The following is a 229972-nucleotide window of genomic DNA, read 5'->3' on the forward strand; positions in this document are numbered from 1 at the left end:
GAGCCGGAGAAAGTATCGGCAACTAAAAATGGTTGCAGGCGTTCACAGTATCTACAAAATCCAAAACCGCTCAGACCTGTCGCCCCGGTAAGCGCAGCGCCACCGGGGCGCTGCTCTGACGTTACTGCCAGCTTACCTCGCCTTTCGGTTCATAAGCTGCCGCGTCCAGCGGTGAGTTTTTCTGGATATACTCTTTCAGCACCTCCGCGTCGATGAAGCCGGTATTCACATAGCCGGGCCTGGTATCAATATGCGGGTAGCCATCGCCGCCGGTGGCGTTAAAGCTCAGGGTCGCCATACGGTAGGTCTTCGCCGGATCGACCGGTTCGCCTTTGATATTCAAATTATTAAGCTTACCGTCTTTGGCCACAAAACCGACGTTGGCAAACTGCGGATAGGCGCCAGAATCGGGCTTCATCTGCGCCACGGCGGTCAGATACTCCGTCACTTCCTTACCGCTCATATCGACATACACCAGCACGTTGCCGAAAGGCTGTACCTTCATCACGTCTTTATAGGTGATATCGCCCGCTTCAATCGAATCACGCACGCCGCCGCCGCTCATCACCGCGAAATCGGCATTGCTGCGCGCCATTTGCGCCGCCAGCAGCAGACGTCCCATATTGGTTTGCACAAAACGCACTTTGCTGCGATCGCCCTCAAGGTGCGCGTTTACGCTACCGATTTTGACCTGCAGCTGCGCTTTGCCCTTATTCTGGAACGGCGTCAGCAGGGAGAGCATCTGCGGATTTTCGGCAATTTGCGGCGTATAGAGCACGCGCTCGCTCTCGCCGTTGTCGTAAGTGACCTTTTTCTTCAGGTTGACGGGGATCAGCTGATAGTGCACCAGCTTCATTTCGCCGTTGCGGAATTCGAAGTCGGCGCGGCCCACATATTTGCCCCACTCATGGGCCTGGACGATCCAGATACCGTTCTGCTTGTCCGGCGCGCACGGGCTGCCCGGAACGTAATCCACCTGTTTTTTATTCTCAGATGCCATGCATACCGGGTCCTGCGAGTGGCCGCCGACGATCATCGCCAGCGAACCTGCCGGCAGGCTGCGCGCCATCTCGACGTCGCCCGGCGCATTCGAGCCGTGGGCGCCGTTGTCATAATGGCCCATGTGGGTGGTGGCCAGAATGACGTCCGGTTTTTCATTCTGCTGCAGCTCCTGGATAACGAGTTTGGCCTCTTCCGCCGGTTTGCGGAACTCGATATCCGTAAAGAACTCAGGGTTACCAATTTTGGCCGTATCGTCGGTCGTCAGGCCGATAACCGCAATATTCAGCCCGCCGCGTTTGAACAGCGCCCACGGCTTAAACAGACGCTCGCCGGTGCTTTTCTGGTAAATATTGGCGGAGAGGAACGGGAACTTCGCCCATTTTTCCTGCTGACGCAGTACGCTAAGGGGATTATCAAACTCGTGATTGCCTACCGCCATCGCATCATAGCCAATCAGGTTCATCCCGCGAAAATCGGGTTCCGCGTCCTGTAAGTCGGATTCCGGCACGCCGGTGTTGATATCGCCGCCGGATAACAGCAGCACGCTGCCGCCCTCTGCCGCCACCTCTTTGCGAATGCCGTCCACCAGCGTTTTTTGTGCCGACAGCCCGTATTCGCCGTAGTCGCTGCGCCAGAAGTGGCCATGATGATCGTTAGTATGCAGGATGGTAATTTTATAGGTTTTATCCTGCTCATAGGCCTGCGCAGACAGGCTCCCCAGCGATAACGCCGTGAATAGCGCCAGCGCAACGCCTTGCTTCATAAAGTGCATATTTCTCTCCCTGACGAAATGACAAGTGCCGAAAGTATAGCGAGTTAGCCGATTAGACAAATATGTTTTCAGAATTGCGACTTCCTTCAAACCTTAGGGGCAGGTATGTTAGGCAGATAATAATTCCACCTGCATCCTCTATAAAAAATACTTAAGCGAACCTATGGCAATGAATCAGACCGCACAACCCTTATCCGGCCCTGCTGCTGCGCCGCAAAAAGCACGCACCTCGTTTCGCATTCTCGGCGCTATCAGCCTCTCGCATTTGCTAAACGATATGATCCAATCGCTTATTCTGGCTATCTACCCGCTGCTGCAGGCCGAGTTTTCGCTGACCTTTGTGCAGATAGGGATGATTACCCTAACCTTCCAGCTGGCCTCATCGCTGCTGCAGCCGGTCGTCGGCTATCTGACCGACAAACACCCGATGCCGTGGTCGCTACCGATAGGCATGTGCTTTACCTTAAGCGGTCTGGTGCTGCTGGCGATTTCCGGGAGCTTCGGGATGGTTCTGCTGGCTGCCGCGCTGGTCGGTACCGGCTCTTCGGTCTTTCACCCGGAGTCTTCACGCGTGGCGCGAATGGCCTCCGGCGGTCGCCATGGCCTGGCGCAGTCGATATTCCAGGTCGGCGGCAACTTTGGCAGTTCGTTAGGCCCGCTGCTTGCGGCCCTGATTATCGCGCCCTACGGCAAAGGTAACGTTGGCTGGTTTGTCCTGGCGGCGCTGCTGGCGATCGTCGTGCTGGCGCAGATCAGCCGCTGGTATGCCGCTCAGCACCGTATGAACAAAGGTAAACCCAAAGCGGTCATTGTCAATCCATTGCCGAAAAACAAAGTCATTCTGGCGGTTAGCATTCTTTTGCTGCTGATTTTCTCAAAATACTTCTATATGGCGAGCATCAGCAGCTATTACACCTTTTATCTGATGCAAAAGTTTGGATTATCGGTGCAAAACGCGCAGTTTCATCTGTTTGCTTTCCTTTTTGCCGTCGCGGCGGGAACGGTGATTGGCGGGCCTGTAGGCGATAAGATTGGGCGCAAATATGTTATTTGGGGCTCTATCCTTGGCGTAGCGCCGTTTACTCTTGTTTTACCCTACGCATCGCTGGAATGGACCGGCATTTTAACGGTGATAATTGGTTTTATCCTCGCGTCGGCTTTTTCCGCCATTCTGGTCTACGCTCAGGAGCTGTTGCCGGGGCGGATCGGCATGGTTTCTGGTTTGTTCTTCGGATTTGCTTTTGGCATGGGTGGCCTTGGCGCCGCGGTGCTGGGGCTATTAGCTGACCATACCAGTATCGAGCTGGTCTATAAAATCTGCGCTTTCTTGCCACTGATTGGCATCTTGACGATATTTCTGCCTAACAACCACCAAAAGTCCTGATTCTTCGGCAGCCAAAGTGTAACTTTGGCTGCCTCAATCCCTTACTCCACCAGCATTACCCCGCATAAGCTGCTGCCATTTTGCGGTCCGTGCTTTTTTGCATGCCAATTCCATCTTTCTGCAAAATTCAACGATTATTCATAAACAAAACCACTGAAATTGTCATAAACTATTATTCGGTTTTTTGGTTTTATACCCTAAATAATTCAAGTTGCAGGAAGGCGGCGACGCAGGGAATCCCCTGGAGCTTACTGAAGTAAGTGACTGGGGTGAGCGAGGAAAGCCAACGCCCATGCAAATTGAAGTATGACGGGTATATGCCGAAAATGGATCAGCTCACCACTGCAAGGAGACGGAATGCACCACGCAACACCGCTAATCACCACCATTGTCGGCGGCCTTGTGCTCGCCTTTATTCTCGGCATGATTGCCAATAAGCTACGTATTTCTCCTCTGGTGGGATATTTATTAGCGGGCGTGCTGGCCGGACCTTTTACCCCTGGTTTCGTTGCTGATACCAAGCTGGCGCCGGAGCTGGCAGAGCTTGGCGTGATCCTGCTGATGTTCGGCGTGGGTCTGCATTTCTCCTTAAAAGATTTGATGGCGGTCAAGGCCATCGCTATTCCGGGGGCTATCGCCCAGATCGCCGTGGCGACGCTGTTGGGTATGGCGCTCTCTGCCATGCTGGGCTGGTCGTTAATGACCGGGATCGTTTTTGGTCTGTGTCTTTCTACCGCCAGTACCGTGGTGCTGCTGCGCGCGCTGGAAGAACGACAGCTTATTGATAGCCAGCGGGGGCAAATCGCTATCGGCTGGCTGATTGTGGAAGATCTGGTGATGGTGCTGACGCTGGTGCTGCTGCCGGCGGTCGCCAGCATGACCGAGAAAGGTGACGTTGGCCTGGCTACCCTGGCCCTCGATATGGGCATTACCATCGGTAAAGTCGTTGCCTTTATCGCCATAATGATGCTGGTAGGCCGCCGCCTGGTGCCGTGGATTATGTCACGCAGCGCGGCAACCGGCTCGCGCGAGCTGTTTACGCTGTCGGTGCTGGCGTTAGCGCTCGGCATCGCCTTCGGCGCCGTTGAGCTGTTTGACGTCTCCTTCGCCCTCGGCGCCTTTTTCGCCGGTATGGTGCTCAATGAATCCGAGCTCAGCCATCGCGCGGCCCACGATACGCTGCCACTGCGCGACGCCTTCGCCGTACTGTTCTTTGTTTCCGTGGGAATGCTGTTTGACCCGATGATCCTGCTCGATCAGCCGCTGGCGGTGCTGGCGACGCTGGTCATCATTATTTTCGGTAAATCGGCTGCCGCTTTCTTCCTGGTACGAATGTTCGGCCACTCGCCGCGCACCGCGCTGACCATTGCCGCCAGCCTGGCGCAAATCGGTGAATTTGCTTTTATTCTCGCCGGGCTAGGAATGGCGCTGGATGTGCTGCCTCAGGCCGGGCAAAACCTGGTGCTTGCCGGCGCCATTATCTCCATCATGCTCAACCCGGTCCTGTTTACCCTGCTGGAAAAATATCTCGATAAAACGGAGACGCTGGACGAACAGACGCTGGAAGAAGTGCTTGAAGATGAGAAACAGATCCCCGTCGATATCTGTAACCACGCGCTGCTGGTCGGTTTCGGTCGCGTCGGGAGCCTGCTCGGTGAAAAACTGATGGCGCAGGGCGTGCCGCTGGTGGTTATCGAAACCTCGCGTACCCGCGTTGACGAACTGCGCGCACGCGGTATTCGCGCGGTATTAGGCAACGCCGCCAATGAAGAGATTATGAATCTGGCGCATCTTGACTGCGCCCGCTGGCTGCTGCTGACCATCCCTAACGGCTATGAAGCCGGGGAAATCGTGGCTTCCGCGCGCGAGAAGTGCCCGAATATCGAGATCATCGCGCGCGCCCACTACGACGATGAAGTGGAGTATATCGTTGAACGCGGCGCCAACCAGGTGGTGATGGGCGAGCGGGAAATCGCCCGCGCCATGCTGCAGCTGCTCGAAACGCCGCCAGCAGGCGAGCTTATTACCGGTTAATGCTTCCGGCCCCGACTTCTCGGGGCCGGCTTTACTTACCGGCTTAGCGATCCCAGTAAGCCTCTTCCAGGCTATCTTCACGCTCCGGCAGGCCGCGGGTCAGACGCGGCGAGTGCTGGTTCAGCACCTGATAGCTCACGCGGTTAGCGTATTTACACACCTGCGCCAGCGAGGAATAGGTCAGCCACTTGCACTTGTGCTTGCTGGAGTTCGGCACGTTGTTGCGATGATAGTTATTGGCGGTGATATCGTGCAGCAGCGCCGCCAGCGCGCCGTCGCCCGCGCCGTTGGTATTCATGATCTTCTCCGGCCCGCCCATATAGGGTGCGATATGCGAATAAATACGCAGCGGATTTTCGCAATCCTGATGGCGCATCGCGCGGCTGAATTCATACTGGTTAAACTCGGCAATCGCGCCCGGCAGCAGCGGATGCTGCGTTTTGCGCTTAGCCTCATCCTCGGTAAAACTGGCCATATACAGCCCGGCAGGCCCGGCGGTGCACAGTACCAGGTCAACCCACTCCAGCGCCTTGTCGGAAGCCAGCAGCGGATCGGATAATCCGGTCAGCGCTTCCGCCTCCTCTTCGTTCATCGCCAGAATAGAGACATGCTCCTTGAGGAACGCCTGCCACCACGCCGGATTATCGGCGATAACGTATTTGGTCCCCAGAGTCAGGACCACCGGTACATCGTGCTTTTTCGCATATGCGATGGCCTGCATCGTCGCGTCCGGCATCGGCTCGCCCGGCTTGCAGCGCACGAGATAGGAGGTCAGCACCAGCGCGGAGGCGCCGGCGATGACGCTCTCCGGAATGCTTTCCGGACGGAGCTTGTTCATATGCCCGGGGCTGATCGCAAAGGTGCGCTCGCCGGAGTCGCTAATCAGCGTAAAGCAGCGCCCAATCGCCCCATCCACCCCCTGCAGGTAGTTCAGATCGGTACGGCTGGAGGTGTTGCACAGGTAGCGGTAGGCGTAGCCGCCGATTTCAATATTGCTGCACATGACGCCAAGCAGAACCGAACGGTCATCCGCCAGCACCGAGTAGTTGTGCATGGTGTTACCGATGGTGCCGCCGGCAAACTGGTGGGTAATCAGGTCATTGCGAACCAGTTCCTGATACAGCGCTTCGGCGACATCGTCTTCAATCACCAGCGAATGCCCGGCGCTCAGGCCGTAGCGTACGATAAACGCATCATCCACTTTCGCTTCGATATCGACCAGGGTTTGATCGATGCCGACCACCCAGGCGACGTTAGACTCATTGTCCGGCTGAATTTGCTGCAGCAGCGGATCGCGAGCGTTGACGGGAAAATAGTGTTTGGATTTGCGTTTACCGGGAAATTTCATAGTGGCGATTTATTGACAGTGAACAAGCGGGGAATAGTAGCATACTCCCCGCCGCACGCGCGATCAGCGATATTTCGCCGTCAGGTTGACCATCATTTCAATATGCGCGGTGTCCGCATTAAGCGCCGGAATGTACTCATATTGCTGGCCGCCGGCTTCGAGGAAGATTTCCCGGTTCTGCACCGCGATCTCCTCCAGCGTCTCCAGGCAATCGGCGGAAAAGCCGGGGCAGATAACCTGAATATGCTTCACCCCTTTCTCACCGAGCATTTTCAGCGTTTCGTCGGTGTAGGGCGTCAGCCAGGGCTCACGACCAAAGCGCGACTGGAACGTCATCATCACCCGGTCAGGCGGCAGCCCCAGGGCTGAAACCAGCTCACGGGTGGTATCGCGGCAGCGCTGAGGATAGGTATCCCCTTGCTGGGCGTACCGCTGAGGGATGCCATGATAGGAGAGCAGCAGTAAATCTGGCTCACCGTTCACCGCAAAGGACGCGCGCACGCTGGCGGCCAGCGCGTGAATATAGTCCACGTCATCGGCGTAGTCGCGAATAAAAGAGATGCCGGGGATGGCGCGCTTTTTGGCAAGGATACGCCCTAGTTCATCCCAGACCGCCGCCACGGTGGAGCAGGAGTACTGCGGATAGAGCGGTAGCACCACGATGTGATCCACGCCCTGCTCCAGCAGTTCATCAACCGCGCTCTCCAGCGACGGCGAACCGTAGCTCATCCCCAGCGCCACCGGCGTATCCGGAAGCCGCGCGGCCAGCGCCTGCCGCTGCTGCTGGCTATAGACCATCAGCGGCGAGCCGTCTTCCATCCAGATGGACTGATAGAGCTTAGCGACCCGGGGCGCTCGCAGGGGCAGTATCACGCCGCGCAGCAGCGGCCACCACAGTAGACGGGAGGTATCCACCACGCGCCGATCGCTAAGAAACTGTCGTAGATAGCGCTTTACCGCGTCGGGCGTGGGCGCATCGGGAGTGCCTAAATTGGCTAATAAGATACCTGTTTTCGTCTGATGCATTACCGCCTCTTAACCATTTGAATCGCTGACAATTGTAGCTGAAATGGCGCTAAACGGAACCAATCATAGAAAAAGGTAAAATGAGAGGAGTTCTCACCCCGCCGCGGCGGGGTGAGAACTAACGGAATTAACCGAGGATTTTTTCCAGTTCAACGCGAACGTCGGCCACCGCTTTGGTGCCATCGACTTTCGCGTACTGGGTATTGCCCGCTTCGGCTTCTTTCTGATAGTAGCCGATCAGCGGAGCCGTCATCTGATGATACTCAACCAGACGCTTACGCACGGTCTCCTCCTGGTCGTCTTTACGGGTGGTCAGCTCTTCGCCGGTCACGTCGTCTTTGCCTTCAACTTTCGGCGGATTAAATTTGATGTGGTAAACGCGGCCGGAAGCTGCGTGAACGCGACGCCCGATGATGCGGTCAACGATCAGTTCGTCAGGAACATCGAATTCCAGCACGTAATCCACGGTGATACCCGCTTCTTTCATGGCGTCAGCCTGCGGAATGGTGCGCGGGAAGCCGTCCAGCAGAAAACCGTTGCGGCAATCTTCCTGAGTAATACGCTCTTTGACCAGGGCGATAACCAGTTCGTCGGTGACCAGCTTACCGGCGTCCATAATATCTTTCGCCTGTTTGCCCAGCTCGGAGCCTGACTTCACCGCGGCACGCAGCATGTCGCCGGTGGAGATTTGCGGAATACCGTATTTCTCCATGATGAACTGAGCCTGAGTTCCTTTACCCGCGCCCGGAGCGCCAAGCAGAATAATACGCATTACGAAAATCCCCTCAAAAGTTGATTCAATTTTTCAAAAAACGCTAAACCATACCACCAGAACGCGGATGGCTCAAGGAAGGCGGGGCGGCTGAAACGGTTAATGGTGAGATATTTTACGTAGAGTGCGGTTTGATGCCCTCACCCCGGCCCTCTCCCAGCGGGAGAGGGGTAGAGTGAGGGTAAAGATTACGACGCCAGCAGCTGGTTCATGCGGCGGATAAACTGGTTCGGATCTTCCAGCGTACCGCGCTCGGCCAGCAGCGCCTGATCGAGCAGCAGCTCAACCCACTCGCCGAACTGCGCATCATCCTGGGTATCCGCCGCGCGTTTTACCAGCGGATGCAGCGGGTTCAGTTCAAAGATGTACTTCACTTCCGGCGCGGCCTGGCCCGCAGCGGCAAACAGTTTTGCCATCTGGGTGCTCATTTCATCCGCGTCGGTGGTGACGATGGCCGGCGTATCGGTCAGACGATGGGTCAGACGAACCTCTTTCACCCGGTCGCCAAGCAGCGTTTTGGCACGCTCAACGAACGGCTCCAGCGCCTTCTCGGCTTCTTTAGTGGTTTCATCCACTTCGTCCGTCAGCTTATCCAGCGACTCATCGGCTTTCGCCACCGACTGGAACGGCTTACCGTCGAACTCGGTCAGATAGCTCATCATCCACTCGTCGATGCGATCGGAAAGCAGCAGCACTTCAATGCCTTTCTTACGCAGCAGTTCCAGATGCGGGCTGCTTTTCGCGGCGGCGTAGCTGTCGGCGGTAATGTAGTAAATCTTCTCCTGCCCTTCTTTCATGCGGGAGACGTACTCTTCCAGCGACACGGTCTGCGCGGCGGAGTCGGTATGGGTGCTGGCGAAACGCAGCAGTTTGGCGATGGCCTGCTGGTTGGCCTGATCTTCCGCCGGCCCCTCTTTCAGCACGAGGCCAAACTGCTGCCAGAAGGTCTGATATTTTTCCGCGTCGTCTTTCGCCAGTTTTTCCAGCATCTGCAGGGCGCGTTTGCTCAGCGCGGTACGCAGATTGCGAGTGACGCTGCTGTCCTGAAGGATTTCACGCGACACGTTCAGCGGCAGATCGTTAGAGTCGACCAGGCCGCGGACGAAACGCAGGTAGTTCGGCATAAACTGCTCGGCGTCATCCATGATGAAGACGCGCTGCACGTACAGCTTCAGGCCGTGTTTATGATCGCGATTCCACATATCCCACGGCGCCTGCGACGGGATATACAGCAGGCTGGTGTACTCCTGCTTACCTTCAACGCGGTTGTGGCTCCAGGTCAGCGGATCGCTGTAATCGTGGGCAATGTGCTTATAAAACTCGTTGTACTCGTCGTCTTTGATTTCCGACTTATTGCGCGTCCACAGCGCCTGGGCTTTGTTAATTTTCTCCCAGCTAATGACGGTTTCGCCGTCAACGTCTTCGCGTTTTTCAATTTCCACCGGCAGCGCGATGTGATCGGAGTATTTGCTGATGATCGAACGCACGCGCCAGTCGTTGAGGAAATCGTCCTCGCCTTCGCGCAGGTGCAGCGTGATCTCGGTACCGCGATCGGCTTTGTTAATGTCGGCAACGGTATATTCGCCTTCGCCAGCGGATTCCCAGAAGACGCCGTTTTCGGCGCTGTCGCCCGCCGCGCGGGTACGGACGGTAACTTTATCGGCAACAATAAACGCCGAATAGAAGCCCACGCCGAACTGGCCAATCAGCTGGCTGTCTTTCGCCTGGTCAGAGCCCATGGACTCAAGGAACGCTTTGGTGCCGGACTTGGCGATGGTGCCGAGATGGTCGATGACCTCATCGCGATTCATACCAATGCCGTTATCGGCGATGGTCAGGGTGCGGTTGTCTTTATCAAATGAAACACGCACGCGCAGCTCGCCGTCGCCTTCGTACAGATCCGGCTGGGACAGCGCGCGGAAGCGCAGCTTGTCGGCCGCATCGGAGGCGTTGGAAATCAGCTCACGCAGGAAAATTTCTTTATTGGAATAAAGAGAATGGATCATCAGGTGCAGAAGCTGCTTGACCTCTGACTGAAAACCACGAGTTTCTTGTCCTTTCATCTAAATCAACCTCAACAATGCCATTGTTAATGGTAAAAAAACCGTTGAGGGTGAGATGGGGACAGAAGGAGAAGTTTTCAAGCGGAGGCCCCGAAAAGCGCCTCCGTTTGATTAAAAACGAATCTTATGCCGCCCGGCTAGCGAGTGGGATAGCGTCGTGCCGTCAACCATCTCCAGCTCGCCGCCGACCGGTACGCCATGGGCGATACGACTCGCGTCTACGCCATACTGCGCGCAGAGCTCGGCGATATAATTGGCCGTCGCCTCCCCTTCTACCGTTGGGTTGGTCGCGAGGATCACTTCCTGCATCGATTCGTCACGCAGACGCTGTTCCAGACGATCGAGCCCAATGTCATCCGGCCCGATACCGTCAAGCGGCGACAGGTGGCCCATCAGCACAAAGTAGCGACCGGAAAACTGCCCGGTCTGCTCGATAGCGTAGATATCCGCTGGGCTCTCTACCACGCAGATCTGGCCGTTTTCCTTGCGCCGAGGGTTGCTGCAAATATTGCACACCTCCTGCTCGGTGAAGGTACGGCAATCGGCGCAGTGGCCGATTTCCGACATCGCGCGCGTTAGCGCCTGCGCCAGGCGCATTCCGCCGCTGCGGTCGCGCTGCAGCAGGGTAAACGCCATGCGCTGCGCCGACTTCGGGCCGACGCCCGGCAGGCAGCGCAGTGCTTCCATAAGCTGCGTTAACAGCGGACTGGTCTGCATCAGAACGGCATCTTAAAGCCTGGCGGCAACTGCATACCGGCGGACACGGACGCCATTTTTTCTTTCTGCGTCTCTTCGATGCGGCGGGCGGCGTCGTTAAACGCGGCAGCCACCAGATCTTCCAGCATCTCTTTGTCGTCTTCCAGCAGGCTCGGGTCGATCTCAACGCGACGGCAGTTGTGCGCGCCGTTGATGGTGACTTTTACCAGGCCTGCGCCGGATTCACCGGTCACTTCCAGCCGGGCCACTTCTTCCTGCATCTGCTGCATTTTTTCTTGCATCTGCTGGGCCTGCTTCATCAGGTTACCCAGACCGCCTTTTCCACCAAACATAGGCTTCTCTCTCAGTAAGTCATCGTTAAGGATGCTGACCGCAAGTCAGACTTGCAATCAAATGGGGCGAATACTCTCTTCATCCAGGTCCGCATCGAAGAATCGACGCAGCGTCTGAATGTTATTATCCGCAATAATCGCTTCACGCGCCTGCGCGAGCTTTTCTTCATAAATTGCCTGCCGCCACTCAAGCGGCGTGCGCATCGCGGGATTATCATCTTCCACGATGGTCAATTCAACCGGCGTACCGTACAAAATACCGAGCGCTTCCGCCAGCTTTTGCTGCGCGCCCGCCGAATTCAGGTGACGCTGGCTCGGACGCAGATGCAGGCAGACGCGATTGCCCTCCTGCTCTTTCCAGGCGTTCAGGGCGACCTGCTCCACCAGTTTGGGTACCGCAAGCCGGCTGACTTCCGCCGCCCAGCTATCGCGCTCGACCGCTTCGACTGCCAGCTTTGCCGCCAGTTCCGGCGTTTTTTCATGCTCCAGCGCTTTTTTCAGCGCCTTCGGCGTCGCCACTTCTTCTTTTATGGCTTCAACAACCGTCGTCGATTTCCAGCGATAGGCTTCCTTTTTCGCCGGCGCTTTCTCCAGCGCAGCCGCCGCCGGACGCGCCTGTACGCGTTCGGTAATTGAACTCAGTCGTTCCAGCGCAGCGTTATTCACCGGCCGCGCGCGGGAAGCGGCTGCCGGTTCACTCTTTTTTGGGGTGGGCGCTCCCTGGCTTCGCTGCAGCTGGCTGCGGGCCGCCAGCACCTGGCTGGTGGTCTGCGGCAAATTCGGCGGCGGCGACGGCGGCGCGGATGCCGGGACAGCCTGCTGGGCCGGTGCGGTCTGAATAGCCTGCACCGGCGGCGCCTCCGGTTCCGGCAGCGGCATACGCGGATGGAAAGCCAGCGCACGCAGAAGCGTCATCTCGACGCCCATTCGTCTGTCCGGGGCGTACGGAAGCTCTTTGCGGCCAATCAGTAGCGTTTGATAGTACAGCTGAACATCGGTTGGCGGCACCGTCCGCGCCAGCTCGCGCATGCGCAGCTCAATCGCGGCCATATCCGTTCCCAGCGCCGACGGCGAGAGCTGAACCATCGCAATACGGTGCAGCAGGCTTTGCATCTCCACCAGCAAGGCCTCCCACTCCACGCCGCGGGCGGCAGCCTCATTGACGCCGGCCATGACCCGCTCGCCGTCGGCAGCCACCAGCGCCTCAATCAGCGAAAGCGCCTGATCGTCGTCAAGGGTGCCGAGCATGGTGCTGACGGATTCAGCCGTCAGGCGACCGTCGCCGCTGGCAATGGCCTGATCGGTCAGGCTTAACGCATCGCGCAGGCTACCGTCCGCCGCGCGCGACAGCAGCTGCAGCGCGCGCGGTTCAAAAACGATCTGCTCGGCGCCGAGAATATGCTCCAGCTGATGGCGAATCTGTTCGACGTCCAGCGCCTTAAGATGGAACTGCAGGCAGCGGGAAAGAATAGTCACCGGCAGCTTCTGCGGATCGGTCGTCGCCAGCAGAAATTTAACGTGCGCCGGCGGCTCCTCCAGCGTTTTTAACAACGCGTTGAAGCTGTGGCGCGAAAGCATATGGACTTCATCGATCAGATAGACCTTGAAGCGACCGCGGGCCGGCGCGTACTGGACGTTATCCAGCAGATCGCGGGTATCTTCGACTTTGGTGCGCGAGGCGGCATCGATCTCAATCAGATCGACAAAGCGCCCCTGTTCTATTTCACGGCAGTTATCGCAGACGCCGCACGGCGTGGCGGTAATGCCGGTTTCGCAGTTTAATCCTTTTGCCAACAGGCGCGCGATAGAGGTTTTACCGACTCCGCGGGTACCGGAAAAAAGATATGCGTGGTGAATGCGCCCTAACGACAAGCCGTTCGCCAGTGCGGTCAGCACATGTTCCTGGCCGACGACGTCAGCAAAGGTTTGTGGGCGCCATTTACGGGCTAAGACCTGATAACTCATGGGCTGGCTCTGAAACGCTGGAAGGTGAAATCACGAGGGGTCATGCTATCACAGCCCCGCTCAATCAGCGAGGCTATGTGGCGGGATTTGCTTAGTGGCCCGGGAAAGGGACCAAGCTATAGCAGTTGATTCCCAGTTTTTCCAGGCGCTGCTCGCCGCCCAGATCGAACAGATTAATAATAAAGGCCGCATCGTGCACTTCACCGCCCAGGCGACGAATAAGCTTCACGGTGGCGTCAATGGTGCCGCCGGTTGCCAGCAGATCGTCAACCACCAGGACTTTATCGCCTTCTTTGATCGCATCGACATGGATTTCCAGCTGATCGGTGCCGTACTCAAGCTCGTAGCTTTCTGCGATAGTTTCACGCGGCAGCTTACGCGGCTTGCGTACCGGAACAAAGCCTACGCCCAGCGCCAGCGCAACCGGTGCGCCAAATAAGAAGCCACGCGCCTCGGTGCCCACCACTTTGGTAATCCCCGCGTCTTTATAACGCTCGGCCAGCAGCTCAATGCTGAGCGCGTAGGCCTTCGGGTCTTCCAGCAAGCTGGTGACATCACGGAAAAGGATGCCAGGTTTCGGATAGTCCTGGATGCTTTGGATGCTGTTCTTCAGATATTCAAGCTGCTGTGCTGTTGCGGTCATAAGTGTATGCCTGATTAAAACGGTGTTACTCACGGGCATGCCAAATGGGCCAAAGAAACTTTTGTTTAACCTTTGACCAGGCTTACCCGCGCTCGAAAACGCCAGAATTTACTGGCTGTCAGCGACAATTGCAACCATCATTATTGCGCATCAGTGCTTTTGTTGCTTTGCATCAACCACCGGAATGCGCCACATAAATATCAGCAGACAGGTCAGAATGATCAGCAGCAAGATGCGCACCCAGGTAAGATTAACCAGCCACAGCGAAATGGCAAAGGTCAGCAAAATCATCGCGACCGCCCGCGGCTTCGCGCCCGGCGGCATGGCGCGGTATTTCTGCCAGTGACGCAGGTAGCCGCCAAACCATGAGCGATACAAAAGCCAGTGGTGAAAGCGCGGCGACGAGCGCGCAAAGCACCAGGCGGCAAGCAGGATAAACGGCGTCGTCGGCAGTAGCGGTAAAAACACGCCCAGCGTTCCCAGCGCTACCGCCAGCCAGCCAATGATGATCAAAATAATACGTGGCATAATGCGAATCGTTATCACGAAGATAACGCTAATGTAGCACAGTTGCTTATCAGGGGATGGAGGAGTTATTTGAAAACCGCCCGGCTTTTACATTCACTGGAAAACCAGCTTGCGGAGCTGGCCGCTCAGGTGGCGCCCATGGCCAATCACGCGACCCTCAGCCCGCGCTTCGATCGTCAGCTGTTCCGTACCCGCAGCACGCAGATGCAGGCTTATCTCAATGAGGCCAGAGACGGCTTAACGGCGTTAAAACAGGCGGCCGAACGCCAGCAGCTTGCGCAGGTCGCCTGGCTGGCAGAACGTCTCGTTGCTCAAATCGCCGCGATTAACCGGGAAACGGCGACCTGGTCATTACGCGCCTGGGATAGCGCGTCGCCAACGCTTAGCCGCTGGCAGCGCAGACGTCTACAGCATCAGGAGTATGAACGGCGCCTGCTGGCCATGCGCAACGACCGACAAAGACGACTGGCGCAAGCCATTAGCCTTGATGACCAGCAGCGGCTGGCAAAGGAAGTTGAAGCCTATACCGGGCGCCTGGCCCGCTGTCGCGACGCGCTGGAAAAAATTGAAAACAGACTGGCTCGCTTAACGCGCTAACGGGAGGAAGAAGTATGTCGCTGGAAAATGCCCCTGACGAGGTCAAGCTGGCCGTCGATTTAATTATGCTGCTTGAGGAGAATAAAGTTCCTGCGCAAACCGTGCTAGCTGCGCTGGAAATTATCCGTCGAGACTATGAAAACAAAGTAAAAAGTGCGGAAGAGGCCTCGCAAAACGCACAGGAGTAGTCTGTTGGCGGATCGTTGGGGGTGGCAGAGTTGTCGCCTGCCCCTTACCACAACGGATAGATGCTCATGGAAAGATTCTCACGTACGCCGCACGATGCTATTTTTCGTCAAATGCTGGCCCAGAAAGAGGTCGCTCGCGATTTTTTACAGCTTTATCTTCCCGCGCAGTTTTTAAGTATCTGCGATCTCAATACGCTGCAGCTGGCTTCCGGCAGCTTTATCGAAGAAGACCTGCGATCCAGCTACTCCGACATTCTCTACTCCCTGCAAACGCAGCACGGCGCGGGATATATCTACGCGCTGATTGAACATCAAAGCTCGCCGGATAAGCTGATGGCTTTTCGCCTGATGCGCTATACGCTGGCCGCCATGCAGCGCCACCTGGATGCCGGCCACAATACGCTGCCGCTGGTGGTCCCGATTCTGTTTTATCACGGCACCGTCAGCCCCTGGCCACATACGCTCAACTGGCTCCAGCTTTTTGACCTTCCTGAGCTTGCCGGCGCGCTGTACGGCGGAGATTTTCCGCTGGTGGACCTGACCGTTATGCCAGATAATCATATCCTCCGCCACCAGCGTATGGCGATGCTGGAACTGTTGCAAAAGCATATTCGCCAGCGCGATCTGGCCGAACTGCAACCGATGCTGATTACGCTGCTGGCGCAAGGATATCTGACGGAAAACCAGATCAATACCCTCATCAGCTATATGCTGCAGGCGGGAACCACGGAAAAACCCGGGCCCCTGATTCGCGAGCTGGCGAAGCAGTCGCCCAGGCACAAGGAGCTACTGATGACAATTGCCGAATGGCTGGAAGAGAAAGGCCGTAAAAAAGGTAGAAAAGAAGGCAGACAGGAAGGTTTGCAGGAAGGTTTGCAGGAGGGCCGTAGAGAAATCTCGCGCAGCATTGCCCTGAAAATGCTCGCCTGCGGGCTGGAGCCGAAAATGGTGATGGAACTGACCGGTCTGAGCCAGGAAGAACTCTCCTCGCTCAGCCATTAACATCTGCGGGGCGGATACCCACCGCCCCGTTATGTTTAGCTTATCGCCGGGGAGGCATCGTCGCCCTTATCCCGCTTCACCTCTGTCACTTCATCGCCCTTCTCATTGCGCAGATGCACCTCCAGCTGGTTAAAGGCGATGTCAATATTGTTCTCGCGGCACAAACGATCGATAGCGCGGTTAAGCTCATCCACCGCATAGCTGCGATCGCGAAGTTCACGCACGTACAGGCGCAGTTCATGATCGAGCGTGCTGGCGCCGAAGGTGGTAAAGAAGACCGAGGGCGCGGGCTCTTGCATCACTTTCGGATGCTCATGCGCGGCCTGGAGCAGCACTTCTTTAACCTTATCCAGGTCGGAACCATAGGCCACGCCAAGGCGGATGACCACGCGGGTGACGGTGTCGGAGAGCGACCAGTTGATCAAGCGTTCCGTCACGAAGGCCTTATTCGGGATAATGACCTCTTTACGGTCAAAATCGGTGATCGTCGTGGCGCGAATGCGGATTTTGCTGACGGTACCGGAGAAGGTACCAATGGTCACCGTATCGCCAATACGCACCGGGCGCTCAAAGAGAATAATCAGACCGGAAACAAAGTTACCGAAGATTTCCTGTAAGCCAAACCCTAAACCAACCGACAGGGCGGCCGCCAGCCACTGAAGTTTGTCCCACGAAACGCCCAATGAGCCAAATACCGTCATCGCGCCAATAACAATAATGGCGTAATTAAGGATGGTCGTAATTGCATACGACGCCCCCTGGCGCATATTGAGTCTCGATAGCACCAGCACTTCCAGCAGGCCCGGCAGGTTGCGGATTAACGCCCAGGCGACCATCGACGCGACAATCGCGAACAGCAGGCTGCCCATGGTGACGCTTTTCACGGCGCTGACGCCGGCTTCCGTACCGTTGTAATGCCACAGCGTAATACTGTCGAGATAGGCGAACACGGTGATCAGATCGGACCAAATCGCCCAGAACAGCACGGCAAACAGCGCAATCATCACCAGCATCGTAATACGCAGCGTTTGCTGGTTAACCTGCTCCAGGGCAATCGTCGGCTCTTCCTGGGGTTCGGCCCCTTCAGCGCCCTCTTTAACCAAATGCTGACGACGCGCCAGCGCACGGCGCCAGGCAATACGCCGGGCGGCCACGCTCAGGCCGCGCAGAACGGTCTGGTACAGCAGGTTCCACAGCATCACCAGGTAAACGGTTTCAATCCAGCGGCCGGCCAGACGCAGCGTCGTGTAGAAGTAGCCGGTTGCCGTCAGCACCATCAGGGCGATGGGCACAATCGATAGCACGGTGACGGTGATAAGGCGCAGGCTGTGGGACTCTTTATCACGCCAGCTCTCGCGGCACATCGGCAAAACAAGCACCGCAATCAGCAGCAGGTTGAGGAAAATAACAAACTGCCCGAGCACGTCATCCATCAGGTGCAGCGGCGACAGCTCCGACATCACCGACCAGAAATTGAGCGGCAGCAGCGCAAGGCTGACGCGGACAATCTGCCGCCGCCAGTGGCTGGTCAACTGCGACGGCATATTAAAGTGGCGCACCGCCACGCCGTCTTTCTCCAGCACCTTCCAGCACAGGCCAAACACCAGCCAGAACAGCGCCAGCTTCTTACTATAGGCCCACAGCAAATCGCTGATATTCAGCTGCATGGTCAGCAGAATCAGGCCAATGGCCAGAATCACCAGCACCACAGGCAGCGCGCGGATCAGATCGATAAGAATCGCTTTCGGCGTATGAAGCTGAGTGTCATTGCGCAGTTGCCCCACCTGTGAAGCCAGCTTCGCCTGATACGCTTTCAGCCAGTTAAGGCGCCAGCGAATCAGACCGGCAATCAGCAGCAACGGCAGGCCGGCAAGGAAAGCGATAAATACCGCAGGCCAGGCTTTTTCCCAGTTTACGGTGATTTTCATCGCCTTAAACTGCCCTTTCAGCGCTTCCGGGAAGGCTTTAACCCACTCCCAGTCCATCGGACGGTTACTGTTTACCCAAAAAATCTGCTGCGTCAGAATGGCTTTCAGGTTGGTCGACACGCTCATTAACTGCTGCTGATTGATCTGCAGGTTAATGGCCATCATCAGCTGGTTACCCAGCTGTTTGTTGAACTGATCGAGCAGCTCCCGGCGCATATCAACGATTTCGAGAAGCGCGCTATGCACTTCGGCATTGACATCGCTGCTGTGCCCTTCCTCCAGCTTCGCGACGTACGCATCGCTCTGGAACAACGCATCGCGCTGCTGGTTAACCTCAAACTGTTCGAGGCGCAGGTCGGCGATGCGGTTCGTCATATCGCTCAACTCCTCCGCAGAGGGCAGCGTTTGCTGCTGCTGATAAAGGATACGCGACAGCAGCAGGCTGCCTTTCAGCACGGAAATCTGCTCTTTTATGTCACGCTCGGATTGCAAAGCGCGATCGAGCCAGGTCTTCACTTTGATGTTGCGCTGAACCAGCTGATTACCATTTTCCGTCGCCGAAATCAGTCTTTCGCTAAGCTGGTGGTTAATCTCCAGCTCCTGCTTCACCAGCGGGTTTGCCTGAATACGCGCCGTTTCGTCCGGGGAAACCGCTTCCTGAGCCGTCTTTTCCGTCAGCGTCAGGCGCTTGCTATTCACCGCTTCCTGCAATAACTGAAGCTGGTGTTCAAGACGGTTGCTGTAGGCGGTGATGTAATCACGCTGCTTTTGCAGGGTATCCTGCAGGACCGTGTTACCTTCCAGGCTTTTGCGCTGCTGGTCTATCTGCGCATTCAGCAGAGCCTGCTGAGCCAGCAGCAAACTCTGCTGGGTAGGACGCAGCGTCTCCTCGCCCGTCGAGGTGCCATTCAGGCGGTTACGGATCTGCTGCAGCTGCTGCGAAGCGGAGTACATCGCATTCTGCACACGTTCCGGCTGGGTTTGTAGGGAGACTAACTGGCTGTTATAGGTTGCCAGATCGTTCTGCGCGTTTTGCAAATCGTCCAGCGTCTGAGAGACGCGTGATTCCAGCTGACGTAGCGATAACGTGCTCAACGTTTTACGCGTCGCCTCATCATCGGGAACATCGCTTAGCGCGTTGAGGCTATCGATAGCCTGATTCATTTTCGCTGGCGCCTGAGCCACCTGCTGACGCAGCTGCGTCGTTTCCGACTTAATGCGTTCGATTTTATCGAGGGTTTCCAGGGTCTGGGTCAGGTCCTGCTGAACCAGCTTGTCCTGCGGAGTCAGCTCTTTTTGCTTATTCAGCGTCGTGAGCTGGCTTTGCACCTCGGAACGTTCGGGTAAGTCAGCCGCCAGCGCCGTGTTAACGCTAATACAGCCGATAAAAAACATCAGGGTAAGAACAAAAGCGGATATGGCGTTTCGCCAACGGATAGTATGCAGCATAGTGTTAACATGAGTGATTGCAAAAGCCGGAGAATACCGGGGATCGTCGCAGCGCGAAGAATAGCACTTCTGTTATCGCGCGAATAGCGGCGGACAGCAGGAAAAATACCCCTTTTGTCCGCGAGGATACTTAAGCTTCCGCGCCTTCAGAACTGCGCAGAGAGGGGCACAATTGATACATTTCAAGCAGCGTTTCGACATATGCCCGCGCTTCATGCTGCAGATCGAAAGCGTTGGGCGCCAGCAGCCAGTTCTCCATCAGGCCAGAAAGATAGCTGCGCATTAAAATCGCCGCCCGCCGGGTGAGTAAATTGGCGGGCAGCATCTTCGCCGCAATGCACTCGTTTAATGTCTGCTCGATACGATCGTAGCTCTCAAGGCATAAACTTCGCTGCGCTTCTTGCAGCGTGACCATCTCTCCGACGAACTCGCATTTATGGAAAATGATTTCCATCATCAAGCGCCTGCGTTTTTCTGTCACCGTTGCTTCAAGGATATACACTAAGATCTCTCTGACAACTGACAGTGGATCGTTGGGGAATTTTGCCCGATACTCAACTTCGAGATCGTTGATGTTGGCTTCTGAAAGCACCCATATTTCATTAAATAAATCTGATTTATTTTTGAAATGCCAATAGATAGCGCCCCTCGTCACACCGGCCTCTTTTGCAATTGCGGCCAGCGAGGTGGATGATACGCCTTGCTGCGAAAACAGACGCAGAGCAACATCCAGAATATGTTGCCGGGTCTCAAGCGCCTGTTGTTTGGTTTTTCGTGCCATAGGTCGATGAGTTTACAGAGGTTACGTTTACATACATTTGTGAATGTATGTACCATAGCATGACCATAATAGAAACACAGCAGTGGGTTTGTGGTCGATTGAGCCACTGAACAATTTGAAATTGGACACTCGAGGTTTACATATGAACAAAAACAGAGGGTTAACGCCTCTGGCGGTCGTTCTGATGCTCTCAGGCAGCTTAGCGCTAACAGGATGTGACGACAAACCGGCTCAGCAAGGAGCCCAACAAATGCCGGAAGTCGGTATTGTGACGCTCAAATCCGCTCCTCTACAAATTACTACCGAACTGCCAGGCCGTACCAGCGCCTATCGCGTTGCGGAAGTTCGTCCTCAGGTCAGTGGCATTATTCTTAAACGTAACTTCACCGAAGGGAGCGATATCCAGGCAGGGGTGTCTCTTTATCAAATCGATCCGGCGACCTATCAGGCCACTTATGAAAGCGCGAAAGGCGATTTAGCCAAAGCGCAGGCCGCGGCAAATATGGATCAGCTGACGGTTAAACGTTATCAGAAACTGTTAGGCACTAAGTACATCAGTCAACAGGATTACGATACTGCCGTCGCGACCGCGCAACAGAGCAACGCTGCCGTGGTTGCCGCCAAAGCAGCGGTTGAAACCGCGCGCATTAATCTGGCCTACACCAAAGTCACCTCGCCAATCTCAGGCCGCATTGGTAAATCCGCGGTCACGGAAGGTGCTCTGGTGCAAAACGGCCAAACCACCGCCCTGGCGACCGTGCAACAGCTGGATCCTATCTATGTTGACGTGACGCAATCGAGCAACGATTTCCTGCGTCTGAAACAAGAGCTGGCCAACGGCAAGCTGCAGCAGGAAAACGGTAAAGCGAAGGTTGAGCTGGTGACGAACGACGGTCTGAAATACCCGCAGAACGGTACGCTGGAGTTTTCTGACGTCACCGTTGATCAGACCACCGGTTCTATCACGCTGCGCGCCATTTTCCCGAACCCGGATCACACTCTGCTGCCGGGGATGTTCGTCCGCGCGCGTCTGGAAGAAGGCGTCAACCCGGATGCGCTGCTGGTTCCTCAGCAGGGCGTAACCCGCACCCCGCGCGGCGATGCCAGCGCGATGGTCGTCGGCGAAGGTGATAAAGTCGAAGTTCGCCAGATTACCGCCACTCAGGCTATTGGTGATAAATGGCTGGTCACCGAAGGGCTGAAAACGGGCGATCGCGTCATCATCACCGGTCTGCAAAAAGTCAGACCAGGCGTGCAGGTAAAAGCGCAGGAAGTCGTTTCTGACGATAAACAGCAAGCCGCAGGCAACGCTCAGTCAGAACAACCCAAGTCTTAACTTAAACAGGAGCCGTTAAGACATGCCTAATTTCTTTATCGATCGCCCCATATTTGCGTGGGTGATCGCCATTATCATCATGCTGGCTGGGGGGTTATCGATCCTCAAGTTGCCGATAGCGCAATATCCGACGATTGCGCCGCCGGCAATTTCCATTACAGCCATGTACCCCGGTGCCGATGCTGAAACCGTGCAGAACACCGTGACCCAGGTTATCGAACAGAACATGAACGGTATCGATCACCTGATGTACATGTCTTCTAATGGCGACTCCACCGGTACAGCAACCATCACCCTCACCTTTGAATCCGGTACCGATCCGGATATCGCCCAGGTACAGGTTCAGAACAAGCTGGCGCTGGCAACGCCGCTGCTGCCGCAAGAAGTTCAGCAGCAGGGTATTAGCGTTGAAAAGGCATCCAGCAGCTTCCTGATGGTTGTCGGCGTTATCAATACCAACGGCACCATGAATCAGGATGACATTTCTGACTATGTTGCCGCCAACATGAAGGATTCGATTAGCCGTACCAGCGGCGTCGGTGACGTACAGCTGTTCGGTTCCCAGTACGCGATGCGTATCTGGATGGATCCGAACAAGCTTAATAACTTCCAGCTGACGCCGGTTGACGTGATCAGCGCCCTGAAAGCGCAGAACGCCCAGGTCGCAGCCGGACAGTTAGGCGGTACTCCACCGGTGAAAGGTCAGCAGCTGAACGCCTCCATCGTGGCGCAGACCCGTCTGACCAATACTGAAGAGTTCGGCAACATTCTGCTGAAGGTTAACCAGGATGGTTCCCAGGTGCGTCTGCGCGATGTCGCGAAGATTGAGCTGGGTGGCGAAAGCTACGACGTCGTTGCGAAGTTTAACGGTCAGCCCGCGTCCGGTCTGGGTATTAAGCTCGCGACCGGCGCGAACGCGCTGGATACCGCCAACGCCATTCGTGCCGAACTGAAGAAAATGGAACCTTTCTTCCCGTCAGGCCTGAAGATTGTTTACCCGTATGACACCACCCCCTTCGTGCAGATCTCCATTCACGAAGTGGTGAAAACGCTGGTTGAAGCCATCATTCTGGTGTTCCTGGTGATGTACCTGTTCCTGCAGAACTTCCGCGCAACGCTGATTCCGACTATCGCCGTGCCGGTCGTACTGCTGGGGACGTTCGCTATCCTCGCGCTGTTCGGCTTCTCGATAAACACCCTCACCATGTTTGGTATGGTGCTCGCCATAGGCCTGCTCGTGGATGATGCCATCGTGGTGGTAGAAAACGTCGAGCGTGTAATGGCCGAAGAAGGGCTACCGCCGAAGGAAGCTACGCGTAAATCAATGGGCCAGATTCAGGGCGCGCTGGTGGGTATCGCGATGGTGCTTTCCGCGGTATTTATCCCGATGGCCTTCTTCGGCGGTTCTACCGGTGCGATTTACCGTCAGTTCTCGATCACTATCGTTTCCGCGATGGCGCTGTCGGTACTGGTGGCACTGATTCTGACCCCGGCGCTCTGCGCCACGATGCTGAAACCCATCCAGAAAGGCAGCCATGGCGCCACCACCGGCTTCTTCGGTTGGTTTAACCGCATGTTCGATAAGAGCACGCATCACTACACCGATAGCGTAGGCAACATCCTGCGCAGTACCGGTCGTTATCTGGTGCTGTACCTGATCATCGTGGTAGGCATGGCCTGGCTGTTCGTTCGTCTGCCAAGTTCGTTCCTGCCGGACGAAGACCAGGGCGTTTTCCTGAGCATGGCGCAGCTGCCTGCTGGCGCAACTCAGGAGCGTACTCAGAAAGTTCTGGATGAGATGACCGACTACTATCTCACCAAAGAGAAAAACAACGTTGAGTCGGTATTCGCCGTAAACGGCTTTGGTTTCGCGGGTCGTGGGCAAAACACCGGTATCGCGTTCGTTTCTCTGAAGGACTGGAGCCAGCGTCCGGGCGAAGAGAACAAAGTTGAGGCGATTACCGGTCGCGCAATGGGGTATTTCTCGCAGATTAAAGACGCAATGGTCTTCGCCTTTAACCTGCCGGCAATTGTTGAACTGGGTACCGCAACGGGCTTTGACTTCCAGCTTATCGACCAGGCGGGACTGGGCCATGAAAAACTGACCCAGGCACGTAACCAGCTCTTTGGTATGGTCGCGCAGCATCCTGACGTCTTAACCGGCGTGCGTCCAAACGGACTGGAAGATACTCCGCAGTTCAAAGTGGATATCGATCAGGAAAAAGCGCAGGCTCTTGGCGTGTCTATCAGCGACATTAACACGACGCTTGGCGCAGCATGGGGTGGTAGCTACGTCAACGACTTCATTGACCGCGGTCGCGTGAAGAAAGTGTATATCATGTCTGAAGCGAAATACCGTATGCTGCCGGAAGATATCGGCAACTGGTACGTACGCGGCAGCGATGGACAGATGGTGCCCTTCTCCGCCTTCTCGACTTCACGCTGGGAATACGGCTCGCCGCGTCTGGAGCGTTACAACGGTCTGCCATCAATGGAAATCCTCGGCCAGGCGACACCGGGCAAGAGTACCGGTGAAGCGATGAACCTGATGGAAGAGCTGGCGGGTAAACTGCCTGCGGGTATTGGCTATGACTGGACCGGTATGTCTTATCAGGAACGGTTGTCAGGCAACCAGGCACCAGCGCTGTACGCTATCTCGCTGATTGTCGTCTTCCTGTGCCTGGCGGCGCTGTATGAAAGCTGGTCGATTCCGTTCTCGGTCATGCTGGTTGTTCCGCTGGGGGTTGTGGGTGCGCTGCTGGCGGCTACCTTCCGTGGATTAACCAACGACGTCTACTTCCAGGTTGGTCTGCTGACCACCATCGGCCTGTCGGCGAAGAACGCGATACTTATCGTTGAATTCGCCAAGGACCTGATGGATAAAGAGGGCAAAGGCCTGATCGAAGCCACGCTGGAAGCCGTTCGTATGCGTCTGCGTCCGATTCTGATGACCTCGCTGGCGTTCATCCTTGGGGTCATGCCGCTGGTTATCAGCTCCGGCGCAGGCTCCGGCGCGCAGAACGCCGTCGGTACTGGCGTAATGGGTGGGATGGTGACCGCGACGGTGCTGGCGATTTTCTTCGTGCCGGTGTTCTTCGTGGTGGTTCGCCGCCGCTTTAGTAAGAAAAATGAGGATATTGAGCACAGCCATCCGGTTGAGCATCATTAATCTCTCTCCTCTCAGGGCCGCATTTGCGGCCCTTTTCTTTTGTTCCTCGTTAAAACGCACGGATTGTTATTGTCTAATTTATAAGCTGAGATATAATATTTAATGATGAGTCGCGGTGCTTATCTCCATTTTTTTTCCACAATTTTCTTTCCTGCGCCCCTAACTCAGAATATTCTTAATCACTGATTTTATGTATGGTTGTCTCTCTATAACGGCTAAACGCGTCGGCTAACCTGATGAAATATAAGGTCAGTATTCGTTTTTTCCGATCGGGATAACGGCACGATATAATAAAGTCCGAGGCATTGAAGATAAAAGGACGCTGATAATTGTAATTTTTCGTAATAGCACGATGAAATCTTTTTAAGAGTGGATTATAGTTAAACAGCAAGATTACAATGTATGTGTCAGGTCTGTTAGTCGTGTTCATCCCACAACGGTGTCGATAATCGTCGTTTAAACCACTCAAAAGGGGATGCGTTATGGACGAATACTCGCCAAAAAGACATGATATTGCGCAGCTTAAATTTCTCTGCGAAACCCTGTATCATGACTGTCTTGCAAACCTGGAAGAGAGCAACCACGGCTGGGTTAATGACCCGACCTCGGCTGTCAATCTTCAACTTAATGAATTGATCGAGCACATTGCCGCGTTCGCACTTAATTATAAAATTAAGTACGCCGAGGATAATAAGCTGATTACCCAGATTGACGAATATCTGGATGACACTTTCGTCTTGTTCAGCAACTACGGCATTAACAGCGCAGATCTGCAGAAATGGCGTAAATCTGGCAATCGGTTATTCCGCTGCTTTGTCAACGCCTGTCGGGAAAACCCGGCCAGTCTTTCTTGTTAGTATTATTACAATCAAAAGGTGAATTTATGTCTGATAAAACATTAACCAAAATAGACTATTTGATGCGTTTACGACGCTGTCAGACAATTGATACGCTGGAGCGCGTAATTGAAAAAAATAAATATGAACTTTCCGATAATGAACTGGCGGTATTTTACTCAGCGGCCGACCATCGTCTTGCTGAGCTGACGATGAATAAACTGTATGACAAGATCCCCCCTTCAGTCTGGAAATTTATCCGCTAGTTTATTTCAAATGAAAGTCATACATCTCGTGCCGAAAACGCCCCTCTCTCGTGATGATAATAAGTGTGACAGTGCTCACAGATGTTGGCTCAATGCGAATATGAAACCGGTTTCTTTTTTATACTATGGCGGCCTAACGATAAGGAAATAAGGAAAGCCTCCATGAGCGAAGAGAAACAAAAAATGATTGCCGGCGAACTGTATCTGGCAGGTGACGCCACGTTGAAAGCCGATCGTCTGCGGGCCAGACAGCTGCTGCACCGCTACAATCATTCGGCGCCTGAAGAACGTGAATTAAGAAACGCATTACTTTCTGAACTGCTTGGGCACGCGAGTGACGCGTATATCGAACCCACATTTCGCTGTGACTATGGCTACAATATCTTCCTCGGCAAAAATTTCTACGCTAACTTTGATTGCGTCATGCTTGACGTCTGTCCAATTCATATTGGCGATAACTGCATGCTGGCGCCGGGCGTGCATATTTATACCGCTACGCATCCCCTTGACCCTGTCGACCGCAATAGTGGTCAAGAGTACGGAAAACCCGTCACCATTGGCCACAATGTGTGGCTTGGCGGCCGGGCAGTGATTAATCCAGGCGTCACTATCGGCGATAATGCCGTGGTGGCGTCGGGGGCCGTCGTAGTAAAAAATGTGCCGGCAAACGCCGTCGTCGGCGGAAACCCGGCACGGATAATCAAAATGCTGGAGAGCGAAAAACGGTAACTGTTATGCTTTTCTGCAACCAATCTGTTACTTTCCCCATGGATTTACGCAACATAAAATAGTCTTCAGGCTGAGCCCGGTTTGTCACGCCTGGATACGGGCTCATGGCAGAATTTGGGGAATAAGATGACAGAAATACAGCTGCTGCTGAAGAGCACCATTGATGAGCTTAATGTGAAAGAGAAGCGCGACAACCGTCCGCGCTTTAGCATTAGCTTTATTCGCAACCATCCATGGCTTTTTGTCGCCATGTACGCGGCTTTCCTGGCCACGCTTATTGTGATGCTACGTTCCGAAACGCTGGTAGATTCTGTCTGGCTGTTAATTGTGTTATTTGTTCTGCTAAACGGTTTCTTCTTCTTCGACGTCTACCCGCGCTATCGTTATGAAGATATTGACGTTCTTGATTTCCGCGTGTGCTACAACGGTGAGTGGTACAACACCCGATTTGTCCCTGACCAGCTGCTTGAACGCATCCTGCAATCGCCACGCGTCGGCGGCGAACAAAAGGCGCAGCTACAAAAAATGATCGCCACCAAAGGCGAACTCTCCTTTTACGATGTGTTTTCTCTTACCCGCGTCGGTCCAGCGCAATAAGACGGTTCAGCGTCCGTACCGCAGCCATAAAATGCGAGGCGGACGTATTACCGTAGCCCAGAACAAAGCCGCTTCGCGCCGTTTTTACATCGAGGTAAAAACGGCTTAACGCCCCGGGTGCCAGCTGAAACCGCCGGGCCTGCTGCACAATCGCCAGGTCATCCACGTTGTCGATAGCAACGGTCAGGTGCAGGCCCCCCTCGCCGCCAAACAGTTCATAAGGATGCCTGAGCTCTTGAGCCAGAATCTCCCGCAGCTGCTGCTGACGTTTACGGTATAAACGGCGCATGGCGGCTAAATGACGTGCGTAGTGCCCCTCCTCAATGAACAACGCCAGCGCCCTCTGTTCGGCCCGATGGCCTCCGCGTAATAGCGAACCAATGGCGCCACGTGCGGCCTCCGCCAGCGCGGGAGGCATCACCATAAAGCCAATGCGCAGCGCCGGAAATAGCGTTTTGCTAAATGTCCCAAGATAAACCACCGGCGCCTGCCTGGCCATCCCCAGCATGGCCGGAATGGGCTCACCGCTGTAGCGAAACTCGCTGTCGTAATCATCTTCAATAATCCAAGAATCATGCCGTCGGGCATACTCCAGTAGCGCCAGTCGCCTCCCGGCGCTCATCACTGCCCCGCAGGGGTATTGATGGGAAGGTGAAGTAAAGATCAATCGCGGCGCTTCACTATCATTATGACTATCAAAACGCATCCCTTCATGATCAACCGGCACGCCCTCTATATGAAGTCCGGATTTGAGAAAGATGCTTTTTGCTCCCGGATAGCCGGGTTCTTCTACCCATGCCGTATCGCCAGCGACGCTCAGCAAATGCGTGCATAAATCGACGCCTTCCAGCGCACCTTCCGTAATCACAATCTGGCTGGCTTCACAGCGGATCCCCCGCGAGAGCGCAAGGTGGCGGGCAATGGCTTTTCGCAGTACGAGCTCTCCCTGCGCATCGCCGTAGCCCAATAATGCGCTTCCCTCTTCACGCAGTACGCGATCCAGGAGCCGACGCCAGATGGAAAGCGGAAAGTAGTTAACCGCAGGCATTCCCGGCGTAAAGAGCAGCGTGGGTGAATCACGATGGATTGCCGCCGGTAATCCCTGTAAGTATTCAGGGAGCACAATATGGCGCGCCTCAACGTCCCCCTCTCCCTGAGTTCCTAAAGGCGCGACGGACGTCCCCTGGCGGCTACGTAATAAATACCCCTCTATCGCCAGCTGCTCCAGCGCGCCGTTGACGGTGTTGCGCGACAGTCCCAGACGCTGGGCCATGGCGCGCGAGCCGGGTAAACGGCTATCACCTGCCAGCGCCCCCTGCAAAATCGCCTCGCGTAGTGTCTGATAGAGCGTACGCTGCAGGGTTCCACCTCCCCTGCCGCGCAGGGCCTGCTCCAGTAAAGCAAAAAAAGCATCATCCGGAATATTCATCATCGCTCCTCATGGCACCCTAAAAACATACTCCTGTGGTTCTTTTTATGGAACCAACAAGCGCCTAATCTCGCAGCATTCACCTGCCAAAGGAAAACCTCATGAGCCATCTTAATCAATTCGATCAACCCGTTGGCGCAGCCCTGCCCGACTGGCTGCCCCGTCCGCATCCTGAAAGGTTGAATCTGCAGGGCCGCCTTTGCCGCCTTGAGCCATTGCGCTCCACGCACGCCGGTGCGCTGTTTGACGCCCATCGGCTGGCCCCGGACACCCGAAGCTGGACGTGGCTGCTGCGTGAGCCGGATAACAGCGTAGAGGAATACCGCGCGTGGATAGAGCACGTTTCCGGGCAGGCCGATCCCATTCACTTTGCCGTGATAGATCAACGGACAGACCAGCCCGTCGGCTCACTGGCGCTGATGAGAATCGATGCTAAAAATGGCGTTGTTGAAGTCGGCCACGTTCACTTCTCGCCTTTACTAAGCCGGACGGCGATGGCCACCGAGGCTCAATGGCTGCTGATGCATTATATTTTTGCAACGCTCGGCTATCGTCGCTACGAGTGGAAATGCAACAGTTTGAACGAGCCTTCACGCCGGGCGGCGCTGCGGCTGGGATTTCAGTATGAGGGGCGTTTTCGTCAGGCGCTGGTGATAAAGGGCCACAACCGCGATACCGACTGGTTTTCGATTATCGATTCCGAGTGGCCGCAGATTGACAAGGCAATGCAGCAGTGGCTGGCCGCCGACAACTTTAGCGCCGACGGCCGGCAGTTACGAACGCTGGAGAGCTTCCGTTAACGTCTCTTCTTGCGCCCCTGGACGGCCTTAAAGCGAGGATTACTTTTGCAGATAACGTACAGCCGCCCTTTACGCTTGACGATCTGGCAATCCGGGTGGCGCTGTTTCGCGCTACGCAATGAGTTGAGCACCTGCATTATTTACTCCTTTTCGCATCAATAAAACCGCCGAAGCGCTGGCGGAAACGCGCGGTGCTGCCTTCATTGTTGAAGGCCTTCTGTTTGCCGGTGTAATACGGATGCGATTTGGAGGAGACATCGAGCGTTACGTAGGGATACGTCTCGCCTTCCAGCTCAATTTCGCGCTCGGTACGGATCGTTGATCCGACTTTGAAGTATTCATTGGCGCTGGTATCGTGAAAAACCACCGTACGATAATGCGGATGAATATTGGGTTTCATAGCGACCTCAATCATTACGTTATAACATAACATTATGGTACGCCGGGTGAATACAAAGATCAACCCTGAGAATGGAAGGGGCTAAAGGGCGGCGCAGGCCGCCCGTTGCGGATTAAGGATTAAGCTGATGCGCCAGCGCTCTGAGCTGTTCGGCAATAGACTGCAGGTTTTTACCCGGCTCCGTTTTTGGCCCGGTAGAGTGGCGCACGACCAGACGAGCCGGAAGGATAGAAGAAGTATGAGATGTCTCGCGATCGCCGCTATCGAGAAGGCGCCGGACGGCCTCTTTTCCTTGTAAATCAAGATCCAGCGAAACGGTGGTGAGCGCCGGGTAAAAGAACGAACTCTCATAGGTGTCATCATAACCAATAACCGATTTTTCCCCCGGAATCGGCACCTGATGTTGGTGAAACGCGCTCAGTACGCCCAGCGCCATCTGATCGTTACCCACCAGAACGGCGGTAAAGTTTGGCGTCTCCCGCAGCATTTGCAGCGCGCCGGCATAGCCGCTCTGCGCATCCCAGTTACCGCGAATCACCGTGACCGGCTGCAGGCCATATCCCTCAAGGGTCTCAATCCAGCTTTTCAGACGCAGTTTGGCCGATACCGAGCTTTCCGGGCCGGCTAGCAGCGCGATCTCCCGATGCCCCATTTCATAGAGATATTTGACGCTGGCCCGGGTGCCGTCAGCCGGGTTAAACGAAACGTTAAACACGGAGCTGTAGGGGTCAACATCTAAAAACAGACAGACGATATCATCGTTATCAGCGGCAATTTTTTGAGCCAGTTCAGTCTCCAGCGGCACGTTGATGATGACCTTATCTACCAGCTGAGACTTAAGTTCATTAATGGAATCTTGAATACTTTGGTTGACGCTCTCATCAATCATAGAGATGAGCACCTGATAGCCTTCCACATTCGCATAGCGTTTTACCGCAGCAGCCACCTGAGAAGGCGCGTGCAATGCGAGGGAGATGGTGACCAGGCCCACGGTGCGGCTTTGCTTTCCTACCAGCTGCTGCGCCAGGCGGTTTGGGACATAGCGCAGCTCCTCAATGGATTTCTCCACCTTGCTGCGTGTGGCTTTGGATACATTAGCAGATTTATTGAGTACCCTGGACACGGTCTGATAGGAGACGCCCGCATGGCGAGCAACGTCTTCTAAGGTCGCGCTTTTAGACTTCATAGTCCGGTTCCTTATGTTGTTATCCCTGGATTGTAACAGGGGCAATGTGAAAAAACGCTCATCGCCGCGTCCCCCGAACCACAATCATCACAAAAAGTATTACGCTCACAATACAACAAATTGTGAATGGACTCACTAGTCGTAATAAAACCCGCCAATTTATTTGCAGTTAATCACACTATAGCGATCATTTAATTGCCTGAATTCGGGTTTAGGCATTTTATGACATCGGTTATGTGAACGTAATACAAAACAATAAGAGGATAGACATGAACACTACGCTGCGCACACTCTCCGCTGCGTTGGCCGCTGCGCTGATTTCACCATCCGTGTTTGCTGCTTCCGCCACGCTTCCGGGTATCGATTTTCATGGCTATATGCGCGCCGGGGTTGGGGTCTCCGGCGACGGTAGTCAGGCCGAATGGCAAAAAAACAAAATTGGCCGTCTGGGTAATGAGTCCGATACCTACGGCGAGCTGGAGCTGGGATCAGAGGTCTATAAGAAGAATGACGTTAGCTTCTATCTTGATAGCATGGTCAGCATGGTCTCTGACGGTTCTAACGATAACGAAACCACGCTCGATGATGATGCCCAATTCGGCCTGCGCCAGCTCAACCTGCAAATCAAAGGGCTGGTCCCCGGCGATCCGAACGCGGTCATTTGGGGCGGTAAACGCTACTACCAGCGCCACGATCTCCACATCATTGATACCAAATACTGGAACATTTCCGGATCCGGTGCCGGGATCGAAAACTATACGCTCGGCCCGGGGGCCGTTTCATTTGCCTGGATCCGCGGAGATGCCAATGACGTCGACTACCGCGTCGATGGCGATAGCAACGTCAACATTAACTACCTCGACCTGCGCTACGCAGGCTGGAAGCCGTGGGCCGGTTCGTGGACCGAATTTGGTATCGACTACGCGATGCCGAATACCACTAAAAAGCAGGACTCCTACGGTGGTCTATACGATGCTGAAAACGGCGTCATGCTAACCGGTGAAATCAGCCAGGATATGCTGGGTGGTTACAACAAAACGGTGCTGCAGTACGCAAACAAAGGGCTGGCGCAGAACATGGTTTCCCAGGGCGGCGGCTGGTACGACATGTGGAACTACGTCAATGACGCCACCGGATACCGCGTGATTAATACCGGTTTAATTCCGATTACCGAAAAGTTCTCCATTAACCACGTTCTCACCTGGGGCTCCGCGGACAACATCACCGATTACACGGATAAAACGCGCATGCTGTCGCTGGTGGCTCGCGGGCAGTATCAGTTCACCGAATACGTGCGCCTGATTGGCGAAGTGGGTGGCTTTTACCAAAAAGATAGCTACAAGAACAATACTGATTATAAGCAGGCCGGTGAGAAATATACCATCGCGCTGGGCCTGGCCGATGGCCCTGACTTTATGTCTCGCCCGGAACTGCGCATTTTCGCTTCGTATCTGAATGACTCTGAAAACGGTAAACCGTTCGAAGATCAAACTGCCAATAATACGTGGAACTTTGGTGTACAGGTCGAGGCCTGGTGGTAGTCGTCATTTAACTGTTTTATCTCCAGCTGTAAGGTCGTTAATTACCCTCCGGTAATCATTATTGCCATTGAATGCTTTGTTTTCTTTTCGGGATAACTCATTATTGCGTTATCCCGTTTTATTTTATTTACGGCTGGCAAAGTGTTCGTCAAGTAATTGACGCAAAGCATCCGACTGTTTACCGAAAATAGCATGCACCTGCTGCCCAAGGATAATAACGCCAAGCGCTCCCTGCTGCTGTAGCGCCTGAGAGTCAACAATCGACAGATTATTCACCGTGACGCGTAAGCGGGTGATACAGGCGTCAACGTTGACAATATTCGCCTCGCCGCCAAAAGCCTGAATTAAACGTTCAATCTGTTGTTGTTCCGCCGGGCTTAACGTTACCGCCGGACGAGACTGGGAGAAATAATTCAGAAAGGATTTTAAACTCACCATAATAGACTCCTGATAAGCAGATAAAAAAACGCCTGCTCTTGCGAGCAGGCGTGGATAGAGAAAAATTACGCGTGACGGCTGAGAATGCGGCAATCCCACGCTTTTAAGGTCAACGGCGCGTTCAGTGCCGCGCCGGTGAGGCTGTCCTGATAGCCCTGCGGTAAGGTCACCTGCTGCTGCTGCGCGCTGTAGTTTTGCAGGAACACGTAGGTGGTCTCACCGTCCGTCCGTGCGGTCGCCACCACGCCCGGCGGGAAATCGGCTGCCACCGCACGCGGCAGCGACAGCTCTTTACTTATGGCGGTGAAGAAGTCCCGCTGGAAAGCCAGATCGTTGCGCGAAGCGACGTGCCAGGCCTTACCTTTACCCACGTGATTGACGGTAACCGCCGGTCTTCCCGCGTAAAAATCATCGCGGTAGGTCGCCAGCGGCTGCGCCGTTTCGGCATGGATCAGTTCACACAGATGGCGTACCTGATACGGTCCCTGCAGGCCCCCTTCATTGCCCGCCAGCCCCTGTACCAGGTTGCGTTCGCCGTCGTTCAGGCAGTCAATCTCTTCCGCCCAAATGCCCAGCAGTTTACGCAGCGGGCCCGGGAAACCGCCGAGATGGCAAAGGTCGGATTCGTTAACAATACCCGTCCAGTATGTTGTAACTAAATGACCACCGTTAGCCACAAACGCTTCGGCGCGTTCGGCAAATCCCTCACGAACCATATACAGCATTGGCGCAATGACCAGTTGATAAGCGCTCAGGTCAACGTCAGCATCGATAACATCAACCGCAATCCCCTGCTCCCAGAACGGACGGTAATGTTCGTTGACGGTATTTTCATACTCCATACCGAGATTTCGCGGCCCCTGTGCATCATCCAGCGCCCAGCGGTTTTGCTGGTCGAAGATAATCGCCACTTTCGCATCCGTCCGGCAGCCCACGACGCCCGGCAGCTGGCTTAACATCTCGCCGAGCGCCGTCACTTCACGACCCACGCGCGTATCCAGATGACCGACATGATCGATAATCGCGCCATGAAACTTCTCAACCGAACCGCGGCTCTTACGCCACTGGAAGTACTGCACCGAATCCGCGCCGTGCGCCACCGCCTGCAGAGAAGAGAGAATATGCATTCCCGGTTTCTTCAGCTTACTGGTCAGCTGCCAGTTGGTCGCGCTCGGGGTGGATTCCATTAACACAAACGGTTTGCCGCCCTTCAGGCTGCGCATCATGTCATGATACATAGCGGTGTAGCAGGCCAGCGTGGTTTCATCTTTATCACGGTGCCACATGGGGTAGCTGTCCCATGAGATAAAGTCCAGCACCTGCGCCAGCTGCCAGTAGTCGTAATCGTAGAAATACTCCATAAAGTTGGTTGTTACCGGCAGCGCAGCATTTGCCGCTTTCAGCGGCGCAATTTCGTGGCGGCAGAAGTCCGTCACCTGAGCGGTATTAAAGCGATGCCAGTCCAGGTTCAGACCATGAATGGAGACTTCCCCCTGCGGGGCCGGAGATTCGATCTGCGACCAGTCGCTGTAGGTGTGGCTCCAGAAGGTGCTCCACCAGGCGTGATTGAGGTTATCCAGCGTTTCATAGCGCGCTTTCAGCCAGTCGCGGAAACGCTCCTGGCACAGGCTACAGTGGCACTCTCCTCCGTATTCATTGGAGATATGCCAGCCCAGCACCGCCGGATGCTGCGAGTAGCGCTCCGCCAGCAGGGAATTTATTTTCAGGGTTTTATCACGGTAGACCGGCGACGACATACAGTGATTATGACGTCCACCGTGCAGCGCAGGCACCCGATCGCGACCGACGCGCAGGACCTGAGGATATTTCTGCGACATCCAGGCCGGGCGCGCGCCGCTTGGGGTCGCGAGAAAGACATGAATGCCGGCGGCATAGAGTTTATCCAGAATACTGTCCAACCAGCCAAACTCAAATACGCCTTCCTGAGGTTCAAGTTTCGCCCAGCTAAATATCCCTACCGACATAACATTACATTTTGCCTGCTGCATCATGGCAATATCTTTATCGATAATATCGGGATAGTTCTCCCACTGCTCCGGGTTATAGTCGGCGCCATGCAATAGCGCATTGACCTTCGGACTCAAAGGCGCAAATTTTTTCATAATAAACATCCTGAAGTGTAAAGCTGAATAATTAATTGAATACCTTCATCGACGGCAATGCTTTTCCCTGGCAATCAAACAGCGCCTGATTTTCCCGGGCATTCCCCTCTTTCCATTCATCATGGATATATTTCATTCCGGCAGGCGTCGCCCAGGTATTTCCCGGTACGGCAATCCACGTCGGCTCCCAATAAAAAATACCTTTACCGCGGTGATCCGGTACGTCCGCAACGGCCTGCATTAAGTCGTGAATATAATTATATTGCCCCTGTACGGTGGCAGGATAACCGCCATCCTTTTCCTCTTTCGCCTGGAAACTATTTTCGGCGTTGTCGCAGTTTTCCAGGGTATAGGCATAAGCGGCTTCCACCACTATCACGTCTTTGTTATAGCGCTTGCTGATATCGTCCATATTGGCTTTCAGCGCGCTAATCGGACCATTCCAGTAGGTGTACATCGACAGACCAATGATGTCGTAAGGCACGTTGCGCTTGCTGATTTCATCAAACCACCAGCGGAAGGTGTCGTTTTTCGTGCCTTCGGCCAGATGAAGCATAATTTTAATCTGCTCGCCGCCGGTGAGGTTTTCCTTCAGGCCGTCAATGGCGGCGTTTAGCAGCCCCGCCAGGCGATCGAACTCGCCGCCGCCCTGCCCCCAGCTTTTGCCCTCCGGCCACAGCATACCGCCGTTGATCTCGTTGCCGATCTGGACCATATCCGGCAGCACCCCCTCCTGCTTAAAGCGGGCAATCGTGTCGCGGGTGTAGTCGTGGATCGTGGTTTTCAGCTGCGGATAATCCATTTTCTCCCAGGCCTTCGGCTTGAACTGCTTGCCCGGATCGGTCCAGAAATCGCTGTAGTGAAAATCAAGCAGCAGCTTCATACCCTGTGCTTTTGCGCGCTTCGCCAGCGCCAGCGTCGCCGCCAGATCGTTATCGCCGCCGCCGTAACGCTGACCCTGGGCGTCTTTTGGATCCACCCACAGGCGCAGGCGAACATAGTTCACGCCGTCGGCCTTCAGAATCGCGATCGGATCCTGCGGCTGATTGTTGTGGTTAAAGAACTTCGCGCCGTGCTTTTCCGCATCCAGCAGCGTGGAGATATCCGCGCCTTTAATAAAATCAGCGGGCATATTGCTAAACGCCTTCGTTTGCAGCGCATCTGCCGCCAGCGTACCGGCGGAAAAACAGCATGCCAGAGAAACAGCAAGCCACGCGGGTGTTAATCTTTTCATGGGGTTATCCTTTTGTACTGCCTGAGGTGAGGCCGGAAACAAAGTATTTTTGTAGCGCCAGATAGAGAATTGCCACCGGGACGGCAATCAGCACCGCGCCCGCCGCGTAGGTGGTGTAGCTGGCGCCCATTTTCTGCGCCACCAGGTTATACAGGCCAATCGGCAGCGTGTATTTATCCGGGGTACGCAAAATGGTGCTGGAGAGGATGAAGTCCCCCAGCGGGCCGGTAAATGAAAACAGCGCCACCACCGCCAGAATCGGCTTCGACAGCGGCATAATGATTTCGATAAAGATGCGGAAGCTGCTGGCGCCATCCATCCGCGCGGATTCATCCAGATCTTTGGGGATCGCGTCCAGATACCCCTTCATGAGCCAGGTATTCATCGGGATCATGCCGCCAACGTAGATCAGCACCAGCGCCAGATGGCTATTGATCAACCCCAGCAGCTGAGAGAGAACAAAGATCGCAATCAGCGCCGAGAACTGCGGGATCATCTGCAGCAGCAGAAACAGCATCAGCCCGTTCTGCCGCCCTTTGAAACGAAACCGGGAGAACGCATAGGCCGTGAAGCTCACGCTGATTAAGGTCAACACCATGGTCATGAAGCTGATTTTCATCGAGTTCCAGTACCAGGTGAGATAATTCACATTGCCGTTAAACAGATCCGCGTAATGCTGGAACGACAGGTTTTCAGGAATAATCGACGTACTCAGCAGACTGTTCCCGGCGTTCAGAGACGCCCCTACCGTCCAGACCAGCGGATATATAATGATCGTCGATACGAAGAGGACCACCAGCCAGGTGAGAGACAGGCGAATCCACTTTTCGCGTTTAATACTCGGTGATTTAGCCATGTTGCTTCCCTTACGCCATGTCGTCGTTTTTGAAGGATTTCGTGGCGCGGAACTGCCACAACGCCAGGCCGACGACAAAAATCGACAGCAGAATCGTGATGGTGGCCGCGATGGCGTATTGCGAAGACGACATCGTTAATTTGTAGATCCACGACACCAGAATATCCGTACCGCCGGCATTCGACCCGGCTACCGCCGGTCCGCCGTTATTGAACAGGTAGATGATATTGAAGTTGTTAAAATTGAAGGTGTACTGAGTGATGATGATCGGCGCAATGGAGTAGAGCACCAGCGGCAGAGTAATGGTCCGCAGGCGGGTAAACGCGCTGGCGCCATCCATGGTGGCCGCTTCATACAGATCGTCCGGGATCGCCTGCAGGACGCCGGTGGTCATGGCGAAAACAAACGGAAAGCCCAGCCAGGTTTGCATCATGATCAGCGCCGTTTTAGTCCAGAACGGGTCGGTCAGCCAGGCCTTCGGCGTGATGCCAAAGAAGGACAAAATGGCGTTGTTAATCACCCCGAATGAATCATTGAACATGCCGGCAAAAACCAGAATCGTCACGAAGCCCGGCACCGCCCACGGCAGAATGAAAATTGTGCGGATCATCGGCTTAAAGCGCAGATCTTTCTGGTTGACCAGAATCGCCAGCAGCACGCCGACGGTACATTGCAGGGTCGTCGCCAGCAGCGTCCACACCACCGTCCACTGCAGTACGTCAAAGAAGGTCGAGCGCCAGATGGATAATGTGAAGATATTGATGAAGTTTTTGAATCCCACCCAATCCACCAGCTTCGCCGGCGGCGTGTGATAAAGGTTGTAGTTAGTAAAGGCGATAGCAAAACCAAACAGGATCGGGAAGATGACCACAAACACCAGCAGTATGAAGCCGGGCGTGATCATCAGATACGGGAAACCCTCGCTGAGCAGCATCTGATACTGCTTGCGTACGCTATTCAGCGCCATGCCTTCATCGCGCTTTTTGCCGTTAACCCAGGCATCGCGCAGCGAGAGGAAATAGACCAACAAACCGAATGCGATAATCAGTACGCTGATTATCCCTTCCGCCAGCAGGAAAATAGAGTTATCCCGCGGGACTTCCTCGCCTAAGGTATATAACCCCCACAGGCCTTCGCTGAGAAAGTCATAGAAAATGCTCATAAAACTGCTCAGCAGCACCAGGAAGACAATCCCCTTCAGCCACTGGCGGTGATAAAACTGCCCAAAACCCGGCACGATAGCCAGCAACAGGCCGCACCACGCATGGCGTCCTGCGCCGCGCGCTTCGGCAATATTTTCGCTGGGATTGATAATCACACACGACTCCTTCTGAAAACGGGAGGTCGGCCCTCCCGTTCTGTTACATCACCGAATTATTGATTGCTGGCCTGCATGGCTTCGATCTGCATCTTGATCTGCTTTTCAGCGTTATCGAGCGCCGCTTTCGGCTCCTGTTTACCGGTCAGGCTAAGCTCGAGCGCGGCGTTCGCCGGGCCCCATACCTCACCCATTTCCGGGAGCCCGGGCATCGCCGTCGCCCGCGCTGACTGCACCGCCACCGCGCTGGCCTTTTCGTCATTCTTAATCAGCGGATCGTCAATCATGGCCTTCAGCGGCGGGATTTCTCCGGTGGCGACATAACGCGCTTTCACGTACTGCGGCTGGTTGATGAACTCGATAAACTGCTGCGCCAGCGCTTTATCTTTACTCCACGTCGAGACGACATAGCCCTTCACGCCGAGGAAGGAGCTCATCGGTTTGCCATCCGGCAGCGTCGGCAAAGGCGCGACGCCATAATGAATGCCTGCCGCTTCATACGGCTGGAAGGCCCACGGGCCGTTAATCACCGCAGCCGCTTTCTTCTCGGTGAACAGCGAGTCGATGGCGTTCAGCCCGTTATCGCCGAGGATCCCCGCCGGGAATACCTTGTCGGTGTAGAATTTTTTCAGGAAAGTCACCGCTTCCACCGCGCCTGGCTTATTCAGGCCGACATCCTGCGGGTTGAAGCCGCCTTTGTCGTTTTTGCCAAAGATATAGCCGCCCATTGGGCCAATAGCGCCCCAGCTGTAATAGATCTGGTCAAACTTCGCCAGCAGGCCGTACTTACCCTCTTCGCGCTGCTTCTTCGAATAGTCGAACCAGTCCTGCAGGCTATCCAGCGGCTTATCGATCAGGTCTTTGTTGTAAATCAACACCAGGGTTTCCACCGCTTTCGGTACGCCGTAAAGCACGTTATCCATATGGAACGCGTTGATTGATGCCGGCGTAAAGGCCTCCTGCTTCGCCTGGTCCAGCGTCAGGGGAGACAGCAGTCCCTGGACGACCGCACCGCCTAGCTGGTCATTAGGGATCACCAGCACGTCCGGGCCAATGCCCGCCGGGCCATCAAGGCGTAGCTTTTCCAGCTGCTGGGCGTACGGCATTTCCTGCACGTTCACCTTAACGTTGAACTGCTTTTCAAAATCGCTTACCGCGGCCTTAATGCCGTCGGATTTTTTGATGTCTTCCCAGACGTTGAGCTGTCCGGCCGCGTGCGCCTGCAGGCTAACCAGCTGCCCGGCAGCCAGAGTAGTAAGGATCAGTGCAGCAAGAGTGTTCTTTTTCATTATCAACCTCATGTGAAGGTATAACAATTTAATGGTTTTTATTGGGCGATGTGACTTCCGAGAATCTTTCAGTTAACTGATAAACGGTGATTCATAAACAAATATGCCGTTATTCCTGATTTGTTATACGGTACGCTTTGAATGCTGACAAAACTACTGAAAGCTGCCAGTTGTGTGATCGTGATTGCAGAAATGAAACATCGATATAGGGCGCTAAAACTCTGGAAGTTATAGTCACTGCATGATTTTAGTGTCGTTGAGCATCGCCCGGCTGAATTGTTACACGTTATACAAATAATGCGTCACAGCCCAAATCCCAACGGCAAAAACGGCTACTAACCCGGGGAGTGTTGATGTCCAATATACGACTGAGGAATGTCACCAAACGGTTCGGCAGTACAGTGACGCTGCATCAGGTAAATCTTGATATTGAAGATGGCGAGTTTGCGGTTTTCGTCGGTCCGTCAGGCTGCGGCAAATCGACGCTACTGCGAATGATTGCCGGTCTCGAAGAGGTCAGCGAAGGTGAAGTGCTTATTGGCGATGAGGTGATGAATGATGTCGTTCCTGCCCATCGCGGCGTCGCCATGGTATTCCAGTCCTATGCGCTCTACCCGCATATGACGGTAGCGGAAAATATGGGCTATGGCCTGAAGGTGAATAAAGTGCCAAAAGATGAAATTCGCCGCCAGGTTGAAATGGTGGCGAAAACGCTGCAGCTCTCTCATCTGCTGGATCGCAAACCTAAGCAGCTTTCCGGCGGCCAGCGCCAGCGCGTGGCGATCGGTCGCGCCATCGTGCGTAATCCACGGGTGTTTATGTTTGATGAACCCCTCTCCAACCTGGATGCCGAGCTGCGCGTTGAGATGCGCCTGCATATTGCTAAACTGCATCATGAACTCAAAACCACCATGGTTTATGTCACCCACGATCAGGTTGAAGCGATGACGCTGGCCGATAAAATCGTGGTGATGAACTACGGCAAAGTTGAGCAGATGGGTTCGCCGATGTCGCTGTATTACAACCCGGTCAATAAGTTCGTTGCGGGATTTATCGGTTCGCCGAAAATGAACTTCCTGCCCGCGACGGTCACCGCATGGCAGCCGGGCCAGCTTAGCGTGAAAATGGCGCAAGATCATAATCTGACGCTCAATATCACCACATCGCCGCTGCAGCCCGGCGCTGCCGTTACCCTCGGTATTCGCCCTGAACATCTCTCAACTGATGTGAATATCGGTACCGTAGTTGAGTTTCAATGTGAAGTCGTGGAGAGACTGGGTAACAACACCTATCTGTTCGGCCAGTGCTACGGCCACGATAACGTCAAAATTCTGCTGCCCGGCGACGTTCATTTCCGTCCATGGCAGAAGATAAGGGTCGCGTTTGACGATCGCTACTGCATGGTCTTCGACGAAAACGACCAGCGGATTAGCGCTGACATCGCTGCGCCGGACGCCCATTAAGCGCAACATATGACTGTCATGATTGCGCTTTAGAATATGAATCTGTGCTGACAACGCTTATTGCCAGCATACCAGCCCTCGTTTTTCTCCGCGACGCTCCAGGCCTTGGGCGTCGCGGTTCATCCACTGTTAGCCCGAATTCGTTGCTATCTTGCGGTTCGGGCCTTTTTCTACCCCGTGCTGAACCCTCTTTTATCTTTCGCGTATACTCATCGAACCCCTCAATAAAATAAGGAAATACTCATGACGACCCGGCATCAGGTGAGTCTGGTTACAGGGGTATTGATACTGGCCATTATCCTGCTGGTCGCGCTGAGCATCTGGCTGGCAATGCAGCAGGCCAAAGAGCAATTTTATAGCGAACTGGACAACTTTTCCGTCCGCGTACTGGCCCGCGTTCAGCAGGTTGCCGATCAGGCAAGAGAGGCGCTGAACGAAGCTGATGCGCATGCGGCTACCACCTGCAGTCCGCAGCATTTGCTCACGATGCGACGGATCGCCTATACCCATCGCTACGTTCAGGAAGTGCTGTGGTTACATGAGGGTATTCCGCAGTGCTCTTCCCTCGAAGATCATCAGGTTTCGGTTACCTTTCCTGCTCCCGACCACATCACGGCCGATGGCTATCGTACCTGGCTTACCTCAGTTAACGATCTGGGTCTGAAACATAAAATGACGGCCATGGGCAGCGAGCATCACGTGGTGATGATCGATCCCGAGTCGTTTATCGATGTCATTCCATTAGGCCATGAACAGATTCACACGCTCTTGTTCGGCACGCAGCGCAATCAAATCATCATTAGCAGTAAACCGCTCAACGCTGCCGTCTGGGAGAGAATTAAGCATCAGTATGCCAGGACCCTAACCCTCGATAGCACCGTTTATCGTCTTCATCGTCTCCCGGAGCTGGGGCTGGCCATTGCCACCTGGTCCTCGACGGTGCCGCTGCAGAAAAAGCTACATCAGCAGCTGATGCTGTGGCTGCCGATTGGTCTGTTCACCAGCCTTCTGGCCTCATTTCTGCTGCTTCGCCTGCTGCGGAGGCTGCGCTCACCGCGTAATGGGATGCTGGACGCGCTGAATTCTCATGCCATCCAGGTTTATTACCAGCCCATTATTTCGCTGCAGAGCGGAAAGATCGTCGGCGCGGAGGCGCTTGCTCGCTGGAGGCAGCCCGATGGCAGTTTCTTATCGCCGGATATTTTTATTCCGCTTGCCGAACAAACCGGGCTGATTACCCGCTTAACCGAAGATATTGTACGAAAAATTTTTACCGATCTCGGTACCTGGCTGCGGCAGCGCCCGGAGATACATATCTCGATAAACCTGTCGGTTGATGATTTGCGTTCGCCAAGGCTGCCGATGCTGTTACAAGAGCAGCTTCAGCGCTGGGGCATCAGCGCTCAGCAGATCATTCTGGAAATCACCGAGCGCGGTTTTGTCGACCCGCAAACCACTCTGCCAGTCATCGCCGGCTATCGTCAGGCCGGACACCGTATCTCCATCGATGACTTCGGCACCGGCTATTCCAGCCTGAGCTATTTACAAAAGCTGGACGTTGATACCCTGAAAATCGATAAAGCATTTGTCGATACGCTGGAGTGTGAATCGCTGACGCCGCACATCATTGAAATGGCGAAAGCGCTCAATCTGGCGACCGTCGCAGAAGGCGTCGAAACCGAAAGCCAACGCGACTGGCTGCGCATGCATGGCGTGCTGTATGCCCAGGGCTGGCTTTATAGTAAGGCGCTGCCAAAAGAGAAATTTATTCTGTGGGCCGAGAATAACCTTAAGGCGTATTCATCGCCGTCCGGAACACATGATGACTGAGCCTATTTCAGATAGGATTTTATCACCTGCATCACCACATCAAGGTCAGCCTCACGCTGACCTTCTTCGGGCTCCTTCACGACATGATCCGTTAAATGCCCCTGGATAACCTGCATCATCATGCCGTTTACCGCACCGCGAATGGCAGCCAGCTGCTGTAGAACCTCTGCGCATTCATGCTCGCGGTTAAGCATTTTTTCCAGCGCGGCGCTTTGCCCCTGAATTTTCTTCAATCGGGTCAATAACATCTTCTTGTGACGAACGGTATGTGACATTTCGCGATCCACTATTTGATTAATCGATCGTTTCCACTAACGACCCTTGTATGCAATCAGAACAGCATAACATGCCCTACTCCCCCGGAGTATTTTTCTACTGGGGGGTAGTATTTATGTACTGGGGGGGAGTAGCATACAAGCACTTTTTAGTTAGGGATCACGTTATGAACGATTTCGCTTCACTCCTGCAGCAGGGCAACGCCTGGCTATTTATTCCCAGCGCGATTCTGCTGGGCGCGCTGCACGGCCTTGAGCCCGGGCACTCAAAAACCATGATGGCGGCATTTATCGTGGCGGTGCGGGGAACATTAAAGCAGGCGGTGCTGCTGGGGTTGGCGGCGACGGTATCGCATACGGCGGTGGTCTGGCTGGTGGCCATGGCAGGCCTGTGGTTCGGCCGCGGCTGGAATGCACAAACGTCGGAACCCTGGTTTCAGCTGATCTCAGGGGGCCTTATCGTACTGATTGCCTGCTGGATGCTGGCGCGTACCTGGCGCGAATCGCGTTCACATACCCATACCCATGACCATACCCATGACCATACCCATGACCATGACCATGACCATGACCATGAACATGAACATGAACATGAACATGAACATGAACATCATCACGATCGCCACCTTGCGCATCAACATCATCCTCACGCTCACCAACCTTCGCGGGTTGCCGCCGATGACTGGCAGGACGCCCATCAGCGCGCGCATGCGCAAGCGATCAATCGCCGCTTTAACGGCCAGCGGGTCACCACCGGGCAGATCGTCTTGTTCGGACTGACGGGGGGACTCATTCCCTGCCCGGCATCCATTACCGTACTGCTCATTTGCCTGCAGTTGAAAAAGTTCTCGCTGGGGGCAACCCTGGTACTGGGGTTTAGCGTTGGGCTGGCGATCACCCTGGTGGCTTCCGGCGCAATTGCCGCCCTCAGCCTGAAGCACGTGGCAAACCGCTGGCCCGGGCTGAACGATCTCTCGCGCAAAGCGCCGTGGATTTCCGGCACCCTGATTATGGTGGTGGGTTTTTATATGCTGCTGCATGGCTGGAGTCATCTGTAGCGCGTCTATCGCCATCCCCAAAAGCTATGGGGATGGCAAAGATGAATTACTCATCCAGAAGCGGGGCAAAGCCGCCGTATATCATTCGTTTTCCATCAAAGGGCATCGATTCGCCAAACTCTTTCATCCGCGGGTCGGCCATCATTTTGGCATTCGCGGCATCGCGAACCTCTTTAGAGGGATACTCAATCCAGCTGAACACCACCTCTTCACTCTCCTCCGCTTTCACCGCCAGGCGAAAATCGGTCAGCTTGCCATCCGGGACATCATCCGCCCAGCACTCGACCACGCGGAGTGCGCCAAACTCTTTAAATAATGGCGCGGCCTTTGCTGCCATCTCGCGGTATGCCTCCTTATTTTCCGCCGGTACGGCAACGACAAAACCATCAACGTACTTCATGAGTCTGCTCTCCGAAGTGAACAGTACGGCCGGAGAATCCGGCCGTATCTGAATTGATAAGTTTAGTCTCCAGGTCTGATGGCAGCGTAAAATCAGGAGATAGCCTCACCGGGTTTCGCCAGAGCCTTCCGCGCGGCTGGCTGATGAAACCACGGCAGACACAGCTGGATTAGCGGGCCGATAGTTAACGCATAGAGTACGGTTCCCACGCCAAACTTGCCGCCCATCATCCAGCCAATCAGCAGGACCGAAACTTCAATCGCGGTGCGGATACCGCGCAGCGACCACCCCGTACGAGCATGCAGACCGGTCATCAGCCCATCGCGCGGCCCGGGACCAAAGCCCGCGCCAATATACATCCCCGTCGCCAGCGCATTCAGTACGATAGCGCCCGCCAGCAGCAGGCTACGCGCCACCAGCGAATCCAACGGCGGCAGCACGGCTAAGGTCGCGTTTGCCGCCAGCCCCAGCACAATCACGTTGCTCACCGTACCCAGCCCCGGCATTTGCCGTAGCGGGATCCACAGCAGCAGCACTGCCGCTCCCGTCAGGATCATGACCGTACCAAAATCCAGATTAAACTGCTTACCGATCCCCAGATGAAAAACATCCCACGGATCGGCCCCCAGATTGGCATGCACAAATAACGCGGTCGACACGCCGTACAGGACCAGACCAATGTAAAGTTGCAGCAAGCGACGTACCATTTTTCACCTCAGGGCAATTGCGATTTCCCTTATCATCAGTAAAAATGGATTGATAATTAATGGCCAGTTTTTAAAAAGTGGATTGCTATGTTATCTCGTCGCTTTGGTGCACAATCGCTGGTACGGCTGCTCGGTCACTGGCAGGAGTCCACTTCTCGCACGCCTATATGGCGTCAGCTTGCAGAGGCGCTGCGCCTGCTCATTCTCGATGGCCGCCTGGCGCTGGAAACGCGACTGCCCGGGGAACGTGAACTGGCGGCTGCCCTGAATATCAGCCGCACCACGGTTGCCAGCGCGCTCGGTCAGCTTCGGGAAGAAGGCTATCTCTACAGCCGTCAGGGAAGCGGTTCGCGGATCGCCTTGCCGGAGCGTCCGGTAGAGGCGGCGGCCAAACAAACGGACCCGCTATCGGTGAATCTGGCCGTTGCCGCCCTTAGCGCCGGCCCCGAGATCCATAAGGCCTACAGCCAGGCCTTAAAGATCATGCCTGAACATTTATCCAACACCGGTTACGATCAACAAGGGCTCCCGCTTCTGCGCGAAGCCATCGCCCGCCGCTATAGCGAACGCGGGCTGCCAACCCGCAGCGATGAAGTGATGATCGTCAACGGGGCCCTTAGCGGTTTTGCGCTGGTACTGCGTTTATTCACCGGGCCCGGCGATCGGGTGGTGGTGGATGCGCCAACTTACCCCATGGCGCTTAGCGCGATACAGGGCGCATCATGTCGTCCGGTTAGCGTGGCGTTACCGCAGCAGGGATGGGATTGCGACGGTCTGGCGGCAACGATTGCCCAAACGGCTCCGCGTCTGGCCTGGCTGATGCCGGATTTTCATAATCCCACCGGCCGCTGTATGGATAGCGCAACGCGCCAGCGGGTAGCGGACATCGCCGCACAAACCCGCACCACGCTGGTGGCAGACGAAACGATGGTGGATTTATGGTATGACGCCCCGCCGCCGCCGCCTTTAGCGGCATTTAATCCTGATGCCCCGGTGATAACCATCGGTTCAGCGGGAAAAAGCTTCTGGGGCGGCCTGCGCATAGGTTGGATCCGCGCCTCTTCGCGAACCATTGCTTCGCTGGTTCAGGCCCGCGACTCTCTCGATCTCGGCTCCCCGCTGCTGGAACAGCTGGCCTGCTGCTGGTTGCTTGAGAATGAGCACAGGCTGCTACCGTCACGGCGCGCCATGCTGGCGACTCGCCGGAATATGTGCGGCGCGCTGATGGCGGAATATTTTCCCCACTGGCGCTTTACGCCGCCGGAGGGAGGACTCTCTTTTTGGGTGGAATTACCGGGAATGCTGGCGACGCTCTTTTCCGTTCGCGCTGAAAGCCGGGGGATTCACATCGGGACGGGAACTCGCTTTGGCCTGGCCGGCGCGTTTGATCGCTATTTGCGTTTGCCCTTTACCCTTTCGGATGACGAACTGCGCAGCGCATTTACGACATTGCAGCCGTTGTGGCATAGCCTGACTGAGCAGAAAGAGAGCTTCCGCCTGAGGAAAATCATTTAAGAAAATATCGACGGGCTGGAGCCAGCCCGTCAAAAACCATCATCCATGACGCATATGAGATGTTTTTATAAAATTGCGCTTCAATTTTGTCTTTCTGACGTGTCAGCCCGATGACAAAATTGCAATAGTTTCATTAATGCTGACGCGGGATCGGAAACCCTTTCAGAGAAATAATAAAGCCGTCTTCATCTTTTTTTATTTTTGCCCCTGTGTCACACCAGTCGGAGGCAATGCGAAAGAACTCATCGCTACCGATATTCCAGTTCAGGCGTACGTGCTTAACGTATCCGGAACGCAGCATATCGCAGGCTTCGCTATAGTTGCTGGCTGTAGAGAGTTGTTGTTTCATTTTTTCTTCTTCAGAATTTTACGTAATGCTTTGATTTCTTTAGGGGTTAATGGAGACGCTTCCTCTTCGGTATGCTGGCTATCGATATCTTCTTCCGAAACCCCCGCCTCGTCTGCTGATTCCGCTACCTGAAAGGCCAGCAGCAGCAGTTTCTCCGTAGCTGTTCCTAAATTTTCGTTATTTTCTTCCGCATACTGACGCAGCTTTTCTTTTAACTCGCCATCAATTTTTACGTTCAGAACCACAGTGGTCATAGTCACGCTTCCCGTGAAATAAAATCATCATATAATTAATACACGAAGTTAACATGCTGATCCAGAGATATATTTTTAGCTTATATCAAACAACATTTTCCCATGAATAATCTGCACGTTATATATGACAATAATATTTCAGTTAAATTTCAAATTTATGACGTAGTGAATTTTTTGGCATAAAAAATAGAGGGTTTAGAAACCAAAAATACTCACAATATATTTGTGGATATTAAATATGAAGGCTGAGGGAAACCATGGAATGAATGCGAATAGCGAGAGGGTACCCTGAAATGGGTGGGGGCCCTGCCAGCTACATCCCGGCACACACGTCGTCTGCTCTGGCTGCTTCCTTCCGGACCTGACCTGGTAAACAGAGTAGCGTTGCGGGAGAACCAACAGAGCCCCCATTGAGAGCGTTAGTTACCTAACGCGCTGGCGCATTATCCCTGCTGAACCCCTGAATTGCAAGCCGCCGGCGATTGGGTGCTGGTTTATTGCGCAAAGTCGCGTCTACAGCGGCTTCTCACCGTAAAATGGCCCCGATCCCCTTATGAGATTGCGAGCACACTCTCAGCGGAAATCCTCGCCAGCGGCCATAATGAGGCTTATCTACCGTCTTTTTTAATCAACGCACTGTCTCAATGGTATATGAATGAGTGAATCACCGCGTTTAATCACTACCCTGGCGATGCCGGCCATCGCCGAAGTGACCGTTTCCTTCCGCGGTTTAAACTTTCTGCGTCCGGAGGTCATCCTCGATTTTGTGACGATTAGCAATAATCAGCTGCTCGCCGTCACCCCGGTCGCGCTGCTCTACTCTACCGTCGGCGTCCTTCAGCACATTGAATTACGTAAACTCCCCATCGACGTCAGCGGTCGCGTGGTGTATCCGATATCAACGCTTAAGCTTCCGGCAATGCGCGCAAAGCTGGTGATTAACGCCCAGTCAAAACGCCTGAAGTTTCTCGAAACACTGCTGAGCAATACGGCGAATGAAAATGTTCATGGCATGCAGGTGCTGGGTCTGGCGCTGGAATTTACCATCGTTAAATCGGCCTGACCCGCTATCTGTACAGCCCGTCATACAACGCTTATCCTGAGCCTTTTCCGGCAACAGGACGTACTATGGATTCTCACGATACTTTTCCGCAGCGGGTCTGGCAGATAGTCGCCTCGATTCCAGAGGGATACGTTGCCACCTACGGCGACATTGCTCATCTGGCGGGTTCACCGCGAGCGGCTCGCCAGGTGGGCGGAGTATTAAAGCGCCTGCCGGAAGGATCGACTCTCCCCTGGCATCGGGTCGTCAACCGCCACGGCGATATCTCCCTTACCGGACCAGATCTGCAGCGCCAACGCCAGGCGCTACTGGCGGAGGGCGTCCAGGTTTCAGGCAGCGGACATATTGATCTCCAGCACTACCGCTGGATTTATTGAAGGCAAAAAAATGCCCCTGTAAAGGGGCATGGTGGGGAGTTACTGGGCAGCAGGAGCGCTGTTGTTCGCCACCGGCACCGCCGTTTGCTGAACCGGCACCAGCACCAGATCGGCCCGGTTACCGCCCTGGTTAATCACCGTCTGCACGGTATCGGTAATAAACATCAGCTGACCGTTAACGGTAATCGCCGCGCTGAGAAGAATGCGGGCATTAGGCTGAATTTGCGCCTGGTTATAGGGCAGGACAAAGTTAAACGGCGCCTGCTTCCCTTCGGTCCTTACCGCTTTTTGCGACAGCACGTGCGCTGGCGCATCGGCCAGAGACGCATCCGACAGGGTTACGGTCAATACCGCGTCCGGCGGTAACGCCACGCGCTGTCGAATATTGATGGTCCCGGATACGTTAGGCTGCTGCTGCGAGGAGCTTAGTGAGGCAATGCCATAAGGATCGGGCGCCGCCTGGTTCGCTGCATTGCTGTTGTGGTTGTTCGCACAGGCAGACAGCGTAGCCGCTACGGCTAAAGCACTTAACATATAGGCAAATTTCATTCTTTTCTCCTTTTCATCCCTTCTTTAACAGGAGTACATCCAGCCACAATCGGGGACAGGACATTAGTATCGTGAATAAGTGTGGCACAGATCTCAGATCTCTTCCTGGAAAAGAGCCCATATTCAGATTATTGAACCCATCGGACCACTTGCGATTCCAGGTTATACTTTGCCTCAATAACGCGCTGCGCCAGGCAGTCATCATTGATTGAGGATAACTATGAGTCAGGCACTAACCCATTTGCTGGCATTGTTAAATCTGGAAAAAATTGAAGAGGGATTGTTCCGCGGACAGAGCGAAGATCTGGGATTGCGACAGGTCTTTGGCGGCCAGGTAGTGGGTCAGGCGCTGTATGCGGCAAAAGAGACGGTGCCCTCAGAACGCCTGATTCACTCGTTTCACAGCTACTTCCTGCGTCCCGGCGATAGCCTGAAACCTATCATCTATGATGTTGAAGTCCTGCGCGATGGCAATAGCTTCAGCGCCCGCCGGGTGGCGGCGATTCAAAACGGGAAGCCCATTTTCTATATGACCGCCTCTTTCCAGGCGCCAGAACCCGGCTATGAACATCAGAAAACCATGCCAGCGGCACCCGCTCCGGACGCGCTTCCCTCCGAAACGGATATTGCCCGCAAGCTGGCCCACCTGCTGCCGCCGCAGGTCAAAGAGAAATTTCTCTGCGATAAACCGCTGGAGATTCGCCCGGTCGAATTCCATAACCCTCTGAAAGGACACGTTGCAGAACCAACGCGTCAGGTCTGGATCCGCGCCAACGGCGCAGTGCCGGAAGATCTCCGCACCCATCAGTCTCTGCTGGGCTACGCTTCGGATTTTAACTTCCTGCCCGTTGCCCTGCAGCCTCACGGCGTCGGTTTTCTGGAGCCGGGCATGCAGGTTGCCACCATCGATCACTCAATGTGGTTCCACCGCCCGTTCAACATCAACGACTGGCTGCTGTACAGCGTTGAGAGCACCTCCGCCTCCAGCGCGCGCGGTTTTGTCCGCGGCGAGTTCTACACTCAGGACGGTACGCTGGTGGCTTCCACGGTGCAGGAAGGCGTCATGCGTAATCGCAACGCATAAAAAAGCAGAGCCTCCCCGAGGGGAGGCTCTACTGCTTCAGGAGATAACCCGTTTTATCAGGCGTTGTAGGCGTTTTCGCCGTGGCTGTTTACATCCAGCCCTTCACGCTCTTGATCTTCCGGTACGCGCAGACCAACGGTCATATCGGCAACCTTGTAACCGATAAAGGCGACGACGCCGGACCAGACGATGGTGATACCGATGCTTTCCAGCTGTACCAGAACCTGATGGCCCATGGTGACGCCTTCCGAGTAGCCCACACCGCCCAGAGAAGTCGCGGCGAAGATACCGGTCAGGATGCAACCTACGATACCGCAGACGCCGTGGACGCCAAACACATCGCACGGGTCATCCACGCGCAGCCAGCGTTTCAGAACGGTGACGCCCCACAGACCCGCAAGGCCCGCTGCGATACCCACAATCAGCGAGCCGCCGACGCCAATATAGCCACAGGCCGGAGTGATGCCGACCAGACCGGCAATCGCCCCTGAACAGGCGCCCAGCAGTGACGGCTTGCCGCGGGTTGCCCACTCGCCGAAGGTCCATGCCAGGATAGCCGCCGCCGTTGCAACCACGGTGTTAACGAACGCCAGACCGGCAATTTCGTTCGCCGCGCTTGCTGAACCGGCGTTAAAGCCAAACCAGCCAACGTAGAGGATGGCGGTACCGGTGAAAACCATCGGCAGGTTATGCGGTTTGAACGCTTCTTTACCAAAGCCGACGCGTTTGCCCATCATGTAGGCGCCCACCAGCCCCGCGACCGCGGCGTTGATGTGAACAACCGTACCGCCGGCGAAATCAAGCGCGCCGTGCGTAGCCAACAGACCGCCGCCCCATACCATGTGCGCAATCGGCACATAAGAGAGCGTCATCCATACCACAACGAATATCAGTACCGCCGAGAAGCGAATACGTTCCGCCAGCGCACCGACGATCAGGCCAACGGTAATACAGGCAAAGGAGCCCTGGAAAGCAACGTGGATGTACTGATAGAAGCTCCCCATCAGCGCTTTCAGTTCAATATTTTTCAGCAGTACCCAGTCGAAGTTGCCGAAGAAGCTGCCGCCAGCGCCGAAGGCCAGCGTGTAGCCATAAACCACCCACAGTACGCAGACCAGCGCAAACGTCACGATGACCTGCGTCAGCATGGAGAGAACGTTTTTACCGCGGATCAGCCCGCCGTAGAACAGCGCGATGCCCGGAATCGTCATAAACAGCACCAGCGCGGTGCAAATCATCATAAAAGCGTTGTCGGCTTTGTCCGCGACCGCCGGTGCGGCCATCGCCAGCCCCGGAAGAAGAGCCAACGCTCCCAGACCTGTTTTCATTGTTGCTATCTTCATTGTTTCGTTCCCCATCACTGTGTGGTCTGAAAGTTACAGTGCCGCTTCGTCTGATTCGCCGGTACGGATGCGAATCACACGCTGCAGCTCGGCGACAAAGATTTTGCCGTCGCCAATCTTTCCGGTGTAAGCCGCTTTACTGATGACATCGACGACTTCGTCCAGCTGATCGTCGGCAATCGCGACGTCAATCTTCACTTTCGGCAGAAAATTGACGCTATATTCCGCGCCGCGATAGAGCTCCGCGTGGCCTTTCTGACGGCCGAACCCTTTAACTTCAGTGACCGTCAGGCCCTGAATACCCATTGAAGATAATGCTTCACGCACGTCTTCCAGTTTGAATGGTTTGATTACCACGGTAACCAGCTTCATAAGTCCCCTCCAGTCAGAATTCGGTAATGGCCGCAGCTAACACGTCTCTAATAAAGCAAGGGCTATGCCAGAAATGAAAAAGGACCGCCAGGCGGCCCTTTTTGAGGAGGAAGGAGAATAATTCGGCGGAAACGAAGCGGCAAAATGCCTCTTTTGCCTGAAACTGCACCATTTCAGTGCGCAGCTTGTGACGATTTTGCACCACCTCAGGCCGCGGCGGCGCCGCTGCCTGTTTATGGTGCATCAGGCGATAAGCGACTCTTCCTGCGCGCTGGCCGCCAGCTCTTCGCCAGCCAGCTGCAGCTGATACATCTGCCAGTAGCGGCCTCTGGCCGCCAGCAGCTGCTGGTGACTTCCGCGCTCAACGGCCTGACCGCGGTGCAGTACCAGGATCGTATCGGCCTCGACGATGGTCGATAAGCGGTGCGCAATCACCACCAGCGTGGTGTGCTCGCGCACCCGAGCCAGAGCCTGCTGAATCGCCTGCTCGGTACCGGAATCGATATTGGCCGTCGCCTCATCAAGAATCAGCACCTGCGGCGTATCGACCAGCACCCGCGCCAGCGCCAGCAGCTGTTTCTGGCCAACGGAGAGATTATTCCCCTGCTCGCCCAGCAGCGTATAAATACCGTTTTCCATTTCACGGGCCAGCGCCGCCAGCTGTACCGCTTCCAGCGCTTCCCACACCTGCTCTTCGCTGATGTCGCGACCGAGGGTGACGTTGGCATAGAAGGTGTCAGCCAGCACCACCGGATCCTGCTGCACCATTGCAATCCCCTGACGCAGCGCGCTGTGGCTTAAGGAAGAAAGCGGACGACCGTCGATGCGAATCTCTCCCTGGGTTAACGGGTAGTAGCCCATCATCAGGCTGGCCAGGGTGCTTTTACCGCTCCCGGTATGACCAACCAGCGCCACAAAGCTGCGGGACGGGATATCGAGATTAATATCCTGCAACACCAGGCTATCGTCGCGGTAGGCAAAAGAGACATGATCGATACTCATCGCCCCGCTGCGCAGCGGCTCGCTATCTTCACCCCACGCCTGACGCGGTTTGTCCATGAGCTCGAAGACGCGCTCGCCCGCCACGACCGCCTGCTGCAGCATTGACTGCTGGGTGGTCAGCTCGATCAGCGGCTCGTTCAGTCGCCCAAGATAGCTAATAAAGGCGTATAGCACCCCGACTTCGATCGTTCCGCTGCTGCTGAAACCAAACAGCATCAGCAGGCCGCAGAGAATTAATGAAGAGAACAGGCTCAGCAGTGGGCGCAGCAGGAAGCCGTCAAGACGCAGGGTTTGCATACGCGCCAGATAGTGGGCGTAGCTGGCCTCGCGCATCCGCTCGCCGAACCGCGCCTGCTGGCGGAACTGCTGGATGACGCCCATGCCGTTAATCACTTCATTAAAACCGTCGTTGATGTCCGCCAGCCAGGCGCGAACCCGCCTGACGATGGGCGTGCTGTAGCGCTGATAAATCATCATCACGATCAGCACCGCCGGGAAAATAGCGATAGCCACCAGCGCCATCCGCCAGTCAAGGCTGAACATCGCCACCAGCATCGCGCCAATCAAAGCGGCGCTACGCAGCACGGTCGCCACCACGGTCACGTAGAGATCGCGAATCACTTCGGTATCGTTGGTAACCCGCGAGATGAGCTGCCCGACCGGCTGCGTATCAAACTCGCTGAGCGGCTGACGCAGCGCGGCGTCCATCACATCGCTGCGCAGCTGCTGCACCACGCCGACCGCCGCGCGATTAAACAGCAGCGCCTGGCAATAATGCAGGCCAGCGGCAAGAAGTTGCAGGCCGATATAGGCCACGGCGAGACCGCAGACCAGCTTCAACGGCAGCGAGTGCTTCGCCACCATATTGTCGATAAAGTAGCTGATCAGCAGCGGGCCGCTGACTTCCGCCACCGCCGCAACCCACATCATGGCAACCGCTATCATCAGTGGTTTACGCCACGGGGAGCCGTAGGCCAGCAGGCGCTTTAAGGTCGGCCAGAGTTCAGTGAAACTACGCACCGGCGACCTCCTTATCTTCCTGCGGGACATCATCCAGCGCCGCTTCCAGCTGCTGATAACGGTACATATCCCGATACCAGCCCGGCTGCGCCGCCAGCGCCTCATGGCGACCGCGCTGGGAAATATGCCCGTGCTGCATCACCAGAATTTCGCTGGCCTCGGTCAACGCCGACAGGCGATGGGCGCTAATGATCACCGTCCGCCCCTCTCCCCACTGCCGCAGGTTATGCAAAATCTGGTGCTCCGTTCTGCCGTCCACCGCCGACAGCGCATCATCAAGGATCAGGATCTCCGCCTCCAGCAGCAGCGCGCGGGCGATGGAAATACGCTGTTTTTGCCCACCGGAAAGCATAACGCCGCGCTCGCCGACTTCGGTGTTATACCCCTGCGGCAGGCGCAGGATATCCTCATGCACGCTGGCAAGCCGCGCAACGTGCTCGATTTGCTCCTGCGTGGCGTCCGGTTTACCGAGGGCAATGTTGCTGGCGACGGTATCAGAGAACAGGAACGGTGTCTGATTAACCACCGCCAGACGTGCGCGCCAGCTATCCAGCTGTAGCCGGGTCAGGGGAACGTCGTGGAAGCGGATATCGCCTTCAGTCACGTCAAAGTGGCGCTGAATCAGCGCCAGAATGGTGCTCTTGCCGGAGCCGGTCGGCCCGCAAATCCCCAGCATCTGCCCGGGCTGGAGCGTAAAGTTGACCTTTTCCAGCGAGACCTTGTTCGCCTGCGGGTAGATAAACTCGCGCACGGCGACGCTAAGCGTACCGCGCCCTTCCGGCGTCGGCTCGCTGCCGTCGTTCACCACCGGCGCCTCCTCCAGCATGGTGCGAATGCGCGCATAGGCCGCGCTACCGCGCTCCACGATGTTAAACATCCACGCCAGCGCCAGCATTGGCCAGATCATCAGGCCGAGGTACATCACAAAGCTGGTGAGCTGACCCAGAGTCAGGCTGCCCTGGATCACCATCCAGCTGCCGCCGCCGATGGCCAGCAGGTTAGCGGTCCCGATAGCGATATAAATCGTCGGGTCAAAGCGGGCGTCGATACGCGCCACGCGCATGTTTTTCGCCCCGGTATCCGCGGCGTCGGCGGCAAACAGCGCCGACTGTCGGTCTTCGAGACCAAAGGCTTTGATCATGCGGATGCTGGTCAGGCTCTCCTGGGTGCGGTCGTTGAGGCTGGAGAAGGCCGCCTGCGCGACGCGAAAGCGTTCGTGTAATGCATCGCCGTTACGCTTAATCGCCAGCGCCATCAGCGGCATGGGCAGCAGCGCCAGCAGGGTTAACTGCCAGCTGATTTGCGTCGACATGACAATCAGCACCGCGCAGCCCATGACCAGCGAGTCAACCAGGGTTAATACCCCCTCGCCGGCGGCGAACACCACCCGATCCACATCGTTGGTGGCGCGAGCGATCAGATCGCCGGTACGGTGGCGCAGGTAAAAGGCCGGATGCTGGCGGCTGAGCTGGCGATAGAAATCCTCGCGCAGTTCGACGGCCAGCTGATAAGAGGCGCCGAAAAGCAATACGCGCCAGACGTAGCGCAGCAGATAGACCATCACCGCAATAACGACCAGCAGGCCGATCCACATCCACACCTTTTCCGCGGTGTAATGTTGTTTTGTTACGCCGTCAACCACGATACCCACCACCTTTGGCGGCACCAGTTGCAGAATGGCAATGACGATCAGCAGAGCAATAGCGCCGAGGTAACGACGCCACTCCCGGCGGAAATACCAGCTAAGTTGGGCAAATAATCGCAAGCAGTTAAATCCTGAGTGTGTAATTCGTAGCGGCTGATGCCGTTAATCAATCGGCAAGGCAGTGGTGTATTTTATCTGTTCCATGGCAAAACTCGAAGTGACATCCGAGAGCCCCGGCACGCTGTTAACCAGGCGTTTATAAAAATCATCGTAGTTCTTCATATCCGCCACCTGGACCCGCAACAGATAATCATACTCCCCCGCCATACGCCAGAAACCGAGAACCTCCGCCATCTGCGTGACTTCGCTGACGAAGCGGCAATACCAGTCGCTACTGTGATGCTGAGTCTTAATCAGCACAAACGCCGTCAGCCCAAGCCCGACCTTTTCCGCATCCAGCAGCGCGACGCGCCCACGCAGAATACCTTCATCTTCCAGCCGCTTCAGGCGCTTCCAGCAGGGCGTGGTGGTCAGATTAACGGCATCGGCCAGCGCCTGCAAAGAGAGGGTGCAGTCGGTTTGCAGTAAAGAAAGCAGCTTACGGTCAATTTTATCTAACATAGGGCACCTTGGGAGAAAAATTTACTCCATTCATTGTAATTGAAAGGCTAAATGGCAACAATTTTTCCTTCGATTTCCGCTAAGCTGGGCACAAAATGACAAACAGGAATTTGAGATGAACAGCGCCTGGGTTAAACACGCGATTAGTGAAATTAATGCCGATTATCAGCGTTCCGCCGACACGCACCTTATTCGTCTGGCGCTTCCGGGGTTCCCGGGGATCCAGCTCTACCTGAAGGATGAAAGCACCCATCCAACCGGTAGCCTGAAGCACCGCCTGGCCCGCTCGCTGTTTCTCTATGGTCTGTGCAACGGCTGGATTAAAGAAGGGACAACGATTATCGAATCCTCTTCCGGTTCGACCGCCGTCTCTGAAGCCTACTTCGCCCGTCTCTTAGGCCTGCCGTTTATCGCCGTGATGCCTTCCTGTACGGCAAAACGTAAAATTGAACAAATTGAGTTCTACGGCGGCCGCTGCCATTTCGTCGATAGCGCCTGCGAAATCTATGCCGCCTCCGAAACCCTGGCCCGCGAGCTGAACGGCCATTATATGGATCAGTTTACCTATGCCGAACGGGCGACCGACTGGCGGGGAAACAATAATATCGCCGACAGTATCTTCCGTCAGATGAACCACGAGCCGCATCCGCAGCCGTCGTATATCGTGATGAGCGCGGGCACCGGGGGCACCTCTGCCACTATCGGACGCTACATTCGCTGTCAGGGCTACGATACACAGCTGCTGGTGGTTGACCCACAAAACTCGGTGTTTATGGACTACTGGCAGAGCCGCGACGCCAGCCTGCGCAGCCCGGTCGGCAGTAAAATTGAGGGCATCGGCCGCCCGCGCGTCGAACCGTCGTTTATTCCCGACGTGGTCGATGAGATGCTGCGGGTACCGGATGCCGCCAGCGTCGCCACCGCGCTATGGCTGGAAACGCTGCTCGGACGTAAGGTCGGCGCCTCCACCGGCACCAACATGTGGGGCGTACTGCAGCTGGCCGTGCGGATGCGCGAAGAGGGGCGCACCGGCTCTCTCGTCACGCTGCTGTGCGACAGCGGTGAACGTTATCTGGAAACCTACTACAACCCGCAGTGGGTAGCGGCCAATATTGGCGATATCTCCTCATGGCAGGCACAAATCGCCGACATGCTGCAGGCAAAATAAAAGAAGCCAGATATCACAGGATATCTGGCTTGCTGGCAGGGTCTCTTTATTCGGGGGAATAAGGAAGATCGGGATTATCCAGCCAATGAGTCAAAAAGTGGGAGACGGCCTGATGACGGCAGTCGCCAATAACCGGTAGATGTGGGAGTTCCGCTTTCAGCTGATTCATCGCATTGCCCATAATCACGCCGCGCCCGACGCTGCCGAGCATTTCCAGGTCGTTCATGGCGTCACCGAACGCCATACAATCCTGCATCGTCAGCCCCAGATGCTGGCTTAATACCGCCAGCGCCGCGCCTTTGTTACAGCCGCCAGGCAACACTTCAAGGCAATCCATCGCCGAAAAACAGAGATCCGCTCGGCCGCCCAGCGCTTCACTCAGTTGAAGCCTTAGCCGCCGCAAATCGTCATGATCGCCGCAGAAGCAGATTTTAGTGACCTGATGCGCCGGCATTCGCTTTGGATCGTACAGCTGATAACGAAAACCGCTAAAGACGTGCGCTTTCAGTAATTCCGGGATCGCCTGCCCGGTGTACCAGCCGCCGTCGTTAAAGAAATGCATACTGGCCGTGGTTTCCCAGGCGCTGTGCAGCACCTCTTCCGCCACATCGGGAGCCAGATCGCGGCGATACAGCTCCTCACCTTCCAGAGAGTGAATGCGCGTCCCGTTGCCGGTGATTAAAAACGCATCCAGAGAGAACTCGCCGATAACGTGGCGCATTTCCAGAGCATGACGACCGGTGGCGAAAGTCAGGGTGATATCGCGATCGCGCAGACGTTTGAGCGTCGAAAGCGTTTTTTCTCCCAGACGATGGTCCGGCATCAGTAGCGTACCGTCCATATCGAATGCAGCCAGTCTTGCCATCTTCTGCTCCCCAAATCGTGGTGGATTTTGCTTGTGTTGCAGTATTGCCTGAGATATACGGAAGTAATAGTGAATAGATAAATTTTATTGTTCCGGGTTTACCAATCTACGCAGGATTACACAGCGATGAGGCTATTAAACCGTCTGCATCAGTACCAGCGACTCTGGCAGCCCTCCGCCGGAGAGCCGCAGCAGGTAACCGTCGGCGAGCTGGCCGAACGCTGCTTTTGCAGCGAACGCCACATTCGAACCCTGCTACGTCAGGCGCAAGAGTCCGGCTGGCTAAGCTGGCAGGCCAGCTCCGGTCGCGGAAAGCGCGGGCTACTCCAGTTTTATAAAGCGCCGGAAGCGCTGCGCAATGAGATGATGGAGCAGGCGCTGAATAAAGGGCAGCAGCAAAATGCCCTCGAACTGGCCCAGCTGGCGCCGGTGGAGCTTAAAGCGCTGCTTTCCCCCTTTCTCGGCGGCCAATGGCAGAACAATACGCCGACCCTGCGTATTCCTTACTACCGTCCGCTGGAGCCGCTGCGCCCGGGTTTTATGCCGGGACGCGCGGAGCAGCACCTGGCCGGGGAGATATTTTCCGGTCTGACCCGATTTGATGCGCAGAGTACCTGTCCGATAGGCGATTTAGCCCATCACTGGGAGGTGTCGCCTGACGGCCTGCGCTGGCACTTTTATATTCGTTCTACCCTGTTCTGGCACAACGGCGATCCGATTAAAACCTCACAGCTGCAGCAGCGGCTCCTGATGCTGCTGCAGCTGCCTGCGCTGCGCACGCTGTTCGCCAGTATCAGCGAAATTAGCGTCACCCACTCCCAGTGTCTGACTATCACCCTGCATCGCGCCGATTACTGGCTGCCGTTCCGCCTTGCCAGCTACTGCAGCGTGCTGGCGCATCCTGACGATCCGGCGATCGGCAGTGGACCGTTTCGCCTGAAGCGATTTACTCCGGACCTGGTGCGGCTGGAAAACCATCAGCGCTATCATCTCACTCACCCGCTGCTGCAGGCCGTGGAATACTGGATCACGCCGCAGCTGTTCGAGCAGGATCTGGGCACCAGCTGTCGTCATCCGGTACAGATAACCATTGGCGATCCTGACGAGCTGACCAGACTACGTCAGGTCAGCAACAGTATTAGCCTCGGCTTTTGCTATCTGACGCTGCGCCAGAGCCCTCGTCTTAACAAAGCGCAGGCGCAAAGGCTGGTCTCGCTGATTCATCGCTCCACCCTGTTAGAAACCCTGCCGCTGGATGAGGATCTGATCGCGCCCAGCAACGAAGTATTGCCGGGTTGGTCTATTCCGCAGTGGCCTGAAAATCATAGTACCCCTCTGCCCGAACGGCTTACGCTGCTCTATCACCTCCCCGTAGAGCTACACGCTATGGCGGATCGGCTTCGTCAACGGCTGGCGGAACTGGGCTGTGAGCTGACGATTATTTTCCATGATGCGAAAAACTGGGATGGCTGCCAGCAGTTTGCACAGGCGGACCTGATGATGGGCGACCGCCTGATTGGCGAAGCGCCGGTCTATGCGCTGGAGCAGTGGCTACGCTGCGACGTGCTGTGGCCTAATTTGCTGACCGGGGCGCAATATGCGCATCTCCAGGCGACGCTGGATGCCGTTCAGGCCTTACCGGACGAACGCAGCCGTAGCGAAGCGTTGCGCAACGTCTTTAACAGTCTGATGGACGATGCCATCATGACGCCGCTGTTCAATTATAATTATCGCATCAGCGCGCCGCCGGGGGTCAACGGACTACGGCTAAACGCGCGCGGCTGGTTTGATTTCGCCAGCGCCTGGCTACCGGCCTCTGCGCCGTGACGGGGCTGGTGGTCACGTTCATCAGGCGCTACCATATGCGCCTCACTTCGATTGTCAGGAATTACCATGAAACGCGCCGTAGTTGTCTTCAGCGGAGGACAAGATTCGACGACCTGCCTGGTGCAGGCTCTGCAACAGTATGATGAAGTGCATTGCGTCACTTTTGATTATGGCCAACGTCATCGCGCGGAGATTGACGTTGCTCGCGAACTGGCGCTAAAGCTGGGGGCCGTGGCCCATAAAGTCCTTGATGTCACCCTGCTTAACGAACTGGCGGTCAGCAGCCTGACCCGCGATAGCATTCCGGTTCCGGATTATGAACCGGACGCCAGCGGCATTCCGAATACCTTCGTACCCGGGCGCAACATTCTGTTTTTAACCCTGACGGCCATTTACGCGTATCAGGTGAAGGCGGAAGCTATTATCACCGGCGTTTGCGAGACCGACTTTTCGGGCTACCCGGACTGCCGCGACGAGTTCGTGAAAGCGCTGCACCATGCCGTCAGCCTCGGTATGGCGAAAGATATTCGCTTTGAGACGCCGCTAATGTGGCTTAATAAAGCCGAAACATGGGCCCTGGCCGATTACTGGGGCCAGCTCGACCTGGTGCGCCATGAAACCCTTACCTGCTATAACGGCATTAAAGGCGACGGCTGCGGGCAGTGCGCCGCCTGTAATCTTCGCGCCAACGGGCTGAGCCAGTATCTGGGCGATAAAGTTGGGGTGATGACGGTGATGAAGCAGAAAACCGGGCTCCAGTAACCGGTTACTTCCCGACGGCGTGGCGGGATCGCAGGCGGCTCACGATGCATAGCCCGGTCAGATACGCAGAAGCGCTTTCGGGGAAGTTCTGCCACTTTCTGTGCGCCTGCCCGCGCTACCGGATCGCAGACAGCTGAGGAAAAGTAGCCCGGACAGGTGCGCAGCACCGCCTCCGGGACATCCCCCTCCGGCTGGCCTGTTAGCGAGGCTCAAGCTGCTCCAGCTTCTCCCGCAGTTCGCCCTCAAGCGGCAGCGCTTTCTGCGTTTTTAGATCGATACAGACAAAAGTGATAAGCGCATCGGCGACCACTTCGCCATTAGGGTTGAGGGTGACCACCTGGCTTAACGTCCCGCTTTTTCCGTTCAGCTGTTCGAGCTTGCTGGTGACGGTTAATACATCGCCTAGTACCGCCGGTCGGCGGTAGTTGATATTGATATTGACCACCACAAAGGCGATGTTGCGAGCGGTCATCCAGTGGAAGGCCGGGCTGCTTTCCAGGCCATCCCAACGCGCTTCTTCGAGAAACTCCAGATAACGCGCATTGTTAACGTGCTGATAGACATCCAGATGATAGCCGCGAACTTTGATTTGTGTCTGCATAGCGCAAATGCCTTATCTTTAATTGTTGCTTTGAGGTCAGAGGTCACACCACTGGCATGACCTCTTCAGTCTGGCAAATAATGACGACTGTGCAAACTTTCGCTGAAAATTTACAGCTTCAGATGTGACAGATTTCTCTCTACCAGCGAGTTGCCCATTCCGGGCACCTGCTTAAGATCGTCAACGGTTTTAAATGGCCCGTACTCTTCGCGATAGCTCACTATAGCCTGCGCTTTCTTCAGGCCGACGCCATTCAGCGCCTTAGCCAGCTCTTCCGCGCTGGCGTTATTGATACTCACCCTGGTGCCTTCACTATCCGCCGCATTTAACGCATCCGGCGCTTTTGCCTGCGGCGACTGCACGCTTTCCTTTACCGGCGCCGACGCTTTGCCGGCAGAAGGCGCCGCCTGCGCTATCTGACTCCCCGCCGCGCAAACCAGTACGGCGGCAATAAGCGTTTTCATTCCTCGTTTCATGCTGTTATCTCCTTGTTTGTAGACAGCAAGGTCACGATAGCGACGAAGGAAAAAGAGTACAAAAGGCAAAATGCAGAAATGGAAAAGGCCGCGAAAGCGGCCTTTGAGAATGACATTACGTTACTTGCTTTTGCGAAGCAGCACGTAATTATTGTTGCTGATCGATAATGTCGCCGAGCTTAATTTTCGCCGCTTTACGCAGGTTGCTCATCAGCGCTTCGAAAGCGATCTGGGCGTTATTCTGGGTGATCCCCTGAATCATCGCTTTTTTCTGCTCTTCCGGCATCGTACCCGCTTTCACTTCGTCCAGCGCCAGCAGCACCACGTTGCCCTGCAGATCGGAGCCCACGCCGTAGCTTGGCTTACCCGCCTGCGGCAGCGGAAGTGCAAAGACAGACTGGCTCAGCGCTTCCTGACCGGTGCGTGACAGCGTCTGCGGCGCACCAAAGCTCAGGCCTGCGGCTTTCATCGCTTCATCGCCTTTGCCCTCTTTCAGGGCCGTCAGCAGCTTGTCGGCATCCAGCTTCGCCTGCTGTTCCGCTTTCGTGTGCTTAACAATATCGCTCACCTGCGCTTTAACATCCGCCAGCGGTTTCACCGCTTCCGGTTTATGCTCGCTGATGCGCAGAACAAACGCACGATCGCCGTCGACGGTGATGATATCGGAGTTGCTGCCCGGCGTGCCGTTTTCGCCCACCAGGCCGCCGTTGAAGATAGCTTCAGAGACCGGCTTGAAATTCAGCTCTTGCGGCAAGCTGTCGCGGCCAAACCAGCCGGTTTCAACCACTTTAAGACCGGCAACCTGGGCTGCGCCCGCCAGCGACTCGTTATCGTTGCTCGCCGCATCGCTCACTTTCTGCTGCAGGGCATAGTACGCATCCAGGGCTTTTTCCTGCTTCACTTTCGCCGCAATATCGTCGCGAACCTCAGCCAGCGGTTTAACCTGTGCTGCCTGAACATCGTCCAGACGGGCAACCAGGAACCCAACGGAGGATTTAATTACGCCAGAAAGCTGGCCTTTTTCTTTCAGACCGGCCTCTTTCAGCTCTGGCACGGTCGCAGCATCTTCCAGCCACCCCATATCACCGCCGCTGCGGGCAGAGATAATGTCGGTTGATTTTTCTTTGGCCAGCGTGGCGAAGTCAGCGCCTTTCTTCAGCTCATCAAGCACCGCCTGCGCATCCGCTTCGGTTTTGGTCTGGATGATGCTGTAGCGGTTACGCTGCGGCTGAGTGAACTGATCCTGATGCTGGTCGTACCATGACTGAATTTCTTCGTCAGAGACGTTTTCCTGCATGCTGGCAGCGTCCAGCTTGATGTAGCTGACGCGGAACTGCTCAGGCGCCATAAAACGCGCCTGGTTCTGCTGGTAGAACGCGTTGATTTCATCGTCGGTAGCGGTTTGCTTTGCCGCCAGCGCGTTCACGTCGAGAGTGGCTTCACGGACGACGCGCTGTTGAGAAACCAGCGCCGCCAGCTGGTCGGATTCGCCCGGCAGCATAAAGTCGGTACCGGCTACGGCGTTGATCAGCTGCTGAGTCGTCAGCTGATTACGAAGCGCCTGCGCGTACTGATCCGTCGTCATCCCCATCTGATTAACAATACGGCTGAAGCGCTCGTTATCAAATTTGCCATCCGCCTGGAAAGCCTGGGTCTGGAAGATAGCCTGCTTCACCTGGTCGTCGCTGATGTTGAGACCCAGCTCACGGGCATACTGATCGAGCAGCGCCTCGTCAATCAGACGGTTCAGCACCTGCTGACGCATGGTCTTCATGTAATTTTCATTGGCCGCCAGTTCTGAGAACTGGTCGCCAAGCTGCTGCTGCATGCGATTACGCTCGCTGGCAACGGCATTTTCAAACTGTGCGCGACCAATCTCCTGGTCATTAACTTTTGCGGCATAGTTGTTACCACCGCCAATCAGGTAACCACTCACCCCGGTCAAAATGAACGAGACGATAATGATACCGAAAATAATCTTGAGCACGACGCTGTTGGCGGCCGTGCGTAGGTTGTCCATCATGGTGTAACAACGCTCCGCTGTAGATGACTTTAGCTCGCGCAGCATAGCATGTGATGGCCGCCGCGCGTGAGGACGTATTTTGACAAGAAAACGGGGTGATTGTCAGCCCACAAGTGCGTATAAAGTCACATTAAGTCTCATTCTGGCAAATAAAAAAGGCACATCTTACGATGCGCCCTTGTACTTCGTCACAGACCCCAGTGGGGAAGTCGATCAGTTTACCGCGTCTTTCAGCGCTTTACCTGCACGGAAACCCGGTACTTTAGCAGCAGCAATGGTGATTTCTTTGCCTGTTTGCGGATTGCGACCGGTACGGGCAGCGCGCTCTTTAACAGCAAAAGTACCAAACCCTACCAGCGCAACGTCATCCCCAGCCTGCAGAGATTCAGTAACAGAAGCGATTAAAGCATCTAACGCACGTCCAGCTGCGGCTTTAGAAATGTCCGCACCGGCAGCAATTTTGTCAATCAGTTGAGATTTATTCACTGTTCTCTTCCTCTCTTTATAATTTATATCGCACCAGAATCCTTCGTGGCGCGACCGCGCAGCAGTTATATCAGGACTGTCATGCCCTTACAACAGAGTTGTAATTGACCCCCCTGCCAGCGATCTAAGTTAGCTACACAAAAAAAGGCTGGCAAGTACGAATTTACTTACCAGCCCTATTTTTCTTAGCGCAATTTGCGCGAAATCACTATTTTGCCGTGACGACTTCCATACCAAACGGCTCGTTCTGCAGTGCAAGTGCCAGAACTTCCTCGATTCGTTTCACCGGATGGATATCTAAATCGGCGATAACGTTATCTGGAATTTCTTCAAGGTCACGTTTGTTTTCATCAGGAATCAGAACAGTCTTAATGCCGCCGCGGTGCGCGGCCAGCAGTTTTTCCTTCAGACCACCGATTGGCAACACCTGGCCACGGAGGGTAATTTCCCCGGTCATCGCCACATCGGCGCGCACCGGATTGCCCGTCAGACAGGAAACCAGCGCGGTACACATCGCGATACCTGCGCTTGGGCCATCTTTCGGCGTAGCGCCTTCCGGTACGTGCACGTGAATATCGCGTTTTTCGTAAAAGTCTGAGTTGATACCCAGCTTATCCGCACGCGAACGCACCACGGTCAGCGCAGCCTGGATGGACTCCTGCATCACCTCACCCAGTGAACCGGTATAGGTCAGCTTACCTTTGCCCGGAACGCAGGCGGTTTCAATGGTCAGCAGATCGCCGCCCACTTCCGTCCATGCCAGACCCGTCACCTGACCCACGCGGTTTTCGCTATCCGCCCGGCCATAGTCATAGCGCTGCACGCCAAGGAAGTCATGCAGGTTGTCGCCGTTAATCTCGATGTGCTTCAGCGATTTATCCAGCAGCAGCTGTTTTACCGCCTTACGGCACAGTTTCGAGATTTCGCGCTCCAGACCACGCACGCCCGCTTCACGCGTGTAGTAGCGGATAATGCCGATAATCGCGCTGTCATCTACCGTCAGCTCGCCTTTTTTGAGCGCGTTACGCTCAATCTGTTTTGACAGCAGGTGGCGTTTGGCGATGTTCAGCTTCTCATCTTCGGTGTAGCCGGAGAGACGGATCACTTCCATACGATCCAGCAGCGGCGCCGGAATGTTCATGGAGTTGGAGGTCGCGACAAACATCACGTCGCTGAGATCGTAATCCACTTCCAGATAGTGATCGTTAAAGGCCACGTTCTGTTCCGGATCCAACACCTCCAGCAGCGCCGAGGCCGGATCGCCGCGCATGTCCGAAGACATCTTGTCGATCTCATCCAGTAAGAACAGCGGGTTTTTAACGCCCACTTTGGCCATTTTCTGGATCAGTTTGCCCGGCATTGAGCCAATATAGGTACGACGGTGACCGCGGATTTCCGCTTCATCGCGCACGCCGCCCAGCGCCATACGCACGTACTTACGTCCGGTGGCTTTGGCGATGGACTGGCCGAGAGAGGTTTTACCGACCCCCGGAGGCCCAACCAGGCACAGGATCGGCCCTTTGAGCTTGTTAACACGGCTCTGCACCGCGAGGTACTCAAGAATACGATCCTTCACGCGCTCGAGGCCGTAGTGGTCGGTGTCGAGGATCTCCTGAGCCTGACGCAGGTCTTTTTTGACCTTGCTGCGGGCGTTCCACGGTACCTGCACCATCCAGTCGATGTAGCCGCGAACGACGGTTGCTTCCGCCGACATCGGGGACATCATTTTCAGCTTCTGCAGTTCCGCTTCGGTTTTCTCTTTTGCCTCTTTCGGCATTTTCGCCGCGTCGATCTTACGCTTCAGCGCTTCGTTCTCGTCCGGGGCGTCGTCCATCTCGCCGAGCTCTTTTTGAATGGCTTTCATTTGCTCATTCAGATAGTACTCGCGCTGAGATTTCTCCATCTGTTTTTTCACGCGGTTGCGAATGCGCTTCTCAACCTGCAGCAGATCGATTTCCGACTCCATCATCGCCATCAGATATTCCAGACGTTCGTTAACGTCGGACATCTCCAGCACGGACTGTTTGTCCGCCAGCTTCAGCGGCATATGCGCAGCGATGGTATCCGCCAGGCGCGCCGGATCGTCAATGCTATTCAGCGACGTCAGCACTTCCGGTGGGATTTTCTTGTTCAGCTTGATGTAGCCTTCAAACTGGCTGATGGCCGTACGAACCAGCACTTCCTGCTCGCGTTCGTCAATGGCCGGCGATTCAAGATATTCAGCCTTCGCCGAAAAATGCTCGCCATTATCAGACAGCGCAGAGATGCGCGCGCGCTGCAAACCTTCGACCAGCACTTTGACAGTACCGTCCGGTAGCTTCAGCATTTGCAAAATAGACGCCACGGTCCCGACGGTGAAAAGATCGTTTACACCCGGCTCATCCGTCGAGGCTTCTTTCTGCGCAACCAGCATGATTTTTTTATCATGATCCATGGCTGCTTCGAGGCAACGGATAGATTTTTCCCGCCCTACAAACAGGGGTATGACCATGTGCGGATAAACCACCACATCGCGCAACGGCAATACGGGGATTTCAATGCGTTCAGAACGCTCAGGATTCATAGAGCTCTCTCTTAGTTTAAAGTCCGCCAGGTAGCCGACGACGCAACTCAACGACGCGTCGCCGTTAATATGTAAACCAGTATATGGGGATGTATTCCATACATTCAACGGCGGGAATGCAGGAAAAATAAAAGGGGAGATAAAATCCCCCCTTTTTGTTAACTGCTTGAGCAAAATGGTTAATTATTCACCAGATGCCTGCTGCGCTTCCGGTTTGCCGTAAATCAGCAGCGGCTTGCTCTGGCCATCGATAACTGAAGCGTCGATGACCACTTTTTCTACGTCTTCCATTGACGGAAGATCGTACATGGTATCGAGCAGCGCGGCTTCAACGATAGAACGCAGACCGCGAGCCCCGGTTTTACGCGCCATCGCTTTCTTAGCGATAGCGTCCAGCGCTTCGTCGCGGAATTCCAGCTCAGCGCCTTCCAGGCTGAACAGCGCCTGATACTGCTTGGTCAGGGCGTTTTTCGGCTCTTTGAGGATCTGAATCAGCGCTTCTTCGCTCAGCTCGCTCAGGGTCGCCACAACCGGCAGACGACCGATGAACTCAGGAATCAGGCCAAACTTGATCAGATCTTCCGGCTCAACCTGAGACAGCAGCTCGCCTTCGCTGGCTTTGTCAGACTTCGCCTTGACCGTCGCGCCGAAACCAATACCTGAACCGGTTTCAACACGGTGGGAAATGACCTTATCCAGACCGGCAAAGGCGCCGCCGCAGATGAACAGGATCTTAGAGGTATCAACCTGCAGGAACTCCTGCTGCGGATGCTTACGCCCGCCCTGCGGCGGAACCGCGGCAACGGTACCTTCAATAAGCTTCAGCAGCGCCTGCTGCACGCCTTCGCCGGAAACATCGCGAGTGATCGACGGGTTATCCGATTTACGGGAAATTTTGTCGATTTCATCAATGTAGACGATACCGCGCTGGGCTTTCTGTACGTCGTAGTCGCACTTCTGCAGCAGCTTCTGGATGATGTTCTCAACGTCTTCACCCACGTAGCCGGCTTCGGTCAGGGTGGTGGCATCCGCCATGGTGAAAGGCACATCCAGCAGGCGCGCGAGCGTTTCCGCCAGCAGCGTTTTACCGGAACCGGTCGGCCCGATCAGCAGAATGTTACTTTTGCCCAGTTCAACGCCGTTGCTGGTGTCGCCATTGCGCAGACGTTTGTAGTGATTGTATACCGCCACCGCCAGCACTTTTTTCGCCGGCTCCTGGCCGATAACGTAATCGTCCAGATGATGGCGAATTTCGTGCGGCGTCGGCAGCGCGCTGCGCTCGCGATGCGGCGCAACTTCTTTAATTTCTTCGCGAATGATGTCGTTACATAAATCAACGCATTCGTCGCAGATATACACGGATGGCCCGGCGATTAGCTTACGCACTTCATGCTGGCTTTTGCCGCAAAAAGAGCAGTACAACAGTTTGCCCGAACCATCTTTGCGTTTATCTGTCATGAGTCCAAACCTCTTATTAAGTTCTTTGTGCCGCACACGACGACGCAAATGCCATTCTCAGGCGCAAACCGCTGTGAAGCGTTGTGCCGCCCTCTTTCAAACAAGTATAGCGGCACCCTTGCGCCTGGGGCATCAATTACGATGAGTCAAAATAGAGTCAACGAGGCCGTATTCCACTGCTTCTGAGGCAGACAGGAAGCGATCGCGCTCGGTATCGCGCTCGATCTGCTCAAGGGATTGACCCGTATGATGTGCCATCAGTTCATTCATGCGACCTTTCACTTTCAGGATTTCGCGGGCGTGGATTTCGATATCCGTCGCCTGGCCCTGGTAGCCGCCCAGCGGCTGGTGAATCATCACGCGGGAGTTCGGCAGGCAGAAACGCTTGCCTTTCGCCCCGGCGGTCAGCAGGAACGCGCCCATTGAGGCCGCCTGGCCCATACAAATGGTGCTCACGTCAGGCTTGATGAACTGCATGGTGTCATAGATAGACATCCCGGCGGTAATCACCCCGCCCGGAGAGTTAATGTACAGATAGATATCTTTTTCCGGGTTTTCCGCTTCCAGAAACAGCATCTGCGCCACGATCAGGTTAGCCATGTGGTCTTCTACCTGGCCGGTCAGAAAAATGACGCGCTCCTTGAGCAGACGGGAGTAAATATCAAATGAACGTTCGCCGCGTGAGGTCTGTTCAATGACCATCGGCACCAGGGCCATATGGGGTGCAAAGTTGTCTCGTTCGCCACTGTATGACATTTCCGTCTCCTGGATTAATTTGAAAAAAACCGCTGCACTGATTGTAACCTTACGGACGGATTATCAGCCAGAATTTCTGCCGTCGGGCAGAAGTGCATAGATGCACGCTTCATTACGGCGCATGATTATGCCAATGCAGTTACGTCTCCCGGTTATGGGGATGACGTCGCCATAATTCAAGCATAACAATCTTTTGTCGTAACGCTATCACTGAAATCGCCTTTTCGCACTCATCCTAAGGCTATCATTGCAATAAAAAAACCCGCAGCCTTTCGGCAACGGGTTTTTGCTCAAACCTTAAACCTTGGGGCGAAATTACGCCTGTTGGTTCATCAGTTCGCTGAAGGAAGTGGCTTTTTCAGACACTTTAGCTTTCGCCAGCACGGCTTCAACGGCCTGCTCTTCCAGCGCGACGTTGCGCATGTTGTCCATCAGCTCTTTGTTTTTGCTGTAGAACTCAACCACTTCTTTCGGATCTTCGTAAGCGGAAGCCATCTCTTCGATCAGGCCTTTAACGCGATCTTCGTCAGCTTTCAGCTCGTTGGTACGAATCACTTCGCCCAGCAGCAGGCCAACAACAACGCGGCGTTTAGCCTGCTCTTCGAACAGCTCACGCGGCAGCTCCAGAGCCTGTTTCTCGTTACCGCCGAAACGCTGAGCAGCCTGACGACGCAGAACGTCGATTTCGCTGTCGATCAGCGCAGCCGGAACGTCGATATCGTTAGCTTTAACCAGACCTTCGATAGCCTGAGATTTAACGCGGTTACGCACGGCGCCTTTCAGCTCGCGCTCCATGTTTTTACGCACTTCAGCGCGCAGACCGGCTACGGAACCATCTTCAACGCCGAAACGTTTGATGAACTCTTCAGTCAGCTCTGGCAGTTCACGTTCTTCAACTTTCTTCAGGTTGATAACGAACTTGGCCGCTTTACCTTTCAGGTTTTCAGCGTGGTACTCTTCCGGGAAGGTCACGTCGATGGTGAACTCTTCGCCAGCCTTGTGACCTTTGATACCGTCTTCAAAGCCCGGGATCATACGGCCCTGGCCCATCGCCAGTACGAAGTCAGAGGCTTTGCCGCCTTCGAACTCTTCGCCGTCAACGGAACCGGTGAAATCAACGGTAACGCGATCTTCTGCATCAACAGCGCCGTCTTTGTCTTTCCAGTTCGCCTGCTGCTTGCGCAGAGTATCCAGCATGGTGTCAACGTCAGCATCGGTCACTTCAACAACCGGTTTTTCAACTTCGATCGCTTCCAGACCCTGCAGTTCAACTTCCGGATAAACTTCGAACTCTACCGCGTAGGTGAAGTCTTCACCCAGCTTGTATTCGCCCGGAACGTAGTTCGGCGCGCCGGCCGGATTAATTTTTTCTTTGATGATCGCGTCAACGAAGTTACGGCTCATCAGGTCACCCAGCACGTCCTGGCGAACAGATGCGCCATAACGCTGAGCAACAACATTCATCGGCACTTTGCCTTTACGGAAGCCGTCAATGCGAACTTTTTTCGCTACGTTGACCAGCTCGCTTTTGACAGCATTCTCGATGCTGTCAGCGGCGATAGTAATCGTTACACGGCGCCCAAGGCCCTGAGTGGTTTCAACTGAAACTTGCATCTTGTTACCTCAAAAAAATCACAGTGCTCGGTCAACTCTGGAAGCGCGAACAGGTTGCTTCGCAGAACCGGGATGCCCTCTTCAAATCAGAAACACATTCCCTGTCGTCAGAATCATCCCGAAGACATTCATAATAAAAGACGCGGCATTATAGCGGCATCACTTTTGTGAGTCGAGAACGGTTGTCGCCCACTGCTGCGGCTTTTTTCACATTTCCCGAGCAAATTTGCCTGTAAATATGCGTGAATTGCACATTTTTCAGGCAAAACAAAACGGCCCGCAGGCCGTTTTCTCATAAATCTTCACGCAACATACTGGAAAAGCTCCAGCGGTTGCAAATGCGATTTCTACGCGATACTTCCAGCCCCGCGACAAGGAGGAGAAGCAAAGACGGTATCCTGTAGCCCTTCCCACTCTTTGATTGTATAGGTATGCAACGCCAGAGCGTGCACGGTGCTTGATAGTTCCTCAGTCAACGTTCCGTAAATCATACGGTGACGATTAAGAAAACGCTCGCCAAGGAAGCGATCGCTCACCAACACCACTTTAAAATGACTTTCAGAGCCCGCAGGAACGTTGTGGCGATAGCTTTCATCCACGACTTCAAGATACACCGGGTCGAACGCTGCCCTAAGTTTTGCTTCGATCTGTTCACGTATCATCATGAATTTTCTCCTCCGACAACGCTGTATTGCCGCCATTCCCTTTAAATGTTAGCCGCTTTTACCGCTTCCATTGGGCGAAAACAACAAAAAATTAGCATTCCTCTGATATTTTCATGCAAAAGTATCGGCTTTAGTGGTTCGGTGTCCTGAAAGCCCTGCCTGCGTTGCGATAAGAGATGCAGTCAGGACAGAAAACGCACAAGGCGATGAATTTACATGCGTTGCCACTTCCCCTTGCCGTTGGCGATGTTATGATGGCGGGAATTTTCCTCATTACCACTCCACCATGCGTTGAGACCCTGAACATGTTTAAGAAAATTCTTTTTCCTTTGGTCGCGCTGTTTATGCTGGCCGGATGCGCCACTCCGCCGACCACCATTGATGTTTCACCGAAAATCACCCTGCCGCAGCAGGATCCCAGCCTGATGGGCGTGACCGTCAGCATTAACGGCGCCGATCAGCGTCCGGATCAGGCGCTGGCGAAAGTCACCCGCGATAACCAACAGGTTACGCTCACCGCCTCCCGCGACCTGCGCTTCCTGTTGCAGGAAGTGCTCGAGAAACAGATGACCTCGCGTGGCTATATGATTGGCCCGAACGGCGCCGTGGATCTGCAAATCATTGTGAATAAACTGTACGCCGACGTTTCTCAGGGCAACGTGCGTTACAACATTGCGACTAAAGCCGATATTGCGATCGTTGCCACTGCCGCTAACGGCAATAAGATGACGAAAAACTATCGTGCCAGCTACTCTGTTGAAGGCGCCTTCCAGGCCTCGAATAAAAATATCGCCGATGCGGTTAATAGCGTCATGACCGATACCATTAGCGATATGGCGCAGGACACCAGCATTCACGATTTCATCAAGCAAAACGCGCGTTAATTTAAGTCGCAGACCCGGCCTCGCGCCGGGTCTGCACGACATGCCATGTCTAATCATTACTTACGCATTTTCACGCAGCCAAAATCAGCTATCCTGCTGATCCTCGGTTTTGCCTCGGGATTACCGCTCGCCCTCACCTCCGGCACGCTGCAGGCGTGGATGACCGTTGAAAACATCGATCTGAAAACTATCGGTTTTTTCTCGCTCGTCGGCCAGGCCTACGTCTTTAAGTTCCTCTGGTCGCCGGTGATGGACCGCTATACGCCGCCGTTTCTCGGCCGTCGTCGCGGCTGGCTGCTGGCGACCCAGTTTCTGCTCCTTATCGCCATTGCGGCGATGGGTTTCCTTGAACCGTCCACGCAGCTGCGCTGGATGGCAGCGCTGGCGGTGGTCATCGCCTTTTGTTCCGCCTCTCAGGATATCGTATTTGACGCGTGGAAAACTGACGTGCTGGCCGCGGAAGAGCGAGGCACCGGAGCGGCAATCAGCGTGCTGGGCTATCGTCTGGGGATGCTGGTCTCCGGCGGGCTGGCGCTCTGGCTGGCCGATCGCTGGCTGGGTTGGCAGGGGATGTACTGGCTGATGGCCGCGCTGCTGATCCCCTGCATTATCGCCACGCTGCTGGCGCCGGAACCCAGCGACGTTATTCCGGTGCCGAAGACGCTGGAGCAGGCCGTCGCCGCACCGCTACGCGACTTCTTCGGCCGCAATAATGCCTGGCTTATTCTGCTGCTGATCGTCCTTTATAAGCTTGGCGACGCGTTTGCCATGAGCCTGACCACCACGTTCCTGATTCGCGGCGTCGGTTTCGATGCGGGTGAAGTGGGAATGGTGAATAAAACGCTCGGCCTGTTCGCCACGATTATCGGCGCGCTTTACGGCGGCGTGCTCATGCAGCGCCTGACGTTGTTCCGCGCGCTGCTGATTTTCGGCCTGTTGCAGGGGGTATCCAACGCCGGATACTGGCTGCTCTCAATTACCGATAAACACCTTTTCTCCATGGCGACGGCGGTGTTTTTCGAAAATCTGTGCGGCGGGATGGGCACCGCGGCGTTCGTCGCGCTGCTGATGACGCTGTGCAATAAATCGTTTTCAGCCACCCAGTTTGCCCTGCTCTCAGCGCTCTCTGCCGTTGGGCGCGTGTACGTTGGGCCTATCGCCGGCTGGTTTGTTGAAGCCCACGGCTGGCCTACCTTCTATCTCTTTTCCGTCGTCGCCGCGGTGCCGGGGATTTTGCTGCTGTTAATTTGCCGGCGTACGCTGGAACACACTCAGCGCTCAGAAAGCTTTATGCCGCGCACGCGCTTTCCGCAGACCTACGGGCTGGCATTAATTATTCTGGCTGCTGGCTGCCTGATGCTGGCGATTTGGCTGCTGCTGCTGGCGCTCAACGCACTGGATTACACCAACTTCTCCTTCCTTGCCGGCCTGCTTGAGATCGCCGTACTCACCGCCGTCGCGGGTATTTTACTCGGCGCCTTCCTTGACTATCTGGCATTACGTAAAACCGAGCTGATTTAAATCAGCGCAGAAACGTACGTGGACGTTGTAATTACTAAACGTAATTATAACGTCTTATTAACGATTTTATATTCATCGTAGCCGATTTGTTGTTTTGTGCGTTTTAGATTTCTGGAAATTATTGACAATTTTCATGCGAATCTTTAAATAATTTAACCGATTCAGCTTTGCAGGTTTTATTTTCCGCTTTTACGATGTCTTTTATTTGATAATTAATTGTTAATTATTTGTGTTGTTTTGCGGGTAGTTATGCTCATTCTCTTATAAAGCCTTTCGTTCTTATCCCTTTCGTTATCAATCCCGCCTAAATCAAGGTTTGCAAGCGATAATGTCACACTCCGTAACATATGTGACAGGGCAAGCAGAAGCCGCTAACATAGAGCAGACACAGCTCCAACTATGTTTACAGTAATGCAACCTTCCCGTAAAATGCCCGTACACTTTAAGCGCCACCAGATTCCGTGGAATTGAGGTCGTTCAATGAGACTTAGGAAATACAATAAAAGTTTGGGATGGATGTCATTAATCGCAGGCACTGTATTACTCAGTGGTTGTGATTCTGCACTCCTCGACCCAAAAGGACAGATTGGACTGGAGCAACGCTCTCTGATTCTGACGGCCTTCGGCCTGATGATGATCGTCGTTATTCCAGCCGTCTTGATGGCAGTAGGATTTGCCTGGAAGTATCGTGCGAGCAATAAAGATGCGAAGTATAGCCCGAACTGGTCACACTCCAACAAAGTGGAAGCTGTGGTCTGGACGGTTCCTATCCTGATCATCCTGTTCCTGGCCGTTCTGACCTGGAAAACCACTCACGCATTAGAGCCGAGCAAACCGCTTGCTCACGATGAAAAACCTATCACTATCGAAGTCGTTTCGATGGACTGGAAATGGTTCTTCATCTATCCGGAACAAGGTATTGCTACCGTCAACGAAATCGCCTTCCCGGCGAACGTACCGGTACACTTCAAAGTGACCTCCAACTCCGTGATGAACTCGTTCTTTATCCCACGTTTAGGTAGCCAGATTTACGCAATGGCCGGGATGCAGACTCAGCTGCACCTCATCGCGAACGAAGCTGGTACTTACGACGGTATCTCCGCCAGCTATAGCGGCCCGGGCTTCTCAGGAATGAAGTTCAAAGCTATCGCCACGCCGGATCGTGCAACCTTCGATCAGTGGGTAGCGAAAGCCAAACAGTCTGCGAACGCCATGGACTCCATGGAAACGTTCGACAAACTGGCTGCGCCTAGCGAATACAACAAAGTGGAATACTTCTCTAACGTGAAACCAGATTTGTTTAAAGATGTTGTTAACAAATTTATGTCTCACGGTAAGAGCATGGATATGACCCAACCTGAGGGCGAGCACGCAGCGCACGAAGGAATGGAAGGCATGGACATGAGCCACGCGGAAACCGCTCACTAAGGGGCCGAGGAAGAAAACGATGTTCGGAAAACTTACACTGGATGCAGTGCCCTACCATGAACCCATTATTGTGGTTACGGTGGCTGCAATTATCATTGGGGGACTGGCGCTTCTGGCGGCCATCACTTACTTCGGTAAGTGGTCCTACCTTTGGAATGAGTGGCTGACTTCGGTTGACCACAAACGTCTCGGTATCATGTACGTTATCGTAGCAATCGTCATGTTGCTGCGTGGCTTCGCTGACGCCGTTATGATGCGTAGCCAGCAGGTGCTGGCCTCGGCCGGGGAAGCAGGCTTCCTGCCGCCTCACCACTACGATCAGATCTTTACCGCCCACGGCGTTATCATGATCTTCTTCGTAGCGATGCCGTTTGTTATCGGTCTGATGAACCTGGTGGTTCCGCTGCAGATCGGCGCGCGCGACGTTGCCTTCCCATTCCTTAACAACCTGAGCTTCTGGTTCACCGTTGTGGGCGTGATTCTGGTTAACCTCTCTCTGGGCGTCGGTGAATTCGCGCAGACCGGTTGGCTGGCCTATCCGCCGCTCTCGGGAATTGAGTACAGTCCGGGCGTCGGGGTCGATTACTGGATCTGGGCTCTCCAGCTATCCGGTATTGGTACAACGCTCACCGGTATTAACTTCTTCGTAACGATTATCAAGATGCGTGCCCCTGGCATGACCATGTTCAAGATGCCGGTGTTTAGCTGGGCATCTCTGTGCGCCAACATCCTGATTATCGCCTCCTTCCCAATTCTGACCGTCACCGTCGCGCTGCTGACCCTGGACCGCTACCTGGGCACCCATTTCTTTACCAACGATATGGGTGGCAACATGATGATGTACATCAACCTGATTTGGGCCTGGGGTCACCCGGAAGTGTACATTCTGGTTCTGCCGGTATTCGGTGTCTTCTCCGAAATCGCCGCAACCTTCTCACGTAAGCGTCTGTTTGGCTATACCTCGCTGGTATGGGCAACAGTGTGTATTACCGTTCTGTCGTTCATCGTTTGGCTGCACCACTTCTTTACTATGGGTGCGGGCGCGAACGTAAACGCCTTCTTCGGTATTACGACCATGATCATCGCTATCCCGACCGGGGTTAAGATCTTCAACTGGCTGTTTACCATGTACCAGGGCCGTATCGTCTTCAACTCAGCAATGCTGTGGACGATTGGCTTTATCGTGACCTTCTCCGTAGGGGGTATGACCGGCGTACTGCTGGCGGTACCGGGCGCAGACTTCGTGCTGCACAACAGCCTGTTCCTGATCGCGCACTTCCATAACGTCATCATCGGCGGCGTGGTGTTCGGTTGCTTCGCAGGTCTGACCTACTGGTGGCCGAAAGCCTTTGGCTTCACCCTGAACGAAACCTGGGGCAAACGCGCTTTCTGGTTCTGGATCATCGGCTTCTTCGTCGCGTTTATGCCGCTGTACGTACTGGGCTTCATGGGCATGACCCGTCGCCTGAGCCAGCAGATTGACCCGCAGTTCCACCCGATGCTGGTTGTTGCAGCCTGCGGTGCGGCGCTGATCGCTTGCGGTATTCTCTGCCAGCTGATTCAGTTCTACGTGTCTATCCGCGATCGCGAGCAGAACCGTGACCTGACCGGCGACCCTTGGGGCGGCCGTACGCTGGAGTGGGCAACCTCTTCTCCTCCGCCGTTCTACAACTTTGCTATCGTTCCTGTCGTTCACGAGCGTGACGCGTTCTGGGAAATGAAAGAAAAAGGCGACGCGTATAAGAAACCGGCTGGCTATGAAGAGATTCATATGCCGAAAAACAGCGGCGCGGGCATCGTGATTGCTGCTTTCGCAACGGTGTTTGGTTTCGCAATGATCTGGCATATCTGGTGGATGGCGATTGCAAGCTTCGTCGGTATCCTGGTGACCTGGATTATTAAGAGCTTTGACGAGGACGTGGATTACTACGTGCCGGTTGCAGTAGTCGAAAAACTGGAAAATCAGCATTTCGATGAGATTAACAAAGCAGGGCTGAAAAATGGCAACTGATACTCTTGCGCATAACGCCCACGCGCACGAACACGGGCACCATGATACAGGACCGATGAAGGTATTCGGTTTCTGGATCTACCTGATGAGCGACTGCATTATCTTCGCCACTCTGTTCGCTACCTATGCCGTTCTGGTGAACGGCACGGCGGGCGGTCCGACCGGTAAAGATATTTTTGAACTGCCGTTCGTTCTGCTTGAAACCGCGCTGCTGCTGTTCAGCTCCATCACCTACGGCATGGCGGCTATCGCCATGTACAAAAACAACAAGAGCCAGGTGGTTTCCTGGCTGGCGCTGACCTTCCTCTTCGGGGCTGGGTTCATCGCGATGGAACTCTATGAATTCCATCACCTGATTGTTGAAGGTATGGGCCCGGATCGCAGCGGCTTCCTGTCAGCGTTCTTCGCGCTGGTCGGCACCCACGGTCTGCACGTGACCTCTGGTCTGATCTGGATGGCGGTGCTGATGGTTCAGGTTTCTCGTCGCGGCCTGACCAGCACGAACCGCACCCGTATCATGTGCCTGAGCCTGTTCTGGCACTTCCTGGACGTCGTGTGGATCTGCGTGTTCTCTGTTGTTTATCTGATGGGGGCGATGTAATGAGTCATTCTACCGATCATAGCGGCGCTTCTCACGGCAGCGTGAAGAGCTACATGACAGGTTTCATCCTGTCGATCATTCTGACGGTTATCCCGTTTGCAATGGTGATGAGTGGATCTGCATCGCATGCGGCTATTCTGGGAACCATCCTGGTCACTGCGGTTGTGCAGATTGTGGTACACCTCGTGTACTTCCTGCACATGAACAGTAAATCGGACGAAGGTTGGAACCTGACCGCATTTATCTTCACCGTAATCATCATTGCTATCGTAGTTGTCGGCTCCATCTGGATTATGTGGAACCTGAACTACAACATGATGATGCACTAAGAGCGGCGAGTATGTTTAAGCAATACCTGCAAGTAACGAAACCAGGCATTATTTTTGGCAACCTGATCTCCGTGATTGGCGGTTTCCTGCTGGCCTCCAAGGGCCACATCGACTATCCGCTTTTTATCTGGACGCTCCTCGGAGTATCCCTGGTGGTCGCCTCGGGTTGTGTTTTCAACAACTATATCGACCGTGATATCGATCGTAAGATGGAACGGACGAAAAACCGGGTGCTGGTCAAAGGGCTGATCTCGCCAGAAGCTTCGCTGGTATACGCCACCCTGCTGGGTATTGCTGGCTTCATGCTCCTGTGGTTTGGCGCGAATCCCCTGGCCTGCTGGCTGGGGGTGATGGGGTTCGTGGTTTATGTCGGCGTTTACAGCCTGTACATGAAGCGCCACTCCGTCTACGGCACGCTGATTGGTTCTCTCTCCGGCGCTGCGCCGCCGGTGATTGGCTACTGCGCGGTTACCGGTGATTTTGACAGCGGTGCCGCGATTCTGCTGGCGATTTTCAGCCTGTGGCAGATGCCTCACTCTTACGCTATCGCGATTTTCCGCTTCAAGGATTATCAGGCAGCGAACATTCCGGTACTGCCGGTAGTGAAAGGCATTTCGGTAGCGAAAAACCATATCACCGTTTACATCATCGCTTTCGCCGTTGCCACGCTGATGCTCTCCCTGGGCGGCTACGCTGGATATAAATATCTGGTTGTCGCTGCGGCGGTGAGCGTCTGGTGGCTCGGAATGGCGCTGCGCGGTTATAAAGTGGCGGATGATAAAGTCTGGGCGCGTAAGCTGTTCGTCTTTTCCATCGTAGCCATTACCGCGCTGTCGGTGATGATGTCCGTCGACTTTATGGTGCCGGATTCACACAACCTGCTGACCATGGTCAGATAGTGTCTCTCAATGGCGTATCGCACGATACGCCATTACTTATTTCCCCCTGTTAATCTCGCATCGCCGATGGTTGTAAATCATTCTCCCCACCCTATTATTCTGAGATTGTGCCCTCAACCCTCTCAACGCTTTCTCTGCCCCTGGCTAAATTCCGCTTCAGCGTCCTCGATCAAAGACGCCCCCCGTACATGCCTTTCTCCGCTTACTGCCGGAACGCGTTTAGCCATACTGATGCGATAATAGTCACGCAGTACTGCCAATTCGTTTCGACAAATAGCCGCATCAGATTCATCAGCAGCAATTCATTATCCTGCAGCCATCGTTTATTTAGATGAATTAAAATTGGTTTTAACGCTGGTACTGTCAATAAAATGAGCACTATATACCGGCTAATGATTCCGTTGTTTAACGAATCATCGCTAAGCACGGTTTTCCCACTGCGGTCGGCAATGGTATCTTTGAGATATGAATCCCGCCGCCGCGCTACCCCGTACGGCGCCGAGTGGTTTAGCTGCATATATACGGTAAATAAATTTATTGTGCGCAAAATAGTATAAGAGATATATCGCGAAATTTTTGTTTCGTCGAACGCTGACGTCATTCGGGTTAGCAAACCATAGACAGGCTCTCGTTCATTCAGCGGGCTGCGCTTCCTTCATTCCCGGTGGGCGAATGTGAAATCGAAAATTAACATATTAACGTGAGGTATGGTGCCAGGGTGATGTTCTCTTGCCCTCCCCTCCTCCGCACGAACAGGCGGTCTTTTGCCATGAATATTTTTCTCTCCGGTTCATATAGCATCTCTATTGAACAATAGTAAAGTTTTCAATGAAAAAAAAGCTGTCCGTCTTATTTCCGCCTGCAACCACTTTCAGCGCGTTTTTCTTTATAAGGTCCTCATGCAATTTCACATTAAAGCCAGATGTGCCGAATAAAAAATTCATACTCATGGCTTACGCCGTTATCTCTGAAGAAAACTTCATTTTATTAAATTTGTATGAAATTGAATATTTCACATATTAATACTCTGGATTAACATAATTTAAGAGTGTTAGTATTTCTTCCGTGGGTAAGAGACCCACTAATAAAAATTAATCAAACTTAACAAGGAATACCAATGAAAGAATTAACTATTGGCGAAATGGAATCTATTTCTGGTGGTTTTAATGTGTTCGGCAGCATTGCTAACAGCATTTCCAGCATTATTAATAATACAGCAAGCCATCTGAGCGATTTTATTACCTCCGCAGGTGCTACCATCGCCAATGCCATCGTTAACGATACCATTGCGTTCGGTGATTACCTGAGCGGCACATCTACGTGGCAGGATTTCGTTGCCTCAAGCAACGAAAACTGGAGCAATTCTGTGCACGACCTGTCGGGCGAGTGGAACACTTTCACTAACAGCGTCACCGCCTAATATCGGTTCGTCATTCTCAGGGCAGGATTCTTCCTGCCCTTTTTTTTGCCTACCGTAAGCTCTCTCGGCACGAGGATGAGTGAATCGTCTGCGCCTTTGGTTTTAACCCACCAGCATCGCCTGAGCGCTATAGAGCAAATCCAGATGATCGCGGCATAGTGCCTCAATCGAGGTTCTTGACTGATGGCTGGTTAAACTCAGCGCTCCCCAGTAGAGCCCTTCCCGATCTGACAGCGGCACGGCCAGGACCAGCATGCCAATTTCAAACTCCTGCTCAATCGCGGCGTATCCCTGGCGACGAACCTGAGCGATCTTTTCCATTAACGCCGCCACGTCCGTCACCGTATAGGGCGTACGCTGCTCGCGGCGGATCCGCTGCAAAACGGTTTCACACTCGGTTTCCGCTAAGGAAGCCAGCCATAGTCGCCCTCCGGCGGTACAGTAAATCGGCACTCTCTCCCCCAGACGCACTGAAGTCGAGTTAAACGGCGTGTGTTTACTGCGGGCGATATACACCAGCTCGTCATCATCTATCACGCCGACCGAAGCGTGCTCTTCCGTCCGACTGGCGATGTACTCCACGATCGGTCGTACCATGCGTGGGAACTGCGCCGAATCGACATACGCCTGCCCCAACCTTAACGCTTTAGGCGTTAGCCAGTAATGACGTCCGTCGGTTTGCAGATAGCGCTCGTGCAGCAGGGTAAGGAAAAAGCGCCGCGCGGCGCTTTGCGTCAGGCCGCTCATTTTCGCCGCCTGCGGCACGGTGAGCCGGGGGAACTCTTTTGAAAATAGCTGGATCAGCGCCAGCCCTTTTTGCAGGCCGACGATCAGATCGCGGGTATGAATCTGGTTTTGCATACTTGTTCACACTTTCGCAACAATACAATCAGTTTAGCGCGATTATCGCAGTGGTAGTGCGATTAACAACCAGTATGGCCGAATTCTGCGTTGTCGCTCTCAGCTTCCGCTGAAATACTTTCACAACATTCATTTAACAAGATGAGGTTTGAAATGGTCAGTGGATTCACTCAGGTCGTCGCCGTCATCGGCCACCCGATTACCCAGGTTAAGTCGCCGGAGAATTTCAACCGCTTCTTTGCTGACCAGCAGTTGGACAGCGTGATGATCCCGGTTGATATCGCCCCCGAAGCCGTTGCTGACTTTCTGCAGGCCCTGCGCGGCTGGCACAACATGAGCGGCGTCCTGGTCACCGTTCCGCACAAACAGCGGGCCGCCGCCCTGGTCGACGAGTTAACCCCGCGAGCTCAGCACCTCAATGCCATTAACGTCATCCGTAAGCTGGCCGATGGCCGTTTACAGGGTGATATGCTAGACGGCGTCGGTTTTCAGCTTGCCGCAGAGGCGCACGGCTTTAGCGCCGCCGGTAAAAAGGGGCTGCTCTCCGGCTGCGGCGGTGTGGGCAGCGCTATCGCGTGGGGGCTTTGCGAAGCGGGTATCCGCCAGCTGGCCCTTTATGATCAGAATCCCGCCACCCTTCAGCTGCTGCATAACCGGCTGGCCACCCATTTTCCGCACGTTCATCTCGTCGACCTGCCCGCTACGCTTGCCGGCCTGGATTTGCTGGTGAATGGTTCCCCGGCGGGAATGGCCGGTTTCGAGCCGTTGCCGCTGCCGCAGACGCTGCTGGAAACCCTTCCGCTATCCACGCATGTCGCCGACGTGGTGACCGCCCCGATCATCACCCCGCTCCTCGCCTTCGCCCGGGATCGCGGCTGCGCGATCCAGACCGGGCCGGAGATGGCGCTGGCGCAGATGAAACTGATGGGGCAATTCATCGGCGCCATCGCGCAGGAACAAGGAGCGGCGGCATGAAAAGCTGGGATGTCATCGTTATCGGCAGCGGCGCCGCAGGTTTTGCCGCGGCGGTGACCGCCAGCTGTAAGGGACTGTCGGTGCTGATGCTGGAAAAAGCCCCGCAGTTTGGCGGCACCTCCGCCATTTCCGGCGGCGCGGTGTGGATCCACGATAGCGATCAGGCGCGGAAAATGGCCGTGGGCGGCAGCCCGCAGGCCATCGAAACCTATCTGCGGACGATTATCGGTGAGCCTCATTATCGTCAGGATCTGGTGGATGCCTTTATCGCTTCAGGGCGCGAGGCGCTGGCATTTCTTGAAAAAGAGGGCGCGGTGAAATATAGCCTGCGCCCGCTCTCTCCGGATTATTACCCGGATGAGCCCGGCGCCGTCGATGTCGGGCGGGCGCTCGAGGTGGTGGAGTTTGACGGACGGGAACTGGGTGCGCATTTTCGCGACCTCCGTTCTCCCCCACCGGGAATGCTGCTGTTTGGCGGGATGATGGTTAACCGGGTTGATATCCAGCACTTTCTCGATATGCGCCGCTCCCCGCGCTCGTTCGCGCACTGCAGCAGACTGCTGCTGCGCTTCGGTCGCGATCGCCTGCGGTACCCTCGCGGTACCCGCCTGGCGATGGGCAACGCGCTGATCGCCCGCATGGCGACGCTCGCCTTTCGCAAAGGTATGCAGCTCAGGCTCAACGTCAACGTGCTTTCGCTGAGCGAACGCAATGGCGAGGTGACCGGCGTAGAAATTGAGCACGAGGGACAAAAGCAGGCCCTTGAAGCCCGCTGCGGGGTGGTACTGGCGGCGGGTGGTTTTGCCGCAGGCAGGCTGGCTGAACGCTATCGCCCCCAGACCCGCGAGCACTACACCATGTCCCCCGCCGCCAACGACGGCGCCGCGCTGCGCCTTGCCGCCGCGGTCAATGCCCGGGAAGGGGCTGACCTGCCGTCTAACTTTTTCTGGGCGCCGGTCTCGGTTTTACAGCATCCCGACGGCACGCAAGAGCGCTTCCCTCATCTGGTCACCGATCGCGCCAAACCTGGAGTGATTGCCGTCAACCAGCGCGCGGTGCGCTTCGTGAACGAATCTAACTCTTATCACCACTTCGCCAGCGCCATGCAAAGCCGGGCAGAAAATGCGCCCTGCTTTCTGATTTGCGACGCCCTGGCCATGAAGCGCTACGGCCTCGGCCTGGCGCGCCCTGCCCCGGTCAATAATGACGCGCTGGTGAAAGCGGGCTATCTGCATAAGGCCGATACGCTGCCTGAACTGGCGCAGCGGCTCGGCCTGGATCCGCAGACGCTCGCTGACACGGTGGCTCGCTACAACCGCGACGCCGCTCAGGGCCTCGACCCGGCGTTCACCAAAGGCGGCAACAGCTATAACCGCGCGATGGGCGACCCCGGCCACCGGCCAAACGCCTGTAACGCTCCGCTGACCCGCGCGCCGTTTTATGCCGTCACCCTCTATACCGGCGATCTCGGTACCTCGCGCGGCCTGGTCACTACCGCCGATGCTCAGGTCATTAACCAGCACGGTGAACCGATTAAAGGCCTCTATGCCGTGGGTAATGATATGGATTCGATGATGGCCGGAACCTACCCCGGCCCAGGTATTACGCTCGGCCCGGCGCTCACCTTCGGCTATCTCTCAGCCAGCCATATGGCGCAACAACACGCACTATAAACAGGAGAAAATCATGATCTATGAAAAACGCACCTACACCATCAATCCGCTGAAAATGGCCGACTGGCTGGCGCTGTACAAAAGCGATGCTTACGCCGTGCAAACCGAGCACCTCGGTAAGCTCATCGGCTTCTTTTTTACCGAAATTGGCGTGGTCAATCAGGTGGTGCATATCTGGGCCTATGAAAGTCTGGACGATCGCCTGGCGCGTCGGGCGCGCATGGCGCAGGACGAACGCTGGCTGACGTTCTCGCGCAAAAACCGCGAGCTGGCCGCCGTCGAGCGTCTGGAGTCGGTGCTTCTGCGCCCCACTGATTTTTCACCACTGCAATAAGGAGAGGGTCATGAGCGGGCAGATGAACGTGGATGTTCTGGTCGTCGGCTCCGGCGCGGCGGGGCTCTCTGCCGCCGTCACCGCCGCGCTCGGCGGCGCCAGCGTACTGGTTGCGGAGAAAGAGTCGGTCATTGGCGGCACCAGCGCCTGGTCCGGCGGCTGGCTGTGGATCCCGCGTAACCCGCTGGCTCGTGAAGAAGGGATTGAAGAAGAGCCGGGCGCGCCGCTCGCTTATTTACGCCATGAAATGGACGGTGAGCCTGCCGATGCGCGTCTGCTTGCCTTCTTACAGTACGGACCGGAGATGATCGACTTTTTCCGCCGCCGTACCGCCGTGCAGTTTCTTTCCGGCAGCAAAATGCCCGATTTTCACGCTTCACCGGGCGCTGCGCTGGGCGGCCGCTCGGTCACGGCGCAGCCTTTTGACGGACGGCTGCTGGGCGACTGGCTGCATCGCCTGCGGCCTCCGCTGGAGACCATCAGCCTTGCGGGTATGGGCATTGCCGGCGGCACGGACATGGCGCACTTTTTCAACGCGACCCGCTCACCGGGCTCGGCGCTGTATGCGACCCGCCGCCTGCTGCGTCACGGCTGGCAGCGGCTACGCGCCGGTCGCGGACAGCATCTGGTTAACGGCAACGCGCTGGTCGCCCGCCTGCTGCGTTCGGCGCTGGATGCGGGGGTTAATTTTCAGCTTAACGCGCCGGTAGAACGTCTGCTTGCCGACAACAACGGCGTTGCAGGCGCGATATTACGCAGCGACGGCGGCGCGCTGAAGGTTCGCGCCGGCGCGGTGATCCTCGCCTGCGGAGGCTTTCCTCACGATAGGCAGCGTCTGGCCGAAAATGTGCCGCACGCCGCCAGCGGCTACGGCCACTTCTCCGCCGCGCCCCCGGGCAATCAGGGGGATGGCATTCGGCTCGGCGAAGCGGTCGGCGGCCAGTTTGATACCTCACTCAGGCACGCCATGGCCTGGGCGCCGGTGTCGCGCGTTACCCTCGCCAGCGGACTGCAGTTGCCGTTCCCGCATCTGGTTGAGCGCGCCAAGCCCGGCTTTATTGCCGTGTTGCCCAACGGTAAACGCTTCACCAATGAAGCCGACTCTTATCATGATTTTATTGCCGCGCTGCTGGACGCGACGCCGCCGGGCGAAACGCCGCAGGCGTGGCTAATTGCCGACGGCCGTGCGCTGCGGCGCTACGGATTGGGCCATGCTCGCCCCTTCCCGTTTACCCCCGAGGCCTGGCGACGGACCGGCTATCTGTACGTCGGTGAGACGCCGGAAGCGCTGGCGAAAACATGCGCCATCAATCCGCAGCAGCTAACGGAAACGATCGCCCGGTTTAACGGCTTTGTAGACCAGGGAGAGGATAAGGATTTTCAGCGCGGCGCCTCGGCCTATAACCGCGCGCAGGGTGACGCCAGCCGCTCGCCCCACCCCACGCTCGGGAAACTCAGCCATGGGCCTTTTTATGCGGTACGTATATTGCCCGGCTCGCTGGGTTCCTTCAGTGGACTAATCACCGATGAAAATGCCCGTGTTCTCAACGCGCAGCGGCAGCCGATCCAGGGGCTTTTCGCCATCGGCAACGATATGTCGAGCGTGATGCGGGGATTCTATCCCAGCGGCGGTATCACGCTGGGTCCGGCCATGACTTTTGGCTATCTGGTCGGAAAAAACCTGGCAGAAAATCTCAATAAAACAACGCAGTAAAAGCATTCCACCAGGGACGGCAATACGCATAACAACAATCACCTGCAACTGTACTGGAGTCCTTTATGAACATGCGAACCCTCTCACTCGCCGCGCTTACCCTCCTCGACGTTCCGCCGCCGGAACAGGTACGCATTGCGGCCCAGGCCGGATTCACCCACGTTGGTCTGCGCCTGCTTCCCGCAACCCCGTCAGATCCGGATTACGACATGCTCGGCGACACCGCCGCCGTACGCGATACCCTGGCGGCGCTGATGGAAACCGGCGTTCGCGTTTCGGACGTTGAGATCGTCCGCCTGACGCCCGATTTTTCAGTGGACGCTCGTTTGCAGCTTTTTCTTACTACCGCCGCGCGCCTTGGCGCAAAGCAGGTTTTAGTGGCAGGAAACGATGATAACCGCGCGCGCAGCGCGGGAAATCTCGCCCGGCTTGCCGAAGCCGGCCAGGAGCATGGATTAACCATGAACCTGGAGCCCATGCCCTGGACCCACCTGCGCACCATTGCCGAAGCCCGGGCGCTCATCACCGCCAGCGGCCGCAGCGATATCGGTATTTTGATTGACGCTATTCACTTCTGGCGGGCCGGCGAATCCCTGTCCACGATCGCGGCGCTACCGCAAAATTGCCTCAACTATATGCAGCTTTGCGATGCCTCACCGCAACCACCCGCTGACGAGCAGGAGCTGATTTACCAGGCCCGCGCCGCGCGCCAGGTCCCCGGCGAAGGCGGACTCGACCTGCACGGTCTGATGGCGGCGCTTCCGGCCACGCTGCCGGTATCCATCGAGGTCCCGCTAAGCGGCGATCGGGGTGCGCTGCCGCCGCTCGCTCGCGCTCAGCTGCTGTTTAACGCCGCGCAGTCCTACCTGCGCCCTTGCGCATAAGGAGAGTCCCATGACACAGACTCAACGCCTGGACGTCAGGGAGTTAATCAACGCCAATCCGCTAAGCCGCTTTCAGAAGCTGGTGGTGTTTTTAGGCTTCTGCGTTATCGCGCTGGACGGCTTTGATATCGCCATCATGGGATTTATCGCCCCGACGCTGAAGCAGGAATGGGGAGTAAGCAATCACCAACTCGGTTTTGTCATCAGCGCCGCGCTGATAGGCCTGGCGCTGGGGGCCATTTTCTCCGGGCCGCTCGCCGACTGGCTGGGACGGAAAAAAATTATCATTAATAGCGTCTTCTTCTTCGGCTTCTGGACCATCGCCACCGCCCTTTCACAAAATATTGAGCAGATGATGGTTTTCCGCTTCCTGACCGGGCTGGGATTAGGCGCCGCCATGCCGAATATCGGCACCCTGGTGTCAGAGTATGCGCCGGAGCGCCAGCGCTCGTTCCTGATTACGATTATTTTTTGCGGCTTCACCTTTGGCGCGGCGGCGGGCGGTTTCTCCGCATCCTGGCTAATCCCGCAGTTTGGCTGGCACTCGCTGATGCTGCTTGGCGGGATCCTCCCGCTGCTGTTCGCTCCGGTCCTGATCTGGCTGTTACCGGAATCGGTGCGTTTTCTGGTCGTTAAGCGCGCGCCTGCCGAACGTATTCGGCGGATTATGCAACGCCTCTATCCGGGACAAATCCCCGATGAGGCCGAGTTCAGCCTCCCGGCCCAGCCCGTCCAGGCAAATGCCATGCGCATCGTTCTCTCCCGCCAGTATCGCTTCGGTTCGATGATGCTCTGGCTGGTTTACTTTATGGGGCTTTTTTTGGTTTACCTCCTCGGCAGCTGGCTACCGACGCTGGTAAAAGAGGTGGGCTTAACGGTCGGCCAGGCGGCGGTAATGACCGCAATGTACCAGGCTGGGGGAACCCTTGGCTCGCTGTTTGCGGGCTGGCTAATGGACCGGATCAACCCACATCGGGCGCTCGGGCTGATTTACGCGGTTGGCGGCCTGTTTACGATGGCGATGGGCTATGCCGCGGCAAGCTTTGCGCTCATCTGCCTGCTGGCGTTTATCAGCGGAGCCTGCTTAAACGGCGCCAATACCGGCATGAACGCGCTCTCCGCCCGCTACTATCCTACCGAAGCACGGGCTACCGGCTCCAGCTGGATGCACGGCGTTGGCCGCATGGGCGCGATCCTGAGCGCCTTTGCCGGGGCGGAGATGCTGGCGCTGAATATCAGCTTCGAAAGCGTTTTCCTGATCCTTGGCATTCCCGCCGCGATAACCGTCGCCGGGCTGGCGGCCAAAGGTATTTTCGCGGCTGGCCCGACGACAAGAGCCACCGCGTCAACCGCGCCCGTCACAAGTACCTTTTAAACGTTGACGCTAAGGCAGGCGTGTTTCAAAAACACGCCTGCCAAAAAAGAAAAATTAATTTCATTTAAATGAGCAATGAAAAATAAAAATGCCATGCAGTATCGATTCACTTCACAAAATCACAGCGCAAAATCATTAAATCCATACAATAAACAAATCAAATATCGTTCAGAAAAACACTTAATAACCTTATCAATCAGAATGGCTTGATAGCTGTAGCCAAAAAATTTACGGCTCAATCTTTACGGTTTTTCGATCCGCCTCGCATATACAGAAATTAAATTCCAAACAAACATTGAAATGAAATAAATATTTCCTTATGTTCTGGCTGATATTCAGGATAAGGTCGTGCCGGTGGAACTGGCGCAGAGGTCCTGACTTGTCCTTCCAGACAAAGGAATTGACCATGAGTGAACAGCAGATTCTTCTCTCTCCCGCGGCAGCACGCGGCGATAAGCTAAGCTGGGCTACCCGAATCGCTTACGGCGGCGGCGATACCGCCTGTAACGTCGTTTTCGGCATGATCGGCACGGTTTTAACCCTGTTTTATACCGACTATGTCGGCATCAGCATCGCCACCGTTGGCCTGGTGATGCTGATCTCACGTCTGTTTGACGGCGTTTCCGATGTCATCATGGGCCTGATGGTGGAACGCACGAACTCTCGCTGGGGTAAATCACGCCCCTGGCTGCTGTGGATGAGCGTACCCTACGCCGTATCGGCAATTTTACTGTTCACCGTCCCGCAGACCACCGGCACGCTGCAGTTTCTCTATCTGCTGGTCGCCTATAACTTCTGCACCACCGTGTGCTATACCGCCATCAACCTCCCCTACGGCAGCCTCTCTGCGATGATGACCCGCGCCTCATGGGAAAGGGATATGCTTAGCATCACCCGAATGTCGATGTCGCCTTTTGGTCGTATTCTCGCCGTTGCCTGCACTTTGCCGCTGGTGAAGTACTTTGGCGACGATCAGGCCGCGTGGATCAAAACCATGTCTATTTGGGCTTTTCTGGCGCTGCTGTTGCTGCTGTTTTGCTTTTATAAATGCGAAGAGAAGGTGGTCATCAAAGCGCGAGAAAAACAGGGAAACGTACCGGTAAAAACCCAGCTTTCCGCGCTTTTTCGTAACCAGTACTTCTGGGCCAGCGCCATCCTGTGGACCGCGCAAAGCGTGTACTACACCGTGGTAGGGATCGCGCTGCCTTACTACTGCCGCTACGTGCTCGGCGACGATACCTTCTATAGCTCCATTTTCGTTGCCGAAACCGCCTGCATTATTATTTTCACCTTCCTGAGCTCCGTGCCCATCCGCAAATACGGTAAACGCAACGTTGCCCTCTGCGGCATCGTGCTGGCGACCATCGGCCAGGTGCTGTTTATGTTTAACTCTGATGATTACCACTGGGCGCTGGCAAACGCGATTATTCGCGGTATTGGCTTCGCCCCGCTGAACGCCGTGCTGTTCGGATTCTGCGGCGATGCCGTCGAATTCGGCCAGTGGAAAACGCGCGTCAGACAGGAAGGGATGATCTTCTCCGCCGGTTCCGTTGGGACGAAACTCGGCGCAGGTATTGCCGCCGCGGTTATCTCCGGCCTGCTGAGCATGGCGGGTTACGTCAGCTCCAGCAGCGGCTCCGGCGTTCAGCCGCAAAGCGCTATCGACATGATTAACCACGTTTATCTCTACGGCTCTTTCTTCCTGTGGATCGTGGTCATTATCACCCTGCTGTTTTATCGCCTGGATAAGCAATACCCGCAGATCATGCATGACCTGAAAGAACGCGAAGCCCGTGGCGAGATGTAAAACCTTAGAACCAGGCCCGCGCTCGGCGAGCGCGGGTACACAGAAGAACATCTGAAATCCGTAGGATCTCTATCATTGAGGAGTGCACCATCATGTTAAACGGCATGAAACCCTTATCCCGCTCCCTGCGCTGGGGCATGGTCGGCGGCGGCGGCACCAGCCAGATTGGCTACAGCCACCGCTGTGCGGCGCTTCGCGACAACGTCTTTACTCTGCTCGCCGGCGCGCTTGATATCGATGCCGAGCGCGGTCGTCAATTCGGCGAGCAGCTCGGCATCGCTCCTGAACGCTGCTACGCCGATTACCAAACGCTGTTCGCGGAGGAGGCCAAACGCCCTGACGGCATTGAAGCCGTATCGGTCACTACGCCGAACAATACTCACTTCGCTATCACTAAAGCGGCGCTTGAAGCCGGGCTGCACGTTATTTGCGAAAAACCGCTGTGCTTTACCGCCGACGAAGCGCGCGAGCTGCTGGCGCTAAGCAAAAAGCAGAATAAAATTATCGGCGTCACGTACGGCTATGCCGGGCACCAGATGATCCAGCAGGCGCGACAGATGATAGCGGAAGGGATGCTCGGCGAGATCCGCATTATTAATATGCAGTTCGCCCACGGTTTTCATAATGAAGCCGTTGAGCTACAGGCTGAATCCACCCGCTGGCGGGTAACGCCCAAATATGCCGGCCCTAGCTATGTGCTGGGGGATCTGGCGACCCATCCGCTATTTATTGCCGAGACGATGGTGCCGAACCTGAACATCACCCGCCTGATGTGCGCGCGTCAAAGCTTCGTCAAATCTCGCGCGCCGCTGGAAGATAACGCCTTTGTGCTGATGGAATATAACAACGGCGCCGTTGGCTCACTGTGGACCAGCGCGGTCAACAGCGGCGCGATGCACTCGCAAAAAGTCCGCGTCATTGGCGAAAAAGCCAGCATCGAATGGTGGGATGAGCGTCCAAATCAGCTCAGCTATGAGGTACAGGGCGAACCGGCCCGCGTCCTCGAGCGCGGGATGCCCTATCTCAGCCAGCAGGCGCTGGCGGACGACCGCATTGGCGGCGGTCACCCTGAAGGGCTGTTCGAGGCGTGGGCCAACCTCTATCGCCGCTACGCTATCGCCATCGACGCGATAGATCGCGGGGACCAGGCGTTCCTGGAGACCTTCTGGTATCCGGACGTCGAAGCCGGTCTTCACGGCGTTTACTGGGTTGAGCAGTGCGTCAAATCCGCCGACGCAGGCGGCCAGTGGGTTGACTTTAACTGCCAATAACCGCTGAACACCAGTGGAGGCCCCTCCACTGGTTTTTTCTTTCTACCGTACTCACCTCATCATGCAACACAGTCGTAATATCTGTTAAACAAACATTTATTTACGCTTCTGTTTCCCCCCACTACACTATGCGCAGTTTTTATATTGAGGTGGTAATGAACGATAATAAAATGACGCCAGGCGAACTGCGTGCGACCTGGGGTTTGGGGACCGTATTCTCTTTGCGCATGCTCGGCATGTTTATGGTCCTGCCGGTTCTGACCACTTACGGCATGGCGTTACAGGGCGCAAGCGAAGCCCTTATCGGACTGGCAATTGGTATTTACGGGCTGGCCCAGGCGCTATTCCAGATACCTTTCGGGCTGCTTTCTGACCGCATTGGCCGTAAGCCGCTGATCGTCGGCGGCCTGTTAATCTTCGTTGTCGGCAGCGTTATCGCCGCGCTTTCTGACTCTATCTGGGGCATTATTCTTGGCCGCGCGCTGCAGGGCTCCGGGGCGATTGCCGCCGCGGTCATGGCGCTGCTTTCCGATTTAACCCGCGAGCAAAACCGCACTAAAGCCATGGCGTTTATCGGCGTCAGCTTTGGCGTCACCTTTGCTATCGCCATGGTTCTCGGGCCTGTCGTTACCCACCAGCTCGGCCTGCACGCCCTGTTCTGGATGATTGCTGTTCTGGCGACGCTCGGCATCCTGCTGACGCTATGGGTGGTGCCGAACAGCCAGAATCACGTGCTGAACCGCGAGTCCGGTATGGTGAAAGGCTGCTTCAGCAAAGTTCTTGCTGAGCCAAAACTCCTGAAGCTCAATTTCGGCATTATGTGCCTGCATATCATGCTGATGTCCACGTTTGTCGCTCTGCCGGGCCAGCTTGAGGCCGCCGGTTTCCCCGCCGCCGAGCACTGGAAAATCTATCTGGTCACCATGCTGGTCTCATTTGTCGCGGTGGTGCCGTTTATTATCTACGCCGAAGTGAAGCGCAAAATGAAGCGCGTCTTTCTGCTGTGCGTCGCCATCCTGCTGATTGCTGAAATCGTACTCTGGGGTGCCGGAGGCTATTTCTGGGAGCTGGTCGCCGGCGTTCAGCTATTTTTCCTCGCGTTTAACCTGCTGGAAGCGCTGCTGCCGTCGTTAATCAGTAAAGAATCACCGGCCGGATATAAAGGCACCGCGATGGGCATTTACTCCACCAGCCAGTTCCTTGGCGTGGCCATCGGCGGAGCGCTCGGCGGCTGGGTGGATGGCTTTTTTGATTCGCAAACCGTCTTCCTGCTCGGCGCCCTGCTGGCGATGCTGTGGCTGCTGGTGGCCAGCACCATGAGCGAGCCGCCGTACGTTAGCAGCCTGCGGGTCGAGATCCCGGAGGATATCGCCGCGGACAAAATGCTCGAAGCGCGCTTACGGGCTAAAGAGGGCGTCAAAGAGGTGCTGGTGATTAGCGAAGAGCGTTCGGTGTATATCAAAATCGACAGCAAGATTACTAACCGCTTTGAAATTGAGCAGGCAATCAAAGGGATATAAAAGCGAGCACCTTTGTACAGGCAGGCAAAAACGGTTCTGAGCGGTGCTTTGTGTCCTGCCGGGCGGCGGCTAACGCCGTGCCCGGCCGACAGACGGGACTCTTTTAATCGCGGAAGTTTTTGAACTGGAACGGCTGGCCTAAATCACCACCGCGCACCAGCGCCATAACCGCCTGCAGGTCGTCGCGAGATTTACCGGTAACGCGAATCTCTTCGCCCTGGATCTGCGCCTGTACTTTCAGCTTGCTGTCTTTAATCAGCTTGACGATTTTTTTCTGCGTCGCGCTCTCAATGCCCTGCTTCAGCTTCGCATCGACAAACCAGGTTTTACCGCTGTGCACGAACTCGTCCGGCACTTCGATAGAACTGCCCTCAATTCCGCGTTTCAGCAGCTTGGCGCGCAGAATATCCAACAGCTGGTTAATCTGGAAATCAGACTCGCTGAGGACCTTGATGGTCTCGTTTTTTTCGTTCAGCTCAAAGCTCGCTTCGACGTTACGGAAATCAAAACGCGATTCAACTTCGCGGGTCGCGTTCTCTACGGCGTTTCGAACTTCCTGAAGATCGACTTCAGAGACAATATCGAAAGATGGCATCTTTTCCTCTCCTTCAGTTTCTTTTGCGTTGCATAATACCCGCAACGCGACATAACTCAACTTGTTATCCCGAAAGGATAACTGATAACGCTATACTTTAGCCATGAGCACCTGATGCAGCACTCACAGGTGAGGAGGAATAATGAAAGTAACCGTACTCGGATGCGGTGCACTGGGACAGTTATGGCTAACTGCGCTGTACAAACACGGACATGAAGTCCAGGGCTGGTTACGCGTCCCACAGCCATTCTGTAGCGTCAATGTGATTGAAACCGACGGCAGCGTGTTTAATGAATCGTTTACCGCTAACGATCCTGATTTTCTCGCCAGCAGCGACCTGCTGCTGGTCACCCTCAAAGCCTGGCAGGTCTCTAACGCGGTAAAAAACCTGAGCGCCATCCTGCCGTCGTCAGTACCTGTTCTGCTCATGCACAACGGTATGGGTACCGTTGACGAGCTTAAGAGCCTCAAACAGCCGCTGCTTCTGGCTTCGACAACGCAGGCAGCCCGCCGCGACGGCAACGTGATCGTCCACGTCGCCAACGGCACCAGCCATATTGGCCCGGCGAAAGTCTACCCTGAGGATTATAGCTATCTCGCCGATGTACTGCAGAGCGTGCTGCCCGACGTCGCCTGGCATAACAATATCTACCCCGCGACCTGGAGCAAGCTGGCGGTAAACTGTGTGATTAACCCGCTGACGGCGTTAAAAAACTGTCAGAACGGCGATTTACGCGAATACCCGCAGGAGGTCGCCGCAATTTGTTATGAAGTTGCGGCGGTGATGGATCGCGAGGGGATGCATACCTCGCCGGAAAACCTGTTATTCTATGTACATCAGGTTATTGAAAGTACGGCAGAAAATACCTCCTCCATGCTGCAGGATATTCTCGCCCAGCGCCATACGGAAATCGACTATATCACCGGTTATCTGTTAAAACGCGCCCGAGCCCACGGTATCGCCGTACCTGAGAATACCCGCCTGTTTGAACTGGTAAAGCGTAAGGAGAATGAATATGAGCGCGTCGGCACTGATTTGCCTCGCCCCTGGTAGCGAAGAGACCGAAGCCGTCACCACCATTGATTTACTCGTTCGCGGAGGCGTAAAGGTCACGACCGCCAGCGTTGCCAGCGATGGCAGCCTGACCATTGTCTGCTCGCGCGGCGTTAAGCTGCTGGCCGATGCGCCGCTGGTCGAAGTGGCCGATGGCGACTTCGATATCCTTGTTCTGCCCGGCGGCATTAAGGGTGCGGAGTGCTTTCGCGACAGCCCGCTGCTGGTTGAAACAGTACGTCAATTCCATCTTTCCGGGCGTATCGTTGCGGCGATTTGCGCCGCGGCGCCGACCGTGCTGGTGCCGCACAACCTTTTCCCCATCGGCAATATGACCGGCTTTCCGGCGCTGAAAGAACGCATTCCCGCCGAGCAGTGGCAGGATAAGCGCGTCGTCTGGGACGCTCGCGTTAAGCTGCTCACCAGCCAGGGGCCGGGAACCTCAATTGATTTCGCCTTGAAGATGATCGACCTGCTGGTTGGACGCGAAAAAGCGCACGAAGTCGCTTCACAGCTGGTGATGGCGGCAGGAATTTATAACTACTACGAATAAATGCAAAACGGCAACCCAGGGTTGCCGTTTTCATGATTGCGCCTTGCTCCTGAAGAACTAGGGGCGATATACCTTCACGTTTTCAAAGCCCTGCTCGCGCAGATACAGCGCCTGCAGGCGGCTCATCACCCCGCGCTCGCACCACAGCAGCCAGGTTTTACTCTGGTCGAGATCGCCAAATTTGGTGCTCAGCTTATAGAACGGTAGAGAAACCACGTCCACGCCTTCCACCTTCAGCGGCTTATCATCCTGCTCGTCGATAGAGCGGATATCGAGGATCGCGTCGTCAGGGCCAAAACCGCTGACGGTTTCCACTTCCACTACGTCCTGCTCGGTCTGCTGAGCGATATCGCGGATATCAATGTTGCTCGCTTCCGCCACCACTTTCTCAAGGATGCTGAAATCGAAGTGCTCTTCTTCCGCCTCGATCTTCGCCTTCACCGCTTTCACGGTGGGGCTCTTCGAGATAACGCCGCAGTATTCCGGCATGGTGCGGGCAAAATCTTCAGTGCCGATTTCACGCGCGAGGTCAATAATGTGCTCTTTATCGTGCGAAATCAGCGGACGCAGAATCAGCGTATCCGAGACGTTGTCGATCAGGCGCAGGTTGGTCAGCGTCTGGCTGGAAACCTGGCCTAACGCCTCGCCGGTGACCAGCGCCTGGACGCCGTAGCGCTCGGCGACTTTTGACGCCGCGCGCACCATCATCCGCTTGAGCACCACGCCCATCTGACCGTCGTCGACTTTCTCCAGGATCTCACCCACCACCGGCTCGAAGTTAATCGCCACGAAGCGCACGCGGTGTGAGCTGCCGAAGCGGTTCCACAGGTAGTGCGCGACCTGACGCACGCCGATTTCATGGGCCGCGCCGCCGAGGTTAAAGAAGCAGTAATGCACGCGGCAGCCGCGGCGCATCAGCATATAGCTGGAAACGCCGGAGTCGAAACCGCCGGAAATGAGCGACAGCACGTCTTCCTGGGTGCCGATCGGGAAACCGCCGATACCTTCGTAGCGCCCTTTAACCAGCAGCAGGCGATCGTTTTCGATCTCGAGGTTAACCGTCACATCAGGGTCGGTCAGCTTCACTCGCGCCGTTTCAATATGCTGGTTCAAACCGCCGCCGACGTAGCGCTCCACTTCGATTGAGGTAAACTCATGCTTACCGCGACGCTTAACGCGCACGCAGAACGTTTTACCTTCCAGCGCGTCACGCCACAGCGGCAGCGTCTGCTCGAAAATATCGTGCAGAGAGGTATAAGGAACGTCTTCGACTTCCAGAATATGGTGGATACCGGGGATACGGGTCAGGGCATCGCGAATAGCCGGACGCTGGTTTTCATCCTTCGCCCGGACCTCGATATGATCCCAGTGACGAACGACGGCAAGCGTCTCATCATAGTTTTTGAGAACGTTACGAATGTTCCCGGTTAAAATTTTAATGAAGCGCAATCGCACAGATTGGCTTTTGATGGTGATTTCCGGGAACAATTTAATGATAAACTTCATGGCGACACTATTCGTTGGCAAGCCCGACGGGGCTTTAAGCATAAAAAGTTGTACAGGCGCGACTGGCGTCTGCATCCAGGGCGCGGAGTATACCACTATTGGACGCTTTTCACCTGGCATTGCGCGTTATTTGATTAACCGCGCGACTTCGTTACCATATTGATAGCCATCGAGACATTACAAGAGTCTATATTCACTATGCCAAAGAAAAATGAGGCCCCGGCCAGCTTTGAAACCGCCCTGGGCGAGCTGGAGCAAATTGTTAATCGTCTGGAAAGCGGCTCGCTGCCGTTAGAAGAAGCGCTCGGCGAATTCGAGCGCGGGATCCAGCTGGCGCGCCAGGGGCAGGCAAAGCTGCAGCAGGCCGAACAGCGCGTACAAATTCTGCTGGCGGATAGCGAAGACGCGCCGCTTACCCCTTTTACGCCGGACGCTGAATAAATGGACTTCCCGCAACAGCTACAGGCGTGCGTCGAGCAGGCTAACGAAGCGCTGCGCCGTTTTATCGCTCCGCAGCCCTTTCAGAACACTCCGCTGGTCGAAGCCATGCAGTATGGCGCACTATTAGGCGGCAAACGCCTGCGCCCGTTCCTGGTTTACGCGACCGGCGATATGTTTGGCGTTAGCCGCGCTACGCTGGATGCCCCTGCCGCCGCCGTCGAATGCATCCATGCCTATTCGCTGATGCACGATGATCTCCCGGCGATGGACGATGACGATTTACGCCGCGGCCAGCCGACCTGCCATATAAAATTCGGCGAAGCGAACGCAATTCTTGCCGGAGACGCCCTACAAACGCTGGCGTTTTCTATACTGAGTGATGCGCCGATGCCGGAAGTGCCGGATCGCGATCGCCTGGCGATGATTTCTGAGCTGGCCCAGGCCAGCGGCATCGCGGGTATGTGCGGCGGTCAGGCGCTGGATCTGGAAGCGGAAGGCCATCAGGTTGATCTGACGTCGCTGGAGCGAATTCACCGCCATAAGACCGGCGCGTTGATTCGCGCCGCGGTACGAATGGGCGCGCTGAGCGCAGGTGAAGCCGGACGCAGGGCGCTACCCGCTCTCGATCGCTACGCCGAGAACATCGGTCTCGCCTTCCAGGTCCAGGATGACATTCTCGACGTGGTAGGGGATACTGCCACACTTGGCAAACGTCAGGGAGCCGACCAGCAGCTGGGCAAAAGTACCTACCCCGCCCTTTTGGGACTCGAGCAAGCCCGGAAAAAGGCCTTTGACCTGATTACCGACGCCCGCCGGTCGTTAACTGAGCTGGCCGCGCAATCTCTGGATACCACGGCACTGGAAGCGCTCGCGAATTACATAATTCAGCGTGATAAATAAACAATAAATGAGTCTCTGATGAGTTTTGATATTGCCAAATACCCGACCCTGGCGCTGGTGGATTCCACCCAGGAGTTGCGTTTGTTGCCGAAAGATAGCCTGCCGAAACTGTGCGACGAACTGCGGCGTTATCTGCTGGACAGCGTCAGCCGCTCTAGCGGACACTTTGCCTCCGGGCTCGGTACGGTAGAACTAACCGTGGCGCTGCACTACGTCTACAACACGCCTTTCGATCGCCTAATCTGGGACGTCGGCCACCAGGCTTACCCGCATAAAATTCTGACCGGACGCCGCGATCGGATCGGCACCATCCGCCAGAAAGGCGGGCTGCACCCCTTCCCGTGGCGCGGAGAAAGCGAGTATGACGTCCTGAGCGTCGGCCACTCGTCGACCTCCATCTCTGCCGGAATCGGCATAGCTATCGCCGCAGCCAAAGAGGATAAGCAGCGCCGCGCGGTTTGCGTAATCGGCGACGGGGCGATAACCGCCGGGATGGCGTTTGAAGCGATGAACCACGCTGGCGATATCAAACCCGATCTGCTGGTGGTGCTCAACGACAACGAAATGTCGATCTCCGAGAACGTCGGTGCGCTAAACAATCATCTGGCGCAGCTGCTCTCCGGCAAACTCTACTCCACGCTGCGCGAAGGCGGCAAAAAGGTCTTCTCTGGCGTGCCGCCGATTAAAGAGCTGCTCAAACGCACCGAGGAACATATCAAAGGGATGGTGGTTCCGGGGACCCTGTTTGAAGAGCTGGGCTTTAACTACATTGGGCCGGTGGACGGTCATGATGTTATCGGTCTGGTAAATACGCTGAAGAATATGCGCGACCTGAAAGGGCCGCAGTTCCTGCATATTATGACCAAAAAAGGCCGCGGCTATGAGCCCGCCGAAAAAGACCCGATCACCTTCCACGCGGTGCCAAAATTCGATCACACCAGCGGCGTGCTGCCGAAAAGCAGCGGCGGCCTGCCCTCTTACTCGAAAATCTTTGGCGACTGGCTGTGCGAAACCGCCGCGAAAGATGACAAGCTGATGGCCGTCACGCCAGCGATGCGCGAAGGTTCCGGGATGGTCGAGTTCTCGAAAAAATACCCCGACCAGTATTTCGACGTGGCCATTGCCGAGCAGCACGCGGTGACCTTTGCCGCCGGCCTGGCGATCGGCGGCTATAAGCCGGTGGTGGCGATCTACTCCACCTTCCTGCAGCGCGCCTACGATCAGGTGATTCACGATGTCGCCATCCAGAAGCTGCCGGTGCTGTTCGCTATCGACCGTGCGGGTATCGTCGGCGCCGATGGGCAAACCCATCAGGGCGCGTTTGATATCTCCTTCCTGCGCTGCATTCCTGACATGGTCATCATGACCCCCAGCGATGAGAACGAGTGCCGCCAGATGCTGTATACCGGTTATCACTACAACGACGGCCCGAGCGCGGTGCGCTATCCGCGCGGCTCCGGTACCGGCGCGGCCTTTGAACCGCTAGCCTCGCTGCCTATCGGGAAAGGCGTAGTGAAACGCGAAGGTGAAAAAATCGCGATTCTGAACTTCGGCACGCTGCTGCCGCAGGCGGCAAAAGTCGCGGAAAAGCTTAACGCCACCCTGGTGGATATGCGCTTTGCCAAACCGCTGGATGAAGCGCTGGTGCTACAGCTGGCCGCAGAACACGAAGTGCTGGTCACCCTGGAAGAGAATGCCATTATGGGCGGTGCGGGCAGCGGCGTGAATGAGCTGCTGATGTCCCGCCGCCGCGCGATTCCTGTGCTCAATCTCGGCCTGCCTGATTTCTTTATCCCGCAGGGAACCCAGGAAGAAGCGCACGCCGACCTCGGCCTGGACGCCGCCGGAATAGAAGCCAAAATCCACGCCTGGCTGGCATAATTGCCGCCACCGCTCCTGCTATGCTTAAAGGATACCCTTTACCCGTAGCAGGAGCGCACTATGCACTATATCCCTCTTGGCGATACCGATCTCCGCGTTTCCCGACTCTGCCTCGGCTGTATGACCTTTGGCGAACCGGACCGCGGTAACCATGCATGGACCTTACCGGAAGAGAGCAGCCGCCCGCTGATAAAATACGCCCTCGAGGGCGGCATTAACTTCTTCGACACCTCGAATAACTACTCTGACGGCAGCAGCGAAGAGATCCTCGGGCGCGCGCTGCGTGAGTATGCTCGTCGCGATTCCGTGATCGTCGCCACCAAGGTTTACCATCAGGTGGGCGATCTGCCGCAGGGACTGTCGCGCGCGCAGATCCTGCGCTCCATTGACGACAGCCTGCGCCGCCTCGGCATGGAGTATGTCGATTTGCTGCAAATCCATCGCTGGGATTACACCACGCCCATTGAAGAAACTCTCGAAGCGCTAAACGACGTCGTCAAGGCGGGTAAAGCCCGCTATATCGGCGCATCCTCAATGCATGCCCGTCAGTTTGCCCAGGCGTTAGCGCTACAGCGGCAGAATAACTGGGCCCGCTTCGTCACCATGCAGGATCACTACAATCTGATTTATCGTGAAGAAGAAAACGAAATGCTGCCGCTGTGCAGCCGTGAAGGCGTCGCGGTGATGCCGTGGAGTCCGCTGGCGCGCGGTCGCCTGACCCGTCCGTGGGGGGAAACCACCGCCCGTCTGGTATCCGATGAAGTCGGTAAGGCGCTTTACAATGCCACTGATGAGAATGATGAACTGATTGCGACAAACCTGGCCGAAGTCGCGGAAGAGCTTGACGCCAACCGCGCGCAGGTGGCTCTGGCCTGGCTATTGAGCAAGCCGGGCGTGGCCGCGCCGATTATCGGCGCCTCAAGGCAGGAGCAGCTGGATGAGCTGCTGCATGCGGTCGATTTAACGCTGACGCCGGATCAGATAGAAAAGCTGGAGACGCCGTATAAACCGCACCCGATTGTGGGGTTCAAGTAACGCGCGGTTCCCTGCCGATTCCCGGCTCGCGCTGCGCTTAGCCGGGCTACAGGTTCACCAGCATCTGCGGACGACGAGTTCACCACCGCCTCCGGGAAAAGCCTGCCTGCTCAATTTCCCAGAGGCGCCAGGCCAGCCGGGCCAGACTGGTTTAAAAAAGACCAATCGGCCAGTGGTGGCCAATCACGTACAGCACCCCGGCGGAAATCACCCCGGCGACAATATCGTCCACCATGATCCCCATCCCGCCGTGGATATTGCGGTCGAACCAGCGGATGGGCCACGGCTTCCACATATCAAAGAGGCGGAAAATCACAAATCCAGCGGCGACCCACTGCCAGTCCATCGTCGGTAGAGCCATCAGGGTGATCCACATCCCGACAAACTCATCCCAGACAATGCTGCCATGATCGTGGGTACCCATATCTTTCGCCGTACGGTGGCAAATATAGACGCCAATGCAGATGCTCATCATCACCGCCAGCGAATAGAGCTGCCAGGGGAGTAAGGTCAGCAAATACCAGAAGGGGATCGACGCCAGCGATCCCATGGTGCCGGGAACCACGGGGCTAAGGCCGCTGCCAAATCCCGTTGCCAGCAGATGCCAGGGGTTGCTCATCTTCAGGCGGCTTTTCGCCACATCTCTACTACGCGCCAAAATGATCGTATCCCTTAAAATCGAACGTGACGGGCTTACCTTCGCGTGTGAACTGCAGACCTTCCGATTCCGGCAGGATCTGCCCAATGCAGGTAAAACGCGCGCCGAGGTTGGCAAGGGCCACGTCCAGCGCCCCGCGATTGAGTTCAGGTACGGTAAAGCACAGCTCGTAATCTTCACCGCCGGAGAGCGCCCAGCGCAGCGCTTGCTCAGGCTCAACCTGGCGCAGCATCGCATCCGAGAACGGCATCGCATCAAGATCGACGCGCGCGCCGCAGCCGCTGGCCTTGAGAATATGCCCCAGGTCAGAAATCAGGCCGTCGGAGAGATCGATGGCGGCGTTCGCCAAATCGCGCAGCGCCTGCCCCTGCAGAACCCGCGGCAGCGGACGCAGATGGCGCGCCAGGAGATAATCCGCGTCGGCGTCATCTTCAACCTGCAGCCGATCCTGCAAAATCGCCAGACCCGCTGCGCTGTCTCCCGGCGTGCCGGTGACGTAAATCCAGTCGCCATGCTTTGCCCCGGAGCGCTTCAAAGCGCGTCCCGTCGGCACATAGCCGTGAATACCCAGCGTCATCGACAGCGGTCCGCGCGTGGTATCGCCGCCAATGAGCTGCATATCGTAATAATTAAGCTGCACGAACAGGCTGTCGCTAAAGGCCTCAAGCCAGGCTTCGTCCGCTTCCGGCAGGGTCAGGGCCAGGGTTAGCCACGCCGGTTCAGCGCCCATTGCCGCCAGGTCGCTCAGGTTGACCGCCAGCGCTTTATAGGCGAGGTCGGCAGGGTCAATATCGGGTAAAAAATGGTTTCCCGCCACCAGGGTGTCGGTGCTGATTGCCAGCGTTTTTTTCTCGGGGATGTTCAGGAGCGCGCAGTCGTCGCCAATGCCGGTTTCAACATCAAGACGTGCGCTTTTTACGCGATCAAAATAACGGGCAATCAGGGAAAATTCGCCGCATGCCATACGTTATGCCTCAGAAAAAGAAAAGAATAAGGCCGGTTTGCAGAAGTGAGACTCTGCAAAAACCGGCCCTGGAATTTACTTTTTGTTGGGACGAATTACCGGGGCAGCTTTGTCCAGCACGCCGTTGACAAACTTATGGCTATCTTCAGCGCCAAAGGTTTTCGCCAGTTCGATGGCTTCGTTAATCGCAACTTTGTACGGTACATCGCTACGCTTTGACAGCTCAAACAGTGCGATACGCAGCACCGCTTTTTCCACCTGACCCAGCTCGTCCAGCAGACGAGAAAGATACGGCTTCATCAGGCCGTCGAGATACGCGCTGTTAGTCGCCACTCCGGACAGCAGTTCGCGGAAATACAGAACGTCTACATCTTTCACATCCTGTTCCGCCAGGAACTGGTATTCGACATCAGCGATGTCGTTTTTGGACAACTGCCAGGAGTAAAGCGCCTGGACAGCACACTCACGGGCGCGGCGACGAGCAGCAGGTTTCACGGAATTCCCCTTACAAAAATCAGGCCTTGATGGCTTTCAATACGTTAATCATTTCCAGCGCGGTCAACGCGGCTTCAGCGCCTTTGTTACCGGCTTTGGTGCCAGCGCGTTCGATGGCTTGTTCAATACTTTCTGTGGTCAGAACACCGAAGGCTACCGGGATTCCGCTGTCCTGAGCGACGTGCGCCAGGCCATTGCTTGCACCGCCAGCCACATATTCAAAGTGCGCGGTGCCGCCACGGATAACGGTACCCAGCGCGATCACTGCGTCATACTTACCGGTTTTCGCCAGTGCGTCAGCCGCCAGCGGCAGCTCATACGCGCCTGGAACCCAAACCACGGTAATGTTTTCATCTTTGACCTGGCCAATACGCTTCAGGGCGTCAATCGCGCCATCCAGCAGGCTGTCGTTGATAAAGTTGTTGAAACGCGCGATGGTGATGGCGACGCGAGCGTCCGGGGTAGCAACGTTAGCTTCAATAATGTTCATACTCTTCCTTCGGGTTCAGTTCATTTGGCCCCGCAAGGGGGGCGGATTCTATCATAATAATCGGCGCACTGCTTTCCCTTTTGTCCGGGGAAATCAAGCGTTCACTAAATGCAGGCAAATATCCGGGCCTACATGACGTATCTCATTGAATTTGAAATGGGGTGCTTGCTCAAGTTTCTCAAGCCCCGGCAGTACACATAATCCGCGCGCATCGCTGCCTAACAGTTTAGGCGCAATATAGACGATAAGCTCGTCCACCAGCCCGGCCTCCAGCAGCGCGCCGGCAAGGGTGGGGCCTGCTTCCACCCAGATCGAGTTAATTTGCTGTTTGCCCAGCAGCATCATCAGGACCACCAGATCCAGGCGACCGTTATGCTCCGGCACCAGCAGCGTGCGTACGTTCTCCGGCCACTGGCGTTCATCTTCACGGGTACGGGCAAACAGCGTTTCACCCGCCTGCTCCACGATACGATGCTGCGGCGTGACGCGATTCTGACTATCGATAACGATACGCAAAGGCTGGCGCAGGTTTTCCTGCGGATACAGCGCCTGGGTGTCGGCGTTGAGCTCGTCCCAGCGTACGGTTAGCGCCGGGTCATCCGCCAGCACCGTCGCGCTGCTGGTCAGGATGGCGTGGCTTTGCGCACGCAGGCGCTGCACATCGCGCCGCGCCTGCGGTGAGGTGATCCACTGGCTCTCTCCGCTGGCCATCGCCGTGCGCCCATCCAGCGATGCGCCCATTTTTAACTGAATCCAGGGAAAACCGGTGCGCATCCGCTTAAGAAAACCTTTATTCAGCGCCTCGGCTTCGTTCATCATCAGCCCGTGACTGACGTCGACCCCTTCCTGCTGCAAACGGTACAAACCGCGACCCGCGACCTGCGGGTTCGGATCCTGCATCGCCGCAACCACGCGGGTCACCCCTGCGGCAATCAGCGCCTCGCAGCACGGCGGCGTGCGCCCGTGATGGCTACAGGGCTCCAGCGTGACGTACGCCGTCGCGCCTTTCGCTTTTTCGCCCGCCATGCGCAGCGCGTGCACTTCCGCGTGCGGTTCACCGGCGCGATAGTGAAAACCTTCGCCGACGATCTGGCCATCTTTAACGATCACGCAGCCGACATTCGGGTTTGGGTGCGTGGTGAAGCGTCCGCGCGCGGCCAGCTTCAGCGCTCGCGCCATGTATATTTCATCCTGCATGGGCTCAGTCCTGTAAGCGGGCGATCTCTTCGCCAAACTCTTTGATATCTTCGAAGCTGCGATAGACGGAAGCAAAGCGGATGTAGGCGACTTTATCGAGCTTTTTCAGCTGTTCCATCACCAGGTTGCCGATCATTTTGCTCGGCACTTCCCGCTCGCCGGTCCCGCGCAGGTGGGTTTTTATATGGTTAACCGCCATTTCGACATCGTCTGAGCTGACCGGGCGCTTCTCCAGCGCTTTCAGCATACCGCTGCGCAGTTTGTCCTCATTAAAAGGCTCGCGCACGTCGTTGCTTTTTACGACTCGCGGCATCACCAGTTCCGCCACTTCAAACGTCGTAAAACGTTCATTACAGACCAGACACTGACGACGACGACGCACGGAAGAGCCCTCGCCCACCAGACGAGAGTCGATAACTTTGGTATCTACGGCGAAACAGAAAGGGCAATGCATGGCGCGTCCTGACATGTAGTTAAACTAACGGGTAGTTTACCGCGAAGTGACCCGACAACAAAGAAAGAGCTTTTGAGACAAAGGATCTATAGTGCGATTATCCGATCGGTCTACCATTAAGCATCCTCTGTTAACGGAATCCCAACTATGACAAGACGTTATTTAAAGCTGGCCATTGTGGGTAGCATTTTCACCCTCAGCGCCTGCGCGCAGCAAAGCGAAATCCGCCAGATGAACCAGAGCGTGAGCACCCTGAGCAAAGAGATGACCCAGCTCAATCAGCAAACGGTAAAAATTACTCAGCAAAACGTTCTGAACGCGAAATCAAACAGCGGCGTATACCTGCTGCCGGAGGCGAAAACGCCGGCCCGTCTGAAAAGCCAGATTGGTACGCTGCGCATGTCGCTGCTCAATATCGCGCCGGATGGCGACGGTACCCGCCTGACCCTGCGTATCCAGGGTGAATCAAACGATCCGCTACCGGCCTTTAGCGCGACGGTCGCTTCCGGACAGATCAGCGGCACCACCGATAGCTATCAGGAGGTTAACGTACAAAATCAGCTGATTAGCGCGCCGGCAAGCGTTCTGGCGCCGAGCGACGTCGATATTCCGCTACGCCTGAATGGCGTAACGCCCGAGCAGGTTGGCTTTGTCCGCATCCACGATATCCAGCCCGCAAACACGCCGTAACGCCCTCAGCCGGATGCCCTGAACATCCGGCTCCCCTCCCCTCATGCTAATCCACTTACAGATTTTCCATTCAGTTCACTAAAAATTGCCAGAATTTATGAATTTCGGTGGCATTCCCGCAAGAAATGCATAAAATCGTGAACGCAATCGATTACGCATGTGTTCGTTATGTGAAACAACACATATTTTTGTGAGCAATGATTCCTATAATAGACGCCACAGAAATACGAAATATTTAGAAACGCTTCGGCGCTTCTTTTAACGCCTTCAGGCTTAATTTAAACAGTGGCATCATTATGAAAAAAACATTACTGGCAGCCGGCGCAGCTCTGGCGCTCTCCGCATCTTTCTCTGCCAGCGCGGCAGAAAACGACAAACCGCAATACCTGTCTGATTGGTGGCACCAGAGTGTAAACGTGGTGGGTAGCTACCACACTCGTTTTGGGCCGCAGATCCGTAACGATACTTATCTGGAATATGAAGCGTTCGCCAAGAAAGACTGGTTTGATTTCTATGGCTATATGGATGCGCCGGTCTTCTTCGGTGGTAACACCAACGCGAAAGGTATCTGGAACCACGGTTCCCCGCTGTTTATGGAAATTGAGCCGCGCTTCTCCATCGACAAACTGACCGGTACCGACCTCAGCTTCGGCCCGTTCAAAGAGTGGTATTTCGCTAACAACTATATCTACGACATGGGCCGCAACAAGTCCGGTCGTCAGAGCACCTGGTATATGGGTCTGGGTACCGATATCGATACCGGCCTGCCGATGAGCCTCTCGCTCAACGTCTATGCGAAATATCAGTGGCAAAACTATGGCGCATCAAACGAGAACGAGTGGGACGGCTACCGCTTCAAAGTGAAATACTTCGTGCCGCTGACCGACCTGTGGGGCGGTTCACTGAGCTATATCGGCTTCACCAACTTTGACTGGGGCTCCGATCTGGGCGATGACAACGCTTATGATTTGAACGGTAAGCATTCACGCACCAGCAACTCCATCGCGTCCAGCCATATCCTGGCGCTGAACTACGATCACTGGCACTACTCCGTCGTGGCGCGTTACTTCCACAACGGCGGCCAGTGGGCGGATGACGCGAAGCTGAACTTCGGCGACGGCGACTTTAACGTCCGTTCTACCGGCTGGGGTGGTTACTTCGTGGTCGGCTACAACTTCTAATCGGCTCGATGATCCCCGGCAACTACGCCGGGGATCATAAAAGCTAACGCTCTTCGCATCTCACCTTACGCAAGAAATCACTCAATGAGCGATCGGCTCGTTCGCTGAAATGACGCCCGGTGGCGGAAATCTCCAGGCAGCGGTCAAGGCGAAAACAGCGATAATCTTCCCGCAGTTCGCACCAGGTCACCAGCAGCCAGCGCTCGCCCCAGAAAAAAAGCCCCAGCGGCAGTACGTCACGCTGCGACACGTTTCCCGCTTCATCGCGATAGCGCAGCCCCAGCGCCTGCTGGGCGGAGACTGCCCGATGCACTATATCAAACTGATCTTTACTATAGCCCTGCGCACCAAAGTCCGGTGCGAACACGCGCGACTGCTCCGCCTTGCGCCGGCTCTCGGCAGGCAAAATAGCCAGCACTTTTTCCTGCGCCGACTCCAGCGCCTGGGAAAGCGAGGCGCCGCCCCAGGTTTGCAGCAGCCGTATAGCGGCCATCAGCGCTTCCGATTCCTGGGTTGTCAGCATCAGCGGCGGTAGGTCATAGCCCGCCAGCAGCCGGTAGCCGCTCCCGGCTTCCCCCTCAACCGGGACGCCGGAGAGCGAGAGGTCGCGAATGTCGCGGTAGATGGTGCGCTCTGACACGCCGAGCCGCTCGGCCAGCAGCCCGGCGGTGGTTAATCTCCTCCCGCGCAGGATCTGGACGATTTGAAAAAGGCGGTCGGCGCGTCGGCTCATTTCTGTTGTCTCATTTACGCGGGTTGGTGAAGGCCAATCCGATTACCCTCACTGTCAATAAACAGGGCAATCGTGCCGATATCGTCCGCCAGTTCAAGGGGGCCAAACACGCAGCTTCCGCCCGCCGAGTTGACGCGATCGAGCGTGGCCGCCAGATTGTCAGTATGCAGATAGATAATACATCCCTGATCGGAGGGCTTAACGCCATCGAACTTTGCCAGCGCGCCGCCGGGAGCCGGATCCTCATGCGGGAAAACGGCCATCTCGATGCAATCCATTTTTTCCCGACGCAGCGTCACCTGCATCACTGGCTCGTAAAACGCCACGGCACGATCCATCTCCGCAACCGGGATCTCAAACCAGTTAATTACGTTGTTCATACATCCTCCTGTCCATTGTTTGGGTTCAGGAGGAGTGTAAGACAGGCCTACTGACAGCATTGTGTCAGTATGGTGCGCACACCAGCGCGCGCTCGGGACTCAGCAGCCACGGACGCAGGTATCCCACGGTACTGGAAAATGGCAGCACCTCTTCAGGAAGCACAATGCCAAGCTGCTCGCCGATATACAAGCGCCGGGCGACGATACGCTGCCAGAGTTCGGGATAGCGCTGCGCCAGCTCCCGACGCAACGCGCTATCGGCAAGCGCCACGGTATCTTCAATGCTTGCGCCGCCGTAGCCCGGGCGGGAAGGAATGATGTCGATTTGCAGTATCATCCCGCTTTGCAGGCAGGCGGTTGAATGGGGGCCAATGGGCGAACAGAGCCACTCCTCATCCGCGACCAGATGCCCCGGATTCAGGTGCCAGTGATATTCCGCCTTCGGCAACGCCTGCTCTATCAGCGCATACATATCACCGCCGCGCATGCCGATGCGCAGATTTTCCAGCCAGTTCACCACCGCGTTGAAATAGGGCTTCGCCACGACCTCGAGATAATCAGCCACCTCGGGCGCCAGTTCGCTCTCATCGGCCACCACGTAGGCGGCGCGGCTGCTCAGGCCGCCTTTGAAGCCGGTGGTCAGCGAGAATTTATCTCCGCGCTGAATCACCTTATCGCCCGGATAAAGATTCGCCCAGGCGAAGCGCTCGCCGGTAGCGGCAATCATCACCACGCTATTAGGCTGCCCTTCCGCCGCCAGCAGCGCGCCGATTTGCTTTTCCGTTTTACCCGGCGCAACGGCGTTAAGCGCGGTGAGAATCGCGGTGGAAGCCAGATTTGCGCCGTACTCATAGTGCGCCAGCTCGTTGGCATTATTGGTGACTCGCGCTCCGCTTGCCGGGTCGATAAAAATGCCGGTGGCGTTAGTTAATCTTGCCTGCGGGCCGGCGGCCTGGCGAATAGCGTCCACGATAAAGGCAGGCAGATCGAACATCTGCGCGCGGTCATCCGCCGCGCCGGTAAAGAGCTTCCAGCCCGCCAGGCCAATTCGGTTTTCCGCCGCAACGCCTGCCTCCTGAAGCCGCTGAGCCAGCGTTTTACCGGTTTCCATCGGCTGATTGGGCAGCGAAAACCACGGGGCGTGAATCACACGGTTTTCCAGCCGGGCATGGCCTGCCAGCTTGAGATTCTCGTTACCCAGCACCAGCACCGCTTCACCGTCCCGATGCAGCACCAGCAGCGCCTCTTCGAAACGGGGAATAAAGCCGGTGAGATACTCAAAGTTGCCGCCGTGCTCTTTGTCGGCATAGACGATAAGCGTGTCTACGCCGGACTGACGCATATTTGCCAGCACCCTGGACTTGCGCAGCCGCAGCGTGTCGTCGTTAAGCGTAACGGAAGGCACATCGTGCCAGAGCGGGGGTTGAGGAACGGTGGAAAGCGTTACGACAGCCATCGGCATTTCTCCATGTCATTGCGTGCTGATACGGGAGAGTAACCAAAATCCGGGCGGCTGTAATAAAAAAATCCCGGCCTTGCGACCGGGATTCGTTTTATCGCTACGCGATTGCCTTACGGCAGAATTGACGGCTGATCCGCCCCTTCTTTCTCGACTTTCTGCTGCAGCATGTGCTCGCGCTTCATGCCCAGCTTCAGCGCCAGCGCGGACGCGACGTAGATAGAAGAAGCCGTACCGATGGAGACACCGATGAGCATGGTCAGCGAGAAGCCTTCCAGAATCGGACCGCCGAAGAGGTACAGCATCAGGATAACCATCAAGGTTGTCCCGGAGGTGATCAAGGTACGGTGCAGCGTTTGCGTCAACGACACGTTAAAGATTTCGTACGGCGTACCGCGGCGAATCTTGCGGAAGTTTTCACGAATACGGTCGGATACCACGATACTGTCGTTCAGCGAGTAGCCGATAACCGACATCAACGAGGCCACAATGGTCAGGTCGATCTCGATATGCAGTAGCGACAGCACGCCCATGGTGATCACCACGTCGTGCGCCAGCGCGATAACCACCCCTGCCGCCAGACGCCACTCAAAGCGGAAGCCGACGTAGATCAGGATACATACCAGCGCGGCTATCAGCGCCAGCGCGCCGGTCTGCGCAAGGTCCGCGCCAACGCTCGGCCCCACAAACTCAATACGTTTGACCGTCGCGTTCTGGCTGGTCGAGTCGTTAATCACGCTAACGACCTTGCTGCCCAGCTCCTGGCTGCCGTTGGCGTCATGCACCGGCGGCATACGCACCATGATGTCGCGGCTGCTGCCGAAGTTTTGCAGCTGCGGCTCTTCAAAGCCCGCCTTCTGCAGCGACTGACGCACCTGATCCATATCGACAGGTTTTTCGAGGGTAATCTCAATCACCGTACCGCCGGTGAAATCCAGACCCCAGTTAAACCCGCGCACGCCAATAATAGCGATGGACAAAATCAGCAGAAAACCTGAAATGCCGAAAGCCCAGTAGTCCCAGCGCATAAAGTCCCAGACTTTACGGCCGTGGTTCAATTGTTCAACAGTATATTCCTGTGCCACAACGCACTCCTCAGATAGACAGCTTTTTAACGCGCTTGCCGCCGTACAGCAGGTTCACGATGGCACGGGTGCCGACGATAGCGGTAAACATTGAGGTCGCAATACCGATACCGGTGGTAATCGCAAACCCTTTAATGGCACCGGTACCGACCGCGTACAGGATAATGACTTTGATAAGCGTCGTAATGTTGGCATCAAAGATGGAGCTGAACGCGCCGCGATAACCTTCGTCAATCGCCTGCTGCACGGAGCGCCCGTTGCTCAGCTCTTCTTTAATACGTTCGTTAATCAGAACGTTCGCATCGACCGCCACCGCAAGGGTTAACACGATCCCCGCAATCCCCGGCATGGTCAGCGTCGCCCCCGGAATCAGGGACATAATGCCGACAATCAGCACCAGGTTAGCCACCAGCGCAGAGGTCGCAATCAGGCCGAACTTCTTGTAGAAGAAGATCATAAACAGGATGGAGACCACCAGACCGGCCAGACACGCTTCCAGGCCCTGCTTGATGTTCTGCATACCGAGGGTTGGACCGATGGTCCGTTCTTCAACAATCTGAATCGGCGCAATCAGCGCGCCTGCACGCAGCAGCAGGGAGAGCTGGCGCGCTTCGGTCGGGTTGCTGATGCCGGTAATACGGAAGCTGTTACCCAGACGAGACTGGATGTTGGCGATGTTAATCACCTCTTCCTCTTTCGCCAGAATCGCGCGCCCGTTGGCATCTTTCTTCCCGCTGTCTTTGTACTCCACAAACAGGGTCGCCATCGGTTTACCGATGTTGTCCTTGGTGAAGTTAGACATGATGTTGCCGCCAGCGCTATCCAGGGAGATGTTAACCTGCGCCTGGTTGTACTCATCCATGCTCGACGTCGAGTCGGTGATGTGGTCACCGGTGAGGATGACGCGCTTGTACAGCACAACCGGCTGGCCTTCGCGGGTATATTTCACTTCAGAGTCGCCCGGAACGCGACCGGCGGCGGCCGCGGCGCTATCAACGTTAGTGTTAACCAGACGGAATTCCAGGGTCGCGGTCGCGCCGAGGATCTCTTTCGCACGCGCGGTGTCCTGGATACCCGGCAGTTCAACCACAATACGGTCGGCGCCCTGACGCTGAACCAGAGGTTCGGCAACGCCCAGCTGGTTTACACGGTTACGCAGGATATTGATGTTCTGCTGAACGGCATATTCGCGAGCTTCTTTCAGACGGTCGTCGGTCATCACGGCTTTCAGGCCAGTGCTGCCCTGAGTGGAGATAACCAGATCGCGGTGACGAGGGCTAAGGTATGAGATAGCCTGGTCGCGCGCGGCGCTGTCGCGGAAAGCGATGCTCAGGCCGTAGTTGTCTTCTTTACGCACGGTCGCGTAAGGAATGCCTTTATCACGCAGTTCGCTGCGCAGGCTGTCGATATTTTGTTCCTGCAGTTTGCCCAGCGCGGTATCCATGTCGACTTCCATCAGGAAGTGCACGCCGCCGCGCAGATCAAGACCCAGCTTCATCGGCTCGGCATACAGGGCCGCCAGCCAGCGTGGGGTTGCCGGAGCAAGGTTAAGCGCCACGACGTATTTGTCACCCAGCACGCCCATCAGCGCTTCGCGCGCGCGCAGCTGGATATCAGTGGTGTCGAAGCGCGCAAGAATTGCGCCCTCTTCCAGTGCCACAGACTTCGCGGTAATTTTTTCTTCTTGTAGTGTTTTCTGGACCTGGATCAGCGTTTGCTCACTGGCGGCGACGCCGCGCGCGCCAGTGATTTGAACGGCCGGATCCTCACCATACAGGTTGGGAAGCGCATACACTAAGCCGACGACAATGACGACGACCAGCATGACGTACTTCCACAAAGGATAACGGTTTAACACGGCAGTTCCCTTAGGGAAAATGGGTAATTACAGCGCCTTCATGGTGCCTTTCGGCAGAACGGCAGCTACGAAGTCACGTTTGATGACCACTTCAGTGGTATCGTTCAGCGCGATAGCGATGTAGCCGCTTTCCGCGACTTTAGTGACGCGCCCAACCAGGCCACCGTTGGTCAGTACTTCATCGCCTTTGGCAATGGAGTTCATCAGGTTTTTATGTTCCTTGGTGCGTTTCTGCTGTGGGCGCAGGATCATGAAGTAAAAAATCAGACCAAACACCACTAGCATCAGGATCAGAGACATCGGGCTGCCCTGCGCCGCGCCACCGGTTGCTGCTACCGCATCAGAAATAAAAAAGCTCATTGAAATTCCCTCATTATTAAAATTAGTCAACGTTCAAAGGTGGAACGGTTCGACCCTGACGTTGGTAAAAATCGGTCACGAAGCTCTCTAATTTACCCTCTTCAATAGCCTTGCGTAAACCAGCCATTAAGCGCTGATAGTATCGCAGGTTATGAATGGTATTGAGTCGCGCGCCCAATATTTCGTTGCAACGGTCAAGATGATGCAAGTAAGCGCGTGAATAGTTGCGACAGGTGTAGCAATCACATTCTGCATCCAGCGGCGAAGTATCGCTCTTGTGCTTCGCGTTACGGATTTTCACCACGCCGTCGGTAACGAACAGGTGGCCGTTGCGCGCATTGCGCGTCGGCATGACGCAGTCGAACATATCGATCCCGCGACGCACCCCTTCAACCAGATCTTCCGGCTTACCGACGCCCATCAGGTATCGCGGCTTGTCGGCCGGGATCTGCGGGCAGACGTGCTCCAGAATACGGTGCATATCTTCCTTCGGCTCGCCGACAGCCAAACCGCCGACAGCGTAGCCATCAAAGCCAATCTCTACCAGACCTTTAACAGAGATATCACGTAAATCTTCGTAAACGCTGCCCTGAATGATGCCAAACAGCGCGTTTTTGTTGCCCAGACCGTCAAACCGATCGCGGCTGCGCTTCGCCCAGCGCAGGGACATTTCCATCGAGCGCTTAGCGTAATCCCAGTCCGCCGGATACGGCGTACATTCGTCAAAGATCATTACAATATCGGAACCGAGATCGTACTGAATCTCCATGGATTTTTCCGGATCGAGGAAAATCGGATCGCCGTTGATCGGGTTGCGGAAGTGCACGCCCTGCTCGGTGATTTTGCGAATATCGCCGAGGCTGAAGACCTGGAAGCCGCCGGAGTCGGTGAGGATCGGTCCTTTCCACTGCATAAAGTCGTGCAGATCGCCGTGCAGCTTCATGATCTCCTGACCAGGACGCAGCCACAGATGGAAGGTGTTGCCGAGGATGATTTGCGCGCCGGTCGCTTCAACTTCTTCCGGCGTCATCCCTTTTACGGTGCCATAGGTGCCAACCGGCATAAAGGCTGGCGTTTCAACGACGCCGCGCTCAAACACAAGACGGCCGCGGCGCGCGCGACCATCGGTGGTATCTAACTCAAATTTCATTATCACTCCCGCGTCAGAAAAACAGTCTGACGTTTAACGACTCGCTACGGAATGATTCCATAGCTAATAAATTCCTGAAGGCGTCAAAATAGCCAGCGCGACAGCCTTCTTATGGGCGCTCAAAAATAGCCTGCGGATTGTACGTGATAAACATCGCGTCCCCGTAGCTAAAAAAGCGATATTTTTGTTCTACCGCAGCCTTATAGGCGTTCATGGTGTGCTGATAGCCGGCAAATGCGGAAACCAGCATAATCAGCGTGGATTCAGGCAGATGGAAGTTGGTCACCAGCGCATCAATGACTTTGTACTGATAGCCCGGGTAAATGAAAATCTGCGTATCGCCGAAGAAAGGCTCAATCAGGTCGTTTTTCGCCGCCTGCGCCGCGCTTTCCAGCGAACGCACCGAGGTCGTGCCCACCGCAATCACCCGGCTGCCGCGCGCTTTTGCCGCCAGCACCGCATCGACCACCTCCTGCGGCACTTCCGCATATTCAGAGTGCATAATATGCTCTTCAATGCTGTCTACGCGTACCGGCTGGAAGGTTCCTGCCCCCACGTGCAGCGTGACGAACGCCATCTCAACGCCCTTTTCGCGAAGCTTCGCCAGCATCGGCTCATCAAAGTGCAGGCCGGCGGTTGGCGCCGCGACGGCACCCGGTTTTTCGCTGTATACGGTCTGATACAGCTCGCGGTCGGCGTCTTCGTCAGGACGATCGATGTACGGCGGCAGCGGCATATGGCCGATAGCGTTGAGAATGTCCAGCACGCTGCGCGCGTCGTCGAACTCAACTTCAAACAGCGCGTCGTGGCGCGCTACCATGGTCGCTTTAATGCTTTCATCGTCGCCGAGCAGCAGCGCCGCGCCCGGTTTCGGCGCTTTAGACGCGCGAATATGTGCCAGAATACGTTTATCATCGAGCATGCGCTCGACCAGCACCTCAATCTTGCCGCCGCTGGCTTTACGGCCAAACAGGCGGGCCGGGATCACGCGGGTATTATTAAAAACCAGCAGATCGCCAAGGTTGAGCTTGTCGAGTAAATCGGTGAAAGTACCGTGCGTCAGCGCGCCCGTCGGCCCGTCTAATGACAGCAAGCGGCAGCTGCTGCGCTCGGGCATGGGATAGTGGGCAATCAGGGATTCGGGTAATTCAAAGGAGAAATCAGCGACGCGCATGGCATATACTCATGACTTAAAAACAGGCGGCTTAGTCTAGTGCTCACACCTCTTCGCTGCAACAACTAGCCGTATCCGGATAACGAATCGCATGAATTTTCTCGCACACCTGCACCTCGCCCATCTCGCTGACAGCTCCCTTTCCGGTAATTTACTGGCCGATTTCGTTCGCGGCGACCCCGCCGGCGAGTGGCCCGCTGACGTCGTGGAGGGCATTTTTATGCACCGCCGAATCGATGTACTGACGGATAACCTGCCCGAAGTCACCGAAGCCAAAGGGTGGTTTCGTCCCGAAACGCGCCGGGTTGCGCCGATTACGCTGGATGTGATGTGGGACCATTTCTTGTCACGCCACTGGACGCAGCTGTCGCCCGAGCTGCCGCTGCCGGAGTTTGTCCGCTACGCCCACGCCCAGGTCACGTTTATTTTGCCCGATTCCCCGCCGCGTTTTGTCAATCTCAACGAATACCTGTGGTCAGAGCGCTGGCTTGAACGCTATCGGGATATGGCGTTTATTCAGCGGGTTCTGAACGGTATGGCCAGCCGCCGTCCGCGGCTGGACGCCCTGCGCGACTCCTGGCAGGATCTGGATACCCATTACGATCGTCTTGAGCAGCAGTTCTGGCGCTTCTACCCGCAGATGATGGCGCAGGCGAAAAAAGGTGAACTGTAAAAGATTGCGCTTTTTTGGCAAAAGACTATTCTGAATAGCCGTTTCAAATAACGATTGATAGGCAAAACCTATCTCATCGATTGTCAGCGTCACGTTGAGTTCGCCGACGCCTCTCCCTATACTTGCCCGCGTTGCGTTCCAATTAACCTTAGTATTAACAGGAGAATCATATGGTTCTGGTTACTCGTCAGGCTCCGGACTTCACCGCGGCAGCGGTTTTAGGTAACGGCGAAATCGTTGAGAAATTCAATTTCAAACAGCACACCAGCGGTAAAGCCACCGTTCTGTTCTTCTGGCCGATGGACTTCACCTTCGTTTGCCCGTCTGAACTGATCGCGTTCGACAAGCGCTACGAAGAATTCCAGAAACGCGGCGTAGAAGTGGTTGGCGTTTCTTTTGACTCCGAGTTCGTCCACAACGCGTGGCGTAACACCCCGGTAGACCAGGGCGGCATCGGCCCGGTTAAATACGCCATGGTTGCTGACATCAAACGCGAAATCCAGAAAGCGTACGGTATTGAGCACCCGGACGAAGGCGTTGCCCTGCGTGGTTCCTTCCTGATCGACGCCAACGGCGTTGTTCGTCACCAGGTGGTTAACGACCTGCCGCTGGGCCGTAACATCGACGAAATGCTGCGTATGGTTGACGCGCTGCAGTTCCACGAAGAGCACGGCGAAGTTTGTCCGGCGCAGTGGGAAAAAGGAAAAGAAGGTATGGCCGCTTCTCCGGAAGGCGTCGCTAAATACCTGACCGAGAACGTATCCAGCCTGTAATCGGCGTACGTTCGGCAAAAGGCTCGCAGATGCGAGCCTTTTTTGTTTTATACGGAGCCGCTTTTTTTCACTTCGCGCCAGATTCGCCACGCCATCAGCGCCAGCACCAGGACGCCCACTATTAGCGCTCCCCACACCAGCAGCGTTTTCCAGCCGCTCTGCTGCTCGGTAGCCGACGTCGCCGTCAACCGCGCTTCACCGCCGAGGGTGACGCTCTCCTGCGCGACGGCCAGCGGTAGATCGCTTACAGCCTGCGTTTTGCGCAGCGACGCCGGTATCAGCATGTCCATGGCGACATCTGCCTTTGGCGCCGCCCGGTTGCCCCAGGCCAGCATATAAGGCCCTTTTCCCTGGGTATTAAAAATCAGCTGGTATTTGTCTCGCGCACCGCTTATCGCGGGCAGCGACGTCGGTAATCGGGCGTTAATCGTTGTGATCCGCACCGCTTCAACCGGCTGGCCTGAAAGTTGAATATCCTCCGAACGCTTGCCGTCCAGTCGATACAGCACGGTTTTGGTTAGCGGCTGCCAGGCTTCTTTTTCGCCGCTGCGCCAGGAGAGCGCGACCGGCAGAACCCCTTCGCTGGCCATCGATATCCTGAGCGAAGTCAGCGGCTGAGGCCGGGCCCAGCGCCAAACGGCTTCCTCATCTGAAATCTTGTTCGCCTGCGCATCAAGCTCAATGCGCGTAGACTCGGGCTCTCTGCGTTCGGCCAGGGCCGTCACGCTATTTAACACGACCGCCTTGCTTTGCGAATCGAGGATCACCAGCAGGTAACGATTCCCGTCCGCGGAGAGCGTCAGGTCAGCGCTAATGGTATCCATTTTCAAACGATCGCTATCGCGCGCCAGATCCATAAGGGGCGCATCCTCCTGGACAGGGCGCCAGTACTTCAAATCCCGACTGGAATAGACCGACGCTTTCCCCTGCCAGCTGCCCGCCAGCGCCGCCCAGTTCAGCCGCAGCTGAGCCAGCGCAAACGCGTCCGTTTTCTCCGTTGGCAGCGTCAGTAAGTAGCTCTGCCCGAGCGCCTTCGCATCATCGGTTTCCAGATGAATTTCGATCCCCGTTGTTGAACGCAGGACCAGCGATTCTCCGCCGCGTCGCCCCTCTTCGCGCGGCGGAACCGGCGACATCTCCAGAGGGAAAAGCCGCAGCGTCATCGCTTCAGGCGTAACGGGCTGCGCCTTCTGCACCTGCAGCGCGAACGGTACGGTCTCTCCCTGATGGTTAAATACCCGCACATCGCGCAGGTCAGGCCACGCCGTCCCCTGATAGAGCAGCGGGGAAAGCTCGACGCGATACCAGGGCGACGCGCCGGTGGTTTCCAGCATCACCCCCTGCATATAGTCCAGTGGTTTTTCTCGCGCTTCATCGCCGCTGACAGCCGCGCCCGTCACGCCCAGCAGCACGCTGCATAACACCGCTTTCATCCATTTCATTTTTCTTCTCCTGCTTTGGGCGGTAACGGGGAAAAATACCCGACGATCAGCACCAAAATAGCCACGCCGATAAACGCGACAGCGCGCGCCAGCCCGCCGCCGCGCGCGCTGTCCACCAGCATGAGTTTCACAATGACAACGCCTAACAACGCCGCGCCGCACAGCCATTCGCGGCGGGAGTGTCGCCGCGTCGCACGCAGCATGACCGCCAGCGCCGCCAGCGTCCAGACCAGAGCGAAAGTGGTCTGAATTAAGCGCGAATGCCACAGCGCCTCTATATTCCAGGCCACCTCGCCGTACCAGGCCAGGGCGCGCAGCAGCAGGCCATTCAGCCACCAGAAGCCGAGCGCCAGCAGCGCGACCGCGGGCCAGGGGCGGCATACCGATAGCTGCAGCGGAAAATAACGCCGCGAAACGCGATAAAATATCGTCAGCCCAAGCAGCGCGAAAGCGGCGCCCTCTTCCAGCGGGTTAATCAACGGCAAATAGGTCTGACCGTAGACCGTACCATCCTGCACGTTCGTCAGCGTTAGCAGGCATCCCAGCGCAACCGCCACCGGTATCATGGCCTGAGAGGCATACAACCCAGGCCATACCCGGAATGGCCATATTTGCCGATGAACGGCTTCAGAGACAAGGAAGATCAGCCCCCCGCCTGCCGCCATCATTAATCCACTCGCCCAGGCCGACATCCCCCACGGCAAATCCCGGGTAAACCAAAACAGCTCCATCGCCAGCGCCAGCAACACCATCCAGAACAGCGACAGGTGGGCGAGCCTGTTTATGCGCGGCGGGAGCGAAGGCCCATCACGCCAGAGCAGCGCCACCGCCGCGGGCAGCGCCGCGCACCAGGCCAGATTTTGCCAGCCAGCAGCGAAAATCTGCTGTTGGGATAGCTGATAAAACAGCACTATCAACATCATTGGCCACAACAACCATTTGCTGGCATCCAGCTCTTGCCAGACTAAACGCGCAGCAACCGCGCGCCAGCACCATACCGACGCGGCCAGCGTCGCCAGCACGCCAAATATAATCTGCGAGTCTTTACTCAACGCCAGCTGCGATGCGCTGACAAGCGCCACCACCCAGAACAGTAGCCCGCCCAAAAGCAGTCCTCCACTGGTGTGCACTTCAATGCTTCGCCACAGCCAGGCGGCGACCAGCCAGCTAAGACTGAGTACAGCGAAAATCAGCAGCAAAGAAAGCGGCGTGGCGTCATTTGCCTGCGCCCAGAGCGCGCTGCCAACCGCCAAAAAGAGTAGCGCAGTCCCACTATAGCTCATACGCCGCTGCTGCTGTTGCACGCCCAGCCAGAGGATCCCGAGCCCCTCCAGCGACCAGGCCATCGCGGTCCAGCGAGCCGAAAGCGCAAGGGGAATAGCAAGGGTGGTAAATGCGCCGCCGAGCGCCAGCGCGGCCAGTACCAGCGGCTTCCCTAAAGAGGGGTAGCGACGCAGTGCCAGCCAGGCTAAAGCCAGATAGAAGCCACCGTAGCCCAGCGCGCTGAGCGCCGGACCGTATTCCATATGCCGGGTGATAGCGTACTGCATACCAAAGCCGACCAGCGGCGGTGCAAACAGCAGAACGCCGTCAATAATCTGCTTACCCTTTTCCTGCGCCCGCAGCGACAGCGCCACGCTCAACACGCCAAAAATAAGCGTATTGGCGATTAAGAACAGCTGGCAGCTCAGGTAATACTCTGGCCGATAATCATTCAGCCCCCACAGGCCACCGACGCCAAAGGTAAACAGCAGGCCAAGCAGATTAAGCTCCCGCCAGTGCTGGCGGATGCTGATGGCAAGAATGCCCACCGACAGCAGAAGATAGAATGAGAACAACGCCACATGACTGCCGCCGCCGGTAGAGAGCAGCAGCGGCGCAAGATAACCGCCAAGACTCGCCAGCATGGCCAGGCTGAGCGCTTTTTGCACAATCGCCAGCCCTACGCTCGCCGCGCAAATCACCACCAGCAGCGCAAACGCCAGGGTCATCGGCAGCATCTGCCACAGGCGAAAGGCGCCAAAAACGGTGAGATAGAGCGCCCCCGTTGCCCCACCCTGTAAGATCAGGGCGTACATCGGTTGCTTATGCCGCAACCGCCATCCGACAGCCAGCAGGACAATGGCGAACAACGACGCCGCGACCAGACGCAACTCGAGGGGGAAAAGAGCGTGTTCCACGGTATAGCGCAGCAGAAAGGAGAGGCCAAGAAACAGCAGCAGGATCCCGAGCTTCGCCAGCGGGTTACCCTGCATAAACCAACGAACCAATGACGATACCATCCCGCCAAACGCGGAAGGTTGTTCGGTTTCAGGAGCCGATTTCGCCATCTGCTCCGGCTTCGGCGTTGGCTTCGGCGTTGGCTTCGGCGTTGGCTTCGGCTGCGAAAGCCATGGGTCAACGGCTTCCGCCACGGGCGCCGGTGATGGCTCGTGTTCTACCAGCGCTGTTGCGTCAACAGAGGCAACGACTTCCGGAGCAGTCGGCACGACGCCACTTGCCTCCGCCACCGGTGCCTGCGCAACGCCGCGCAGCTCAAGCTCCTCAACCCGACGCTGCAAAGCCGCCAGTTCCACACGGACCGCCGCGCTGCGCCTGAGCGCGGCAATCGCCACGAGCGGCCCAACCACCAGCCCACAGAATAAAATCACAGCGCCAAAGATCAGTAGATCATCCATGTTCTCACCTTCACTGTTTGAAGAGGGAGCAGAATGACACACATTGTCTTATCAGCGCTATCCGAGAAAATGAAAAAGGCCAATGAGGGCGTGGATGCTCTCATTGGCCTACCGGTACTAATAAGCGTCCGTCGCGCTAAAAAGCAAAGCAGGAGCAGCCGAGAACGCCCCAGAACGCCTGCTCATCGGCAACCGGAATCGCCGATTTGCGCGCAATATCATGCTGATGCCCATGTACGCCGCAGCTGCCGCAGCACTGGTGCATCTGAACTATCGCGCCGATATTCGCGGCCGTCGGCGGCGCGGAACGGTAATGGCCCGGAACTTTCACCACCGGCGACCACTCGGGCAGCACCGGAATGGGCGGCGGCGCCAGCGGCGAAAAGTGTCCCGCCGCGTACACCACCTTGCCGTCCACCACCGTCAGCACCGACTCGATCCCCTTGATTTCCTCTTCCGCGACGCTGAAGTAGTCTTTCGACAGCACCACCAGGTCGGCAAGCTGGCCTTGCTCAATGCGCCCTTTCTTGCCCTGCTCGCTGGAAAACCACGCGCTTCCCGCCGTCCACAGTTCCAGCGCCACGTCGCGCGGCAGGCGGTTGCTGTCGTCGTACATCGCCATCCCGCCGACGGTACGCCCTGATACCAGCCAGTAAAGCGCGGTCCACGGATTGTAGCTCGCCACGCGGGTGGCATCCGTCCCCAGACCCACCGGAACCTCCAGCTCGAGCATTTTCGCGACCGGCGGCGTATGTTTGACCGCGTCTTTACCGTAGCGGTCGACAAAATATTCGCCCTGGAAAGCCATACGGTGCTGCACGGCAATGCCGCCGCCCAGCGCTTTAACGCGTTCGATATTGCGCTCGGTGATGGTTTCCGCATGATCGAAGAACCAGTGCAGCCCGTTGAACGGAATATCGCGATTCACCTTCTCGAAGACGTCGAGCATCCGGCTGATGGATTCATCATAGGTGGCGTGCAGGCGGAACGGCCAGCGGTGTTCAACCAGATGGCGCACCACCCGCTCCAGCTCATCTTCCATCCCTTCCGGCAGATCCGGACGCGGCTGGAGGAAGTCTTCGAAATCCGCCGCCGAGAAAACCAGCATCTCCCCGGCGCCGTTGGCGCGGTAAAAATCGGTGCCCTGTCCCGGCTTGAGCATATCGGTCCAGCGCTCAAAATCTTCCAGCTCCTGCTTAGGCCGCTGGGTAAACAGGTTATAGGCGATACGTACGGTCATCTGCTCTTTGGCGTGCAGCTGTTCAATAATTTCATAATCTTCCGGGTAGTTCTGGAAACCGCCCCCGGCATCAATAGCGCTGGTCAGCCCCAGACGATTAAGCTCGCGCATAAACTGCCGCGTTGAGTTGACCTGAAGTTCCAGCGGCAGCTTCGGCCCTTTGGCCAGCGTCGAGTAGAGGATCATCGCATTGGGTTTGGCGATCAGCATCCCGGTCGGGTTGCCGTTACCGTCGCGAACGATCTCGCCGCCCGCCGGATCCGGGGTCTCTTTGGTGTAGCCCACCGCCTTCAGCGCCGCGCGGTTTAGCAATGCGCGATCGTACAGATGCAGGACAAATACCGGCGTATCCGGCGCCGCATCGTTAAGCTCCTCCAGCGTCGGCATCCGCCGTTCGGCGAACTGGAACTCGCTCCAGCCGCCGACCACCCGCACCCACTGCGGCGACGGCGTGCGATCGGCCTGATCTTTTAGCATCCGCAGCGCGTCCGCCAGCGAGGGAACCCCCTCCCAGCGCAGCTCCAGATTGTAGTTCAGACCGCCGCGGATCAGGTGCAGGTGGGAGTCGTTCAGGCCGGGGATCGCCGTATGGCCTTTGAGATCGATAATTTGCGTCCCGTCCGCGGCAAAGCTCATGATCCGATCGTGGCTACCGACGGCGAGAATTTTACCGTCAGCGATCGCCACCGCATCGGCCACGGGATTTTGACGATCGAGAGTATGAACCCGACCGTGGGTCAGGATCAGTGTGGCAGTTTGCGACATAACGCACTCCTTCAGGAGGCTGGCTCAGTTTTTCTTTAACCAGCCAGCAAACAGACGGGTCACGATGGGCATCCAGAACCAGACCACCAGCGCGACCACACAGGCATCATTGATCAGATGCAGCAACAGGCTTCCCTTCAGCGAGGGCAACAGTATTCCGGTTATTGATGGCACCAGGTTTGTACTGGGGAAAATCACCAGCAGGGTGATTAAAAATTGCTTCCAGCGTCGCGGCTGGCGCACGTTCGCCGCGGGCGGCGTAAACCAGAAGGCCGGTTCAGTCCGGACTTCGGTACGATCGCCTTCGCTCAGCAGCGGCGCAATTTCCGCCACCAGCTGGCGGCGGGTCTCCGACTGGGTCCAGGCGTAAAGATGCTCAATGGTGTCGAAGCGAATAATCACGCTCCATAAATTCTGCCCGGGGGCCGGACGAATGACGTTTGCGCCAAGATGGCCGGGAAACTCTGCCGCAATCGGCATAATTTTGCCCAGCCACGCTTCATACTGCTGGCCATGCTCCGGGTCGAGCACATGGCTGATCACCAGGGTCACCGATTTCTGTTGCGCCATTAAGAGTTCCTTGCTTCAGGGAATGGCGGGTTGTCCGCCGCCATTCGCTATACATGACCATACACAAAATCATTCACGCTGCGTCGAGGCGGCAAGGTTGTTCGTCCCCGGGAACTGACATGAGTCAGTGACCGGGGCGGGCAAACGAAGCCAACAAAGAAGCAGCTTGAAGGATGATGCCAATACACAAAATCATTCATGCTGCGTCGAGGCGGCAAGGTTGTTCGTCCCCGGGAGCTGACATGAGTCAGTGACCGGGGCGGACAAACGAAGCCAACAAAGAGGCAGCTTGAAGGATGAAGTGTATTTAAGCTTTACGCTCTGGCGCGCCGTGCACCATGGTATAAGCGTAATCCACGCCCATCCCGTAGGCGCCGCTGTGCTCGCGCACCAGGTCCATCACTGCGTCATACGTCTCTTTACGCGACCAGTCGCGCTGGTACTCCAGCAGCACCTGCTGCCAGGTTACCGGCACCGCGCCAGCCTGCACCATACGGTCAATGGAGCGTTCGTGGGCATCAACCGAGGTGCCGCCGGAGGTATCGGTCACCACGTAAACTTCATAGCCCGCATCCAGCGCCATCAGCGCCGGGAAAGTCAGGCAGACTTCCGTCCACAGTGCGGAAATAATCAGTTTCTTGCGTCCGGTCGCCTTTACCGCTTCAACAAAAGCCGCGTCTTCCCAGGAATTCATTGAGGTACGTTCAATAGGTTTCACATCAGGATGTACGGCCAGCAGTTCCGGCCAGATATAGCCGCTGAAGCTTTTGGTTTCTACGGAGGTATAAATCACCGGAACATTAAAAATTTTGCCCGCTTTGGCTAAGGCCACCGTATTATTTTTCAGGGTCTGGCGGTCAATATTGGCTACGCCAAAAGACATTTGCGGCTGGTGGTCAATAAAAATAAGCGCTGAGTTTGAGGGATCGATCAGTTCACGAATAGACATAACATATCCTGTTAATCAATGAGTTAAAAAGATACTACCGTTTCCGTTGTGCTGTCTGGATCCTGACTGATAAAGCATGGTGAGTATAGTCAGTAATTTCTAACGAGTTATTAAAGATTTTTTTCTGATTTATTTCCAAAGCGAAAAGTTATGACTATTCGATTAACCATTACAAGATGGGCGAAATTATGTTTATCAAATTTTTACGGTTAACCGTTCTAAATTATTCACTGGAATTGAACAGGGCGCTCCGGTAAAACGGGGGCACTCTTTTTTACCGGAAGCTGACGCATGCGCCTGAACCTTGATGTCCTGTTGATTCTCGACGCGCTGGACAAACATGGCTCTTTTGCCACCGCCGCAGAATCGCTATTTAAAACCCCTGCCGCGCTGAGCTACATGATTCAAAAGCTGGAAAACGATCTGAATATCACTCTGTTGGATCGCTCCGGGCACCGGGCGAAATTTACCGATACGGGCAGAATGATGCTGGAGAAAGGCCGATTGCTGCTGAATGCCGCCAAAGATCTGGAAAAGCAGGCGGTGCAGCTCAGCGCCGGTTGGGAACGGGATCTGGCAATCGCCCTGGATGACTCTTTCCCGTTTAGCGCGCTGCTGCCGCTGATCGACGCGTTCTACGCCCAGCATCCGCAAACCCGCCTTAACTTTACCCACCATACTCTTGCGGGCTCGTGGGAAGAGCTCACCCACAACGGCGCGGATATTATTCTCGGGGCGATCAATGAACCGCCGACCTCCGCCGAATGGTCGTGGAAAATGCTCGGCGCCATGGACAATATTTTCGTCATCGCGCCGGGGCATCCGCTGGCGGAAACAACCCAACCGCTGACCAATAAGCAGCTCAGCCTGCATCGCGCGGTGGTTATCAGCGACAGCGCCCGCTACTGCCATCCGCTCAACAGCAACCTGCTCGACGAGCAGCCGCAAATCCGCGTCGATGATTTCGCCAGTAAAGTCGAACTCTTGCGCGCCGGGCTGGGCTGCGGCTTTTTACCGCGCCACATTGCCCGGCCGTGGCTGGAAAAAGGCGAGCTGGTCGAAAAGGCCGTCATCTCCTGCCGCGAGAAAGATATCACCTATATGGCCTGGCGCAGCGGCAACGACGGGCTGGCCCAGCGCTGGTGGCGCGAAGCCATTTTGCAAAGTGAAAGCCTGAGCCAGCTCTACGACTAGCGGCTAAACCAGACGCTGGCGGAGATCGCCGGTAGCGTCAGCACGCCGTCGTGTAGCGCCCCGGCGCCCTCTTTCAGCTGCCAGCCGTTGACGTCGAGCAGCGGCGAATCCTCCACCACCACCTCGCAGGCTTCGCCGCGGTTGATCGCCACCAGCACGCGCTGCTGCTTATAGACGCGCACGAACACCACCACGTTATCTTCGGCATAAATCACCTGACAGCCGCCGTAGCGCAGCGCCTGATTGGCCTTACGCAGCTTGCTCATCCGCTTGTACAGTTCAAGCAGAGCGCCATCCTGCAAAGCCGGATCCCACGGGAACGGCTTACGGCAGAACGGATCGTTATTGCCATCCACGCCCACTTCATCGCCGTAGTAAATGCACGGCACGCCCGGCCAGCTAAATAGCCACACCACCGCCAGCGGCAGGCGGGCAACATCTTTGCCGAGCAGAGACTTAAAGCGCGCGGTATCGTGGCTATCGAGCTGGTTAAACATCCGCAGCTGCTGCTGGTGCGACAGTCCGGCGCGATAGTTATCCATCCACGCCATACAGGTCTGCGCATCGATTTTCTGCGGATCGTAGGAGATATCGGTGTTCGCGAGAAAGCCCCACAGCGGAAAGGTAAAGCCGCGGTAGTTCATCGCCGAGTCTTCAACGTCGGCCTGTAGCCACTGGCGCGCGTCGCCGAAATGCTCACCGAACACGAAAGCGTCCGGCCGCTCCAGCTTCGCCGCCTGGGTAATGCCGGCGATATGGCGCAGGTTATTGCGCGCCCCGCCCTCTTCGCCCAGCATATGCACCACATCCAGGCGCCAGCCGTCCATGCTCCATGGCGCTTTCAGCCAGTGGCGCACGATACTATCTTCCCCGCCATAGATTTCATCGATCAGCGTCGACGACCGGTAGTCCAGCTTAGGCAAGCTGGCGTATCCCAACCAGTCGTGGGCAACGCCCTCGGGGGAAAAATTATACCAGTCGCGCCACGGCGAATCGGCGTTATGGCAGGCGCCGCCGCTACCGCGCTGGTGGCGGTCGAACCAGGCATGCGAATCGCCGCTATGGTTGAACACGCCATCGAGGATCAGACGCATTCCCTCTTTTTGCGTATGGTGGCGCAGGCGCAGCAGCGCCGCATCGCCGCCAAACTGCGGATCAACGCGACGATAATCCTCGGTATCATATTTATGCACGCTGGGGGCGACAAATACCGGATTCAGGTACAGCGCCGTTACGCCAAGCTGCTTCAGGTACGGCAGCCGCTCGCTGATACCATCGAGATCGCCGCCGTAAAAGGTGGAGCCGCCCGCCTCGGCGGTTAGCGGTTCATCCCACGCTTTGCGTACGATGTCGTGACCGGCGGCGTGATGGTAATAAATCGCATCCTGTCCCGCTTCGCGAGACTCGCTGCGGGCAAAACGGTCAGGGAAGATTTGATAAAATACCTGATCGGCTACCCACTGCGGTCCGCTGTCCGGCAGATCGACCGCAAACTGCTCCAGCCTCGCCGGCGGAAAGCGGTTGAACCCCTGCGGCGTGAACCACAGCTGGCGGTCGGCCCACAGCAGCTTGAAGCTGTAGCGGCGACGCGGCTGCCCGTTAACGAGGCTGATTTCCCCGCGCCACGCCACCACGCCCGGATGCGGCTCCTGCCGCAGGCGGTGCATCGGCAGCGACAGCTCTTCGTTATCCTCTTCCGCGCGCAGCGTGACCCGCGGCGGCAGATCGTCGCCGCTTAACCATAGCGTAATAATCAGTCGTTCCTGCTGTTCCTTAATAAACGGAGCAACCGGGAGGTGCCATGCCTTCAACATCATTATTCCTCTCTTTGCAGAATGGGCACACCTTGCCACAGCGTACTGGCGTATGACTCATCATCGGCAGAATTATTGGGGGAGGATGGCGGGGGTGGAGGGATAGCTTGCCGGATAGCCCGTGCGTATCCGGCAAGAAGAGAACGAAAATGACTAGGCTTTCGCCAGTTTTCGCTCGCGGCGGGTTTTAAACTGCCAGCCAATCAGCAGCAGGAGAATCCACGCAAAGCCAACGTACAGCGAGATGCGGGTATCAGGATGGTAGCCGATCAGACCGATAATAAAGACCAGGAACAGCAGGCCAATCACCGTGGTCGCGACACCGCCAGGCACCCTGAACTTAAGCGCCTTCGCCTCTTCCGGCGGCAGACGGCGGCGGAAGGCGATCTGCGACAGCAGGATCATAATCCACACCCAGACGGTGGCGAAAGTGGCCAGCGAGGCGATCACCAGGAAAACGTTCTCCGGCATAATATAGTTAAGATAGACCGCGAACAGCAGCGCGATGGTCATCACCATCACCGTCACCCACGGCACCCCGCGACGGGAGGTTTTCGCGAACATTTTCGGCGCGCTGCCCTGCTCCGCCATGCCGTGCAGCATACGCCCCACGCCAAAGACGTCGGAGTTAATCGCCGACAGCGAAGCGGTCAGCACCACAAAGTTCAGGATGCTGGCGGCAAAAGTGATGCCGAGATGCTGGAAGGTTAAGACGAACGGGCTGCCGTTGGTCCCGACCTGGTTCCACGGATAGATAGACATAATCACAAACAGCGTCCCGACGTAAAACACCAGGATACGCATCGGCACCGAGTTAATGGCGCGCGGAATGGATTTCTCCGGATCTTTCGCTTCGCCGGCGGTGATACCGATGATTTCGATCCCACCGTAGGCGAACATTACCATCTGCAGCGACATCACCATCCCCAGCCAGCCGTTGCTGAAGAAGCCGCCGTTGCTCCAGAGGTTGTGGATACCCGTCGGCTGCCCGCCGTTGCCAATACCCCAGATAATGATGCCGAAACCGGCGAGGATCATGATGATAATCGTGGCGACTTTGAAGAAGGAGAACCAGAACTCCAGCTCGCCGAAGACCTTCACGCTCATCAGGTTGACGGCGCAGATAATCAGCACCACGCTGAGCACCCAAATCCAGTGCGGTACCGCCGGGAACCAGACGCCCATATAGATACCGAAGGCCGTGACGTCGGCGATGGCGACAATCAGAATTTCGAAACAGTAGGTCCAGCCGGTGATATAGCCCGCCAGCGGGCCAAGATAATCCTGCGCGTAGCGCGAGAATGAACTGGCGGCCGGGTTATGCACCGACATCTCGCCCAGCGCGCGCATGATAATGTAGGCCGCGACGCCGCCGATAATATAAGCCAACAGAACGCTCGGCCCCGCCATTTTAATCGCGTCAGCCGAACCATAGAAAAGGCCGGTACCGATTGCCGACCCCAGCGCCATAAAGCGAATATGCCGGGTACTTAGCCCGCGCTTAAGCTTGTTACTACTTTCCATCGTGTTCCATGCCGTTTTTCTCCTCTGGCCTTCGCGGGGGCAAAGAACAAAGGAGGGTGACCAAAAAAACAAAAAACCACGGGACCTGAAGTCCCGTGGTTAAACACCTGTGTAAAGCGTCGGTTAGTGCGCGCTGGATGTCACCTGACGTCCCGCTGCGCGATCCCAGATAACCGCCAGCACCACCATAACGGCGGTTGGCATCAGCCAGGCCAGGCCCTGCTCCGCCAGCGGCAGACGCGCGGTCCAGGACGGCATCATCTCTGCAAACGCCGACGCTTTAATGCCGTCAATGATACCAAACATCAGGCTGATAAACATTGCCGGGGCGATAACGCGGGACGAATTATGCCACCAACCGCGGGTAAAGCTTAATACAACCAGTGCGATACACGGCGGATAGATAGCCGTCAGCACCGGAATCGAAATCTGAATCAGGTGGCTCAGGCCGAGGTTGGAGACCGCCATCGAAAACAGGCCGAGGATAAACACCAGCGTACGGTAGGAGAACGGCAGGTACTGGGCAAAGAACTCCGCGCAGGCGCAGGTCAAGCCCACCGCCGTCACCAGACAGGCGATAAAGATCAGCGCCGCCAGCAGGAAGCTTCCCGCGCCGCCGAAGGTGTGCTGGACGTAAGCATGCAGAATCGCCGCGCCGTTAGCGGACTGCTCCACCAGCGTGCCGCTATCGGAACCTAAACGGAACAGCGCCAGGTACAGCAGCGTCAGGCCCACGCCGGCCATCAGGCCAGCCCAGACGGTGTAGCGGGTCAGCAGGCGGGCTTCGGTGACGCCGCGAGAACGCGCGGCGTTAACAATCACGATACCAAAGACCATTGCCCCGAGGGTGTCCATGGTCAGATAGCCGTTGACGAAGCCGTTAGAGAACGGCGCGGTGCGGTAGGCTTCCATCGCGTGGCTCAGCGGACCGGCAGGCCAGACGATTGCCGCCACGGCGAGAATAATCAGGGCGATAATTTTCAGCGGCGCGAGGAAATTCCCCACGGTGTCCAGCAGCTTGCCCGGGTAGAGCGAAACGAGGATCACCAGCGCAAAATAGATAACGCTGTAAATCAGCAGCGGCAGCGGGCCGTCGCCGGTCAGCGGCGCAATCCCCACCTCAAAAGAGACGGTCGCGGTACGCGGGGTCGCGAACAGCGGCCCTACGGCCAGGTAGCAGACGACCGCCAGCAGGATACCGGCGACTTTACCAATCGGCGTGCTCAGGCTCTCTACGCCGCCGCCGACTTTTGCCAGCGCCACGACCGTTAGCACCGGCAGACCCACGGCGGTAATCAGAAAGCCAATGGCCGCGCTCCAGACGTGTTCGCCGGCCTGTAAGCCAACCATTGGGGGGAAGATAATATTGCCTGCGCCGACAAACAGCGCGAAGGTCATAAAGCCCAACGCTATGATGTCGCGAGATTTTAACTGATGGGTCATAAATTCATTACAGCCTGTGGATGTGGTGTTGTAAAAACGGATAAATACCGCGCCTTTCCCCTGGGGATGATACAGCGGCCATTGTCAGTAAACTCAGCGGGATATGCTCCCAAAGCGGCGTGGAAAAGAATTGTTTTTTGAATTACCACGCAAAAACAGTCTGTCTGCGACCGTAGGGGGGCAATTTAAACGCTTATAACGTTTTAAAGCAAGGAGGGATCGCAAAAGCAGATGATTATGCTAACTCTATTTTGATGCGTAGAATTATTTACCTGATGGATAGAAAACATCTGGCTTATCATGCGAACAAAAAAGCAGCGAGCGTTCGTTAATTACGCAGCTGTGATTGCGCTGCAAAGGAAAATGACCAGCCGAAGCTGGTCATTGGCAAGTTATTCTGACACCCGGCCGCTCGGGCTCAATTTTTGGCAATTAAACGTTCCGGTAACAGGAAGCTAAAGCGGGTGCCTTTCCCCAGCGTACTCTCAATTTCGAGGCGGCTATCGTGATGGCTGACGGCGTGTTTGACGATCGCCAGCCCCAGACCGCTGCCGCCGGTCTGTCTTGAACGCGCTTTATCCACCCGGTAGAAACGCTCGGTCAGACGCGGAATATGTTCCGGCGCGATGCCCGGCCCGTTATCTTCGACGCTGAACAACGCTCCGTGCGGCGCGCGCTGCCAGCTTACGGTAATGTCCGTTCCCGGCGGCGTATGGTTGACCGCGTTATAGACCAGGTTGGAAATGGCGCTGCGCAGCTGTTCTTCATTACCCAGTACTTTCAGCGATTCATCGACCGAAAAATGCAGCACCTGCCTCTGCTGGCTTAGCGTTTGCGCCTCGCGCTCGACCACCCGCAGCATCATCGGCACATCGATTTTATCGTTCATCGCCAGTACCGGCGCGGCTTCGATTCGCGACAGCGTCAGCAGTTGCTTAACCAGGCCTTCCATGCGCTGGGTTTGTTCACGCATGGTGTGCAATGCTTTTTCGCGCGTTCCCCCTTCCAGCACCTGCTCCTGCATCATCTCCAGATACCCCTGCAGCACCGTCAACGGCGTGCGCAGTTCGTGGCTGACGTTGGCGAAAAAGTTTCGCCGCGCCCCTTCCAGCTGGTGCATCTGCGTGACATCGCGCGCCACCATCAGCAGCTGTTTATCGCTATAGGGCATCACGCGAATTTCAAGATGACGGCCGTTATTCAGCACCAGATTGAGCGGTTTGGAAAAATCGCGGTATTTCAGATAATTGGCAAATTCAGGGTAGCGCAAGAGGTTAAGGATGTTCTGCCCGTTATCGTCAGGCCAGCGCAGATTCAGGATCTGCTGGGCCAGACCGTTGCACCAGAACATCACCCCTTCTTCGGTGGTCAGCACCACCGCATCCGGCAGAGACTCCGCCCCGCTGCGAAAGCGCTTAATCAGGCTTCCCAGCTCACGGCGGCGCTTTTTATTACGCATCTGCATCTGGTGCAGTCCGTAAAGCAGCGGCTCCCAGCTGCCGCTGCCCGGCGGCGGCGTCATGCTGCGATCAACCCACAGCCACCACGACAGGCGCATCAGATTCCAGAAATGCCAGACAAGAAGACCGGTCACTGCCGCCAATAAAAACCACGGCAGGTAACCTAAAAACGCCCCGAGGATCAGGGCCGGGATACAACACAAGAAAAGCTCAAGCGCCAGCCTTTTCCATGACAGCCGTTCCAGCACGGTTCACACTCCTGTCAGCATTCAGAAACGGGCGGAGAAACGATATCCCGTACCGCGAACCGTTTGTACCATCCGGTCATGGCCGCTATGTTCCAGCGCTTTGCGCAGACGGCGAATATGCACGTCTACCGTTCTGTCTTCGACATAAACGTTGGTTCCCCAGACGTGATTCAGCAGCTGTTCGCGGCTATAGACTCGCTCCGGGTGCGTCATGAAGAAGTGGAGTAATTTAAACTCCGTAGGCCCCATATCCAGCGGATTTTCGCCGGTCATGACGCGATGCGAAGAGGGGTCGAGGCTCAGCCCCTGCATTTCAATCACCTCCTCCACCGCCATCGGCGAAATGCGCCGCATCACGGCTTTAATTCGCGCCACCAGCTCTTTCGGGGAAAACGGCTTAGTGATGTAGTCATCGGCGCCGGTCTCCAGGCCGCGGACGCGATCTTCCTCTTCGCCGCGGGCGGTCAGCATCACCACCGGAATATCACGGGTCATCGCTTCACGCTTGAGCTGTTTAATAAACTGCAGACCCGACCCGCCCGGCAGCATCCAGTCAAGGAGGATCAAATCAGGCCAGGGTTCATTGAGCTGATTGACCGCGCTGTCAAAATCTTCCGCCTCGACGGGCTGAAAGCCGTTTTGCTCCAGAACAAAGCAAACCATTTCGCGGATTGGAGCTTCATCTTCAACGACCAGAATTCTTCTCGCCATTATTTACCCTGTATTTTTTAGCCATCAGTATAGAAGTGCGCGGCCATTATGCGTCAGATTTATGACAGATTTATGAAAAAAATGACCGCCAGATGAACGCGGATTTCGAATTGTGACACGGACTTAACTCACCCAAAAGCAGCGTTATCCCCTCAATAATTCAGGTTTCACTCCCCACAAGTACAGGTAACCAGGTGGCTGGACGTAGCCAACGCATAAGCAACTTGAAGGATGACGGGTATATAATGCCGCTTACGCTTTTTCTCCAGGGAACAACTATGCGCATCCTTCACACCTCTGACTGGCACCTTGGGCAAAATTTTTACAGCAAAAGTCGCGCCGCCGAACATCAGGCGTTTCTCGACTGGCTGCTGGCCAGCGCGCAGGAACATAATGTCGATGCCATTATTGTTGCGGGCGATATTTTTGATACCGGCTCACCGCCGAGCTACGCGCGCGAGCTGTATAACCGCTTTGTCGTTCAGCTGCAGCAGACCCGCTGCCGGCTGGTGGTGCTGGCGGGAAACCATGATTCGGTTGCCACCCTCAACGAGTCGCGAGACATTCTCGCCTTCCTGAATACGACGGTGGTGGCCAATGCCGGCCACGCCCCTTTTATCCTGCCGCTGCGCGACGGTACGCCGGGGGCGATTTTTTGTCCGGTACCGTTCCTGCGCCCGCGTGAGCTGGTGACCAGCCAGGCCGGGCACTCTGGCGGCGAAAAGCAGCAGCTGCTGCTCAGCGCCATCAGCGACTACTACCAGCAGCAGTACCAGCTGGCCTGCGAACTGCGCGGCGACCGGGCGCTGCCGATTATCGCCAGCGGCCATTTAACCACCGTCGGCGCCAGCAAAAGCGACGCGGTTCGCGAAATCTATATCGGTACGCTGGACGCCTTCCCGGCGAGCCGTTTTCCGCCCGCCGACTATATCGCGCTCGGCCACATTCACCGGGCGCAGGTGGTCGGCGGCTGCGAACATATCCGCTACAGCGGTTCGCCCATCCCGCTGAGCTTTGACGAAACCGGGAAAAATAAGAGCGTCAATCTGGTCACTTTCGCTAACGGCTGCCTGACGGACGTCACGCCGCTTATCGTCCCCGTCACCCAGCCGCTGGCGGTCCTGAAGGGCGATTTCGCCAGCATTAGCGCACAGCTAAACCAATGGCAGAATAACGACCAGCAGCCCTCAGCGTGGCTGGATATAGAAGTCACCAGCGACGAATATATGCATGATATCCAACGTAAAATCCAGGCGCAGACCGAAACGCTGCCGGTAGAAGTGCTGCTGGTGCGCCGCAGCCGCGCCCAGCGCGATCGCATTCTGGCCGGCGCTCAGCGCGAGACCCTCAGCGAACTGCAGGTGGAGGACGTCTTCGCCCGCCGTCTGGCGCTGGAAACGCTGGAAGCAACGCAGCAGCAGCGCCTGGAACAGCTCTTTAATGAAACGCTGCATAGTCTGAACGGTGAGGATCGCCTGTGAAAATACTCAGCTTACGCCTGAAAAACCTCAACTCACTCAAAGGCGAATGGAAAATTGATTTCACCGCTGAGCCCTTCGCCAGCAACGGACTGTTCGCGATTACCGGGCCAACCGGCGCCGGAAAAACCACCCTGCTGGATGCAATCTGTCTGGCGCTGTATCACGAAACCCCGCGCCTGAGCAGCGTGTCGCAATCGCAGAACGATCTGATGACCCGCGACACCGCCGAATGCCTGGCGGAAGTGGAGTTTGAGGTAAAAGGCATCGCCTACCGCGCCTTCTGGAGCCAGAACCGGGCGCGAAACCAGCCGGACGGCAACCTGCAGGTTCCGCGCGTCGAGCTGGCGCGCTGCGAGGACGGCAAGATCCTCGCCGATAAGGTCAAAGATAAGCTGGAACTGACCGCCTCGCTCACCGGCCTGGACTATGGCCGCTTCACCCGCTCGATGCTGCTGTCGCAGGGGCAGTTCGCCGCCTTCCTGAACGCGAAACCGAAAGAGCGCGCCGAGCTGCTGGAGGAGCTGACCGGCACCGAGATTTACGGCCAGATTTCGGCACAGGTCTTTGAAAAGCATAAGCAGGCCCGCGTCGAGCTGGAGAAAATTCAGGCCCAGGCCTCCGGTGTGCTGCTGATGAGCGACGAACAGCAGCAGGCGCTCCAACAAAGTTTGCAAGCGCTTACTGATGAAGAAAAACAACAGGTTAGCGAACAAACTCGCCTGCAAAATGCCCGTCAGTGGCTGGTACGCGGCGCAGAGCTGACGGCAGAAGATCGGCAGGCTCAAACCGCGCTACGCGAAGCGCAGGCTGCGCTGGAGCAGGCGCAACCGCAGCTTACCGTATTGCTGAATGCCCAGCCCGCGGAGCAGCTACGCCCGCAGTGGACGCGTCAACAGGAGCAAATCGCCGCGCTGGCGCAAACCCGCAATCTGAGAGAAGAAGTAAATACTCGCTTACATGAACGACTGCGGCTGCGGGCGGGGATTCGCCTCGCCGCCCGGCAGCAATCTGAACGCCTGCAGAACCACCAGCAAACGCTCGCCGCATGGCTAAAAGAGCACGACCGCTACCAGCGATGGGGCAATGCGCTGGCGGGCTGGCGGGCCGCTTTCCAGCAGCAGGCCCGCGATACGCAGCAGCAAGCCGCTCTGCAGCAGCGTCTGGCGGAAACCAGCCGCCGGCTGGGCGAACTGCCGCCCGACGGGCTGGCGCTGGATGCTGAGCAGGTCAGCGCCGGCCTCGCGCAGCACGCCGCGGCGCGCGCGCTGCGCCAGCAGCTCGCGGCCCTGCATGGCCAGCTGCAGCCGCTGAGCCAGCGTTTATCACAGCTTCATGCCGCCGGGCAGGCCAGTAAGCAGGAGCAGGAGCGGCTCGAAACCACCCTGGCCCAGCGCCGTCAGGCCTATAAAGAGAAGAATCAGCAGTTTAGCGATGTCAAAGCCCTGTGCGAAATGGAAGCGCGCATTGCCGGTCTGGAGGCCGAGCGAGCCCGCCTGCAGCCCGGTTCCCCCTGTCCGCTCTGCGGTTCCGCGCAGCATCCGGCCGTCGCCGAGTATCAGGCGCTGGTTCCCGGCGTAAATCAGGCGCGGCGCGATGCGCTTGAGCGCGAAGTCAAACAGCTGGCGGAGGCCGGCGCCCTGGTGCGCGGCGAGCTGGACGCCCTGCTTAAGCAGCAGCAAAAAGAGGCCACCGAGAAAGCATCGCTTCTGCAGCAGGAGCAAGCGCTTACCTCACGCTGGCAGGCGACGATCGCCGGATTAAATATCGACCTGACGCCAAAGGATGACATTCCCGGCTGGCTAAACGCGCAGCAGGAGCATGAACAGCGGCTGTATCAGCATCAGCAGCGTCTGGCCTGGCAGGCCCAGCAGCAGGAGTGCCAGCAGCAGATCCAGCAGCTCCAGCAGGAACAAGCGCAGCGCAGCGCCGCGCTGGCGGCTGAACTGGCCGCATTTGCGCTGAGTTTACCGGCAGCAGAGCAGGCCGCAGGCTGGCTGGCGCAGCGGGAAGACGAGACCCGCAGCTGGCAGGCCAAACAGAACGAACTGATCGCCCTGCAGGAACAGCTTCAGCAGCTGACCCCGCTGCTGGAGTCCTTGCCGGAAACGGACTTAGCGGCGGAACCCGCGCCGCTGGACGGCTGGCGCCAGGTGCACGACGACTGCCTCGCGCTTCAGAGCCAGTGGCAAACCCTGGGGCAGCAGGAGAGCCAGCAGCAGGCTCAGTTGAAAGAGAGCGAAGCGCAGTTCAGCGCGGCGCTGACCGCCAGCCCGTTCGCTGACCAGCAGGCGTTTCTCGCCGCGCTGCTCGATGAGGAGACGCGCCGGCGCCTTGAACGCCTGAAGCAGACGCTGGAAAGTACGCTACAGCAGAATCAGGCGCTGGCGATGCGGGCCCGCGAGGCGCTGGATAGCCACCGCCAGCAGCCGCCGGCGGAAACGGATATCAGCCAGCCTCTTGAACGGGTACAGGAACAGCTTCAGCAGCTGACGACGCTGCTGCGGGAAAACAGCGCCCGTCAGGGAGAGATTCGCCAGCAGTTGAAGCAGAATGCAGAAAACCAGCAGCGTCAGCAGTCGTTACGCCAGCAGATGGAACGCGCTGCGCAGGAAGTGGAAGACTGGGGATGGCTGAACGCGCTTATCGGCTCCAGAGAGGGCGATAAATTCCGTAAGTTTGCGCAAGGCCTGACGCTGGATAACCTGGTGTGGCTGGCCAACCATCAGCTCAACCGCCTGCACGGCCGCTATCTGCTGCAACGCAAAGCCAGCGACGCCCTGGAGCTGGAGGTGGTCGATACCTGGCAGGCGGACGCGGTGCGCGACACCCGGACGCTGTCCGGCGGCGAGAGCTTCCTCGTGAGCCTCGCGCTGGCGCTGGCGCTCTCCGATCTGGTGAGCCATAAAACGCGGATAGACTCGCTGTTTCTCGATGAGGGCTTCGGCACTCTGGACAGCGAAACCCTGGATACCGCGCTGGATGCGCTGGACGCGCTCAACGCCAGCGGCAAGATTATCGGCGTTATCAGCCACGTTGAGGCGATGAAAGAGCGCATTCCTGTGCAAATTAAAGTTAAAAAAATCAACGGGCTGGGCTATAGCCGTCTCGATAAAGCTTTCGCCGTCGAATAAATTTCCCCCTCCGCACCTGTCTTCAAGCCTCTCCCCCACGGGAGAGGTCGCGTTGTTGCCCGGACTCAGATTTCACGATAAATCTTGATACCGCACGAATTTGCATGATAAGTTTAATTTCATTGCTTTAACGATGAATAACAGGCGAAATCATGCATAAAAAACGAGCCAAGTATCTTAATCACATTATTTCGTGCAAAAACGTGCATCCATAACTTTTTCTGACGGGCGTGCAGCAGCATCCGGCAGCATCGTCCCATCCCCTCTGGCCCATTTAAGAAGGTCTTAACCATGAAAAGCTTACTTATTTTGATTGCCGGCCCGGTACGCAGCGGCACCCACAATCGCGCGGAACTTATCGACGCTAACCTGAACAATATGGCCCAGGTTGCGCTACGCGTTTACCAGAAAGGCCATATCCCCGTGGTCGGCGAATGGCTGGCTCTGCCCATCGCCAAAGCTGCGGGTTCAACGGAAATTGGCGATGCGATTAGCGAGGAATATCTCTATCCGGTCGCTCACCGTGTCATTAGCCGCTGCGACGCTATATTGCGCATGCCGGGCGAATCCCGGGGAGCGGATCTGGATATTGAGGAGGGTAAAAAAAGGGGGCTGTCGATTTACTACAGCCTGGAGGAGATCCCGGACCGGTAATCCGCGGGGTACCCGCTGCGCCGTTCAGGCCGCGCAGCGGTTGATGATTACAGCGGCCACAGCCAGGCCGCGCCGCGCACGCCGCTGGAGTCCCCGTGCGCCGCCCGGCGAATCGGCGTCTCGCATTCACCGCCGAATACCCATGGTTTTAGCAGATTCGGCACCGTCTGGTAGAGACGGTCAACGTTGCTCATTCCGCCGCCAAGCACAATAACGTCCGGATCGAGGATGTTAACCACGTGAGCCAACGATTTCGCCAGCCGCAGCTCATAGCGGCTCAGCGCCAGCTCCGCCACCGGATCCCGCTCGCCCACGCGCTGCATAATCTCGCTGCCTTTTAGCGAATGACCGCTTAACCGCCGATAATCGGTCGCAAAGCCGGTACCGGAGATAAAGGTTTCAATACAGCCCTGCTTGCCGCAGTAGCACGGTACTTCAGCGCGATAGCGAAGTTCATCTTCATCCATCCACGGCAGCGGGTTGTGCCCCCACTCGCCCGCCGTACCGTTGCCGCCAATATGGGCGCGTCCGTTAAGGGCCACGCCTGAACCGCAGCCGGTGCCGATAATCACCGCAAATACCGTTTGCGCCCCGGCCGCCGCGCCGTCTACCGCTTCCGACACCGCGAGGCAGTTGGCATCGTTGGCCAGACGCACTTCCCGTTGCAGACGCTGGCTAAGGTCTTTATCAAACGGCTGACCGTTGAGCCAGGTTGAGTTAGCGTTTTTGACCACGCCGGTATAGGGCGAAATCGACCCGGGGATGCCGATGCCGACCGTGCCGCTCTGCCCGGTAGCCTGCTCGGCCATCTCGACCAGCGAGGCTATCGTCTCTATCGTCTGGCGATAATCACTCCCTGGCGTAGGCAGGCGATGACGAAATAGCTGCGCTCCCTGGTCGCTCAGCGCGATGACTTCCGTTTTGGTTCCGCCTAAATCAATGCCAATGCGCACTGTGAATTCCTCTCCCGATTAACAATGCAAGCATAGCGACAATTCGCTATCATGCCCGCTGGATTTAACGACTAAGCCGTGGAAATTATCATGCTGTGGTTCAAAAATTTAATGGTTTATCGTCTCAGCCGCGACATTTCCCTGCGCGCCGAGGAGATGGAAAAACAGCTGGCCGAGCTGACCTTTACCCCTTGCGGCAGCCAGGATATGGCCAAAACCGGTTGGGTACCGCCGATGGGATCGCACAGCGATGCGCTGACGCATACGGCAAATGGCCAGATCGTTATCTGCGCGCGTAAAGAAGAGAAGATCCTGCCGTCTCCGGTGATCAAACAGGCGCTGGAAGCAAAGATCTTCAAGCTGGAAGCCGAGCAGGGCCGTAAGCTGAAAAAAACCGAAAAAGATTCTCTGAAGGATGAAGTGCTGCATTCCCTGCTGCCGCGCGCCTTCAGCCGCTTCAGCCAGACCATGATGTGGATCGATACCGTCAACGGGTTGATCATGGTGGACTGCGCCAGCGCCAAAAAAGCGGAAGATACGCTGGCGCTGCTGCGTAAAACTCTGGGCTCGCTGCCGGTTGTTCCGCTGGCGCTGGAAACCCCGATCGAACTGACGCTGACCGAGTGGGTGCGTTCCGGTACCGTGGCTCAGGGCTTCCAGCTGCTGGATGAAGCCGAGCTGAAAGCGATGCTGGAAGACGGCGGCGTGATCCGCGCGAAAAAACAGGATCTGGTGAGCGACGAGATCGCCGTGCACATTGAAGCCGGTAAGGTTGTCACCAAGCTGGCGCTCGACTGGCAGCAGCGCATTCAGTTCTTAATGTGCGATGATGGTTCGATTAAACGCCTGAAGTTCTGCGACGAACTGCGCGATCAGAATGAAGATATCGATCGGGAAGATTTCGCCCAGCGTTTTGACGCGGACTTTATTCTGATGACCGGCGAGCTGGCCGCGCTGATTCAGAATCTGGTGGAAGGGTTAGGCGGCGAAGCGCAGCGCTAATCTCGAGAATTCCTTCCTGCCAGCGCAGGAAGGAAACGAACATTACAGGTAGCGGCACAGATAAGAGGTCGGCTCGGCCACCTGCAGATTAAACTCGCTATTCCCCGGAACGTTGAATACTTCCCCGGCGGCATAGACTTTCCACTCGGTCTCTCCCGGCAAAAGTACGTTCAGCGCGCCGCTGACTACGGTCATCTCTTCCGGCTGCGCGGTACCAAAGGTATATTCCCCTTCCGCCATCACGCCCACGCTCGCACGACCGGTGCTGCTGCTGGTGAAGCCGATAGATTTTACTTTTCCGTCAAAGTATTCATTGCTTTGAAGCATAAACTCGCCCTTATGATCTTGTGTTGAAGGCACAATATAGGGGGCGCTCCTTGCCCCTGTCACGTAAAATTAACGCGTTACATCAGGTTAAACTAATAGTTCTGCCGCCAGCCGTGAAACCAGCACATTTGACAACAGAACCGGAATATCCAGCGCCTTTTGTAATATGTCGCGATGCTGCTGGTGGTAGCAAAGGCAATCCAGCATTAATACGTCTGCGCCCTGTTCAATCAACTCCCTGCCCGCGGCGATTAACTCCTCTTTACCGCCGCTCACCGGATTGGAAATGGCGTAAAACGGAGTATTTTCTAATACCTGCCATTTATTCCGCTGCAGCGGCAAAATCTCTTCAACCGGAACAATCACCCCCACCTGATGGCCGTCGACAATCGACGCGACCAGCGGCGGAATAATTCTTTGCGGCTCAAGCAGGATCGCATTATTCGCCGTAAATCCGCTAAAGGGATGAGTGCTCATGAGTAAAATAAGGTCGTAATTTTGTTTATCGAGCATCGCAATGACGCTACGTAAATCACGCTCAACCTTCTGCCGTGAGACCTGCGCAATTTGATTATCGTTAAGCAAGGTCAATAGCATCTCATCGCCGGGCTCTATGCTGTAGTCCCGCATAACGTCTTCGCGCGTCATTTTGCCGAGCAGGCTAATGTGGGCGATCTCGTCTTCCCTGATATGTTCAGTTAAAAGCGGCAGCATCTCCGCCACGGGTACGACCCCAATGGTCAAGATTGCCATCGATGCACTACTCATATCGTTTACCTTTTCACAACCGCTGTTTCAAAACAGGCTTTTATTTACAACTTTTGCCCCCTGGTGACCCAAAGCAACCGTCGAGAAGCGTAGCAGGTTACGGCTGATATGGAATGTAAAGATTCCAGAAGCGTCAAAAACGCTCCTGAAAATCCGTACCTTAGGTAATCATTAGTACCGTTAATAGATTAAAAATGTGATACATGTCCGGTAGCGATCTTTTCAGAACGAATCCCGGACATTTAAGAGGAATTAAGACTTATCAGGATCTTCGTAACGCCGTTTGGCGTCCAGCGCTTCCTGTTCTGTAGGATGTTCGCTGATGAGTGAGTTTGGCGTCGGGTGATCGGCGCGCAGTTCATACCAGGTGACCGTTTGGCCCTGCGGGCCCTTTTCAACGGCGACAACACGCGCTTCCCTTGGATATGGAGGTCTGGTCGGCATAGCGTTTCCTTTTTTTACCTTAAGAGCTTTAAAGTATAGGCGCTGCCGATCCGTTTACCCCAGGCAAAGTCTTAACTGGTATAGGTCTCGCCGCAGACGGTGGTCATAATCTGTTCCACGACCTCATCCGGCGTGGCGGTCGCATTAATAATATGATGCGCGGCCGCGCGATACAGCGCTTCCCTCTGCGCCAGCACCTCACCCACTTCATCGCGGATGGGCTTTCCGGTCAGCGTCGGGCGCTGTTCCGCCTTCGGATAGGCTTCAAGGCGGTCAATCAGCGCGGAGACCGATGCCTCGAGATAGATAACGATGCCATTTTCCCGCATAAACTGTCGGTTGTATTCGCTGAGGATAATGCCGCCGCCGGTGGCGATGATCGTCGCGGGTTGAGCGACGCGTTCTAAAGCCTGCGTTTCCAGCGCACGAAAGCGTTCCCAGCCTTCCTGCTGAACGATAGCCGCTACCGTGCGCTGCTCATGCTCCTGCAGCTCATGGTCCGTGTCGGCGAACTTAAAGCTGCGAGCTTTCGCCAGCGCGTGTCCGATGGTCGTTTTACCGCAGCCGCGAGGCCCGACAAGAAATATTAGCTGTGTCATTACCGAAGACCCCTTGGTTCCGCATTTTGCGGATAAATGAAAGCGAAAAGAGAAACAATGGTACCGCAAACTTACCCGACGCAAATCGTAAAATAAACGTTACACACCATCTGCAAACCCTTTCACCTTAGTATTAGAAAGGACATTTAATGTAAACTTATCATTGCATTTGGTGTTATGCCAGCTTTACTTTTGTACAGAAGTTATTTTTTGTTCGCAGTCTGGCGTAAACAGTAACACATTTCTGCACAGCTTTACGCTGCCGCATATTTACAAGATGCGTGCTTCGGAGCGAATCTGAAGCTAATCAATCAGTATGACAGAGGTATGTAGTATGCAATCTGAAGAGCAACGCCTTATCGATGGACTGTTTTCCCGATTAAGAGAGGCCGAGAGCCACAGCGCATCACGGGATGCCAGCGCTGAGGAGCGGATTGCCGGGCACATTAAAGAGCAGCCGTTCGCCCCTTACTATATGGCGCAAACGATTCTGATTCAGGAAGCGGCGATCAAACAGCTTAACGACCGTATTCAGGCGCTGGAGAGCCAGGTGACCCAGCTTCAGGCCGCGAAGCCGAGCAGCGGCGGGTTTCTCTCAGGCCTGTTTGGCGGCGGTCAGTCGCGCGGTTCCGACCCGATTCCTGGCGCCGAGCAGTATGGCCGACCGCAGGCCGGCGCCCAGCCTCAGTATGCTCCGCAGGCGCAGCAGCAGAACTACGCCCCTCAGGCGTCGCGCAGCGGCGGCGGTTTTATGGCCGGCGCGCTGCAAACGGCGGCAGGCGTCGCGGGCGGCGTGGTGCTGGGAAACATGTTGACCAATATGTTTAGCGGCTCGCATCCGCAGGAGATCGTCAATATCATCGAAGAGAAACCGCAGCCGGATCTCAGCCAGGCGCAGGACAATAGCGTCGCTGACGATACCTTCCGCCAGGATGACGGGCAGTTCCTCGCCGACAACAACGATTATGACGCCGACTTTGACGCCGGTTTCGGCAATGATGATTTCGGCAGCGACGACGACAGCTGGGTTTAACCCTGCTGGCGCTTAACGTCTAACAGCCATTTCTCCAGCGCGGCGGCAAACTGCTGCCGATCGCGTTGGGATAAGCTATCCGGGCCGCCGGTCTGCACGCCGCTGGCCCGCATCGTTTCCATAAAGTCGCGCATCGTCAGGCGTTCGCGAATGGTCGCCTCGCTGTAGCGTTCACCGCGTGGATTCAGCGCCGCCCCGCCTTTCTCCAGCACTTCCGCCGCCAGCGGGATATCGGCGGTAATCACCAGATCTCCCGGCTCGCATAAACGTACGATTTCGTTATCCGCCACGTCAAACCCCTGCGCCACGCGCAGCGTGCGGATAAAGCGCGACGGCGGGACGCGCAGAGGCTGGTTAGCAACCAGCGTCAGCGAGATTTGCGCGCGCTCGGCGGCGCGGAACAAAATATCTTTAATGACGTTCGGACACGCGTCCGCATCAACCCAAATAGCCATTGCGGCTCCTGTCGATGAAAAAGAGATGCCGTATTGTCGCCTGCTTTTGCCTTCCGCGAAAGCAACAAGATGTTAAGCTATATCGCTAACGATAAAACAAACAAAGGGGATTGGTGATGGAGAAGAAAATCGGCTTTATCGGCTGCGGCAACATGGGCAAGGCCATCCTGGGCGGCCTGATCGCCAGCGGGCAGGTGCAGCCGGGTCAAATCTGGGTCTATACCCCGTCGCCGGATAAAGTGGCGGCCCTGCACGACCAATACGGCATTAATGCGGCGCAAAGCGCGCAGGAAGTGGCTCAGGTGGCGGATATCGTTTTTGGCGCCGTAAAGCCGGGCGTGATGGTAAAAGTGCTCAGCGACGTCGCCTCCAGCCTGAATAAAGACTCTCTGGTGGTTTCTATCGCCGCGGGCGTGACGCTCGACCAGCTGGCGCGCGCCTTAGGCCATGACCGCAAAATAGTCCGCGCGATGCCCAACACGCCTTCGCTGGTCAACGCGGGGATGACGTCGGTCACGCCGAATGCGCTGGTCAGCGCCGAAGAAACCGCGGAGATCCTGACCATATTCCGCTGCTTTGGTCAGGCGGAAATCATTGCTGAGCCGATGATTCATCCGGTGGTCGGCGTCAGCGGCTCCGCGCCGGCTTACGTCTTTATGTTTATCGAAGCGATGGCCGACGCCGCTGTGCTTGGCGGAATGCCCCGCGCGCAGGCTTATAAATTCGCGGCGCAGGCGGTGATGGGCTCGGCCAAAATGGTACTCGAAAGCGGCGAGCATCCGGGAACGCTGAAGGATATGGTGTGTTCGCCCGGCGGCACCACCATCGAAGCCGTGCGCGTGCTGGAAGAGAAAGGCTTCCGTTCCGCCGTCATCGAAGCGATGGTGAAATGCATGGAGAAATCAGAGAAGCTGAGCCGTTCCTGATTGCAATAGCGAATAGCGGGTGAGGTTTCCCTCACCCGCCCATTTCTTACACCTGTTTTTTCAGGCAGGCGCTCATAAATTTGCTGCGATCGTCCCCTTTCAGGGACTGCTGGGTCGCCTGAGCGTTACACTCGCGCATTTTCTGCTGCTGAGGCGTTAGCCCCTTACCGTCCTGCGCGGCGCCATCTTTCTTCAGGCAGCTACTCATAAACGTTTTACGCTCATCCCCTTTCAGCGACTTCGATGACGCTTCTTTATTGCAGACGCTCATCTTTTGCTGCTGAGGGGTCAACTCTTTTTCCGCGGCACTCACCGCTGTCAAAAATACCAGGCCAAAAAGTAGGGTCACAAGTAATGTTATTTTCATCGCACCATCCTCTATGAGTGGATCCCTGTAAGTCTGGTCGCTGATGGAGAAAAAACCAGCCGGTAACGAAAATTCATCACCGGCGCCCGGTTATTTCAGATTAAGTGCGGCTTTCATGGTGTAGAACAGGTCCGTCTGGTCGGTTAAACCCACCACGTTGGCCGCGTGCGGGCCGTAGGCGGCAATACGCAGCTGGGTGCCGGTATGTTCCATCGACTCTTCTTCAGAGTTGCCGTAGCTCATCACCATCACCGAACCATCTTTGGTATTCAGCGCCTGCGTCAGGCCCGGCGCTTTGGTATCTGCCGGGATAATCTGGCTGGCGTGAGCGTGGTCGGCGGTGACGATAACCAGGGTATTGCCCTCTTTTTTGGCAAATTCCAGCGCCTTCTGTACCGCTTCGTCCAGATCGACGGTCTCGCCAATCTGACCGCACGGATTCGCCGCGTGATCCTGTTTATCGATAGAAGCGCCTTCCACCTGCAGGAAGAACCCCTTCTCATTGCTGCTCAGCAGATCGATGGCTTTTTCGGTCATCTGCGCCAGCGTCGGCACCGATGCATCGCGTTTCGGGTTCGGCGTACAGGTCACCGCCGCCTTATCGATATTGCCGTGATAAGACGCCTTTGGGCCTTCCCAACGCACCGGCATATTGCCTTCCGCGAAGAGACCGAGCAGCGGTTTGTCCTGATTGGCCTGGCTAATGGCGGCCAGCGAGCTGGCGTCGGTGACGATCTGGTAGCCGCGGGCTACCGCCTGATCGTGCAGCGTTTTGCCCTGCCATTCACCGGCCGTCGCGCTTTCCGCGAAGGTTTTCGCGCCGCCGCCCAGGGTCACGTCGGGACGGGCGTTCAGCAGCTGTTCGGTAATCGAACCTTTACCGCCCTTTTCCAGCGCGTTGCTGGCGCATTTTTCGCTGGTCACCCTCGGGCCGTAGCATTTACGCGACGTCACATGCGCCACCAGCGCAGCGGGAGTGGCGTCCTGCAGTTCCGCCGTGGAGACGTTACCGGTGGCTAAGCCCGCCGCTTTCGCCAGCTCAAGGATGGTCTGATGATCTTTTTCATGGATATCCACGCCCAGCGCGCCGTTATAGCTTTTCACGCCGGTGGTCCAGGCCGTTGCGGAAGCGGCGGAGTCGGTGACATAATCCGGCTTGCCGGTTTTCTTATCCAGAGAATAATGGGTGTACTGGCCGGTCAGCGGCAGCGCGTCAATGCCTTTAAAGAAGCCGCCCGCCCCTTCTGCATAATTTCGCGCGGCGGTGATTTCAGAATCGCCCATTCCGTCGCCAATCAGCAAAATAATATTTTTAGCCGGTTTATTGATTAACGAAGCGCGCAGCGCCTCGGTCTGGTCACCGCTTAAACGACGCGCGCCGCCCGGCGTGGTGATATCGCCCTGCGCGGCACGATTTTCCAGAACCGGTGCGGTTGTTGTTTCTGCGTGAATAATCGGGGAGCCCAGCAGAGGCAGCAGGGCAATAAACAGGGCGCTTAATTTCACTTTTATCGTCTCCATGTAAAAAATACTTTAAAAAACAAAACGAGGGAGACTGTATAAAAGCGATGTGACAGTAAAATGACAGCATCCATACCCTGTCACAAAACTAACTACGAGGATGCCGTAACAGCTTCTTTATATATTGCTGCAGGAGCTGGGTATCGCGGTCATCCACCAGCGGGCCGGGGCTGGCCTCATCGATGGCCTGCTCAATATCGGTGATGAGCGCCTGCTGGGCGTCCTGCTCCATATGACGTAGCAGAGCGGTCACCACCACTTCCAGCGCCTCAACCTGGGCCGTCAGCTCCTTCGATTCTTCTTCCTTTTGGGCGAGTTTTACCAGTAGCTCAGCAATGAGATTCTTCACAGCACTTTATCCTTATGCGAGGTCCGTAGTCTGCTATTTATGTCATACATTAGCCGTCGGTTGCCACTATTATTTTTTAAAAAAGTTCGCCACGCCGGTGAATAACAAGCGAAACGTTTTGCTCTTTGCATGCCACCCGCCAGGAATTTACTCAATGCGGATTAATAAGCATCATAACCAACTTTAACAAATAAGAATAAAATGGAATATCGCTATTCTATCGATAACTATAACGTATCGCCATAATATATCTGGTAGGCCAGATTCACGCTGTCCGGCGCGTCTTTACCGGCCAGGCGCGCAATAAGTATTTCGCTCGCCGTTTTACCGATTTCATAACGTGGGGTAATGACGCTGGCTATTTTTTGCAGCCGCGCACGGCCAATTTCCAGCCCGTGAAAACCGGCGATGGCGATCTCCTGCGGAACGGCTTTCCCCTGCGCCTGGCACTCGAGCAGCACCCCCACCGCCAGATCGTCGTTGGTACAAAAAATGGCGTCAATATCCGGGCGCGTCTGCTGCATCTGCAGGAACATCTGCCGGCCAAGCGCAACCGAGGAGATGGTCCGCGGCGCCATGTGATACGCCTTCAGGCCGTGCTCCGCCAGCGCCAGCTCGGTGCCGCGGAAGCGGCTTAAATCGCGGGGATCGTCCATTGAACCAAAAAAGGCGATCGCCCGTTTGCCGCTCTCAAGAAAAGCATGGGTCATATCCCACGCCGCCTTTTCGTTATCGAACCCCACCTGGATATCCAGCTGCTGGCCGCCGTAGTCCATCAGTTCAGCGACGGGGATACCGCTGGCGCGCACGTACTGCACCATGCGATCGCTGTGCTGCTTCCCGGTCAAAATCAGCCCATCGATATTATAAGAGAGCAGATTGAGCACTTCGCGCTCTTCGCGCTGCGGGTCATATTCGTAGTTGGCAATCAGGGTCTGATACTGGTGCGCGGAGGTCACCGACTCAATGCCGGCCAGCACATCGGCAAAAATCTGGTTGCGGAAGGAGGGAATAAGCACGCCAATCGTTTTACTCCGGGCGTTAAGCAGGATTTCCGGGGCGCGGTTAGGGATATAGTTATTCTCTTCCATGACCTTTGAAATCAGCTCACGGCTGCGCTCAGAAACCTGGCCGGGGTCACGTAAATAACGGCTGACCGTCATTTTATTCAGCCCCGCCAGGTTGGCGATATCCTGCAATGTCATCCGGTTGTTTTTCATCAGGTTCTCTACGACAAGCGACTTTTATGCTCGCAGAGAACCTTACCACAGCAGCGGCGGTTTATGTTAGCCGGCAACCTTTTTTGCCGTCACCGGGGAAACGGGTTGCGGGTTAGCGCGCACGTTGTACATCAGCACGACGGAGGACAGCAGCGCGACAGCCATAAAGGTATAGGAAACCCCCGGCCCGCCGGTAATCCCGTTGAGGTACCCCACCAGCCACGCGCCGAGGAAAGCGCCGAGCGCGCCAAAGCTGTTGATTAAGCCCATCGATACGCCGGAAACGTTGCGCGGCAGCAGTTCAGGAATAAGCGCGAAGAACGGCCCATACGGCGCATACATGCAGGCCGCGGCAATGACCAGTAGCGCATAGGAGAGCCAGAACGCCTGGTTGCCCACCAGCCAGGAGCCAAAGAAAGCGATAGCGGCAATCAGCAATAACGGCCAAATAAACAGTTTACGATTCTGGAACTTATCCGACAGCCAGGAGACCGTCAGCATCAGGATAATTGCCGCCAGGTACGGCACCGCCGCCAGCCAGCCCACCGCCACGATATCCATCTGCGCGGCGTTCTTCAGAATCGACGGCATCCACATCATGAAGCCGTACACGCCGATGCTCCACAGCGCGTGCACGGCGCAGAGCATGATCACATTGCGCGAGCGCAGCGCTTCACCGTAGTTGCGCACCGGCTTGATATGACTCTGCTCGCTGTCCATCACCTTCTGCAGGGTCTCTTTTTCCTGCTCGTTCAGCCAGGAAACCTCGGACGGTTTATCGCGCACCAGTATCCACCAGCATACCGCCCACAGTACCGCCGGAATGCCTTCGATGATAAACATTTCGCGCCAGCCCCACGCCTGAATCAGGTAGCCGGAAACGATGGACATCCACAGCACCGTTACCGGGTTTCCGAGGATCAGGAACGTGTTGGCGCGCGAACGCTCGGTTTTCGTAAACCAGTTGCTGATATAAATCAGCATCGCCGGCATCACCGCCGCCTCAACCACACCAAGGGTAAAGCGAATCGCCATCAGCATCGGAATATTGCTGACGAACCCGGTCGCCGCCGCGCAGAATCCCCATAAAATCAGGCTAAAGAAAATCATTTTTCGCACGCTGCGTTTTACCGCATATATCGCGCCGGGTACCTGGAAAAAGAAATAGCCGAGAAAAAATAGCGCGCCAATAAGCGATGCCGTTCCTTTGGTAATACCCAAATCGCTTTCAATTCCCGCCGCAGCGGCAAAACCATAATTCGCACGGTCAAGGTAGGCCAGACTATAGGTAATAAATATAATCGGCATTAAATACCACCAGCGACGCGCGGGTAATTTCGCGAGCATGTGCATAAGCACTCCTCAGATATCAATATCATCACACGGGTTTAATACTCTGTCCTTCAGGTAGTGCGGGCACGCTGCTGCCCGAAGGACGCGAAGTGATTCAGACAGCGGCAAGCATTCCGCCGTCCACAAACAGCAAATGACCGTTAACAAAGTTTGCCGCCGACGAGGCCAGATATACCGCGGCGCCAATCAGTTCTTCCGGTTTTCCCCAGCGCGCCGCCGGGGTACGCTGGTACAGCCAGGCGGAAAACGCCTCATCGTTGACCAGGGCGGCCGTCATGTCGGTGGCAAAATATCCCGGCGCGATACCGTTAACCTGAATATTATATTCGGCCAGCTCAACGCACATGCCGCGAGTCAGCATTTTAACCGCCCCTTTCGAGGCCGCATAAGGCGTAATGGTTTTACGCCCCAGCTCGCTCTGCATTGAGCAAATATTAATTATTTTCCCCGCGCGGCGGCCCATCATATATTTCGCCACCTGCTGTGAAACCAGGAAAACGCCCTTCTGATTGACCTCAATAACGTTATCCCACTCCTCCTCCGGAAATTCGGTAAAAGGGAAACGCCGCTGGATTCCGGCGTTATTAATTAAAATATCAATGGCGCCGATCTCCTCTTCGATGCGGGCTATCGCCTGCTCGACCTGCGCCGCCCGGGTGACATCAAAGGCGACCCCTACCGCATGAAAACCCTGCGCCACCAGCGCCTGCGCCGCCTGGTCCGCGCGCGCCTGGGTGCGGTCGTTGATGATGATCTCCGCGCCGTACTCCGCCAGGCCGCCGGCCAGCAGATGGCCAATCCCCTGAGCGGATCCGGTGATCAGCGCGCGCTTCCCTGACAAATCAAATAAATTTCGCATAAAACCTCTTTTTCAATAACTGTTACGCGTAACTGTATACGCGTAACAGTCAGGAATAGAAGAGAATGAGAGGGGAAAATGATCGTTTTGTGATCGGTGATACATTTAGAGCTTCAGGAACACCGAGGCCGCTACTGACGCTGTCGCATCCATCGCGGCCGAGGAGAAAGAGCGGAATTAAGCCGCAGGACGGCGGCTGCGGCGCAGCATGATGGCCAGCTGCCAGATATTGATCAGGACAATAACCGCCGTGGCGATAAACACCCAGCGGAAGCCGGCCATGGCCGAGACCGACGCGCCAATCAGCGGCCCGGCCACGTTGCCAAGATACATAAACGACTGGTTATAGCCGAAAATACGCCCGGTGACGCTGTCGCTGCAGTATTTGAGCAGAAGCGTTTGCACCGCCGGCAGCATCGCCCCATCGGCAAAACCGAGCAGGAACCGCAGGACGCCAAGCTGGAATGGGGTCGTAACGAACGACATGGCAAAGAACATCACCACCGCGCAGCACAGCGTCGCCAGCAGGATCCGCGAGGTGCCGATCCTGTCGCCCAGTTTCCCCAGACGGGGAGCCGAAATCAGCGCCGACACGCCCGGCACGGCGGCGATCATGCCGGCGAGAAAGGCGATGTTATTGCTATCCGGCGCCATCGACTTGATAAACAGCGCCAGAATCGGGCCGATTGAGCCGTTGCAAAGTTGGATCACCAGAGTGGTGAAAAACAGGCTGATCACCAGTCCCGGATAGGGCAGCGAGGCAAATACCGCCTTGCCGCTCAGCCGCTCCGCCCTCGTGACCTGCGGCCGGGCGCCCTCTTTAATCAGAAACAGCGTCACCAGGAAGCTTACGGTCAGCAAAATCGCGGTGATGATAAATACGGCGCGCAAACCGACGTGGTCAGCCAGAAAACCGCCGAGCAGCGGCCCGCCAATCACGCCGCTGATCTGCGCCGTCGACAGCGTGCTCAGCGCCCAGCCGCTACGCTCGCGCGGAACCTGAGACGCCACCAGCGCCATGGCGTTGGGAATATAGCCGGAAGTCAGTCCCATCACCGCGCGCAGGATAAACAGCTGCCAGACGTTGGTGGCGAACGCCTGAAGTAAAATGGCGATGGCCATCCCCAGCGAGGCGCGCAGCAGCATCAGCTTGCGCCCTTTGCGGTCGGCGAGGCTCCCCCACATCGGCGAGACAATCGCCGACACCAGAAAAGTGACGCTAAACGTCAGGCCCGACCACATGGATAACGCTTCATGCGAGGTCACGCCCAGTTGGGAAACGTACAGCGGCAAAAAGGGAAGAATTTGGCTGATGGCCAGGCCGGTAAAAAAACAGCCAAACCAGACGGAGATAAGATTAACCTTCCAGGATTCCATAACTACGCGTATTCATTAATTTTTTGGCAATTATTAACTAGCTTAGCAATTTCCCCTGTCCGACGTACTACCAGAGATGCGCTGACGGCGAGTTTAGTGTTTTATGACACCAGATTGCCCTATTGCGAATAATTTCATGGTGAAAAGCGTGGTATACAGCGAGTTATGCTCAGAAACAGAACCCCTGGCCGCGCATACCGAGGTGAAAATGGTTCGCATGGGCCGCGTTATAGTCCGGCCCTAAAGCGTTGCCGTAATAGCTGCAACCGCCGGCCAGTAACGCCTGTAGCCAGGGGTGATACTGCGCATCGGGCCACCCTTTCAGCACGCTGATGCGTCGGCCATCGGCCAAACGAAAGCCGCTGATATCCAGCGCCTCCGCGGTAGCGTGCTCGCTGCGCCGCGCGTTCTGACGATGGTAAATATTACGGCAGGCATAGCTGCCAAAATGGTCGACCTGGCGGAGCTCTTGCCCCAGCATCCGCCGAGTCAGCGGTTTCGCCTGCTGTTGCAGATACAGCGCGCTGCTTAACGCCAGCGGGCAGCTGGCGAGGAAGCTGCTGCTGAGCTTTACCGCGCCAAAATCGCGTACCCGAACCACGTTTTGCAGGGGGCACTCTCCCCCGCTATCGGCCACCGCCCGGCTGGTGATGAGATTTCGCTGATTCGCTTCCTTCAGCAGGTTGGCGCACTGTCCGGGCGTCAATCGCCGCAGCTTATAGTGGGTGATGAACCCCGGCGGATCCTCCAGACGCAGCGGCGCCAGCGGGTTATAGTGCGCGGGAAGATAACGATAGCCGTAATATCCGGCCGCCAGCAGCGCCAACAGAACGATAAGCCCTTTTCCTTTCACGCGCTGCCTCCCAATGCTTTACCCGGTGAATATTATGGCAGCCAGGCGGCCGTTTCACATGCTATGTTATGCCCTTTGATGTAATCATGATGGAAGTTGAAATGGCTAAGATGAGGGTTGGGATCGTTTTCGGCGGTAAGTCGGCAGAACATGAAGTATCGCTACAGTCAGCGAAAAATATCGTGGAAGCCATCGACAAAACGCGCTTCGACGTCGTTTTGCTGGGGATTGATAAGCAGGGGCAGTGGCATATCAACGACGCCAGCAACTATCTGCTCAATCCGCAGGACCCCGCCCATATTGCCCTGCGCCCATCCGATATTACCCTGGCGCAAATTCCCGGACGCGAAGCGCAGCAGCTGATTAACGCCGATAGCGGCCAGCCGCTGGCGGCCATCGACGTCATTTTCCCGATTGTTCACGGCACCCTTGGGGAAGATGGTTCTCTGCAGGGTATGCTGCGGATGGCTAACCTGCCCTTCGTCGGCTCCGACGTCCTCGGCTCCGCCGCCTGCATGGACAAAGACGTGACCAAGCGTCTGCTGCGCGATGCCGGGCTGTCGATTGCGCCTTTTATTACCCTGACCCGCGCCAACCGTCATCAGGTGAGCTTTGCCGAAGTGCAGGCGAAGCTGGGCCTGCCGCTGTTCGTCAAACCGGCGAACCAGGGCTCCTCGGTGGGCGTCAGCAAGGTCAACAGCGAAGAGCAGTATCAGCAGGCCGTCGCCCTGGCCTTCGAATTTGACCATAAAGTGGTGGTTGAACAGGGGATTAAAGGGCGTGAGATCGAGTGCGCGGTATTGGGCAACGATAATCCCGAGGCCAGCACCTGCGGTGAAATCGTCCTCAACAGCGAATTCTACGCCTATGACACCAAGTACATTGACGATCAGGGCGCGAAGGTGGTGGTTCCGGCGGCCATCGACAGCGATGTAAACGATAAAATTCGCGAGATCGCCGTTCGCGCCTACCAGACCCTCGGCTGCAGCGGCATGGCGCGCGTCGATGTGTTCCTGACCGCCGATAACGACGTGGTGATTAACGAAATCAATACGCTGCCGGGCTTCACCAACATCAGCATGTATCCGAAGCTATGGCAGGCCAGCGGTCTGGACTATACCAGCCTGATTAGCCGCCTGATTGAGCTGGCGCTTGAGCGTCACGCCGCCGATCGGGCGCTGAAAACATCGATGAATTAAGCCCGGGTAAGCGTTTACGCCGCGACCCGGGGAGTGCGCCGGGGTTGATGTATCAGCCCGGCATCTTCCCGGCTCGCGCTGCGCTTAGCCAGGCTACGGGTTCACCACCTCCGGTTCACGCTTCCTCTGCCGGGCGGCGGCGAATAATAAACCCGGCAATCCAGAAGCTAATGACCCACGTCACCAGCCCAACCGCGTAAGAACGCCAGCCTTCGGTTTCATACCCGAGCAGCCCGACCACGCCATTCATAATAAAAATTAACCCCAGCGCTACCGCGTAGTAGTGCCAATCGCGGCGGATTTTTTCCGTGAGTTTCATAACCACTCCGACAACAAAAAAAGCATCTTCGCATAGCCGCCACCGCGGGTCTGTAGCGGCGTTGAGAATTGTCGCACATTGCGATATCGGTCTAAATTTCACAAATTTGTAGCAAACTCACAACCCGATGAAATCAGGAATATTCCTGGGCGGAAATTACCAGCAATCTGATACTGAAATCCCCCCTTCGTTGCCAGAATTACCCTCTACGTCGCCGTGGAAAAAACGGCAAGAAAGTGAAGTACGGAGGTCAAGATGGCAGAGTTCACCTTTGCAAAGACCGTCAACGGCGGCAAAAAGAGGGGCTCTCTCACCGGCAGCAACATCGCTTACGCTCTGTTTGTGCTGTTTTGCTTCTGGGCCGGTGCGCAAATGCTGAGTATGCTGATCCACGCGCCCGGCGTTTTTGAGCATCTGATTCAAATGCAGGACAGCAGCCGCCCGCGGGTCGAGATTAGCCTGGTGGTCGGTACCCTGTTCGGCCTGATTCCCTTCCTGGCGGGCTGCGTGCTCATTGGTATTCCTGGGCTGATATTCCGCTGGCGCAGCCGCCGCTAACGGCGCGCCATGCAGCTGGCCCGCCGGTCGTCAACGCGTTTGGCAAACCAGGCGGTCGTCAGGTTACGGGTGATTTTCGGGCTCTCAAGCTGAATGCCCGGCAGCACCTCCCGCGGGAGCATTTTGCCGGCTTTCTTATCGGCAATGCGAAACACCTGCTTATAGAGATCGCTCTCTTCAAACGCCAGGGTATCGCCCTTCTTTAACTGACGATGGATATCATCATCGCTCATTGCCAGCTGTGAGGATAACCGGCGCACCGCCAGTTCAGTGGTTCCGGCCTCATCGCTATCGTAGCGAATCAAATCGCCATCCAGCGCCAGCTTCACGCCCGTCGCTTTTGCGACGGCGTTCTGGAAGGCGGCGTTACGGCTGGCGTACCATCCGGCGTTGAAATCAGCAAAACGGTACAGCGGCACGCTGTAGTTCGCCGGATAGTTCAACAGATGATAGGTGCCGAACCACAGACCGCCGCGCAGGCTGAACACCTCCTGGCGTACGGTACCGTCGATTTTCCACGGGTAGCCGTCGGTATGCTGCTCGGCGAAGGCGATGCTGACCTGCATCGGGCCGCCGGTATGCACCGGGTTCAGCGAGCCGAACAGCTTCTGCCCCATCGGCACCATGCCGATAAAATCATCGAAAATCGCGCTCAGCTGCTTTTCGGTTTTCACGCTATCGAGGCGTTCGCTATAGCTTTTGCCGTTGGGCGATTTGATTTTCAGCGCGGTATGCACCAGAAAAACCGGGATATGCATTTTCTCCGCCCGGCGGTCAATCTCCTGCCAGGCGATTTTATTCAGCCCCGGCACCGCCGGGTCGGCCTGATAGTTGGACTCCTGCTGCGCCACCGCCAGCACCGAACAGACGTTCTCTTCCGTCGGCGCCAGCTTCTGGCTGGCAAAGGTTTTGGCGATGGCCTGCGCCCAGGCCTCGCGATCTTTCACGCTGGCGGGCATTTTCTGCCGCACCACCGCGGCAACATCAATCGCCTTTTCGCCCTTTTTCAGCTCCGGCTCCGGCTTGCTGGAGCAGGCGGTGAGGACAATCCCTACCAGTAGCGTCAGGGTGAGAGAAGTGATTCTGGATTGCGCTACCGGCATGGTTCATCCTTGCGTTGATCAACTTAATGTTTGCGTCACGGTCTGCAGCTCTTTGCCATCCAGCTCGCGCTCGAAGCTGCGCAGACGTTTGTAGATAGACATCAGCTCAACCAGTGTAGTCCATGAGCTAATCAGATACTGGAATGAACCGCGGACCTGGCCAAAGACGTTGGTGATCTGGGTCATCAGGCCCAGCGTAATCGTACCGGCAACAATCGACGGAAACAGCAGGAACAAACCGAAAACGTTATCCACCTGCAGATACAGAATACGGGCGATATTGAAATACATGTAGTGGAAATAGAGGCGGAAATAGTTGCGGCGCACGGCGCCAAAGAGCTCACGCACAGTCGGCGGCGTCGCGCGGTTGGCGTCATCTTCGCCGTACACCAGCTCTTTACGATAGGCGGCCTCAACGCGCTGGTTTTTGAACTCCAGGCCGGGCAGCTTGATCCCCACCACCGCCAGCAGGCCGGTACCCATTAACGACCAGATGATGGCGGCAATCACCAGGCCGTAAGGCAGGTGGCCGACAATCGGTAAATCCGGGACGTGCGCGGAGAGCGTCACCAGCACCGGCAGGAAGGCGATAAGGGTCATCACCGCGTTAAGGAAGCTGACGCCCATGCTCTCCAGGGTGGAAGCAAAGCGCATGGTATCTTCCTGCACACGCTGCGCGGCGCCTTCGATATGGCGCAGATGCTGCCAGTGCGCCATATAGTGTTCGTTCATGGCGGTACGCCAGCGGAAAACGTAGTGGCTGACGAAGAAGTTGTTCATCACCCCGATGACCACCGCGATAAGCGCGATGCCGAGAAAGATGCCAATCTCCTGATAAAACTGGTTAATGCTGACCTTATGCGGCGTCGCCAGCGCGGCCTGAATAAGATCGTAGAACGGGGCGTACCAGGCGTTTATCGCCACCCCGACCTCGACCAGAAACCAGGTGACGAAAATAATAAGCGAGGTGCCGAGGATCGACCAGTACTGCCAGCGGTGGGGGCTGTAAATAAACCAAAAGAGGGCGAAAACGCCCACGCAGAATACGTAGAACGCGTAGAACACCAGGTAATTGAGCGACCAAAAGCGCGCCGCGCTAATCGCCACATCCTGGGATGCGCCGGTGACCCGCAGCAGCCAGTCGCCGCCGCCCGCCTGCCAAAAGATCACCGCCAGCAGCGACCAGATAAAGGCAGAAATAAAAAACGGCCCCGGTTTGGGGAAAAAGGATTTAAACATCATGCTCTCCTGCTAACTTCTTTTTCGTTTTGCTGTGCTGTGTACCACAAAGACGCCCGCCGCAAAGCCGTCGCAGCGAAGCAAAGTGGGCGGATGATGAGACCGGATATCAGCAGCTTAGTTCGCCGACCATCCGTTCAGAATTGTTTCTGTCGATTTCACCTGTAAAGGATTGCCCGGAACGGTCAGCGTACGCCACACCTCGTTGTAGTGGGCGATCAGCGTGACGGCCTGCGCCGCCGGGCGGTTGGCTGTGGTATGGGCATCTTCAGCGACGGTAATCGCATAGCCCCGGCTGGCGCCGTTTTTGATGGTGGTATCTACGCAGTAGTCGGTGGCGCAGCCGCAAATCACAAACTGCGTGATGTGATGTTCGCGCAGCACCTCTTCCAGGCGGGTGCGGTAAAAGGCGTCGCAGGCGGTCTTGGTCACGAACAACGCGCCTGCCGGCTGGTGCAGTTCAGTCAGCAAAGCAAAATCTTCGCACCCCTCTTCCAGACCGCCCTCTTCGCAGTGCTGAATGAAGATAACGGTATCCGCGGCGTTTATCAGGCGGTTAATTTGCGCCGCGCAGCGCTCGCGTTCAATACGCGGCGTCGCGAAAACGCCGTTTTGCATATCCACTACCATCACTACCCGTTTCGCCGCCATCGTCTCTTGCCACCCATGTTTAGCCAAAACGAATATCATACGCGCCCGCAGGCGAAAGCCGCTATCCGAAAGCAAAAAAAGGATTTTTTACGCCAGGTTACGTTTTTCCGCACAGAATGGCGTTATTAGCGCTTTGCTCGACGGCGCTTCGTAGTATAAATACGCTCTATATTTTTCTTCACCATGATGGATGCCCCCGTTGAAACGTAGTCTGCTCATTTTTGCTGCGCTGTGCGCGGCGTCGTTGACATCGGTCCAGGCCGCGCAGCCGAGCGTCGACCCGGAATTCGCTGCGGATGTTGTCGACCGTTACGCTAACCATATCTACTACGGCAGCGGCGCGATCGGCATGGCGCTGGTGGTTATCGATGGTAACCAGCGCGTATTCCGCAGCTTCGGCGAGACGCGCCCGGGCAATAATGAGCACCCGCAGCTCGATTCGGTGATTCGCATCGCCTCCCTGAGCAAGCTGATGACCAGCGAAATGCTGGTCAAACTTCTCGACCAGGGCGTGGTGAAGCTCAACGATCCGCTGAGCAAATACGCCCCGCCGGGCGCGCGCGTGCCGACATATCAGGGAGCGCCCATTACGCTGGTGAATCTGGCGACCCATACCAGCGCCCTGCCGCGCGAGCAGCCCGGCGGCGCGGCGCATCGTCCGGTGTTCGTCTGGCCGACGCGCCAGCAGCGCTGGAACTGGCTCTCCACGGCCACGTTAAAAGCCGCGCCGGGTTCCCAGGCCGCCTATTCCAATCTGGCGTTCGATTTACTGGCCGATGCGCTCTCTACCGCCGCGGGCAAGCCCTGGCCGCAGCTGTTTGAAGAGCAGATTACCCGTCCGCTGGGGATGAAAGACACCACCTTTACGCCTTCGCCCGATCAGTGCCGGCGCCTGATGATCCCGGAGAAAGGGGCCAGCCCGTGCAACAATACGCTGGCGGCCATCGGCAGCGGCGGCGTTTACTCCACGCCTGGCGATATGATGCGCTGGATGCAGCAGTTCCTCTCTTCCGATTTCTTCACCCGCGGGCAGCAGGCGGACCGGATGCAGACGCTCATTTATCAACGCAGCCAGCTGACGAGGGTGATCGGGATGGACGTGCCGGGCAAAGCCGATGCGCTGGGTCTCGGCTGGGTCTACATGAAGCCGAAAAACGGCCAGCCGGGCATTATTCAGAAGACCGGCGGCGGCGGCGGTTTTATCACCTACATGGCGATGAACCCGCAGGCTAACGTCGGCGCCTTCGTGGTGGTCACCCGCTCTTCATTGACGCGTTTCAACAACATGAGCGATGGCGTCAACGAGCTGGTCAGCGAATTAAGCGGCGACCGCCCCGGGATTGAGACCGCCAGCCAGTAACCTGTTGGGATGTTTTGCCGACGATAGATAAGGATCGTTTTGGCGAAACATCCCGCCGCCAATTGAGGTAAACTCGCTTTTTTCATTTCACAAAATCAGGCAAACCATGACAGATTTAATCACTCGCCCGCGCCGACTGCGCAAGTCCGCTTCGCTACGTGCCATGTTTGAAGAGACAACACTGAGTTTGAACGACCTGGTGTTGCCGATCTTTGTTGAAGAAGAAATCGACGATTACAAAGCCATCGAAGCGATGCCCGGCGTGATGCGTATTCCGGAAAGACACCTGGCGCGCGAAATCGAGCGCATCGCCAACGCCGGTATCCGTTCGGTGATGACCTTCGGGATTTCCCATCATACCGATGCCGTTGGCAGCGATACCTGGAACGAAAACGGCCTGGTGGCGCGCATGTCCCGCATCTGTAAAGAGGCGGTGCCGGAGATGATCGTGATGTCCGACACCTGTTTCTGCGAATACACCTCCCACGGCCACTGCGGCGTGCTGTGCGACCACGGTGTCGATAACGATTTAACCCTTACCAACCTCGGTAAGCAGGCGGTGGTCGCCGCTGCCGCAGGCGCGGATTTTATCGCCCCGTCCGCCGCGATGGACGGCCAGGTGCAGGCCATTCGCCAGGCGCTGGACGCCGCCGGATTTACCGATACGGCGATTATGTCCTACTCCACTAAGTTCGCTTCATCGTTCTATGGTCCGTTCCGCGAAGCCGCGGGTACCGCGCTGAAAGGCGATCGTAAAACCTATCAGATGAGCCCTATGAACCGCCGCGAAGCGATTCGCGAATCGCTGCTGGACGAAGCCCAGGGCGCCGACTGCCTGATGGTCAAACCGGCCGGTCCCTATCTCGATATCCTGCGCGATCTGCGCGAGCGCACCAACCTGCCGCTCGGCGCGTACCAGGTGAGCGGTGAATACGCGATGATTAAGTTCGCCGCCCAGGCCGGCGCTATCGATGAAGAGAAAGTGGTGCTGGAAAGCCTCGGCGCAATCAAGCGCGCCGGTGCGGATCTGATCTTCAGCTACTTCGCCCTCGATCTCGCCGAAAAGAAAATCCTGCGTTAATTCGGCTATTACCGTTCCCCGGTCGCGCTACGCTTACCGGGGCTACAAACCTGCTCCGGTAGCCCGGGTAAGGCGTCAGCCGCAACCCGGGGAATTCCTCTGCTGCAGAAAGTTGCGAGACTCTTTCCACCATTATCTTTGGATTCTTGCCAGACTGTTACCCCGACTCTATCCTGCCGCTTAAGACGCTATCTTTTGCAAAGGAGCGCTGCATGGTGGCCTACCGTCGTTATTACCTGAAGGGTGGAACCTGGTTTTTTACAGTTAATTTGCGAAACCGAAAAAGCAGACTTCTGACCGAGCACATCGGTACTTTACGTCACGCCATCCTCACCATCAAACGGCGAAAACCCTTTTACATTGATGCATGGGTTATCCTTCCTGAACATCTTCATTGCATCTGGACATTACCCGGAGACGATAGCGATTTCTCCGCCAGATGGCGGGACATAAAAGGTTGCTTTAGCAAAGCATTAAAACAAGAAAATGTCTGGCAACCGCGTTTCTGGGAACATGCAATCCGCGATGAAGAAGACTACCGCCGGCATATCGATTACACCTACATTAATCCTGTAAAACACGGTTGGGTACGACAGGTTTGTGATTGGCCTTTTTCAACCTTTCACCGGGATGTACGCCGCGGGTTATATCCCGATAATTGGGGTGGCGAAATTCACGATTTTTTGTGCGGCGAACGCCAGTAAACCCCCGGTCGCGCTACGCTTACCGGGGCTACGATCTGCTCCGGTTGCCGGGTTCATTGCCAGGCTTCCCCCGGTCGCGCTGCGCTTACCGGGGCTACAATCTGCTCCGGTAGCCCGGGTAAGGCGCCAGCCGCAACCCGGGGAAATATCCCAAATCTTCACTCAACTGTAATCTGAGCGACATCTGCGCCTTCTACTGTCTGGGCAGGACGGAGGAGGTGCCGCTATGTTTAGTCTCGACAATGTCATCGATGACCTGTGGCCTCAGGCAAAGCCAGCGCTCTGGCAGAAAAAGGTGCTGAAAAAGCTCCTGCATGAGGAAGAGTTTCAGCAGTTTGCCGCGCGTCATCATCACCTGAAAGGACTGGATACGGTCGAACAGGTGCTCGAACATCTTAATATCCGCTGCGCTATCCCGGCGCACGATCTCGAACAAATCCCCGAACATGGCCCGCTGGTCATTATCGCCAACCACCCCACCGGTACGCTTGACGGCCTGGCCCTGCTCTACGCGGTGTCCCGCGTGCGCCGCGACGTCAAAGTGGTCACCAACCGCATGCTGACCCACCTTGAACCGCTGAGCTCGCTGTTTATTCCGGTCGATAATATCAACGGCCGAACCGCCAAAGCGGCGCTGCAGCAGATGGACCAGCAGCTGCAAAACGGCGGCGTGCTGATTTTCTTCCCGGCGGGTGAAGTTTCACGCCTCACCCGGCGCGGTATTCGCGATAAAAAATGGCACTCCGGATTTATTAAGCTGGCGGCGAAATACCGCGCCCCGCTGCTGCCGGCGTGGATCCGCGCGCGCAACAGCGCGCTGTTTTACGCCAGCACGCTGATTTCCGATAGCCTGCCGCTGCTGCTGCTGATGCAGCAAATGTTTCGCCGCCGCAACGGCAGCCTGCCGGTTAATTTCGGCCAACAGATTGCCTGGTCAAGCTGGTTCGATCCTCAGCGCTCTGTTCGCGAGCTGACCGAACGCTGCTATCGCCACCTGGAGCTGCTGGCAAAAGGGCAGCCCGGCGTATTTAAAAGCGAAAGCGCTATCGCCCGACCCGAAGACCGCGCCCTGCTCAAGCGCGAACTGGGCCGGGCGGAAACGCTGGGGCGCACGGCGGATGGCAAAGTGATTTATCTCTGGCAGCGCCGCGGCCAGGAAGATGCGCCGGTGCTGCGCGAACTGGGCCGCCTGCGGGAAATCGCCTTCCGCGCGGTGGGCGAAGGCAGCGGCAAACGTCGCGACGTTGACGGTTACGACGACGACTATCTGCATCTGATTCTGTGGGATGAAGAAGACCTGGAAATCGTCGGCGCTTACCGCTTTATGCCGACCGCGATGCAGCTGGAAAAGCGCGGCCTGAACGGCGTCTACAGCTACAGCCTGTTCCATTACGACGCGCGCATGGACGATATTCTGCAGCATGGAATTGAGCTGGGGCGCAGCTTTATCCAGCCGCGCTACTGGGGCCGCCGCGGACTGGACTACCTGTGGTCCGGCATCGGCGCGTATCTGGCGCGCTATCCGCACTATCGCTATCTGTTCGGCCCGGTGTCGATTTCCGGCGGGCTGCCGCCGTCGGCGCGCGATCTGCTGGTCGCGTTCTATCGACTGTGGTTCCCGGCGACGCATCCGCTGGCGGAGTCGCGCCGCCCTTATCCGGCCTCGCTGCCCGATGTGCTGGCGCAGTTTGGCGGAGAAGATTACAACGACGATCTGGCACGGCTGAAGTCCCTGCTCGGCAACCTCGGCTGCGCGATCCCGCCGCTGTATAAGCAGTACTCGGAAGTTTGCGAGCCGGGCGGCGTGCAGTTTATCGATTTCGGCAGCGACCCGGATTTCAACAACTGCGTGGATGGTCTGGTGCTGGTGGACTTGACCTACCTGAAGGCGAACCGCTATCAGCGCTATATTGGGGTGCATCTGGACGTGCAAAAATCGGCATAAAAGCCTTTTCCCGGCTTGCGGCGCATTGCGCCTTAGCCGGGCTACGGGTTTACCGCTTTCTGCGGTCCGGTAGCCCGGACAGGCGCGTTAAGCGCCGCCTCCGGGAAGCAGCGTGCAATACCGCTTCCGATGTTCTCCACGGCGCGCGGCCGGGCTACAAGCATTACCCCGCCCGGTAATAGGGTTTATCCCCGAGAATCGTCGCCCGGTGCATAATGCGCCGCTGCGGCAGGTAATCGGCGTTGGCGTAGTGCTGGGTGACGCGGTTATCCCAAATCGCCACGTCGTTCGGCTGCCAGCGCCAGCGCACCTGGAAGTCCGGTTTAGTAACGTGAGCAAACAGGAAGCCGAGCAGCGCCTCGCTCTCTTTCTCCGTGACGTCAACGATGCGGGTGGTAAAGCCCTCATTGACAAACAGCGCCTGCTTCCCGGTCACCGGATGGGTGCGCACCACCGGATGCAGCAGCGGCGGATTTTTCGCGACCGCCTCCAGCCAGCGCTGATGCTCCTCTTCGCTTTTGCGGTATTTGTACTCCTGAAACGATTTGCGAAAATCATGCTCCGCGCGCAGGCCGCTTAACAGCTGGCGCAAAGGCGCGGAGAGCGCCTCATAGGCCGCAATGCCGCTGGTCCACAGGGTGTCGCCGCCGGTTGACGGCAGCTCTTTTGCCGCGAGGATCGCCCCGGCGGGCGGCGTCTCAATAAAGGTGACATCGGTGTGCCAGTTGTCGTTATCCGGCGGGTTATCGTCGTGGGTATCGAGCACGATAATCTCATCCACACCGGGCGCGTGCGGATAGACCGGATGAATATGCAGGTCGCCAAAGCGCAGGGCGAGATCCCGCTGCTGCTCGGGTGTGATGTTCTGCTCGCGCAGGAACACCACCTGGTGACGCAGCACCGCGTGATACAGCTGCTCAAACTGGTTGTCGCTCAGCGGGCGGGTGATGTCGACACCGGATACCTGCGCGCCAATATACGGCCCCAGCGGGGTAATGCTTAAACGTTCGCTCATTGTACTTCTCCATGCCAGGGCGTCAGGCGACGCTGCAGCGCGCGCAGCCCCAGTTCCAGTAAAAAGGCGATGATGGCAATCACCGCGATCCCGGCCAGCACCACGTCGGTGGCGAGGAACTCACCGGCGGACTGCACCATAAAACCTAACCCGCGGGTGGCGGCAATCAGCTCCGCGGCCACCAGCGTCGACCAGCCCACGCCGAGCCCAATGCGCAGGCCGGTGAGGATCTCCGGCAGCGCGCCGGGCAGGATCACCAGCCACAGCACCTGCGCCCGGCTGGCCCCTAAAGATTGCGCGGCGCGAATGCGCACCTGCTGGGCGCTCTTAACCCCCGCCAGCGCCGACATCGCCACCGGCGCGAATATCGCCAGGTAGATCAGCAGGATCTTCGAGGTCTCGCCGATGCCGAACCAGATCACCATCAGCGGTAAATAGGCCAGCGGCGGCACCGGGCGATAAAGCTCGATCAGCGGGTCGAGGATCCCGCGTACCGTGGGGCTCAGCCCCATGGCGATCCCCACCGGCACGCCGAGCAGTACCGCCGCCAGCAGCGCGATAACGATACGCGTCAGGCTCGCCGCCAGGTGCTGCCAGAGGGTGGCGTCCATAAAACCCTGCGGACCGGCAATAGCGATAAGTTTCTGCAATACCTGTCCCGGCGGCGGCAGAAACAGCGGACTAATCAGCTGCAGGGCGGCAACGGCCCACCAGATAGCCAGCAGTACCGCCAGGGTCGCCACGCTCAGGCTAAGCTGACGCGAGAGCGGCCAGCGCCACTTCAGCCCCCGCTGACGCGGTTTGTCATTGATGACCACGCTCATGAGAAAGCCTCCCGTTGTTCAAATACCCGGCTGAGGACGTATTCGCGCTGTTCGATAAACCGCGGGTCCGATTTAATGCTGCGGCAGGATTCACCGGCGACGAAGCGGCGGCCAAAATCGAGCGGCAGCCGTTCGAGCACCCGGCCCGGCCCCGGCGAGAGTAGTACCAGTTCGGTGGCCATAAACACCGCCTCTTCGATATCGTGGGTAATCAGCAGCACCTTCTTACCGGTCTCGTGCCACAGGCTGAGCAACAGGGTTTGCATCTGCTCGCGGGTAAAGGCATCCAGCGCGCCAAACGGTTCATCAAGCAGCAGCAGCTGCGGGTTGGCCGCCAGCGCGCGGGCAATGCCTACCCGCTGGCGCTGGCCGCCGGAGAGCTGCCAGATAAAGCGCTTTTCCGCCCCTTCGAGGCCCACTTTTTTCAGCATCTGCGCGGCGGTTGCCCGGCGCTGCGTTTTGTCGACCCCGGCCAGCTGCAGCCCGAGCGCAACGTTATCCTGCACGTTGCGCCACGGCAGCAGCCCTTCGTGCTGAAACACCACGCCGCGATCGGCGCCCGGCCCTTCAACCCGCTGGCCTTCAAGGGTGATGCTGCCGTGCTGATAAGGCACGAATCCGGCAATCAGGTTCAGCAGCGTGGTTTTACCGCAGCCGGAGGGCCCCAGGACCACCAGCAGTTCGCCGCTGTCCAGCGTCAGGTTGATATCCGCCAGCGCCGGTTTACCGCCGTAATCGGCGGAAAGATGCGAGATTTGCAGCATCATGACCTCCTTTACTTCACAAAACGGTCGGTGACGTACTGGCTGTAGTCGCTTCCCGCTGCGGGCACTTTACCCTGCTCTTTCAGGAATTTAGCGGTGTCGATGATGGCTTTATTCACCGGCCCGTTCAGCTCCTGCGCCTGCTGGGCGGCGGTCAGGTAGGTATTGCCTTTCACCAGCCCCGGGACGTCGGCTTCCGGTACGCCGCTTAAGCGCGCCAGCTTGTTGATGTTCTCCGGCTGCTTCAGCCACTCATCCGGGTTGGCGATATAGGGCTGCTGCGCGTCAATGGCGCTTTTGGCGAAGGCTTTGACGATGTCAGGATGCTTTTCGGCAAAGTCTTTGCGTACCACCCACACGTCCAGCGTCGGCGCGCCCCACTCGCCCACCTGCGACGAGTCGGTGAGAACCGTGCCGTCTTTTTCCAGCGCGTTAACCGCCGGCGCCCAGACGTAGGCGCCGTCAATGTCGCCACGCTGCCAGGCGGCAATAATCGCCGGCGGCTGCAGGTTGAGGATCTGCACCTGCCCCGGTTTAATCCCCCAGTGCTTCAGCGCCGACAGCAGGCTGTAGTGGGTGGTGGAGATAAATGGCACGGCGATGCGTTTGCCGATCAGGTCCTGCGGTTTGGTGATGCTCTTCTTCACTACCAGCGCTTCGGAGTTACCGAGCTTTGAGGCCAGCAGAAAGACTTCAATCGGCACCTGCTGGGTGGCGGCGACCGCCAGCGGGCTGGAGCCGAGGTTGCCGATCTGCACGTCGCCGGAAGCCAGCGCCCGCACGATGCTCGCGCCGCTGTCAAACTTGCGCCAGTCGACGGTCGCCCCGCTCGCTTTGGCGAAGGTGTTGTCCGCCTGGGCGACTTTCGCCGGCTCGGCGGAGGTCTGATACGCCACGGTAACGTTGACCGCCTGGGCCTGGAACGCCGCCAGCGCCAGCGCGGCAATGAGTGTGATACGCGATTTTAGTGCCATAGTGCCTGCTTCCCATAGTTGTTATGGGTGCAGTATTTCCGGCGCGATGCGTTTGATGAAGTAATTAAAAATTCTTGCTAAGAACAAAGCGTTTTTAGAAAAAAATCGGCAATGCTTATACACAAAATCATTCATGCTGCATCGAGGCGGCAAGGTTGTTCGTCCCCGGGAGCTGACATAAGTCAGTGACCGGGGCGGGCAAACGAAGCCAACAAAGAGGCAGCTTGAAGGATGAAGTGTATTGCGATTTTGTTACATTCATTGCATAACTGCGCCTGATTGATTGCCAGCGCAGCGGCGGCAGGCATCATAGAACCATGATGCGCTGAGAGAGAAGAAACATGATTCGAGTGGTGCTGGTCGATGACCATGTGGTGGTGCGTTCAGGCTTTGCGCAGTTACTCAGCCTCGAAGAAGATCTCGAGGTGGTTGGCCAGTTCAGCCGCGCGGCGGAAGCCTGGCCGGCGCTGCTGCGCGACGACGTCGACGTGGCGGTCATGGATATCGCCATGCCGGATGAGAACGGCCTGAGCCTGCTAAAGCGCCTGCGCGCGCAAAAGCCGCAGTTCCGCGCCATTATTCTCAGTATTTACGACACCCCCACCTTCGTGCAGAGCGCGCTTGATGCCGGCGCCAGCGGCTATCTGACCAAACGCTGCGGCCCGGAAGAGTTGGTCCAGGCGGTGCGTTCCGTCGGTATGGGCGGACACTACCTGTGCGCCGATGCGCTGCGGGCGCTGCGCGGCGGAGAACAACCGGCGCAGGTGCTGGAAGTGCTCACCCCGCGTGAACGCGAAGTCTTTGATTTGCTGGTTAAAGGCGACAGCGTCAAGGAGATCGCCTTTAAGCTCGAGCTCAGCCACAAAACGGTTCACGTCCATCGCGCCAACGTGCTGGGCAAACTACAGTGTCACAGCACCATTGATCTGGTCCATTTCGCCCTCGACCACCAGCTGCTGGCGGGTCATTAATGTCGCGCAGCCTTCGCCACAGCGTCATCTCGCTGTTCATCGTGCTGGCCTGGGGAAGCGGCTGGCTGATGCTGTGGACGCTCGGGTTTTACCTGACCCATAACGGCCAGCAGGCGGCGCTGTTCCTGCCGCACGGCGTCTATCTGGCGCTGCTGATCCTGCTTTCGCGCCGCTACTGGCCCGCGCTGGTGCTGCCTCCGGTGCTGATGCTGCTCTGGCTGCACGGCGAACAGCTGCTGAACGGCTATATTCTGCTGGCCGCGCCGTTGATCGGCCTGCTTCCCGCCGGCATCGCCCAACAGTTCTGGCACCGCTTTCCCCTTTACTGGCAGCGGCTGACGCTGCTGCTGGCTACGGTCACCGCCAGCGCGCTGCTCAACACCGCGCTGCTCTCGCCGTTTGTGAAAAGCCCGGCGATGATGCTCGGCCTGGCCTCGTTTACCGGCGGGGTGCTGCTGACGCCGTTTGTCTATCTGATTTTTGAATTCCTGCGCCAGCAGCACCGCTACCATCTACTGGGGCTGGATACCAATAATCCGCCGCTGCGCACCTCATTGATCATCTGGTGCAGCCTGTTCTTTATCATCGGCATCGGCACCCAGATGGTACTGTCGCCGGAAATCGAGCGCCTGCTGTTAATTGTGGTGTTTCTGCCCAACGTGGTGATGGCGTGGAAGTTCGGCTGGCAGGGCGGCGTCCTTTCCGGCCTGCTGGGCAGCATGATGATCACCATCGCCCGCCAGGTTGGCGTTGGATTCAGCAACCTGGTGGAGCTGGAGATTTTTCTGGCCACCCAGGCGCTGCTCGGCATCGGGCTGGGCATTGCCATCAGCCGCCAGCAGCACCTGGCGCAAAACCTGCACCACTATCGCCAGCGGCTGGAGGCGGAGCTGGCGGCCCGGCGGGCGCTGGCCGAAAAGCTGATCCATACCGAAGAGGATACGCGCAAAAGCCTGGCGCGCGAGCTGCACGACGAAATCGGCCAGAATATTACCGCCATTCAGATCCAGTCGCAGCTGGTGAAGCGGGCGCGCGATCCGGCGCAAACCCAGGCCGCCGCCAGCCAGATTAACGATCTCGCCCGGCGTATTCACCACTCCACCCGCCAGCTGCTGCGCCAGCTACGCCCGCCGGCCCTCGATGAGCTGTCGTTTAAAGAGGCGCTACACCATTTGCTCAATGAGTTTGCCTTTGCCGAGCGCGGTATCCGCTGTCGCTTTGACTACCGGCTCACCGCCACGCCGGAGAGCGAAACGGTGCGCTTCACCCTCTATCGGCTGCTGCAGGAGCTGCTTAATAACGTCTGTAAGCACGCCGACGCCAGCGAGGTCGCCATTGCCCTGTATCAGCAGGGGACGCTGCTGCGCCTGGAGGTGAAGGACAACGGTATCGGCATCAGCCCAGACAAAATGGCCGGCTTCGGCATTCAGGGCATGCGTGAGCGGGTCAGCGCCCTGGGCGGAGAGCTGACGCTGGAGTCGCAGCGCGGCACACGCGTAATTGTTAACTTGCCCACAAATTTGCAACAAACAGCCGGCTAACCAGGAAAAAGTCTTAGTCACTCCGGACTTTCTCTCATCCCCTTTCGATTTCACTTTCATATAGTCAGCAAAACGGAGACGGCTATGCGCTCAGCAACCGACATTAATCAACGTTACAGGACGCTGCGTCCGCAGCTGCTGATGTACATGGTCATCGGGTATGCGGCGTTTTACCTGACGCGCAAAAGCGTCAACTACGTTCTGCCGGAGCTGCAAACGGATCTGGGCCTGGATAAAGGCGATATCGGCCTGCTGGGGTCGCTGTTTTACCTGACCTACGGCCTGTCGAAGTTTACCGCCGGGCTGTGGCACGACAGCCACGGGCAGCGCTGGTTTATGGGCGCGGGACTGTTCGCCACCGGTCTGCTGAACGTGGTTTTCGCCTTCGGCGAGTCGCTGACGCTGCTGCTGGCGGTCTGGACGCTGAACGGATTTTTTCAGGGCTGGGGCTGGCCTCCCTGCGCCCGCCTGCTAACCCACTGGTACTCGCGCAACGAACGCGGCTTCTGGTGGGGCTGCTGGAATATGTCGATCAACATCGGCGGGGCGATTATCCCGCTGATTAGCGCCTTTGCCGCCCACTGGTGGGGCTGGCAGGCGGCGATGCTGGCACCGGGGATGATCAGCATGGCATCAGGCATCTGGTTAACGCTGCACCTGAAAGGAACGCCCCGCGAAGAGGGATTGCCGTCGGTGGGCGCCTGGCGTAACGACCCGCTGGAGCTGCGCCAGGAGCGGCAAAGCCCGCCGATGGGGCTGTGGCAGATGCTGCGCACCACGATGCTGAAGAACCCGATGATCTGGCTGCTGGGCGTCTCTTATGTGCTGGTCTACCTGATCCGCATCGCGCTCAACGACTGGGGCAACATCTGGCTGACGGAGAGCCACGGCGTCAACCTGCTCAGCGCCAACGCCACGGTGATGCTGTTTGAAGCGGGCGGCCTGCTCGGCGCGCTGTTCGCCGGATGGGGTTCGGATCTGCTGTTCAGCGGCCAGCGGGCGCCGATGATTTTACTGTTCACGCTGGGGCTGATGGTCTCCGTCGCCGCGCTCTGGCTGGCGCCGGTACACCACTACGCGCTGCTGGCGGTGTGTTTCTTTACGGTGGGCTTCTTCGTTTTTGGCCCGCAAATGCTGATTGGCCTCGCGGCGGTGGAGTGCGGACACAAAGCGGCGGCGGGGTCAATCAGCGGATTTCTCGGCCTGTTCGCCTATCTGGGGGCAGCGCTGGCGGGCTGGCCTCTGTCGCTGGTCATTGAACGCTACGGCTGGTCGGGGATGTTCAGTTTACTCTCGGTCGCCGCAGTTCTGATGGGTTTATTGCTGATGCCGCTGCTGATGGCGAGCATTACTACCTCTGCTGCTCAAAGGATAAAATAATGAAAAAAACGCTGGTCACTACCCTGATTGCTTCCGGCATTGCGCTGGCGACGTTAAGCGGCGCGGCGCACGCCAAAGGTCGTCTGGTGGTCTATTGCAGCGCCACCAACGAAATGTGTGAGGCGGAAACTAAAGCCTTCGGCGAAAAATATGACGTAAAAACCTCGTTTATTCGCAACGGCTCCGGCAGCACGCTGGCGAAGGTCGATGCCGAGAAGAAAAACCCGCAGGCGGATGTCTGGTACGGCGGCACCCTCGACCCGCAGTCCCAGGCCGGCGAAATGGGCCTGCTGCAGCCCTATAAATCGCCGAATCTTACGCAGGTGATGGAGCAGTTCCGCGATCCGGCGAAGCTGAAAGGTAACTACTCCTCGGCGGTGTACGTCGGCATTCTCGGCTTCGGCGTGAACACCCAGCGCCTGAAAGAGAAAAACCTGCCGGTGCCAAAATGCTGGAAGGATCTGACCAAACCGGAATATAAAGGCGAAATCCAGATTGCCGACCCGCAGAGCTCCGGCACCGCCTACACCGCGCTGGCGACCTTCGCCCAGCTGTGGGGAGACGATCAGGCTTTCGATTATCTTAAACAGCTCAACGCTAACGTCTCCCAGTACACGAAATCCGGTATCGCCCCGGCGCGCAACGCCGCCCGCGGTGAAACGGCCATCGGCATCGGCTTCCTGCACGACTATTCGCTGGAAAAAGAACAGGGTGCGCCGCTGGAGCTGATCTCGCCGTGCGAAGGCACCGGCTACGAAATTGGCGGCGTGAGCATTCTGAAGGGCGCGCGCAACCTCGACAACGCCAAACTGTTCGTCGACTGGGTGCTGTCGAAAGAGGCCCAGGAGCTGGCGTGGAAGAAAGGCAAGTCCTATCAGATCCTGACCAACACCAGCGCCGAAACTTCGCCGAACTCGCTGAAGCTCGACGACCTGAAGCTTATCAACTACGACATGGATAAATACGGCTCAACGGACGTGCGTAAAGCGCTCATCAATAAATGGGTTAGCGAAGTGAAGATGGGTAAATAAGCCCGCACTGCGTTCATTTGCCGGGTGGCGGCATCCACGCCCTACCCGGCCTACGACACCGGAAAACTTATGTCACACACACTTGCACTCCATCCCGTGAAAAAGCGGGATGCGATATTCCTTTGGGTTTTATTCGGCTGGCTGGCGTTCGCCCTGCTGCCGAGCTGGAGCCTGGATTACGGTCTGCTGGAGTCCACGCAAGATGAAATTCTCGCGGCCTACGGCTGGTCACAGTTCAATATCAGCTGGCTGTGGTATCTCCTGCCGAGCCTGCTGCTGATTCGTCCATGGCAGGAAGCCAGCCGGGAGCAGCGCAGCCGCCACTACCTCGACGCCGGCTGGGCGCTCCTCTGTATGGCGTTTATCGTCGTCAGCGCCACCGTGGAAGGCCGCGGGTTAGGCTACGCCACCCTCGTGCTGTTTGTCGCGCTGGGCGCCATCATGACCCTGGCGCTCACCCGCCTGGAATGGCTGGGCGGCGACCGCTTTGTGATTGGTTCGCTGGTCACCATCGTGGCGTTAATCGGCGTCTTTATCGTCTGGCCGAGCATCGCCATTTTCATCCCGATGTTCACCAACGACGCCGGCGAGTTTGCCCCGCTGGCGTTTATGGCCGTGCTGTCGCAGGCGCATATTGTCCAGGTGATCCTCAACTCCATCGCCCTGTCGATTGCGGTAGGCATCGGCTGCACCTTCTTTGGCCTGGTGCTGGCGATTTACACCACCCGCATCGCAAAGCGCAGCGCGATTATTGGCCGCATTTTCTCGATTCTGCCGATCGTCACCCCGCCATTTGTCGTCGGCCTCGGCGTTACCCTGATGATGGGCCGTTCCGGCTACGTCACCGAACTGATGGTCGACTGGTTTGGCTTAACCAACACCAACTGGCTGTACGGGTTTACCGGCATCTGGCTGGCGCAGGTGCTGGCGTTCACTCCGATGGCGTTTATGATCCTCGACGGCGCGATTAAGACCATTCATCCGTCGCTGGAGGAGGCGTCGTACACCCTGCGCGCCAGCCGCTGGCAGACCTTTAACGGCGTCTTCGTCCCGCTGCTGAAACCGGCGCTGGCGAACGCGTTTTTAATTGTCATCGTCCAGTCGCTGGCCGACTTCAGCAACCCGCTGGTGCTCGGCGGCAACTTCGACGTGCTGGCGACGCAAATCTACTTCTATATCACCGGTTCGCAGCTCGATTATCAGGCCGCCAGTACCCTGGGCGCGTTCCTGCTGCTGTTCTCGCTGCTGGTGTTCTGCATTCAGTATATGTGGATCGGCAAGCGCTCGTACGTCACGGTTTCCGGTAAGTCCTATCGCGGCGACGTGCAGCCGCTGCCGGTGACCCTGGTGTGGAGCGTGATCGCCATTCTGGCGGTGTGGATCGCCTTCAACGCCCTGCTCTACGGCAGCATTTTCTACGGCAGCTTTACCGTTAACTGGGGCGTGGACTACACCCTGACGCTGGATAACTTTATCAAGCTGTTCGGCCAGGGGATGAGCGACGGCGCCTGGCCTTCGCTGCTCGATACCCTGCTCTACGCCGGGATCGCCGCGCCGATCACCGCCGCCTTCGGCCTGCTGATCGCCTGGATCGTGGTGCGTCAGCAGTTTAAAGGCAAAAAGACCATCGAGTTCACCACCATGCTGTGCTTCGCGGTACCGGGCACCGTGGCGGGCGTCTCCTATATTCTCGCCTTTAACAGCGCGCCGGTGTACCTCACCGGAACGGCGGCGATTGTGATTATCTCGATGGTGATGCGTAACGTGCCGGTGGGCATCCGGGCGGGCATTGCCGGTTTAGGCCAGATCGACAAATCGCTGGACGAAGCGTCGCTCAGCCTGCGCGCGGGTTCCCTGCGCACCATTACGCATATCCTGCTGCCGCTGCTGCGCCCGGCGATCCTCTCGGCGCTGATCTACAGCTTTGTGCGCGCCATTACCACCGTCAGCGCCATTGTGTTCCTCGTGACGCCGGACACCCGCGTCGCTACCGCCTATATCCTCAACCGGGTGGAAGACGGCGAATACGGCGTGGCGATCGCCTACGGATCGATTCTGATCGTAGTGATGCTGGCGATTATTTTTATCTTTGACTGGCTGATCGGGGAAGCGCGTATCTCCCGGTCAAAAGCCAAAAACCAGGCGTAATGGAGCGCACTATGAGTCAGAAAAATTTTGTTGAACTGCGCAACGTCACCAAGCGATTCGGCAGCAACACGGTTATCGACAATATCAATCTCACCATCCCGCAGGGGCAAATGGTGACCCTGCTCGGCCCTTCCGGCTGCGGTAAGACCACCATTCTGCGCCTGGTCGCCGGGCTGGAAAAACCGAGCGAAGGGCAGATTTTCATCGATGGCGAAGACGTGACCCATCGCTCCATTCAGCAGCGCGACATCTGTATGGTGTTTCAGTCTTACGCCCTGTTTCCGCATATGTCGCTGGGGGACAACGTCGGCTACGGTCTGAAGATGCTCGGCGCGTCGCGCAGCGATGTGAAAGCGCGGGTGAAGGAGGCGCTGGCGATGGTGGATCTGGAGGGCTTCGAAGACCGCTATGTTGATCAGATCTCCGGCGGCCAGCAGCAGCGCGTAGCGCTGGCGCGCGCCCTGATCCTCAAGCCAAAGGTGCTGCTGTTTGATGAGCCGTTAAGCAACCTCGACGCCAACCTGCGGCGCAGCATGCGCGATAAGATCCGCGAACTGCAAAAGCAGTTTGATATCACCTCGCTGTACGTGACCCACGATCAGAGTGAAGCCTTTGCGGTTTCCGATACCGTGCTGGTGATGAATAAGGGGCATATCATGCAGATCGGCTCGCCGCAGGATCTTTACCGCCAGCCCGCGTCGCGCTTTATGGCGAGCTTTATGGGCGATGCCAACCTGTTCCCGGCCGCCTTCAGCGAGGGATTCGTCGATATTTATGGCTATCGGCTGCCGAGGCCGCCGCATTTTGCCGCCCACGGCGAGGGCAGCGTCGGCGTCCGCCCGGAGGCGATCACCCTGAGCGATCGCGGCGAGGAGAGCCAGCGCTGCACGATTCGCCACGTGGCCTATATGGGGCCACAGTACGAGGTGACGGTAGAGTGGCACGGGCAGGAAATTTTGCTGCAGGTGAACGCGACGCGGCTGCAGCCGGACGTCGGCGAGCATTACTATCTCGAAATCCACCCGTACGGGATGTTTGTGTTAGCGGATGCCGGATGATTGATGCCGGGTAGCGCTTACGCTTACCCGGCCTACGATTCGTGCACGTTGTCGGCCGGGTAAGGCATCAGCCGCCACCCGGCGCAAACTCAACGCCGGGCGTTCAGTTCGGCAATATCCTTCGGCGTCGTGCGGCAGCAGCCGCCAATCAGCTTCGCCCCCGCCGCCAGCCACTGGGGTAAATATTCCGCCAGCGTTGCACAGGCTTCGCCGTGGTGATGCCAGGTCTTGGATACCGCGTCATAGTGCTCCCCGGAGTTAGGATAAACCACCAGCGGCAGAGCCGTCAGGCTATGCAGATGCGCCAGCGCGGCGGTGGTGTTCTCCAGCGCGATACAGTTAATGCCCAGCGCCACCACCTGCGGATAGTTTGCCAGCACACCAACCACTTCCCGCAGCGGCGTGCCGTCGCTGAGATGCTGCGCATCGCGCAGGGTAAACGAGAACCACGCCCGCGCGCGCGGATAGGCGGTCAGCAGCTCCGCCAGCGCCTTCATCTCGGCGAAATTCGGCATCGTTTCGCAGGCCAGCAGATCGGCCCCGGCGTCGAGCAGCGCTTCCACGCGCGGACGATGAAACGCCTGAAATTCCTCACGGCTGCGGACATAATCGCCGCGATACTCCGAACCGTCCGCCAGGAAGGCGCCGTACGGCCCGACCGAACCGGCAACCAGCAGCGCGCCCGCCTGCGGGTTTTCCGCCAGATACGCCTCCCGCGCCTTGCGGGCCAGCTCAACGCTTTTGCCGATCAGCGCTTTCGACTGCGCTTCATCGAGGCCGCGGGCGGCAAAGCCCGCCGGCGTCGCCTGATAGCTGGCGGTGATCGCCACCTGCGCGCCGGCGCGGAAATAGTCGAGGTGAACTTCGCGGATAAGCTCCGGGTTGTCGACCAGCACTTTCGCCGACCACAGGCTGTCGGCAAGATTGCAGCCGCGCGCTTCCAGCTCCGTCGCCATCGCGCCGTCCAGCAGGATAAAGGGCTTTGCGTCAAGGAGGGCGGTTAACGGATTATTCTGCGACATGTTGAGGCTCCTGGGTGAGTTTCCGTGAACGAGTCAGATAATACGCACCATAACACAGTGCCACGAACGGGATCCCGCACCACAGCGCAATCCTCTGACTCGGGTCAAACGCCAGACCCACGCAGGCCACCAGGCAAAGCACAAATCCCAGCGCCGGCACCAGCGGATACCACGGCGCGCGGTAGTGCAGTTCGCTTAGCGCCTTCCCCTGCTGCAGATGGCGACGGCGGAACATAAAGTGCGAGGCGCAGATGCTCAGCCATACCGCCACCACCGCGAAGCCGGAAATCGCCGACAGCGCGACAAACACCGTATCCGGGGCCACGACGCTGGAGAAGAGCGCCAGCACGCCGCCGAGCATGCTCACCGAAATCGCCGTCAGCGGCACGCCGTTTTTAGTTAATTTAGTAAAACAGGCCGGCAGCGTTTTTTCATTGGAGAGCGACCACAGCATCCGCCCGGAGGCGTAGAGGCCAGAGTTGGCCGCCGATAGAATCGCCGTCAGGATCACAAAGTTAAAGATATCCGCCGCGTAAGGGATCCCCACCTTTTCGAACACCAGCACAAACGGGCTTTTTTCGACTCCCGCCTGCTGCATCGGGATCAGCGCCGCCAGCACGAAGACGGTGCCGATAAAAAAGATAATCAGCCGGGCGATGGTGGTGCGAATGGCCACCGGAATGACTTTGTGCGGATTCTCCGTTTCCCCCGCCGCGATGCCGATAAGTTCGGTGCCGGAGAAAGCGAAGTTAACCGCCACCATGGTCATCAGGATCGGCAGACCGCCGTGCGGGAACCAGCCTTCGGCGGTGATATTGCGCAGCCCCGGCGCCGGGGAGCCATCCTGCATCGGAATGATGCCGAAGATCGCCGCCCCGCCGAGAATAATAAAGGCAATAATGGTGACCACCTTCACCAGCGAGAACCAGAATTCACCTTCGGCAAAGAAGCGGGTGGAGATAACGTTGAGGGCGAAAATCACCGCGCAGAACACCACGCACCAGACCCATACCGGCACCTGCGGGAACCAGTACTGCATGCAGAATCCGGCGGCGGTGAAGCTTGAGCCAAGCGCGACGGTCCAGGTAAGCCAGTAGAGCCAGGCGACGGTGTACCCGGTCGCCGGGCCGAGATAGCGGGCGGCGTAGACGTGAAACGCCCCGGTTTCCGGCATCGCCACCGAGAGTTCGCCCAGACACTGCATCACCAGCCAGACCACCAGCGCGCCAATCAGATAGGCCAGCAGCGTACCCGCCGCTCCGGTGGTGGAGATGATATAGCCGGTATTAAAAAATAGCCCTGTGCCAATAACGCCACCCAGCGACAGCATAATCAGGTGGCGAGTCTTCATGGTGCGCTTAAGCTGCCCACCTTGTTGTTGTGTTGTTTGCATTTGACCTCATGGGCGTATAGACATCTAAACATCCAGATAAGAGATTCCTTATACCGCGACCACTGCTAAATTGCAAAGCGGCCTGGCGCGATGGCGCAAAAAAGACGCTGACACCCTCGTGCACCAGTAACGCCACATTTGCGGGCAGCTGCACCACCGCGACTCTCCCGCCGGGCGCGGTCTGCACCTTTTTTGATCCTCGTTGGCGTAAACCGCCGCGTTTATCGGTGGTATGCCCTGGCATTCTCTTTGCAACCCTCCCGATATCTTTATCTGGCGAGGCAACGAACATGACAGAGCAAACCACAACGCTAAAAAGAACGCTCGGCAGTTTCCGCTTATGGGGGATCGCCGTTGGGCTGGTTATTTCCGGAGAGTATTTTGGCTGGAGCTACGGCTGGTCCCAGGCCGGGACGCTGGGCTTTATGATCGTCGCGCTGGCCATCGCCGCGATGTACTGCGCCTTTATTTTTAGCTTTACCGAGCTGACCACCGCCATTCCGCATGCGGGCGGGCCTTTTGCCTACGCCTACCGCGCCTTTGGCCCGACCGGCGGGTTTATCGCCGGCTTCGCGACCCTGATTGAATTCGTCTTCGCCCCGCCCGCCATCGCCATGGCCATCGGCGCCTATCTTAACGTGCAGTTTCCGGCGCTCGACCCCAAATGGGTGGCCTGCGGCGCCTACATCATCTTTATGACGCTGAATATTCTCGGCGTGGGTATCGCCGCGACCTTTGAGCTGGTGGTGACGTTATTAGCGATTTTCGAACTGCTGGTGTTTATGGGCGTTGTCGCGCCGGGCTTCTCCTGGAGCCACTTTACTGCTAACGGCTGGGCGGGCGCGGAGAGCTTCAGCGGCCTGGCGCTGCCGGGGATGTTTGCCGCCATCCCGTTCGCTATCTGGTTCTTTCTGGCGATTGAAGGCGCATCGATGGCCGCCGAAGAGGCGAAGGATCCGCAGCGCACCATTCCCCGGGCGCTGGGCGGCGGCATCCTGACCCTGACCGTGCTGGCGATTGGCGTGATGATTTTTGCCGGCGGCGTGGGCGACTGGCGAACCCTGGCCAATATTAACGACCCACTGCCGCAGGCGATGAAAATGGTGGTCGGCAACAGCAGCGGCTGGCTGCATATGCTGGTGTGGCTGGGGCTCTTCGGCCTGGTGGCCTCGTTCCACGGGATTATCATGGGCTACTCGCGGCAGATTTACTCGCTGGCGCGCGCGGGCTATCTCCCCGCCAGCCTGGCGACGCTGAACCGCCGCACCCGCACGCCGCATCTGGCGATCCTCGCCGGGGGCGTGGTGGGCATCGCCGCCATTTTCTCCGATTCGCTGATCACCATTAGCGGGATGCCGCTGACCGCCTGTATCGTCACGATGTCGGTATTTGGCGCTATTGTTATGTATATCACCTCGATGGCGGCGCTGTTTAAACTGCGCCGCAGCGAGCCGAAGCTGATTCGACCGTTCCGCGCACCGCTCTATCCGTGGGCGCCGGCCTTCGCGCTGGCCATGGCGGTACTCTGCCTGGTGGCGATGGTCTGGTACAACACGCTGCTGGCGCTGATTTTCGCCGCCATGATGCTCGGCGGCTACCTGTGGTTTCGCAAGACCGCAGCGGCCCGCCAGCGCGCGGCGGTGGATCCGCAGCTGCGTACGGTCTCCTGAGGAGGCGACACATGTATAAAACTACGCTATCGGGCCAGGTATGGCGCTTTGATAGTCTGAAAACCTTGATGGCGAAGGCCTCTCCTGCGCGTTCCGGCGACGCGCTGGCGGGCGTTATCGCCGGCTCCGCCGAAGAGCGGATGGCGGCAAAAATGGCGCTGGCGGAGGTTCCCCTCACGGAGATTCTCGATAATCCGCTGATTCCCTACGAGCAGGATGAGGTGACCCGGCTGATCCTCGATACCCACGACGCCCGGGGCTTCGCGGCGATTAGCCATCTTACGGTCGGCGATTTTCGCGACTGGCTGCTCGACGACGCCACCGATGAAGCGGCGCTGCGCCAGGTCGCCCGCGCGATAACCCCGGAGATGGCCGCCGCGGTCAGCAAGCTGATGCGCAATCAGGATCTGATCCTCGCCGCCAGCAAATGCCGAGTCATCACCCGTTTTCGCAATACCATCGGCCTGCCGGGGCGCCTGAGCGTGCGCCTGCAGCCCAATCACCCGACCGATGATATGAAAGGCATCGCCGCCAGCATGCTCGACGGCCTGCTGTACGGCGCCGGGGACGCGGTGATCGGCATCAATCCGGCCAGCGACAGCCTGCCGGTGCTGGCGCAGCTGAACCATATGCTTGACGATATTATTCAGCGCTTCGCCATCCCCACCCAGTCGTGCATTTTGACCCACGTCACCAACACCCTGCAGCTGATTGAGCGCGGCGCGCCGGTGGATCTGGTGTTCCAGTCGGTGGCCGGTACCGAAGCCGCCAACAGCGGTTTCGGCATTAATCTGGCGCTGCTGCAGGAAGCGCGGGAAGCGGCGCTTAGCCTGAACCGCGGCACGCTGGGCAACAACGTGATGTATTTTGAAACCGGCCAGGGCAGCTGTCTTTCCGCCAACGCCCACCACGGCGTTGATCAGCAGACCTGCGAAGCCCGGGCCTATGCCGTCGCCCGCCATTTTGAACCGCTGCTGGTCAATACGGTGGTGGGCTTTATCGGCCCGGAGTACCTGTACGATGGTAAGCAGATTATCCGCGCCGGGCTGGAAGATCACTTCTGCGGCAAGCTGATGGGGCTGCCCATCGGCTGCGACGTTTGCTACACCAATCACGCCGAAGCGGATCAGGACGATATGGATACCCTGCTGACGCTGCTCTGCGCGGCCGGGCTGACCTTTTTGATCGGCGTTCCGGGGGCTGACGATATTATGCTCAACTACCAAAGCACCTCGTTCCACGATGCCCTTTACGCCCGCCGACTGCTGGGTTTACAGCATGCGCCTGAGTTCGCCGACTGGCTGACGAAGATGCAGATTATTGACCGCCACGGCGCGCTGCGTCTGACCGATGCCCGCCATCCGCTGCTTTCCGTCCTGCCGCAAGGAGAACCGGTATGAATCCTCCCGACGCCTGGAACCCGCTGCGTGAGTTTACCGATGCGCGGATTGCGCTGGGGCGCAGCGGCGCCAGCCTGCCGACCCGCGAAGTGCTGAATTTCGGCCTCGCCCACGCCCGGGCGCGCGATGCCATTCACCAGCCTTTCGCCAGCGACCAGTTAGTCCAGCCGCTGGCGGAGCTGGGGCTGTCGACGCTGACCGTCCGCAGCGCCGCCAGCGATCGCCATGTCTATCTGAATCGCCCGGATCTGGGGCGACAGCTGAACGAAGAGAGCCGCGCCGACCTCGCCGCCAGCGGCGCGCGCCCCGCCGACCTGCTGCTGGTGATTGGCGACGGGCTGTCGTCGTACGCCGTGCAGCGCCAGGCGGTGCCGCTGATTCGCGCCCTGCTGCCCTATCTGAAAACCCTCGGCCTGAGCCTGGCCCCGGTGGTGCTGGCGCACCAGTCGCGGGTCGCGCTGGGCGATGATATAGGCGAAACGCTGAAGGCCAGAGCGGTGGCGATATTGATTGGCGAAAGGCCCGGGCTCTCCTCGCCGGATAGCCTCGGGGTGTATTTAACCTGGCAGCCGCATCGTCAGCGGCTGGAGTCGGAGCGCAACTGTATTTCTAATATCCGTCCGGAAGGACTGAGCTTTGATGCCGCCGCATTTAAACTGGCCTGGCTACTGGAGCAGGCCTTTTTGCGGCGGCTTACCGGAGTGCGCCTGAAAGACGAAAGCGATAATCCGGCGCTGCATGGAAAAATAAAACCGTTGAGCCAGTTAAAATAATAAGTCACGCGGGCAGCAGAATAGATTTTTAATATTATCGGGCGCACCTGAATATTATATTCAGGTGCGCGCTAAAATTGCGGGTTTTCCAGGCCGGGTAAGGCGTCAGCCGCCACCTGGCAAAATGCGTTAACCGTACCAAAAACAGTATTTTCATCAGCCTTATGCCCTCTCCTGGAGGTAATAAGAATATTGCATGAGTAAAAACGAAACGGACGTTGTAAGGTAAATCCGCATACCAAATATATCTCGTTATCTATTCAACATAACAGCCAATAATTCGCCGGATACGCTGGCGAATTATGTCTCAATGTTATGCAGTCATTGATGGTTAAAGATAAATAATCGACCGACGGTGAGGTAACAATGAACAAGTTTTCCGGGAAAGCGTCTTTAATGGCCACGCTGGTTGCCGCGTGGGTCGGTGCCAGCAGCGCGCAGGCGGCTGAAATTAAAATCGGCGTGGTCTTACCGCTGAGCGGCGCGCTGAGCGGCTACGGTCAGCCTTCGCAAAAAGGGCTGGATATTATCCAGAGCATTACGCCGACGTTAAAAAACGGCGACACCGTGAAGCTTATCGTGATCGACGATAAGAGCGATAAGGTCGAAGCCGCTAACGCCATGCAGCGCCTGGTTTCCAGCGATAAAGTCGATGCGGTGATCGGCGAAGTCACCTCCTCCAATACCCTGGCGATGACCAAAATCGCCGACGACAGCAAAACGCCGCTGGTCTCCTCAACCGCGACCAACGACCGCGTTACCCGCAACCACCCTTACGTCAGCCGGGTCTGCTTCTCCGACAGCTTCCAGGGCGTGGTCGGCGCTAACCTCGCCTCGCGCGATCTGAAAGCCAAAACCGCCGCCATCGTCTTCGACAGCAGCAACGACTACTCCGTCGGCCTGGCGAAGGCCTTTCGCACGCAGTTCCTGAAAAACGGCGGCACCATTCCTATCGAAGTTCAGGCTCCCGGCGGCAGCAAAGACTTTAAGGCCCAGCTGGCCAGCGTGAAGGCGAAGAACGTCGACATGATCTATATGCCGATCTACTACACCGAAGGGGCGCTGATCGCCGTACAGGCGAAGCAGCTGGGGCTGAGCAAGCCGGTGGTCGGCGGCGACGGGCTGGCGGCGGATCAGGTCTTTTTTGACGTCGGCAAAGACGCGGTCAACGGCTATATGACCACCGACTACTACTCGCCGAACGCCAAAGAGCAAACGCCGGCGGGCGAGGTGTTTATCAAAGCCTGGGAAGCCAAATACCAGCAGCCGACCCACACCTGGGGCGCGATGGCGGCGGACGCCTATAACGTCATTATCAACGCCATGAACCAGTGCAGCGACCCGCACGACCGGGTTTGCGTTAACGAAAAAATTCGCGCCACTAAGGACTTCCAGGGCGTAACGGGCACGCTGACGTTACAAAACGGCGACGCTATCCGCAGCGCGGTCATCAACGAAGTGAAGGATGGCAAGCTGGCGTTTCGTACCGTGGTTAATCCTTAAGGTTTTATAAGGGATATCAGATGGATGGTGCCATTTTTCTCCAGCAAGTGGTCAATGGAATGAGCCTTGGGGGCATGTACGCCCTGATTGCCATCGGTTATACGATGGTTTATGGGGTGCTGCGCCTGATCAACTTCGCCCATGCGGACGTAATGATGGTCGGGGCGTTTACCACCCTGTTTTTGTTTTCTTCCATTGGGCTACCCTTCGGGGTAGCCGTTTTCCTGACCCTCGCGCTGTGCGGCCTGTTCGGCATGCTGATCGACCGGGTGGCCTATCGCCCGCTGCGTCAGGCATCAAAAATCTCCATGCTGATCACCGCCATCGGCGTCAGCTTCTTCCTCGAAAACCTGTTCAACGTGCTGTTTGGCGGCAGCTCGCGCTTCTTTTCCGCACCGGAATTTTTCAACAACACCCGCGCCTTTGGTGACGTGATTATCACCAACGTGGCGTGGATCGTGCCGCTGATCACCGTCCTGCTGCTGCTGGCGATCCTCTGGCTGCTGTACCGCACCCGCTACGGGATGGCGATCCGCGCGGTGGCCTTCGACGTTAATACCGTGCGCCTGATGGGCATCGACGCCAACCGCATTATCTCGCTGGTGTTCGCCCTCGGCAGCAGCCTCGCGGCGCTGGGCGGGGTTTTCTACTCCATCAGCTACCCGACCATCGACCCGCTGATGGGCGTGCTGATCGGCCTGAAGGCCTTCGCCGCCGCGGTGCTCGGCGGAATCGGCAGCGTCACCGGCGCGGTGCTCGGCGGCTTTATTCTCGGCTTTACCGAGGTGGTGGCGGTCGCTCTGTTTCCCGAGCTGGGCGGTTACAAAGACGCCTTTGCCTTTATGTTCTTGATTCTGGTCCTCTTGTTCCGCCCGGTTGGCATTATGGGCGATGAACGTCTGGAAAGGAGCCGTTTCTGATGCTCAACGCTACGACTACCGCCGGGGCGCAGCTGCGCAACCTGGTCATTATTGCTCTCTGCGTCGCGCTGCTGGCCGGGATCAACGTCGTCTTCAACGACTACATTATTCGCGTCATCAGCACCATTTTCGTCTTTATGATCCTCGCGGTCAGCTACAACCTGATCAACGGCGTGACCGGCCAGCTGTCGCTGGAGCCCAACGGCTTTGTGGCGGTCGGCGCTTACGTCACCGCTCTGCTAATCCTCCCCAGCGACAGCAAGCTGGATATGTTTGAGATGGCCGCCCCCAGCCCGTGGATCCTCGTGCTGCACGCCGGGTTCCTGCCCGCGCTGCTCATTAGCGGCCTGTGCGCGGCGGCGCTGGCGGTTTGCCTTGCCCTGCCGGTCTTCCGCGTGCGCGGCGACTACCTGGCGATTGTGACCCTCGGCTTCGGCTTTATCATTAAAATCCTCGCTATCAACAATCCGCAGATCACCAACGGCGCCATTGGCCTCAACGATATTCCGCAGCAGCCGCATCTCCTGTTCTGGTGCGGGCTGTTCGCCCTGCTGGCGACCGGGATGATTTTGCAGCTGGTGTGGTCGAAGTACGGGCGAATGATGAAAGCGGTGCGCGACGACGAAGACGCCGCTATCGCTATGGGCGTGAACACGTTTCGCATTAAAACCTGCGCCTTCGCCACCAGCGCCTTCTTCGAAGGGATCGGCGGCGGCCTGCTGGCCTCGCTGCTGACCACCATCTCGCCGGGCCTGTTCGACTTTATGCTCACCTTCCAGCTGCTGATTATTATCGTGCTCGGCGGCCTGGGCAGCACCACCGGCGCGCTGCTCGGCACCGTACTGGTGGTCGGCAGCGGCGAGTGGCTGCGCTTTCTCGACCAGCCGCTCCAGTTCTTCGGTCACGATCTCGGCGCGTATCCGGGCCTGCGGATGGTGGTGTTCTCGCTGCTGCTGCTGATCATCATGCTGTTCGCCCGCGAAGGTCTGCTGGGCAAAAAAGAGATTTGGCAAGTGGGCAAAAGGGGCCGCGGCTATGGCGCAAAATAAGGTCATTTTACAGGTGCAGGACGTGACCATGCAGTTCGGCGGCCTGCGGGCCATCGACAGCGTCAGTTTCCACGTCGACGAAGCGGAAATTTTTGGCCTGATTGGCCCCAACGGCGCGGGCAAAACCACGATGTTCAACGTCATCACCGCCAACTATAAGCCGACCAGCGGCAGCGTGACCCTGGCGGGAAAGTCGCTGAAGGGGCTGAAGCCGAACCGGGTGGTCAACGCCGGGATTGCCCGCACCTTTCAGAATATCCGCCTGTTCAACTCGATGACGGTATTAGAAAACGTGATGGTCGGCCTCGACAGCGCCAGCCGCTATTCGCTGCTGGAAGCGGCGCTGCATATTGGCCGCTACTTCCCCGCCGAGCGGGCGGCAAAGGCCAAAGCGATGGCGATTCTGGACGATATCGGTATCGCCCATTTCGCCGACGTGCAGGCCACCAACCTCAGCTACGGCAACCAGCGCAAGGTGGAGATCGCCCGCGCGCTGGCGACGTCGCCAAAATTGCTGCTGCTCGACGAGCCCGCCGCCGGGATGAACCCGAAAGAGACGGAGGATCTGGCGGATCTGATCTTCCGCATGCGTAACGACTATCAGCTCAGCGTACTGCTGATCGAGCACGATATGCCGTTCGTCAACAAGCTTTGCGAGCGGGTGATGGTGCTGGAGTACGGCAAACCGCTGTTTAGCGGCCTGATGTCCGAAGCCATTCAGGATCCGGACGTGATTTCCGCCTACCTGGGGGACGTTCGTTATGCTTAGCGCGCGCGAGTTAAAAGTGTTTTACGGCGTGATTCAGGGGCTGAAAGGGGTGGACATTGATATTCACGATCGGGAGATTGTGACCCTTATCGGCAGCAACGGTGCCGGGAAAACCTCCACCCTCAACGGGATCGTCAACCTGGTGCGTTCCACGGGGCGGGTCAATTTTCTCAACGAGGATATTTCCCGCAGCCAGACGCATCAGATTGTGCGTAAGGGGCTGGCGCTGGTGCCAGAAGGACGGCGCATCTTTACCAACCTGACCATCGAAGAAAATCTGCGCATGGGGGCCTACAACAATCTCGCCGGCTTTACCCGCCTGCGCGATCGCATGTACAGCCTGTTTCCCCGGCTGAAAGAGCGGCGCGGCCAGATGGCGGGAACCATGAGCGGCGGCGAGCAGCAGATGCTGGCGATCGCCAGAGCGTTGATGAGCGAGCCGGTACTGCTGATGCTCGATGAGCCAAGCCTCGGCCTGGCGCCGAAAATTGTTGGGGAGCTGTTTGCGACGATTAAGCAGCTGCGGGAAGAGAATATTACCGTGCTGCTGGTAGAGCAGAACGCCACGGCGGCGTTGACCATCGCCGATCGCGCCTATGTGCTGGAGAATGGGAAGATTATGCTCTCTGGTCCGGCGCCGGAGGTGCTGGCGAATCCGGAAATCAAACGGATGTATCTGGGGGGATAAAGCTGTTCAGGGCTGCGGCTTCGCTTCCTGCGTCGCCGCAACCGCAAACAGCCTCGCGCTACACAAAGCACACCTCGTTCCAGTAGGCTTCACGCGTCCTGCGCCGCTCAGTATGTTTTATCATGGCGAAACCACCTTGTTTCAACGTTGCCGAGCTCAATTCCGTAGAGACTGGCGACCGGTAATATTGCCTCCATGATGCGTTGGGTATCCTGCTGACCGGCTTCACCGCCGGATCCAGATAAAGAAGCCAGCCAGCCCGTTATGCGTTGCCACAGCGCCACTTTCATTTTTCTCCTCCGTCGGGAAGCATTTTTGCCTGTGTCTATTTCAACCACAGTTGACGGCGGGCAGGAAATATCAATTCCGGATTTGTAATTCTGTGGGATGCATATTGGGGCCTTTCCCGGATTGCGACGTAAACGTCTTATCCGGGCTACACGACCCCAGACGACTGAGGCCCCGTAGCCCAGCCAAGCGCAGCGCAGGCTGGGAAGGACCCGCAGCGTTTGCCGGAGCCTGATTTGTAATTCTATGCGCAAGGGTTCCGTTCACTCTCAATCTGCAGAAAATGCCTCACCGTTACCCGTTACCCGTGAACGGGTAACGGGGGAGAAAACCGTCTCCCCCTTTACAATCCCCGCGGTCCCGCAAAGAAATCGGTGCTGCGCACTGCGCTCACCTCCCGGTCCTCAGCCTGCGGTCGGCTCAACTCGACATCACTGTCTCGATTCGCCTCTGGCCGCCATCCCTGGCGGCCAGCCCTTGTCTTCCGACCTCCGGTTCGCCGATTTCAGCGGGCACCAGGGCATCGCTGCGAGTCTTGTGGTTTCAGAAAGATACCAATAGCTGACGGAATGTCTCCCCAGTTTGGTAGCGCAGAGCCGGGTAAACAATATCCACAACTTTGTTAAGTTCTTTTTCGTTATAGATAAGAACTTTTTCTTCTTTGCCGCCGACGGGCGATTTGTGGGAGCGTGATAAACACAAAACAAAACAGGGATTCAGGGGAATAACAATGCGCATTGCAAAAACAAAAATCGCGCTGGCGCTGGGCATGCTGGTGCTCGCCGCGCAGGCTCAGGCCGATCAATTAGCCGATATCAAAGCCGCCGGCGTGGTCAAAGTCGCCACCTTCGACGCCAACCCGCCGTTCGGCTCGGTAGACCCGAAAACGCATAAAATCGTCGGCTACGACGTGGACTTCGCCGAAGCGCTGGCAAAATCGCTCGGCGTCAAGCTGGAGCTGGTCGCCACCAACCCGGCCAACCGCATTCCGCTGCTGCAATCCGGTAAGGCCGACCTGATCGTCGCCGATATTACCATCACCCCGGAACGCGCCCAGGTGATTGATTTCTCAACGCCTTACTTCGTGACCGGCCAGCAGTTCCTCGTTCCGGCAAAATCACCGGATAAGCTCGATGATTACAGCAAAGCGCGCATCGGCGCGGTAAAAGGCACCACCGGGGAGCAGGCGCTGCATCAGCGTTTCCCGCAGTCGCGCGTGCTCTCTTATGACGATATTCCGCTGGCGCTGACCGCCCTACGCAACGGCAACGTGCAGGCCATCACCCAGGACAGCACCATCCTCGCTGGACTGCTGGCGGAAGCGCCGGACAAGGCGAACTTCAAAATCATCCCCGACCTGCTGAGCAAAGAAGAGATTGGCGTCGGCGTGAAGAAAGGCGAACCGGCCCTGCTGAAAGCGGTCAATGACGAGCTGGTCAAGCTGGAGAAATCCGGTGAAGCGGCCAAAATTTACGACGTCTGGTTTGGCCCGAGCACCAAAACCCCGCAGCCGCGCGCCTTTACTATCGAAGCGAAATAAGCAGAGAAAGATGATGTTATCGGCTCTATTTTCACGCTCCGCGGCATCGTCCGCGGATTTTTCGCATCTGCAGCGCGCCAGCATTGAGTTTCGCGATGTCGCCAAAAGCTACGGCGACCATCGGGTGCTGAACGGCGTAAATTTACAGGTTGAACCCGGCGAAGTAGTGGCGATCCTCGGCCCTTCGGGATCGGGCAAATCAACCCTGATCCGCCTGATTAATCAGCTGGAATCCCTTAGCGGCGGCGAGATTCTGATCGACGGCAAACCAACGCGCCAGCTTACCGGCAGCGCCCTGCGCCAGCTGCGCAGCCGGGTCGGCTTCGTTTTTCAGCAGTTTAATCTCTACGCCCACCTGACGGCGCAGGAGAATATTACCCTCGCGCTGGAACGCGTTCACGGCTGGAGCAAAAGCGCCGCCCGCGAGCGCTCGCTGGCGCTGCTCAGCCAGGTTGGCCTGGCGGATAAAGCCCGGCAGATGCCTGCCCAGCTCTCGGGCGGTCAGCAGCAGCGGGTGGCGATCGCCCGCGCCCTCGCCTCCTCGCCGCAAATCATTCTGTTCGATGAACCCACGTCGGCGCTGGACCCGGAGATGATCGGCGAAGTGCTGCAGGTCATGAAAACCCTCGCCCACAGCGGGATCACCATGGTGGTGGTGACCCACGAGATGCAGTTCGCCCGCGAGATTGCCGATCGGGTGGTGTTTATCGACGGCGGCGATATTCTCGAAGTCGCGCCGCCGGCCGAGTTTTTCGCCCGGCCGCAGCACGCCCGCACCCGCCGTTTCCTGCAGAAGGTGCTCGATCCGCTGCACCAGGAGAGTGAGGCGTGATCCCACATCTCGACTGGCATGGCGTGCTGAGCGGGCAGCCGCTGCAGTGGATCATCTCCGGTTTTCTCACCACCGTCTGGGTCAGCGTCGCGGGGATGATTCTGGCGACCGTGCTGGCCGTCCTGCTGCTGGCGCTGCGTCTCGGGGGCGGAAGGCCCGGCCGCTGGCTGGTGGCGGCCTGGGTTTCACTGTTCCGCAATACGCCGCTGCTGGTCCAGCTGCTGTTCTGGTATTTTGCCGCCTGGAATCTGCTGCCGCTGGGGGCGCGAGATTTTATCAACGACGACCACAGCTGGTCGATTCTGCCGGGCAACGTCTGGTGGCTGACGCCGGAGTTTCTCTGCTCAATGTGGGGACTCGGGGTCTTTACTTCGGCGTTTCTGATCGAAGAGATCGCCTCCGGGCTGCGCGCCGTTAGCCACGGCCAGCGGGAAGCGGCGCTGTCGCAGGGGTTTACGCCGTGGCAGGAGCTGCGCCACATTCTGCTGCCGCAGGGGCTGGCTAACGCCTGGCAGCCGATTATCGGCCAGTATCTGAACCTGATGAAGCTCTCCTCGCTGGCGAGCGGTATCGGCTTCGCCGAACTGACCTATCAGGTACGGCAAATCGAGAGCTACAACGCGCATGCGCTGGAGGCGTTTGCCGTCGGCACCGCGCTGTATCTGGCGCTTGGAGTGCTCATGGGCGTGGCGCTGACGCGTCTCGGTCCGGGAAGGGATCAGCAAAGGAGAGCCGGCTATGAACGCTAACCTGGCGGTTATCGTTGATAACCTCGATTATCTGCTGTGGGGACGGCTGGCGGACGGTATTCCCGGCGGCGTGGTGCTGACGCTGCTGATGGCAGTCGGCGCCGCCGCGCTGGCGCTGCCGGGGGGCGTGCTGCTGGCGGCCATCGCCTGGCGCTACGACGGGATCGTGCGGCGGTTGCTCTTCCTGTGGGCGGAGATTATTCGCGGCATCCCGCTGATCTTCGTCATTTTCTGGCTGTGGTATCTGCTCCCCATGCTCACCGGCAGCGACCTGCCGGGCGCGGTCACCGTCACGGTGGCGCTGGCGTGGTTTACCGCCGCGTCGGTGATGCACTCGGTGCTGGCGGGCCTGCAATCGCTGCCCCGCGGGCAGTACGAAGCGGCGCTGACCCAGGGTTTTGCCCCCGGACAGACGCTGCGCCTTATTCTGCTGCCGCAGGCTCTGCGCAACGTTCAGCCCTCGCTGGTAGGGATATTTATCGGGCTGCTCAAAGACACGTCGCTGGCGTTTATCGTCAACGTGCCGGAACTGACCACCGTCGCCGGGCAGGTCAATAATCGGGTGCAGATTTACCCGCTGGCGATATTTGTCTTTACCGGCGCGGTTTATTATCTGCTGTGCTGCGGCCTGAGCCTGCTGGCGAACCGCCGCTATGCCGGGCGTACGGTTTAGCGACGAAGCGCGAAAAAAGCTGCCCGGTTAGTTCACCGGGCAGTCTTTGGTCATTTTTATAAATTTATCGTTATAGATGATGTAATGGTTCCCCGGTTGGCGCAGCGAGGCCTGGCGAACAACGTCCCCGGGCCGTAAATACCATGCATCCCCTTCCTCTTCCGTCGTATCGCACCCGGGCTTGATCAGCAGCTTAAACCAGGTATTCCCGGTATTGCTGACGGTGCCCGCCGCCCGATCGTAGGCCCACTTGAACCGTACCTCGCGCGGGCGCACAACCAGAATCGTGTCCATCACCACCACCGGATCCATACTCACCTCGGTACCGCTTTTATTGCGCATCACGTAATTGCGGGTGGGTATTTCACGAAAGGAGACCCGGTAATAGCGCTCACGGTCATCTTTCGGGCCGTGGTAGTAAAACTTAAAATACTCGCTCTCCCCCGCCTGCAGGGTAAGCTGACGCGGGGCAAACAGCAGCTCGCCGTCCGCCGGGCGAGAACGCACCTCTTTGCCGCCGGGGCGGTCGATAGCGACAATAGAAACCCGATACAGTCGGGCGCTTTTATTGTTATTAATCACCCGTTTAGACGCGAAGTTATCTTCCGCCGCCAGCGAGAAGGTTAAATTACCCACCGAGATGGCCTGCGCCGCGGTCGCGAAGCCGAGCGACAGCAGGCAGATAAGCATCCGCAGCAAATTAGTTAATGTTACGCCACGTCGCCTGAACATGAATTTCTCCTGAAGCACTCACTTCACCAAACCAGCCGTTATCTTCCACCGTGCGCAGCGATATCGGGTTATCCATCGGAATGGAAAACGTCACCGTCGTTTTGTCCATCTGACCGACGTCGCCGGAAATATCCGTCCACGGCGTGGTTAACCACAGGGCGTCGGTCATATCGCGCCAGGTATCATCGCATCCGGCATCGTAGGTTTTGATGGTCCCGGTCTGGGTGGTAAACGCCAGCGTCGCCGGGAACGGTACTCTCGACGTGCCGTCGGGTGAACTAAAAATACAGTATGAACGTCCGCCGATCGCCTGCGTTGGCCCGGTCACTTTAATGAGCACTTCATCGGCGGCGGTTTTGCCGCTGGTGGTGACAATATAGCCAAAGTCCAGCGACGGCTCGCCGCTGCCCACGTAGCCTTCGCGCGTCGGCGCCGAAATGTACTCATCGGAAATAATGCTGATGCTGAAGTCGCGCGGTTTAATAATCAGGGTGTTGGAGGTCGAAAACTCGTACCAGCCTGACTCCGGCGAGGTGGTGTTATAGAAACGGAAATTAAACAGGTCTTTGGTGTTCACGTCGCTGATGCCCAGCGTGACCATCTGCTTAAAAAAGTTGCTCGAGAAAAATACGTAAACCGAGTCAGATGATTTCATCTCATTAAACGTATAGTACTGGGAGATGCCGCTCACCGGCTTCCATGAATTCCCATCCAGGCTGAACTGCATATCATAACTTCCGACCGCGGAAGCCAGCGCCGAGTTGCTGATTGCCGGAAAAATATGAATTGAGGTATTACTCAGGCCATTGTGCTGCAAATTATAGTTCACCATTTTGCAGCTCAGACCGGAACGGGAGCCGATAGTCTGGGTGCGACAGTCGGCGTTCCCCTCGCCCAGCGTCGGGACCCCGTCGCTGTTGATAAAGACTTCCGCCAGCGCATGGGTGTTAATCAGCTTCAGGTTTGCCGCTTTAGTATGGGTGACTTTGCGCACGTACCAGTAACCTGAAGCCTGATCTTTACAGCGCGCGCCGCTGCTGGCGTCGTAGCTCACCGACGTCATGCAGGAGTTGATGGTCATCGAGAAGCTGCTGCCCACCGACATCTGCTGCAGATACTGGTAGAAAGCGTCGGACATCATGCCGTGCATCCACTTTTGTCCGCCGGGGGTCACCGTCGCGCCGTAGAAGCCGCTGGCATCGCTGGTTTGCGGCAGAATCAGGCTGGTGGCCATATCGCAGCCCGCATACCAGTTGATACAGCGCAGCCCCTGTAACGGATGAGATGCGGGAGAGTTATCCAGCCACATATCGAAGAACCAGTTGGCGTACAGACCGGTGTTATAGCCATTGTCGATATAGCCCAGGCTCTGCTGATAAATGGTGCCCGAGCCGTTATATTTCAGCCCGGTCCAGCGGTTAGCCCCGGTCATTCGCGGGTCCAGCGCGCCGCCCGGGGTGACAAAGAAGTTATCGTCCGAGTTGTTTTCCACGAAAACAAACTGCATAGTCGCCGCATCCGGCCAGGTGGTTTTGGTGACCGCGGCGTTGACCCGCGTCACGCACAGCGCCGCCGTGAACATCACTAAACATGCCAGCCATTTAGCTTTCATTACCTTCTCCTGTCTGCTGCGTGCGGGCATAGGTGGAGAGGCCGCTACAGACCACATCGCCCACCCACACCGCGCCGCGCGCCTGGCTCAGCTCCAGCGCCACTTCGCAGCTCTGGTTTTTACCGTAACTGAAATCGATGGTGGGATATTTTTTATCCACGTCCATCACAAACTCACCGTTCTCATCGGTGCGGGTACGACCGATATGGTTATTAATCCGCGCGTTAGCCAGCAGCGTGCCGTCTTCCGCGCGGATACGCCCGGAGACCGTCACCATCTGCTTCACTTCCGGCTCAATCACCGCCACGTTGCCCGGATAAAGGGTCAACTGGCTCTTACGCCCGGTCACGATATCGTAGCTATCGAGCGAGTTTTTACTGTTCTGCAGCTCCACTTCATAACGGCTGTACGGCGACAGCGGCAGGTAATTACGGTTGCCGGAGAGCTGCACAATACGGCCGTTAACCTTGGCGCTGAGCTTGCCGTCATCCTCAAGGCCGGTTTTGAAAATCACGCCGGCGTTGCCGTCGGTGCGGCCGCTGGCGGCGATATTTTTCCCCTGCCAGCCCACGCTGCCGTTGGCGGTCAGGTTGGTGTTCACATAGCCATCCACGCCGCTGTTCACATTCAGCGTGCCGGTGGAGTAGCGGGTATCAAACTGAGCATACGCGCCGCCGCTGAGGGTTTTGTCATCGCCGGTATCGCCGGAAATGGCGCGCGAAACGTTCGCGCCGATGGTGCGAATACTGCCTTCATCAAACTGTTTACGCGCCGACAGGTTGGCCATGGTGTAACCGTTCTGGTGCGTCATCCCGGCGCTGAACCAGTTGCCGAGCGGCAGCGAGAAATCGAGCGCAATATATTTCCCGGTGCTGGCGCTGCTGTCGCCGTTATTAAAGCGCTGTACGCCCGCGCGCAGGCCCAGCGATCCCCATGAGCCGGTGTAAAGCGTCTGGTAGTAATCCGCCGTGTAGTAATGGCTGTTATAGCGGCGGTCGTCGTTATAGCTGATGCTGAAGGTACCCAGCTTTGACCAGAGTGAATTGAGGTTCAGCGTCCCGCCGATGGCCCGGTTGTCGGCATTACTGCGCCGTATCCGGTCGCCAATCTGCGTTTTTTCCTGGTTGACCCACACCGAACTAAAGCCGCCGGGCAGCGTGGCGCTGATGCTGCCGATGCTGCTCCAGGAGCTGTCGCTGGCCAGCATATTCTGCAGGTTCACGTTAATGGACTCGGCGATCGGCAGGGTCAGGCGCGTCTCGGCGACGGCGTTGTTATCATAGCCGTAGCCGGTGGCCGCCCAGCTTAAGGTGCTGAACGACCCGGAGGCCGAGGCCCCCGCCAGCCAGCTATCTTTTGCCGGAAGCGTTTTTTTACCGCTTTCGGACCAGCGATCCATATGGAAGCTGCCGCCCCAGAATTGCCAGGCCAGCGGCGCGCCGGCGCCGCGTCCGCGGCTGAATAATTTATTGACCCGCTGGGTGCGTTTGCTGACCACCCGGCCGTTCACAATCACTTCAACATCGACATCATAAATCCCGTACGGCAGGCCGCGGGTGTCGACCTCATGGTTACCCATGGCAAAGTTCTGTACGCTCATCAGGCGTCCGTCGCGGGTCAGATGGACTTCCCCGGCGGCGGGTAAAAAGGCGACCACCGGCGTAGCCGACTGGGTGTTATCGAACACCGTCGAACTGGCCTGGTTGCCCCAGGAAGCGCCGTAGATCTTCCCTGCCGAAACGGCGGTCATCGGGCCAAGGGACTGTAAATTCCAGGTATCCAGCATCCCGCCCGCAAAGCGGTGACCGGCAAAGTCGCGTTCATACATCGCTTTATAGACGTCGCTGTCCTGATTGCCGGAGCCAATACCGTAAAGCGAGCCGTCCAGTACCACGTGGTGCTCGCGCAGCGCGGTAACGTTGTTCAGCGACAGATAGCTGGAGGTATTATTGCCGCCGTTGCGCATCTGGTTGTTATAGACCCCGAGGTTATAGTTCAGGGTGCTGCTAAGGGTGTTGACGCTGGACTGACCGATATCTTCGCTGCGCGAGCGCAGCACCGTACCCAGCGCCTCTTTTTTTACCACCAGCTGCAGAAGCAGCTGGCGCAGGCTGAGCTGTAGCCGGGCGTCATCCGTCAGGCTAATGTTAAGATCTTTGCTGAAAGCTTCATTGGCCAGCGCGGTCAGCTGTTTGCGGGTCTGCTCGCTGACGGTGGCGTTATTATCGTTTTCTTCCAGCTGAATCTGCCGAACGCGCAGAACGCCATTATCCAGCCAGATAAAGGCATTGCCGATCCGCTGATCGTCCTGGGTACCGGTGCTGCCTTCAAGATGAATAAACAGTGGGATGCTCATTCCGTCCTGCAGCGCCTGGCTGAAGGCCTGAGGGATAATCACGCCGCCGATTTGCTGTACTTTGTCGGTGGCGGCAGTGACGCTAAACGGAACCAGCAAAATGACCATGCCGGAGGCAAGGAGTGTTTTTAATCCTGGAGCGTTCCCTGGTAGAGCCATAATGTTGATCCGTCAGAAGAAATGTCTATTTCACGGGAACAAACTGCTCGCCCTGCCAGAGCGCGACCCGTCCTTTTTTATCCGCCACATTCACGCGCGTGAAGCGCCGTTCTTTTCCCGGCATCAGGAAATAATTTTCCTTGCACTCTTTACCGTCAGCCGGCTTCAGACACGGGCCGTAGGCAAGAATGCGCAACGTCGCGTTACCGGTATTGACCAGCGTGCCGTTGGCGTACTGATAGCGGAAATTGGCTTTTCTTGGCGCGACCACCAGGATGGTGCCGATCCGCGCCGAGGCCGTCGCTACCGCGCTGCGGGTCGAGCCATTGCGCTGGGCATCGCTGAGCGCCTGATCGAACCAGACAATGCGGTAATAGCGTTCTTTATCGTCCGCCGGGCCTTTGTAGAAAAAGCGGATCACGTCGCTGGCCTTCGCGGGCAGCAGCAGACTGGCGGGGGTCAGTAAAATCTCGTCCTGCTTATCCATCGGGATCACCTTGCCACCGTCCAGCGGCGAAGAGAGGCGTTCCATATGGATGTTAATTAAGCGACCGCTGTCGGTCGTGTTCTTGATCTCTTTGCTCAGCGTGCTGCTGCCGCTGTTCATAAATGAAGAGATATCGCCCACATCCAGCGCCAGGGCTGGCGTCATTGTGCTGAGCAACAGGCCGATGGCCAGAATGTGTTTTTTCATATGAATTCAATCCGTGAAATAAGGCAGGGGGAGCCCCCCTGCCTGGTGCTACGAGAGGATCAGCTGGTCCAGGTCGCGTCGAACTGTACGCTGACGTCGCCGCTCCAGATACCTTCCGGCAGCGTGCTGTAGTCAGTAACGGCAGTGGTGCCATCGGTGGTGCCGCTGATGATGGAGAACGTGAAGCCGTCCTGAGCGGTGGTGCGACCGGCGACGTTATAGCCGTTAGACAGCGCGCTGAGGTTGCCGCCCAGGGTGCCCGCCGCGGTGTCGATCATGGTGGTGTCAGCCGTTTTTTCGACCGCTGCGCCGTTGTAGTCAACGCCCACGCTCAGGGTGGAACCAGAGGTATCCAGCTGAGTCAGGGTATTGGTGATCAGACGAGAGGTCAGCTTGAATGCGGTCGCGGTGGCGTCACCTTCGATAGCCACATCAAACAGGCCTTTCTGTGAGTTAAAGCCTTTAACCCCTTCGGCATACTGGAAAGCCAGGCTGCCCAGCGGAGTCACCACCAGCTTGCTGGTAGTGTCTTTTTTGGCGGTTGCGGACCAGGTAGCGACTGCCTGAGCAGTAACGTCAGCTGCCTGAGCGACACCCATACCGGCAAACGCGGTTACCAGAGCAATTGCAAGAACCTTTTTTTTCATAGCTTTTTCATCCTGAGTTTATTAAGGGACCTGATGTCCCACGTCTGTGTGCATTCCCGCCATAGTTCAGGCCGCATCATTATTATCTGCGACGCAAATTATTTTGGGTGTTACGACCTGGTGCACAATTTTAAAAACAACGTTTATTACTAATTACAGCGCTAACTTATATATCTTTGAATACAGTTTGGCCTCGGCATTTCGCCGATGGGTATAAACCGTTTTCACACTACAATTTTCAATCTTGGCAATAGATTTCGGGTGCATTCCCTGTGCCGTCATCCGAATTATTTGCATTTCCCTGTTGGTAATTTTGTCTTTCTTTATATCTTTACGTAGAAAACGGCCGTTGATAACGTATGCCAGCTCCTGACGAATATCCTTGGCTAAGTCCACATAGACCACGCCACGAATAGCACCATTGTAATACCAGTAGTTGGCCAGCGCTTCCGAGCGCCTCGCGGCAATTAATACAATTTGCTTGCCTTTCATTTCAGCCAGCCACTCGCTATCGCGGCGGATAAAATAATTCAGCGAACTGGCGCTAAGATTAATAAATACAAACTCCCGGCGTACCTTTTCAAGCGACAGGTAAATCAGGTCATCAATATCAATAATTAGCTCAGCGAGTCCTTTTAAAAAATAGCTGTCATGCGCTGGCCAGATGCACTGGTCCAAAGAATATTTATAATCCATATAAAGTTAAACCCCATAGTCCTGGAAATCTTGAACGTATCACAACACTGCTGATAGCCCAGGCCTGCAAAGTCTAAGTCAGCAAATTCCCTCTTTAATATATTCAATCAAAATTCAAAATAGTATTGCTAGAGATAAAGAGCACTAAATGACTTGCTTGTTTCTTGTGTTACCAAATTTAGGATTTTTCTCCATGTGTGTCAATAAGTGCGCAAAGGGCTAATTACCGACCAGGTCAATTTAAGTCAGAAGAATAAAAATAAGGATATTGAGTTAAACACAAAAATCATTGGTTTTCATACGGTTATTGGTGGGATATGCGTAGATTCTTAAGTGAATATTATATGTTCCAGGATCTTAGCCATTAGTTGTTAAGACTATTCTTAACCTCACTTTTATTTAAAAAAGCGAAAAAACCGAATAAATTCAAAAAATAAGAACATAAAACCAATAAACAACACAAAATCAGTGGTTAATTTCATTAATTAGCGTAAATAATGGAATTACACGCCGCACAAAAGGGATAGTCACCGACTAAAAATTTTCCGCCGCGAATCGTAATCCAGTACCTGAAGATTATCTACTCGGTTAAACCGACTCAGATATAAGAATTGCACGAGCGTCCAGAGTCGTCCCGTTGTACCCGCGGCGATAGCATTCCCCGGCTAATGTCGCATAAAACGCGTCATCTTTATCAGATGAAATACGTATCATTATTAATCTCATGCGCTATCGCGTATTAAAGGTAGGCAGAGTATTCTCAGATGCCCGATTGCTGATGCAAAAGTGTGATCTATGACGAACTTTTTTTCCAACAAATAGGCCAGCTTTCGCATCCGTTCACTATTTGTTCGCCTTACTGTCATCCGGCAGTCATATAAAACACCATTAATAGTGCCCAGTTTACTGACGAACCTGGACGCATTTATGAACAGTTCCCTGGCTGCGGTGGCAGAAACCGATTATCAACCGTTTACGCCGCCCTTTATCGACCGGCAGCGTAAGGTCCTGAGCGTACGCAACCTGAGCAAATCCTACAGCGCGCAGCAAACCGTACTGGACAGCATCAGTTTCGATCTTCATGCGGGCGAGCTGGTTGGCGTCATTGGCCGCTCCGGTGCCGGAAAGTCAACGCTTCTGCACGTACTGAACGGTACCCACAGCGCCAGCGGCGGCGAGATCCTCAGCTATCCGGAAGTGGGTACGCCGCAGGACGTATCAAAGCTGTCGGGCCGCGCGCTAAACGCCTGGCGCAGCCAGTGCGGCATGATCTTTCAGGATTTCTGCCTGGTGCCGCGTCTCGACGTTTTGACCAACGTGCTGCTGGGTCGCCTGAGCCAGACCTCCACCCTGAAATCATTATTCAAAGTTTTCCCCGACGCGGACCGCGCCCGCGCCATCTCCCTGCTGGAATGGATGAATATGCTGCCGCATGCGCTACAGCGGGCGGAAAACCTCTCCGGCGGGCAGATGCAGCGCGTGGCGATTTGCCGGGCGCTGATGCAAAACCCGGGTATTTTGCTGGCCGATGAACCGGTCGCTTCTCTCGACCCGAAAAATACGCAGCGGATTATGAATGTCCTTCGCGAAATTAGCGAACAGGGTATCAGCGTGATGGTAAACCTGCATTCGGTGGAGCTGGTGCGTGAATATTGCACGCGGGTCATCGGCGTAGCCAAGGGCAAGATTATTTTTGACGATCATCCCACGCAGCTGAATCAGGATATTCTGCACCGGCTGTACGGCGATGAAATTAGCCAATTGCATTAAATTTCACTCACACGGGCAAAATAATGAAAAAGTACATCACTGGCGCAGTTCGTTTATCCGCAGCGGTTGCAGGCATTATGATGGCGTGGCAGGCAGGCGCTGCTGAACAGCCGAAGGAATTAAATCTGGGCATCCTTGGCGGTCAGAACGCAACCCAACAAATTGGTGATAACCAGTGCGTTAAACAGTTTCTTGATAAGGAGCTGAAGGTCGATACAAAATTACGTAACTCTTCCGACTATTCCGGCGTGATTCAGGGATTGCTGGGCGGAAAAGTTGACGTGGTCTTAAGTATGTCGCCGTCATCATACGCTTCCGTTTATATTAACAACCCTAAAGCCGTCGATATTGTCGGGATTGCCGTTGATGATAAAGATCAGTCCCGCGGCTATCACTCGGTGGTGATTGTCAAAGCCGACAGTCCGTATAAAAAGTTAGAAGATCTGAAAGGCAAAGCGTTTGGCTTCGCCGATCCGGACTCCACTTCCGGCTTTTTAATTCCCAACCACGCCTTTAAACAGCAGTTCGGCGGCACCTCGGATAATAAATATAATAACTTCTTCTCCAGCGTGACCTTCTCCGGCGGCCACGAGCAGGATATTCTGGGCGTGCTGAACGGTCAGTTTGCCGGCGCGGTGACCTGGACCTCGATGGTGGGTGATTATAATAGCGGCTACAGCGTCGGCGCCTTCAACCGACTGATTCGCATGGATCACCCGGATTTGATGAAGCAAATCCGCATTATATGGCAATCGCCGCTGATCCCGAACGGCCCAATCCTGGTCAGCAATTCCCTGCCTGCTGACTTTAAGGCCAAAGTCGTCACCGCGATTAAAAAGCTGGATACCGACGATCACGCCTGCTTTATCAAAGCGATGGGCGGCACGCAGCATATCGGCCCGGGCAGCGTAGCCGATTTCCAGCAGATCATTGATATGAAACGCGAACTGGTTACCGCGCGTTAATCCCGCCCTGACGCCGTCGCCCGGCCAGTCTCGCGGGCGGCGGCGACTCGTTGAAGACACAGCGACGCATGAATAATACCCATACCGAATTCGAACGCTATTACCAGCAGGTCCGCTCGCGGCAAAAGCGCGACACCTTTAGCTGGTCCCTGCTGCTGCTGGCGCTCTATTTTGCCGCCGGCAGTATGGCCGAGTTTAATCTCTTTACTATCTGGCACTCGCTGCCCAATTTTCTCGATTACATGTTTGAGACGCTGCCGACGCTGCACGTCTCCGACCTGTTTGCCGATTCGCACACTAAAGGCTCTCTGGCTTACTGGGGCTATCGTCTGCCCATTCAGCTGCCGCTTATCTGGGAAACGCTGCAGCTGGCGCTGGCGTCCACGCTGGTGGCGGTGGCGATTGCCACCCTGCTGGCGTTCGTTGCGGCCAACAACGCATGGTCCCCTGCCCCGCTGCGTTTTGCCGTCCGCGTGCTGGTGGCTTTTCTGCGCACCATGCCGGAGCTGGCGTGGGCGGTGATCTTCGTGATGGCTTTTGGTATCGGGGCGATCCCCGGCTTTCTGGCATTAATGCTCCACACCATCGGCAGCCTGACCAAGCTGTTCTATGAAGCGGTGGAGAGCGCCCAGGATAAACCGGTACGCGGCCTGGCCGCCTGCGGCGCGTCGCATCTGCAGCGTATCCGCTTTGCCCTGTGGCCGCAGGTGAAACCCATCTTTCTCTCCTACGGCTTTATGCGCCTCGAAATTAACTTCCGCTCCTCAACGATCCTCGGGCTGGTGGGCGCGGGCGGCATCGGCCAGGAGCTGATGACCAATATCAAACTGGACCGGTACGATCAGGTCAGCATCACGCTGCTGTTGATTATTATCGTGGTATCGCTGCTGGATATGCTATCCGGCCGCCTGCGGCAGTGGGTTCTGGAGGGGAAAAAATGAGTCAGTGGCAAAATCAACCGGATATCGCCGCCAGCCGTCGCCAGCATCGGCATTTATACCAGGCCCAGGGGCGCTATCTGCGCTACGTCGGCCTGCTTGCGCTGGCCAGCGCCCTCTACTATGTCTGGTTCTTTATGCAGTTCGGCATCAGCGGCGAGCAGCTCGCCACGGGGCTGCAGCAAATCAGCCGCTATCTGCTACGGATGTTCGTTTGGCACGACTTTTTCAACTGGCCGTTTCGCTATTACTTCACGCAAATCGCCATTACCCTGGCGATTGTTTTCGCCGGGACGCTTACCGCGACGGTCATCGCCCTGCTGCTCTCGTTTCTGGCGGCGCGGAATATTATGCGCGGCGTGATTCCGGGAACGATCGCCCTGCTGATGCGCCGGTTGTTCGACGTGCTGCGCGGTATCGATATGGCTATCTGGGGGCTGATTTTTGTCCGCGCCGTGGGGCTCGGGCCGCTGGCCGGGGTGCTGGCGATAATTATGCAGGATACCGGGCTGCTGGGCCGTCTGTACGCAGAGGGACACGAGGCGGTTGACCGCTCGCCGGGACGCGGCCTGACGGCGGTGGGGGCGAACGGTTTGCAGAAGCACCGTTTCAGCATTTTTACCCAGTCTTTCCCGACGTTCCTGGCGCTGAGCCTGTATCAGATTGAATCGAATACCCGTTCCGCCGCGGTGCTCGGCTTTGTCGGCGCGGGAGGCATTGGCCTGATTTATGCGGAAAATATGCGTCTGTGGAACTGGGACGTAGTGATGTTTATTACCCTGCTGCTGGTAGCGGTGGTGATGGCGATGGATACGCTGTCCGCCTGGCTGCGCCGCCGCTATATCGGCGGCAGCGCGGTGCCGCTGTTTAAAGCTGATTAGTTTTTCCCGGGAGGCGGTGCTGCGCACCTGTCCGGGGCTACCCAAACGGCACGAAAAAGTAGCCCGGGTAAGGCGTTTACGCCGCGACCCGGGGGAAAAATCACAGCCGCCACGCCAGCACCGGCCACTGGTGCTGCGCGTTCGCCGCCGCCAGCTGCGGGCACGGATTGACCAGCCGTACGCGATCGGCATGCAGGCACAGCGGCAGGTCGTTGATCGAGTCGGTGTAGAAGGTCACTTCCCCCGAGTATTCAGGATGCGCCTGTTGCCACTGCGCCAGGCGCACCACCTTCCCCTGCTGATAGCTCGGCGTACCGGCAATCACGCCGCTATAGCCGCCGTCGGTCATCTCAACGTCAATCCCCAGCGCCTGTTCGATACCCAGCTGCGCCGCCACCGCCTGCACCAGCAGGCTGACCGAGGCCGAGATCACCAGCATCTGCTCGCCTTTAGCCTGTAAAGTCCGAATCAGATCCCACGCCTGGGGATACACGCGCGGCATAATCTCGTCGCGCACGCAGCGCGCCAGCAGCGCGTCCACCTCCCGCTTTGCGACGCCAATCAGCGGCGCCTGAATCAGAGCCACATAATCGGCGATATTCATTTCGCCGCGGTCGTAGTCGTCCATCAGCATCGCTTCCCGTGCCAGGTAATCGGGATCGTTTACCCAGCCTTCGCGCACCATAAAGCGGCTCCACAGCGTACTGCTGTCGCCCTTAATTAACGTATTATCCAGATCGAAAATGGTCAGCGTTTTACCCATCGTTTATTTTCCTTTATCGGCCACGGCGTCTGGCGAGAGCATGCGCAAGAAAAATGACAGCAGAATGACCCGGGCAAAACGCTCGGATGGATGCGCAGCGCCGCGTCCCTCATTATCCCCACACGCTCATCACCAGCAGTACGGCAATCAGCAATAGCGGATAAATTCGCACATGCCAGCGGTCCGGTAAACGCGCCAGCCAGCGGGAGGCGATTTTTAATCCCAGCCAGCTTCCCGCCACCAGCTGCGCCGCCGCCGACAGCCAGATATTGCCGACAAACCCATTCGGTAACGCCACCGGCGAGAGCCAGGCCATCAACAGCCAGGTTAGCGTCGCCGTTGCCGCCAGCGGCAGCGTCAATACGTTGGCCATCCCTGCAGCTTCAGCCATCAGCACGCCGCGACGGCGCATCAGAGGGACGGTCATCACGCTTCCACCCACGCCGAGAAAAGAGGCGATCAGGCCAATGATCCCCCCTACCGTTAGCTCATGCGGCACCGTCGGCACCACCCGGCGGGATGGCGGGGTCATAAATCCGGCGCGAAGGTAGCAATCGGCAACGGTTGCCAGCAGATAGATAACGAACAGCCAGCGGATCCACGCCCCGCTCGCCTCAAGCGCCAGCAGCGCGCCCGCCGTTCCGCCAACGGCAATGCCGGTGAGCATGGCCCATAAGCGGCGCCAGCGGAGGGTACCGGTACGCGCGTGTCGCCAGCTCGCCAGCAGCGCGGAGCAAAGCATGACCAGCGCCGAGGTGGCGACGGCGATGTGCATCGCCTGTTGCCCGACGACGCTTTGCGCGCCCCACGCGCCGGTCACCAGGAAATAGAGCAGCGGGACGGTAACGAAACCGCCGCCGAAGCCAAAGAGCCAGGTGGTCACGCCCGATAGTATGCCGCACAGAAAAAGCCAGTCGCTCATTCGCACTCCTCCACAAAGGGAGGTAACGATATAGAATAACGCCGTGGCCGGCTTACGCTTTAAAGCCAATCTATTACGAATTTCAGCCAGGGCTATCTTCATGCGCAACGTTGCGATTAATGACGTCGACCATCTTCCTCGCCGGGTGCTGGCGCTGGGCAGCGACTATCCGCCCAACACGCTTCTGGAGCGACATAGCCACCGCCGGGCGCAGTTTCTGTACGCTATGCACGGATTAATGAAGGTCGAAACGGACGACGGCCAGTGGCTGGTGCCGCCGTTCAGCGGGGTCTGGATCCCGGCGACGAAACCGCATCGCGTCTGGATGCCCGGCGTCAGCACCCACAGCCTGTATATTGACGCGCGGGACGCCCCGCGGGAAAGCGAACGCTGCGAAGTCTTACAGGTTTCTCCGCTGACCCATCAGCTGCTGCTGGCCGCCTGTCAGCTACCGCTGCTGTACGACGAGAGCGGGCGCGATGCCGCCCTGATTGCGCTGCTGCTCCATGAACTGCGCGCCGCCGCGCCGCTGCCGATGTTTACGCCGCTTCCGCAGAACAGCCACCTCGCGGCGCTATGCGGCGATTTTCAGCGCCAGCCGAGCATCCGCAATACGCCGCAGCAGTGGGCGCAAAAACTGAGTAAAAGCGTACGCACGTTTAATCGTCTGTTTCGCCGGGAGACCGGGATGGCGTTTTGCGACTGGCGCCAGCAGGCATGCCTGATGTACGCCATGACGGCGCTGCGCGAGGGGCGTTCGGTTACCGAAGTCGCGCTCAGTCTGGGCTATGAGTATCCGGCCGCCTTTACCGCGATGTTCCGCAAAGCGATGGGCTATTCGCCGTTGGCGTTTATCCGCCAGATAAACGGCGGACCGGCACACGCCAGCCCGCCGTAGTCGCGGATTACCCGGCTGCGCGATGCAGCCAGTCGAGCAGCGTGTCCACCGAGAGCTGCGCAGGCGCGCGCGATGCTGGCTGCCCCGGTTTAATCAGCAGCAGCGTCGGCAGGCCGCGCACGCCGAGGTCGCTCGCCAGATCCTGATGCCGGTCGGCATCCAGATAGCGCGTATCCAGCTGAGCAAGCCGCGGGCTGAGCTTTTCATGCGCCAGCAGCTGCCAGAGCTTGCGGCAGTGCACGCAGCGTTCCGCGCCGACGAACAGCAGAACCGGCCGTTCGCTCTCCAGCTCGCCCGCCGCGCTTATCGGCGTGAACGCGCTTTCCGCGACGCGGAACAGCTTCGGACTGCGGCGCAGGGTATCGTTATCGGTTGCCACGCACAGCGCATCGGCGCTTTTACTGTACGGCTGTACGCCCACCACCCGCACCACGCTCTGCGCCGGACCGGCCGCCGCCGCGCCGGGCTGGCGCAGGGTTCGTACATCGATCGCCGCAATCGGCGTCTCCTGCGGCTGCGCCAGCTGCGGGATCCAGCCGTAGGGAATGCGGTAGGCGCGATAGACCATATTGTTGTTCAGGGTCTTGCCCCAGAACGGCGAAATATATTCCCAGACAATTTCGTGGTCGCGGGTCACTTCAAAAATGCGCCCGTTAGATCCTTCGTTAATCAGGGTATTGCCGTTTTCCAGGCGCTGCATATTGCTGATGTAGGGGCTGTAAAAGCGGTACGAATCGGTTGGCTGCGGCAGATCCGCTTCATAGGGCGAGTAGCGCCATTCGATATCGAGGGTCAGCGGGTTGATCTCCAGGATCCGTGAATAATCGCGCCAGGCGTTTTTCACCCCGTCCGCCGACGCCGGATTCGGCGCGCCGTATCCGGCCCAGCCGCCGTTATCGAAAATCAGGATATTACCCGCGCCCGGCAGCCCCTGCGGGATCATATGCGCATGGTGCTGGCCGATGATCCAGCCGATGTGCTTCAGCTCCGGTTTGCTGTAGTCCGGGCCCAGCTGCCAGACGATCTTGCCGCTCTGTTTGTCGATAATGGCAATAATGTTGGATTCGCGGGCGTCCCAGATAATGTTGTCGGGATGAAAACGCGTATCGCCGGCGTCGTACCACTTATTCGGCCCCAGCGCCGACATCGAGTTGATATGCATCCAGTCGCCCATTCCGCCGCCGCTGGCGCGCATATTCGGGTTGTTGTAGAGCGCGGTGCGCGCCGCATCGTCGAAGCCCAGCTCGTGAAAATGGTCGCTGCAGCGCCACTCCCACACCACGTTACCCTGCCAGTCGACTTCAATAATGGTGTCGTCCAGCAGCAGCTTGTCGGAGATCGCTTCATTCACCAGATTGGTGTGGGCGAGGATCAGGGTATTGCCGCCATCCACCTGCGGCTCCAGCCCCGGCGCGTAATAGCCCACCGGGTTGCCCGCCCGCTGATAGTCATGATGCGCGCGCGCCATCCAGCGCGTGGCGTTGCCGGGATCGCTCACCTGCTCGTAGCGGTCGAATTTCCAGGTGACGTTGCCCTCCCAGTCCACCTGGATCAGATCGAGCATATCCTGCATGCCGTAGCGCGGATCGCGCTCGCCGCTGTGGCCAAGGATTGCGCCGCCGGGCAGGATTTTATTGGGAAACCCGTGCAGTTCAGGCCATTCGCGCACCACGCGGCCGTTCATGTCCACCAGCACCGCGCCGTGTTCGGTGGCCTGGAAAAGGGTATAGCCGCTCCAGGCGCGCTGCGGATCGTAGAGGGTGGCGCCGGTCGGGTAGACGGAAGGATGTCCCATATGTTGCTCCTTAAATAATAGAATCAGGCAGAAGTAATCAGGTTGCGAATCTGGCGGCAGGCGGCGGTAAACGCGGCATCATCGCGCTGGCGCGGATGGGGCAGCGCCAGGCTTACCACTTCCCGTATCCGCCCCGGACGCGGCGAAAGCACGACGACGCGATCGGCCAGGGCGACGGCTTCTTCCACATCGTGCGTCACCAGCAGGGTGGTGGTTCCCGCGCGCTGGTGGATCTGTAAAAGTTCCTGCTGCAGGGTGTGGCGCGTCAGGGCATCCAGCGCGCCGAAAGGCTCGTCAAGCATCAGGATCTGCGGACGGGCCACCAGGCCGCGGGCAATGGCCACCCGCTGGGCCATGCCGCCGGAGAGCTGCGCGGGCAGCGCGTTGACGAATTCGCTGAGCTGCACGCGCTCCAGCATTTCCAGCGCCCGCTGGCGCTTCGCCGCCCGGCTGAGCTTTTCATCCGCCAGGCCGAGCATCACGTTGTCGAGCACGTTAAGCCAGGGAAACAGGCGCGGCTCCTGAAACACAATGCCGCGCTCTTTGCCCACGCCGGTGACCGGCTCGCCGTTAATGCAAATATCGCCCTGGGTCGCTGATTCAAGGCCTACCAGCATCCGCAGCAGCGTCGATTTACCGCAGCCGCTGCTGCCCACCAGCGCCACCAGTTCACCGGCGGCAATATCCAGGCTGAAATTCTGTAGCGCCGTCACCTGTTGCCAGGATTTACGCACGTGGCGAAAAGAGACCAGGGTTGAAGAGGTCATAGCTGCTCCTGTTGACGCCAGCGGGTGGCGCGCATTTCCAGTAAACGTCCGGCTTTATCCAGCGCCGCGCCGGTGATACCGACCAGCACCATGCCGCAGAGAATGGTGGGCATATCCAGCAGCTGCTGGGCATTGATCATCAGGCTGCCGATGCCGACGCCGGAGGACATGAAATATTCCGCGCCGATATTGCCAAGCCAGGCGTAAATCAGCGCCAGCCGCAGACCGGCGAAGATCCCCGGCGCCGCGCCGGGAAGAATAACCCTGCGCAGGCGCGCTAACTCGCCCAGGCGCAGTACCCTGGCGACTTCGTCGAGCTGCGGGTTGCGCTGAAGCACGGCCTGCAGGGTGCTGAAGAACATCGGAAAGAACGACGCCAGCGCGATAAAAACGATTTTGCCGCCGTTATCGTTGCCCACCCATGCGGTCAGCAGCGGCAGCCAGGCAAACAGGGCGATATGGCGCAGCACGTTGAGCGTGGGCGTGAAGATTTGCCCGGCGCGCGGGCGCAGCGCCAGCAGCAGTCCGCAGAGCAGGCCCCCCGCAATCCCCAGCGCGCCGCCGACAAAGGCTCGCCCGAGGCTTGCCAGCATCGCCGCAGTCAGCTCCCCGCTCAGGGCGCCCTGAATAAAACGCGTCGCCACCGCCAGCGGCGAAGAGAACAGCGCGCCATCGATCCAGCCCCACGAGCTTGCCAGCTGCCACAGCGCCAGCAGGACCAGCGGCAGCTGCAGCGCCCGCCAGCTGGCCTGCGGTTTCCACGCCAGGCGTCCGGCGGCAAGCTGCGGCCAGAACACCAGACGGGCACAGGCGCGGTTCGCCGCCCACTCCATCAGCATGCCGCTCAGGCCAACCACCGCAATGGTGACGAAGACGATATCCAGCTGAAACAGCTGGCGGCCCCAGACCATCAGGTAGCCAATACCTTCTGAAGAGGCCAGCAGTTCGACGACGATAAGCGACACCCAGGCCTGCGATAGCGCCAGACGCAGGCCGGTAAACCAGCCCGGCAGGCTTGCGGGGATCACCAGCCAGCGCAGCCGCTGCCAGCGGGAAAAGTTCATCACCTTTGCGGCTTCGCTCAGGGTCAGCGGCACGCCGGCCACCGCCTGCTGCGTGTTAATGGTCATCGGCACTACGGTGGTTTTGATGATAACCGCCAGCTTGAGGCCGTTATCAATCCCGAACAGCACCATAAACAGCGGGATCCAGCCGAGCGTCGGGATTTGCGCCAGCGCGTAGAACAGCGGTTCCACCCGCTGCGCGGCGGCCGGCACCAGGCCGAACAGCGCGCCGAGCAGCGTCCCAGCAATGGCGCCCAGCAGCAGGCCAAGCGCCAGATGCTGAAGGCTGAATCCCCACTGCGCCAGCAGATCCCCGCTCAGCAGCGATAGCGCGGTATCGGCAACCACCCACGGCGCGGGCAAAATTTGCTCCGGCATCCATCGTTCGCGGGCGGCGATGTACCACAGCAGCAGCAGTAACGCAGGCAGCAGCCACGGCCAGCCGTTAAGCCTGAAGCCCGGCCTGCCTGGGGCATCGGTTCTTAAGATCATCTGCGACATATCGGTCCACTTTTCGGCAAGTTATGCCGCTATCAAAACGTGACTTCTCCTTCGCCGCCATTGCGTAAGGCGAATAATCCCGATGCATCGAATGCATTTCAGCCTGCCGGGCGCGCGGCGTTTGATTTAGCTTTTTTTCACCCAAGCTTGGCGAATAAAAGCATTTAACACGCAGCCCGTTGGCTCTTTAGGGTGAGAAAAAACTCAAGGGAGCAACACGTTATGATGAAAGCATTTTTTAGCCGCACCGTGCTGGCGCTGGTGGCGGTTATCGGCCTGGCGGCCAGCGCGCAGGCCGAAGCGCTGCGTACCATTCGCATCGGCGTGCCGGACCAAAGCGCGGGCAGCAAGCCGTTTATTGAGGGGCCGGTCGGCATGGCGTTTATCCGCCATCAGCTGGAAGAGGCGTTTAAACCGCAGGGTGTGGAAGTGCAGTGGCAGTTTTTCAAAGGCGCGGGCCCGGCGGTAAATGAAGCCTTAGCCAACCGCCAGCTGGATTTTGTCTACCTCGGCGATCTGGCGGCGATCATCGGTAAAGCCAACGGGCTGCCGACGCGCCTGCTGCTGGGCAGCCGGGGTTCGGAATCTTACCTCGCGGTGACCAAAGCTTCCGGGATTAAAACGCTGGCCGATCTGAAAGGCAAACGGGTGGCGGTTTATCGCGGCACGGCGGACCAGCTGGCCTTTGACCGGGCGCTGCAAACCGTCGGCCTCAACGAGCGCAGCCTGCAGGTGATCAACCTCGACTGGAACGCCGGCAAAGCGGCGCTGGCGGCCGGTCGCGTCGATGCGGTGTGGGGCGGCGTTTCGCTGCTGGCGCTACGCGGCGATAAGATTGATGTGGTCGTCAAAAGCGGTGACTCCGGCCGCCAGAACACCACTCAGGCCGGGTTCCTCGGCACGCAGACGTTTATAGACGCCTGGCCGCAGGCGACCCAGCAGATCGTTAACGTGCTGGTGAAGAACGCCGCGGAAATCAGCGACCCGGCCAATCGCGACGCCTGGTCCGCCGAGATGGCGCAGCAGAGCCAGATCCCGCAGGCGCTGTTTCTCGAAGAGCTGCAGCCGCAGGATCTGAACTTTACCACCTCGCCGCGTATCGATCCGTTCCTGACCGACAGCTTTAGCAATAGCGTCGAACAGGCTAAATCCGGGCGGCTAATCCGCAGCGCTTTTGACGTCAGCCAGTGGGTAGACGGCCAGTTTGTCGAGCAGGCGCTGAAAGCCCAGGGGCTGGAAAACCGCTGGCCGCAGTACGATGCCAAAGGCCAGGCGAAAAACGCCGGTTAACCCCTCTCCTCCTGCGCCAGCAGCTGAAGCTGATGCTGACGATCGGTATGAAGGATAATCTCAATCAGCTTCTCCACCAGCGGCGGCTGGGCCGCGTGAACCGGAGAGATAATGGCAAACCGGGTCTGCATCAGCCGCCACTCCTCAGGCAGATCGCTGAGCTCCAGCTTAACCAGACGATGGCTGTGCTGGCATAGCGCGAAGCCATCCTCGCTGGCGAAGCTAATCGCGTTGGTCTGCGCGAGGGTGGCAAGCAGCGCGTAGATATGATCGCACTGAATCGCCGGGGTAAAGTCCTGCTGCTGGCTGAGGGTCGCCAGCACCTTGCGCACGCCCGGCGGCAGATAGGGGGCGGCAAAGGGGTAGCGCAGCATCGCCTGGATAGAGACCGGCCCCTGTTTGGCCAGCGGATGATCGGCATGGCAGACGAAAAAGCAGCGCTGCGGGCTGAGCGGCTGCACGCGCAGCTGCGGGTCGAGCTCGGCCTGCCAGCTGTCGGCGACCACAAAAGGGTAGAGCTGAGAGGTCAGCGCCTGATGCAGCGCCAGCCAGTTATCAATCTGAAAGCGCACCCTCGCCTGCGGCAAAAGGCGATGAAACTCGCCGACGGCGGCCGGAATCAGCCTTGCGGCAGGGGCCGGGCCGCAGCCAAAAGCGACCTCGCCGTTTTGCGCATCGTCCGCTTCGCGCAGCTGGCTGCTGAGCTCCACGTTCAGCTCCTGAAAGCGGCGGGCGTAGGGCAGCAGCTTTTGCCCGTGCAGGGTGAGCGTCGGTAGCTTGCTCTGGCGATCGAATAACGGATGACCGACGCTCTGCTCCAGCGCCTGAATGCTGCGGCTGAACGCCGACTGCGACAGGCACACCGCCTCCGCCGCGCGATTAAAACTGCCGTATTCAACTAACGCGACAAAGTTGCGCAGTTGGCGAAAATCCAGATGCATTAGCCCGCCCCACTCTCTCTTTTAGTCTACAAAAGTACTGGAGGGCAGCCTGGCGGCGCAATGGCGGGATGATGAGGATCTTTCACCTTGCGCTGAAGCGGAACAGACGCGCGACACGCGGATATTTGTGAAATATTGTTTCACAGAGAAAAAATTTATTAATGGAAGATGAGACGGTCCCGGCGAAAATAAAGGCCGCCGATGTTCACCGCGTATCCAACCTATATTATTTACGTAAGGTTTCGTAAATTTTGCTTTTGGTCATTCTGAGGCCGTAGCGAATCGGCTATAAAATATCACGGCCCGTTTTCAGTGACGAAAAACAATGATATGAAGCCCAGACTCTCTCACGCGCTATTATTTGTTCCTTTTTTGCTTTTGGCAGGATGTTCATCCTCATCGAAACCGCATAAAACCGCCGCCCAGAGTAGCCACGCGACCATCGACGGAGGTTCTGACGATCTGATCCCGGTGATCGCCGCGCTGCACGATCAGATGCATACCTGGGAGGGAACGCCCTACGAATGGGGCGGGACGGAGCAAAGCGGGGTCGACTGCTCCGGGTTTGTCTGGCGTACGCTCAAAGATCGCTTCAACCTGCCGATGGAGCGCATCACCACCCGCGAACTGCTGCATATGGGAGAACGCGTGAGCCCGCGGCAGCTGCGGCCGGGAGATTTGGTTTTCTTCCGCATTAAAGGCGGCATGCACGTCGGCTTCTATGATACCGACCGTAATTTCCTTCATGCCTCCACCAGCCAGGGCGTGATGCGCTCTTCGCTGGATAATCCGTACTGGCAATCGGTATTTTATCAGGCGCGCCGCCTGCCGAAGGAATATAACGCGCAGATCACGATGAATAACGATAATCTGCATCTGGCGAAAAACCGTTAATCAGCAAGAATAAAGCCGCCCTGTCACCACGGCGGCTTTATTGTTTTTTACCGGCGACGGCTTAGAACTGGTAGGTCATACCGACAGCGACGATATCGTCATCGTTGATCCCGAGCTTATTATCGCTCTTCAGCTGGTTGATTTTGTAATCCACAAAGGCGTTCATGTTTTTGTTGAAGTAATAGGTCACGCCAACGTCAATGTAGTTGACCAGGTCTTCGCTCCCCACGCCCTCAATATCCTTGCCTTTTGACAGCACGTAGCCCAGGGACGGACGCAGGCCGAAATCGAACTGGTACTGCGCCACGGCTTCAAAGTTCTGCGCTTTATTGGCAAAACCGCCGCTGATTGGCGTCATTTTGCGGGTTTCGGAGTACATGGTCGCCAGGTAGATATTATTGGCGTCATATTTCAGGCCGGTCGCCCAGGCTTCCGCTTTTTTACCCGTGCCGCGGGCCAGCAGGTTCTGATCGTTAGTGCGATCGGAGCTGGTGTAGGCCGCGCTGACGGCGAAGTCGCTGCCGCCGAAGTCGTAGCTTAAGGCTGTACCGAAGCCGTCGCCGTTCTGTTTCTTGGCTTCACGGCCTTCGTTTTTACCCTGATATTGCAGAGTCAGGTCCAGGCCATCCACCACGCCGAAGAAGTCGGTATTGCGGTAGGTTGCCAGGCCGCTGGCGCGTTTGGTCATAAAGTTATCGGTCTGCGCGGAAGAGTCGCCGCCGAATTCCGGGAACATATCGGTCCAGGCTTCAACGTCGTACAGCGCGCCGAGGTTACGACCATAGTCAAATGAACCGTAGTTTTTGACTTTCACGCCGGCGAACGCCAGACGCGTTTTCTGCGAAGAGTCGCTTTCAGTTTTGTTGCCGGAGAACTCCGATTCCCAGCGGCCGTAGCCGGTCAGATCGTCGTTAATCTGCGTTTCGCCTTTGATGCCGAAACGAACGTAGGTCTGGTCGCCATCTTTGCTGTCATAGTCGCTCATATAGTGCATCGCTTTGACTTTGCCGTAGACGTCCAGTTTATTGCCGTTTTTATTATAAACTTCTGCCGCCTGCGTAGCCGAAGAAGCAATAAGACCCATCATCATTAATGCCAGTGAGCTCTTTTTCATTATTCAGTCCTGGTGATTTATTTATACGCGCTAATCAATTCCGGGCGGAAGCCCCGTCAAAAACTGCAGGTTTTTTAACGCTCTAATATTAAAAATTTATGACAATATGGAACTTTTTCTAAAAAAGGGTATTAAATTATTTCCGTCATGAATGTGTCACACTTCCCCGCCAGAATGCCCGATCCGCGCAATGAAGTGGTTCGTCCACCACGCCAGGTGTTGGCAAGCGGGCTGACTCCTGTTACAACATCAACTCGATATCGAAACTCCTTTTTGAACGGCAGAGAATCATGAGTGATAGCCAGACGCTGGTGGTAAAACTGGGCACCAGTGTTTTAACGGGCGGATCCCGCCGCCTGAACCGCGCCCATATCGTTGAATTAGTGCGCCAGTGCGCGCAGCTGCACGCGATGGGTCATCGAATTGTGATAGTCACCTCCGGGGCGATCGCCGCCGGACGTGAGCACCTCGGCTACCCGGAACTGCCCGCGACCATTGCGTCGAAACAGCTGCTGGCGGCGGTCGGCCAGAGCCGTCTTATCCAGCTGTGGGAACAGCTGTTTTCTATTTATGGTATTCACGTCGGCCAGATGCTGCTGACCCGCGCCGATATGGAAGACCGCGAGCGTTTTCTCAACGCCCGCGATACCCTGCGCGCGCTGCTGGATAACAATATCGTGCCGGTCATTAATGAAAATGACGCCGTGGCGACCGCCGAGATTAAAGTCGGCGATAACGATAATCTTTCGGCGCTGGCGGCGATTCTCGCCGGCGCCGATAAACTGCTGCTGCTGACCGATCAGCAGGGCCTGTTCACCGCCGACCCGCGCAACAACCCGCAGGCCGAGCTGATTAAAGACGTTTACGGCATCGATGACGCTCTGCGCGCCGTCGCGGGCGATAGCGTGTCCGGTTTAGGTACCGGCGGTATGGGCACCAAGCTGCAGGCCGCCGACGTCGCCTGCCGCGCGGGCATCGATACCATCATCGCCGCCGGTAGCCGTCCGGGGGTGATTGGCGACGTGATGGAGGGCATCTCCGTCGGGACCCGCTTCCACGCCCAGGAGTCGCCGCTGGAAAACCGTAAGCGCTGGATTTTCGGCGCGCCGCCGGCGGGCGAAATTACCGTGGACGCCGGCGCGACCCAGGCAATTCTCGAACGCGGCAGCTCCCTGCTGCCGAAAGGGATTAAAACCATCACCGGCAACTTCTCGCGCGGTGAAGTGATCCGCATTCGCAGCCTTGAAGGCCGCGATATCGCCCACGGCGTCAGCCGCTATAACAGCGATGCGCTGCGCCGCATTGCCGGGCAGCACTCGCAGCAGATCGATGCCATTCTGGGCTATGAATACGGCCCGGTCGCCGTCCACCGTGACGACATGATTATCCGTTAAGGAGCTGAAAATGCTGGAACAAATGGGCATTGCTGCCAAAGCGGCCTCGTACAAACTCGCGCAGCTTTCCAGCCGCGACAAGAACCGGGTGCTGGAAAAGATTGCCGACTATCTTGAAGCGCAGACCGACGCGATCCTGCGGGCTAACGCTGAGGATCTGGCGGAAGCGCGCGCCAACGGTTTGAGCGAGGCGCTGCTTGACCGCCTGGCGCTTAACCCGGCGCGCCTGAGCGGAATTGCTAACGATGTTCGTCAGGTCTGCAGCCTGGCGGACCCGGTCGGTCAGGTGATCGACGGCGGTCTGCTGGACAGCGGCCTGCGTATTGAGCGTCGCCGCGTGCCGCTGGGCGTGGTGGGCGTAATTTATGAAGCCCGTCCGAACGTGACCGTCGACGTCGCCTCTTTGTGCCTGAAAACCGGCAACGCGGCGATTCTGCGCGGCGGTAAAGAGACCTGGCGCACCAACGCCGCCACGGTGAAAGTGATTCAGCAGGCGCTGCAGGAGTGCGGCTTACCGGCGGCCACCGTACAGGCGATTGAGAGCCCGGATCGCGCGCTGGTCGGCGAGATGCTGAAGATGGATAAGTATATCGATATGCTGATCCCGCGCGGCGGCGCAGGTTTGCATAAGCTGTGCCGCGAGCAGTCGACGATCCCGGTGATCACCGGCGGTATCGGCGTCTGCCATATTTATATCGACCACTCCGCCGACGTGGCCGAAGCGCTGAAGGTTATCGTTAACGCCAAAGTGCAGCGCCCGAGCGCCTGTAACTCGGTCGAAACGCTGCTGGTGCATCAGGATATCGCCGAACGCTTCCTGCCCGCGCTGAGCAAGCAGATGGCGGAAAGCGGCGTCAGCCTGCACGCCGATGCGGCCTCCCTGCCCGCGCTGCAAAACGGCCCGGCCAGCGTAGAGCCGGTGAAAGCGGAGCAGTATGACAATGAGTATCTGTCGCTGGATCTGAACGTGAAGGTGGTGGCCGATCAGGATGAAGCGGTAGCGCATATTCGCGAGCACGGCACCCAGCATTCTGACGCCATCCTGACGCGCACCCTGGGCAACGCGAACCGCTTTATCAACGAGGTGGATTCCTCTGCGGTGTACGTCAACGCCTCTACCCGCTTTACCGACGGCGGCCAGTTTGGCCTCGGCGCGGAAGTGGCGGTCAGCACCCAGAAGCTGCACGCGCGCGGCCCGATGGGCCTGGAAGCCCTGACGACCTATAAGTGGATTGGTTTCGGCGACGATACCATTCGTGCTTAATGCTAATTGGGTGATGCAAAAGTAGCCGTTTGATTCGCAAGGGCATTGACGCATCACCCACTTAGTTTTAACCTTCTATCCCGTGCTTACGCTCGTCAGCACATCTTGCAGGGCCGATATAGCTCAGTTGGTAGAGCAGCGCATTCGTAATGCGAAGGTCGTAGGTTCGACTCCTATTATCGGCACCAGTTAAATCAAATAGTTACATAAACCACTATCCTTAAATCCTCTCTGGGGTTACACCGGGGTTGCTTTTACCCTGAGGTCGACACAGTCAAACTCACTGTTCTTATCGCTGAGATAGAGCATCACAACTGCCATACACAGTTCAGGATAGAAACCCCCACGATGAGTTTTAAAAACACATTAGCTTCGATATGAAGTGTCTTTTGGCATGCATACGCTTTTTCCATCTTCAGCCTTAAAAAATTTTCTCATTTATATCAATAGCTTATTAAACATTCTTTGGATCCCCCCTTCTCTCCCACGCCCCACCCGGCCATTGATGAGAAAGATGACGTAGGCGTCACATTGCGACCAGAACGCAAGCTGGAATACCAGGCAAGATCACGGCCGCGATAGCGCCCCCGGAGTGCCACCGTGCGCGGCGATGAACATGGCGACGGCCGAGCGACAATAAGCTTCGATTTCGTCGTCGTCCTCTGCTCTGGCCTCATCGAAGCGCGCGATCATCAGAAGGTCGGAGCCTTTGAAAAGCGCGGCAAACAAACGAGCGGACTGGTGAGGATCGGGCACGTTCAGAAGCGCCTTTGCGTGCAGCTGGCGCAAAAAAGCCTCGACCTGGGTGATGACATGAGCAGGGCCGGCTTCGTAATGGAGCTTGCTTAACGATGCCTGATTCTTCTTATCGGCCGTAACCATGGCTTCGACGCCGCGAACGTCCGATCTCAGCAGCGTGCGAAGCAGTAATGACCCCACCGCCATCAGCTGCTCTTCGACCGAACCCTCAACGCCTTCCAGAAGGACTTGCGGTGCAAACGACTGACTGCAGCCGGCCACGATGGCCGCACTGAACAGCGCCTCTTTATTCTCGAAGTGCCGATATATGCTGAGCTTGGATATCTTCGCTCGCTGGGCGACCTTATCCAGGGTCGTCGCCTGAATTCCCAATTCCAAAAAGAGTTCGGACGCGGCGTCAACGATGGTTTGGCCAAGCGCCTCGTTGACGGGCCGGCCCCGCCTGGTCTGACTGTTTTTATGGGTCACGAAATATAGTCCTTGACAGTATCCTAATTCTATAATTAGGATACCAATAAGTATCACAAATACGCAAGGCGCGCCACACCCAACCATCTTCCCGCATCCAAAACACGGAGCCCATCACCATGAATGACGTTATCATCATCGGCGGCAGCTTTGCCGGCCTTGCCGCCGCCCTGCAGCTTGGACGCGCCCGTCGCAAAGTCACGGTCCTCGACACTGATCGGCCGCGCAATCGCTTTGCCGGCTATTCGCATGGTGTGCTCGGCCACGACCACAAGCCGCCGCAGGACATCCTGGTCGAGGCACGTCAGCAGCTGGAGCGCTATCCAACGATCGAGCTGGTCAATGCGCGGGCCGAAAGCGTATCCGGCACCATCGACGATTTCTACGTCGTCACTGACGATAACGAAAGCCTGAGGGCGCGCCGCCTGATCCTGAGCTATGGCATCACTGACCAGATGCCTGATATTCCTGGCTTTGCTGAAGGCTGGGGGACGTCCATCATACCTTGCCCCTACTGCGACGGCTTTGAAGTCGCCGACCAGCATTGGGGCCTCATCTGGTCTGGCCCGCAGTCGCACAATCAGGTCAGGCTCTTCCATGACTGGACCGACAGGTTGACGGTCTTTACCGATGGTCACGACATCGCACCCGAAATCCGAACCGACCTCGTCCGCCGAAACAAAGCCGTCGTTGAAGGCAAGATCGTGGAAATTTTCGGTAATGAAGGCCATAAGTCCACCGTCCGACTCGATAACGGCCCCGCTGTCGCGGTCGATATCCTCTTCGCACATCCCCGTACCAGGCCATCCGCAAGTTTGCATAAGTCCCTGGGTCTCGCCACGGTTGATACGCCAACCGGCCTCGTACTCAAGACCAATGAGCGCCGCGAAACCAGCAAGCCAGGCATCTACGCCGCTGGCGACCTCGCCAACCCGGGAATGCCCTCGGTCACTACGGCAACATGGCAAGGCGCGATGGCGGGTATCTTCGCCCAGCAATCGATGCTCACTTGAGTGCAAACACATCGATCGCCCCAGTTCAATTTCATAACAGACAGGAGTCCCCCGTGGCCGCCATAAAACCATTCAAACCTTTAGACGAGAAGATCGGTAGCTGAATCAGCGAACTCCTGCGCCCCCTTCTTTTTTAAATGTCAAAAAAGCAGCGCAAGATAATTTATCTGGTTTAGTTTTAACAATATCTCTATGCAATTACATTTATTGCACCAGGGCTGATACATTTGCTCCCCGTCGGTGCAAGAACCCCGGAAAAAGCGGGCTAAATCCTTTTTTAAATGGCACCATTCTTGCTTTATCTCTTTTTCACACAATGGAGAGGTAATAAATATGGAATCGGTATTAAGTCATTTTACGGCCAGTCATGACGAATATTATACTGATGAAACGGTTTCAACCTTTGGCATATTGCAGACTCTCCCTGAACACATTCCGTCAAAAGAAAACCATATTGTCCCTGACGAAATAATTCAGAAATGGGTAAGCGCGAAATATGATGCTTTATTACCGGGCCTGGGGGAATTCCTGTAGGAGGAGACCATGCGATATATACCTGGCAGGATCCCTGTGATACTAGCGGTCAGTAATCTGTTTTTTACCTGTGCCGTGTCTGTTGATCTGACTATTGCCACCCTGGTGGGCTATCAGCTGGCGCCGTCTGCTCAACTGGCGACGGTTCCATTTGCACTTATCACGGTCGCCGGCGCGTTCTCGAGTCTGTTTGCGGCTGGCATGATTGGTCGCGGAAACGAAAAACTCGCGTTTATTCTGGGCTCTTTTTGCGGTACCGCGGGCGGATTACTGTCTTTTCTCGCTGTGCTGAAGGGCAGTTTTTTACTTTTTTGTACCGGCTGCTTTCTCGTAGGTGTCTATCAGGCTTTCAGCCAGTACTATCGTCTGGTTGCTGCCGATCACTCCCCACCGGAAGTGAAGGGTCAGTCAATCTCCCTGGTCATGATTGGCGGCGTTGTGGCAGCTATCCTGGGGCCGTTGCTGACGATTGTTGCACGGGATATCCCCGGTCTCCCTCGCTTTGCCGGTGTTTATCTCGTTGTGGCGGGACTGGGGATTCTGTCTGCGCTTAACCTGGCTCTGTTCCTCGAACGTTCAAAAAGAGACGTCCCCTCCCCGGACACCCGGGCGATCCCGGGAGTATCGCCAACCAGTCGGGAATTAATGAAACGTCCGGATTATCGTACGGCCTGGTTTCACCTGGTTATTGGCTCCTTCGTTATGCTTTTTCTGATGACGGCGGCCCCGCTCTCCGTTACGCACCACCACTCGATGAATGATGGTGCACTGGTCATTCAGCTGCATCTGCTGGGGATGTATGTCCCTTCACTGTTTACCGGCCTCCTGATACGAAAACTGGGGCTCACCGTTCTGCTGTACGCGGGGATTGCGCTCAACATATCCGCTGTCGTGATAAACCTGACCGAGGAAACGATGCTGGCATACAGCTTAAGTCTGCTTCTGGTCGGGGTCGGATGGAACTTTATGTTTGTTGGCGGCTCGACGCTGCTCAGTCTGTCCTACCGTGATAATGAGCGAAAAAAAGCGCAGGGCCTGGCCGAAACCAGCCGCTTTGTTTTCTCTGCGATAGCCACATCAGGAGCGGGCGTGATGCTGGCCTTGCTGGGCTGGAAGCTGCTGGGTCTGATGATGATACCGGTTTTACTGGTCTGTCTGGTTTCCACCTGGCAGTACAGCCACGCGATGAGGAAAGCAAATGGGACCGCCTCACGTCCTGCAGAAGACGGTTCATGAATCCCGCTCAGTCCTGGTATTGTGAAAAGCCCCTTTCCGCAAGGAAGGGGGGCAGTTCAGAAAGACGGAGATATAAGGGGGTCCGCTAACGGCCCGCATTCCCCCTCTCTTCAGAAGAAGTCAGGCAGGTGGTAAGGCGTCGCTTTATTTGACCTTTCTTATCGCCTTCGGCTGTTTTACAGACTTTTCGGGTGCCTGTGTCTTCAGCTTTTCAATATACGCGTTCACATTCCGGGCTCGCCGTACTGCTCTCGCCCCCACTGCAACGCAGTATTAATCAACCTCTCCAGCAGTTGTTGCGCCTGCTGCCCTTTCTCCGGAAGATAAGCAAAGCTCTCCTCATCCATATAGCAGCACTGGGCCATTTCTAGCTGAACAGCATGAATATGGTTGGCGGGATCGCCATAGTGACGGGTGATATATCCACCTTTAAAGCGGCCATTGAGTATCCGGCTATACTGCGGGAACGCATTGCAGCTTGCCAGCAGCGCCTGGCTGAGCTGCGTCGAACAGCTGGCGCCGTCCGCCGTACCAAAGTTCAGATCCGGCAGGCGCCCTTCAAACAAGCGCGGCACCACGGATTTGATCGAGTGCGCATCCCACAACAGCGCATAGCCAAATTTCTCACGCAGGCGTGCCAGTTCAGCGGCAAGCGCCTGGTGATAAGGCTGCCAGACCTGTTTTAGGATCGCGTCCTTCGCCGCCGCGTCAGGCGCACCGCCCGGCACGAACAGGGCTTCGCCGTCAAAAAAGATATCGGTAAACAGCCCGGTTGTCGCCGTGCTGTAAAGCGGTTTATCATCCGCCGGGCGATTGATATCCACCACATAACGGGAATAGCGGGCGCATAACGTGCTGGCCCCCATGTCCGCGATGGTCTGATAGAGCAAGGGAATATGCCAGTCGGTATCTTCCAGACGCTTCGCCCTCGGCGTGAGCCCCTGGGCGACTTCGGGGGTTAATAACGTTCCCGGGTGGGGCATACTGACCAGAAGCGGCAGGTTCCCCTGCTGCAAATCAAACGCCTTAATCACAATAAACCTCCTTACCTTGATAAATCACCTGTTTCGAAAGGGAGCCTCCCAGCCAGTAGCTTAGCTCCGCCGGATGAGCGATATCCCACGCCACGAAGCTGGCCTCTTTTCCGGCTTCCAGAGAACCACAAACTGTATCCAGCCCCAGCGCCTTCGCGCCGTTAAGCGTCACGCCAGCCAACGCCTCTTCCGGCGTCATGCGGAATAGCGTACAGGCCATATTCATCATCAGACGCAGGGACAACACCGGCGAGGTGCCGGGATTTAAATCGCTGGCGAGGGCAATCGGCACCCGGTACTGACGCAGCAGATCCAGCGGCGGTAGCTGTTTCTCACGCAGGAAGTAATAGGCGCCCGGCAGCAGCACCGCCACCGTCCCATAGCGTGCCATTGCGGCGATATCTTCTTCGCACAAATATTCCAGATGATCCGCCGACAGCGCATGGTAGCGAGCGGCCAACGCCGCCCCATGCTGTAGCGTTAGCTGTTCAGCATGGAGCTTCACTGGCAGCCCCAGTTCCCGGGCTTTCTGAAAGACCCGCTCCACTTGCGAGGGCGAAAATGCCAGGTGTTCGCAGAACGCATCCACCGCATCCACCAGCCCTTCCTGATGCAGTTCCGGCAGCAGTCGTTCGCAAATATAGTCAATCCAGGCATCCGCCCGCTCCTGATACTCGACGGGCACCGCATGGGCCGCCAGGCAGGTACTGCGCACGGTCAGCGGCAATATGTCGCCTAAACGGCGGATCGCCCGCAGCATTTTACGTTCGTTAGCCAGATCCAGGCCGTAGCCGGATTTGATCTCCAGCGCCGTTACGCCGTCCCGGCACAGCTCCCGGATACGCTGCCGCGCGCTCTCCAGCAACTGGCTTTCGCTGGCCTGTCGCGTGGCGTTGACTGTACTGGCGATCCCGCCTCCGCCAGCCGCGATCTCCGCATAGCTCGCCCCGTTGAGACGCATTTCAAATTCCCGGGCCCGGTCGCCGCCAAACACCGCGTGGCTATGACAATCCACCAGTCCCGGCGTGACCACCCTGCCCTGCAAATCCACCCGCTGCGCAACGGGCAAGTCCGGCAATTCTGCCCGGTTCCCGACCCATAACAGCACTGCGCCGTCGGTCAGCATCGCGCCATCGTCAAGCAACTGATAATGCCCTGCGGCCATGGTGGCGATCCGGCAGTGGTGCCAAAGGGTATACATGGCGCTCTCCTTTAACGACTGATGGCGGCGCCAGCCGCCGCTGCGGACTGCGCTTTGCGCAGGACATAGTAGAGCCCCGCCGGTAGCGCCAGCCCAATAAGCCAGGAGATATCGATACCGCCCAGCATCTTCACGAATGGGCCGGAATAGAATCCACTATCAATAAACGGCGTCTGTACCGCCACTCCAACGAGATAAACCCCGAGCCCCGTCACATTCCACGCCCGATATTTCCCGTTCGGATCGTTCAGCGCCTCCATGTCTATCGCCTGATGGTTGAAGAAATAGTAATCCACCAGGTTAATCGCGCTCCACGGTGTAAAGAAAGTCAACAGGAACAACAGGAAGGATTTAAAAGCCGACAGGAAAGAGTGTTGCCCGATAATCGCGATAGCGGTCGCCAGGGTAATAATCATCGCCAGCACCAGCAGACGTACCGACTGGCTTACGCGCACTCGCTGCTTCCCGCAGCTGTACACCGTCGCCAGGCACATCAGGCTGCCGTAGGCATTCAGGGTATTGATCGTCAGTTTACCAAACGCGATGCTCAGATATAACAGCGTGGCAATCGCGCCGGTGCCGCCCAGGCCGACGATATAGTCCACCTCATGACCGACCAGTTTTCCCTGAGAGAGAGCGGCAGCCAGCACCCCGACGGTCATGGCGATTTGCGCGCCAATCACCGAACCGCTCCCGACGGCGAAAAAGACCTTCCCGGGAGAGGTGCTGCGCGGCAGATAGCGGGAATAATCGGCAACATAGGGGCCAAAGGTGATCTGCCAGGAAGCCGCAAGGCCGGTGGCGGTTAAAAACGTACTCCAGCTAAAGGGTCGGATACTCAGCAGGTCGCCAATAGCCGGAAAGGAACTGATTTTCCACAGCAGGTAGATAAACGCGATAATCCCCACCAGGCTCGCCAGCTTACCCAACAGGTGGATCAAACGATAGCCGACATAGGCGATAACCAGCGTGGCGGCAGCAAAAAGCAGAATGCCGCTGGTTTCCGTAGTATGGAAAACCGCTGAGATCGCCTGGCCGGACAGCACCGCCCCGGTGGCGATAAAGCCAAGGTACATCAGGCAGACCAGCAGAATCGGCAGGCAGGCGCCGTAGACGCCGAACTGTACCCGGCTGCTGATCATCTGTGGTATCCCCAGCTGCGGCCCTTGCGCGGCATGCAATGCCATCACAATCCCACCGGCAATCTGCCCCAGCATAAGACCGGCCAGCGACCAGAAAACATCCCCGCCGAATACAATAGTTAATGCGCCAGTGACCATGGCGGTGATTTGCAGGTTAGCCCCCAGCCACAGGGTGAACTGGCTAAAAATGCTACCGTGGCGTTCACCGTCAGGGATGGGTTCAATAGAACGTGTTTCGATGTATGTTGTGTTGTTATTATTCATGGCAGCACTCCGGTGAGGCGAAGGGGATACATTGCCCCCTTCGCCGGAGAAATTAGTCCGCAATCATTGGCAAGTTGAGTCCTTGCTCTCTGGCGCATTCAATCGCGATGTCATAACCCGCATCCGCATGGCGCATCACACCGGTGGCCGGGTCGTTGCTCAGCACCCGGGCGATGCGCTCCGCCGCTTCATCGCTGCCGTCGCATACAATGACGACGCCGGAGTGCTGGGAGAAGCCCATCCCTACGCCGCCGCCATGGTGCAGGGAAACCCAGGTCGCGCCACTGGCGGTATTCAGCAGCGCGTTCAGCAACGGCCAGTCGGAGACCGCGTCGGAGCCGTCCTGCATCGCTTCCGTTTCGCGGTTAGGGCTGGCAACGGAGCCGGAGTCAAGATGATCGCGGCCGATCACGATCGGTGCCGACAGCTCGCCGCTGCGGACCATTTCGTTAAACGCCAGGCCCAGCCGGGCGCGCTGTCCCAGGCCGACCCAGCAGATCCGGGCCGGCAGCCCCTGGAAGCTGATGCGCTCTCTGGCCATATCCAGCCAGTGGTGGAGGTGTTCGTCATCGGGTATCAGCGCTTTAACTTTCGCGTCGGTGCGGTAGATATCCTGCGGATCGCCGGAAAGCGCCGCCCAGCGGAATGGGCCAATCCCCCGGCAGAACAGCGGACGAATATAGGCGGGAACAAAGCCTGGGAAGTCAAAAGCGTTTTCCACCCCCATCTCTTTCGCCATCTGGCGGATGTTGTTGCCGTAATCGAAGGTGGGAATGCCCTGCTGCCTGAAGGCGAGCATGGCTTTAACGTGTTCGGCCATTGAGGATTTCGCCGCGTTGATCGTCTCCACCGGGTGGGACTGCGCGCGAGCGCGGTAGTCTTCCCAGCTCATGCCCAGCGGCAGATAACCGTTGAGGGGATCGTGTGCGCTGGTCTGGTCGGTCACCATATCCGGGCGCACGCCACGTCTGACCAGCTCCGGTAAAATTTCCGCCGCGTTGCCATGCAGCGCGATGGATACCGCTTCTCCTTTTGCGGTATAGCGGGCGATGCGGGTCAGGGCGTCATCCAGATCGCTGGCCTGCTCATCGACATAACCGGTACGCAGACGGAAGTCGATACGCGACTGCTGGCATTCAATATTCAGCGAACAGGCTCCCGCCAGGGTTGCGGCCAGCGGCTGGGCGCCGCCCATCCCCCCCAGGCCCGCAGTCAGCACCCAGCGTCCGCGCAGGCTACCGTTATAGTGCTGGCGCCCGGCTTCCACAAACGTTTCGTAAGTGCCCTGAACAATGCCCTGGCTGCCGATGTAGATCCATGAGCCTGCCGTCATTTGCCCGTACATCGCCAGACCTTGTGCATCAAGCTCGTTGAAGTGCTCCCAGTTTGCCCAGTGCGGTACGAGGTTGGAGTTGGCGATCAGCACCCGCGGGGCGTTGTCGTGGGTTTTGAAAACCCCCACCGGTTTGCCGGACTGGATCAACAGCGTTTCATCATCATTGAGCTGCTTCAGGGTCTCAACGATCTTGTCGTAGCATTCCCAGTTGCGGGCCGCCCGGCCAATACCGCCGTACACCACCAGCTCTTTTGGATTTTCGGCGACATCAGGATCCAGGTTGTTCATCAGCATGCGCAGCGGCGCCTCTGTGAACCAACTTTTTGCGTTCAGCTTAGTGCCTCGCGGGGCTCTGATTTCAACATCGCGAAAACGGGTTGCTTGTTTACTCATGCGCTTTACCTTCTTATCCGTTACCTGTCATATGTTAATTAATTGTTAGTTTTGTTATTTGCATTTTAATTGTATATACATGATAAGCATATTGGATGCCAGGTTAGAAATTAATTTATAAAACCAATAAAATTCAACAAATTAACATAAAAACAGAAGGACATACTGCGCTATACACTCGTGAACACACCGTGATGATGGGCCATTTTGGTGCAAAAATACAGCTCTTCGCCTTATTTTTGTGCACTAAAACATCACAAAAAGATAACACTAGTGCATTTTCTATCTCGTCATGACTTCTTATCTCGCCATAGACGGCAGTGCCAGATAACGCAAATAGACTATAAGCAATTGTTTTAAATTAACTAAATAACCATCTCATTGCATATCCCTCTGGCAGTGGCACAAGTTTTGCTAGTTGTACATACAAGATTATACATAGCAGCATTTTGTCGCGTGACTCCCCTGCATTCGGGAACACCACACACAACAATCAGAGGCGTGAAGATGATTACCTTCCAGAATGTGACTAAGCACTACGACAACGGTTCGGTCGTAGTAGATGGCCTTAGCCTGGTAGCGCCGGGTGGCAAAATTACGGTATTTGTCGGCCCTTCGGGCTGTGGAAAAACCACCTCACTGCGGATGATTAACCGGTTAGTGGAACCGTCATCGGGCCGGATCCTGCTTAACGGCGAAGCCACCGAGCAAATGGATATCGTGCAACTGCGCCGCCGTATTGGCTATGTCATTCAAAATGCAGGTTTATTCCCCCACAAAAACATTATCGACAACATTGCCACCACCGCGATTCTCAACGGCGCCGCCAAAAGTAAAGCCAGAGCAAGGGCCGGGGAATTACTGGAAGTCGTCGGTCTGGATCCGCAAATCGCCAAACGCTTCCCCTGGCAGCTTTCCGGAGGCCAGCAGCAGCGCGTGGGCGTTGCCCGCGCCCTGGCGGCAGACCCGGAGTTTATGTTGATGGACGAACCGTTCAGCGCGGTCGACCCGGTGGTCCGCGAACAGCTGCAGGAAGAGTTTTTGCGTATTCAGAAAGAGGTGAGCAAAACCATCATTATGGTCACTCACGATATTGATGAAGCCATGAAGCTCGGCGACCTGGTCGCGGTACTTAAACCTGGCGGCAAGCTGGCGCAGATGGCCTCTCCAGGCGAACTGCTCAATACGCCGCAAAACGCCTTTGTGGCGGACTTTATCGGCAAAGACAGAGGCTATCGCAAACTGAGTTTCCACGCCGCCGACACAGAAACCGGGTTACGCGACGAGCCCTATGCCGAGCTGGATTGTTCCTTCGAGCAGGCCAAAGAGATGGCCATCGACCGCTGGCTGCTGGTTACCCAAAACGGCAAAGCGTTTGGCTGGTTCGACACCCATCAGCCGGCAACAGCAATTACCCACGACAACATCAATCTGGGGGCGACGTTCCACCAGCAGGGGAGCCCGTTGCGCCATTTGCTGGACGCTGCGCTGAGCTCGCCCAACCACCGGGCCGTGATCGTCGATGAACGGCAAATCCCGCAGGGGACCATCCACCTCGATCAAGTACTCGACATGTGTAAATCCACGCACCAGGAGGGAGCATGAGATTCGATTGGCTATGGGCGCAGAGCGATAAAATCTTCAACCTGTTTCTCTGGCACAGCTATCTCGCAATTGTGCCGGTAGTGATAGGGTTAATTCTGGCGATCCCTGTAGGCTGGGGCATTCACCACCTGCCATCGGTCAAGTCGGCGATCGTTAACCTGTTTGGCCTACTCTATACCATTCCCTCCCTGGCGCTGTTTGTGCTGCTGCCCCCGCTGCTCCACACGCAGATTCTGGACCCCATTAATGTTGTGGTCGCACTGACCATCTACAGCTTTGCGCTACTGGTTCGCACCGTCTGCGACGGGCTGGACTCCGTATCGGCCGATACCCGTCAGTCCGCGGCAGCGCTCGGGTATAAACCCGCTCAGCAGTTTTTCCAGATCGACCTGCCGCTGGCCGTGCCGGTGATTGGTTCCGGCCTGCGCGTTGCCGTGGTGTCTAACGTCAGTATCGTTTCCGTCGCGGCATTAATCGGCGCACCGCAGCTCGGCTCGCTGTTTACCCTGGGCTTCCAGCTGCAATTTCTGACGCCCATCATCGCCGGGATCGCGCTCAGCATCATTCTGGCGCTGCTGCTGGATATGCTGGTGGTTTACGCCACTCGTCAACTCAGCCGCTGGCAACCTCAGAGAGGATAATTATGCTTACCTGGTTTATGGATCCCATCCACTGGTTTGGTGAGGGCGGCATTTTCCCCCTTCTGGCGCAGCATATCAGCTATAGCGCTGTCGCTCTGGCGATCGCCTTTATCATCGCGTTTCCCGTCGGCTGCTACACCGGCCATACCGGTAAAGGGGAAGGCCTGCTCATCGGTACCACCAACGCCCTGCGCTCCCTGCCCTCATTTGGGCTGATTATTCTGCTGGTGATTTTACTTTCCGGCGAGTTTGAGTCCGATATGGCCTTTATTCTGCCCTGTATTCTGGTGCTGGTGGCGCTGGCGCTCCCGCCGATTGCGCTGGGTGTACATGCGGGTATTCGCGCGCTCGATCCCTATGTCCTTGATGCCGCTCGCGGCATGGGGCTGACGCGGCTGCAGATCCTGCTACAGGTGGAGTTGCCCTGCGCGCTTCCGCTGATCCTCTCCGGCGTGCGCAGCGCCACGTTGCAGATTATTTCCACCGCCACCATCGCAGCCTATGTCTCGCTGGGGGGATTCGGACGTCTGATTATTGACGGACGCGCGGCGAACGATTTCAGCCAGATGATCGCCGGCGCCATGCTGGTGGCGCTACTGGCTTTACTGATCGACTGCTTGTTCTCTTTCTCGCAAAAAATAGTCGTTTCACCCGGTATTACCCGGCGTATTAAAAACCCATAACCTCATTCCACTGCTCAAAAGGATACCTCAATGAATATGAAAAAACGTGTTTTGACGCTGTGTTCAGCGCTGCTGCTGTCGGCGACCTCATCGGCCTGGGCCGCGCCGAAAGTCATTGTCGGTTCTGCAGACTTCCCGGAAAGCCAACTGCTGGGCACCATTTATGCGGGTGCGTTAGAAGCGCAAAACATCCCGGTGGAGAAAAAGCTGAACATCGGCAGCCGCGAAGTGTATATCCCGGCGCTGCTGGACGGCTCCATCACGCTGATCCCGGAATACAGCGGCGCGCTGTTGAGCTATCTGGATGCGAAAAATGCGGCACACGGTAGTGAGGACGTCGCCAGAGAGCTGGCCGCTAAGCTGCCGGAGAAAGTTAAAATGTTGCAGATCTCCCAGGCTCAGGATATCGACGTTCTGGCCGTGACGCAGAAAACCGCCGATAAATATAAACTGAAAACCATCGCCGATTTACAGCCTGTTGCCAGCCAGCTGGTGCTGGGCGGCCCGGCGGAATGGAAAACCCGCCATGAGGGGCTCTCCGGCCTGCGCGACGTGTACGGGCTGAACTTTAAGAGTTTTAAAGTGCTGGACGTCGGCGGGCCGCTGACGCTCAGCGCCATGAAAAATAACCAGGTCCAGGTCGCCGATCTGCTTTCAACCTCGCCAGCAATCAAAAAAGATAGCCTTGTCGTGCTGGAAGACACAAAACATCTGTTCGCGGCGCAAAATATTGTGCCAATCGTCGCCAGTGAAGCGCTGAATGACGCCGTGACCACCACGCTGAATAAAGTTTCTGCTCAGCTAACGACTGAAGATCTGATCGACATGAACGAGAAAATTGCCGAATTTGTCAGCATCGACGATATCGCGCATCAGTGGCTGGTAAAACACGGATTTAGCCAATAAGGTCGCAGACATGACAACTCCTCTGAACGGCAGCATTACCCTCGGGCAGGCACCGGGTACTGTGGATGAGATAGTGCGGATTGCCGACGGCGCGCCGATCGCGCTGGAGAAGGCCGCGCTGGATAATATGGCGCGGGTCAGCAGCCGTATTCAGCGCGCCATTGAACAAGGCCAGGTAATCTACGGGCTGACGACCGGCGTCGGCGATCTGGTCACCACCCGGCTGTCCCCGGACAGGATGACGGATACTCAGCTGAATATGCTGCGCAGCCACGCCTGCGGAGTCGGTCCGGACCTGACGGTGCGTGAAGTGCGGGCCATGATGGCGGTGACGTTAAAATCCCTGCTGCAGGGATACAGCGGCGTTACCCCGGCGCTGGCGCAGCGTATCGCCGATATGTTGAACCGTCAGGTCACGCCGTGGTCACCCGCCGGCGGCTCCGTCGGTTACCTGATTGCCACCGCCCATATCGGCCTTGCGGTCTTCGGCGAGGGCAAATGCTGGTATCAGGGAGAACTGCTGCCGGCGCAACAGGCGCTGACGCGGGCGGGTATCCCGCCCTATGTTCCCGGTCCCAGAGAGGGTCACGCGTTGGTCGGCGGCACCTATGAGATCACCGCGCTGGGCTGCCTGGCCGTGGCGGATTTCCAGCGTCTGCTCCCCGTCGCCGATATGGCGGGCGGGATGTGCCTCGAGGCCATGCGGGGCAATACGCGCGGCTACGATGCCCGCCTGCACGCCCTGCGCCCACATCCCGGACAGCAGGAAACCGCGCAAAACCTGCGCCGCCTGCTGAAAGGCAGCGAGATCCTGGCGCGTTATCGCGACCACCGGGTTCAGGACGCGCTTAGTTTACGCTGTATCCCCCAGATCCACGGCGCGGTGCGCGACCAGCTGACCCACTGTCGACAGATTATGACCATCGAACTCAATTCGGTGACCGATAATCCGCTGTTTCTGGTAGAAGAAGACAGGCTTATCGTGATGCCAGGGGGCAACGGTCACGGTGCGCCAACGGCGCTGGCGCTGGATGCGCTGGCCGTTGCGATTGCCCAGTTGAGCACCGCTTCCCAGGCCCGTTGCGACCGAATAACCAATACGCATCTCAGCGGGCTGCCGGCCTTTCTTATCTCGCCGGATTCGGGGTACTCCGGGATGATGATCCCACCCTACGTCGCCGCTGCGCTGGCGGGCGATAACCGCAGTCTGGCCGGCCCGGCCAGTATCCACACGGTATCCACCTGCGCCGGTCAGGAAGATCATGTCAGCATGGGGGTTGCAGCCGCACGTAAAGCGCTTAAGGCGGTAGAAAACGCCGTGGACATCGTCGCCATCGAACT

General features: G+C 56.9%; 214 protein-coding genes, 1 tRNA gene, 1 other RNA gene and 1 other annotated feature (1 of these 217 cut by a window edge). Of the genes, 99 read left to right on the forward strand and 117 right to left on the reverse strand.

Annotated features, from left to right (window positions below; translation table 11 throughout):
* Positions 1 to 121 precede the first annotated feature (121 nt).
* Positions 122 to 1774, reverse strand: coding sequence for a bifunctional UDP-sugar hydrolase/5'-nucleotidase UshA (gene ushA, locus ABLU87_RS28040; protein WP_122117983.1), 1653 nt, complete (start codon positions 1772 to 1774; stop codon positions 122 to 124).
* Positions 1775 to 1937: 163 nt separating this feature from the next.
* On the opposite strand from ushA, the gene ABLU87_RS28045 reads away from it, so the two are divergent.
* Together ABLU87_RS28045 and ybaL are read left to right on the forward strand one after the other, a co-directional pair.
* Complete coding sequence (locus ABLU87_RS28045; protein WP_004848370.1) at positions 1938 to 3158, forward strand: MFS transporter; 1221 nt, start codon at positions 1938 to 1940, stop codon at positions 3156 to 3158.
* Between the two features lie 357 nt (positions 3159 to 3515).
* Positions 3516 to 5192 (forward strand): YbaL family putative K(+) efflux transporter, encoded by a 1677-nt coding sequence (ybaL, locus tag ABLU87_RS28050; RefSeq protein ID WP_122117829.1) that lies wholly within the window; start codon positions 3516 to 3518, stop codon positions 5190 to 5192.
* A 43-nt stretch (positions 5193 to 5235) separates the two neighbouring features.
* On the opposite strand, the gene ABLU87_RS28055 is transcribed toward ybaL, so the two are convergent.
* The 9 genes from ABLU87_RS28055 to ABLU87_RS28095 all read right to left on the reverse strand — a co-directional run bounded on the left by ABLU87_RS28055 (position 5236) and on the right by ABLU87_RS28095 (position 14586).
* Positions 5236 to 6540 carry an inosine/guanosine kinase gene (locus tag ABLU87_RS28055; protein ID WP_064377620.1) on the reverse strand — a complete coding sequence of 435 codons (1305 nt, stop codon included), beginning with the start codon at positions 6538 to 6540 and terminating at the stop codon, positions 5236 to 5238.
* Between the two features lie 63 nt (positions 6541 to 6603).
* The gene (gene hemH / locus ABLU87_RS28060; protein WP_025107141.1) at positions 6604 to 7566 is read right to left on the reverse strand and encodes a ferrochelatase; all 963 of its coding nucleotides are present in this window, start codon (positions 7564 to 7566) and stop codon (positions 6604 to 6606) included.
* Positions 7567 to 7693: 127 nt separating this feature from the next.
* Complete coding sequence (gene adk / locus ABLU87_RS28065) at positions 7694 to 8338, reverse strand: adenylate kinase (protein WP_004848363.1); 645 nt, start codon at positions 8336 to 8338, stop codon at positions 7694 to 7696.
* Positions 8339 to 8526: 188 nt separating this feature from the next.
* Entirely contained in the window at positions 8527 to 10401 is a 1875-nt protein-coding gene (htpG, locus tag ABLU87_RS28070; RefSeq protein ID WP_009653565.1) for a molecular chaperone HtpG, read from the reverse strand.
* Positions 10402 to 10512: 111 nt separating this feature from the next.
* Positions 10513 to 11118 carry a recombination mediator RecR gene (gene recR, locus ABLU87_RS28075; protein WP_004129946.1) on the reverse strand — a complete coding sequence of 202 codons (606 nt, stop codon included), beginning with the start codon at positions 11116 to 11118 and terminating at the stop codon, positions 10513 to 10515.
* Positions 11118 to 11450 carry a YbaB/EbfC family nucleoid-associated protein gene (locus ABLU87_RS28080; protein ID WP_004099673.1) on the reverse strand — a complete coding sequence of 111 codons (333 nt, stop codon included), beginning with the start codon at positions 11448 to 11450 and terminating at the stop codon, positions 11118 to 11120. The genes recR and ABLU87_RS28080 overlap by 1 nt, the downstream gene beginning before the upstream one ends.
* Positions 11451 to 11507: 57 nt before the next feature.
* A complete protein-coding gene (gene dnaX, locus ABLU87_RS28085) occupies positions 11508 to 13415 on the reverse strand; it encodes a DNA polymerase III subunit gamma/tau (RefSeq protein WP_196942043.1) in 1908 nt (635 codons plus the stop codon).
* Positions 12111 to 12175: a sequence feature (DnaX frameshifting element), on the reverse strand. It overlaps the preceding gene by 65 nt.
* Positions 13416 to 13506: 91 nt before the next feature.
* Positions 13507 to 14058, reverse strand: coding sequence for an adenine phosphoribosyltransferase (gene apt, locus ABLU87_RS28090; protein ID WP_004099669.1), 552 nt, complete (start codon positions 14056 to 14058; stop codon positions 13507 to 13509).
* Between the two features lie 150 nt (positions 14059 to 14208).
* Positions 14209 to 14586, reverse strand: a complete 378-nt coding sequence (locus ABLU87_RS28095; protein ID WP_004848353.1) for a DUF454 family protein — start codon at positions 14584 to 14586, stop codon at positions 14209 to 14211.
* Between the two features lie 69 nt (positions 14587 to 14655).
* Between ABLU87_RS28095 and priC the strand changes: the two genes are divergently transcribed.
* The 3 genes from priC to ABLU87_RS28110 all read left to right on the forward strand — a co-directional run bounded on the left by priC (position 14656) and on the right by ABLU87_RS28110 (position 16373).
* A complete protein-coding gene (gene priC, locus ABLU87_RS28100; protein ID WP_025107143.1) occupies positions 14656 to 15183 on the forward strand; it encodes a primosomal replication protein N'' in 528 nt (175 codons plus the stop codon).
* A gap of 14 nt (positions 15184 to 15197) precedes the next feature.
* Entirely contained in the window at positions 15198 to 15371 is a 174-nt protein-coding gene (gene rsmS / locus ABLU87_RS28105) for a pleiotropic regulatory protein RsmS (protein ID WP_014228211.1), read from the forward strand.
* Between the two features lie 66 nt (positions 15372 to 15437).
* Entirely contained in the window at positions 15438 to 16373 is a 936-nt protein-coding gene (locus ABLU87_RS28110) for an Rpn family recombination-promoting nuclease/putative transposase (protein ID WP_032748296.1), read from the forward strand.
* 35 nt (positions 16374 to 16408) lie between these two features.
* On the opposite strand, the gene mscK is transcribed toward ABLU87_RS28110, so the two are convergent.
* The gene (mscK, locus tag ABLU87_RS28115; protein WP_014228209.1) at positions 16409 to 19750 is read right to left on the reverse strand and encodes a mechanosensitive channel MscK; all 3342 of its coding nucleotides are present in this window, start codon (positions 19748 to 19750) and stop codon (positions 16409 to 16411) included.
* A gap of 130 nt (positions 19751 to 19880) precedes the next feature.
* Positions 19881 to 20531 carry a multidrug efflux transporter transcriptional repressor AcrR gene (acrR, locus tag ABLU87_RS28120; RefSeq protein ID WP_014228208.1) on the reverse strand — a complete coding sequence of 217 codons (651 nt, stop codon included), beginning with the start codon at positions 20529 to 20531 and terminating at the stop codon, positions 19881 to 19883.
* 142 nt (positions 20532 to 20673) lie between these two features.
* Here acrR and acrA point away from each other — a divergent pair, with 142 nt between their 5' ends.
* The 5 genes from acrA to maa all read left to right on the forward strand — a co-directional run bounded on the left by acrA (position 20674) and on the right by maa (position 26867).
* Entirely contained in the window at positions 20674 to 21867 is a 1194-nt protein-coding gene (gene acrA / locus ABLU87_RS28125) for a multidrug efflux RND transporter periplasmic adaptor subunit AcrA (RefSeq protein WP_004136054.1), read from the forward strand.
* A gap of 22 nt (positions 21868 to 21889) precedes the next feature.
* Positions 21890 to 25036, forward strand: coding sequence for a multidrug efflux RND transporter permease subunit AcrB (gene acrB / locus ABLU87_RS28130; protein ID WP_014228207.1), 3147 nt, complete (start codon positions 21890 to 21892; stop codon positions 25034 to 25036).
* 482 nt (positions 25037 to 25518) lie between these two features.
* Positions 25519 to 25893 (forward strand): Hha toxicity modulator TomB, encoded by a 375-nt coding sequence (gene tomB / locus ABLU87_RS28135; RefSeq protein WP_025107145.1) that lies wholly within the window; start codon positions 25519 to 25521, stop codon positions 25891 to 25893.
* Positions 25894 to 25919: 26 nt separating this feature from the next.
* Positions 25920 to 26138: an HHA domain-containing protein gene (locus tag ABLU87_RS28140; protein ID WP_004099646.1), complete on the forward strand. Its 219-nt coding sequence runs from the start codon at positions 25920 to 25922 to the stop codon at positions 26136 to 26138.
* Between the two features lie 162 nt (positions 26139 to 26300).
* Positions 26301 to 26867: a maltose O-acetyltransferase gene (gene maa, locus ABLU87_RS28145; protein ID WP_064357999.1), complete on the forward strand. Its 567-nt coding sequence runs from the start codon at positions 26301 to 26303 to the stop codon at positions 26865 to 26867.
* Here the strand turns inward: maa and ABLU87_RS28150 are convergent.
* On the reverse strand, positions 26839 to 26973 hold the full coding sequence (locus ABLU87_RS28150) for a hypothetical protein (RefSeq protein ID WP_224243896.1): 135 nt from the start codon (positions 26971 to 26973) through the stop codon (positions 26839 to 26841). The genes maa and ABLU87_RS28150 overlap by 29 nt on opposite strands.
* Positions 26974 to 26993: 20 nt before the next feature.
* Between ABLU87_RS28150 and ABLU87_RS28155 the strand changes: the two genes are divergently transcribed.
* Entirely contained in the window at positions 26994 to 27464 is a 471-nt protein-coding gene (locus ABLU87_RS28155) for a YlaC family protein (RefSeq protein ID WP_004848329.1), read from the forward strand.
* Here the strand turns inward: ABLU87_RS28155 and ABLU87_RS28160 are convergent.
* The gene (locus ABLU87_RS28160) at positions 27439 to 28893 is read right to left on the reverse strand and encodes a PLP-dependent aminotransferase family protein (protein WP_122117330.1); all 1455 of its coding nucleotides are present in this window, start codon (positions 28891 to 28893) and stop codon (positions 27439 to 27441) included. The two genes, ABLU87_RS28155 and ABLU87_RS28160, sit on opposite strands and share 26 nt — an antisense overlap.
* A gap of 101 nt (positions 28894 to 28994) precedes the next feature.
* On the opposite strand from ABLU87_RS28160, the gene ABLU87_RS28165 reads away from it, so the two are divergent.
* Entirely contained in the window at positions 28995 to 29693 is a 699-nt protein-coding gene (locus tag ABLU87_RS28165) for a GNAT family protein (protein ID WP_048261453.1), read from the forward strand.
* Here ABLU87_RS28165 and ykgO read toward each other — a convergent pair.
* The 3 genes from ykgO to ABLU87_RS28180 all read right to left on the reverse strand — a co-directional run bounded on the left by ykgO (position 29690) and on the right by ABLU87_RS28180 (position 31279).
* The gene (ykgO, locus tag ABLU87_RS28170; protein WP_003859006.1) at positions 29690 to 29830 is read right to left on the reverse strand and encodes a type B 50S ribosomal protein L36; all 141 of its coding nucleotides are present in this window, start codon (positions 29828 to 29830) and stop codon (positions 29690 to 29692) included. The genes ABLU87_RS28165 and ykgO overlap by 4 nt on opposite strands.
* Entirely contained in the window at positions 29830 to 30093 is a 264-nt protein-coding gene (locus ABLU87_RS28175; protein WP_004848323.1) for a type B 50S ribosomal protein L31, read from the reverse strand. Before ABLU87_RS28175 ends, ykgO begins: the two co-directional genes overlap by 1 nt.
* 112 nt (positions 30094 to 30205) lie before the next feature.
* On the reverse strand, positions 30206 to 31279 hold the full coding sequence (locus tag ABLU87_RS28180; RefSeq protein WP_009653595.1) for a LacI family DNA-binding transcriptional regulator: 1074 nt from the start codon (positions 31277 to 31279) through the stop codon (positions 30206 to 30208).
* Positions 31280 to 31548: 269 nt separating this feature from the next.
* Between ABLU87_RS28180 and ABLU87_RS28185 the strand changes: the two genes are divergently transcribed.
* Complete coding sequence (locus ABLU87_RS28185; protein WP_014228201.1) at positions 31549 to 32820, forward strand: maltoporin; 1272 nt, start codon at positions 31549 to 31551, stop codon at positions 32818 to 32820.
* Positions 32821 to 32943: 123 nt separating this feature from the next.
* Here the strand turns inward: ABLU87_RS28185 and ABLU87_RS28190 are convergent, their stop codons facing one another.
* The 6 genes from ABLU87_RS28190 to ABLU87_RS28215 form a co-directional block, all read right to left on the reverse strand.
* Positions 32944 to 33258, reverse strand: a complete 315-nt coding sequence (locus ABLU87_RS28190) for a glucose PTS transporter subunit EIIB (RefSeq protein WP_025107149.1) — start codon at positions 33256 to 33258, stop codon at positions 32944 to 32946.
* A 65-nt stretch (positions 33259 to 33323) separates the two neighbouring features.
* The gene (locus ABLU87_RS28195; RefSeq protein ID WP_048261447.1) at positions 33324 to 35381 is read right to left on the reverse strand and encodes a beta-galactosidase; all 2058 of its coding nucleotides are present in this window, start codon (positions 35379 to 35381) and stop codon (positions 33324 to 33326) included.
* Positions 35382 to 35412: 31 nt separating this feature from the next.
* Positions 35413 to 36615: an arabinogalactan endo-beta-1,4-galactanase gene (locus ABLU87_RS28200; RefSeq protein ID WP_032694156.1), complete on the reverse strand. Its 1203-nt coding sequence runs from the start codon at positions 36613 to 36615 to the stop codon at positions 35413 to 35415.
* 4 nt (positions 36616 to 36619) lie between these two features.
* Complete coding sequence (locus ABLU87_RS28205; protein WP_014837601.1) at positions 36620 to 37471, reverse strand: sugar ABC transporter permease; 852 nt, start codon at positions 37469 to 37471, stop codon at positions 36620 to 36622.
* Between the two features lie 10 nt (positions 37472 to 37481).
* On the reverse strand, positions 37482 to 38789 hold the full coding sequence (locus ABLU87_RS28210; protein WP_004848312.1) for a sugar ABC transporter permease: 1308 nt from the start codon (positions 38787 to 38789) through the stop codon (positions 37482 to 37484).
* A 56-nt stretch (positions 38790 to 38845) separates the two neighbouring features.
* Positions 38846 to 40078 (reverse strand): maltodextrin ABC transporter substrate-binding protein, encoded by a 1233-nt coding sequence (locus ABLU87_RS28215; protein ID WP_122117331.1) that lies wholly within the window; start codon positions 40076 to 40078, stop codon positions 38846 to 38848.
* Between the two features lie 353 nt (positions 40079 to 40431).
* Between ABLU87_RS28215 and ABLU87_RS28220 the strand changes: the two genes are divergently transcribed.
* Both ABLU87_RS28220 and ABLU87_RS28225 read left to right on the forward strand, forming a co-directional pair.
* Entirely contained in the window at positions 40432 to 41541 is a 1110-nt protein-coding gene (locus ABLU87_RS28220; RefSeq protein ID WP_004848307.1) for an ABC transporter ATP-binding protein, read from the forward strand.
* A 243-nt stretch (positions 41542 to 41784) separates the two neighbouring features.
* Entirely contained in the window at positions 41785 to 43371 is a 1587-nt protein-coding gene (locus tag ABLU87_RS28225) for an EAL domain-containing protein (protein WP_348865976.1), read from the forward strand.
* Between the two features lie 2 nt (positions 43372 to 43373).
* Here ABLU87_RS28225 and ABLU87_RS28230 read toward each other — a convergent pair whose 3' ends face one another.
* Positions 43374 to 43646 carry a metal-sensing transcriptional repressor gene (locus ABLU87_RS28230; RefSeq protein WP_004129869.1) on the reverse strand — a complete coding sequence of 91 codons (273 nt, stop codon included), beginning with the start codon at positions 43644 to 43646 and terminating at the stop codon, positions 43374 to 43376.
* 167 nt (positions 43647 to 43813) lie between these two features.
* On the opposite strand from ABLU87_RS28230, the gene ABLU87_RS28235 reads away from it, so the two are divergent.
* A complete protein-coding gene (locus ABLU87_RS28235) occupies positions 43814 to 44704 on the forward strand; it encodes a nickel/cobalt efflux protein RcnA (RefSeq protein ID WP_196942044.1) in 891 nt (296 codons plus the stop codon).
* A gap of 46 nt (positions 44705 to 44750) precedes the next feature.
* Here ABLU87_RS28235 and ABLU87_RS28240 read toward each other — a convergent pair whose 3' ends face one another.
* Both ABLU87_RS28240 and ABLU87_RS28245 read right to left on the reverse strand, forming a co-directional pair.
* Positions 44751 to 45104: a DUF1428 family protein gene (locus ABLU87_RS28240; RefSeq protein WP_004848301.1), complete on the reverse strand. Its 354-nt coding sequence runs from the start codon at positions 45102 to 45104 to the stop codon at positions 44751 to 44753.
* Positions 45105 to 45196: 92 nt separating this feature from the next.
* Entirely contained in the window at positions 45197 to 45811 is a 615-nt protein-coding gene (locus ABLU87_RS28245) for a membrane protein (RefSeq protein WP_014228193.1), read from the reverse strand.
* Positions 45812 to 45898: 87 nt separating this feature from the next.
* Between ABLU87_RS28245 and ABLU87_RS28250 the strand changes: the two genes are divergently transcribed.
* Positions 45899 to 47326 (forward strand): PLP-dependent aminotransferase family protein, encoded by a 1428-nt coding sequence (locus tag ABLU87_RS28250; protein ID WP_122117334.1) that lies wholly within the window; start codon positions 45899 to 45901, stop codon positions 47324 to 47326.
* A 133-nt stretch (positions 47327 to 47459) separates the two neighbouring features.
* Here the strand turns inward: ABLU87_RS28250 and ABLU87_RS28255 are convergent, their stop codons facing one another.
* The 3 genes from ABLU87_RS28255 to ffs all read right to left on the reverse strand — a co-directional run bounded on the left by ABLU87_RS28255 (position 47460) and on the right by ffs (position 48330).
* Positions 47460 to 47675, reverse strand: a complete 216-nt coding sequence (locus ABLU87_RS28255) for a hypothetical protein (RefSeq protein ID WP_004129860.1) — start codon at positions 47673 to 47675, stop codon at positions 47460 to 47462.
* On the reverse strand, positions 47672 to 47929 hold the full coding sequence (locus ABLU87_RS28260) for a hypothetical protein (protein WP_004848294.1): 258 nt from the start codon (positions 47927 to 47929) through the stop codon (positions 47672 to 47674). Before ABLU87_RS28260 ends, ABLU87_RS28255 begins: the two co-directional genes overlap by 4 nt.
* Before the next feature lie 304 nt (positions 47930 to 48233).
* Positions 48234 to 48330, reverse strand: an RNA gene (gene ffs, locus ABLU87_RS28265) — signal recognition particle sRNA small type.
* A 254-nt stretch (positions 48331 to 48584) separates the two neighbouring features.
* Between ffs and ABLU87_RS28270 the strand changes: the two genes are divergently transcribed.
* Positions 48585 to 48992 (forward strand): hypothetical protein, encoded by a 408-nt coding sequence (locus tag ABLU87_RS28270; protein WP_025107156.1) that lies wholly within the window; start codon positions 48585 to 48587, stop codon positions 48990 to 48992.
* 65 nt (positions 48993 to 49057) lie between these two features.
* Positions 49058 to 49369 (forward strand): MGMT family protein, encoded by a 312-nt coding sequence (locus tag ABLU87_RS28275; protein WP_025107157.1) that lies wholly within the window; start codon positions 49058 to 49060, stop codon positions 49367 to 49369.
* A 39-nt stretch (positions 49370 to 49408) separates the two neighbouring features.
* Here the strand turns inward: ABLU87_RS28275 and ABLU87_RS28280 are convergent, their stop codons facing one another.
* Entirely contained in the window at positions 49409 to 49918 is a 510-nt protein-coding gene (locus tag ABLU87_RS28280; RefSeq protein WP_004848288.1) for a YbaY family lipoprotein, read from the reverse strand.
* Between the two features lie 220 nt (positions 49919 to 50138).
* On the opposite strand from ABLU87_RS28280, the gene tesB reads away from it, so the two are divergent.
* Positions 50139 to 51002: an acyl-CoA thioesterase II gene (gene tesB / locus ABLU87_RS28285; protein ID WP_004848287.1), complete on the forward strand. Its 864-nt coding sequence runs from the start codon at positions 50139 to 50141 to the stop codon at positions 51000 to 51002.
* A gap of 56 nt (positions 51003 to 51058) precedes the next feature.
* Here the strand turns inward: tesB and amtB are convergent, their stop codons facing one another.
* Genes amtB through ABLU87_RS28315 form a run of 6 tightly spaced genes read right to left on the reverse strand, consistent with a single transcriptional unit; the run spans position 51059 to position 57005 of the window.
* Entirely contained in the window at positions 51059 to 52345 is a 1287-nt protein-coding gene (amtB, locus tag ABLU87_RS28290) for an ammonium transporter AmtB (protein WP_183129347.1), read from the reverse strand.
* 33 nt (positions 52346 to 52378) lie between these two features.
* A complete protein-coding gene (gene glnK, locus ABLU87_RS28295; RefSeq protein ID WP_004099573.1) occupies positions 52379 to 52717 on the reverse strand; it encodes a P-II family nitrogen regulator in 339 nt (112 codons plus the stop codon).
* A gap of 13 nt (positions 52718 to 52730) precedes the next feature.
* On the reverse strand, positions 52731 to 52961 hold the full coding sequence (locus ABLU87_RS28300; RefSeq protein WP_004848281.1) for a hypothetical protein: 231 nt from the start codon (positions 52959 to 52961) through the stop codon (positions 52731 to 52733).
* Positions 52961 to 54739 carry a SmdB family multidrug efflux ABC transporter permease/ATP-binding protein gene (locus tag ABLU87_RS28305; RefSeq protein WP_025107159.1) on the reverse strand — a complete coding sequence of 593 codons (1779 nt, stop codon included), beginning with the start codon at positions 54737 to 54739 and terminating at the stop codon, positions 52961 to 52963. The genes ABLU87_RS28300 and ABLU87_RS28305 overlap by 1 nt, the downstream gene beginning before the upstream one ends.
* Positions 54732 to 56504 (reverse strand): SmdA family multidrug ABC transporter permease/ATP-binding protein, encoded by a 1773-nt coding sequence (locus ABLU87_RS28310; protein ID WP_025107160.1) that lies wholly within the window; start codon positions 56502 to 56504, stop codon positions 54732 to 54734. Before ABLU87_RS28310 ends, ABLU87_RS28305 begins: the two co-directional genes overlap by 8 nt.
* A gap of 42 nt (positions 56505 to 56546) precedes the next feature.
* A complete protein-coding gene (locus ABLU87_RS28315; protein ID WP_004135994.1) occupies positions 56547 to 57005 on the reverse strand; it encodes an Lrp/AsnC family transcriptional regulator in 459 nt (152 codons plus the stop codon).
* A gap of 115 nt (positions 57006 to 57120) precedes the next feature.
* Here ABLU87_RS28315 and ABLU87_RS28320 point away from each other — a divergent pair, with 115 nt between their 5' ends.
* A complete protein-coding gene (locus ABLU87_RS28320) occupies positions 57121 to 58173 on the forward strand; it encodes a PLP-dependent cysteine synthase family protein (protein WP_048261427.1) in 1053 nt (350 codons plus the stop codon).
* A gap of 46 nt (positions 58174 to 58219) precedes the next feature.
* Here the strand turns inward: ABLU87_RS28320 and cof are convergent, their stop codons facing one another.
* Positions 58220 to 59038 carry an HMP-PP phosphatase gene (gene cof, locus ABLU87_RS28325; RefSeq protein WP_014228185.1) on the reverse strand — a complete coding sequence of 273 codons (819 nt, stop codon included), beginning with the start codon at positions 59036 to 59038 and terminating at the stop codon, positions 58220 to 58222.
* A 126-nt stretch (positions 59039 to 59164) separates the two neighbouring features.
* Between cof and ABLU87_RS28330 the strand changes: the two genes are divergently transcribed.
* Entirely contained in the window at positions 59165 to 60865 is a 1701-nt protein-coding gene (locus tag ABLU87_RS28330; protein ID WP_032748262.1) for an SgrR family transcriptional regulator, read from the forward strand.
* 66 nt (positions 60866 to 60931) lie between these two features.
* Entirely contained in the window at positions 60932 to 61627 is a 696-nt protein-coding gene (queC, locus tag ABLU87_RS28335) for a 7-cyano-7-deazaguanine synthase QueC (RefSeq protein ID WP_014228183.1), read from the forward strand.
* Positions 61628 to 61826: 199 nt separating this feature from the next.
* On the opposite strand, the gene ABLU87_RS28340 is transcribed toward queC, so the two are convergent.
* The 9 genes from ABLU87_RS28340 to bolA all read right to left on the reverse strand — a co-directional run bounded on the left by ABLU87_RS28340 (position 61827) and on the right by bolA (position 72269).
* Positions 61827 to 62228 (reverse strand): YbgC/FadM family acyl-CoA thioesterase, encoded by a 402-nt coding sequence (locus ABLU87_RS28340; RefSeq protein ID WP_004848264.1) that lies wholly within the window; start codon positions 62226 to 62228, stop codon positions 61827 to 61829.
* Positions 62229 to 62338: 110 nt separating this feature from the next.
* A complete protein-coding gene (locus ABLU87_RS28345; RefSeq protein ID WP_025107165.1) occupies positions 62339 to 62704 on the reverse strand; it encodes a helix-hairpin-helix domain-containing protein in 366 nt (121 codons plus the stop codon).
* Positions 62705 to 62852: 148 nt separating this feature from the next.
* Positions 62853 to 64727 carry a peptidylprolyl isomerase gene (ppiD, locus tag ABLU87_RS28350; RefSeq protein WP_004848261.1) on the reverse strand — a complete coding sequence of 625 codons (1875 nt, stop codon included), beginning with the start codon at positions 64725 to 64727 and terminating at the stop codon, positions 62853 to 62855.
* Between the two features lie 213 nt (positions 64728 to 64940).
* Positions 64941 to 65213, reverse strand: coding sequence for a nucleoid-associated protein HU-beta (hupB, locus tag ABLU87_RS28355; RefSeq protein ID WP_002444653.1), 273 nt, complete (start codon positions 65211 to 65213; stop codon positions 64941 to 64943).
* Between the two features lie 208 nt (positions 65214 to 65421).
* Positions 65422 to 67776, reverse strand: coding sequence for an endopeptidase La (gene lon, locus ABLU87_RS28360; RefSeq protein WP_004099539.1), 2355 nt, complete (start codon positions 67774 to 67776; stop codon positions 65422 to 65424).
* Between the two features lie 183 nt (positions 67777 to 67959).
* Positions 67960 to 69234: an ATP-dependent protease ATP-binding subunit ClpX gene (gene clpX / locus ABLU87_RS28365; protein ID WP_004099538.1), complete on the reverse strand. Its 1275-nt coding sequence runs from the start codon at positions 69232 to 69234 to the stop codon at positions 67960 to 67962.
* Positions 69235 to 69366: 132 nt separating this feature from the next.
* A complete protein-coding gene (clpP, locus tag ABLU87_RS28370; RefSeq protein ID WP_003021624.1) occupies positions 69367 to 69990 on the reverse strand; it encodes an ATP-dependent Clp endopeptidase proteolytic subunit ClpP in 624 nt (207 codons plus the stop codon).
* A gap of 315 nt (positions 69991 to 70305) precedes the next feature.
* The gene (gene tig / locus ABLU87_RS28375; RefSeq protein WP_004848255.1) at positions 70306 to 71604 is read right to left on the reverse strand and encodes a trigger factor; all 1299 of its coding nucleotides are present in this window, start codon (positions 71602 to 71604) and stop codon (positions 70306 to 70308) included.
* Between the two features lie 347 nt (positions 71605 to 71951).
* Complete coding sequence (gene bolA, locus ABLU87_RS28380) at positions 71952 to 72269, reverse strand: transcriptional regulator BolA (protein ID WP_004133447.1); 318 nt, start codon at positions 72267 to 72269, stop codon at positions 71952 to 71954.
* Between the two features lie 305 nt (positions 72270 to 72574).
* Here bolA and ABLU87_RS28385 point away from each other — a divergent pair, with 305 nt between their 5' ends.
* The 8 genes from ABLU87_RS28385 to ABLU87_RS28420 all read left to right on the forward strand — a co-directional run bounded on the left by ABLU87_RS28385 (position 72575) and on the right by ABLU87_RS28420 (position 81362).
* On the forward strand, positions 72575 to 73153 hold the full coding sequence (locus ABLU87_RS28385) for a lipoprotein (RefSeq protein WP_004848253.1): 579 nt from the start codon (positions 72575 to 72577) through the stop codon (positions 73151 to 73153).
* A gap of 45 nt (positions 73154 to 73198) precedes the next feature.
* On the forward strand, positions 73199 to 74674 hold the full coding sequence (ampG, locus tag ABLU87_RS28390; RefSeq protein WP_025107167.1) for a muropeptide MFS transporter AmpG: 1476 nt from the start codon (positions 73199 to 73201) through the stop codon (positions 74672 to 74674).
* Positions 74675 to 75154: 480 nt separating this feature from the next.
* On the forward strand, positions 75155 to 76102 hold the full coding sequence (gene cyoA / locus ABLU87_RS28395; RefSeq protein WP_004848249.1) for a cytochrome o ubiquinol oxidase subunit II: 948 nt from the start codon (positions 75155 to 75157) through the stop codon (positions 76100 to 76102).
* A gap of 19 nt (positions 76103 to 76121) precedes the next feature.
* On the forward strand, positions 76122 to 78113 hold the full coding sequence (gene cyoB, locus ABLU87_RS28400; protein ID WP_004848247.1) for a cytochrome o ubiquinol oxidase subunit I: 1992 nt from the start codon (positions 76122 to 76124) through the stop codon (positions 78111 to 78113).
* Positions 78103 to 78714, forward strand: a complete 612-nt coding sequence (locus tag ABLU87_RS28405) for a cytochrome o ubiquinol oxidase subunit III (RefSeq protein WP_122117753.1) — start codon at positions 78103 to 78105, stop codon at positions 78712 to 78714. The genes cyoB and ABLU87_RS28405 overlap by 11 nt, the downstream gene beginning before the upstream one ends.
* Positions 78714 to 79043 (forward strand): cytochrome o ubiquinol oxidase subunit IV, encoded by a 330-nt coding sequence (locus ABLU87_RS28410; RefSeq protein ID WP_004099523.1) that lies wholly within the window; start codon positions 78714 to 78716, stop codon positions 79041 to 79043. The genes ABLU87_RS28405 and ABLU87_RS28410 overlap by 1 nt, the downstream gene beginning before the upstream one ends.
* 11 nt (positions 79044 to 79054) lie before the next feature.
* Positions 79055 to 79942, forward strand: a complete 888-nt coding sequence (cyoE, locus tag ABLU87_RS28415; RefSeq protein WP_004129778.1) for a heme o synthase — start codon at positions 79055 to 79057, stop codon at positions 79940 to 79942.
* 1117 nt (positions 79943 to 81059) lie between these two features.
* Positions 81060 to 81362, forward strand: a complete 303-nt coding sequence (locus ABLU87_RS28420) for a hypothetical protein (RefSeq protein ID WP_025107169.1) — start codon at positions 81060 to 81062, stop codon at positions 81360 to 81362.
* 102 nt (positions 81363 to 81464) lie between these two features.
* Here the strand turns inward: ABLU87_RS28420 and ABLU87_RS28425 are convergent, their stop codons facing one another.
* Positions 81465 to 82223, reverse strand: a complete 759-nt coding sequence (locus ABLU87_RS28425; protein ID WP_032748248.1) for an IclR family transcriptional regulator C-terminal domain-containing protein — start codon at positions 82221 to 82223, stop codon at positions 81465 to 81467.
* A 153-nt stretch (positions 82224 to 82376) separates the two neighbouring features.
* On the opposite strand from ABLU87_RS28425, the gene ABLU87_RS28430 reads away from it, so the two are divergent.
* From ABLU87_RS28430 to ABLU87_RS28470, 9 genes are all read left to right on the forward strand, one after another.
* Positions 82377 to 83198 carry a hypothetical protein gene (locus ABLU87_RS28430; protein WP_032748247.1) on the forward strand — a complete coding sequence of 274 codons (822 nt, stop codon included), beginning with the start codon at positions 82377 to 82379 and terminating at the stop codon, positions 83196 to 83198.
* Entirely contained in the window at positions 83195 to 84871 is a 1677-nt protein-coding gene (locus ABLU87_RS28435; protein ID WP_025107172.1) for an FAD-dependent oxidoreductase, read from the forward strand. The genes ABLU87_RS28430 and ABLU87_RS28435 overlap by 4 nt, the downstream gene beginning before the upstream one ends.
* 13 nt (positions 84872 to 84884) lie before the next feature.
* Positions 84885 to 85205 carry an NIPSNAP family protein gene (locus tag ABLU87_RS28440; protein ID WP_004133454.1) on the forward strand — a complete coding sequence of 107 codons (321 nt, stop codon included), beginning with the start codon at positions 84885 to 84887 and terminating at the stop codon, positions 85203 to 85205.
* Positions 85206 to 85215: 10 nt separating this feature from the next.
* A complete protein-coding gene (locus ABLU87_RS28445; protein WP_032748245.1) occupies positions 85216 to 86919 on the forward strand; it encodes an FAD-dependent oxidoreductase in 1704 nt (567 codons plus the stop codon).
* Positions 86920 to 86984: 65 nt separating this feature from the next.
* Entirely contained in the window at positions 86985 to 87803 is an 819-nt protein-coding gene (locus ABLU87_RS28450; protein WP_057173899.1) for a TIM barrel protein, read from the forward strand.
* 10 nt (positions 87804 to 87813) lie between these two features.
* Entirely contained in the window at positions 87814 to 89178 is a 1365-nt protein-coding gene (locus ABLU87_RS28455) for an aromatic acid/H+ symport family MFS transporter (RefSeq protein ID WP_122117571.1), read from the forward strand.
* Positions 89179 to 89584: 406 nt separating this feature from the next.
* A complete protein-coding gene (locus tag ABLU87_RS28460) occupies positions 89585 to 90985 on the forward strand; it encodes an MFS transporter (protein ID WP_004129763.1) in 1401 nt (466 codons plus the stop codon).
* Between the two features lie 92 nt (positions 90986 to 91077).
* A complete protein-coding gene (locus ABLU87_RS28465; RefSeq protein ID WP_122117570.1) occupies positions 91078 to 92256 on the forward strand; it encodes a Gfo/Idh/MocA family oxidoreductase in 1179 nt (392 codons plus the stop codon).
* Positions 92257 to 92411: 155 nt separating this feature from the next.
* Positions 92412 to 93776 (forward strand): MFS transporter, encoded by a 1365-nt coding sequence (locus tag ABLU87_RS28470; protein ID WP_004848226.1) that lies wholly within the window; start codon positions 92412 to 92414, stop codon positions 93774 to 93776.
* A gap of 103 nt (positions 93777 to 93879) precedes the next feature.
* Here ABLU87_RS28470 and ABLU87_RS28475 read toward each other — a convergent pair whose 3' ends face one another.
* Positions 93880 to 94371: a YajQ family cyclic di-GMP-binding protein gene (locus tag ABLU87_RS28475; protein WP_004129715.1), complete on the reverse strand. Its 492-nt coding sequence runs from the start codon at positions 94369 to 94371 to the stop codon at positions 93880 to 93882.
* A 142-nt stretch (positions 94372 to 94513) separates the two neighbouring features.
* Here ABLU87_RS28475 and panE point away from each other — a divergent pair, with 142 nt between their 5' ends.
* The gene (gene panE / locus ABLU87_RS28480) at positions 94514 to 95425 is read left to right on the forward strand and encodes a 2-dehydropantoate 2-reductase (RefSeq protein ID WP_032719658.1); all 912 of its coding nucleotides are present in this window, start codon (positions 94514 to 94516) and stop codon (positions 95423 to 95425) included.
* Positions 95388 to 95978 (forward strand): protein deglycase YajL, encoded by a 591-nt coding sequence (gene yajL / locus ABLU87_RS28485; RefSeq protein WP_004848222.1) that lies wholly within the window; start codon positions 95388 to 95390, stop codon positions 95976 to 95978. Before panE ends, yajL begins: the two co-directional genes overlap by 38 nt.
* A gap of 57 nt (positions 95979 to 96035) precedes the next feature.
* Here yajL and thiI read toward each other — a convergent pair whose 3' ends face one another.
* Positions 96036 to 97484 carry a tRNA uracil 4-sulfurtransferase ThiI gene (thiI, locus tag ABLU87_RS28490; protein WP_014228166.1) on the reverse strand — a complete coding sequence of 483 codons (1449 nt, stop codon included), beginning with the start codon at positions 97482 to 97484 and terminating at the stop codon, positions 96036 to 96038.
* 198 nt (positions 97485 to 97682) lie between these two features.
* On the opposite strand from thiI, the gene xseB reads away from it, so the two are divergent.
* Genes xseB through ABLU87_RS28510 form a run of 4 tightly spaced genes read left to right on the forward strand, consistent with a single transcriptional unit; the run spans position 97683 to position 101741 of the window.
* Positions 97683 to 97925: an exodeoxyribonuclease VII small subunit gene (gene xseB, locus ABLU87_RS28495; protein ID WP_004099468.1), complete on the forward strand. Its 243-nt coding sequence runs from the start codon at positions 97683 to 97685 to the stop codon at positions 97923 to 97925.
* Positions 97926 to 98825, forward strand: a complete 900-nt coding sequence (gene ispA / locus ABLU87_RS28500; RefSeq protein ID WP_004848218.1) for a (2E,6E)-farnesyl diphosphate synthase — start codon at positions 97926 to 97928, stop codon at positions 98823 to 98825.
* Positions 98826 to 98843: 18 nt separating this feature from the next.
* On the forward strand, positions 98844 to 100706 hold the full coding sequence (gene dxs / locus ABLU87_RS28505) for a 1-deoxy-D-xylulose-5-phosphate synthase (protein WP_025107179.1): 1863 nt from the start codon (positions 98844 to 98846) through the stop codon (positions 100704 to 100706).
* A gap of 60 nt (positions 100707 to 100766) precedes the next feature.
* Complete coding sequence (locus ABLU87_RS28510) at positions 100767 to 101741, forward strand: aldo/keto reductase (protein WP_014228165.1); 975 nt, start codon at positions 100767 to 100769, stop codon at positions 101739 to 101741.
* A gap of 151 nt (positions 101742 to 101892) precedes the next feature.
* Here the strand turns inward: ABLU87_RS28510 and pgpA are convergent, their stop codons facing one another.
* The 6 genes from pgpA to nrdR form a co-directional block, all read right to left on the reverse strand.
* A complete protein-coding gene (pgpA, locus tag ABLU87_RS28515; protein WP_004133926.1) occupies positions 101893 to 102399 on the reverse strand; it encodes a phosphatidylglycerophosphatase A in 507 nt (168 codons plus the stop codon).
* Positions 102389 to 103363: a thiamine-phosphate kinase gene (thiL, locus tag ABLU87_RS28520; RefSeq protein WP_014228164.1), complete on the reverse strand. Its 975-nt coding sequence runs from the start codon at positions 103361 to 103363 to the stop codon at positions 102389 to 102391. Before thiL ends, pgpA begins: the two co-directional genes overlap by 11 nt.
* Positions 103364 to 103438: 75 nt before the next feature.
* On the reverse strand, positions 103439 to 103858 hold the full coding sequence (gene nusB, locus ABLU87_RS28525) for a transcription antitermination factor NusB (RefSeq protein ID WP_004099457.1): 420 nt from the start codon (positions 103856 to 103858) through the stop codon (positions 103439 to 103441).
* A 19-nt stretch (positions 103859 to 103877) separates the two neighbouring features.
* Complete coding sequence (ribE, locus tag ABLU87_RS28530; RefSeq protein ID WP_004129690.1) at positions 103878 to 104348, reverse strand: 6,7-dimethyl-8-ribityllumazine synthase; 471 nt, start codon at positions 104346 to 104348, stop codon at positions 103878 to 103880.
* Between the two features lie 93 nt (positions 104349 to 104441).
* Positions 104442 to 105545 carry a bifunctional diaminohydroxyphosphoribosylaminopyrimidine deaminase/5-amino-6-(5-phosphoribosylamino)uracil reductase RibD gene (ribD, locus tag ABLU87_RS28535; protein WP_057173895.1) on the reverse strand — a complete coding sequence of 368 codons (1104 nt, stop codon included), beginning with the start codon at positions 105543 to 105545 and terminating at the stop codon, positions 104442 to 104444.
* A gap of 4 nt (positions 105546 to 105549) precedes the next feature.
* Entirely contained in the window at positions 105550 to 105999 is a 450-nt protein-coding gene (gene nrdR / locus ABLU87_RS28540; RefSeq protein WP_014228162.1) for a transcriptional regulator NrdR, read from the reverse strand.
* Positions 106000 to 106146: 147 nt separating this feature from the next.
* Between nrdR and ABLU87_RS28545 the strand changes: the two genes are divergently transcribed.
* The gene (locus ABLU87_RS28545) at positions 106147 to 106689 is read left to right on the forward strand and encodes a DUF3251 domain-containing protein (protein ID WP_032748221.1); all 543 of its coding nucleotides are present in this window, start codon (positions 106147 to 106149) and stop codon (positions 106687 to 106689) included.
* Positions 106690 to 106985: 296 nt separating this feature from the next.
* Positions 106986 to 107870, forward strand: coding sequence for a nucleoside-specific channel-forming protein Tsx (locus ABLU87_RS28550; protein ID WP_004848202.1), 885 nt, complete (start codon positions 106986 to 106988; stop codon positions 107868 to 107870).
* Between the two features lie 43 nt (positions 107871 to 107913).
* Here ABLU87_RS28550 and ABLU87_RS28555 read toward each other — a convergent pair whose 3' ends face one another.
* The 8 genes from ABLU87_RS28555 to queA all read right to left on the reverse strand — a co-directional run bounded on the left by ABLU87_RS28555 (position 107914) and on the right by queA (position 116069).
* A complete protein-coding gene (locus tag ABLU87_RS28555) occupies positions 107914 to 108603 on the reverse strand; it encodes a YafY family protein (RefSeq protein WP_014228161.1) in 690 nt (229 codons plus the stop codon).
* Positions 108604 to 108617: 14 nt separating this feature from the next.
* Positions 108618 to 108983, reverse strand: a complete 366-nt coding sequence (locus ABLU87_RS28560) for a VOC family protein (protein WP_014228160.1) — start codon at positions 108981 to 108983, stop codon at positions 108618 to 108620.
* Positions 108984 to 109047: 64 nt separating this feature from the next.
* Positions 109048 to 110439 (reverse strand): M24 family metallopeptidase, encoded by a 1392-nt coding sequence (locus tag ABLU87_RS28565; protein WP_048261401.1) that lies wholly within the window; start codon positions 110437 to 110439, stop codon positions 109048 to 109050.
* Positions 110440 to 110555: 116 nt separating this feature from the next.
* Complete coding sequence (gene secF, locus ABLU87_RS28570; RefSeq protein ID WP_004848195.1) at positions 110556 to 111527, reverse strand: protein translocase subunit SecF; 972 nt, start codon at positions 111525 to 111527, stop codon at positions 110556 to 110558.
* Between the two features lie 10 nt (positions 111528 to 111537).
* Positions 111538 to 113385, reverse strand: a complete 1848-nt coding sequence (gene secD / locus ABLU87_RS28575; RefSeq protein WP_071957337.1) for a protein translocase subunit SecD — start codon at positions 113383 to 113385, stop codon at positions 111538 to 111540.
* Between the two features lie 27 nt (positions 113386 to 113412).
* The gene (gene yajC, locus ABLU87_RS28580) at positions 113413 to 113745 is read right to left on the reverse strand and encodes a preprotein translocase subunit YajC (RefSeq protein ID WP_004099423.1); all 333 of its coding nucleotides are present in this window, start codon (positions 113743 to 113745) and stop codon (positions 113413 to 113415) included.
* A 22-nt stretch (positions 113746 to 113767) separates the two neighbouring features.
* Positions 113768 to 114895: a tRNA guanosine(34) transglycosylase Tgt gene (tgt, locus tag ABLU87_RS28585; RefSeq protein WP_004129667.1), complete on the reverse strand. Its 1128-nt coding sequence runs from the start codon at positions 114893 to 114895 to the stop codon at positions 113768 to 113770.
* A gap of 109 nt (positions 114896 to 115004) precedes the next feature.
* Positions 115005 to 116069 carry a tRNA preQ1(34) S-adenosylmethionine ribosyltransferase-isomerase QueA gene (queA, locus tag ABLU87_RS28590; RefSeq protein ID WP_102803667.1) on the reverse strand — a complete coding sequence of 355 codons (1065 nt, stop codon included), beginning with the start codon at positions 116067 to 116069 and terminating at the stop codon, positions 115005 to 115007.
* A 91-nt stretch (positions 116070 to 116160) separates the two neighbouring features.
* On the opposite strand from queA, the gene acpH reads away from it, so the two are divergent.
* Entirely contained in the window at positions 116161 to 116742 is a 582-nt protein-coding gene (acpH, locus tag ABLU87_RS28595; protein WP_046877005.1) for an ACP phosphodiesterase, read from the forward strand.
* Positions 116743 to 116912: 170 nt separating this feature from the next.
* A complete protein-coding gene (locus ABLU87_RS28600; RefSeq protein ID WP_004099418.1) occupies positions 116913 to 117515 on the forward strand; it encodes a peroxiredoxin in 603 nt (200 codons plus the stop codon).
* Between the two features lie 47 nt (positions 117516 to 117562).
* Here the strand turns inward: ABLU87_RS28600 and ABLU87_RS28605 are convergent, their stop codons facing one another.
* The 5 genes from ABLU87_RS28605 to ABLU87_RS28625 form a co-directional block, all read right to left on the reverse strand.
* Positions 117563 to 118957, reverse strand: coding sequence for a DUF3999 domain-containing protein (locus ABLU87_RS28605; protein ID WP_103814793.1), 1395 nt, complete (start codon positions 118955 to 118957; stop codon positions 117563 to 117565).
* Positions 118954 to 121635, reverse strand: a complete 2682-nt coding sequence (locus ABLU87_RS28610; RefSeq protein WP_122116968.1) for a DUF2339 domain-containing protein — start codon at positions 121633 to 121635, stop codon at positions 118954 to 118956. Before ABLU87_RS28610 ends, ABLU87_RS28605 begins: the two co-directional genes overlap by 4 nt.
* Positions 121636 to 121771: 136 nt before the next feature.
* Positions 121772 to 123640 (reverse strand): amidohydrolase, encoded by a 1869-nt coding sequence (locus tag ABLU87_RS28615; RefSeq protein WP_025107188.1) that lies wholly within the window; start codon positions 123638 to 123640, stop codon positions 121772 to 121774.
* A gap of 24 nt (positions 123641 to 123664) precedes the next feature.
* On the reverse strand, positions 123665 to 124210 hold the full coding sequence (locus ABLU87_RS28620; protein ID WP_014228152.1) for an antibiotic biosynthesis monooxygenase: 546 nt from the start codon (positions 124208 to 124210) through the stop codon (positions 123665 to 123667).
* A gap of 307 nt (positions 124211 to 124517) precedes the next feature.
* Positions 124518 to 125159, reverse strand: a complete 642-nt coding sequence (locus tag ABLU87_RS28625; RefSeq protein WP_004848179.1) for a hydrolase — start codon at positions 125157 to 125159, stop codon at positions 124518 to 124520.
* Positions 125160 to 125450: 291 nt separating this feature from the next.
* Between ABLU87_RS28625 and ABLU87_RS28630 the strand changes: the two genes are divergently transcribed.
* Positions 125451 to 126353 (forward strand): LysR family transcriptional regulator, encoded by a 903-nt coding sequence (locus ABLU87_RS28630; RefSeq protein ID WP_014228151.1) that lies wholly within the window; start codon positions 125451 to 125453, stop codon positions 126351 to 126353.
* Here the strand turns inward: ABLU87_RS28630 and malZ are convergent.
* The 5 genes from malZ to phoB form a co-directional block, all read right to left on the reverse strand.
* Positions 126350 to 128167: a maltodextrin glucosidase gene (gene malZ / locus ABLU87_RS28635; protein ID WP_025107190.1), complete on the reverse strand. Its 1818-nt coding sequence runs from the start codon at positions 128165 to 128167 to the stop codon at positions 126350 to 126352. The genes ABLU87_RS28630 and malZ overlap by 4 nt on opposite strands.
* Positions 128168 to 128320: 153 nt before the next feature.
* A complete protein-coding gene (proY, locus tag ABLU87_RS28640; protein WP_122116967.1) occupies positions 128321 to 129691 on the reverse strand; it encodes a proline-specific permease ProY in 1371 nt (456 codons plus the stop codon).
* 123 nt (positions 129692 to 129814) lie between these two features.
* Positions 129815 to 131134, reverse strand: coding sequence for a branched-chain amino acid transporter carrier protein BrnQ (gene brnQ / locus ABLU87_RS28645; RefSeq protein WP_014837566.1), 1320 nt, complete (start codon positions 131132 to 131134; stop codon positions 129815 to 129817).
* 418 nt (positions 131135 to 131552) lie between these two features.
* Positions 131553 to 132842: a phosphate regulon sensor histidine kinase PhoR gene (gene phoR / locus ABLU87_RS28650; protein ID WP_004848171.1), complete on the reverse strand. Its 1290-nt coding sequence runs from the start codon at positions 132840 to 132842 to the stop codon at positions 131553 to 131555.
* 21 nt (positions 132843 to 132863) lie between these two features.
* Positions 132864 to 133553 carry a phosphate response regulator transcription factor PhoB gene (gene phoB, locus ABLU87_RS28655; RefSeq protein ID WP_004099401.1) on the reverse strand — a complete coding sequence of 230 codons (690 nt, stop codon included), beginning with the start codon at positions 133551 to 133553 and terminating at the stop codon, positions 132864 to 132866.
* A 278-nt stretch (positions 133554 to 133831) separates the two neighbouring features.
* Here phoB and sbcD point away from each other — a divergent pair, with 278 nt between their 5' ends.
* The 3 genes from sbcD to ABLU87_RS28670 all read left to right on the forward strand — a co-directional run bounded on the left by sbcD (position 133832) and on the right by ABLU87_RS28670 (position 138819).
* Positions 133832 to 135034: an exonuclease subunit SbcD gene (gene sbcD, locus ABLU87_RS28660; protein WP_122116966.1), complete on the forward strand. Its 1203-nt coding sequence runs from the start codon at positions 133832 to 133834 to the stop codon at positions 135032 to 135034.
* Complete coding sequence (sbcC, locus tag ABLU87_RS28665; RefSeq protein WP_122116965.1) at positions 135031 to 138165, forward strand: exonuclease subunit SbcC; 3135 nt, start codon at positions 135031 to 135033, stop codon at positions 138163 to 138165. The genes sbcD and sbcC overlap by 4 nt, the downstream gene beginning before the upstream one ends.
* Positions 138166 to 138456: 291 nt before the next feature.
* Positions 138457 to 138819: an NUDIX hydrolase gene (locus ABLU87_RS28670; protein ID WP_014228145.1), complete on the forward strand. Its 363-nt coding sequence runs from the start codon at positions 138457 to 138459 to the stop codon at positions 138817 to 138819.
* A 47-nt stretch (positions 138820 to 138866) separates the two neighbouring features.
* Here ABLU87_RS28670 and mak read toward each other — a convergent pair whose 3' ends face one another.
* Complete coding sequence (gene mak, locus ABLU87_RS28675; protein ID WP_122116964.1) at positions 138867 to 139772, reverse strand: fructokinase; 906 nt, start codon at positions 139770 to 139772, stop codon at positions 138867 to 138869.
* Between the two features lie 90 nt (positions 139773 to 139862).
* Between mak and rdgC the strand changes: the two genes are divergently transcribed.
* Positions 139863 to 140774: a recombination-associated protein RdgC gene (gene rdgC, locus ABLU87_RS28680; RefSeq protein WP_004099396.1), complete on the forward strand. Its 912-nt coding sequence runs from the start codon at positions 139863 to 139865 to the stop codon at positions 140772 to 140774.
* A gap of 42 nt (positions 140775 to 140816) precedes the next feature.
* On the opposite strand, the gene ppnP is transcribed toward rdgC, so the two are convergent.
* The 4 genes from ppnP to aroL all read right to left on the reverse strand — a co-directional run bounded on the left by ppnP (position 140817) and on the right by aroL (position 142912).
* Complete coding sequence (ppnP, locus tag ABLU87_RS28685) at positions 140817 to 141101, reverse strand: pyrimidine/purine nucleoside phosphorylase (RefSeq protein WP_004099395.1); 285 nt, start codon at positions 141099 to 141101, stop codon at positions 140817 to 140819.
* An 87-nt stretch (positions 141102 to 141188) separates the two neighbouring features.
* A complete protein-coding gene (locus ABLU87_RS28690) occupies positions 141189 to 141869 on the reverse strand; it encodes an AroM family protein (RefSeq protein ID WP_165795123.1) in 681 nt (226 codons plus the stop codon).
* A gap of 252 nt (positions 141870 to 142121) precedes the next feature.
* On the reverse strand, positions 142122 to 142313 hold the full coding sequence (locus ABLU87_RS28695) for a YaiA family protein (RefSeq protein ID WP_004129622.1): 192 nt from the start codon (positions 142311 to 142313) through the stop codon (positions 142122 to 142124).
* A gap of 71 nt (positions 142314 to 142384) precedes the next feature.
* Positions 142385 to 142912, reverse strand: coding sequence for a shikimate kinase AroL (gene aroL, locus ABLU87_RS28700; RefSeq protein WP_004848163.1), 528 nt, complete (start codon positions 142910 to 142912; stop codon positions 142385 to 142387).
* A 334-nt stretch (positions 142913 to 143246) separates the two neighbouring features.
* On the opposite strand from aroL, the gene ABLU87_RS28705 reads away from it, so the two are divergent.
* Positions 143247 to 143945 (forward strand): DUF2076 domain-containing protein, encoded by a 699-nt coding sequence (locus tag ABLU87_RS28705; RefSeq protein WP_122116963.1) that lies wholly within the window; start codon positions 143247 to 143249, stop codon positions 143943 to 143945.
* Here the strand turns inward: ABLU87_RS28705 and ABLU87_RS28710 are convergent.
* Positions 143942 to 144400: a YaiI/YqxD family protein gene (locus ABLU87_RS28710; RefSeq protein WP_009653579.1), complete on the reverse strand. Its 459-nt coding sequence runs from the start codon at positions 144398 to 144400 to the stop codon at positions 143942 to 143944. The genes ABLU87_RS28705 and ABLU87_RS28710 overlap by 4 nt on opposite strands.
* A gap of 116 nt (positions 144401 to 144516) precedes the next feature.
* Here ABLU87_RS28710 and proC point away from each other — a divergent pair, with 116 nt between their 5' ends.
* Positions 144517 to 145326, forward strand: coding sequence for a pyrroline-5-carboxylate reductase (proC, locus tag ABLU87_RS28715; RefSeq protein ID WP_004848157.1), 810 nt, complete (start codon positions 144517 to 144519; stop codon positions 145324 to 145326).
* 46 nt (positions 145327 to 145372) lie between these two features.
* Here the strand turns inward: proC and psiF are convergent, their stop codons facing one another.
* The 8 genes from psiF to ABLU87_RS28755 all read right to left on the reverse strand — a co-directional run bounded on the left by psiF (position 145373) and on the right by ABLU87_RS28755 (position 153225).
* Entirely contained in the window at positions 145373 to 145693 is a 321-nt protein-coding gene (gene psiF, locus ABLU87_RS28720) for a phosphate starvation-inducible protein PsiF (RefSeq protein ID WP_122116962.1), read from the reverse strand.
* Between the two features lie 90 nt (positions 145694 to 145783).
* Positions 145784 to 147214 carry an alkaline phosphatase gene (phoA, locus tag ABLU87_RS28725; protein WP_196942045.1) on the reverse strand — a complete coding sequence of 477 codons (1431 nt, stop codon included), beginning with the start codon at positions 147212 to 147214 and terminating at the stop codon, positions 145784 to 145786.
* A gap of 88 nt (positions 147215 to 147302) precedes the next feature.
* Positions 147303 to 147563 (reverse strand): anti-adapter protein IraP, encoded by a 261-nt coding sequence (gene iraP / locus ABLU87_RS28730; RefSeq protein ID WP_004848155.1) that lies wholly within the window; start codon positions 147561 to 147563, stop codon positions 147303 to 147305.
* 227 nt (positions 147564 to 147790) lie between these two features.
* Positions 147791 to 148783, reverse strand: a complete 993-nt coding sequence (locus ABLU87_RS28735) for a substrate-binding domain-containing protein (RefSeq protein ID WP_014837560.1) — start codon at positions 148781 to 148783, stop codon at positions 147791 to 147793.
* A gap of 66 nt (positions 148784 to 148849) precedes the next feature.
* A complete protein-coding gene (locus tag ABLU87_RS28740; RefSeq protein ID WP_004848153.1) occupies positions 148850 to 150136 on the reverse strand; it encodes an MFS transporter in 1287 nt (428 codons plus the stop codon).
* Between the two features lie 94 nt (positions 150137 to 150230).
* Positions 150231 to 150995 (reverse strand): gluconate 5-dehydrogenase, encoded by a 765-nt coding sequence (gene idnO / locus ABLU87_RS28745; protein WP_014228137.1) that lies wholly within the window; start codon positions 150993 to 150995, stop codon positions 150231 to 150233.
* Between the two features lie 177 nt (positions 150996 to 151172).
* A complete protein-coding gene (locus ABLU87_RS28750) occupies positions 151173 to 152372 on the reverse strand; it encodes a multidrug efflux MFS transporter (protein ID WP_014228136.1) in 1200 nt (399 codons plus the stop codon).
* 169 nt (positions 152373 to 152541) lie between these two features.
* Positions 152542 to 153225 carry an extensin family protein gene (locus ABLU87_RS28755; protein ID WP_014228135.1) on the reverse strand — a complete coding sequence of 228 codons (684 nt, stop codon included), beginning with the start codon at positions 153223 to 153225 and terminating at the stop codon, positions 152542 to 152544.
* Positions 153226 to 153326: 101 nt separating this feature from the next.
* Here ABLU87_RS28755 and ddlA point away from each other — a divergent pair, with 101 nt between their 5' ends.
* Complete coding sequence (ddlA, locus tag ABLU87_RS28760; protein WP_057173163.1) at positions 153327 to 154424, forward strand: D-alanine--D-alanine ligase; 1098 nt, start codon at positions 153327 to 153329, stop codon at positions 154422 to 154424.
* Between the two features lie 115 nt (positions 154425 to 154539).
* On the opposite strand, the gene ABLU87_RS28765 is transcribed toward ddlA, so the two are convergent.
* Positions 154540 to 154743: a DUF2754 family protein gene (locus ABLU87_RS28765; protein ID WP_004132489.1), complete on the reverse strand. Its 204-nt coding sequence runs from the start codon at positions 154741 to 154743 to the stop codon at positions 154540 to 154542.
* A 255-nt stretch (positions 154744 to 154998) separates the two neighbouring features.
* Here ABLU87_RS28765 and ABLU87_RS28770 point away from each other — a divergent pair, with 255 nt between their 5' ends.
* Positions 154999 to 155301, forward strand: coding sequence for a DUF2755 family protein (locus ABLU87_RS28770; RefSeq protein ID WP_009653569.1), 303 nt, complete (start codon positions 154999 to 155001; stop codon positions 155299 to 155301).
* Here the strand turns inward: ABLU87_RS28770 and ABLU87_RS28775 are convergent.
* The 3 genes from ABLU87_RS28775 to ABLU87_RS28785 form a co-directional block, all read right to left on the reverse strand.
* Positions 155298 to 156404: a DUF1615 domain-containing protein gene (locus ABLU87_RS28775; RefSeq protein WP_122117136.1), complete on the reverse strand. Its 1107-nt coding sequence runs from the start codon at positions 156402 to 156404 to the stop codon at positions 155298 to 155300. The genes ABLU87_RS28770 and ABLU87_RS28775 overlap by 4 nt on opposite strands.
* A gap of 18 nt (positions 156405 to 156422) precedes the next feature.
* Positions 156423 to 157643 (reverse strand): peptide antibiotic transporter SbmA, encoded by a 1221-nt coding sequence (gene sbmA, locus ABLU87_RS28780; protein ID WP_025107199.1) that lies wholly within the window; start codon positions 157641 to 157643, stop codon positions 156423 to 156425.
* A 117-nt stretch (positions 157644 to 157760) separates the two neighbouring features.
* Positions 157761 to 158273 (reverse strand): isochorismatase family protein, encoded by a 513-nt coding sequence (locus ABLU87_RS28785; RefSeq protein WP_183129327.1) that lies wholly within the window; start codon positions 158271 to 158273, stop codon positions 157761 to 157763.
* Between the two features lie 220 nt (positions 158274 to 158493).
* On the opposite strand from ABLU87_RS28785, the gene ampH reads away from it, so the two are divergent.
* The 4 genes from ampH (at position 158494) to ABLU87_RS28805 (ending at position 163384) form a co-directional block, all read left to right on the forward strand.
* Entirely contained in the window at positions 158494 to 159654 is a 1161-nt protein-coding gene (gene ampH, locus ABLU87_RS28790; protein ID WP_025107201.1) for a D-alanyl-D-alanine-carboxypeptidase/endopeptidase AmpH, read from the forward strand.
* 106 nt (positions 159655 to 159760) lie between these two features.
* Positions 159761 to 160735, forward strand: coding sequence for a porphobilinogen synthase (gene hemB / locus ABLU87_RS28795; RefSeq protein ID WP_004848143.1), 975 nt, complete (start codon positions 159761 to 159763; stop codon positions 160733 to 160735).
* A gap of 212 nt (positions 160736 to 160947) precedes the next feature.
* Positions 160948 to 161439, forward strand: a complete 492-nt coding sequence (locus tag ABLU87_RS28800; protein ID WP_032748194.1) for a transposase — start codon at positions 160948 to 160950, stop codon at positions 161437 to 161439.
* A 226-nt stretch (positions 161440 to 161665) separates the two neighbouring features.
* Entirely contained in the window at positions 161666 to 163384 is a 1719-nt protein-coding gene (locus tag ABLU87_RS28805) for a lysophospholipid acyltransferase family protein (protein ID WP_106510526.1), read from the forward strand.
* A 163-nt stretch (positions 163385 to 163547) separates the two neighbouring features.
* On the opposite strand, the gene tauD is transcribed toward ABLU87_RS28805, so the two are convergent.
* From tauD to tauA, 4 genes are read right to left on the reverse strand one after another with little or no spacing between them, the layout of a single operon-like run.
* A complete protein-coding gene (gene tauD / locus ABLU87_RS28810) occupies positions 163548 to 164399 on the reverse strand; it encodes a taurine dioxygenase (RefSeq protein WP_032694131.1) in 852 nt (283 codons plus the stop codon).
* Positions 164396 to 165223 (reverse strand): taurine ABC transporter permease TauC, encoded by an 828-nt coding sequence (tauC, locus tag ABLU87_RS28815; protein ID WP_004848136.1) that lies wholly within the window; start codon positions 165221 to 165223, stop codon positions 164396 to 164398. The genes tauD and tauC overlap by 4 nt, the downstream gene beginning before the upstream one ends.
* Complete coding sequence (tauB, locus tag ABLU87_RS28820; RefSeq protein ID WP_004848135.1) at positions 165220 to 165987, reverse strand: taurine ABC transporter ATP-binding subunit; 768 nt, start codon at positions 165985 to 165987, stop codon at positions 165220 to 165222. The genes tauC and tauB overlap by 4 nt, the downstream gene beginning before the upstream one ends.
* An 11-nt stretch (positions 165988 to 165998) precedes the next feature.
* Complete coding sequence (tauA, locus tag ABLU87_RS28825) at positions 165999 to 166961, reverse strand: taurine ABC transporter substrate-binding protein (protein WP_046877019.1); 963 nt, start codon at positions 166959 to 166961, stop codon at positions 165999 to 166001.
* A gap of 341 nt (positions 166962 to 167302) precedes the next feature.
* On the opposite strand from tauA, the gene ABLU87_RS28830 reads away from it, so the two are divergent.
* The 6 genes from ABLU87_RS28830 (at position 167303) to fbpC (ending at position 175090) form a co-directional block, all read left to right on the forward strand.
* Positions 167303 to 167932 carry a response regulator transcription factor gene (locus tag ABLU87_RS28830; protein ID WP_014228124.1) on the forward strand — a complete coding sequence of 210 codons (630 nt, stop codon included), beginning with the start codon at positions 167303 to 167305 and terminating at the stop codon, positions 167930 to 167932.
* Positions 167932 to 169473, forward strand: coding sequence for an MASE1 domain-containing protein (locus ABLU87_RS28835; protein WP_025107205.1), 1542 nt, complete (start codon positions 167932 to 167934; stop codon positions 169471 to 169473). The genes ABLU87_RS28830 and ABLU87_RS28835 overlap by 1 nt, the downstream gene beginning before the upstream one ends.
* 60 nt (positions 169474 to 169533) lie before the next feature.
* On the forward strand, positions 169534 to 170853 hold the full coding sequence (gene uhpC / locus ABLU87_RS28840) for an MFS transporter family glucose-6-phosphate receptor UhpC (RefSeq protein ID WP_259469487.1): 1320 nt from the start codon (positions 169534 to 169536) through the stop codon (positions 170851 to 170853).
* Entirely contained in the window at positions 170853 to 171884 is a 1032-nt protein-coding gene (locus ABLU87_RS28845) for an ABC transporter substrate-binding protein (protein WP_025107206.1), read from the forward strand. The genes uhpC and ABLU87_RS28845 overlap by 1 nt, the downstream gene beginning before the upstream one ends.
* A 69-nt stretch (positions 171885 to 171953) precedes the next feature.
* Positions 171954 to 174032 (forward strand): iron ABC transporter permease, encoded by a 2079-nt coding sequence (locus ABLU87_RS28850; protein WP_025107207.1) that lies wholly within the window; start codon positions 171954 to 171956, stop codon positions 174030 to 174032.
* A gap of 11 nt (positions 174033 to 174043) precedes the next feature.
* A complete protein-coding gene (gene fbpC, locus ABLU87_RS28855; RefSeq protein ID WP_025107208.1) occupies positions 174044 to 175090 on the forward strand; it encodes a ferric ABC transporter ATP-binding protein in 1047 nt (348 codons plus the stop codon).
* A gap of 89 nt (positions 175091 to 175179) precedes the next feature.
* Here fbpC and mmuM read toward each other — a convergent pair whose 3' ends face one another.
* Together mmuM and mmuP are read right to left on the reverse strand one after the other, a co-directional pair.
* Positions 175180 to 176112: a homocysteine S-methyltransferase gene (mmuM, locus tag ABLU87_RS28860; protein ID WP_048261368.1), complete on the reverse strand. Its 933-nt coding sequence runs from the start codon at positions 176110 to 176112 to the stop codon at positions 175180 to 175182.
* Positions 176099 to 177505, reverse strand: coding sequence for an S-methylmethionine permease (mmuP, locus tag ABLU87_RS28865; RefSeq protein ID WP_032748168.1), 1407 nt, complete (start codon positions 177503 to 177505; stop codon positions 176099 to 176101). The genes mmuM and mmuP overlap by 14 nt, the downstream gene beginning before the upstream one ends.
* Before the next feature lie 290 nt (positions 177506 to 177795).
* Between mmuP and eat the strand changes: the two genes are divergently transcribed.
* From eat to eutC, 3 genes are read left to right on the forward strand one after another with little or no spacing between them, the layout of a single operon-like run.
* Entirely contained in the window at positions 177796 to 179175 is a 1380-nt protein-coding gene (gene eat, locus ABLU87_RS28870) for an ethanolamine permease (protein WP_004129501.1), read from the forward strand.
* 11 nt (positions 179176 to 179186) lie between these two features.
* On the forward strand, positions 179187 to 180575 hold the full coding sequence (locus ABLU87_RS28875; protein ID WP_049083019.1) for an ethanolamine ammonia-lyase subunit EutB: 1389 nt from the start codon (positions 179187 to 179189) through the stop codon (positions 180573 to 180575).
* Complete coding sequence (gene eutC / locus ABLU87_RS28880; RefSeq protein WP_004099335.1) at positions 180572 to 181348, forward strand: ethanolamine ammonia-lyase subunit EutC; 777 nt, start codon at positions 180572 to 180574, stop codon at positions 181346 to 181348. Before ABLU87_RS28875 ends, eutC begins: the two co-directional genes overlap by 4 nt.
* 260 nt (positions 181349 to 181608) lie before the next feature.
* Here the strand turns inward: eutC and ABLU87_RS28885 are convergent, their stop codons facing one another.
* The gene (locus ABLU87_RS28885; RefSeq protein ID WP_162557331.1) at positions 181609 to 181752 is read right to left on the reverse strand and encodes a hypothetical protein; all 144 of its coding nucleotides are present in this window, start codon (positions 181750 to 181752) and stop codon (positions 181609 to 181611) included.
* On the opposite strand from ABLU87_RS28885, the gene ABLU87_RS28890 reads away from it, so the two are divergent.
* From ABLU87_RS28890 to ABLU87_RS28910, 5 genes are read left to right on the forward strand one after another with little or no spacing between them, the layout of a single operon-like run.
* Positions 181745 to 182851, forward strand: coding sequence for an ABC transporter substrate-binding protein (locus tag ABLU87_RS28890; protein ID WP_024359092.1), 1107 nt, complete (start codon positions 181745 to 181747; stop codon positions 182849 to 182851). The genes ABLU87_RS28885 and ABLU87_RS28890 overlap by 8 nt on opposite strands.
* Before the next feature lie 20 nt (positions 182852 to 182871).
* Positions 182872 to 183771 (forward strand): branched-chain amino acid ABC transporter permease, encoded by a 900-nt coding sequence (locus ABLU87_RS28895; RefSeq protein ID WP_004099333.1) that lies wholly within the window; start codon positions 182872 to 182874, stop codon positions 183769 to 183771.
* Complete coding sequence (locus tag ABLU87_RS28900; protein WP_004848115.1) at positions 183771 to 184820, forward strand: branched-chain amino acid ABC transporter permease; 1050 nt, start codon at positions 183771 to 183773, stop codon at positions 184818 to 184820. The genes ABLU87_RS28895 and ABLU87_RS28900 overlap by 1 nt, the downstream gene beginning before the upstream one ends.
* On the forward strand, positions 184807 to 185589 hold the full coding sequence (locus tag ABLU87_RS28905; RefSeq protein ID WP_014228113.1) for an ABC transporter ATP-binding protein: 783 nt from the start codon (positions 184807 to 184809) through the stop codon (positions 185587 to 185589). Before ABLU87_RS28900 ends, ABLU87_RS28905 begins: the two co-directional genes overlap by 14 nt.
* Positions 185582 to 186277, forward strand: a complete 696-nt coding sequence (locus ABLU87_RS28910; protein ID WP_048261359.1) for an ABC transporter ATP-binding protein — start codon at positions 185582 to 185584, stop codon at positions 186275 to 186277. Before ABLU87_RS28905 ends, ABLU87_RS28910 begins: the two co-directional genes overlap by 8 nt.
* Before the next feature lie 107 nt (positions 186278 to 186384).
* Here ABLU87_RS28910 and ABLU87_RS28915 read toward each other — a convergent pair whose 3' ends face one another.
* Positions 186385 to 186567, reverse strand: a complete 183-nt coding sequence (locus tag ABLU87_RS28915; RefSeq protein WP_004129481.1) for a hypothetical protein — start codon at positions 186565 to 186567, stop codon at positions 186385 to 186387.
* Between the two features lie 728 nt (positions 186568 to 187295).
* On the opposite strand from ABLU87_RS28915, the gene ABLU87_RS28920 reads away from it, so the two are divergent.
* Genes ABLU87_RS28920 through ABLU87_RS28935 form a run of 4 tightly spaced genes read left to right on the forward strand, consistent with a single transcriptional unit; the run spans position 187296 to position 190359 of the window.
* Complete coding sequence (locus ABLU87_RS28920; protein ID WP_004099328.1) at positions 187296 to 188105, forward strand: ABC transporter substrate-binding protein; 810 nt, start codon at positions 187296 to 187298, stop codon at positions 188103 to 188105.
* Between the two features lie 13 nt (positions 188106 to 188118).
* Entirely contained in the window at positions 188119 to 188937 is an 819-nt protein-coding gene (locus tag ABLU87_RS28925) for an amino acid ABC transporter ATP-binding protein (protein WP_014837542.1), read from the forward strand.
* Positions 188934 to 189686, forward strand: coding sequence for an amino acid ABC transporter permease (locus tag ABLU87_RS28930; protein WP_014228108.1), 753 nt, complete (start codon positions 188934 to 188936; stop codon positions 189684 to 189686). The genes ABLU87_RS28925 and ABLU87_RS28930 overlap by 4 nt, the downstream gene beginning before the upstream one ends.
* Complete coding sequence (locus ABLU87_RS28935; RefSeq protein WP_025107213.1) at positions 189676 to 190359, forward strand: amino acid ABC transporter permease; 684 nt, start codon at positions 189676 to 189678, stop codon at positions 190357 to 190359. Before ABLU87_RS28930 ends, ABLU87_RS28935 begins: the two co-directional genes overlap by 11 nt.
* 27 nt (positions 190360 to 190386) lie before the next feature.
* Here ABLU87_RS28935 and ABLU87_RS28940 read toward each other — a convergent pair whose 3' ends face one another.
* The 6 genes from ABLU87_RS28940 to ABLU87_RS28965 form a co-directional block, all read right to left on the reverse strand.
* Positions 190387 to 191091: a fimbria/pilus periplasmic chaperone gene (locus tag ABLU87_RS28940; protein ID WP_014837540.1), complete on the reverse strand. Its 705-nt coding sequence runs from the start codon at positions 191089 to 191091 to the stop codon at positions 190387 to 190389.
* Entirely contained in the window at positions 191060 to 192673 is a 1614-nt protein-coding gene (locus tag ABLU87_RS28945) for a hypothetical protein (protein WP_224293545.1), read from the reverse strand. The genes ABLU87_RS28940 and ABLU87_RS28945 overlap by 32 nt, the downstream gene beginning before the upstream one ends.
* A 19-nt stretch (positions 192674 to 192692) precedes the next feature.
* A complete protein-coding gene (locus ABLU87_RS28950; RefSeq protein ID WP_046877023.1) occupies positions 192693 to 195218 on the reverse strand; it encodes a fimbrial biogenesis outer membrane usher protein in 2526 nt (841 codons plus the stop codon).
* 25 nt (positions 195219 to 195243) lie between these two features.
* On the reverse strand, positions 195244 to 195912 hold the full coding sequence (locus tag ABLU87_RS28955; RefSeq protein WP_014228103.1) for a hypothetical protein: 669 nt from the start codon (positions 195910 to 195912) through the stop codon (positions 195244 to 195246).
* Positions 195913 to 195971: 59 nt separating this feature from the next.
* Positions 195972 to 196559 carry a common pilus major fimbrillin subunit EcpA gene (locus tag ABLU87_RS28960; RefSeq protein ID WP_004848092.1) on the reverse strand — a complete coding sequence of 196 codons (588 nt, stop codon included), beginning with the start codon at positions 196557 to 196559 and terminating at the stop codon, positions 195972 to 195974.
* Between the two features lie 153 nt (positions 196560 to 196712).
* Positions 196713 to 197255, reverse strand: coding sequence for a helix-turn-helix transcriptional regulator (locus ABLU87_RS28965; RefSeq protein WP_014228101.1), 543 nt, complete (start codon positions 197253 to 197255; stop codon positions 196713 to 196715).
* 927 nt (positions 197256 to 198182) lie between these two features.
* Between ABLU87_RS28965 and phnC the strand changes: the two genes are divergently transcribed.
* From phnC to phnE (ABLU87_RS28985), 4 genes are all read left to right on the forward strand, one after another.
* A complete protein-coding gene (gene phnC, locus ABLU87_RS28970) occupies positions 198183 to 199025 on the forward strand; it encodes a phosphonate ABC transporter ATP-binding protein (RefSeq protein WP_064377648.1) in 843 nt (280 codons plus the stop codon).
* A gap of 23 nt (positions 199026 to 199048) precedes the next feature.
* Complete coding sequence (gene phnD, locus ABLU87_RS28975; RefSeq protein WP_029946925.1) at positions 199049 to 199990, forward strand: phosphonate ABC transporter substrate-binding protein; 942 nt, start codon at positions 199049 to 199051, stop codon at positions 199988 to 199990.
* A gap of 68 nt (positions 199991 to 200058) precedes the next feature.
* Complete coding sequence (gene phnE, locus ABLU87_RS28980; protein ID WP_048261349.1) at positions 200059 to 200931, forward strand: phosphonate ABC transporter, permease protein PhnE; 873 nt, start codon at positions 200059 to 200061, stop codon at positions 200929 to 200931.
* Positions 200928 to 201809, forward strand: coding sequence for a phosphonate ABC transporter, permease protein PhnE (gene phnE / locus ABLU87_RS28985; protein ID WP_025107219.1), 882 nt, complete (start codon positions 200928 to 200930; stop codon positions 201807 to 201809). Before phnE (ABLU87_RS28980) ends, phnE (ABLU87_RS28985) begins: the two co-directional genes overlap by 4 nt.
* A gap of 100 nt (positions 201810 to 201909) precedes the next feature.
* On the opposite strand, the gene ABLU87_RS28990 is transcribed toward phnE (ABLU87_RS28985), so the two are convergent.
* Both ABLU87_RS28990 and ABLU87_RS28995 read right to left on the reverse strand, forming a co-directional pair.
* Positions 201910 to 202572, reverse strand: a complete 663-nt coding sequence (locus ABLU87_RS28990; protein ID WP_064375781.1) for an HAD family hydrolase — start codon at positions 202570 to 202572, stop codon at positions 201910 to 201912.
* A 112-nt stretch (positions 202573 to 202684) separates the two neighbouring features.
* Complete coding sequence (locus tag ABLU87_RS28995; RefSeq protein ID WP_085522061.1) at positions 202685 to 203494, reverse strand: sulfite exporter TauE/SafE family protein; 810 nt, start codon at positions 203492 to 203494, stop codon at positions 202685 to 202687.
* 100 nt (positions 203495 to 203594) lie between these two features.
* Here ABLU87_RS28995 and ABLU87_RS29000 point away from each other — a divergent pair, with 100 nt between their 5' ends.
* Positions 203595 to 204392 carry a helix-turn-helix transcriptional regulator gene (locus tag ABLU87_RS29000; protein WP_122117073.1) on the forward strand — a complete coding sequence of 266 codons (798 nt, stop codon included), beginning with the start codon at positions 203595 to 203597 and terminating at the stop codon, positions 204390 to 204392.
* 7 nt (positions 204393 to 204399) lie between these two features.
* Here ABLU87_RS29000 and ABLU87_RS29005 read toward each other — a convergent pair whose 3' ends face one another.
* The 3 genes from ABLU87_RS29005 to ABLU87_RS29015 are packed head-to-tail and all read right to left on the reverse strand — an operon-like array spanning position 204400 to position 208519.
* Positions 204400 to 206187 (reverse strand): aryl-sulfate sulfotransferase, encoded by a 1788-nt coding sequence (locus tag ABLU87_RS29005; protein WP_122117072.1) that lies wholly within the window; start codon positions 206185 to 206187, stop codon positions 204400 to 204402.
* A gap of 23 nt (positions 206188 to 206210) precedes the next feature.
* Complete coding sequence (locus tag ABLU87_RS29010) at positions 206211 to 206954, reverse strand: ABC transporter ATP-binding protein (RefSeq protein ID WP_014837530.1); 744 nt, start codon at positions 206952 to 206954, stop codon at positions 206211 to 206213.
* Positions 206951 to 208519 carry an ABC transporter permease gene (locus ABLU87_RS29015; protein WP_122117071.1) on the reverse strand — a complete coding sequence of 523 codons (1569 nt, stop codon included), beginning with the start codon at positions 208517 to 208519 and terminating at the stop codon, positions 206951 to 206953. The genes ABLU87_RS29010 and ABLU87_RS29015 overlap by 4 nt, the downstream gene beginning before the upstream one ends.
* Positions 208520 to 208741: 222 nt before the next feature.
* Between ABLU87_RS29015 and ABLU87_RS29020 the strand changes: the two genes are divergently transcribed.
* Entirely contained in the window at positions 208742 to 209809 is a 1068-nt protein-coding gene (locus ABLU87_RS29020) for an ABC transporter substrate-binding protein (RefSeq protein ID WP_122117070.1), read from the forward strand.
* On the opposite strand, the gene ABLU87_RS29025 is transcribed toward ABLU87_RS29020, so the two are convergent.
* The gene (locus tag ABLU87_RS29025) at positions 209806 to 210750 is read right to left on the reverse strand and encodes a LysR family transcriptional regulator (protein ID WP_048261336.1); all 945 of its coding nucleotides are present in this window, start codon (positions 210748 to 210750) and stop codon (positions 209806 to 209808) included. The genes ABLU87_RS29020 and ABLU87_RS29025 overlap by 4 nt on opposite strands.
* Positions 210751 to 211080: 330 nt before the next feature.
* On the opposite strand from ABLU87_RS29025, the gene ABLU87_RS29030 reads away from it, so the two are divergent.
* Positions 211081 to 211644: an NlpC/P60 family protein gene (locus ABLU87_RS29030; protein ID WP_025107227.1), complete on the forward strand. Its 564-nt coding sequence runs from the start codon at positions 211081 to 211083 to the stop codon at positions 211642 to 211644.
* A 61-nt stretch (positions 211645 to 211705) separates the two neighbouring features.
* Here the strand turns inward: ABLU87_RS29030 and phoE are convergent, their stop codons facing one another.
* The gene (phoE, locus tag ABLU87_RS29035; RefSeq protein ID WP_004129421.1) at positions 211706 to 212758 is read right to left on the reverse strand and encodes a phosphoporin PhoE; all 1053 of its coding nucleotides are present in this window, start codon (positions 212756 to 212758) and stop codon (positions 211706 to 211708) included.
* Between the two features lie 290 nt (positions 212759 to 213048).
* On the opposite strand from phoE, the gene proB reads away from it, so the two are divergent.
* From proB to ABLU87_RS29050, 3 genes are all read left to right on the forward strand, one after another.
* Complete coding sequence (proB, locus tag ABLU87_RS29040; RefSeq protein ID WP_004848066.1) at positions 213049 to 214152, forward strand: glutamate 5-kinase; 1104 nt, start codon at positions 213049 to 213051, stop codon at positions 214150 to 214152.
* 10 nt (positions 214153 to 214162) lie between these two features.
* A complete protein-coding gene (proA, locus tag ABLU87_RS29045) occupies positions 214163 to 215416 on the forward strand; it encodes a glutamate-5-semialdehyde dehydrogenase (RefSeq protein WP_122117069.1) in 1254 nt (417 codons plus the stop codon).
* Positions 215417 to 215528: 112 nt separating this feature from the next.
* A tRNA-Thr gene (locus ABLU87_RS29050) sits at positions 215529 to 215604 on the forward strand.
* 379 nt (positions 215605 to 215983) lie between these two features.
* Here the strand turns inward: ABLU87_RS29050 and ABLU87_RS29055 are convergent.
* On the reverse strand, positions 215984 to 216643 hold the full coding sequence (locus tag ABLU87_RS29055; RefSeq protein WP_122117076.1) for a TetR/AcrR family transcriptional regulator: 660 nt from the start codon (positions 216641 to 216643) through the stop codon (positions 215984 to 215986).
* A gap of 119 nt (positions 216644 to 216762) precedes the next feature.
* Here ABLU87_RS29055 and ABLU87_RS29060 point away from each other — a divergent pair, with 119 nt between their 5' ends.
* From ABLU87_RS29060 to ABLU87_RS29070, 3 genes are all read left to right on the forward strand, one after another.
* A complete protein-coding gene (locus tag ABLU87_RS29060; RefSeq protein ID WP_122117068.1) occupies positions 216763 to 217656 on the forward strand; it encodes an NAD(P)/FAD-dependent oxidoreductase in 894 nt (297 codons plus the stop codon).
* Between the two features lie 333 nt (positions 217657 to 217989).
* Entirely contained in the window at positions 217990 to 218190 is a 201-nt protein-coding gene (locus ABLU87_RS29065) for a hypothetical protein (protein ID WP_014228073.1), read from the forward strand.
* Positions 218191 to 218199: 9 nt separating this feature from the next.
* The gene (locus ABLU87_RS29070) at positions 218200 to 219426 is read left to right on the forward strand and encodes an MFS transporter (RefSeq protein WP_122117067.1); all 1227 of its coding nucleotides are present in this window, start codon (positions 218200 to 218202) and stop codon (positions 219424 to 219426) included.
* Positions 219427 to 219650: 224 nt separating this feature from the next.
* Here ABLU87_RS29070 and hutG read toward each other — a convergent pair whose 3' ends face one another.
* From hutG to hutU, 4 genes are read right to left on the reverse strand one after another with little or no spacing between them, the layout of a single operon-like run.
* Entirely contained in the window at positions 219651 to 220460 is an 810-nt protein-coding gene (hutG, locus tag ABLU87_RS29075; RefSeq protein ID WP_014228071.1) for an N-formylglutamate deformylase, read from the reverse strand.
* Entirely contained in the window at positions 220453 to 221661 is a 1209-nt protein-coding gene (gene hutI, locus ABLU87_RS29080) for an imidazolonepropionase (protein ID WP_122117066.1), read from the reverse strand. Before hutI ends, hutG begins: the two co-directional genes overlap by 8 nt.
* Before the next feature lie 11 nt (positions 221662 to 221672).
* Complete coding sequence (locus ABLU87_RS29085; RefSeq protein WP_025107235.1) at positions 221673 to 223067, reverse strand: cytosine permease; 1395 nt, start codon at positions 223065 to 223067, stop codon at positions 221673 to 221675.
* Between the two features lie 52 nt (positions 223068 to 223119).
* Positions 223120 to 224796 (reverse strand): urocanate hydratase, encoded by a 1677-nt coding sequence (hutU, locus tag ABLU87_RS29090; RefSeq protein ID WP_064378319.1) that lies wholly within the window; start codon positions 224794 to 224796, stop codon positions 223120 to 223122.
* Between the two features lie 507 nt (positions 224797 to 225303).
* On the opposite strand from hutU, the gene ABLU87_RS29095 reads away from it, so the two are divergent.
* The 5 genes in view from ABLU87_RS29095 to ABLU87_RS29115 are tightly spaced (at most 30 nt apart) and all read left to right on the forward strand, a layout consistent with a single transcriptional unit that may run on beyond the window.
* Positions 225304 to 226401: an ATP-binding cassette domain-containing protein gene (locus ABLU87_RS29095; protein WP_109241007.1), complete on the forward strand. Its 1098-nt coding sequence runs from the start codon at positions 225304 to 225306 to the stop codon at positions 226399 to 226401.
* The gene (locus tag ABLU87_RS29100; RefSeq protein ID WP_004848024.1) at positions 226398 to 227042 is read left to right on the forward strand and encodes an ABC transporter permease subunit; all 645 of its coding nucleotides are present in this window, start codon (positions 226398 to 226400) and stop codon (positions 227040 to 227042) included. The genes ABLU87_RS29095 and ABLU87_RS29100 overlap by 4 nt, the downstream gene beginning before the upstream one ends.
* Before the next feature lie 2 nt (positions 227043 to 227044).
* The gene (locus ABLU87_RS29105) at positions 227045 to 227725 is read left to right on the forward strand and encodes an ABC transporter permease (RefSeq protein ID WP_122117065.1); all 681 of its coding nucleotides are present in this window, start codon (positions 227045 to 227047) and stop codon (positions 227723 to 227725) included.
* Between the two features lie 30 nt (positions 227726 to 227755).
* Positions 227756 to 228631 (forward strand): ABC transporter substrate-binding protein, encoded by an 876-nt coding sequence (locus ABLU87_RS29110; protein ID WP_122117064.1) that lies wholly within the window; start codon positions 227756 to 227758, stop codon positions 228629 to 228631.
* A gap of 10 nt (positions 228632 to 228641) precedes the next feature.
* Positions 228642 to 229972, forward strand: partial view of an aromatic amino acid ammonia-lyase gene (locus tag ABLU87_RS29115; protein ID WP_064358626.1) — the 5' portion only. The gene runs 202 nt beyond the window's last position; only the first 1331 of its 1533 coding nucleotides appear in the window; the start codon lies at positions 228642 to 228644; the stop codon falls past the right edge of the window.

This window comes from Klebsiella sp. CB_Kp196 (assembly GCF_040061575.1).
Taxonomy (GTDB): domain Bacteria; phylum Pseudomonadota; class Gammaproteobacteria; order Enterobacterales; family Enterobacteriaceae; genus Klebsiella; species Klebsiella michiganensis.

Bases quoted from the DNA above. Each gene is read 5' to 3' on its own strand.
- ushA (WP_122117983.1), bottom strand. From the start codon at position 1,774: ATGCACTTTATGAAGCAAGGCGTTGCGCTGGCGCTATTCACGGCGTTA.
- ABLU87_RS28045 (WP_004848370.1), top strand. From the start codon at position 1,938: ATGGCAATGAATCAGACCGCACAACCCTTATCCGGCCCTGCTGCTGCG.
- ybaL (WP_122117829.1), top strand. From the start codon at position 3,516: ATGCACCACGCAACACCGCTAATCACCACCATTGTCGGCGGCCTTGTG.
- ABLU87_RS28055 (WP_064377620.1), bottom strand. From the start codon at position 6,540: ATGAAATTTCCCGGTAAACGCAAATCCAAACACTATTTTCCCGTCAAC.
- hemH (WP_025107141.1), bottom strand. From the start codon at position 7,566: ATGCATCAGACGAAAACAGGTATCTTATTAGCCAATTTAGGCACTCCC.
- adk (WP_004848363.1), bottom strand. From the start codon at position 8,338: ATGCGTATTATTCTGCTTGGCGCTCCGGGCGCGGGTAAAGGAACTCAG.
- htpG (WP_009653565.1), bottom strand. From the start codon at position 10,401: ATGAAAGGACAAGAAACTCGTGGTTTTCAGTCAGAGGTCAAGCAGCTT.
- recR (WP_004129946.1), bottom strand. From the start codon at position 11,118: ATGCAGACCAGTCCGCTGTTAACGCAGCTTATGGAAGCACTGCGCTGC.
- ABLU87_RS28080 (WP_004099673.1), bottom strand. From the start codon at position 11,450: ATGTTTGGTGGAAAAGGCGGTCTGGGTAACCTGATGAAGCAGGCCCAG.
- dnaX (WP_196942043.1), bottom strand. From the start codon at position 13,415: ATGAGTTATCAGGTCTTAGCCCGTAAATGGCGCCCACAAACCTTTGCT.
- apt (WP_004099669.1), bottom strand. From the start codon at position 14,058: ATGACCGCAACAGCACAGCAGCTTGAATATCTGAAGAACAGCATCCAA.
- ABLU87_RS28095 (WP_004848353.1), bottom strand. From the start codon at position 14,586: ATGCCACGTATTATTTTGATCATCATTGGCTGGCTGGCGGTAGCGCTG.
- rsmS (WP_014228211.1), top strand. From the start codon at position 15,198: ATGTCGCTGGAAAATGCCCCTGACGAGGTCAAGCTGGCCGTCGATTTA.
- ABLU87_RS28110 (WP_032748296.1), top strand. From the start codon at position 15,438: ATGGAAAGATTCTCACGTACGCCGCACGATGCTATTTTTCGTCAAATG.
- mscK (WP_014228209.1), bottom strand. From the start codon at position 19,750: ATGCTGCATACTATCCGTTGGCGAAACGCCATATCCGCTTTTGTTCTT.
- acrR (WP_014228208.1), bottom strand. From the start codon at position 20,531: ATGGCACGAAAAACCAAACAACAGGCGCTTGAGACCCGGCAACATATT.
- acrA (WP_004136054.1), top strand. From the start codon at position 20,674: ATGAACAAAAACAGAGGGTTAACGCCTCTGGCGGTCGTTCTGATGCTC.
- acrB (WP_014228207.1), top strand. From the start codon at position 21,890: ATGCCTAATTTCTTTATCGATCGCCCCATATTTGCGTGGGTGATCGCC.
- tomB (WP_025107145.1), top strand. From the start codon at position 25,519: ATGGACGAATACTCGCCAAAAAGACATGATATTGCGCAGCTTAAATTT.
- ABLU87_RS28140 (WP_004099646.1), top strand. From the start codon at position 25,920: ATGTCTGATAAAACATTAACCAAAATAGACTATTTGATGCGTTTACGA.
- maa (WP_064357999.1), top strand. From the start codon at position 26,301: ATGAGCGAAGAGAAACAAAAAATGATTGCCGGCGAACTGTATCTGGCA.
- ABLU87_RS28150 (WP_224243896.1), bottom strand. From the start codon at position 26,973: ATGAGCCCGTATCCAGGCGTGACAAACCGGGCTCAGCCTGAAGACTAT.
- ABLU87_RS28155 (WP_004848329.1), top strand. From the start codon at position 26,994: ATGACAGAAATACAGCTGCTGCTGAAGAGCACCATTGATGAGCTTAAT.
- ABLU87_RS28160 (WP_122117330.1), bottom strand. From the start codon at position 28,893: ATGAATATTCCGGATGATGCTTTTTTTGCTTTACTGGAGCAGGCCCTG.
- ABLU87_RS28165 (WP_048261453.1), top strand. From the start codon at position 28,995: ATGAGCCATCTTAATCAATTCGATCAACCCGTTGGCGCAGCCCTGCCC.
- ykgO (WP_003859006.1), bottom strand. From the start codon at position 29,830: ATGCAGGTGCTCAACTCATTGCGTAGCGCGAAACAGCGCCACCCGGAT.
- ABLU87_RS28175 (WP_004848323.1), bottom strand. From the start codon at position 30,093: ATGAAACCCAATATTCATCCGCATTATCGTACGGTGGTTTTTCACGAT.
- ABLU87_RS28180 (WP_009653595.1), bottom strand. From the start codon at position 31,279: ATGAAGTCTAAAAGCGCGACCTTAGAAGACGTTGCTCGCCATGCGGGC.
- ABLU87_RS28185 (WP_014228201.1), top strand. From the start codon at position 31,549: ATGAACACTACGCTGCGCACACTCTCCGCTGCGTTGGCCGCTGCGCTG.
- ABLU87_RS28190 (WP_025107149.1), bottom strand. From the start codon at position 33,258: ATGGTGAGTTTAAAATCCTTTCTGAATTATTTCTCCCAGTCTCGTCCG.
- ABLU87_RS28195 (WP_048261447.1), bottom strand. From the start codon at position 35,381: ATGAAAAAATTTGCGCCTTTGAGTCCGAAGGTCAATGCGCTATTGCAT.
- ABLU87_RS28200 (WP_032694156.1), bottom strand. From the start codon at position 36,615: ATGAAAAGATTAACACCCGCGTGGCTTGCTGTTTCTCTGGCATGCTGT.
- ABLU87_RS28205 (WP_014837601.1), bottom strand. From the start codon at position 37,471: ATGGCTAAATCACCGAGTATTAAACGCGAAAAGTGGATTCGCCTGTCT.
- ABLU87_RS28215 (WP_122117331.1), bottom strand. From the start codon at position 40,078: ATGAAAAAGAACACTCTTGCTGCACTGATCCTTACTACTCTGGCTGCC.
- ABLU87_RS28220 (WP_004848307.1), top strand. From the start codon at position 40,432: ATGTCCAATATACGACTGAGGAATGTCACCAAACGGTTCGGCAGTACA.
- ABLU87_RS28225 (WP_348865976.1), top strand. From the start codon at position 41,785: ATGACGACCCGGCATCAGGTGAGTCTGGTTACAGGGGTATTGATACTG.
- ABLU87_RS28230 (WP_004129869.1), bottom strand. From the start codon at position 43,646: ATGTCACATACCGTTCGTCACAAGAAGATGTTATTGACCCGATTGAAG.
- ABLU87_RS28235 (WP_196942044.1), top strand. From the start codon at position 43,814: ATGAACGATTTCGCTTCACTCCTGCAGCAGGGCAACGCCTGGCTATTT.
- ABLU87_RS28240 (WP_004848301.1), bottom strand. From the start codon at position 45,104: ATGAAGTACGTTGATGGTTTTGTCGTTGCCGTACCGGCGGAAAATAAG.
- ABLU87_RS28245 (WP_014228193.1), bottom strand. From the start codon at position 45,811: ATGGTACGTCGCTTGCTGCAACTTTACATTGGTCTGGTCCTGTACGGC.
- ABLU87_RS28250 (WP_122117334.1), top strand. From the start codon at position 45,899: ATGTTATCTCGTCGCTTTGGTGCACAATCGCTGGTACGGCTGCTCGGT.
- ABLU87_RS28255 (WP_004129860.1), bottom strand. From the start codon at position 47,675: ATGAAACAACAACTCTCTACAGCCAGCAACTATAGCGAAGCCTGCGAT.
- ABLU87_RS28260 (WP_004848294.1), bottom strand. From the start codon at position 47,929: ATGACCACTGTGGTTCTGAACGTAAAAATTGATGGCGAGTTAAAAGAA.
- ABLU87_RS28270 (WP_025107156.1), top strand. From the start codon at position 48,585: ATGAGTGAATCACCGCGTTTAATCACTACCCTGGCGATGCCGGCCATC.
- ABLU87_RS28275 (WP_025107157.1), top strand. From the start codon at position 49,058: ATGGATTCTCACGATACTTTTCCGCAGCGGGTCTGGCAGATAGTCGCC.
- ABLU87_RS28280 (WP_004848288.1), bottom strand. From the start codon at position 49,918: ATGAAATTTGCCTATATGTTAAGTGCTTTAGCCGTAGCGGCTACGCTG.
- tesB (WP_004848287.1), top strand. From the start codon at position 50,139: ATGAGTCAGGCACTAACCCATTTGCTGGCATTGTTAAATCTGGAAAAA.
- amtB (WP_183129347.1), bottom strand. From the start codon at position 52,345: ATGAAGATAGCAACAATGAAAACAGGTCTGGGAGCGTTGGCTCTTCTT.
- glnK (WP_004099573.1), bottom strand. From the start codon at position 52,717: ATGAAGCTGGTTACCGTGGTAATCAAACCATTCAAACTGGAAGACGTG.
- ABLU87_RS28300 (WP_004848281.1), bottom strand. From the start codon at position 52,961: ATGCACCATAAACAGGCAGCGGCGCCGCCGCGGCCTGAGGTGGTGCAA.
- ABLU87_RS28315 (WP_004135994.1), bottom strand. From the start codon at position 57,005: ATGTTAGATAAAATTGACCGTAAGCTGCTTTCTTTACTGCAAACCGAC.
- ABLU87_RS28320 (WP_048261427.1), top strand. From the start codon at position 57,121: ATGAACAGCGCCTGGGTTAAACACGCGATTAGTGAAATTAATGCCGAT.
- cof (WP_014228185.1), bottom strand. From the start codon at position 59,038: ATGGCAAGACTGGCTGCATTCGATATGGACGGTACGCTACTGATGCCG.
- ABLU87_RS28330 (WP_032748262.1), top strand. From the start codon at position 59,165: ATGAGGCTATTAAACCGTCTGCATCAGTACCAGCGACTCTGGCAGCCC.
- queC (WP_014228183.1), top strand. From the start codon at position 60,932: ATGAAACGCGCCGTAGTTGTCTTCAGCGGAGGACAAGATTCGACGACC.
- ABLU87_RS28340 (WP_004848264.1), bottom strand. From the start codon at position 62,228: ATGCAGACACAAATCAAAGTTCGCGGCTATCATCTGGATGTCTATCAG.
- ABLU87_RS28345 (WP_025107165.1), bottom strand. From the start codon at position 62,704: ATGAAACGAGGAATGAAAACGCTTATTGCCGCCGTACTGGTTTGCGCG.
- ppiD (WP_004848261.1), bottom strand. From the start codon at position 64,727: ATGATGGACAACCTACGCACGGCCGCCAACAGCGTCGTGCTCAAGATT.
- lon (WP_004099539.1), bottom strand. From the start codon at position 67,776: ATGAATCCTGAGCGTTCTGAACGCATTGAAATCCCCGTATTGCCGTTG.
- clpX (WP_004099538.1), bottom strand. From the start codon at position 69,234: ATGACAGATAAACGCAAAGATGGTTCGGGCAAACTGTTGTACTGCTCT.
- clpP (WP_003021624.1), bottom strand. From the start codon at position 69,990: ATGTCATACAGTGGCGAACGAGACAACTTTGCACCCCATATGGCCCTG.
- tig (WP_004848255.1), bottom strand. From the start codon at position 71,604: ATGCAAGTTTCAGTTGAAACCACTCAGGGCCTTGGGCGCCGTGTAACG.
- bolA (WP_004133447.1), bottom strand. From the start codon at position 72,269: ATGATGATACGTGAACAGATCGAAGCAAAACTTAGGGCAGCGTTCGAC.
- ABLU87_RS28385 (WP_004848253.1), top strand. From the start codon at position 72,575: ATGTTTAAGAAAATTCTTTTTCCTTTGGTCGCGCTGTTTATGCTGGCC.
- ampG (WP_025107167.1), top strand. From the start codon at position 73,199: ATGTCTAATCATTACTTACGCATTTTCACGCAGCCAAAATCAGCTATC.
- cyoA (WP_004848249.1), top strand. From the start codon at position 75,155: ATGAGACTTAGGAAATACAATAAAAGTTTGGGATGGATGTCATTAATC.
- cyoB (WP_004848247.1), top strand. From the start codon at position 76,122: ATGTTCGGAAAACTTACACTGGATGCAGTGCCCTACCATGAACCCATT.
- ABLU87_RS28405 (WP_122117753.1), top strand. From the start codon at position 78,103: ATGGCAACTGATACTCTTGCGCATAACGCCCACGCGCACGAACACGGG.
- ABLU87_RS28410 (WP_004099523.1), top strand. From the start codon at position 78,714: ATGAGTCATTCTACCGATCATAGCGGCGCTTCTCACGGCAGCGTGAAG.
- cyoE (WP_004129778.1), top strand. From the start codon at position 79,055: ATGTTTAAGCAATACCTGCAAGTAACGAAACCAGGCATTATTTTTGGC.
- ABLU87_RS28420 (WP_025107169.1), top strand. From the start codon at position 81,060: ATGAAAGAATTAACTATTGGCGAAATGGAATCTATTTCTGGTGGTTTT.
- ABLU87_RS28425 (WP_032748248.1), bottom strand. From the start codon at position 82,223: ATGCAAAACCAGATTCATACCCGCGATCTGATCGTCGGCCTGCAAAAA.
- ABLU87_RS28430 (WP_032748247.1), top strand. From the start codon at position 82,377: ATGGTCAGTGGATTCACTCAGGTCGTCGCCGTCATCGGCCACCCGATT.
- ABLU87_RS28435 (WP_025107172.1), top strand. From the start codon at position 83,195: ATGAAAAGCTGGGATGTCATCGTTATCGGCAGCGGCGCCGCAGGTTTT.
- ABLU87_RS28440 (WP_004133454.1), top strand. From the start codon at position 84,885: ATGATCTATGAAAAACGCACCTACACCATCAATCCGCTGAAAATGGCC.
- ABLU87_RS28445 (WP_032748245.1), top strand. From the start codon at position 85,216: ATGAGCGGGCAGATGAACGTGGATGTTCTGGTCGTCGGCTCCGGCGCG.
- ABLU87_RS28450 (WP_057173899.1), top strand. From the start codon at position 86,985: ATGAACATGCGAACCCTCTCACTCGCCGCGCTTACCCTCCTCGACGTT.
- ABLU87_RS28455 (WP_122117571.1), top strand. From the start codon at position 87,814: ATGACACAGACTCAACGCCTGGACGTCAGGGAGTTAATCAACGCCAAT.
- ABLU87_RS28460 (WP_004129763.1), top strand. From the start codon at position 89,585: ATGAGTGAACAGCAGATTCTTCTCTCTCCCGCGGCAGCACGCGGCGAT.
- ABLU87_RS28465 (WP_122117570.1), top strand. From the start codon at position 91,078: ATGTTAAACGGCATGAAACCCTTATCCCGCTCCCTGCGCTGGGGCATG.
- ABLU87_RS28470 (WP_004848226.1), top strand. From the start codon at position 92,412: ATGAACGATAATAAAATGACGCCAGGCGAACTGCGTGCGACCTGGGGT.
- ABLU87_RS28475 (WP_004129715.1), bottom strand. From the start codon at position 94,371: ATGCCATCTTTCGATATTGTCTCTGAAGTCGATCTTCAGGAAGTTCGA.
- panE (WP_032719658.1), top strand. From the start codon at position 94,514: ATGAAAGTAACCGTACTCGGATGCGGTGCACTGGGACAGTTATGGCTA.
- yajL (WP_004848222.1), top strand. From the start codon at position 95,388: ATGAGCGCGTCGGCACTGATTTGCCTCGCCCCTGGTAGCGAAGAGACC.
- thiI (WP_014228166.1), bottom strand. From the start codon at position 97,484: ATGAAGTTTATCATTAAATTGTTCCCGGAAATCACCATCAAAAGCCAA.
- xseB (WP_004099468.1), top strand. From the start codon at position 97,683: ATGCCAAAGAAAAATGAGGCCCCGGCCAGCTTTGAAACCGCCCTGGGC.
- ispA (WP_004848218.1), top strand. From the start codon at position 97,926: ATGGACTTCCCGCAACAGCTACAGGCGTGCGTCGAGCAGGCTAACGAA.
- dxs (WP_025107179.1), top strand. From the start codon at position 98,844: ATGAGTTTTGATATTGCCAAATACCCGACCCTGGCGCTGGTGGATTCC.
- ABLU87_RS28510 (WP_014228165.1), top strand. From the start codon at position 100,767: ATGCACTATATCCCTCTTGGCGATACCGATCTCCGCGTTTCCCGACTC.
- thiL (WP_014228164.1), bottom strand. From the start codon at position 103,363: ATGGCATGCGGCGAATTTTCCCTGATTGCCCGTTATTTTGATCGCGTA.
- ribE (WP_004129690.1), bottom strand. From the start codon at position 104,348: ATGAACATTATTGAAGCTAACGTTGCTACCCCGGACGCTCGCGTCGCC.
- ribD (WP_057173895.1), bottom strand. From the start codon at position 105,545: ATGCAGGATGAAATATACATGGCGCGAGCGCTGAAGCTGGCCGCGCGC.
- nrdR (WP_014228162.1), bottom strand. From the start codon at position 105,999: ATGCATTGCCCTTTCTGTTTCGCCGTAGATACCAAAGTTATCGACTCT.
- ABLU87_RS28545 (WP_032748221.1), top strand. From the start codon at position 106,147: ATGACAAGACGTTATTTAAAGCTGGCCATTGTGGGTAGCATTTTCACC.
- ABLU87_RS28550 (WP_004848202.1), top strand. From the start codon at position 106,986: ATGAAAAAAACATTACTGGCAGCCGGCGCAGCTCTGGCGCTCTCCGCA.
- ABLU87_RS28555 (WP_014228161.1), bottom strand. From the start codon at position 108,603: ATGAGCCGACGCGCCGACCGCCTTTTTCAAATCGTCCAGATCCTGCGC.
- ABLU87_RS28560 (WP_014228160.1), bottom strand. From the start codon at position 108,983: ATGAACAACGTAATTAACTGGTTTGAGATCCCGGTTGCGGAGATGGAT.
- ABLU87_RS28565 (WP_048261401.1), bottom strand. From the start codon at position 110,439: ATGGCTGTCGTAACGCTTTCCACCGTTCCTCAACCCCCGCTCTGGCAC.
- yajC (WP_004099423.1), bottom strand. From the start codon at position 113,745: ATGAGCTTTTTTATTTCTGATGCGGTAGCAGCAACCGGTGGCGCGGCG.
- tgt (WP_004129667.1), bottom strand. From the start codon at position 114,895: ATGAAATTTGAGTTAGATACCACCGATGGTCGCGCGCGCCGCGGCCGT.
- queA (WP_102803667.1), bottom strand. From the start codon at position 116,069: ATGCGCGTCGCTGATTTCTCCTTTGAATTACCCGAATCCCTGATTGCC.
- acpH (WP_046877005.1), top strand. From the start codon at position 116,161: ATGAATTTTCTCGCACACCTGCACCTCGCCCATCTCGCTGACAGCTCC.
- ABLU87_RS28600 (WP_004099418.1), top strand. From the start codon at position 116,913: ATGGTTCTGGTTACTCGTCAGGCTCCGGACTTCACCGCGGCAGCGGTT.
- ABLU87_RS28605 (WP_103814793.1), bottom strand. From the start codon at position 118,957: ATGAAATGGATGAAAGCGGTGTTATGCAGCGTGCTGCTGGGCGTGACG.
- ABLU87_RS28610 (WP_122116968.1), bottom strand. From the start codon at position 121,635: ATGGATGATCTACTGATCTTTGGCGCTGTGATTTTATTCTGTGGGCTG.
- ABLU87_RS28615 (WP_025107188.1), bottom strand. From the start codon at position 123,640: ATGTCGCAAACTGCCACACTGATCCTGACCCACGGTCGGGTTCATACT.
- ABLU87_RS28620 (WP_014228152.1), bottom strand. From the start codon at position 124,210: ATGGCGCAACAGAAATCGGTGACCCTGGTGATCAGCCATGTGCTCGAC.
- ABLU87_RS28625 (WP_004848179.1), bottom strand. From the start codon at position 125,159: ATGTCTATTCGTGAACTGATCGATCCCTCAAACTCAGCGCTTATTTTT.
- ABLU87_RS28630 (WP_014228151.1), top strand. From the start codon at position 125,451: ATGCGCCTGAACCTTGATGTCCTGTTGATTCTCGACGCGCTGGACAAA.
- malZ (WP_025107190.1), bottom strand. From the start codon at position 128,167: ATGTTGAAGGCATGGCACCTCCCGGTTGCTCCGTTTATTAAGGAACAG.
- proY (WP_122116967.1), bottom strand. From the start codon at position 129,691: ATGGAAAGTAGTAACAAGCTTAAGCGCGGGCTAAGTACCCGGCATATT.
- brnQ (WP_014837566.1), bottom strand. From the start codon at position 131,134: ATGACCCATCAGTTAAAATCTCGCGACATCATAGCGTTGGGCTTTATG.
- phoB (WP_004099401.1), bottom strand. From the start codon at position 133,553: ATGGCGAGAAGAATTCTGGTCGTTGAAGATGAAGCTCCAATCCGCGAA.
- sbcD (WP_122116966.1), top strand. From the start codon at position 133,832: ATGCGCATCCTTCACACCTCTGACTGGCACCTTGGGCAAAATTTTTAC.
- ABLU87_RS28670 (WP_014228145.1), top strand. From the start codon at position 138,457: ATGAAAAGCTTACTTATTTTGATTGCCGGCCCGGTACGCAGCGGCACC.
- rdgC (WP_004099396.1), top strand. From the start codon at position 139,863: ATGCTGTGGTTCAAAAATTTAATGGTTTATCGTCTCAGCCGCGACATT.
- ppnP (WP_004099395.1), bottom strand. From the start codon at position 141,101: ATGCTTCAAAGCAATGAATACTTTGACGGAAAAGTAAAATCTATCGGC.
- ABLU87_RS28690 (WP_165795123.1), bottom strand. From the start codon at position 141,869: ATGAGTAGTGCATCGATGGCAATCTTGACCATTGGGGTCGTACCCGTG.
- ABLU87_RS28695 (WP_004129622.1), bottom strand. From the start codon at position 142,313: ATGCCGACCAGACCTCCATATCCAAGGGAAGCGCGTGTTGTCGCCGTT.
- aroL (WP_004848163.1), bottom strand. From the start codon at position 142,912: ATGACACAGCTAATATTTCTTGTCGGGCCTCGCGGCTGCGGTAAAACG.
- ABLU87_RS28705 (WP_122116963.1), top strand. From the start codon at position 143,247: ATGCAATCTGAAGAGCAACGCCTTATCGATGGACTGTTTTCCCGATTA.
- ABLU87_RS28710 (WP_009653579.1), bottom strand. From the start codon at position 144,400: ATGGCTATTTGGGTTGATGCGGACGCGTGTCCGAACGTCATTAAAGAT.
- proC (WP_004848157.1), top strand. From the start codon at position 144,517: ATGGAGAAGAAAATCGGCTTTATCGGCTGCGGCAACATGGGCAAGGCC.
- psiF (WP_122116962.1), bottom strand. From the start codon at position 145,693: ATGAAAATAACATTACTTGTGACCCTACTTTTTGGCCTGGTATTTTTG.
- phoA (WP_196942045.1), bottom strand. From the start codon at position 147,214: ATGGAGACGATAAAAGTGAAATTAAGCGCCCTGTTTATTGCCCTGCTG.
- ABLU87_RS28735 (WP_014837560.1), bottom strand. From the start codon at position 148,783: ATGAAAAACAACCGGATGACATTGCAGGATATCGCCAACCTGGCGGGG.
- ABLU87_RS28740 (WP_004848153.1), bottom strand. From the start codon at position 150,136: ATGCACATGCTCGCGAAATTACCCGCGCGTCGCTGGTGGTATTTAATG.
- idnO (WP_014228137.1), bottom strand. From the start codon at position 150,995: ATGCGAAATTTATTTGATTTGTCAGGGAAGCGCGCGCTGATCACCGGA.
- ABLU87_RS28750 (WP_014228136.1), bottom strand. From the start codon at position 152,372: ATGGAATCCTGGAAGGTTAATCTTATCTCCGTCTGGTTTGGCTGTTTT.
- ddlA (WP_057173163.1), top strand. From the start codon at position 153,327: ATGGCTAAGATGAGGGTTGGGATCGTTTTCGGCGGTAAGTCGGCAGAA.
- ABLU87_RS28765 (WP_004132489.1), bottom strand. From the start codon at position 154,743: ATGAAACTCACGGAAAAAATCCGCCGCGATTGGCACTACTACGCGGTA.
- ABLU87_RS28770 (WP_009653569.1), top strand. From the start codon at position 154,999: ATGGCAGAGTTCACCTTTGCAAAGACCGTCAACGGCGGCAAAAAGAGG.
- ABLU87_RS28775 (WP_122117136.1), bottom strand. From the start codon at position 156,404: ATGCCGGTAGCGCAATCCAGAATCACTTCTCTCACCCTGACGCTACTG.
- sbmA (WP_025107199.1), bottom strand. From the start codon at position 157,643: ATGTTTAAATCCTTTTTCCCCAAACCGGGGCCGTTTTTTATTTCTGCC.
- ABLU87_RS28785 (WP_183129327.1), bottom strand. From the start codon at position 158,273: ATGGTAGTGGATATGCAAAACGGCGTTTTCGCGACGCCGCGTATTGAA.
- hemB (WP_004848143.1), top strand. From the start codon at position 159,761: ATGACAGATTTAATCACTCGCCCGCGCCGACTGCGCAAGTCCGCTTCG.
- ABLU87_RS28800 (WP_032748194.1), top strand. From the start codon at position 160,948: ATGGTGGCCTACCGTCGTTATTACCTGAAGGGTGGAACCTGGTTTTTT.
- ABLU87_RS28805 (WP_106510526.1), top strand. From the start codon at position 161,666: ATGTTTAGTCTCGACAATGTCATCGATGACCTGTGGCCTCAGGCAAAG.
- tauD (WP_032694131.1), bottom strand. From the start codon at position 164,399: ATGAGCGAACGTTTAAGCATTACCCCGCTGGGGCCGTATATTGGCGCG.
- tauC (WP_004848136.1), bottom strand. From the start codon at position 165,223: ATGAGCGTGGTCATCAATGACAAACCGCGTCAGCGGGGGCTGAAGTGG.
- tauB (WP_004848135.1), bottom strand. From the start codon at position 165,987: ATGCTGCAAATCTCGCATCTTTCCGCCGATTACGGCGGTAAACCGGCG.
- tauA (WP_046877019.1), bottom strand. From the start codon at position 166,961: ATGGCACTAAAATCGCGTATCACACTCATTGCCGCGCTGGCGCTGGCG.
- ABLU87_RS28830 (WP_014228124.1), top strand. From the start codon at position 167,303: ATGATTCGAGTGGTGCTGGTCGATGACCATGTGGTGGTGCGTTCAGGC.
- ABLU87_RS28835 (WP_025107205.1), top strand. From the start codon at position 167,932: ATGTCGCGCAGCCTTCGCCACAGCGTCATCTCGCTGTTCATCGTGCTG.
- ABLU87_RS28845 (WP_025107206.1), top strand. From the start codon at position 170,853: ATGAAAAAAACGCTGGTCACTACCCTGATTGCTTCCGGCATTGCGCTG.
- ABLU87_RS28850 (WP_025107207.1), top strand. From the start codon at position 171,954: ATGTCACACACACTTGCACTCCATCCCGTGAAAAAGCGGGATGCGATA.
- fbpC (WP_025107208.1), top strand. From the start codon at position 174,044: ATGAGTCAGAAAAATTTTGTTGAACTGCGCAACGTCACCAAGCGATTC.
- mmuM (WP_048261368.1), bottom strand. From the start codon at position 176,112: ATGTCGCAGAATAATCCGTTAACCGCCCTCCTTGACGCAAAGCCCTTT.
- mmuP (WP_032748168.1), bottom strand. From the start codon at position 177,505: ATGCAAACAACACAACAACAAGGTGGGCAGCTTAAGCGCACCATGAAG.
- eat (WP_004129501.1), top strand. From the start codon at position 177,796: ATGACAGAGCAAACCACAACGCTAAAAAGAACGCTCGGCAGTTTCCGC.
- ABLU87_RS28875 (WP_049083019.1), top strand. From the start codon at position 179,187: ATGTATAAAACTACGCTATCGGGCCAGGTATGGCGCTTTGATAGTCTG.
- eutC (WP_004099335.1), top strand. From the start codon at position 180,572: ATGAATCCTCCCGACGCCTGGAACCCGCTGCGTGAGTTTACCGATGCG.
- ABLU87_RS28890 (WP_024359092.1), top strand. From the start codon at position 181,745: ATGGCCACGCTGGTTGCCGCGTGGGTCGGTGCCAGCAGCGCGCAGGCG.
- ABLU87_RS28895 (WP_004099333.1), top strand. From the start codon at position 182,872: ATGGATGGTGCCATTTTTCTCCAGCAAGTGGTCAATGGAATGAGCCTT.
- ABLU87_RS28900 (WP_004848115.1), top strand. From the start codon at position 183,771: ATGCTCAACGCTACGACTACCGCCGGGGCGCAGCTGCGCAACCTGGTC.
- ABLU87_RS28905 (WP_014228113.1), top strand. From the start codon at position 184,807: ATGGCGCAAAATAAGGTCATTTTACAGGTGCAGGACGTGACCATGCAG.
- ABLU87_RS28910 (WP_048261359.1), top strand. From the start codon at position 185,582: ATGCTTAGCGCGCGCGAGTTAAAAGTGTTTTACGGCGTGATTCAGGGG.
- ABLU87_RS28915 (WP_004129481.1), bottom strand. From the start codon at position 186,567: ATGAAAGTGGCGCTGTGGCAACGCATAACGGGCTGGCTGGCTTCTTTA.
- ABLU87_RS28920 (WP_004099328.1), top strand. From the start codon at position 187,296: ATGCGCATTGCAAAAACAAAAATCGCGCTGGCGCTGGGCATGCTGGTG.
- ABLU87_RS28925 (WP_014837542.1), top strand. From the start codon at position 188,119: ATGTTATCGGCTCTATTTTCACGCTCCGCGGCATCGTCCGCGGATTTT.
- ABLU87_RS28935 (WP_025107213.1), top strand. From the start codon at position 189,676: ATGAACGCTAACCTGGCGGTTATCGTTGATAACCTCGATTATCTGCTG.
- ABLU87_RS28940 (WP_014837540.1), bottom strand. From the start codon at position 191,091: ATGTTCAGGCGACGTGGCGTAACATTAACTAATTTGCTGCGGATGCTT.
- ABLU87_RS28945 (WP_224293545.1), bottom strand. From the start codon at position 192,673: ATGTTCACGGCGGCGCTGTGCGTGACGCGGGTCAACGCCGCGGTCACC.
- ABLU87_RS28950 (WP_046877023.1), bottom strand. From the start codon at position 195,218: ATGGCTCTACCAGGGAACGCTCCAGGATTAAAAACACTCCTTGCCTCC.
- ABLU87_RS28955 (WP_014228103.1), bottom strand. From the start codon at position 195,912: ATGAAAAAACACATTCTGGCCATCGGCCTGTTGCTCAGCACAATGACG.
- ABLU87_RS28960 (WP_004848092.1), bottom strand. From the start codon at position 196,559: ATGAAAAAAAAGGTTCTTGCAATTGCTCTGGTAACCGCGTTTGCCGGT.
- ABLU87_RS28965 (WP_014228101.1), bottom strand. From the start codon at position 197,255: ATGGATTATAAATATTCTTTGGACCAGTGCATCTGGCCAGCGCATGAC.
- phnC (WP_064377648.1), top strand. From the start codon at position 198,183: ATGAACAGTTCCCTGGCTGCGGTGGCAGAAACCGATTATCAACCGTTT.
- phnD (WP_029946925.1), top strand. From the start codon at position 199,049: ATGAAAAAGTACATCACTGGCGCAGTTCGTTTATCCGCAGCGGTTGCA.
- phnE (WP_048261349.1), top strand. From the start codon at position 200,059: ATGAATAATACCCATACCGAATTCGAACGCTATTACCAGCAGGTCCGC.
- phnE (WP_025107219.1), top strand. From the start codon at position 200,928: ATGAGTCAGTGGCAAAATCAACCGGATATCGCCGCCAGCCGTCGCCAG.
- ABLU87_RS28990 (WP_064375781.1), bottom strand. From the start codon at position 202,572: ATGGGTAAAACGCTGACCATTTTCGATCTGGATAATACGTTAATTAAG.
- ABLU87_RS28995 (WP_085522061.1), bottom strand. From the start codon at position 203,494: ATGAGCGACTGGCTTTTTCTGTGCGGCATACTATCGGGCGTGACCACC.
- ABLU87_RS29000 (WP_122117073.1), top strand. From the start codon at position 203,595: ATGCGCAACGTTGCGATTAATGACGTCGACCATCTTCCTCGCCGGGTG.
- ABLU87_RS29005 (WP_122117072.1), bottom strand. From the start codon at position 206,187: ATGGGACATCCTTCCGTCTACCCGACCGGCGCCACCCTCTACGATCCG.
- ABLU87_RS29010 (WP_014837530.1), bottom strand. From the start codon at position 206,954: ATGACCTCTTCAACCCTGGTCTCTTTTCGCCACGTGCGTAAATCCTGG.
- ABLU87_RS29015 (WP_122117071.1), bottom strand. From the start codon at position 208,519: ATGTCGCAGATGATCTTAAGAACCGATGCCCCAGGCAGGCCGGGCTTC.
- ABLU87_RS29020 (WP_122117070.1), top strand. From the start codon at position 208,742: ATGATGAAAGCATTTTTTAGCCGCACCGTGCTGGCGCTGGTGGCGGTT.
- ABLU87_RS29025 (WP_048261336.1), bottom strand. From the start codon at position 210,750: ATGCATCTGGATTTTCGCCAACTGCGCAACTTTGTCGCGTTAGTTGAA.
- ABLU87_RS29030 (WP_025107227.1), top strand. From the start codon at position 211,081: ATGAAGCCCAGACTCTCTCACGCGCTATTATTTGTTCCTTTTTTGCTT.
- phoE (WP_004129421.1), bottom strand. From the start codon at position 212,758: ATGAAAAAGAGCTCACTGGCATTAATGATGATGGGTCTTATTGCTTCT.
- proB (WP_004848066.1), top strand. From the start codon at position 213,049: ATGAGTGATAGCCAGACGCTGGTGGTAAAACTGGGCACCAGTGTTTTA.
- proA (WP_122117069.1), top strand. From the start codon at position 214,163: ATGCTGGAACAAATGGGCATTGCTGCCAAAGCGGCCTCGTACAAACTC.
- ABLU87_RS29060 (WP_122117068.1), top strand. From the start codon at position 216,763: ATGAATGACGTTATCATCATCGGCGGCAGCTTTGCCGGCCTTGCCGCC.
- ABLU87_RS29065 (WP_014228073.1), top strand. From the start codon at position 217,990: ATGGAATCGGTATTAAGTCATTTTACGGCCAGTCATGACGAATATTAT.
- ABLU87_RS29070 (WP_122117067.1), top strand. From the start codon at position 218,200: ATGCGATATATACCTGGCAGGATCCCTGTGATACTAGCGGTCAGTAAT.
- hutI (WP_122117066.1), bottom strand. From the start codon at position 221,661: ATGTATACCCTTTGGCACCACTGCCGGATCGCCACCATGGCCGCAGGG.
- ABLU87_RS29085 (WP_025107235.1), bottom strand. From the start codon at position 223,067: ATGAATAATAACAACACAACATACATCGAAACACGTTCTATTGAACCC.
- hutU (WP_064378319.1), bottom strand. From the start codon at position 224,796: ATGAGTAAACAAGCAACCCGTTTTCGCGATGTTGAAATCAGAGCCCCG.
- ABLU87_RS29095 (WP_109241007.1), top strand. From the start codon at position 225,304: ATGATTACCTTCCAGAATGTGACTAAGCACTACGACAACGGTTCGGTC.
- ABLU87_RS29100 (WP_004848024.1), top strand. From the start codon at position 226,398: ATGAGATTCGATTGGCTATGGGCGCAGAGCGATAAAATCTTCAACCTG.
- ABLU87_RS29105 (WP_122117065.1), top strand. From the start codon at position 227,045: ATGCTTACCTGGTTTATGGATCCCATCCACTGGTTTGGTGAGGGCGGC.
- ABLU87_RS29110 (WP_122117064.1), top strand. From the start codon at position 227,756: ATGAATATGAAAAAACGTGTTTTGACGCTGTGTTCAGCGCTGCTGCTG.